Source organism: Geomicrobium sp. JCM 19038, assembly GCF_000698125.1.
In the GTDB taxonomy this organism is placed as follows: Bacteria; Bacillota; Bacilli; order Bacillales; family Marinococcaceae; genus Geomicrobium_A.
Map to the genome: position 1 here is coordinate 230,687 of NZ_BAXA01000001.1, position 230,686 is coordinate 461,372.

224 protein-coding genes, 27 pseudogenes and 4 riboswitches (2 of these 255 cut by a window edge) are annotated in these 230,686 nt (G+C 41.6%); of the genes and pseudogenes, 205 read left to right on the plus strand and 46 right to left on the minus strand.

Annotated elements, in window-relative coordinates:
• The 5 genes and pseudogenes from JCM19038_RS01280 to JCM19038_RS01300 form a co-directional block, all read left to right on the plus strand.
• Positions 1-764: the 3' portion of a class I SAM-dependent methyltransferase gene (locus JCM19038_RS01280; RefSeq protein ID WP_042413688.1), read on the plus strand. 220 nt of this gene lie to the left of the window's left edge; only the last 764 of its 984 coding nucleotides appear in the window; the start codon falls outside the window, past its left edge; its stop codon occupies positions 762-764.
• Between the two features lie 80 nt (positions 765-844).
• Positions 845-2,676: pseudogene (gene asnB, locus JCM19038_RS01285) on the plus strand (asparagine synthase (glutamine-hydrolyzing)).
• Positions 2,677-2,866: 190 nt separating this feature from the next.
• Positions 2,867-4,366 (plus strand): NAD(P)/FAD-dependent oxidoreductase, encoded by a 1,500-nt coding sequence (locus JCM19038_RS01290; protein WP_152549303.1) that lies wholly within the window; start codon positions 2,867-2,869, stop codon positions 4,364-4,366.
• The gene (locus JCM19038_RS01295) at positions 4,363-5,826 is read left to right on the plus strand and encodes an NAD(P)/FAD-dependent oxidoreductase (RefSeq protein ID WP_042413690.1); all 1,464 of its coding nucleotides are present in this window, start codon (positions 4,363-4,365) and stop codon (positions 5,824-5,826) included. The genes JCM19038_RS01290 and JCM19038_RS01295 overlap by 4 nt, the downstream gene beginning before the upstream one ends.
• Positions 5,819-6,703 (plus strand): phytoene/squalene synthase family protein, encoded by an 885-nt coding sequence (locus JCM19038_RS01300; protein WP_042413693.1) that lies wholly within the window; start codon positions 5,819-5,821, stop codon positions 6,701-6,703. The genes JCM19038_RS01295 and JCM19038_RS01300 overlap by 8 nt, the downstream gene beginning before the upstream one ends.
• Before the next feature lie 17 nt (positions 6,704-6,720).
• On the opposite strand, the gene JCM19038_RS01305 is transcribed toward JCM19038_RS01300, so the two are convergent.
• The 7 genes from JCM19038_RS01305 to uppP form a co-directional block, all read right to left on the minus strand.
• On the minus strand, positions 6,721-8,160 hold the full coding sequence (locus JCM19038_RS01305; RefSeq protein WP_042413695.1) for an NAD(P)/FAD-dependent oxidoreductase: 1,440 nt from the start codon (positions 8,158-8,160) through the stop codon (positions 6,721-6,723).
• A complete protein-coding gene (locus JCM19038_RS01310) occupies positions 8,157-9,260 on the minus strand; it encodes a glycosyltransferase family 2 protein (protein ID WP_052360913.1) in 1,104 nt (367 codons plus the stop codon). Before JCM19038_RS01310 ends, JCM19038_RS01305 begins: the two co-directional genes overlap by 4 nt.
• Complete coding sequence (locus JCM19038_RS01315) at positions 9,257-9,958, minus strand: lysophospholipid acyltransferase family protein (RefSeq protein WP_042413698.1); 702 nt, start codon at positions 9,956-9,958, stop codon at positions 9,257-9,259. The genes JCM19038_RS01310 and JCM19038_RS01315 overlap by 4 nt, the downstream gene beginning before the upstream one ends.
• Complete coding sequence (locus JCM19038_RS01320; RefSeq protein WP_052360915.1) at positions 9,955-10,746, minus strand: carotenoid biosynthesis protein; 792 nt, start codon at positions 10,744-10,746, stop codon at positions 9,955-9,957. Before JCM19038_RS01320 ends, JCM19038_RS01315 begins: the two co-directional genes overlap by 4 nt.
• A 95-nt stretch (positions 10,747-10,841) precedes the next feature.
• Positions 10,842-12,338, minus strand: a complete 1,497-nt coding sequence (locus JCM19038_RS01325) for a uracil permease (protein ID WP_042413701.1) — start codon at positions 12,336-12,338, stop codon at positions 10,842-10,844.
• A gap of 18 nt (positions 12,339-12,356) precedes the next feature.
• Complete coding sequence (locus JCM19038_RS01330; protein WP_042359111.1) at positions 12,357-12,932, minus strand: xanthine phosphoribosyltransferase; 576 nt, start codon at positions 12,930-12,932, stop codon at positions 12,357-12,359.
• Between the two features lie 71 nt (positions 12,933-13,003).
• Positions 13,004-13,103, minus strand: a riboswitch (purine riboswitch).
• A 192-nt stretch (positions 13,104-13,295) separates the two neighbouring features.
• Entirely contained in the window at positions 13,296-14,117 is an 822-nt protein-coding gene (gene uppP / locus JCM19038_RS01335) for an undecaprenyl-diphosphatase UppP (protein WP_042359112.1), read from the minus strand.
• Positions 14,118-14,174: 57 nt separating this feature from the next.
• Here uppP and JCM19038_RS01340 point away from each other — a divergent pair, with 57 nt between their 5' ends.
• The gene (locus tag JCM19038_RS01340; RefSeq protein ID WP_052360917.1) at positions 14,175-14,618 is read left to right on the plus strand and encodes a TlpA disulfide reductase family protein; all 444 of its coding nucleotides are present in this window, start codon (positions 14,175-14,177) and stop codon (positions 14,616-14,618) included.
• A 97-nt stretch (positions 14,619-14,715) separates the two neighbouring features.
• Here the strand turns inward: JCM19038_RS01340 and mciZ are convergent, their stop codons facing one another.
• Positions 14,716-14,853, minus strand: coding sequence for a Z-ring formation inhibitor MciZ (mciZ, locus tag JCM19038_RS21500; RefSeq protein ID WP_081831523.1), 138 nt, complete (start codon positions 14,851-14,853; stop codon positions 14,716-14,718).
• A gap of 78 nt (positions 14,854-14,931) precedes the next feature.
• Between mciZ and JCM19038_RS01345 the strand changes: the two genes are divergently transcribed.
• The 23 genes and pseudogenes from JCM19038_RS01345 to spoVAE all read left to right on the plus strand — a co-directional run bounded on the left by JCM19038_RS01345 (position 14,932) and on the right by spoVAE (position 33,086).
• Entirely contained in the window at positions 14,932-15,480 is a 549-nt protein-coding gene (locus JCM19038_RS01345; RefSeq protein ID WP_042413703.1) for an NUDIX domain-containing protein, read from the plus strand.
• Positions 15,481-15,531: 51 nt separating this feature from the next.
• Positions 15,532-16,179 (plus strand): stage II sporulation protein M, encoded by a 648-nt coding sequence (spoIIM, locus tag JCM19038_RS01350; protein WP_042413706.1) that lies wholly within the window; start codon positions 15,532-15,534, stop codon positions 16,177-16,179.
• 117 nt (positions 16,180-16,296) lie between these two features.
• Positions 16,297-16,791, plus strand: a complete 495-nt coding sequence (locus JCM19038_RS01355) for a Fur family transcriptional regulator (RefSeq protein ID WP_373902182.1) — start codon at positions 16,297-16,299, stop codon at positions 16,789-16,791.
• Positions 16,792-16,899: 108 nt separating this feature from the next.
• Entirely contained in the window at positions 16,900-17,127 is a 228-nt protein-coding gene (locus tag JCM19038_RS01360) for a DUF4227 family protein (protein ID WP_042359116.1), read from the plus strand.
• An 18-nt stretch (positions 17,128-17,145) separates the two neighbouring features.
• On the plus strand, positions 17,146-18,060 hold the full coding sequence (xerD, locus tag JCM19038_RS01365; protein WP_042414292.1) for a site-specific tyrosine recombinase XerD: 915 nt from the start codon (positions 17,146-17,148) through the stop codon (positions 18,058-18,060).
• A complete protein-coding gene (gene deoB, locus JCM19038_RS01370; protein ID WP_042413709.1) occupies positions 18,057-19,250 on the plus strand; it encodes a phosphopentomutase in 1,194 nt (397 codons plus the stop codon). The genes xerD and deoB overlap by 4 nt, the downstream gene beginning before the upstream one ends.
• Before the next feature lie 3 nt (positions 19,251-19,253).
• Positions 19,254-20,063, plus strand: coding sequence for a purine-nucleoside phosphorylase (locus JCM19038_RS01375; protein ID WP_042413712.1), 810 nt, complete (start codon positions 19,254-19,256; stop codon positions 20,061-20,063).
• Between the two features lie 32 nt (positions 20,064-20,095).
• On the plus strand, positions 20,096-21,400 hold the full coding sequence (locus JCM19038_RS01380; protein ID WP_042413715.1) for a pyrimidine-nucleoside phosphorylase: 1,305 nt from the start codon (positions 20,096-20,098) through the stop codon (positions 21,398-21,400).
• A 132-nt stretch (positions 21,401-21,532) separates the two neighbouring features.
• Positions 21,533-22,738: a D-alanyl-D-alanine carboxypeptidase family protein gene (locus JCM19038_RS01385; protein WP_052360919.1), complete on the plus strand. Its 1,206-nt coding sequence runs from the start codon at positions 21,533-21,535 to the stop codon at positions 22,736-22,738.
• 98 nt (positions 22,739-22,836) lie between these two features.
• Positions 22,837-23,190 (plus strand): anti-sigma F factor antagonist, encoded by a 354-nt coding sequence (spoIIAA, locus tag JCM19038_RS01390; protein WP_042413718.1) that lies wholly within the window; start codon positions 22,837-22,839, stop codon positions 23,188-23,190.
• Positions 23,191-23,631 carry an anti-sigma F factor gene (gene spoIIAB / locus JCM19038_RS01395; RefSeq protein WP_042359124.1) on the plus strand — a complete coding sequence of 147 codons (441 nt, stop codon included), beginning with the start codon at positions 23,191-23,193 and terminating at the stop codon, positions 23,629-23,631.
• Positions 23,632-23,642: 11 nt separating this feature from the next.
• On the plus strand, positions 23,643-24,392 hold the full coding sequence (gene sigF / locus JCM19038_RS01400; protein WP_042413721.1) for an RNA polymerase sporulation sigma factor SigF: 750 nt from the start codon (positions 23,643-23,645) through the stop codon (positions 24,390-24,392).
• Positions 24,393-24,622: 230 nt separating this feature from the next.
• Positions 24,623-25,009, plus strand: a complete 387-nt coding sequence (locus JCM19038_RS01405) for an Hsp20 family protein (RefSeq protein WP_238554239.1) — start codon at positions 24,623-24,625, stop codon at positions 25,007-25,009.
• A gap of 140 nt (positions 25,010-25,149) precedes the next feature.
• Positions 25,150-25,684: pseudogene (locus JCM19038_RS23230) on the plus strand (stage V sporulation protein AE).
• A 1-nt stretch (position 25,685) separates the two neighbouring features.
• Positions 25,686-27,167 carry a spore germination protein gene (locus JCM19038_RS01415; protein ID WP_042413726.1) on the plus strand — a complete coding sequence of 494 codons (1,482 nt, stop codon included), beginning with the start codon at positions 25,686-25,688 and terminating at the stop codon, positions 27,165-27,167.
• Between the two features lie 47 nt (positions 27,168-27,214).
• Positions 27,215-28,516 (plus strand): diaminopimelate decarboxylase, encoded by a 1,302-nt coding sequence (gene lysA / locus JCM19038_RS01420; RefSeq protein WP_042413728.1) that lies wholly within the window; start codon positions 27,215-27,217, stop codon positions 28,514-28,516.
• Between the two features lie 193 nt (positions 28,517-28,709).
• The gene (locus JCM19038_RS01425; protein ID WP_042413731.1) at positions 28,710-29,075 is read left to right on the plus strand and encodes a GNAT family N-acetyltransferase; all 366 of its coding nucleotides are present in this window, start codon (positions 28,710-28,712) and stop codon (positions 29,073-29,075) included.
• A 73-nt stretch (positions 29,076-29,148) separates the two neighbouring features.
• Positions 29,149-29,916, plus strand: coding sequence for a segregation/condensation protein A (locus tag JCM19038_RS01430; RefSeq protein ID WP_052360921.1), 768 nt, complete (start codon positions 29,149-29,151; stop codon positions 29,914-29,916).
• Positions 29,909-30,487: an SMC-Scp complex subunit ScpB gene (gene scpB / locus JCM19038_RS01435; RefSeq protein ID WP_042413736.1), complete on the plus strand. Its 579-nt coding sequence runs from the start codon at positions 29,909-29,911 to the stop codon at positions 30,485-30,487. The genes JCM19038_RS01430 and scpB overlap by 8 nt, the downstream gene beginning before the upstream one ends.
• 249 nt (positions 30,488-30,736) lie before the next feature.
• A complete protein-coding gene (locus tag JCM19038_RS01440; protein WP_042413738.1) occupies positions 30,737-31,237 on the plus strand; it encodes a YhcN/YlaJ family sporulation lipoprotein in 501 nt (166 codons plus the stop codon).
• Between the two features lie 10 nt (positions 31,238-31,247).
• The gene (gene spoVAC / locus JCM19038_RS01445; protein WP_042413740.1) at positions 31,248-31,724 is read left to right on the plus strand and encodes a stage V sporulation protein AC; all 477 of its coding nucleotides are present in this window, start codon (positions 31,248-31,250) and stop codon (positions 31,722-31,724) included.
• Positions 31,724-32,732, plus strand: a pseudogene (gene spoVAD, locus JCM19038_RS01450) (stage V sporulation protein AD). The gene spoVAC and the pseudogene spoVAD overlap by 1 nt, the downstream one beginning before the upstream one ends.
• Before the next feature lie 3 nt (positions 32,733-32,735).
• Complete coding sequence (spoVAE, locus tag JCM19038_RS01455) at positions 32,736-33,086, plus strand: stage V sporulation protein AE (RefSeq protein WP_042359139.1); 351 nt, start codon at positions 32,736-32,738, stop codon at positions 33,084-33,086.
• Here the strand turns inward: spoVAE and JCM19038_RS01460 are convergent.
• On the minus strand, positions 33,083-33,769 hold the full coding sequence (locus JCM19038_RS01460) for a DUF421 domain-containing protein (protein WP_042413743.1): 687 nt from the start codon (positions 33,767-33,769) through the stop codon (positions 33,083-33,085). The genes spoVAE and JCM19038_RS01460 overlap by 4 nt on opposite strands.
• A gap of 122 nt (positions 33,770-33,891) precedes the next feature.
• Here JCM19038_RS01460 and JCM19038_RS01465 point away from each other — a divergent pair, with 122 nt between their 5' ends.
• The 10 genes and pseudogenes from JCM19038_RS01465 (at position 33,892) to JCM19038_RS01510 (ending at position 43,826) form a co-directional block, all read left to right on the plus strand.
• Positions 33,892-35,013, plus strand: coding sequence for a D-alanyl-D-alanine carboxypeptidase family protein (locus tag JCM19038_RS01465; RefSeq protein WP_042413746.1), 1,122 nt, complete (start codon positions 33,892-33,894; stop codon positions 35,011-35,013).
• Between the two features lie 4 nt (positions 35,014-35,017).
• Complete coding sequence (locus JCM19038_RS01470) at positions 35,018-35,614, plus strand: nucleoside recognition domain-containing protein (RefSeq protein ID WP_042413748.1); 597 nt, start codon at positions 35,018-35,020, stop codon at positions 35,612-35,614.
• The gene (locus JCM19038_RS01475) at positions 35,615-36,151 is read left to right on the plus strand and encodes a spore maturation protein (RefSeq protein ID WP_042413752.1); all 537 of its coding nucleotides are present in this window, start codon (positions 35,615-35,617) and stop codon (positions 36,149-36,151) included.
• 126 nt (positions 36,152-36,277) lie between these two features.
• Positions 36,278-36,997, plus strand: coding sequence for a pseudouridine synthase (locus JCM19038_RS01480; protein ID WP_042413756.1), 720 nt, complete (start codon positions 36,278-36,280; stop codon positions 36,995-36,997).
• Between the two features lie 80 nt (positions 36,998-37,077).
• Positions 37,078-38,750: pseudogene (locus JCM19038_RS01485) on the plus strand (cytochrome c biogenesis protein ResB).
• A gap of 43 nt (positions 38,751-38,793) precedes the next feature.
• On the plus strand, positions 38,794-39,999 hold the full coding sequence (gene ccsB, locus JCM19038_RS01490) for a c-type cytochrome biogenesis protein CcsB (RefSeq protein ID WP_042413758.1): 1,206 nt from the start codon (positions 38,794-38,796) through the stop codon (positions 39,997-39,999).
• A gap of 110 nt (positions 40,000-40,109) precedes the next feature.
• A complete protein-coding gene (locus tag JCM19038_RS01495; protein ID WP_042413761.1) occupies positions 40,110-40,850 on the plus strand; it encodes a response regulator in 741 nt (246 codons plus the stop codon).
• A complete protein-coding gene (locus tag JCM19038_RS01500) occupies positions 40,847-42,622 on the plus strand; it encodes an ATP-binding protein (RefSeq protein WP_042413762.1) in 1,776 nt (591 codons plus the stop codon). Before JCM19038_RS01495 ends, JCM19038_RS01500 begins: the two co-directional genes overlap by 4 nt.
• 82 nt (positions 42,623-42,704) lie before the next feature.
• Positions 42,705-43,266: pseudogene (locus tag JCM19038_RS01505) on the plus strand (cob(I)yrinic acid a,c-diamide adenosyltransferase).
• 173 nt (positions 43,267-43,439) lie between these two features.
• A complete protein-coding gene (locus JCM19038_RS01510; protein ID WP_042413765.1) occupies positions 43,440-43,826 on the plus strand; it encodes a hypothetical protein in 387 nt (128 codons plus the stop codon).
• Between the two features lie 49 nt (positions 43,827-43,875).
• On the opposite strand, the gene serA is transcribed toward JCM19038_RS01510, so the two are convergent.
• On the minus strand, positions 43,876-45,459 hold the full coding sequence (gene serA / locus JCM19038_RS01515; RefSeq protein ID WP_255343321.1) for a phosphoglycerate dehydrogenase: 1,584 nt from the start codon (positions 45,457-45,459) through the stop codon (positions 43,876-43,878).
• An 89-nt stretch (positions 45,460-45,548) separates the two neighbouring features.
• On the minus strand, positions 45,549-45,812 hold the full coding sequence (locus JCM19038_RS01520; RefSeq protein WP_042413768.1) for a ferredoxin: 264 nt from the start codon (positions 45,810-45,812) through the stop codon (positions 45,549-45,551).
• Between the two features lie 184 nt (positions 45,813-45,996).
• On the opposite strand from JCM19038_RS01520, the gene JCM19038_RS01525 reads away from it, so the two are divergent.
• Both JCM19038_RS01525 and JCM19038_RS01530 read left to right on the plus strand, forming a co-directional pair.
• Complete coding sequence (locus tag JCM19038_RS01525) at positions 45,997-46,194, plus strand: hypothetical protein (protein ID WP_042413771.1); 198 nt, start codon at positions 45,997-45,999, stop codon at positions 46,192-46,194.
• Between the two features lie 113 nt (positions 46,195-46,307).
• A complete protein-coding gene (locus tag JCM19038_RS01530) occupies positions 46,308-46,733 on the plus strand; it encodes a DUF2663 family protein (protein WP_042413774.1) in 426 nt (141 codons plus the stop codon).
• Here the strand turns inward: JCM19038_RS01530 and JCM19038_RS01535 are convergent.
• Both JCM19038_RS01535 and JCM19038_RS22560 read right to left on the minus strand, forming a co-directional pair.
• Entirely contained in the window at positions 46,719-46,958 is a 240-nt protein-coding gene (locus JCM19038_RS01535; protein ID WP_042413776.1) for a hypothetical protein, read from the minus strand. The two genes, JCM19038_RS01530 and JCM19038_RS01535, sit on opposite strands and share 15 nt — an antisense overlap.
• A 117-nt stretch (positions 46,959-47,075) precedes the next feature.
• Entirely contained in the window at positions 47,076-47,252 is a 177-nt protein-coding gene (locus tag JCM19038_RS22560; RefSeq protein ID WP_193745012.1) for a hypothetical protein, read from the minus strand.
• A gap of 108 nt (positions 47,253-47,360) precedes the next feature.
• Between JCM19038_RS22560 and JCM19038_RS01540 the strand changes: the two genes are divergently transcribed.
• The 55 genes and pseudogenes from JCM19038_RS01540 to JCM19038_RS01795 all read left to right on the plus strand — a co-directional run bounded on the left by JCM19038_RS01540 (position 47,361) and on the right by JCM19038_RS01795 (position 97,095).
• Positions 47,361-48,050, plus strand: coding sequence for an NAD-dependent deacylase (locus JCM19038_RS01540; RefSeq protein ID WP_042413778.1), 690 nt, complete (start codon positions 47,361-47,363; stop codon positions 48,048-48,050).
• A gap of 5 nt (positions 48,051-48,055) precedes the next feature.
• A complete protein-coding gene (locus JCM19038_RS01545) occupies positions 48,056-48,817 on the plus strand; it encodes a metallophosphoesterase (RefSeq protein ID WP_042413781.1) in 762 nt (253 codons plus the stop codon).
• Between the two features lie 65 nt (positions 48,818-48,882).
• Positions 48,883-49,506, plus strand: coding sequence for a genetic competence negative regulator (locus tag JCM19038_RS01550; protein ID WP_042413784.1), 624 nt, complete (start codon positions 48,883-48,885; stop codon positions 49,504-49,506).
• A gap of 193 nt (positions 49,507-49,699) precedes the next feature.
• Positions 49,700-50,922: pseudogene (locus JCM19038_RS01555) on the plus strand (Glu/Leu/Phe/Val dehydrogenase).
• A 12-nt stretch (positions 50,923-50,934) separates the two neighbouring features.
• The gene (locus JCM19038_RS01560) at positions 50,935-51,927 is read left to right on the plus strand and encodes a YpdA family putative bacillithiol disulfide reductase (RefSeq protein WP_042413786.1); all 993 of its coding nucleotides are present in this window, start codon (positions 50,935-50,937) and stop codon (positions 51,925-51,927) included.
• Positions 51,928-51,929: 2 nt separating this feature from the next.
• Complete coding sequence (locus JCM19038_RS01565) at positions 51,930-52,904, plus strand: asparaginase (RefSeq protein WP_042413789.1); 975 nt, start codon at positions 51,930-51,932, stop codon at positions 52,902-52,904.
• Positions 52,901-53,443 (plus strand): PrsW family glutamic-type intramembrane protease, encoded by a 543-nt coding sequence (locus JCM19038_RS01570; RefSeq protein ID WP_307189925.1) that lies wholly within the window; start codon positions 52,901-52,903, stop codon positions 53,441-53,443. Before JCM19038_RS01565 ends, JCM19038_RS01570 begins: the two co-directional genes overlap by 4 nt.
• Positions 53,444-53,575: 132 nt before the next feature.
• Positions 53,576-53,740, plus strand: a complete 165-nt coding sequence (locus JCM19038_RS22565) for a hypothetical protein (RefSeq protein WP_193745013.1) — start codon at positions 53,576-53,578, stop codon at positions 53,738-53,740.
• Between the two features lie 61 nt (positions 53,741-53,801).
• A riboswitch (SAM riboswitch) is annotated at positions 53,802-53,909 on the plus strand.
• Positions 53,910-53,987: 78 nt separating this feature from the next.
• Positions 53,988-55,096: pseudogene (locus JCM19038_RS01575) on the plus strand (methionine biosynthesis PLP-dependent protein).
• A 14-nt stretch (positions 55,097-55,110) separates the two neighbouring features.
• Positions 55,111-56,943, plus strand: coding sequence for a bifunctional homocysteine S-methyltransferase/methylenetetrahydrofolate reductase (locus tag JCM19038_RS01580; RefSeq protein ID WP_042413791.1), 1,833 nt, complete (start codon positions 55,111-55,113; stop codon positions 56,941-56,943).
• A gap of 153 nt (positions 56,944-57,096) precedes the next feature.
• Entirely contained in the window at positions 57,097-58,155 is a 1,059-nt protein-coding gene (gene sleB / locus JCM19038_RS01585; RefSeq protein WP_042413793.1) for a spore cortex-lytic enzyme, read from the plus strand.
• A gap of 18 nt (positions 58,156-58,173) precedes the next feature.
• Positions 58,174-58,598, plus strand: a pseudogene (locus JCM19038_RS20235) (germination protein YpeB); the annotation flags it as partial.
• Between the two features lie 105 nt (positions 58,599-58,703).
• On the plus strand, positions 58,704-59,531 hold the full coding sequence (locus JCM19038_RS01590; RefSeq protein ID WP_373902279.1) for a PepSY1/2 domain-containing protein: 828 nt from the start codon (positions 58,704-58,706) through the stop codon (positions 59,529-59,531).
• Between the two features lie 132 nt (positions 59,532-59,663).
• A complete protein-coding gene (locus JCM19038_RS01595) occupies positions 59,664-60,911 on the plus strand; it encodes a YeeE/YedE family protein (RefSeq protein WP_042413796.1) in 1,248 nt (415 codons plus the stop codon).
• A gap of 134 nt (positions 60,912-61,045) precedes the next feature.
• Positions 61,046-61,749, plus strand: a pseudogene (gene cmk / locus JCM19038_RS01600) ((d)CMP kinase).
• A complete protein-coding gene (locus JCM19038_RS01605; protein ID WP_042413801.1) occupies positions 61,739-62,317 on the plus strand; it encodes a 1-acyl-sn-glycerol-3-phosphate acyltransferase in 579 nt (192 codons plus the stop codon). The pseudogene cmk and the gene JCM19038_RS01605 overlap by 11 nt, the downstream one beginning before the upstream one ends.
• A gap of 115 nt (positions 62,318-62,432) precedes the next feature.
• Entirely contained in the window at positions 62,433-63,587 is a 1,155-nt protein-coding gene (gene rpsA, locus JCM19038_RS01610) for a 30S ribosomal protein S1 (RefSeq protein WP_042413805.1), read from the plus strand.
• 111 nt (positions 63,588-63,698) lie between these two features.
• On the plus strand, positions 63,699-64,307 hold the full coding sequence (locus tag JCM19038_RS01615; protein ID WP_042413808.1) for a hypothetical protein: 609 nt from the start codon (positions 63,699-63,701) through the stop codon (positions 64,305-64,307).
• Positions 64,308-64,344: 37 nt separating this feature from the next.
• Entirely contained in the window at positions 64,345-65,661 is a 1,317-nt protein-coding gene (gene der / locus JCM19038_RS01620) for a ribosome biogenesis GTPase Der (protein ID WP_042359164.1), read from the plus strand.
• 40 nt (positions 65,662-65,701) lie between these two features.
• The gene (gene plsY, locus JCM19038_RS01625; protein ID WP_042413811.1) at positions 65,702-66,346 is read left to right on the plus strand and encodes a glycerol-3-phosphate 1-O-acyltransferase PlsY; all 645 of its coding nucleotides are present in this window, start codon (positions 65,702-65,704) and stop codon (positions 66,344-66,346) included.
• An 11-nt stretch (positions 66,347-66,357) separates the two neighbouring features.
• The gene (locus JCM19038_RS01630; RefSeq protein WP_042413814.1) at positions 66,358-67,389 is read left to right on the plus strand and encodes an NAD(P)H-dependent glycerol-3-phosphate dehydrogenase; all 1,032 of its coding nucleotides are present in this window, start codon (positions 66,358-66,360) and stop codon (positions 67,387-67,389) included.
• A gap of 64 nt (positions 67,390-67,453) precedes the next feature.
• Positions 67,454-67,711, plus strand: a complete 258-nt coding sequence (locus JCM19038_RS01635) for a stage VI sporulation protein F (protein ID WP_042413817.1) — start codon at positions 67,454-67,456, stop codon at positions 67,709-67,711.
• A gap of 279 nt (positions 67,712-67,990) precedes the next feature.
• A complete protein-coding gene (locus tag JCM19038_RS01640) occupies positions 67,991-68,143 on the plus strand; it encodes a DUF2768 family protein (protein ID WP_307189926.1) in 153 nt (50 codons plus the stop codon).
• Between the two features lie 138 nt (positions 68,144-68,281).
• Complete coding sequence (locus tag JCM19038_RS22175) at positions 68,282-68,470, plus strand: hypothetical protein (RefSeq protein WP_152549307.1); 189 nt, start codon at positions 68,282-68,284, stop codon at positions 68,468-68,470.
• A 47-nt stretch (positions 68,471-68,517) separates the two neighbouring features.
• Positions 68,518-68,889 carry a hypothetical protein gene (locus JCM19038_RS20240; RefSeq protein WP_052360929.1) on the plus strand — a complete coding sequence of 124 codons (372 nt, stop codon included), beginning with the start codon at positions 68,518-68,520 and terminating at the stop codon, positions 68,887-68,889.
• Between the two features lie 184 nt (positions 68,890-69,073).
• Positions 69,074-70,554: pseudogene (gene spoIVA / locus JCM19038_RS01650) on the plus strand (stage IV sporulation protein A).
• Between the two features lie 309 nt (positions 70,555-70,863).
• Positions 70,864-71,430 carry a GTP cyclohydrolase I FolE gene (gene folE / locus JCM19038_RS01655; RefSeq protein WP_042413818.1) on the plus strand — a complete coding sequence of 189 codons (567 nt, stop codon included), beginning with the start codon at positions 70,864-70,866 and terminating at the stop codon, positions 71,428-71,430.
• A 13-nt stretch (positions 71,431-71,443) separates the two neighbouring features.
• Positions 71,444-71,665, plus strand: coding sequence for a trp RNA-binding attenuation protein MtrB (gene mtrB / locus JCM19038_RS01660; protein WP_042359171.1), 222 nt, complete (start codon positions 71,444-71,446; stop codon positions 71,663-71,665).
• A 109-nt stretch (positions 71,666-71,774) separates the two neighbouring features.
• Positions 71,775-72,554, plus strand: a complete 780-nt coding sequence (locus tag JCM19038_RS01665) for a heptaprenyl diphosphate synthase component 1 (protein ID WP_193745014.1) — start codon at positions 71,775-71,777, stop codon at positions 72,552-72,554.
• A 29-nt stretch (positions 72,555-72,583) separates the two neighbouring features.
• Positions 72,584-73,309 carry a demethylmenaquinone methyltransferase gene (locus JCM19038_RS01670; RefSeq protein ID WP_042359175.1) on the plus strand — a complete coding sequence of 242 codons (726 nt, stop codon included), beginning with the start codon at positions 72,584-72,586 and terminating at the stop codon, positions 73,307-73,309.
• Positions 73,306-74,169 carry a UbiA-like polyprenyltransferase gene (locus tag JCM19038_RS01675; protein WP_042413824.1) on the plus strand — a complete coding sequence of 288 codons (864 nt, stop codon included), beginning with the start codon at positions 73,306-73,308 and terminating at the stop codon, positions 74,167-74,169. Before JCM19038_RS01670 ends, JCM19038_RS01675 begins: the two co-directional genes overlap by 4 nt.
• Positions 74,166-74,768, plus strand: a complete 603-nt coding sequence (locus tag JCM19038_RS01680; RefSeq protein WP_042413825.1) for a UbiX family flavin prenyltransferase — start codon at positions 74,166-74,168, stop codon at positions 74,766-74,768. Before JCM19038_RS01675 ends, JCM19038_RS01680 begins: the two co-directional genes overlap by 4 nt.
• Positions 74,765-75,622 (plus strand): menaquinone biosynthesis protein, encoded by an 858-nt coding sequence (locus JCM19038_RS01685; RefSeq protein WP_042413828.1) that lies wholly within the window; start codon positions 74,765-74,767, stop codon positions 75,620-75,622. The genes JCM19038_RS01680 and JCM19038_RS01685 overlap by 4 nt, the downstream gene beginning before the upstream one ends.
• 16 nt (positions 75,623-75,638) lie before the next feature.
• Entirely contained in the window at positions 75,639-76,610 is a 972-nt protein-coding gene (gene hepT / locus JCM19038_RS01690; protein ID WP_042359253.1) for a heptaprenyl diphosphate synthase component II, read from the plus strand.
• A gap of 92 nt (positions 76,611-76,702) precedes the next feature.
• Positions 76,703-77,104 carry a nucleoside-diphosphate kinase gene (gene ndk, locus JCM19038_RS01695; protein ID WP_042413831.1) on the plus strand — a complete coding sequence of 134 codons (402 nt, stop codon included), beginning with the start codon at positions 76,703-76,705 and terminating at the stop codon, positions 77,102-77,104.
• 53 nt (positions 77,105-77,157) lie between these two features.
• Positions 77,158-77,946 carry a protein-glutamate O-methyltransferase CheR gene (locus JCM19038_RS01700; RefSeq protein WP_042413833.1) on the plus strand — a complete coding sequence of 263 codons (789 nt, stop codon included), beginning with the start codon at positions 77,158-77,160 and terminating at the stop codon, positions 77,944-77,946.
• Positions 77,947-78,017: 71 nt separating this feature from the next.
• A complete protein-coding gene (gene aroC, locus JCM19038_RS01705) occupies positions 78,018-79,190 on the plus strand; it encodes a chorismate synthase (RefSeq protein WP_042359181.1) in 1,173 nt (390 codons plus the stop codon).
• Positions 79,190-80,269, plus strand: coding sequence for a 3-dehydroquinate synthase (gene aroB, locus JCM19038_RS01710; RefSeq protein WP_042413836.1), 1,080 nt, complete (start codon positions 79,190-79,192; stop codon positions 80,267-80,269). The genes aroC and aroB overlap by 1 nt, the downstream gene beginning before the upstream one ends.
• On the plus strand, positions 80,269-80,640 hold the full coding sequence (aroH, locus tag JCM19038_RS01715) for a chorismate mutase (RefSeq protein ID WP_042414300.1): 372 nt from the start codon (positions 80,269-80,271) through the stop codon (positions 80,638-80,640). The genes aroB and aroH overlap by 1 nt, the downstream gene beginning before the upstream one ends.
• Positions 80,641-80,886: 246 nt before the next feature.
• The gene (gene trpE, locus JCM19038_RS01720; protein ID WP_042413839.1) at positions 80,887-82,383 is read left to right on the plus strand and encodes an anthranilate synthase component I; all 1,497 of its coding nucleotides are present in this window, start codon (positions 80,887-80,889) and stop codon (positions 82,381-82,383) included.
• The gene (gene trpD / locus JCM19038_RS01725) at positions 82,376-83,395 is read left to right on the plus strand and encodes an anthranilate phosphoribosyltransferase (RefSeq protein WP_042413843.1); all 1,020 of its coding nucleotides are present in this window, start codon (positions 82,376-82,378) and stop codon (positions 83,393-83,395) included. Before trpE ends, trpD begins: the two co-directional genes overlap by 8 nt.
• Positions 83,388-84,812, plus strand: coding sequence for an indole-3-glycerol phosphate synthase TrpC (gene trpC, locus JCM19038_RS22570; protein WP_193745015.1), 1,425 nt, complete (start codon positions 83,388-83,390; stop codon positions 84,810-84,812). Before trpD ends, trpC begins: the two co-directional genes overlap by 8 nt.
• Positions 84,787-85,980 (plus strand): annotated as a pseudogene (trpB, locus tag JCM19038_RS01735) (tryptophan synthase subunit beta). The gene trpC and the pseudogene trpB overlap by 26 nt, the downstream one beginning before the upstream one ends.
• Positions 85,977-86,777 carry a tryptophan synthase subunit alpha gene (gene trpA / locus JCM19038_RS01740; protein WP_238554240.1) on the plus strand — a complete coding sequence of 267 codons (801 nt, stop codon included), beginning with the start codon at positions 85,977-85,979 and terminating at the stop codon, positions 86,775-86,777. Before trpB ends, trpA begins: the two are co-directional and overlap by 4 nt.
• An 81-nt stretch (positions 86,778-86,858) precedes the next feature.
• Positions 86,859-87,940: pseudogene (gene hisC / locus JCM19038_RS01745) on the plus strand (histidinol-phosphate transaminase).
• 51 nt (positions 87,941-87,991) lie between these two features.
• Positions 87,992-89,101 (plus strand): prephenate dehydrogenase, encoded by a 1,110-nt coding sequence (locus JCM19038_RS01750; RefSeq protein ID WP_081831529.1) that lies wholly within the window; start codon positions 87,992-87,994, stop codon positions 89,099-89,101.
• Between the two features lie 12 nt (positions 89,102-89,113).
• A complete protein-coding gene (gene aroA, locus JCM19038_RS01755; RefSeq protein ID WP_042413846.1) occupies positions 89,114-90,406 on the plus strand; it encodes a 3-phosphoshikimate 1-carboxyvinyltransferase in 1,293 nt (430 codons plus the stop codon).
• A gap of 371 nt (positions 90,407-90,777) precedes the next feature.
• On the plus strand, positions 90,778-92,046 hold the full coding sequence (locus JCM19038_RS01760; protein ID WP_042413850.1) for a lipopolysaccharide assembly protein LapB: 1,269 nt from the start codon (positions 90,778-90,780) through the stop codon (positions 92,044-92,046).
• Between the two features lies 1 nt (position 92,047).
• On the plus strand, positions 92,048-92,518 hold the full coding sequence (locus JCM19038_RS01765) for a YpiF family protein (protein WP_042413853.1): 471 nt from the start codon (positions 92,048-92,050) through the stop codon (positions 92,516-92,518).
• A gap of 249 nt (positions 92,519-92,767) precedes the next feature.
• Complete coding sequence (locus JCM19038_RS01770) at positions 92,768-93,214, plus strand: ubiquinol-cytochrome c reductase iron-sulfur subunit (protein ID WP_042414309.1); 447 nt, start codon at positions 92,768-92,770, stop codon at positions 93,212-93,214.
• 14 nt (positions 93,215-93,228) lie between these two features.
• Complete coding sequence (qcrB, locus tag JCM19038_RS01775; RefSeq protein WP_042413858.1) at positions 93,229-93,900, plus strand: menaquinol-cytochrome c reductase cytochrome b subunit; 672 nt, start codon at positions 93,229-93,231, stop codon at positions 93,898-93,900.
• Positions 93,901-93,946: 46 nt separating this feature from the next.
• Positions 93,947-94,812, plus strand: a pseudogene (locus JCM19038_RS01780) (c-type cytochrome).
• 73 nt (positions 94,813-94,885) lie between these two features.
• Positions 94,886-95,488 (plus strand): DUF1405 domain-containing protein, encoded by a 603-nt coding sequence (locus tag JCM19038_RS01785; protein WP_042413860.1) that lies wholly within the window; start codon positions 94,886-94,888, stop codon positions 95,486-95,488.
• Between the two features lie 68 nt (positions 95,489-95,556).
• Positions 95,557-96,345, plus strand: coding sequence for a sporulation protein YpjB (locus JCM19038_RS01790; protein WP_193745016.1), 789 nt, complete (start codon positions 95,557-95,559; stop codon positions 96,343-96,345).
• A 75-nt stretch (positions 96,346-96,420) separates the two neighbouring features.
• A complete protein-coding gene (locus tag JCM19038_RS01795) occupies positions 96,421-97,095 on the plus strand; it encodes a zinc metallopeptidase (protein WP_042414311.1) in 675 nt (224 codons plus the stop codon).
• 38 nt (positions 97,096-97,133) lie between these two features.
• Here the strand turns inward: JCM19038_RS01795 and JCM19038_RS01800 are convergent, their stop codons facing one another.
• On the minus strand, positions 97,134-97,991 hold the full coding sequence (locus JCM19038_RS01800; RefSeq protein WP_042414314.1) for a YitT family protein: 858 nt from the start codon (positions 97,989-97,991) through the stop codon (positions 97,134-97,136).
• A gap of 119 nt (positions 97,992-98,110) precedes the next feature.
• Here JCM19038_RS01800 and JCM19038_RS01805 point away from each other — a divergent pair, with 119 nt between their 5' ends.
• From JCM19038_RS01805 to JCM19038_RS01880, 18 genes and pseudogenes are all read left to right on the plus strand, one after another.
• Positions 98,111-98,455 carry a nucleotide pyrophosphohydrolase gene (locus tag JCM19038_RS01805; RefSeq protein WP_042413864.1) on the plus strand — a complete coding sequence of 115 codons (345 nt, stop codon included), beginning with the start codon at positions 98,111-98,113 and terminating at the stop codon, positions 98,453-98,455.
• On the plus strand, positions 98,455-99,237 hold the full coding sequence (gene dapB, locus JCM19038_RS01810; protein WP_042413866.1) for a 4-hydroxy-tetrahydrodipicolinate reductase: 783 nt from the start codon (positions 98,455-98,457) through the stop codon (positions 99,235-99,237). Before JCM19038_RS01805 ends, dapB begins: the two co-directional genes overlap by 1 nt.
• Before the next feature lie 12 nt (positions 99,238-99,249).
• Positions 99,250-99,657, plus strand: a complete 408-nt coding sequence (gene mgsA / locus JCM19038_RS01815; RefSeq protein WP_042413868.1) for a methylglyoxal synthase — start codon at positions 99,250-99,252, stop codon at positions 99,655-99,657.
• A 25-nt stretch (positions 99,658-99,682) separates the two neighbouring features.
• Positions 99,683-100,789, plus strand: coding sequence for an N-acetyl-alpha-D-glucosaminyl L-malate synthase BshA (gene bshA / locus JCM19038_RS01820; protein WP_307189927.1), 1,107 nt, complete (start codon positions 99,683-99,685; stop codon positions 100,787-100,789).
• On the plus strand, positions 100,786-101,550 hold the full coding sequence (locus JCM19038_RS01825) for a CCA tRNA nucleotidyltransferase (protein WP_042413870.1): 765 nt from the start codon (positions 100,786-100,788) through the stop codon (positions 101,548-101,550). Before bshA ends, JCM19038_RS01825 begins: the two co-directional genes overlap by 4 nt.
• A 17-nt stretch (positions 101,551-101,567) precedes the next feature.
• Complete coding sequence (locus JCM19038_RS01830) at positions 101,568-101,912, plus strand: hypothetical protein (protein ID WP_193745017.1); 345 nt, start codon at positions 101,568-101,570, stop codon at positions 101,910-101,912.
• Entirely contained in the window at positions 101,893-102,855 is a 963-nt protein-coding gene (locus tag JCM19038_RS01835; protein WP_042413877.1) for a biotin--[acetyl-CoA-carboxylase] ligase, read from the plus strand. Before JCM19038_RS01830 ends, JCM19038_RS01835 begins: the two co-directional genes overlap by 20 nt.
• A gap of 201 nt (positions 102,856-103,056) precedes the next feature.
• Positions 103,057-103,881, plus strand: a complete 825-nt coding sequence (gene panB / locus JCM19038_RS01840; protein ID WP_042413880.1) for a 3-methyl-2-oxobutanoate hydroxymethyltransferase — start codon at positions 103,057-103,059, stop codon at positions 103,879-103,881.
• A pseudogene (gene panC / locus JCM19038_RS01845) lies at positions 103,878-104,725 on the plus strand (pantoate--beta-alanine ligase). Before panB ends, panC begins: the two are co-directional and overlap by 4 nt.
• Before the next feature lie 15 nt (positions 104,726-104,740).
• Complete coding sequence (locus JCM19038_RS20250) at positions 104,741-105,091, plus strand: exonuclease domain-containing protein (RefSeq protein ID WP_052360931.1); 351 nt, start codon at positions 104,741-104,743, stop codon at positions 105,089-105,091.
• The gene (gene dinG, locus JCM19038_RS01850) at positions 105,085-107,517 is read left to right on the plus strand and encodes an ATP-dependent DNA helicase DinG (protein WP_052360933.1); all 2,433 of its coding nucleotides are present in this window, start codon (positions 105,085-105,087) and stop codon (positions 107,515-107,517) included. Before JCM19038_RS20250 ends, dinG begins: the two co-directional genes overlap by 7 nt.
• A 13-nt stretch (positions 107,518-107,530) precedes the next feature.
• A complete protein-coding gene (locus JCM19038_RS22180; RefSeq protein ID WP_152549309.1) occupies positions 107,531-107,764 on the plus strand; it encodes a hypothetical protein in 234 nt (77 codons plus the stop codon).
• Positions 107,743-108,846, plus strand: a complete 1,104-nt coding sequence (locus JCM19038_RS01855) for an amidohydrolase (protein ID WP_238554241.1) — start codon at positions 107,743-107,745, stop codon at positions 108,844-108,846. Before JCM19038_RS22180 ends, JCM19038_RS01855 begins: the two co-directional genes overlap by 22 nt.
• Positions 108,847-108,861: 15 nt before the next feature.
• Positions 108,862-109,338, plus strand: a complete 477-nt coding sequence (locus JCM19038_RS01860; protein ID WP_042413883.1) for a hypothetical protein — start codon at positions 108,862-108,864, stop codon at positions 109,336-109,338.
• A gap of 91 nt (positions 109,339-109,429) precedes the next feature.
• The gene (gene asnS, locus JCM19038_RS01865; protein ID WP_042413886.1) at positions 109,430-110,719 is read left to right on the plus strand and encodes an asparagine--tRNA ligase; all 1,290 of its coding nucleotides are present in this window, start codon (positions 109,430-109,432) and stop codon (positions 110,717-110,719) included.
• A gap of 73 nt (positions 110,720-110,792) precedes the next feature.
• Complete coding sequence (locus JCM19038_RS01870) at positions 110,793-111,491, plus strand: DnaD domain-containing protein (protein WP_042413890.1); 699 nt, start codon at positions 110,793-110,795, stop codon at positions 111,489-111,491.
• Positions 111,492-111,514: 23 nt separating this feature from the next.
• Positions 111,515-112,168, plus strand: a complete 654-nt coding sequence (gene nth / locus JCM19038_RS01875; protein WP_042413893.1) for an endonuclease III — start codon at positions 111,515-111,517, stop codon at positions 112,166-112,168.
• Positions 112,165-115,674, plus strand: a complete 3,510-nt coding sequence (locus JCM19038_RS01880; protein ID WP_081831537.1) for a dynamin family protein — start codon at positions 112,165-112,167, stop codon at positions 115,672-115,674. The genes nth and JCM19038_RS01880 overlap by 4 nt, the downstream gene beginning before the upstream one ends.
• A 106-nt stretch (positions 115,675-115,780) precedes the next feature.
• On the opposite strand, the gene JCM19038_RS20255 is transcribed toward JCM19038_RS01880, so the two are convergent.
• The 3 genes and pseudogenes from JCM19038_RS20255 to recU form a co-directional block, all read right to left on the minus strand.
• Positions 115,781-116,410, minus strand: coding sequence for a hypothetical protein (locus tag JCM19038_RS20255; RefSeq protein WP_052360935.1), 630 nt, complete (start codon positions 116,408-116,410; stop codon positions 115,781-115,783).
• Entirely contained in the window at positions 116,308-118,347 is a 2,040-nt protein-coding gene (locus JCM19038_RS01885) for a transglycosylase domain-containing protein (protein ID WP_052360937.1), read from the minus strand. Before JCM19038_RS01885 ends, JCM19038_RS20255 begins: the two co-directional genes overlap by 103 nt.
• Positions 118,348-118,405: 58 nt before the next feature.
• Positions 118,406-119,000, minus strand: a pseudogene (recU, locus tag JCM19038_RS01890) (Holliday junction resolvase RecU).
• A gap of 132 nt (positions 119,001-119,132) precedes the next feature.
• On the opposite strand from recU, the gene JCM19038_RS01895 reads away from it, so the two are divergent.
• The 3 genes from JCM19038_RS01895 to JCM19038_RS01905 all read left to right on the plus strand — a co-directional run bounded on the left by JCM19038_RS01895 (position 119,133) and on the right by JCM19038_RS01905 (position 120,465).
• Positions 119,133-119,375, plus strand: a complete 243-nt coding sequence (locus JCM19038_RS01895) for a DUF370 domain-containing protein (protein ID WP_042359220.1) — start codon at positions 119,133-119,135, stop codon at positions 119,373-119,375.
• A gap of 170 nt (positions 119,376-119,545) precedes the next feature.
• Positions 119,546-120,064, plus strand: coding sequence for a MerR family transcriptional regulator (locus JCM19038_RS01900; protein WP_042413899.1), 519 nt, complete (start codon positions 119,546-119,548; stop codon positions 120,062-120,064).
• Positions 120,065-120,099: 35 nt separating this feature from the next.
• Positions 120,100-120,465 (plus strand): DUF1798 family protein, encoded by a 366-nt coding sequence (locus JCM19038_RS01905; protein WP_042413901.1) that lies wholly within the window; start codon positions 120,100-120,102, stop codon positions 120,463-120,465.
• Positions 120,466-120,735: 270 nt separating this feature from the next.
• Here JCM19038_RS01905 and JCM19038_RS01910 read toward each other — a convergent pair whose 3' ends face one another.
• The 3 genes from JCM19038_RS01910 to JCM19038_RS01920 form a co-directional block, all read right to left on the minus strand.
• Positions 120,736-122,406, minus strand: a complete 1,671-nt coding sequence (locus JCM19038_RS01910; RefSeq protein ID WP_042413904.1) for an AarF/ABC1/UbiB kinase family protein — start codon at positions 122,404-122,406, stop codon at positions 120,736-120,738.
• 15 nt (positions 122,407-122,421) lie between these two features.
• Positions 122,422-122,751, minus strand: coding sequence for a phasin family protein (locus tag JCM19038_RS01915; protein WP_042360092.1), 330 nt, complete (start codon positions 122,749-122,751; stop codon positions 122,422-122,424).
• A 78-nt stretch (positions 122,752-122,829) separates the two neighbouring features.
• Positions 122,830-123,021, minus strand: a complete 192-nt coding sequence (locus JCM19038_RS01920) for a hypothetical protein (RefSeq protein ID WP_042360091.1) — start codon at positions 123,019-123,021, stop codon at positions 122,830-122,832.
• A 239-nt stretch (positions 123,022-123,260) separates the two neighbouring features.
• Between JCM19038_RS01920 and ilvA the strand changes: the two genes are divergently transcribed.
• From ilvA to JCM19038_RS01960, 8 genes are all read left to right on the plus strand, one after another.
• Positions 123,261-124,529 (plus strand): threonine ammonia-lyase IlvA, encoded by a 1,269-nt coding sequence (ilvA, locus tag JCM19038_RS01925; protein WP_042360090.1) that lies wholly within the window; start codon positions 123,261-123,263, stop codon positions 124,527-124,529.
• Between the two features lie 53 nt (positions 124,530-124,582).
• The gene (locus JCM19038_RS01930) at positions 124,583-125,284 is read left to right on the plus strand and encodes a DUF3891 family protein (RefSeq protein ID WP_238554242.1); all 702 of its coding nucleotides are present in this window, start codon (positions 124,583-124,585) and stop codon (positions 125,282-125,284) included.
• A 66-nt stretch (positions 125,285-125,350) separates the two neighbouring features.
• On the plus strand, positions 125,351-125,659 hold the full coding sequence (locus JCM19038_RS01935) for a thioredoxin family protein (protein ID WP_042413910.1): 309 nt from the start codon (positions 125,351-125,353) through the stop codon (positions 125,657-125,659).
• Between the two features lies 1 nt (position 125,660).
• A complete protein-coding gene (locus JCM19038_RS01940) occupies positions 125,661-126,083 on the plus strand; it encodes a TlpA disulfide reductase family protein (protein WP_042413915.1) in 423 nt (140 codons plus the stop codon).
• Positions 126,084-126,153: 70 nt separating this feature from the next.
• A complete protein-coding gene (locus tag JCM19038_RS01945; RefSeq protein ID WP_042413917.1) occupies positions 126,154-127,278 on the plus strand; it encodes a virulence factor in 1,125 nt (374 codons plus the stop codon).
• 13 nt (positions 127,279-127,291) lie between these two features.
• Positions 127,292-127,501, plus strand: coding sequence for a hypothetical protein (locus JCM19038_RS01950; protein ID WP_042360084.1), 210 nt, complete (start codon positions 127,292-127,294; stop codon positions 127,499-127,501).
• A 16-nt stretch (positions 127,502-127,517) separates the two neighbouring features.
• Positions 127,518-127,997, plus strand: a complete 480-nt coding sequence (locus JCM19038_RS01955) for a PH domain-containing protein (protein WP_042360083.1) — start codon at positions 127,518-127,520, stop codon at positions 127,995-127,997.
• Positions 127,990-129,567: a PH domain-containing protein gene (locus tag JCM19038_RS01960; protein WP_042413920.1), complete on the plus strand. Its 1,578-nt coding sequence runs from the start codon at positions 127,990-127,992 to the stop codon at positions 129,565-129,567. Before JCM19038_RS01955 ends, JCM19038_RS01960 begins: the two co-directional genes overlap by 8 nt.
• Before the next feature lie 17 nt (positions 129,568-129,584).
• On the opposite strand, the gene JCM19038_RS20260 is transcribed toward JCM19038_RS01960, so the two are convergent.
• The 4 genes and pseudogenes from JCM19038_RS20260 to JCM19038_RS01980 all read right to left on the minus strand — a co-directional run bounded on the left by JCM19038_RS20260 (position 129,585) and on the right by JCM19038_RS01980 (position 133,539).
• A complete protein-coding gene (locus JCM19038_RS20260) occupies positions 129,585-130,550 on the minus strand; it encodes a DUF2777 family protein (protein WP_052360938.1) in 966 nt (321 codons plus the stop codon).
• Positions 130,551-130,611: 61 nt separating this feature from the next.
• Entirely contained in the window at positions 130,612-131,541 is a 930-nt protein-coding gene (locus JCM19038_RS01970; RefSeq protein ID WP_042413923.1) for an MBL fold metallo-hydrolase, read from the minus strand.
• Between the two features lie 60 nt (positions 131,542-131,601).
• Positions 131,602-132,519, minus strand: a complete 918-nt coding sequence (locus JCM19038_RS01975) for a hypothetical protein (protein ID WP_042413926.1) — start codon at positions 132,517-132,519, stop codon at positions 131,602-131,604.
• Between the two features lie 31 nt (positions 132,520-132,550).
• Positions 132,551-133,539: pseudogene (locus JCM19038_RS01980) on the minus strand (toxic anion resistance protein).
• 425 nt (positions 133,540-133,964) lie between these two features.
• Here JCM19038_RS01980 and gltB point away from each other — a divergent pair.
• Together gltB and JCM19038_RS01990 are read left to right on the plus strand one after the other, a co-directional pair.
• A pseudogene (gene gltB / locus JCM19038_RS01985) lies at positions 133,965-138,544 on the plus strand (glutamate synthase large subunit).
• A gap of 27 nt (positions 138,545-138,571) precedes the next feature.
• Positions 138,572-140,059, plus strand: coding sequence for a glutamate synthase subunit beta (locus JCM19038_RS01990; RefSeq protein WP_042413929.1), 1,488 nt, complete (start codon positions 138,572-138,574; stop codon positions 140,057-140,059).
• A 29-nt stretch (positions 140,060-140,088) separates the two neighbouring features.
• On the opposite strand, the pseudogene JCM19038_RS01995 reads toward JCM19038_RS01990, so the two are convergent.
• Positions 140,089-141,035 (minus strand): annotated as a pseudogene (locus JCM19038_RS01995) (aromatic acid exporter family protein).
• A 148-nt stretch (positions 141,036-141,183) separates the two neighbouring features.
• Here JCM19038_RS01995 and kapB point away from each other — a divergent pair.
• The 5 genes and pseudogenes from kapB to JCM19038_RS02020 all read left to right on the plus strand — a co-directional run bounded on the left by kapB (position 141,184) and on the right by JCM19038_RS02020 (position 146,583).
• On the plus strand, positions 141,184-141,543 hold the full coding sequence (gene kapB, locus JCM19038_RS02000) for a sporulation phosphorelay system protein KapB (RefSeq protein ID WP_042360074.1): 360 nt from the start codon (positions 141,184-141,186) through the stop codon (positions 141,541-141,543).
• A 124-nt stretch (positions 141,544-141,667) separates the two neighbouring features.
• Positions 141,668-142,861, plus strand: coding sequence for a cystathionine gamma-synthase family protein (locus JCM19038_RS02005; RefSeq protein ID WP_042413936.1), 1,194 nt, complete (start codon positions 141,668-141,670; stop codon positions 142,859-142,861).
• Between the two features lie 15 nt (positions 142,862-142,876).
• Positions 142,877-143,917 (plus strand): homoserine dehydrogenase, encoded by a 1,041-nt coding sequence (locus tag JCM19038_RS02010; RefSeq protein WP_042413939.1) that lies wholly within the window; start codon positions 142,877-142,879, stop codon positions 143,915-143,917.
• Positions 143,918-143,998: 81 nt separating this feature from the next.
• Positions 143,999-145,377, plus strand: a pseudogene (locus JCM19038_RS02015) (aldehyde dehydrogenase family protein).
• Between the two features lie 36 nt (positions 145,378-145,413).
• On the plus strand, positions 145,414-146,583 hold the full coding sequence (locus JCM19038_RS02020; RefSeq protein ID WP_042413943.1) for a M24 family metallopeptidase: 1,170 nt from the start codon (positions 145,414-145,416) through the stop codon (positions 146,581-146,583).
• A 49-nt stretch (positions 146,584-146,632) separates the two neighbouring features.
• Here JCM19038_RS02020 and yidD read toward each other — a convergent pair whose 3' ends face one another.
• Positions 146,633-146,869, minus strand: coding sequence for a membrane protein insertion efficiency factor YidD (gene yidD, locus JCM19038_RS02025; RefSeq protein WP_042413946.1), 237 nt, complete (start codon positions 146,867-146,869; stop codon positions 146,633-146,635).
• Between the two features lie 48 nt (positions 146,870-146,917).
• Positions 146,918-147,805, minus strand: coding sequence for a 4-hydroxy-tetrahydrodipicolinate synthase (dapA, locus tag JCM19038_RS02030; RefSeq protein ID WP_042360070.1), 888 nt, complete (start codon positions 147,803-147,805; stop codon positions 146,918-146,920).
• 204 nt (positions 147,806-148,009) lie between these two features.
• A riboswitch (Lysine riboswitch) is annotated at positions 148,010-148,189 on the minus strand.
• 155 nt (positions 148,190-148,344) lie between these two features.
• Here dapA and JCM19038_RS02035 point away from each other — a divergent pair.
• Positions 148,345-148,950 carry a hypothetical protein gene (locus tag JCM19038_RS02035; RefSeq protein WP_042413949.1) on the plus strand — a complete coding sequence of 202 codons (606 nt, stop codon included), beginning with the start codon at positions 148,345-148,347 and terminating at the stop codon, positions 148,948-148,950.
• Here JCM19038_RS02035 and JCM19038_RS02040 read toward each other — a convergent pair.
• On the minus strand, positions 148,897-149,502 hold the full coding sequence (locus JCM19038_RS02040) for a lipoprotein (RefSeq protein WP_042413952.1): 606 nt from the start codon (positions 149,500-149,502) through the stop codon (positions 148,897-148,899). The two genes, JCM19038_RS02035 and JCM19038_RS02040, sit on opposite strands and share 54 nt — an antisense overlap.
• Before the next feature lie 193 nt (positions 149,503-149,695).
• Between JCM19038_RS02040 and JCM19038_RS02045 the strand changes: the two genes are divergently transcribed.
• From JCM19038_RS02045 to mqo, 5 genes and pseudogenes are all read left to right on the plus strand, one after another.
• A complete protein-coding gene (locus JCM19038_RS02045) occupies positions 149,696-149,962 on the plus strand; it encodes a hypothetical protein (RefSeq protein ID WP_042413956.1) in 267 nt (88 codons plus the stop codon).
• A 21-nt stretch (positions 149,963-149,983) separates the two neighbouring features.
• Positions 149,984-150,373 carry a type II toxin-antitoxin system PemK/MazF family toxin gene (locus JCM19038_RS02050; protein ID WP_238554244.1) on the plus strand — a complete coding sequence of 130 codons (390 nt, stop codon included), beginning with the start codon at positions 149,984-149,986 and terminating at the stop codon, positions 150,371-150,373.
• A gap of 195 nt (positions 150,374-150,568) precedes the next feature.
• Complete coding sequence (locus tag JCM19038_RS02055; protein ID WP_238554245.1) at positions 150,569-151,810, plus strand: alpha/beta hydrolase; 1,242 nt, start codon at positions 150,569-150,571, stop codon at positions 151,808-151,810.
• Positions 151,811-152,154: 344 nt separating this feature from the next.
• Positions 152,155-152,757: a hypothetical protein gene (locus JCM19038_RS02060; RefSeq protein ID WP_042413961.1), complete on the plus strand. Its 603-nt coding sequence runs from the start codon at positions 152,155-152,157 to the stop codon at positions 152,755-152,757.
• A 391-nt stretch (positions 152,758-153,148) separates the two neighbouring features.
• A pseudogene (mqo, locus tag JCM19038_RS02065) lies at positions 153,149-154,608 on the plus strand (malate dehydrogenase (quinone)).
• A gap of 137 nt (positions 154,609-154,745) precedes the next feature.
• Here the strand turns inward: mqo and JCM19038_RS02070 are convergent.
• Both JCM19038_RS02070 and JCM19038_RS02075 read right to left on the minus strand, forming a co-directional pair.
• Complete coding sequence (locus JCM19038_RS02070) at positions 154,746-156,098, minus strand: YjiH family protein (protein WP_042413964.1); 1,353 nt, start codon at positions 156,096-156,098, stop codon at positions 154,746-154,748.
• Between the two features lie 29 nt (positions 156,099-156,127).
• Positions 156,128-156,922 (minus strand): HAD family hydrolase, encoded by a 795-nt coding sequence (locus JCM19038_RS02075; RefSeq protein WP_042413966.1) that lies wholly within the window; start codon positions 156,920-156,922, stop codon positions 156,128-156,130.
• Between the two features lie 877 nt (positions 156,923-157,799).
• Between JCM19038_RS02075 and JCM19038_RS02080 the strand changes: the two are divergent.
• The 7 genes and pseudogenes from JCM19038_RS02080 (at position 157,800) to JCM19038_RS02105 (ending at position 164,679) form a co-directional block, all read left to right on the plus strand.
• Positions 157,800-160,624, plus strand: a pseudogene (locus JCM19038_RS02080) (2-oxoglutarate dehydrogenase E1 component).
• Positions 160,624-160,761, plus strand: a pseudogene (locus tag JCM19038_RS25280) (biotin/lipoyl-containing protein); the annotation flags it as partial. The pseudogenes JCM19038_RS02080 and JCM19038_RS25280, both read left to right, overlap by 1 nt.
• A gap of 35 nt (positions 160,762-160,796) precedes the next feature.
• On the plus strand, positions 160,797-161,876 hold the full coding sequence (odhB, locus tag JCM19038_RS02085; protein ID WP_373902223.1) for a 2-oxoglutarate dehydrogenase complex dihydrolipoyllysine-residue succinyltransferase: 1,080 nt from the start codon (positions 160,797-160,799) through the stop codon (positions 161,874-161,876).
• Positions 161,877-162,142: 266 nt separating this feature from the next.
• Positions 162,143-162,556 (plus strand): hypothetical protein, encoded by a 414-nt coding sequence (locus JCM19038_RS02090; RefSeq protein WP_042413969.1) that lies wholly within the window; start codon positions 162,143-162,145, stop codon positions 162,554-162,556.
• Between the two features lie 138 nt (positions 162,557-162,694).
• Positions 162,695-163,183 carry a hypothetical protein gene (locus JCM19038_RS02095; protein ID WP_042413970.1) on the plus strand — a complete coding sequence of 163 codons (489 nt, stop codon included), beginning with the start codon at positions 162,695-162,697 and terminating at the stop codon, positions 163,181-163,183.
• Positions 163,184-163,200: 17 nt separating this feature from the next.
• The gene (locus JCM19038_RS02100; protein WP_042413973.1) at positions 163,201-163,404 is read left to right on the plus strand and encodes a DUF6501 family protein; all 204 of its coding nucleotides are present in this window, start codon (positions 163,201-163,203) and stop codon (positions 163,402-163,404) included.
• A gap of 102 nt (positions 163,405-163,506) precedes the next feature.
• Complete coding sequence (locus JCM19038_RS02105; RefSeq protein WP_042413976.1) at positions 163,507-164,679, plus strand: iron-containing alcohol dehydrogenase family protein; 1,173 nt, start codon at positions 163,507-163,509, stop codon at positions 164,677-164,679.
• 53 nt (positions 164,680-164,732) lie between these two features.
• Here JCM19038_RS02105 and JCM19038_RS02110 read toward each other — a convergent pair whose 3' ends face one another.
• A complete protein-coding gene (locus JCM19038_RS02110; protein WP_042413977.1) occupies positions 164,733-165,593 on the minus strand; it encodes a R2-like ligand-binding oxidase in 861 nt (286 codons plus the stop codon).
• Positions 165,594-165,723: 130 nt separating this feature from the next.
• Between JCM19038_RS02110 and JCM19038_RS02115 the strand changes: the two genes are divergently transcribed.
• The 19 genes from JCM19038_RS02115 to JCM19038_RS25285 all read left to right on the plus strand — a co-directional run bounded on the left by JCM19038_RS02115 (position 165,724) and on the right by JCM19038_RS25285 (position 187,440).
• On the plus strand, positions 165,724-166,281 hold the full coding sequence (locus tag JCM19038_RS02115) for a hypothetical protein (RefSeq protein WP_052360939.1): 558 nt from the start codon (positions 165,724-165,726) through the stop codon (positions 166,279-166,281).
• Between the two features lie 174 nt (positions 166,282-166,455).
• Positions 166,456-167,142, plus strand: a complete 687-nt coding sequence (locus tag JCM19038_RS02120; RefSeq protein ID WP_307189928.1) for a sulfurtransferase — start codon at positions 166,456-166,458, stop codon at positions 167,140-167,142.
• Positions 167,082-167,348, plus strand: coding sequence for a sulfurtransferase (locus JCM19038_RS24790; RefSeq protein ID WP_307189931.1), 267 nt, complete (start codon positions 167,082-167,084; stop codon positions 167,346-167,348). The genes JCM19038_RS02120 and JCM19038_RS24790 overlap by 61 nt, the downstream gene beginning before the upstream one ends.
• 345 nt (positions 167,349-167,693) lie before the next feature.
• Positions 167,694-168,623 carry a serine protease gene (locus JCM19038_RS20265; protein ID WP_052360940.1) on the plus strand — a complete coding sequence of 310 codons (930 nt, stop codon included), beginning with the start codon at positions 167,694-167,696 and terminating at the stop codon, positions 168,621-168,623.
• 15 nt (positions 168,624-168,638) lie between these two features.
• Positions 168,639-172,124: a helicase-exonuclease AddAB subunit AddB gene (gene addB / locus JCM19038_RS02130; protein ID WP_042413980.1), complete on the plus strand. Its 3,486-nt coding sequence runs from the start codon at positions 168,639-168,641 to the stop codon at positions 172,122-172,124.
• Complete coding sequence (locus JCM19038_RS20270; RefSeq protein ID WP_052360942.1) at positions 172,121-174,112, plus strand: UvrD-helicase domain-containing protein; 1,992 nt, start codon at positions 172,121-172,123, stop codon at positions 174,110-174,112. The genes addB and JCM19038_RS20270 overlap by 4 nt, the downstream gene beginning before the upstream one ends.
• On the plus strand, positions 174,046-175,827 hold the full coding sequence (locus JCM19038_RS20275; RefSeq protein WP_152549312.1) for a 3'-5' exonuclease: 1,782 nt from the start codon (positions 174,046-174,048) through the stop codon (positions 175,825-175,827). Before JCM19038_RS20270 ends, JCM19038_RS20275 begins: the two co-directional genes overlap by 67 nt.
• 20 nt (positions 175,828-175,847) lie before the next feature.
• Positions 175,848-177,044, plus strand: coding sequence for an exonuclease subunit SbcD (locus tag JCM19038_RS02140; protein WP_042413983.1), 1,197 nt, complete (start codon positions 175,848-175,850; stop codon positions 177,042-177,044).
• A complete protein-coding gene (locus JCM19038_RS02145; protein ID WP_042413988.1) occupies positions 177,041-179,359 on the plus strand; it encodes an AAA family ATPase in 2,319 nt (772 codons plus the stop codon). The genes JCM19038_RS02140 and JCM19038_RS02145 overlap by 4 nt, the downstream gene beginning before the upstream one ends.
• 4 nt (positions 179,360-179,363) lie before the next feature.
• Positions 179,364-180,398, plus strand: coding sequence for an SbcC/MukB-like Walker B domain-containing protein (locus JCM19038_RS02150; protein WP_042413991.1), 1,035 nt, complete (start codon positions 179,364-179,366; stop codon positions 180,396-180,398).
• A gap of 142 nt (positions 180,399-180,540) precedes the next feature.
• Positions 180,541-180,840 carry an RNA polymerase sigma factor gene (locus JCM19038_RS02155; protein ID WP_042413995.1) on the plus strand — a complete coding sequence of 100 codons (300 nt, stop codon included), beginning with the start codon at positions 180,541-180,543 and terminating at the stop codon, positions 180,838-180,840.
• Positions 180,840-180,998 carry an RNA polymerase sigma factor gene (locus tag JCM19038_RS21525; RefSeq protein ID WP_081831543.1) on the plus strand — a complete coding sequence of 53 codons (159 nt, stop codon included), beginning with the start codon at positions 180,840-180,842 and terminating at the stop codon, positions 180,996-180,998. The genes JCM19038_RS02155 and JCM19038_RS21525 overlap by 1 nt, the downstream gene beginning before the upstream one ends.
• Positions 180,999-181,010: 12 nt before the next feature.
• Positions 181,011-182,207, plus strand: coding sequence for a hypothetical protein (locus JCM19038_RS02160; RefSeq protein WP_042413998.1), 1,197 nt, complete (start codon positions 181,011-181,013; stop codon positions 182,205-182,207).
• 1,316 nt (positions 182,208-183,523) lie between these two features.
• Positions 183,524-184,282: a hypothetical protein gene (locus JCM19038_RS02170; RefSeq protein WP_042414004.1), complete on the plus strand. Its 759-nt coding sequence runs from the start codon at positions 183,524-183,526 to the stop codon at positions 184,280-184,282.
• A 426-nt stretch (positions 184,283-184,708) separates the two neighbouring features.
• On the plus strand, positions 184,709-185,263 hold the full coding sequence (locus JCM19038_RS24160) for an ABC transporter substrate-binding protein (protein WP_255343323.1): 555 nt from the start codon (positions 184,709-184,711) through the stop codon (positions 185,261-185,263).
• A 44-nt stretch (positions 185,264-185,307) separates the two neighbouring features.
• Complete coding sequence (locus tag JCM19038_RS24165; RefSeq protein ID WP_255343324.1) at positions 185,308-186,270, plus strand: ABC transporter substrate-binding protein; 963 nt, start codon at positions 185,308-185,310, stop codon at positions 186,268-186,270.
• Between the two features lie 35 nt (positions 186,271-186,305).
• Positions 186,306-186,911, plus strand: a complete 606-nt coding sequence (locus JCM19038_RS22185) for a M20/M25/M40 family metallo-hydrolase (protein WP_052360947.1) — start codon at positions 186,306-186,308, stop codon at positions 186,909-186,911.
• Entirely contained in the window at positions 186,881-187,285 is a 405-nt protein-coding gene (locus JCM19038_RS22190; protein ID WP_152549313.1) for a peptidase dimerization domain-containing protein, read from the plus strand. The genes JCM19038_RS22185 and JCM19038_RS22190 overlap by 31 nt, the downstream gene beginning before the upstream one ends.
• 14 nt (positions 187,286-187,299) lie before the next feature.
• Positions 187,300-187,440: a hypothetical protein gene (locus JCM19038_RS25285; RefSeq protein WP_373902283.1), complete on the plus strand. Its 141-nt coding sequence runs from the start codon at positions 187,300-187,302 to the stop codon at positions 187,438-187,440.
• A 303-nt stretch (positions 187,441-187,743) separates the two neighbouring features.
• Here JCM19038_RS25285 and JCM19038_RS02185 read toward each other — a convergent pair whose 3' ends face one another.
• Positions 187,744-189,192 carry a DEAD/DEAH box helicase gene (locus JCM19038_RS02185; RefSeq protein WP_042414006.1) on the minus strand — a complete coding sequence of 483 codons (1,449 nt, stop codon included), beginning with the start codon at positions 189,190-189,192 and terminating at the stop codon, positions 187,744-187,746.
• 293 nt (positions 189,193-189,485) lie between these two features.
• Here JCM19038_RS02185 and JCM19038_RS02190 point away from each other — a divergent pair, with 293 nt between their 5' ends.
• The 17 genes and pseudogenes from JCM19038_RS02190 to JCM19038_RS24175 all read left to right on the plus strand — a co-directional run bounded on the left by JCM19038_RS02190 (position 189,486) and on the right by JCM19038_RS24175 (position 202,248).
• Positions 189,486-189,752 (plus strand): hypothetical protein, encoded by a 267-nt coding sequence (locus JCM19038_RS02190; RefSeq protein ID WP_042414010.1) that lies wholly within the window; start codon positions 189,486-189,488, stop codon positions 189,750-189,752.
• Between the two features lie 29 nt (positions 189,753-189,781).
• Positions 189,782-190,189, plus strand: coding sequence for a MaoC/PaaZ C-terminal domain-containing protein (locus tag JCM19038_RS02195; RefSeq protein ID WP_042414012.1), 408 nt, complete (start codon positions 189,782-189,784; stop codon positions 190,187-190,189).
• Between the two features lie 15 nt (positions 190,190-190,204).
• Entirely contained in the window at positions 190,205-191,443 is a 1,239-nt protein-coding gene (locus tag JCM19038_RS02200; RefSeq protein ID WP_052360950.1) for a sigma-54-dependent Fis family transcriptional regulator, read from the plus strand.
• A 256-nt stretch (positions 191,444-191,699) separates the two neighbouring features.
• Positions 191,700-193,046, plus strand: coding sequence for a sigma-70 family RNA polymerase sigma factor (locus JCM19038_RS24795; protein ID WP_152549314.1), 1,347 nt, complete (start codon positions 191,700-191,702; stop codon positions 193,044-193,046).
• A gap of 176 nt (positions 193,047-193,222) precedes the next feature.
• Positions 193,223-193,474 (plus strand): hypothetical protein, encoded by a 252-nt coding sequence (locus tag JCM19038_RS20290; protein WP_052360952.1) that lies wholly within the window; start codon positions 193,223-193,225, stop codon positions 193,472-193,474.
• Positions 193,471-194,571 (plus strand): hypothetical protein, encoded by a 1,101-nt coding sequence (locus JCM19038_RS02215; protein ID WP_052360955.1) that lies wholly within the window; start codon positions 193,471-193,473, stop codon positions 194,569-194,571. Before JCM19038_RS20290 ends, JCM19038_RS02215 begins: the two co-directional genes overlap by 4 nt.
• A gap of 63 nt (positions 194,572-194,634) precedes the next feature.
• On the plus strand, positions 194,635-195,015 hold the full coding sequence (locus JCM19038_RS20295; protein WP_052360959.1) for a hypothetical protein: 381 nt from the start codon (positions 194,635-194,637) through the stop codon (positions 195,013-195,015).
• Entirely contained in the window at positions 194,997-195,563 is a 567-nt protein-coding gene (locus JCM19038_RS20300; RefSeq protein ID WP_081831545.1) for a class F sortase, read from the plus strand. Before JCM19038_RS20295 ends, JCM19038_RS20300 begins: the two co-directional genes overlap by 19 nt.
• Positions 195,564-196,157: 594 nt before the next feature.
• Positions 196,158-197,224, plus strand: a pseudogene (locus tag JCM19038_RS02225) (PQQ-dependent sugar dehydrogenase).
• 231 nt (positions 197,225-197,455) lie between these two features.
• The gene (locus JCM19038_RS02230) at positions 197,456-197,659 is read left to right on the plus strand and encodes a hypothetical protein (RefSeq protein WP_152549315.1); all 204 of its coding nucleotides are present in this window, start codon (positions 197,456-197,458) and stop codon (positions 197,657-197,659) included.
• Positions 197,660-197,871: 212 nt separating this feature from the next.
• Positions 197,872-198,414: an acyl-CoA dehydrogenase family protein gene (locus JCM19038_RS23250; RefSeq protein ID WP_238554246.1), complete on the plus strand. Its 543-nt coding sequence runs from the start codon at positions 197,872-197,874 to the stop codon at positions 198,412-198,414.
• A gap of 242 nt (positions 198,415-198,656) precedes the next feature.
• The gene (locus JCM19038_RS23255; RefSeq protein ID WP_238554247.1) at positions 198,657-199,055 is read left to right on the plus strand and encodes an acyl-CoA dehydrogenase family protein; all 399 of its coding nucleotides are present in this window, start codon (positions 198,657-198,659) and stop codon (positions 199,053-199,055) included.
• A 5-nt stretch (positions 199,056-199,060) separates the two neighbouring features.
• Positions 199,061-199,860: pseudogene (gene menB, locus JCM19038_RS02240) on the plus strand (1,4-dihydroxy-2-naphthoyl-CoA synthase).
• Between the two features lie 12 nt (positions 199,861-199,872).
• On the plus strand, positions 199,873-201,039 hold the full coding sequence (locus tag JCM19038_RS02245) for an AMP-binding protein (protein WP_202963034.1): 1,167 nt from the start codon (positions 199,873-199,875) through the stop codon (positions 201,037-201,039).
• A complete protein-coding gene (locus JCM19038_RS24170; RefSeq protein ID WP_202963035.1) occupies positions 201,036-201,494 on the plus strand; it encodes an AMP-binding protein in 459 nt (152 codons plus the stop codon). The genes JCM19038_RS02245 and JCM19038_RS24170 overlap by 4 nt, the downstream gene beginning before the upstream one ends.
• 14 nt (positions 201,495-201,508) lie before the next feature.
• A complete protein-coding gene (locus JCM19038_RS02250) occupies positions 201,509-202,114 on the plus strand; it encodes an SDR family NAD(P)-dependent oxidoreductase (RefSeq protein WP_255343325.1) in 606 nt (201 codons plus the stop codon).
• A 41-nt stretch (positions 202,115-202,155) separates the two neighbouring features.
• Positions 202,156-202,248 carry an SDR family oxidoreductase gene (locus JCM19038_RS24175; RefSeq protein WP_255343331.1) on the plus strand — a complete coding sequence of 31 codons (93 nt, stop codon included), beginning with the start codon at positions 202,156-202,158 and terminating at the stop codon, positions 202,246-202,248.
• Positions 202,249-202,380: 132 nt separating this feature from the next.
• Here the strand turns inward: JCM19038_RS24175 and JCM19038_RS02255 are convergent, their stop codons facing one another.
• Positions 202,381-203,754, minus strand: a complete 1,374-nt coding sequence (locus JCM19038_RS02255) for an MFS transporter (protein ID WP_042414019.1) — start codon at positions 203,752-203,754, stop codon at positions 202,381-202,383.
• 420 nt (positions 203,755-204,174) lie between these two features.
• Between JCM19038_RS02255 and JCM19038_RS02260 the strand changes: the two genes are divergently transcribed.
• On the plus strand, positions 204,175-205,245 hold the full coding sequence (locus JCM19038_RS02260; RefSeq protein WP_152549316.1) for a hypothetical protein: 1,071 nt from the start codon (positions 204,175-204,177) through the stop codon (positions 205,243-205,245).
• A complete protein-coding gene (locus JCM19038_RS24180; protein ID WP_255343326.1) occupies positions 205,245-205,373 on the plus strand; it encodes a hypothetical protein in 129 nt (42 codons plus the stop codon). The genes JCM19038_RS02260 and JCM19038_RS24180 overlap by 1 nt, the downstream gene beginning before the upstream one ends.
• 129 nt (positions 205,374-205,502) lie before the next feature.
• Here the strand turns inward: JCM19038_RS24180 and JCM19038_RS02265 are convergent, their stop codons facing one another.
• Positions 205,503-206,090 (minus strand): TetR/AcrR family transcriptional regulator, encoded by a 588-nt coding sequence (locus JCM19038_RS02265; protein ID WP_042414026.1) that lies wholly within the window; start codon positions 206,088-206,090, stop codon positions 205,503-205,505.
• Positions 206,091-206,176: 86 nt separating this feature from the next.
• A pseudogene (locus JCM19038_RS02270) lies at positions 206,177-206,919 on the minus strand (SDR family NAD(P)-dependent oxidoreductase).
• 152 nt (positions 206,920-207,071) lie between these two features.
• Here JCM19038_RS02270 and JCM19038_RS02275 point away from each other — a divergent pair.
• From JCM19038_RS02275 to JCM19038_RS02305, 8 genes are all read left to right on the plus strand, one after another.
• Positions 207,072-207,578: a GNAT family N-acetyltransferase gene (locus JCM19038_RS02275; RefSeq protein ID WP_042414027.1), complete on the plus strand. Its 507-nt coding sequence runs from the start codon at positions 207,072-207,074 to the stop codon at positions 207,576-207,578.
• A 28-nt stretch (positions 207,579-207,606) separates the two neighbouring features.
• Positions 207,607-208,155 (plus strand): GNAT family N-acetyltransferase, encoded by a 549-nt coding sequence (locus JCM19038_RS02280; protein ID WP_042414029.1) that lies wholly within the window; start codon positions 207,607-207,609, stop codon positions 208,153-208,155.
• A 68-nt stretch (positions 208,156-208,223) separates the two neighbouring features.
• Positions 208,224-208,321: riboswitch (guanidine-I (ykkC/yxkD leader) on the plus strand.
• An 80-nt stretch (positions 208,322-208,401) separates the two neighbouring features.
• Positions 208,402-208,728, plus strand: a complete 327-nt coding sequence (locus JCM19038_RS02285) for a multidrug efflux SMR transporter (RefSeq protein WP_042414032.1) — start codon at positions 208,402-208,404, stop codon at positions 208,726-208,728.
• Positions 208,725-208,949, plus strand: a complete 225-nt coding sequence (locus tag JCM19038_RS02290) for a multidrug efflux SMR transporter (RefSeq protein ID WP_238554248.1) — start codon at positions 208,725-208,727, stop codon at positions 208,947-208,949. Before JCM19038_RS02285 ends, JCM19038_RS02290 begins: the two co-directional genes overlap by 4 nt.
• Positions 208,950-209,317: 368 nt before the next feature.
• Positions 209,318-209,596 (plus strand): winged helix-turn-helix domain-containing protein, encoded by a 279-nt coding sequence (locus tag JCM19038_RS20305; protein WP_052360962.1) that lies wholly within the window; start codon positions 209,318-209,320, stop codon positions 209,594-209,596.
• Complete coding sequence (locus tag JCM19038_RS20310) at positions 209,563-209,940, plus strand: hypothetical protein (protein ID WP_152549317.1); 378 nt, start codon at positions 209,563-209,565, stop codon at positions 209,938-209,940. Before JCM19038_RS20305 ends, JCM19038_RS20310 begins: the two co-directional genes overlap by 34 nt.
• Complete coding sequence (locus JCM19038_RS02300) at positions 209,927-210,694, plus strand: MFS transporter (RefSeq protein WP_042414035.1); 768 nt, start codon at positions 209,927-209,929, stop codon at positions 210,692-210,694. Before JCM19038_RS20310 ends, JCM19038_RS02300 begins: the two co-directional genes overlap by 14 nt.
• A 157-nt stretch (positions 210,695-210,851) precedes the next feature.
• The gene (locus JCM19038_RS02305) at positions 210,852-211,163 is read left to right on the plus strand and encodes a hypothetical protein (RefSeq protein WP_042414038.1); all 312 of its coding nucleotides are present in this window, start codon (positions 210,852-210,854) and stop codon (positions 211,161-211,163) included.
• Between the two features lie 90 nt (positions 211,164-211,253).
• On the opposite strand, the gene JCM19038_RS02310 is transcribed toward JCM19038_RS02305, so the two are convergent.
• The 3 genes from JCM19038_RS02310 to JCM19038_RS02320 form a co-directional block, all read right to left on the minus strand.
• Entirely contained in the window at positions 211,254-212,135 is an 882-nt protein-coding gene (locus JCM19038_RS02310; protein WP_042414041.1) for a fumarylacetoacetate hydrolase family protein, read from the minus strand.
• Positions 212,136-212,164: 29 nt separating this feature from the next.
• Complete coding sequence (locus JCM19038_RS02315) at positions 212,165-212,926, minus strand: SDR family NAD(P)-dependent oxidoreductase (RefSeq protein ID WP_042414044.1); 762 nt, start codon at positions 212,924-212,926, stop codon at positions 212,165-212,167.
• 86 nt (positions 212,927-213,012) lie between these two features.
• Positions 213,013-213,855: an AraC family transcriptional regulator gene (locus JCM19038_RS02320; protein ID WP_042414047.1), complete on the minus strand. Its 843-nt coding sequence runs from the start codon at positions 213,853-213,855 to the stop codon at positions 213,013-213,015.
• A 133-nt stretch (positions 213,856-213,988) separates the two neighbouring features.
• Between JCM19038_RS02320 and JCM19038_RS02325 the strand changes: the two genes are divergently transcribed.
• From JCM19038_RS02325 to JCM19038_RS02355, 8 genes are read left to right on the plus strand one after another with little or no spacing between them, the layout of a single operon-like run.
• The gene (locus JCM19038_RS02325) at positions 213,989-214,999 is read left to right on the plus strand and encodes a C4-dicarboxylate TRAP transporter substrate-binding protein (RefSeq protein WP_042414050.1); all 1,011 of its coding nucleotides are present in this window, start codon (positions 213,989-213,991) and stop codon (positions 214,997-214,999) included.
• Positions 215,000-215,001: 2 nt separating this feature from the next.
• Positions 215,002-215,514, plus strand: coding sequence for a TRAP transporter small permease (locus tag JCM19038_RS02330; protein WP_052360964.1), 513 nt, complete (start codon positions 215,002-215,004; stop codon positions 215,512-215,514).
• The gene (locus JCM19038_RS02335) at positions 215,492-216,775 is read left to right on the plus strand and encodes a TRAP transporter large permease (protein WP_042414053.1); all 1,284 of its coding nucleotides are present in this window, start codon (positions 215,492-215,494) and stop codon (positions 216,773-216,775) included. Before JCM19038_RS02330 ends, JCM19038_RS02335 begins: the two co-directional genes overlap by 23 nt.
• A gap of 22 nt (positions 216,776-216,797) precedes the next feature.
• A complete protein-coding gene (locus tag JCM19038_RS25290; RefSeq protein ID WP_373902240.1) occupies positions 216,798-217,256 on the plus strand; it encodes a hypothetical protein in 459 nt (152 codons plus the stop codon).
• A 23-nt stretch (positions 217,257-217,279) separates the two neighbouring features.
• Positions 217,280-217,681: a fumarylacetoacetate hydrolase family protein gene (locus JCM19038_RS25295; RefSeq protein ID WP_373902242.1), complete on the plus strand. Its 402-nt coding sequence runs from the start codon at positions 217,280-217,282 to the stop codon at positions 217,679-217,681.
• Position 217,682: 1 nt separating this feature from the next.
• On the plus strand, positions 217,683-219,089 hold the full coding sequence (gucD, locus tag JCM19038_RS02345) for an alpha-ketoglutaric semialdehyde dehydrogenase GucD (RefSeq protein WP_052360965.1): 1,407 nt from the start codon (positions 217,683-217,685) through the stop codon (positions 219,087-219,089).
• A gap of 5 nt (positions 219,090-219,094) precedes the next feature.
• On the plus strand, positions 219,095-219,412 hold the full coding sequence (locus tag JCM19038_RS02350) for a UxaA family hydrolase (protein ID WP_042414059.1): 318 nt from the start codon (positions 219,095-219,097) through the stop codon (positions 219,410-219,412).
• On the plus strand, positions 219,378-220,544 hold the full coding sequence (locus JCM19038_RS02355; protein ID WP_042360031.1) for a UxaA family hydrolase: 1,167 nt from the start codon (positions 219,378-219,380) through the stop codon (positions 220,542-220,544). Before JCM19038_RS02350 ends, JCM19038_RS02355 begins: the two co-directional genes overlap by 35 nt.
• 51 nt (positions 220,545-220,595) lie before the next feature.
• Here the strand turns inward: JCM19038_RS02355 and JCM19038_RS23265 are convergent, their stop codons facing one another.
• From JCM19038_RS23265 to JCM19038_RS02365, 3 genes and pseudogenes are all read right to left on the minus strand, one after another.
• The gene (locus JCM19038_RS23265; protein WP_373902247.1) at positions 220,596-221,291 is read right to left on the minus strand and encodes a hypothetical protein; all 696 of its coding nucleotides are present in this window, start codon (positions 221,289-221,291) and stop codon (positions 220,596-220,598) included.
• Positions 221,292-221,407: 116 nt separating this feature from the next.
• Positions 221,408-221,851: pseudogene (locus JCM19038_RS24800) on the minus strand (hypothetical protein); the annotation flags it as partial.
• 12 nt (positions 221,852-221,863) lie between these two features.
• On the minus strand, positions 221,864-222,313 hold the full coding sequence (locus JCM19038_RS02365; RefSeq protein ID WP_052360966.1) for a TetR/AcrR family transcriptional regulator: 450 nt from the start codon (positions 222,311-222,313) through the stop codon (positions 221,864-221,866).
• Positions 222,314-222,449: 136 nt separating this feature from the next.
• Here JCM19038_RS02365 and JCM19038_RS02370 point away from each other — a divergent pair, with 136 nt between their 5' ends.
• The 5 genes from JCM19038_RS02370 to JCM19038_RS02390 all read left to right on the plus strand — a co-directional run bounded on the left by JCM19038_RS02370 (position 222,450) and on the right by JCM19038_RS02390 (position 224,357).
• Positions 222,450-222,959, plus strand: a complete 510-nt coding sequence (locus JCM19038_RS02370) for a hypothetical protein (RefSeq protein ID WP_042414061.1) — start codon at positions 222,450-222,452, stop codon at positions 222,957-222,959.
• A 116-nt stretch (positions 222,960-223,075) separates the two neighbouring features.
• Positions 223,076-223,342 carry a hypothetical protein gene (locus tag JCM19038_RS02375; RefSeq protein ID WP_042414064.1) on the plus strand — a complete coding sequence of 89 codons (267 nt, stop codon included), beginning with the start codon at positions 223,076-223,078 and terminating at the stop codon, positions 223,340-223,342.
• A gap of 34 nt (positions 223,343-223,376) precedes the next feature.
• A complete protein-coding gene (locus tag JCM19038_RS02380) occupies positions 223,377-223,568 on the plus strand; it encodes a hypothetical protein (protein ID WP_042414066.1) in 192 nt (63 codons plus the stop codon).
• 113 nt (positions 223,569-223,681) lie between these two features.
• A complete protein-coding gene (locus JCM19038_RS02385; RefSeq protein WP_042414069.1) occupies positions 223,682-224,059 on the plus strand; it encodes a hypothetical protein in 378 nt (125 codons plus the stop codon).
• Positions 224,060-224,081: 22 nt separating this feature from the next.
• Complete coding sequence (locus JCM19038_RS02390) at positions 224,082-224,357, plus strand: hypothetical protein (RefSeq protein ID WP_042414073.1); 276 nt, start codon at positions 224,082-224,084, stop codon at positions 224,355-224,357.
• Between the two features lie 192 nt (positions 224,358-224,549).
• Here the strand turns inward: JCM19038_RS02390 and JCM19038_RS02395 are convergent, their stop codons facing one another.
• Positions 224,550-225,392, minus strand: a complete 843-nt coding sequence (locus tag JCM19038_RS02395; RefSeq protein ID WP_042414075.1) for an SDR family oxidoreductase — start codon at positions 225,390-225,392, stop codon at positions 224,550-224,552.
• A gap of 129 nt (positions 225,393-225,521) precedes the next feature.
• Here JCM19038_RS02395 and recQ point away from each other — a divergent pair, with 129 nt between their 5' ends.
• Entirely contained in the window at positions 225,522-227,321 is a 1,800-nt protein-coding gene (gene recQ, locus JCM19038_RS02400) for a DNA helicase RecQ (RefSeq protein WP_042414343.1), read from the plus strand.
• On the opposite strand, the gene JCM19038_RS02405 is transcribed toward recQ, so the two are convergent.
• The 4 genes and pseudogenes from JCM19038_RS02405 to kynU all read right to left on the minus strand — a co-directional run.
• A complete protein-coding gene (locus JCM19038_RS02405; protein ID WP_042414078.1) occupies positions 227,284-228,246 on the minus strand; it encodes an MBL fold metallo-hydrolase in 963 nt (320 codons plus the stop codon). The genes recQ and JCM19038_RS02405 overlap by 38 nt on opposite strands.
• An 82-nt stretch (positions 228,247-228,328) precedes the next feature.
• Entirely contained in the window at positions 228,329-229,177 is an 849-nt protein-coding gene (gene kynA / locus JCM19038_RS02410; RefSeq protein ID WP_042414081.1) for a tryptophan 2,3-dioxygenase, read from the minus strand.
• On the minus strand, positions 229,167-229,811 hold the full coding sequence (kynB, locus tag JCM19038_RS02415; RefSeq protein WP_042414083.1) for an arylformamidase: 645 nt from the start codon (positions 229,809-229,811) through the stop codon (positions 229,167-229,169). Before kynB ends, kynA begins: the two co-directional genes overlap by 11 nt.
• Positions 229,808-230,686, minus strand: a pseudogene (gene kynU, locus JCM19038_RS02420) (kynureninase); it runs 395 nt beyond the window's last position. Before kynU ends, kynB begins: the two are co-directional and overlap by 4 nt.

Consider the following 230,686-nt stretch of genomic DNA (forward strand, 5'->3'; position numbering starts at 1 on the left):
AGCAAAAGCGTGGCAAGCGTATACAAAGTGTTAAAGCAATTCAAAAGCAAATGTCGAGTCAAGATCCAAAGTCAGTCGGTGTGTTACTTGAAGAAATGATGACATTACACATCCCGACGTTACTTCATTATGATCAAAAGCTTGCTCTTGAACCACGGGAACAAGAGGATAACATGAGTCATATGGTCGCTGAAACGTCGTCACTCATTGAGGGAATTTCATACCCGAAAGTGAATCGCGTGATCAAAAAAACGAAGGCGAAGCATATTCTCGACTTAGGTTCGGGATACGGTGGTTATTTAAAACGAATTGCTAAAGATCATCCTGATGCTAATTTAATTGGAATTGACAAAGAAGAAAAGCTCGTGAAAGAAGCGCAGAATCGTAATCAATCGAATCAAATTACGTTTAGACAAGACGATATTTTAAGCCAAGGTCATCTTTTTGAGAAGCTAGATTTAGTTATGTTAAACAATGCGTTGTATTATTTTTCAAATGGTGAACGGTCAAAAATCTTTGACTACGTGTATCAAAGTTTACGCGAAAACGGGCATTTTACGATGATTACGCCCCTTGCGAATCATGGGAAAGGCAGAGAGTTCCCTGCAGCATTTAATTCGTTCATGTGTGGCCATGAAGATATGCAACCACTACCAACAGAAAAAGAAATAAAAAAGCTCGCTAAAATGCATCAGTTCAAAATCAAAACGTCAACGCCGCTCATTAGAGAAGGAGGCTGGCATTTTTTCCACCTCGTAAAGTAAGATCAATAATGACGTATTCGCCTGTTTATGCATAGTGTAAGAGAGTGGAGTATGCACATTCCTTGAAAGGGAGGATGAACATGTGCGGCATAACAGGCTGGTTAGATTGGAAGCGTGATTTGCGTGGCGAGCAGCGACAAATAGAAGCGATGACCCATTCACTTGATCATCGTGGTCCAGATGCACAAACGACGTTTGTCGATGAACGGGTCGCATTCGGACACACTCGATTAGCTGTAATTGATCCGAGTCGAGGCGGGCAACCGATGACTAGGACATATAAAGAGAAAACAGCGACCATTGTTTACAATGGTGAATTGTATAATACAGAGGAGATTCGACAGTCTCTTCTTTCTAAAGGGGTTACGTTTACAACCCATTCAGATACTGAAGTACTCCTTTATGCGTATTTAGTTGAAGGAGAAGCGTGTATTGAACGATTCAACGGAATCTTTGCGTTTGTGATTTGGGACGGTGAGGCGTTATTTGCAGCGCGGGATCGTCTAGGCGTTAAACCGTTTTTTTATACACCGACTGAGCACGGCTTATTTTCGGTTCAGAACTAAAAGCGATTTTAAGCCATCGTGATACGAGTGCAGTAATTGATGAGGAAGGTCTGACAGAAGTTATGACGCTTTCTCCTTCAAGAACACCAGGCTTTGGTGTGTTTAAAGGAGTGAAAGACTTACGCCCTGCACACGCCTTACGTTTTGATAAAAACGGACTACGTGTATGGCGCTATTGGCAAGTGGAAAGTAAAGAGCATACAGACAATGTTGAAGATACGGCGCTTAAGATTCATGACTTATTAGAAGACACCGTCAATCGACAACTCGTCTCTGATGTGCCTGTGGCAACATTTTTATCTGGTGGTCTTGATTCAAGTGCGTTGACCGCATTTGCGGCGAAACAATTTGGCGAAGATGAACGACTGCATACGTTTTCGATTGATTACGAAGACAATCAAACGTACTTCAAAAAAAATGACTTTCAACCCGATGATGATCAAGCCTTTATTAAATTAATGACACAACAATTTGGAACCGTTCATCACGAGAAAGTTATTAAGATTACAACATTAAAAGACATGTTAAAAAATGCTGTAAAAGCAAGAGACTTACCTGGTATGGCGGATATTGATAGCTCGTTACTTTGGTTTTCTAAAGAAATCAAAAAACAAGCAACAGTCGCTTTATCTGGAGAGTGCGCAGATGAAATCTTCGGTGGCTATCCGTGGTTTTATAAAAAGGAATTGCTCGAGCGCCCGTTCTTTCCTTGGATGTCTTCTCTTGATTTACGCCAAAATTTACTGCATGCGAATTGGAAGAAGCAATTGTCCTTAAAAGATTACGCAAAGCTTCGTTATGATGAGACAATTAAAGAAACACCCGAATTGACTGGCGAAAATGCAGAAGAACAAAAGCGTAGACAAATGTTTTATCTGAATATGATTTGGTTTATGACAACATTACTTGATCGTAAAGATCGCATGAGTATGGCAGCGAGTCTTGAAGTACGTGTACCCTTTGCTGATCATCGCCTTGTAGAATATGTCTGGAACGTTCCTTGGGAAATGAAGCGGTATAAAGATCGTGAGAAAGGTTTATTACGAAAAGCGTTAGAAGGTGTCTTGCCTCACGACGTGTTATACCGTAAAAAAAGCCCGTATCCGAAAACCCATCATCCAGACTATACAGAGCAAATGGTTCAAATGTCAAAGGACGTGTTAGCAGATCGCAATGCACCGATTCATGAGATCATTGATTATGATCAATACAAATCGTTAGTGGATTCAAAAGCGAAAAGTATTGATACACCGTTTTTCGGTCAATTAATGAGCGGTCCTCAATTGTTAGCCTATTTATGGCAGTTTAACTATTGGTTAGAATCATACAACGTGCAAATAAAGTAGTAACGAACGAAAAATGAAGCCATTAAACCCGATTGTTTAATGGCTTCATTTTAATTTTAAGTCGAAAATTGTGTTTTGATGAACGGTTTTCTCGTATAAAGGTTTGTTATGCTCGTTGTTCGGGTAATAACTTGTAAATGCAATACAAGTACATCGTTGTAGTTCAAAAGGTACGACAGAGGAGGAAAGATTGAATAACAAGCGTATTGCAGTCGTTGGTGCTGGACCTGGAGGATTAGCAGTAGCGATGATGTTATCAAGTTGGGGATATCACGTAGACGTTTTTGAAAAGCATGGAGTCGTGGGGGGAAGAGCTTCGAACTTTACAATAGATGATTATCGATTTGAACGAGGACCAACATTCCTATCGATGCCATTCATTTTAGAAGAGTTGTTCGCATCATCAGGACGAGTGTTCAGTGATTACGTCCAATTAGAACGCGTCGATCCTATGTACGATTTGATTTTCCCTGATTTGACGTTTCAACCATCAAGTGATCCGACTCTTACGAGAAAGCGTATTGCAGAAGCGTTTCCTGGAGAAGAAATCGGTTATGATCGTTTTATGAAAGAGACAGGGAAGAAGTGGGATCGGTTGTTACCGGTACTTCAAACGGAACATCGTCAGTTGCGTGATTACGTAAGTAAAAGAGCCATTAAAGCGTTGCCTAACTTATCGATCGGTCGATCACTTTACGATGAACTATCACGATTTTTCAAAGACGAGCGATTAAAGTTATCGTTTACATTTCAATCAAAGTACCTTGGCATGTCTCCTTGGAAATGCCCTGGCGCTTTTAGCATCTTATCCTATATGGAACATCGATATGGTGTTTACTATCCAATCGGGGGATTTCAGTCGATTGCGAATGCAATGAAAACGATTATTGAAGAAAATGGTGGCAATGTATTTACACATACAGAAGTAAGTAAAGTGATGACGAAGAATAAGAAAGCGATTGGCATTTCCCTTTCGTCAGGAGAAGCTTTCCATTACGACCAAGTCATTGTAAATGCAGATTTCGGACATGCCATTACTGAATTGTTTGAAGAAGAAGACTTAAATCGTTGGACACCACGTAAGCTTAAGAATAAGCAGTTATCTTGTTCATCATTTATGCTCTATCTTGGCGTAAAGAAAACGTTTGATGCGAACCACCATAATATTTACTTTGCAAATGACTACAAAAAGAACGTGGAAGAGATTAGTGAGAAACTCGTACTCTCTAAAGATCCATCGTTTTATGTACATCATCCGTCTGTTTCCGACAGTAGTGTCGATAAAAATGGGCAAACGAGTCTATACGTGCTTGCTCCTGTTCCGAACAATCGTAGTCAAATTGATTGGAGCAAAGAAAAAAACGCATACAGCAATCACCTGATCGAGAAAATGCAACAAAAAACAAACTTCACGTTTTCAGAATCGGATATAGATGTGTTATCGATCTATACGCCAAAGGATTGGGAGCAGGAGATGAATGTGTATGAAGGTGCAACGTTTAATCTCGGGCATCAGTTGAGTCAAATGATGTATTTTAGACCCCACAATCGATTCCAAGACGTTGATAATTGTTGGCTAGTAGGGGGAGGAACTCACCCTGGAAGTGGACTTCCGACTATTTATGAATCTGCTCGCATCACGGCGAAAGCCATTGAAAAAACATATGGAAGGTTGAGGGATTCAATTTGAAAACAGCCATTATCGGTGGTGGAATCGGTGGTATGATGACCGCTTTAAACCTCACGAAAGAAGACCTCACAACGCGTACGATTACGATTTACGAAAAAGACGAACGACTAGGCGGCAGGTTACGTTATAAAGAGCGCGATGGATATAAAGTTGATGAAGGTCCCACCATCGTTCTTTTACCGAACTTATTAATTTCATTGTTAGAAAGTGCAGGCATTGATTGTGAGCAACTTGATATGCTCCGCTGCGATCCATTGTATGCCTTGCATTATGAAGACGGTCAAACGTTTTATAAATGGAGCGACGAGCAGTTACAAATGGAAGAAATCAAGCGTCATTATCCAGGTGAAGAAGAAGGCTACAAAAAATACATGACGGTCATGAAAGAGAACTTTAATTCCGGAAAAGAAGCGTTTTTAGACCGGGCTTTTGTCGATCGCAAGCAATTTTTCACGTTAGAAAATACGAGAAAACTTTTAAAAATGCATGTTTATGAGTCAATGACTAAAACGACGTCTCGGTATTTTAAATCTAAACGATTACAAGAAGCGTTCAGTTTTCAATCCCTATATATCGGTGGCAATCCTAAAGCAACGCCGGCTCTTTATTCATTAATTCCATACAGTGAACATGCTGACGGGATTTGGTATGTGAGAGGTGGATACGCCAAGTTAGCACAGATCTTACAGAAAGAATTAGAACGCAGAGGCGTTACGATTAAGCTTAAAACAGCGGTCGAAGAAGTAATCACAGAAGGAAATGTTGCGACAGGCATTGTTGATGAGCATGGGGGTTTACAACACTTTGACGAAGTGATCGTCAATGGTGATTTGCCGATGATGGACCGTTTATTTACAACGCATAAGACGAAGAGAACCTATGAACCATCTTCTGGTTGTTTGCTCATTTATGCAGGGGTTCACGGTGCGTATGACGAACAGAATATTCACCAATTCTTTATGAGTAATGAACATGAGCAACACATGAATGATGTTTTTAAGGAGAAAAAATGGCATAACAATCCTTCATTTTATCTGTTTAATCCATCGATGATTGACGACACGTTGGCACCAGCTGGGAAAAGTGTTCTTTATTTTCTTGTACCTGCACCAGTTAATGAGACGTTAGACAATGAAGCAGAGTATGTCGAACGAGTATTGCAACGTGCTGAGCAACAGTACGAAGGCTTACGGGAGCGAATTGAATGGCTTGAAGTGAAAACACCACAAGACGCTGCTTTAGAAGGGCTGTTTGCAGGAGGGAGCTTTGGAATTGCTCCATCATATAAGCAATCGGGTGTATTTCGTCCTCAGTTCCAACCGTACGCCTACAAAAATGTCTATGCCGTTGGTGCGTCTATTCATCCAGGAGGCGGCATACCAATTGTCATGCAAGGCGCTCAACTACTCGTAGATTATCTGCTAACAAAGGAAATGAAGGAGCGGCGATCACATGCTTAGTAAACGAGAAGCGTATCAGTGTTGTAAAACTCAAATTGATAAACATAGTAAGACGTTTTCGAAAGCTTTTCAATCTTTACCGACGGCAAATCGACAAGCGGTTTGGGCCGTTTATGCGTTTTGTAGATACGTCGATGACATTGTTGATGAAGGAGCAAACCCTAAAGAGCAACTACTTGAATTTGAACGGGAATTTCAGTTGTTCTTAGAAAACAATCAACGACATGTTGAGCACAAAGAGGAAACGGCCTACATTTGGATCGCATTGGAAGACGTTTTTCAGTCATTTACGATGAGGCATGAACCGTTTTTAGATATGATACAAGGTCAACAATTTGACTTAGAAGAACAACGAATTCCTACGCTTGCCCATACAGAAACGTATGGATATTATGTAGCCGGTAGTGTTGGGTTGATGTTGCAACCAATTTTAGCGCCTAAGCGATCGTACGAAGAGATGAAAGACGGTGCGGTGGCGCTTGGTGTTGCTATGCAAATAACGAACATTTTACGAGACATTGGTGAAGATTACGAGATTGGTCGCTTGTACGTGCCACAGTCATTACTCGATATGTATCCAAGGGCAATGGAAGCTATTACAACGAAAACAGTCAATGAAGATTTTGTGATGGTCTGGGAGCAAATGGCTTCTAGAGCAGATGAGTTGTACGAAGAAGCTTTGCGAACGATTCATTATTATCCTATCTACTCAAGATACTCAGTGAAAGCCGCAGCGCACTTGTATTGGAAAATTCTCGATAAAGTTCGTAGCAACGGGTACAATGTATTTCATGAGCGTGCGTACGTCGACCAAACTGAAAAGAAACTAATTCTTGAACAAATTCAAATTGAAGGAACTCAAAATGCAATAAGCTAAAAATGACAGTGCACAAGTTAGTGCACTGTCATTTTCTTCGTATGGCTAGCGGCGAGTTTACCACTTAAAACGACGAGTGGTGAGCCGCCACCTGGGTGAGTAGAGCCCCCGGTAAAGGTAAGGTTGTTAAACGTAGTTGATGCGTTGAAAGGACGTAGAAATGCTTGACGTAATGAATTTGAACTGAGTCCATAAATCGCGCCTTTGTATGCGCCAAACTCTTTGGCAATATCCATTGGAGTGAAAGTTTTCATTTGATGATCATATTCTACATTCACACCAAATGTTTGTAAGCGCTGAAAAATGAGTGAGCGGTAAGTTTGGCTGTCGTAAATGAGACTATCTGATAAGGCAGGTGCGTTAACTAGTACGTATAAGTTATCTCCTTGACGTCGTTGAGTGCGGTCTGTACTACTGCTGTTGCTAATGTAGATTGTCGGTTCATCTACGTATCGCTTTGCTTTGAAAAGCTCATGAAACTCACGTTTATAGTTATCTGCGAAGTACACTTGGTGATGATGTTGCAAGTTCTTCTGAGGTTGGTTATTTCGTAACATCATCACAAATGCTGATGATGACGGAGTGAATGATCGATCAGCTGGAGGGGGTGTTTTTAACAACGTACTCGTTTGTGTTAACAAGTCTCCATTTAAAATGACATGATCACAAGCATAAGATTGATCGGCTTGTGTAATAACTTCGGTGATTTTTTTCTCATGCGTGCGAAGAGAGGTTGCTTCTTCGCCGTAGTGAAACGACACACCGTTATTTTTCGCACATGACTCTAATCGTTTTGCAATCTTTGTGTTTCCTCCTTGTACGTAATAGACGCCATCATTAAATTCTAAATGAGCAATCATCGTAAATGTAGCCGGTACTTGATAAGGAGAGGAACCAACATACGTCGCGTAACGATCAAGTGCTTGAATGAGTCGCTCATCTTTAAATAATGAGCGGTGGAACGCGTGCATCGTTGTAAACGGCTTTACAGCTGTTAAAGCGGTCGCTAAGCGAGGGTTCAAATAGTCACGCCAACTCGTAAAACTACGGGTGAAAAAGTTTGTTTTTGACATGTGAAAGATTCGAGCAACTGTTTTTTTGTACTGCTTAAATGCCGTGTAATCGGATTGAGAAAGCTGTTCTTTCATCGTGCGTTCATCACTTGAAAAGAGTAGTGGTGCACCATTTTTAAAGTAATTCATCGTATGATCTTGAAGTTTAATGAATGGAAGTGGCTCATCGTCTCCGCCGTAGGTGAGAACGTCCTGGAAAACGTCAGGCATTGTAATCGTATTTGGGCCAAAGTCAAAGGACGCATCACCGACAGTTTGCTTATGGAGCTTGCCACCAGGTTGGTTGCGTTTTTCTATAACCGTAACATCATAACCGTCTCGACTTAAATAGATGGCTGCAGACAATCCGCCAAGTCCGGCACCAATAATAACGACTCTTTTCATTGATACGTCCGTCCTTTCCATGTGTATCCTTTTGAACGTGTATTTACGTACATGGAACGTAGTAATAGCGCAAGTAAACATAGGATTGCAATCGGGTGAAATAAAGAAAGTAGTGGTGATTCTTTTACTCGTAGGTCGATCGCGAGTCGAATGAGTACTACAATTCCATAAGGGAGGAGTAACCAACTGTTCAACGTAACGACACCATATGTGGCAATAACAAATGGAGCAATGAATGTTACCGTGTAAAAAAGAGTAAGTACAAGTGCAAGAACATAAGAGCGACCAATACCTGTAAAGACGTTTTTCGTAAATCCATTCCATACCTCACGGTTCGTATCGTACATATAGCAGTCAACATAATCTGTAATGTTGGCTAATATCGCTCGGTTACCACTTCGTTTTACAGCACGCATGAGTGCAACGTCATCTACAATCTCACCTCTAACTCCTTCATGTCCACCTGCTTTTTCGTATGCGCTTTTCGTAAACATCATAAAGCTCCCATGAGCAGCACTTGCTTTTATCATGGAAGAATGATTGGCAAGATAAAGAGGCAAGTGAAAACCAACGAGAAAGTGTTGCAACGGAATAAGTAAGTGTCCGAGAATCCCTTTCTTAATGAACTTAGGAAAGCCTGACAGGAATCCAGCACGTTTTTTGAGTAGCAGTTGAATGCTTGCTTCAATCGTTTTCGGGCGGATGGTTACATCGGCATCTAAAAACAACAAATAGTCACCGTTCGCCCTCTTTGAAAGCTGATGACAAGCATGGACTTTTCCGATCCAGCCAGATGGAAGGGGAGCGCCATCGATGACCGATGCATTTGAAAAGCGTTGCAAACCTGATTCTAGAAGAGAGCGTGTGTTGTCGGTTGATTGGTCATCTAGAATAATCAATTCACTATTGGCAGGCATTGCTTCGTATAAACTAGACAATAACGTTTTTACGTTACGCTCTTCATTACGCATTGGCACGAGAATACTCACGCACGACGCATTCTTCTCATTCGCTGAATACGTCAGACGAGGCATAAATAAGCCGTTTACAACCGTCCATACGAAGAGCAATACTAACAACAAGCATAGTGAGACAATCATCGCTTTCTCTCCGATCTACGTGATAGCGTCTGAAACCATTCACTTATCGTCCTTCTTCCTGCAACGAGCGTTTCAAATTGTTGAAGATCACCTGTAATCACCGAATTGCGTAGACGATCTAGCTGTCTAGTCATCTGTTCTTCAAATGTTTCGACGGTTGAGTGGGTCAGGGTACACGTTTGTACGTTGATAAAAACTTCAGGCTTTTGTTCCCTTAAAAACGTATAATAAGCACTAATAAACGTAACTTCACCATGTGGTGCTTTGTTATGAAAATGAACGACCCCACGCTGGACTGCTAACGGTCGCAGTTCTTGATGACGTTCTTCTCCTTGTGGAAACAACCATACTGATTTTTTGGATTGTAACAATGATTGCGTGTAACGATAACTCGTTCGCAATTTCCCTCGATCTTTGGAATCGATTGAAAAAGCACCAAGACGTCGGAAAAACGGAAACTTCTGCAAGCCTTCTTCATCCATCATCATGTACGCATCACTGTTGAACAGCTTTTCGTTTAATAAAAAACAGAGCAGTCCATCCCACCAACTGCTATGATTCATCACGAAAAGTGACGTAGGTTGTTTGTTGATCCGCTCATCTAAAACGTGTATGCCGTAAAAATTTTTACGGCATTGCCATAACATAAACGGGAGAAAAATCGCATGAAACAGACGACTTTTATTCGCTTTGATCATAAATGACTCCGATTAAAACGATTCGTTATCATTCGAGCAACAACCATCGTTACAACACCTGAAATAGCGGCTAACCATAAACCGTTGACCGCACATAAAAAGGTAAACATAAAAACGATCATATAAAAGAGAGCAACGGTACGCGGCCACCAGTACGAGTGAACTTGTTTGTTCCATACTCGTGCGAGATGAAAGAGTACATAAATAAAGCTGTGTAGAACAAAAGCGACGATAAACCAGCCAACAAAATTAGAAAAAGGAATACCGTAATAAAATCCGTCGGTGCCACCCCATTCCCAATACGTTTTCACTTCAAAAGCGACGGGATCAATGACAAGGTCAATGGCAACAGCAAAAAGACTTGCCGTTAATACGTATCCGAATCCTTTAATAGCGCTGGACTTTACGTGACTAAACCACGGTGAAACGAGGGCGTGTGTTGTAGCGATTACCATAAGCCAAGCAGTGCCAATTGTAAACGGTACATTAAAAAATACGAGCCCGAAATCTGGATTATAATCATAATCTCCAAAAAGAAGACCTGTACTAACTCCGAATACTTCTGCAGCGATTGAAAACACCATAATAACGGTAACAGTTATGCCTCCAATGAAGATGCCGTATGTACGAATAAAATAAAAGCCACCAAGAACCCCACACAAAATTAAAAAAACTGAGTTTGCCCATTCGAGTGGTGGTGGTACAAGATCAAACGTGAGTAAAAAGATGCCGACGGTATACCAAAAGACAAACAGACGAAAAGTAACCAGATCAATTTTCGAGTTCAAACAATTCACACCTTTTTAGATTGGTAGAGCTTCAGATTAACACAAAACCCTCGAAGAATCGCAACATACGCTCGGACTCTTCGAGGTTTATGGAGTTAGAGATGTTTAATTTTGTTTCGTCTTGCTTGAATGCTATAAAAAGCGAACAATACGACGAGTACAAGATACGCTAGTGTGTATGGTGGTGCCGCGTTAAATGCAAGTTCTGAAGCATGTGTAAATCCGAAGTACGAAAGTACTGCGCCAAAGAATGCGTACAGTGCAGCTTGATCAAAACGGTGATCAATAATAAATACTGTAATTGCACCTAGTACAATTCCTGTGAACATGGCCCCTTCACCGAGAGGTGTTAACCCTGTTGAAATACCATCAATAACATGTGCTGCGTCTCCTTGAAAACGCGTCATAATGTAGTTGGCAACGTAAGGAAGAAGGGCAATTACGACAGCAGGGTAATACTTCTTCGCGTTCGTATGGAATGCGGTCGCTACCATACTCACACCTGCAAAAACTAAGATTGGTGCAACGGCTGCAGTCGGGATAATGGTAGATAGTGCGCCAATTAAACCGAAAACCGCAGCAACAAAAAAGACAATTCCATTTAATAAGCTATAACCGCGTCCAGCGCCCATCCATTTCGAGCCGATAGATGCGATGTATACCGTTGTTGGGAAAACGCCACCGAAAAATGTACCTAAAATCGTACCACTACCATCTACAGCTTGGCATTCACGAACGTCATAGCGATCGCCTTCAGCTGCCATGGCAGCTGTGTTGTTCATCGTTTCAACGGCATTGTAAAGCGTGATCGGTAAGATAACAGCAAGTAGCCCTACAAATCCGGTAAACAAAGCTTGGAAACCGTGGAACACTTCTAGACTCGGAATAAATGGATAAAAGCCAACTTGATCGAGCGCAGTGCTCACATCTTGTAACGTAATCTCTCCTAATGAGAATGCTAGTATCGTTCCGACGATAATTGCGAATAAAGAAGACGGAATATTAAATGGTAACGCTACTTTTCCAAGAATTCCAAGAAGAATAATAAATAGTGCAACTAAACCGACGACAGGTAGAGCGAACACTTCAAAAAGCATCTCACCTGCTATAAACGTGAGGGCAACACCTGCTAAAGCTCCGAGCATTGCAGGTCGAGGTAGGTGCTTCGTTAACCAATTTCCACTAAAGGAAATCAGTACTTCAATTAATCCACTTATAAAACATGCAGCTAAGCCGATGCGAAAGGCGAGTTCAGCATTGCCGCCTGTGAGTGTATAGGCAGGAGCAAGCACTCCGAAAAGAAAAACGAACATAACAGGCGTACTAATTCCATACGCTAAAGCCGTCACGTCTGAGCGGTTTTCTTTCACTGCAAGACGCTTGGCTTGATAAGAGTAATAAATGTTTCCCGCAATAACAGCAATTGCAGCCCCTGGAATCACTTTCGTAAAGACAATGTCCGCGGGAAATCCGATTGTCAGCATCGTCGCCGCAATAATAACGAAGTTTGCAAGGTTGTTTTGAAATAACGCGAAAAATGCATCGATGTCTTGCCGTTTAAATAGTGGATAGTGGACCGTTTCCGACTTCAAAAAAACAACCCCTTCGTTTTATTCGTGAATAAATTCAATATGGTCCATCTCAAGTGTATCAATTCTTGCAAGTGATTCTACACGATAGTTACGATCATCAAGCTTTTTGCGACCGGGTTGAAAGGATTTTTCAATAACAATCGCAATGGCACTTACCGAAGCACCCGCTTGTTCTACGACATCACATAAGCCAAGGGCAGCTTCACCGTTTGCCAAAAAGTCATCAACGAGAACAACATGGTCATCGCTTGAGAGAAATTGCTTGGAAATTGTAATCGTACGTGACACTTGCTTTGTAAATGAATACACATCTGCTGTGTAAACAGAGTCGTCCATCGTAATCGACTTTTGTTTACGTGCGAAAACCATTTCAACTCCGTATAGTTTTGCGAGCATAAGTGCAGGTGCAATTCCTGAGGATTCAATCGTAACGATTTTTGTTACAGGTACGCCTTCTAGACGCTTTTTCCATTCAATCGCCATCTCTTCCATTAATTGTGGATCTATTTGGTGATTTAAAAACGTGTCAACCTTTAAAACACCTGATCCTAATACAAGTCCGTCTTGGACGATTCGTTCTTCTAGTAATCTCATGTGATGCTCCCCCTAATCTAATAACGACTAAAAACCCCACGCTCACAACGAGTGAACGTGGGGCATAAGTGTATGCATCACCATTCACTCGTAGTCGGAAGATTACGGTCTTCCGGTAGAAACTTGCAAGCCAATCCTTGCGATTATACGAGCGGTTTGTATATCAAGTATTAACGCATTATAACGTAGGTTCGACTATTTGCATAGATGATGAATCGATAGTTACTCTCAAAATAAAAGTTCGATTAGCGTGAAAACAAAAACACACCTTACAGAGTGTAAGGTGTGAACAATTGATGACACATCTAAGATTCACATGTATGTCTTTGACAAGACACGTAGTGGTCGTTATCGTAAAAGTACTTACACATGAGTTGGATCTAAGAAAATAAACACGAAGATCGCAAGTGCAAAGCAGTAAATCGCAAAGTAGTATAATTTGCTTTTCTCAAGCCAGCCGATTAGCCACTTAATACCGATGATTGAGAAGATAAACGTAACAACGAAGGCTACGATAAGTGACAATGGACCAGCGCCTTCCATTCCTCCAGACATTAAATCGCGAATCGCTAGAATCGATGAACCTAAAATTACAGGAATGGATAGCAAGAATGAAAAGCGAACGGCTGTTTTCTTTTCAAGTCCAAGTGCAAGACCTGTAATTAACGTTGATCCTGAACGAGAAATTCCGGGTATAACGGCTAGTGTTTGCGCAAGACCAATGACAATGGAGTCAATGAAGTTCATTTCATTAATCCCACGTGTATGTTTGTACTTAATTCTTTCGATTACGAGAAGGAAAATACCCGTTAATAGTAAAGCACTACCTAACACAAATGGTGTTTTTAGAAATTGGTTAGCATAATCTTCTAGCACGAGACCGAGCACACCAGTAATACCTGTTGCGATTACTAGGTAAAGAGCGAATAGAAATGCTGGTCTGTCTTGTGCTTTTCTTTCCGTGATGAACCGAAGCGATCCAGTCACAATTGCTAAAATATCTTTACGGAAAAAGATAACGACCGCAAGCATTGAAGCAATGTGCAGCAAGATTTCGAACGTAAGACCTTCGAAGTTCGTGCCAAAAATAAATTGCAAAATGACGAGGTGTGCAGTACTTGAAATCGGTAAAAACTCAGTGAGACCTTGTACAATTCCAAAAATAATCGCTTCCCAAACAGACATAATAATGGTTTCTCCTTCCAAAACAGAAAAAAAGGTATTCAATTCGAGGTGAAAAAGTTGAAAATACGTAAATGGTTAACGGTTGCTGCGGTAGCGATTGCCGCAGTTGTTAGTTTAAGTATCATCTATGAAAATGTATCGTCTCCTCCCGTCGGTGTCAACCAAGGAATGCAAGCACCTGACTTTACGTTAGAACGAGGCGATGTAGAAGGCGAAAAAATGAGTCTAAAAGATCAAGAAGGTCAGTTTGTTATTTTGAATCTGTGGGCTTCCTGGTGTGAACCTTGTATTGAAGAATTACCGTTATTGAGCGACATGCACACATCATATAAAGACGATGGTGTCGTTGTACTAGCGGTTAACATGACAACATACGAACGTCAAATTGACAATGCGTTTGAGTTTTTAGATGAACATCCAGTCGAGATGCCTATATTAATGGATTATGATGGAGATTTCTTAGCAACTATCCCCTTCAAGCATTACCGACGACGTACTTAATTAATGAAAATGGCGTAATTGTTGATATTATTGTTGGCGAGTTAACCGACGAAATGGTTGAGCGAAGAATCACCCCATTTATTGATCAACGAACAGCTTAACGCTTTAGTTGTTGCATCGCATCCGACCATTCTTTTACTGTAGTAAAATGTTTTTCATAGTGTTTAATCATATGGAGAACTTGCCAGCTTTTGCCTTGTAGAATGACACGGTCTTGATCTACGTAAATTTTCATGTGTACCTCCTGTACAACCGTTGTGGTACAGTCATATGCAAAGGAATTATTGATTATACGTATTGTGGAGGAGAGCCGATGGACCTAACAGAAAAAACGGTAAAGAAAGAAACGGTGTTTGAAGGTAAAGTCATCACGCTTGAACTGCACGACGTGACGCTTCCGGATAAATCAAGTGGAAAACGAGAAGTCATTAAGCATCCAGGTGCTGTAGCAGTGTTAGCAGTGACCCCTGAAGGAACAATTCCTCTCATCCGCCAGTATCGTAAAGCGAGTGAACAAACATTGCTAGAAATTCCTGCAGGAAAAAAAGAAGCGGGTGAAGAGCCGCTTGAGACAGCCAAGCGTGAACTAAAAGAAGAGACTGGATTTAGTGCGGAGCACTTTGTAGACATTGGTGGTTTTTATACGTCACCAGGTTTTGCAGATGAGTATATTCATATTTATCTAGCCGAAAATGTTTCGACAGGTGAAGCGAATACTGATGAAGATGAGTTTCTTGAAATCGAGATGTGGTCAAAGGAAGAAGCGATCCAGTTTGCGCTAAAAGGAAAATTCAATGACGCAAAAACCGCATACAGTTTATTGCAATTGTTTGCCAGACAGAATCTAGCAGACAAGTCATAAATCTATGAGCCTTCTCATACGTTCAAGTAATGGTATGAGGAGGTTTTTTATATGAAATTTAGACAATTTGTAGAGCGTCAAGTATATATGCACGTTGCTGAATACCGTTCATTGTATGTGTTTTTGGCCGTGTTGTTTTTTACAGGCATTATTTTTGGCGCTGTTGTTGTTAATAGTTTAAGCTTGTCTCAAAAAGACGATTTGTTCATTTATTTACAACAGTTTTTCGGACAAGTTGGTGATGGTCAAGTGACAGCAGATCGCGATTTGTTTTGGGAGAGTTTGATGTATAATGTGAAATACATCGGATTGATGTTTATTCTCGGATTATCCGTCATTGGTTCACCACTCATTTTATTGTTATTATTTTTAAAAGGAATGGCGATCGGTTTTACCGTCGGTTTTCTCGTTAACCAGATGGGTGTACCTGGTTTTTCATTATCGCTCGTTAGTGTACTCCCACAAAATTTAATCGTCGTGCCGGTGATGATTATTGTTGCTGTTATGAGTGTGGCGTTTTCGTTTCGTCTCATTCGTCAACAATTTATGAAAGTACAGCGTCAAGAACCAATCTTTCCGCATTTCTTTCGCATGTGCTTGTTTTTACTCGTTGCTGTCGTCTTACTTGCAAGTGCAAGTGCAATTGAAGCATTTTTGTCACCTACATTACTTTCATGGGTAACTGAGAATGTTCTTTAATTATATTGGTTATTAGTTTATAATAATTATTATATGAAAACGATAATGATTATCGTTTAGTATTGACACGAAATAAGATCAATCATATAATTATGAAAGACCTCAAGGGGGGAGATTATGGCTGTGAAAGAACGCATGGACTATATCAAAAAGCAGTTGCATTCTCAAAGTTATAAGTTAACGCCCCAAAGAGAAGCAACTGTTGAAGTGTTGCTTGAGAACGAAGAAGACCATTTAAGTGCAGAGGATGTATACTTACTCGTTAAAGATAAAGCACCTGAAATTGGTTTAGCGACCGTGTACCGTACACTTGAATTACTAAATGAACTTGAAATTGTCGATAAAATTAACTTCGGAGATGGCGTGTCGCGCTACGACTTGCGCAAAGAAGGTGCAAACCATTCTCATCACCATCTCGTCTGCATTCAATGCGGTGACGTTTCTGAGATCGAAGAAGATTTGCTCGGAGAAGTTGAAGTGAAAGTTGAACGTGAATGGCAATTTAAGATTAAAGATCATCGTCTTACATTCCACGGAGTATGTAGCAAATGTCAACGTGACAAAGATTCAACAAATGAAGAAGTCGGACGACAAACAGTCGACCAACTGTAAGCTGTATTCATTGATACATGAATGCAGCTTTTTTCTATGTGAATACGTATAGTTCTTCCTTTCCTCGGCATAAGATGGGACAAAGTAGAGATTTGAGGAGGAACGTTCATGTTGTCTCGATTTGAAGCGATTTGGAATGGTTGCAAAATTTTAATTGTTTTTGTTGCGTGCACAGCTTTCTTTTACTATGGTATCCTGTTTTTAATGGCTGAATATCAAGGGGATCAACGCTATGATACGCCTGAGGGAAATGCCATTAAAGTGTTCGAAAATATGAGTGAAGAAGACATTACGTTTCGAGAGCGATTATGGCACTTTTGGCAAAGAGGTGAGTAGTTGGTGCAATCATTGGCAATGGACGACCCTATACACGATTATTTACATTATTGCCTCGTTGAGCGGGGGCACTCCCAAAATACACTATCGGCTTATGAACGTGACTTAATGAGTTATAAACAGTACGTTAATGAAACTCATGAGCTTACAAGTTGGACAGACATTAAGCGTAGTCATATTCTCGATTACTTGTATACGTTAAGAACTGAGGGGAGAACGCCGACTTCACTTGCGAGGATGTTATCATCGATTCGCTCGTTTCATCAATTTTTACTGCGAGAGCGTGTTGCGATGCACGATCCATCGGATTTGATTGAATCGCCAAGATCGGGAAGAAAACTTCCGGTCGTTTTGTCGATCGTTGAAGTTGAACGCCTCATTCATAATGCAGAGAATACGGAAACGAAATTCAAAGACCGTGATGTCGCAATGTTTGAGCTCATGTATGGTACGGGAATGAGAGTTACAGAGCTTTGCGATCTTAAATTGGATGACATAAACCTTGATTTAGGCTTTGTTCGTTGCATCGGAAAAGGGAATAAAGAGCGAATTGTACCACTCGGGCAACCGGCAATGAACGCGATTGATCGTTACTTACAGAACTTGCGTCCGACTCTCCTGAAAAAGTTGAGTGAAGAAACGTTGTTTTTGAATCGGCAAGGCAACCGCTTAAGTCGGCAAGGATTTTGGAAGATCTTAAAGAAAAATGCCACTGAAGCTAGCATTTATAAAGACGTAACCCCTCATACGCTAAGACACTCCTTTGCGACGCATCTTATTGAAAACGGTGCCGATTTACGAGTCGTACAAGAAATGCTAGGACATGCTGATATTACGACTACACAAATCTACACGCACATCTCCAACAAACATCTACGTGATGTATACAGTCATTACCACCCTAGAGCTAAAGGAAAGGAAGATCATAAATGACGTCTAACCATCCTTATAATCGTATATTTTTAGTCGTTATGGATTCACTTGGCATTGGCAATGGTCCAGATGCATTGGAGTACGGTGATGAAGGTTCAGATACGCTAGGAGCTATTGTAAACAAACTAGGCGGTCTGGAAATTCCTCATCTTAACAAGTTAGGATTAGGCAACCTAAAGCAAGGACCTAAACTTACACCTACAACAGAACCTTTAGCTTATTATGGCAAGATGAATGAGCTTTCCAAAAGTAAAGATACAATGACAGGACATTGGGAACTAATGGGACTTTATATTGATAAGCCGTTTCGAACGTTTCCTGATGGGTTCCCTAAACAACTGATCGATCAATTAGAACAAGAAACCGGACGCAAAGTAATCGGAAATAAAGTTGCTTCTGGAACAGAGATTATCGAAGAGCTTGGAGAAGAACACGTGAATACGGGCGCGCTCATTGTCTATACGTCAGCAGATTCTGTTTTACAAATTGCAGCTCACGAATCGGTCGTTCCAATTGATGAGTTGTATGAGATTTGTAAAAAGGCACGTACGATGACGCTAGATGAGCCTTATATGCTCGGTCGAATAATTGCAAGACCATTTGTCGGAGACGTAGGATCGTTTGAGCGAACGTCAAACCGTCATGATTATGCGTTAAAGCCATTTGCACCTACCGTTATGAATGCACTGAATGAGGCTGGTATTACGTCTCAAGCGATCGGTAAGATCGATGACATTTTTGATGGTGAAGGTGTGAACGATCGCATGAGAACATCTTCCAATATGGATGGGATGGACAAGCTCATTCTTTCTGCAAACAAAGATTTTACAGGATTATCGTTTTTGAACCTTGTTGACTTTGATGCGTTATTCGGTCATCGCCGCGATCCAGAAGGATATGGACGTGCGATTGAAGAGTTTGATGCACGATTACCAGAGCTGTTTGATGTTTTACGTGAAGATGATCTTCTTCTTATAACGGCTGATCACGGAAATGATCCGACGTATAAAGGAACCGACCATACTCGTGAGCAAGTGCCATTACTTGCGTATTCTCCATCAATGAACGTTGGCCATGACCTTGGCACACGCGACACGTTCGCTGACGTTGGCGCAACGATTGCAGAAAATTTCTCTGTGTCGATGCCAAAGTATGGAACGAGCTTCTTACAATCACTGAAGGGAAAATAAAAGATGTCATTAATCCAAGAAAATGTAGAGATTATCCGCAACGCAACAGATGTACAACCTGAAATTGCACTCATATTAGGCTCAGGACTAGGAGAGCTTGGCAATAAAATCGAAGCAGACGTTATTCTTCCATATGATGAGATGAAAGGGTTTAAAACATCCACAGTAGCAGGACATGCTGGACGTTTTGTAATTGGTACACTTGCAGGAAAATCAGTCATCGCGATGCAAGGACGCTTTCACTACTATGAAGGATATGGGATGGAAGACGTTGTTTTGCCCGTTCGTGTGATGGCAGCGCTTGGCATTAAATCTCTAATCGTAAGTAATGCTGCAGGTGGGGTTAACACGTCGTTTAACCCTGGTGATTTAATGCTCATAGATGATCATATTAACTTTATGCACAATCATCCGCTTATCGGTCCAAACGATGAAACGGTTGGGCCTCGTTTCCCAGATTTATCACAAGCATATGATCAAGAATTGCAAACGTTAGCTACTACAGTTGCCGATACGCAACAACTTTCTTTAAGAAAAGGCGTTTATGCTGCAGTAACAGGACCAACCTATGAAACACCAGCCGAAGTGCGGATGTTCCGTACACTCGGAGCTGATGCGGTTGGAATGAGTACTGTTCCTGAAGTGATTGTTGCACGTCATCAAAACATTAAAGTGCTTGGAATTTCTTGCATTTCGAATGCAGCAGCTGGCATATTAGATCAACCTCTCAGTCATGAAGAAGTCATTGAAACGACTGAAGATGTGAAAGACAGGTTCATGAAGTTAGTCACAGCAATTATTGAGAAAATGTAGTAGATATTCTTTTTAAAGAAAAGGTGAAATACATGAGAATGGTTGACTTTATCGCAAATAAACGCGACGGACTCGTACACGATGATGAGCATATTAAACAATTTGTAACAGAATACACAAACGGATCAATCCCTGATTATCAAGCGTCAGCATGGGCAATGGCGGTATACTTTCAAGGAATGACGAAAGAAGAAAGTGCGGCCCTTACTCACGCAATGGCAAAGTCTGGCGATGAGCTTGATTTGTCACAAATTGAAGGCGTTAAAGTGGATAAACATTCAACAGGTGGCGTTGGGGATAAAACGACATTTATCTTGTCCCCACTCGTTGCAGCAGCAGGTGTTCCAGTGGCAAAAATGTCAGGTCGTGGGCTCGGTCATACGGGTGGTACGATTGACAAGCTCGAAGCATTTTCTGGATTTCAAACAGAAATGACAGTTGATCGTTTTATTGATCTTGTCAATGAGCATAAGCTTGCTCTTGTCGGACAAACGGGGAACTTAACACCTGCCGATAAGAAGCTTTACGCATTACGCGACGTAACAGCAACGGTTAACGCGATGCCTTTGATTGCAAGTTCAGTAATGAGTAAGAAGATTGCTGCTGGTGCCGATGGCATCGTACTTGATGTGAAAGTTGGAAGTGGCGCATTTATGAGCGACCTTGATGCAGCAAGAGAGCTCGCACAAACAATGGTTCAAATCGGGAATGAGCTTGGGCGTCAAACTGTAGCTGTGTTATCAGACATGGACCAACCACTCGGCGAAATGGTCGGAAACTCCCTTGAAGTAAAAGAAGCGATTGACGTTCTTAAAGGTGGCGGTCCAAAAGACGTTCGCGACTTAAGTGTTCGACTTGCGGCTCATATGCTCGTACTTGCAAACAAAGTTGACTCTGTAGAAGCAGGAGAGCAACTTGCAAATGAGTTACTCCAAAACGGGAAAGCGCTTGAAGCGTTTCGCCAATTCGTGGAACGCCAAGGTGGCGATCCGACGTTTGTTGATAACCCAGAAGCATTTGTAAAAGCGAACCACATCATTGCGGTAACGGCGAAAGAAGACGGGTACGTCAAGCAAATTCATGCAGCGAAAATTGGCCAAGCAGCAGGTCACCTTGGCGCTGGGCGAATGACAAAAGACGAGGAAATCGATCACAGTGTTGGTGTACAAGTTAAGAAAAAACGTGGCGATTACGTAAACGCAGGCGATGTGCTTACGTATATTCATTCAAACAAAGAAGAAGTCGCAGACGTGGTGAAATTGATCGAAGAAAGCTACACGATCACAAAAGAACACGTTGAGCCATTGCCTTTAATTATGGATGAAATGCTAAAATAATCGTCTTTACGACTTGCTTAAAGTGAGCCTTTAAGCAAGTCGTTTTTTTGTGCCTTCGTTTTTTCATAGGTTCACACGTTTATGTAGAGATTATTTTGGTGAAACTAGTAGAAAAACGGAGGATTAGAGACGATGATAAAAAGGCTAGTAAGTGCGTTAGTTGGGGCGGTACTTGTTTTTTCCGTTCCGCTTTCCACAGTGTCAGCTCAGGAGAAGACGATGACAGATGATGTAGGTTCTGCAATATTAATTGAAGCAGATACGGGGAATGTATTAATGGAGAAAAATTCAGAAGAAGCACTTCCACCGGCTTCAATGACGAAGATTATGACGATGTTACTCATTATGGAAGAAATTAAAGCTGAGAATCTATCGTTTGAAGATCTCGTCACAACGAGTGAATACGCGGCTTCAATGGGTGGGTCACAAATCTTTTTAGAGCCTGGTGAAGAAATGAGCGTTCGCGATCTATTAAAAGCGATTGCGGTTGCCTCTGGAAATGATGCATCCGTTGCAATGGCGGAACATATTGCAGGTTCTGAAGAAGCGTTCGTTGACATGATGAATGAGAAAGCAAAGGATTTAGGACTCTCAAATACGACCTTTAACAATACGAATGGTTTACCAGGTGAAAATCATAAAACGAGTGCGCACGACCTTGCAAAGATGGCACAAGAGCTATTAAAACATGAAGAAATCACGTCATTTACGAGCATCTATGAAGATTATTTACGTCAAGGAACTGACGACGAATTCTGGCTCGTAAACACGAACCGCTTAATTAAGTTTTATGACGGAATGGACGGCCTGAAAACTGGATTCACACGTGAGTCGATGTACGGTCTTACTGCAACTGCAAAACGAGATGACATGCGATTGATTGCTGTCGTCATGGGAGCTGAAACGCCGCAGATTCGAAACAATACGATTACGAGTTTGATGGATCACGGTTTTGCGAATTATCACGTTGAATCATTGTTTGATAAAGGTGCTGCCGTAACAAGCGTTCCAGTTGAAAAAGGAACGAAGTCAACAGTTGTTGGTGAACTAGAAGATCAAATAAGCTTACTTCTGAAAAAAGGTGAAACTGCTGAAACAGTTGAAGAGAAGGTTACCGTATCTGATTTAAAAGCACCGATCCAAAAAGGTGAAGTAATCGGAGAGTTTCAGTTGTTGAACGACCAAGATGTCGTTTCTACGTCGAACATTATTGCAAAAGAAGATATCGAAAGTGCGTCATGGTGGGAGTTATTCAAGCGTAGCGCCTTAAAAATCTTAGGTGTTGAGCGAGGTGATTCGACAACGAATGACGAAGTTTCAGAGACTAGCATGAATTAAAACTGCTTTTGTCACACGTAAAGGAACTTGAGTGGTGACGTTGAACTTTTTAGGGGAGACAGCTAATTTGAATTGTGAGAGAGACTGGAGGAGCGGTTATGAGTTTTTCTGTTGAAGTAGAACAAAAGCAAAACATACTCTGTGTGCGTTTGCACGGAGAGTTAGACCATCATTCAGCGAGTGAACTACGTGCAATTGTTGACCGTCATTTAGAAGAGCATAATACAAAACATATCGTTTTGAATGCAGAAGGCTTAACGTTCATGGATAGCTCTGGTATTGGCGTCATTCTTGGTAGGTATAAGAAGCTTCAACCTCGAGGTGGAAGGTTGATCGTTTGTGGAGTGAGTGCACCTGTTTATCGTTTATTTGAAATGGCAGGGCTGTTTAAGGTATTATCCTTAGAAGAACAGGAATCTCATGCACTACAAGCTTTGGGGGAGGCCGTGTAAATGAAGAACGAAATGGAAATCCAATTCTCTGCACTAAGTCAAAATGAGTCATTTGCCCGTGTGAGTGTTGCAGCTTTCATTGCGCAACTAGATCCGACGATGGACGAGCTAACAGAAATTAAGACGGTTGTGTCTGAAGCCGTGACGAATGCGATTATTCATGGCTATGAAGAAAATCCAGCCGGAACAGTTACAATTACCGTTCATCTAGACGATGATGTGGTTGGCATTAGCGTGCGTGATGAAGGTGGTGGCATTGATGATGTGGATCAAGCAAAAGAGCCACTGTACACGTCAAAACCTGACCTTGAACGTTCAGGAATGGGATTTACGATCATGGAAAACTTTATGGATGAAATGAGTGTCACGTCTGTAGCAGGACGTGGAACGACGGTCTATGTCAAGAAACAGCTGTCCAAAAACAAAGTTGTGAACCATTAAGGGGCGTTGTTATGGAGACAAAAACCAAACGAGATAAAAAACCATCAGATGAGCAAGTGCGGACATGGATTGAAGAAAGTCAAAAAGGGATAAAAGAATCTCGAGACCAACTGATTGAAAATAACACTCGGCTCGTCTGGTCTGTTGTTCAGCGATTTTTAAATCGTGGCTACGAAGCCGAGGATTTGTTTCAAATCGGTTGTATCGGGCTTATGAAATCGATCGATAAGTTTGATTTGTCTTATCAAGTGAAATTCTCAACGTATGCCGTTCCGATGATTATCGGAGAAATCCAACGATTTATTCGAGATGATGGAACGGTTAAAGTAAGTCGTTCTTTAAAAGAGTTAAACCATAAAATCCGTAAACAAAAAGAAGAGTTAACGAAACAACTCGGGAGAATTCCGACGATTAACGAAATTGCGCAATCACTGGATATCTCTACAGAAGATGTTGTGTTTGCTAATGAAGCAACACGTACGTTGTCATCACTTCATGAAACGGTCTATGAAAACGAGGGTGATCCGATTACGCTCATGGATCAAATATCAGATCCTGATGAATCTAAATGGTTTGATGAGCTAGCTCTCAGAGATGTCGTCAGACATTTGGAAAAAAGGGAAAGACTGATCGTTTTCTTACGATACTACAAAGATAAAACACAGTCTGAAGTGGCAGAGCGGTTAGGGATCTCACAAGTGCAAGTCTCTCGACTCGAAAAGAAAATTTTAGAAAAGATGCGAAAAGAAATGGTCGAGTGATCGTTAACAACATTTTGTTAACCGTGGCGTAACAGAACGGCTCACCACGTCATGAACCTCACAAGTATGGTTATAGGTGACCTTCTGAGTAGTGGATCATTACTTTTTTCAATCAAGCCTTGTACCTGCAAGGCTTTTTTTGTGTCTATTTTTGGCTGCACGTTGATCTGGGCACAAAGCAAATGGTGGTTGCATACAACGATAGTATATGAAAGAAAATGGGGGACGAAATGATGACGTTGCCACCATCAAAAGGTAGTCGAATTCTAGGAAGCATTGCGAACGTGATTCAAGATGCTTTTAATCACCACGTTGTACCAATTGCAAGACAGTTACTTGAGAATCAATTGCACGTAATCGAATATGACAATGGGTACACGATTGAAGGTCGGTTCCCGAACATGACAAAAGATGACATTACAATTGAGTATGAAGCACCGTATTTAATGATCTCTGCAGCAAAGCATAACGGCCACTATTACGAGCGAAGTTCTCGGACGTTTTATTTACCAAATGCGGATGATACTCAAATGAATGGCTCTTTAGAACAAGGTTTATTTTATTTAACGATCCCAAAACAAGCCGCAGTTACGAATCGTTTGCATGAAGATGAGTGATCTTAAGCACTCGTCTTTACTTTTTATAAATTTCACATACCATAATAGTGAAACGTTCCGTCAATACATAATGAGGTAAACATTGCTTCATAATAAAACGGTAAAAGGGTGAGGTGTGGATTGTGCAAAAAGTGATTTTCGTGACAGATGGAGACGCCATTGCGTGTAAGGCAATCATACGAGCAACAAAAACGTTATCGATCGGTCACGTTATTTTATCAGGAGGCAATCCGACGTGCTGCTCGTATGAAGATCTCTTAAAAAAAGTAAAAGCGAGTGAGTATCTGATTACAGTCGTTTTATTTGATGATGCTGGACAAGTCGAAATCGGCAAAGGTGAAACGTTAATGAAGCAGTTAGCTGAAGAAGAGGAAATGGAAATTATCGGTGCACTCGCTGTTTCATCAGCGGACCGTTCTGCTGATTGGACGAGTTGATGTGTCCATTGATCGCAACGGACAACTCGTCAGTCAAGGAGTTGATAAAGAGGGCATTCCAGATCTAGAAGATCACAAAGTTCATGGTGACACTGTATATGTGCTCGACCAACTAGATATAAAAACGGTTGTAGGAATTGGAGATCTCGGAAAGATGGCTGGAAGGGATGACCCCCATAAAGGTGCGAAAGTAACAACAAAAGCACTGAAGTTGATTATAGAACGGAGTGCAAAGTAGCATGAAAGAGCAAACGAAGCGAGAACATACGCCACTATCTTCTCATATCCATAAAAACGAAAAGATTTTTAAAGAACGTCTCGGTATGGATGATAGTTTTGATGTTGGTGTACGTAAGTTAAACATACTAGAAAAAGAAGTACAAATTTATTATTGCAACGGGTTAACAAATATTGAAAATGTAATTGAAGTATTAAAAGAATTAATGCATTTGGATCATTTAGACCCAGAAGCGGACACCGTTCAAGAAACAATTGAGAACCATTTAACCCATCTACAAGTCGAATACACAGAAACGATCGAAGACTGTATTTTTTATATGTTAAGTGGTCTCGTTTTTATATTGCTTGAAGATGAAAAGAAAGCCTTCGTTGTCGATGTGCGTAATTATCCAGGTCGTTCACCACAAGAACCTGACACAGAACGGGTCGTTCGTGGTGCAAGGGACGGGTATACGGAGAACATTATTGAAAATACCGGACTAACGAGACGTCACATACGTGATGAAAATTTACGTAATGAAATTATGCAAATTGGTTCAAGATCGAAGACGGATATTTGTATCTCGTATATTCATGGCGTCGCAGATCCAGACCTCGTTTCAATAATAAAAAAAGAGCTCGAACAAATTGATATTGACGGTATTTCAATGGCTGATAAGACGATTGAAGAATATCTTGTCAATCAAGGATGGAACCCGTTCCCGCTCGTTCGATATACAGAACGACCAGACGTTGCTTCAACTCATTTGTTGGAAGGTCACGTCGCCATAATTGTTGATACTTCACCGTCAGTTATCATGTTACCCGTAACGTTTTTTCACCATGTTCAACACGCAGAAGAGTTTCGCCAATCAGCAGCAGTCGGGACGTTTTTACGGTGGGTACGGTTTATCGGGATCATTTCATCCATTCTTATCGTTCCTTTATGGTCATTGCTCGTTTTACAACCAGATATGATTCCAGATGCGCTCAGTTATCTCGGTCCTGAAGAAGAATCAAACGTCCCACTCATGGCGCAAGTGCTCGTCGCTGAGTTTGGAATTGAGTTGTTACGAATGGCCGCCATTCATACACCTTCACCACTTGCGACGGCTCTCGGTTTAGTGGCAGCATTATTAATTGGTGACGTTGCGATTAGTGTTGGTTTGTTGACTCCTGAAGTTATCTTATATATGTCTCTTGGGGCGGTCGGAATTTTTGCGGTTCCTAGTGCTGAGATGGGAACAGCTTTAAAGATGCTTCGAATTGTGCTCATCATCGCAACGGGGTTGTTTTTGAGTTATGGACTCGTCATTGCGTTAACTGTCGTGTTGATTCTCATGGCAGGAATGAAACCACTTCATAAACCGTATTTATGGCCATTTCTTCCGTTTGATCCGAAAGGAATGTGGCAAATTGCTATTCGCACAACGGTGCCAAGCATGAGACTTCGACCTCGAATTGTTAATCCGAAAGATCCGGTTAAACAAGGAGACAATTAAAAACAGAGATGGTACAATAATTGGCATGAATAGTGAGAGGTGAGGGCATGTCAAACGATGTACATCAAAGAAGCATCACGATTGGTGGCGTGAGCGCCGAAGAACTAGTAAATACGTATGGTACGCCACTATATGCCTACGATACCACGGTGATTCGCAATAAAGCTCATGCCTTTATCGATGCATTTAAAGAAGAAGAAATTAATTTTCAAGTTGCTTATGCGAGCAAAGCCTTTAGTACGGTAGCAATGGTTCAACTCGCTGAACAGTTAGGTTTAAGTTTAGATGTCGTTTCTGGTGGAGAATTGTACACAGCCAAAAAAGCTGGTTTTCCAATGGAGAAGGTTCATTTTCACGGCAACAACAAAAGTTTAAAAGAAATTAAGGAAGCGATTGAGCTTGGAATCGGCTGTTTTGTTGTTGATAATTTTCATGAATTATCATTGCTCTCTAGTGAGAGTAAGAGACAAAGAAAAGTTGCGCCAGTCTTACTAAGAGTCACACCAGGTGTTGAAGCACATACGCATGCGTATATTTCTACTGGACAAGAAGATTCTAAGTTTGGCTTTGACCTTCAAGCTGGACAAGCAAAGCGCGCAGCCGTTGAAGTGTTAGAAGACGATTCTTTACACTTGCTCGGTCTTCATTGTCATATCGGATCACAAATCTTTGAGACCGATGGATTTATTGAAGCGATTGATGTTTTGTACAGTCATTTACAAAACTGGAAACAAACGTTGTCATATGAAGCTGAAGTCGTTAACACTGGTGGTGGATTTGGAATTCGTTATACAGAAGACGATCAACCACTCGATCCCTCCGTATTCGTAAAAACAATCGTCAAAGCTGTGAAGGATGCTTCAGAACGTTTAGGTATGGCAATACCAGAAATTTGGATTGAACCAGGCCGGTCAATTGTTGGAGAAGCAGGAAGTACAATTTATACGATTGGTTCAGAGAAAGTTATTGAGAATGTTCGCCACTATATTAGTGTGGACGGTGGAATGAGCGACAATATTCGCCCAGCTTTGTATGATGCAAAATATGACGCGGCGCTTGCCCATCAGGCAATGCCTGATAACGAGCAAGTGACGTATGCGATTGCTGGAAAAGCTTGTGAAAGTGGTGATATGCTCATTGATGCAATCACGCTTCCAAAAGCAAAATCGGGAGACTTGTTAATTGTTTATTCGACAGGAGCTTATGGATATTCAATGGCAAGCAACTATAATCGTCTCGCTAAGCCTGCGGTTGTGTTTGTAGAAGGTGGCAAGCATCAGCTGGTCGTTAAGCGAGAAACGTATGAAGACCTTGTTAAGAATGACCTTTCGCTACAATCCTTAGACTAAGTTTGCTGCAGGATAATTCTCCCCTTTTCGAACGAGAACTTGCTGATTGGGTCTCGCATATGTATAATGATACAAGATACGATGCTAAAGTGAGGAAATGTGGCTTTAAAGCATGGCTCGTCCATGTTTTTGTTTTTTCATGTCACAAGAACGAGTTGTATCTCTTTTTATGTAAGAGGGGAGAGTCAGGCAAATGTTAGTGAAATATAAATCATCGTTTAAAAAAATCGCGATGGGTCTTTTATCTTTCATGCCGGACCTTAAAGATATAAAAACGTTGACAGAGACGATTAATCGATATGAAAATGAAGATAACTGGAAGTTGTTTTTATGGAAAAAGGACGACGACTTTGTAGGAGTTGTTGGTTATATTGAGCGTGAAGATGGTACCATTTTGCTTGAGCACGTTTGTGTGAATCCGTCTTATCGTTCTGAAGGCGTTGGCGTTCAAATGGTATGCACATTAGAAGACCGCCTCGATAAAAGTCTTATAGGCAATGAAAAGACCGAACCGTTCCTAAACAGTTGTCAATCGCATCGCGCGAACATGGAAATGTAGTCGTTTAAGCTCTTAGCGAATGATCGCTAAGAGCTTTTCTCGCTTGCATTATTTTTAACGTGGAGGAGTCATTTTGGAACGTTATCAAGTAAAGTTGGAAAGCTTTGAAGGACCGCTTGACTTGTTGTTGCACCTCGTACAACAAGCCGAGGTTGATCTTTATGACATACCAGTTGCAGAGATTACTGCACAATACATGACGTACATACATGCGATGCAGCAACTTGAGTTGGACGTTGCGAGCGAATACCTCGTGATGGCATCGTCACTACTGGCAATTAAAAGTAAAATGTTACTGCCTACACCTGAGTTGGTAAATGATGACGAAGAATGGGAAGAGTGGGAAGAAGAAGATCCGCGTGAAGAATTGGCGATGCAGCTCGATTTGTATCGAAAATATAAAGAAGCAGCAACTTCTCTACAAGAGCGAAGCGATCATCGTGCGAAACGCTATAGCAAATCTCCGACCGATCTTGAACAATATAAAGATTATACTGAAGTTCAAGAAGTGGATGAAGACGTCGATGCGACTGTAACGGATTTAATCCAAGCTTTCCAAAAGATGAAACAGCGTGTGCGAATGCGTTCGCCAAAGCATACGACCGTTGAGCAAGAAAGGCATTCAATTGAAGAACGAATGACTGTTATTACAGATGTGTTAGCAGACCAAAACGCACCCGTTTCGTTTCAACAAGCGTTTGCCATCGGAGAGATGGACAGACAAGTGACGACGTTTATTGCGCTCTTGCAACTCGTGAAAGATGGCGATGTTTCATGTGAGCAAGAGGAGAATTTTGAAGATATTTGGATTCAGGCTAAAGGAATGAGTGTACATGCATGAGGAGTTAACCGGTATTATCGAAACGCTTCTTTATGTAAGTGGTGATGAAGGCATAGACGTCGCCCGACTTGCAACAGTATTAGAACTTGAAGAAGATAAAGTGAGCCGTGAGTTAGAGCGTTTGAAAGAGGAATATGAAGAAAAAGGGTATACATTGCAATTGATGAAGTTTGGGAGTGTCTATACGTTAACGACGAGACCGAAGTATGCTTCTTACATCGAACGATACGCGAAGCCGCCTGAACGCTCAACATTGTCACAAGCGGCTCTAGAGTCACTTGCAATTGTCGCTTATCGCCAACCTGTGACTCGGAGTGATGTGGAAGAAATCCGCGGCGTAAACGCAGATCGAGCCTTAAGCACGCTCGTCAGTAAAGGATTAGTTGAAGAGTCTGGCAGGGCAAAAGGAGTGGGGCGTGCCATTCTTTACGTAACGACCGAACGTTTTCTTGACGTTTTTGAACTTGAATCATTGCAACATTTACCGAAGATCGAAGATGATCAAGACCAAGAAGTAGAACAAATGGACTTGTTCTTAAGCAACTATAAAGACCTTCAAAGCGAGGAATAAAACGAGTGAGCCCTAGTTCATTGAACTAGGGCTTTTTTGTTGCAATGCTTTACTGTTCACGCAAGAGTCGGGCTTAATATATAGCGATCGTGGAACAAGGCAGTAATTTAATGTAACCTGACGCGCCATTAATAGACAATTCTTCCAGCCGATCATGACTGGTTTTTTGTTTTAGGAAAGTATTGACACGTATGAGCCTTGTTCTTCGGCGGACAATAAAATTAATTAAGAAAGTAGGTGAATACGTTCGTGAAACACTTTCGATCTTTATTTATCGTTAGTTTACTACTTATTGGCTTGTTGCAAGGGTGTACAGAGGAAAGTCGTGAGCTTTTGATGAATGATTTATCCACGCATCACACAGATGAATTACATGCTGTGCAATTGGAACATTCGCCATATGCAAATGATCAACCAAAAGATCACCAAGCGCTTGCTCAAAAAGCGAAAAGCATTACAAAAACGTTGGAACACGTCACAGATGTATACGCGGTTTCTTTAGGTAACCACGTTTTTATAGCGCCACAAGTTGAACATCACATTCGATTTGAATTAAAAGAGTTCGGTGAACGTGCTGAAAAGAAGTTAGACGCACGGCTACCTAGTACGACACAACTCCATTTCTCTACCGACCAAAAAGCGTTTCAAGAACTAAAGAAGTTAGAAAAAGATGTAGATGAGAAGAAAATTGGCGGCTCTGAAACACATGAACGCTTGTTAGAAATTCAAGAGTATATGAAACCATTATAGGAGGAAACGTATGAGTCAACAAAATGACGATCAAATGGAGAAGGAAGCCTATCAAAAAGTAGCCAGTCGAATTGAACCGAAACGGCCCATGTTCATGAACTGTATAAAAGCGTTCCTTGTAGGAGGGTTCATTTGCGTAATTGGCCAGTGCATTAGCACGTTTTACATGCACTTTTTTCATTTCAATGAAGCTACAGTAGGAGCACCAACGGTTGCGACGTTAATATTTATTTCAGTACTACTCACAGGATTTGGTGTTTATGATAAATTTTCTCAATTTGCAGGTGCTGGTACAGCTGTGCCTGTTACAGGTTTTGCAAATTCAATGGCTTCAACCGCCATTGAGTACAAAACGGAAGGTTATGTGCTTGGGGTTGGTGGTAACATGTTTAAGCTTGCAGGCTCGGTAATCGTATTCGGTACGGTTGCAGCCTTTATTATCGGGATTATTTATACGGTCGCTACAGGTCAATGGGGGGCGATGTAATGTACATTAGCAAACAGAGCTTTCGTTACGAAAGTGAGCCATGCATCGTCTCGTCCGGGGTTGTTGTCGGTCCGACCGAAGCAAAAGGACCGCTCAAGGATCATTTCGATAAAATGTATGATGATTTGTGGATCAATGAAGATTCCTTTGAAAAAGCTCAAAAAAAGTTAATGGAAGAAGCGTGCAAAGAAACGTTAACGAAAGCAAACATTTCCTCAGAAGAGGTTGCCTTTCTATTTGGTGGCGATCTGATTAATCAAATTACCGGTACGAGTTTTGCTTCGCGAACGTTAGGCATTCCGTTCTTCGGTCTGTTTGGGGCGTGCTCTACTTCAATGGAAGCCTTATCACTTGCTGCAATGGTCGTTGAACAAGGGGCGCCATACGTTTTGGCTGGAACGGCTAGCCATTATGCAGCTATTGAAAAGCAGTTCCGCTATCCAATTGAGTATGGATCCCAAAGACCACCAACCGCCCAACGAACGGTCACAGCTGGTGGGGCAGCACTCGTAGCACCGACTGGATCTAACATTCATGTGACGAAATCGACGATCGGTAAAGTGATTGATAACGGTATTAAAGATCCATTTAATATGGGAGCAGCGATGGCGCCTGCAGCAGTGGATACGATTCTGACGCATTTTAACGATTTTCACACGTCTGAAGAAGACTACGACTTAATTTTGACCGGTGATTTAGGACAAGTTGGACGCTCGATCGCACTTGAATGGTTTCGACAAAAAGGTGTGACCTTACCAGAAGGAAAGTTCCAAGATTGTGGGCTAATGATTTATGATGATGAACCTGAAGCAATGGCAGGAGCGAGTGGGACCGGTTGTTCAGCAGCAGTCGTTTTTAGTAAAATCCTACAAAGAAATGCAACAAGGAAAGTATAAAAAAATACTTGTTTGTGCAACAGGAGCACTTCTTTCACCGTTAACGTATCAACAAAAAGAGTCGATTCCATGCATTGCTCATGCTGTTGTGATTGAACGGAAAGGGGCGTAAACGATGATTTTCCTATGGGCATTTATTGTTGGTGGCCTTATTTGTGTAGTCGGTCAGCTCATGATGGACGGTTTGAAGTTAACACCTGCACATACGATGGCAACGCTCGTTGTAGTCGGAGCAGTTCTCGATGGACTTGGACTTTATGAACGATTGATCGATTTTGCGGGAGCGGGAGCGACCGTACCGATCACAAGCTTTGGTAATCAACTTGTGCACGGAGCACTTGCAGAAGCAGACCGTACAGGGTTAATTGGTGTGATTACTGGGATCTTTCAAATTACGAGTGCGGGTATTTCAGCTGCGATCATCTTCTCATTCTTAGCAGCACTCGTATTTAAGCCGAAAGGTTAATGCTCAAACGTATGTAGCGTTAGCTCACCGTTTTGTTTCGTGACCGTTAAGCGACCATAATGGTCCAAATCGGCATAGAAGATATCTTTTAATGAGCGGATGTTCTGTTTTTTTAGCATCGTAATCAGTTGGAGTTCATCTATATGAAATTTTTTCGTCGTACTCTGATCAAGCTCACCGTCGACGATTAAAGGATAGGACAACCGTTCTGGTTGTCCATTTTCATTTTTTAAGATGCTTAAACGTCCGTTTGCTTCAATGATGGCATAATGAATAGAATCGTGATGAAATACGTCTTTCTCCCGTAACATTCCGATAATATTGTCTAGCGTGTAATGGATGTGTCGGATGTTCTTTGGAATGAATTTGCCGTGCTCCATGACAATGGTCGGGGCAAATGTGACCCGCTTACCGAATTGTTTATAATGTAACGTTAAATAAGTCCATAACCGTTGGAAAAATGCAATTGCAACGATTGCATAAGCTGTATGTATATGTGGAACCGTTGGATCTGCAATATCGGCACCGGTAACTGAAGCTAGCGTAATCATGATTAAGTAGTCAAATACAGGCAATTCACCAACGGACCGCTTTCCCATAAACAACGTACAGACGAGCAGTAATGGGATGATGGTCACAATTCTTCCTGAGACGACTGCGAAATCAGCAAGTAAGTTTTCCATTTATTAATGTACCTTTCTTTTTTTATACAGTTTGCCTCTGATTGCTCGTTTCATTCTGTAATCATACTTTGTCCAACGATCACATAGATTGAGGTAACGTGTGGTGGCAGGAGGGAAAAGGGATGAAAAGGCGAGGGATTGGATGTTTAGTATTGGCACTTTTATTTATCATACATCCATGGACGGGACAGGCTGAAACACCAGCAAGCGAAGCTCCATTCTCTGTTTCAGGAGAAGCGGCAGTATTGATTGAGGTTGATAGTGGGCGAGTGATGTATGAGAAAAACGCGGATACAAGTTTGAGGATTGCGAGTATAACGAAAATTATGACGTCGCTCATTGCAATTGAACAAGGCGATCTGGATGATAAAGTCACCATTTCAAGTAACGCGGAAGGAACCGAAGGGTCTTCTTTGTATTTACGTGCAGGTGAAAAAGTAACGCTTGAGGACCTGATTTACGGTTTAATGCTTCGTTCTGGTAATGACAGTGCTGTAGCGATTGCTGAACACGTTGGTGGCAGCATTGATGGATTTGTTTATTTGATGAATGAAAAAGTTCATGAACTTGGGTTAGAAAAAACGGTGTTTGCAAATCCACACGGACTTGATGACCATGAAGAGCATTACTCAAGTGCGAAAGACATGGCAGTGATTATGCAAGAAGCAATGAAATACGAGAAGTTTCGTGACATTTCAGGAACAAAGATCCATAAAGCACCGAATGAAAACGAGTCGTGGGATCGAGTGTGGAAAAACAAAAACCGACTGCTTACAGAGCGATACGAGTACAGTACAGGAGGAAAGACAGGCTTTACGAAAAGAGCTAAGCGTACACTCGTCTCTTCTGCGGAGAAAGACGGCATGGAATTAATTGCAGTCACGCTCAATGCACCGTCTGATTGGGACGACCATGTTCGTATGTTTGAATATGGGTTTAGTGACTACGAAATGACGACCCTCATTAACGAAGGTGAACTTACAAGAAGCGAAGTACAAGAAGATTTATCAGGGTTGTACGTAAAAGAAAGTGTGCGTTACCCGCTGAAAGAAGATGAGGAAAAGCGAGTCGTTCCGAAAGTGGTATTAACAGAAGAAGACGATGAGCGTGCAGGTAGTTTGCAATTTATGTTAGATAATCAGACGTTAACGTCATTGCCTGTATTCAAAATGGAGGAAGAAGTTGACGACAAGCCGTCATTTTGGTCTCGCATAAAGCAACAATTTGAGCAATGGATGAGGTGAAACGATGATTAATTGGATATGGATGACCATGCTAATCATCGGATTAATATTTGCAGTGATTAACAATCGGATGGATGAAGTCAATGCTGCGATTTTTGAAGGGGCTGAACAAGCTGTAACGTTAAGTTTTGGCTTAATTAGCGTATTGGTTTTCTGGCTTGGCATGATGAAGATCGCCCAAGAAGGTGGCCTATTAAAGGCGTTGTCGAAGTTTCTCGCGCCTGTGATTGGCAAGCTGTTCCCAGAAGTGCCAAAAGATCATCCGGCAATGGGGTATATTCTATCAAATATGACCGCTAATTTCTTTGGTCTTGGAAATGCAGCAACACCGATGGGGATCAAAGCGATGGAACAGTTAAAAGTGCTAAACGGAGGGAAAGACGAAGCGAGTCGCTCAATGATTACGTTTTTAGCGATTAATACAGCGAGCATTACGCTAATACCAACGACAGTTATAGCAATTCGAATGACATATGATTCTCAAAACCCTGGAGAAATTATCGGCACGACAATTGCTGCGACGATTGTTGGTGCTACGAGTGCAATACTCATTGATCGTTATTTCCATTGGCGTCGAACGAGACGAAAAAAGGTGAGATAAATGGTTATTCTATCGACAGTCTCCATGTATTTAATCCCGGTATTGTTGTTCGTTATTTTAGCGACTGCGATTTATAAAAAAGTTCCGGCTTATGAAACCTTTGTTGATGGGGCTAAAGACGGCTTTCAGCTTGCCATTGGCATCATTCCTCCACTCGTTGCGATGCTCGTTGCGATTTCAATTTTCAGAGCATCTGGTGCGCTAGATTTTATTTTAGCAGGCATCGCTCCTCTGCTTGCTATGGTTGGTGTTCCACCAGATATCGTACCTCTCGCCATCATGAGACCGTTATCTGGGACAGGTGCACTCGGCATTATGAGTGACCTAATTGCCGTTCACGGTCCGGATTCATTAATCGGTCGAATGGCTTCCACGATGCAAGGGAGTACAGACACAACGCTTTATGTAATTACAGTTTATTTCGGAGCGGTCGGCATCAAGAAAATTGGGGATGCGTTAAAGGTAGGTTTATTAGCCGATGTTTGTGGGTTACTTGCGGCAATCTTTTTCGTAGTTCTTGTGTTTGGTTCGATGTAAAAAAGGTCATGCTGATAAAAAAGCATGGTCTTTTTGTTTTGTAAGAAAATTAGCGATGTTCAAAAGGCGTGTCTCCTCCTTGAACAATCAAAGTGTTAAGCGTATGATAAAATGCGAGGTGAAGACATGGAACGTTTGCAAAAAGTAATTGCCCAAGCAGGGATTACGTCAAGAAGAAAAGCTGAATCATTAATTCTCGCCGGTCGTGTGAAAGTGAATGGCGAGGTTGTCAAAACGCTCGGCACGAAAGTCGGTGAGCGCGCAACAATTGAAGTAGATGATGTACCAATTACGAAGGAAGCGCCGGTTTATTATGTGCTTTATAAACCTAGAAAGGTCATCTCTGCTGTAAAGGATGACAAAGATCGTAAAGTCGTTACCGACTTTATTGAAGAAGAAGAAGCACGCATTTATCCTGTTGGTCGTTTGGACTACGATACGTCTGGTTTAATTATTTTAACGAACGACGGTGAGTTTTCTAATTTAATGATGCACCCGAAAAGTAAAATTAAGAAAACGTATATCGCTAAAATTAAAGGGAAGCCTTCAAGAGAAACGTTAAAGCAATTAGCCAAAGGTGTTCAGTTAGAAGATGGAAAAACATTGCCAGCGAAAGTTTCCTTTAAATCTGGTAATAAACAAAACGATACGTCCATTATTGAGCTTGTCATTACAGAAGGTAGAAACCATCAAGTACGGAGAATGCTTGAGGCAGTTGGTCATCCAGTCCTTAAGTTAAAGCGAGAACAATATGGATTATTGACACTAGAAACGATGCAACCAGGTGATTATCGTCCGTTAAAACCAATTGAGGTGTCACGACTTCGTGAATTAGCTGTCACATAACCGTCATAGAAACGTGGAGTATCTTAGACGTATAGTCGGTATAATTGTTGTTAAATAAGAGCCTCACGAGTTAGGACGAGGTGATTGTATTGAAAGAGAAAGAAATTATTTGTGAATGTGGGCACTTGAACCCATACGGTACTGAAGTTTGTGGCTCATGCGGGAAGCCTCTCGTCAAAAACGATTCAAATGAGTTATTGAACATGCGCTATGAGGGTGCAGCGCGACGTTCACAAACGTATAATAAGTCGATCATAGATAAAGTATGGAATTTCTTTTCATCTGTAAAGGTAGGAATTACCATCATTGTCGTGATATTAATCGCATCGGCACTCGGAACAATCTTTCCTCAAGAATTATTTATTCCGCCTGGACAAGATGCTGCGACTTATTATGCTGAAGAACACGGCTGGGCTGGAGAACTGTACTATACACTCGGTTTTCATAATTTATACGGATCATGGTGGTACATGTTACTCATTACAGCACTTGGGATTTCAATTCTGATTGCAAGTATTGACCGTTTCTTCCCGCTTTACAAAGCATTAAAAAACCAACGAGTTACGCGTCACGAGAAATTCATGTCCCGTCAACGTATTTTCGGACGTTCAAATGTATCCGACCAAGATGAGACGATGAACAAAGCCGTGTCACTTCTGAGAAAGAAACGCTACAAGATTTTCGAAGAGAATGGAAACGTGCTTGCTGAAAAAGCGAGATGGGCAAGATGGGGTCCTTACGTTAACCATATTGGTCTCATTATTTTTTTAGTAGGTGCTATGTTACGGTTTTTCCCTGGTATGTATGTGGATGCAAACATGTGGTTCGTGAAGGAGAAACTGTGCCAGTTCCTGGTACAAGCCAAGACTATTACTTAGAAAACTTACAATTCGACGTTGAACTTTATGACGAAGATGACGAGCGCTTCCAAGGGGCAATGCAAGCCGCTCCTGGCGCAGAACACATTGAGACATTCCGAACACACTCTATTCTATACAAGCCAACAGATGAGTCTACGGTCGGTGCAGGTCGAGAATTAGAAGCCATTTCAGAACAAGACATTGAAGTGAACAGACCGCTCTATTTCGATAACTATTCTGTTTATCAGCTCGATTACAAATTAAATGAGTTAAGTGCGATGAGTTTTGATGTGGAAGATCGTGAAACAGGCGAGTCTGCTGGATCATTTACGGTTGATTTAAACAACCCTGAGGACTACTATACGCTTGATAACGGTGAAGAAGTCTACATCTACGATTATTTTGCTAACTTCATCATTAACGATGCGGGTGAACCGACAACAGAGAATAACGTTCCAGATAACCCGGCATTTATCTTCGAGATGACAAATGAAGATGGAGAAGAAGAACTGACATTTATTCGGATCCAAAGAAACTTTGAGATTAGAGACGACGAAGATGATCCACATCAGTATGCCTTTACATTTGCAGGTATTGATACGAATCACGTCACCGGCTTAAAGGTCCGTAAAGATTTGACGCTACCATTCCTCATTGCTGGTGGTTCAATATTCTTGTTAGGACTCTTACAAGGTTCGTATTGGCCACACCGTCGAATTTGGTTACAACGTGAAAATGATGGAGGGATCCTCATTGCAGCCCACACGAACAAAAACTGGGAATCCATCAAAAAAGAAATTCGTAGTGTAACTGAACAAACAGAGCTTAGTGAGCCCGTTGATCAGACGGATGAAGAGTATGAAAAGGAATATAAGGAAAAGGATAATCTTTAAGAGCGTACCGCTCGTTTAACACGAGCGGTTAGGAGGTACACGTATGAATTCTCTTGCAGAGTTGAGTAGTAATCTACTCTACATCGCCTTCTTCTTCTATTTCGCAGCGACAGTCTTTTACATTTTATCTGTAACAGGTCGTCAGTTCCGAAATAAAGAAGGAGATGTAAAGAAAAACCGTTGGGGTACTTGGGGGTACATTGCAACTGTCATTGGTGTTGTATTTGCTTTTGGGTATTTCTTTACGCGGTGGGCAGCAGGCGGACACCCGCCAGTCAGTAACATGTTTGAATACACCGCATTTTTAGCGATTTGTTTTAGTCTCGCATTTGTTGTTATCAATGGGATTTATAAATCAAACGTACTCGGTTTGTTTACGATTCCAGTCATTATGCTTATTATTGCATACGCATCCGTTTTCTCAACAGAAATTGCACCACTCGTACCGTCATTGCAATCAAACTGGTTAGCAATTCACGTTATTACAGTGGCATTGGCACAAGGGATTTTAGCCGTTAGTTTTGGAGCTGGACTCGTTTATTTAGTTCGAACTCTCGATTTGTCCGGTAAGAAAATGACAAAACGAACGTTTGGTATTGAGTTTATTATGTATACGTTGTTAACAGGTCTTGCCTTTGTTATCCTTACAAACGTTTTTGAAGCTACAAATTATGAAGCGCAATTTACGTATGTAAATGAGCAAGGCGAAGACGCTGAGAAGACGTACAACTTGCCAGCGATTATCGGTCCAAATGAAGGGGTTCTTCAAACAGAAGATCGTTTTTCTCCAATCTTTTACGCACCAGATTGGATCATTAGTGAAGATTTAAATACGGTCGTTTGGTCATTTGGTAGTGGTTTCCTACTTTATTGGGTGATTCGTTTAATTGGACGTAATCGCAGAATTGCTGCGATGTTACAACCACTCTTAAAAGGCGTAAAGCCACAAACAGTTGATGAATTAAGTTACCGAGCAATTGCGATTGGTTTCCCATTGTTTGCCCTTGGTGGACTTGCCTTTGCCATGATTTACGCTCAAATTGCGTGGACGAGATTCTGGGGTTGGGATCCTAAAGAAGTATGGGCGCTAATTACGTTCTTCTTCTATGCAGCATATTTACACTTAAGACTATCTAGAAACTGGATTGGTGAGCGATCTGCTTGGCTTGCGGTAATCGGATTTGCTATCATTATGTTTAACCTCATTTTTGTTAACTTAGTGATTGCTGGATTACACTCCTATGCATAAGCAGCAATTCACTTATTAGAAAGTATGAAAGAGGCGCTCTGTAAAAGATCGCCTCTTTCGTTCTAATTGTTATCGTATGTAACCATAATTGTTGTGGAGGGTTTGTGTGTATGGATACTGAATTTGAACGCGAACATGAAGTGAAAATTCTCGTCGTTGATGATGAAGAACGCATTCGTCGACTTCTTCGCATGTATTTGGAACGAGAGAAATATACGGTTGTCGAAGCAGAGAACGGTGAAGAGGCACTTCAATTAGCAACTGAAGACGATTATGACTTAATTTTGCTAGATTTAATGATGCCAGGCATGGACGGTATACAGGTGTTACAAGAATTACGTACGGTTAAAGCGACGCCTGTTGCTATTCTGACTGCAAAAGGTGAAGAAGCAAATCGCGTCCAAGGATTTGAAGAAGGTACAGATGACTATATCGTTAAGCCATTTAGTCCAAGAGAAGTTATTCTACGTGTAAAAGCGCTACTTCGCAGGACGTCATCTACGCGTTATTTGCAAACGGACACACAAGCGAAGAACATTCTCGTTTTTGATGCCATTTCAATTGACCATGATGCGCATCGTGTGACGGTAAAAGGGGAAGAGGTCGCACTAACGCCAAAAGAATATGAGTTGCTCTATTACTTGGCTAGTTCTCCAGATAAAGTATTTTCCAGAGAGAAGTTACTAAAGGACGTATGGAAGTACGAGTTTTTTGGTGACTTACGTACTGTAGACACCCACGTAAAACGCCTTCGTGAGAAATTAAATAGCATTTCAACAGACGCAGGTGACATGATTACGACGGTTTGGGGAATTGGCTATAAGTTCGAAAATGTGAAGCAAAAACAATGATTTGGCGGAGCATTGTAGGGAAGCTTTGGATCACGATTTTGATGCTCGTTACAGCAGTATTGGGCATTTTAGCAATACTGCTCTTTCAGTTTTTTGAAAACTTCCATCTATCACAAGTTGAAGATGAGCTGAGTAATCATGCGTCTTTTATCGTTGCAACCATTGAACAAGGGGAAGGACAGCCACAGTCCTTCCGCTCCGTACGTCAATTAGAACATGCGCATGGAATGAAAGTCGTTATTTTCCGTGAAAACATTCCATATTGGACGACAGATCCCGCTGTAGAAGAGAGTAATTACATACCACCGTTGTTTTTTGCCAACCATCAAACGTTTGAAGCGGTCTTTGAAGGCGAGCGACAAGTCATTAGCCCAATCGCGTATGAGCAGCCTGGTGATGAACAACCTTCAGAATATATTGTTGTTGGTGCACCTGCATACACACAAAACGATCAATTTGCAATATTCCTATACAATTCATTAGATTTAATGGATGAAACGACTGCTGAGACGAAACGAATTATTTTGCTTGCTGCAGGCATCGGTTTAATTTTAACAACGTTTTTTGCCTTTTTCCTTTCTAGCCGAGTCACGGCACCTCTTCGAAAGATGCGACAAGTAACACTTGAAGTTGCAAAAGGGAAGTTCGATACGTCTGTTCCGATGCTAACACACGATGAAATTGGGCAGTTAGCCATCGCGTTTAATCGAATGAGAAGACAATTGAACAATAATATAAATGCGTTAAATTATGAAAAGGCACAGCTAACGAGAATTCTTAGTTCAATGGCAGACGGCGTGATTACATTGAATCGTCGGGGAGATATGGTCGTTACAAATCCTCCAGCAGAACGCTTTTTAGAAGCGTATGCTTATGAGAATGACGAGAATCAAGGGTTGCCTGAACGTTTGCAATTGCTATTCCAAAAAGTCGTCACTCATGAAGAAGAAGAATGGGTTGAATTATCGGTACAAGGAAGAACGTATGCGTCCTTAATGACCCCGTTGTACGATGAAGACCACGTTCGAGGAGTTGTGCTCGTTATACGTGATATGACCGAAGAACGTCAACACGACAAACTGCGAAAAGACTTTATCGCAAATGTTTCACATGAACTAAGAACTCCAATAGCGATGTTGCAAGGCTACAGCGAAGCATTGCTTGATCATGTCGCTGAAACCGAAGAAGAAAAAGAAGAGATGACGAGAATTATCTATGATGAGTCCCTTCGAATGGGCAGGCTAGTGAATGAGTTGTTGGATCTCGCTCGGATGGAGTCAGGCAATATCACCCTCATCAAACAAGATTTTGAAGTCGTACAGTTAGCGAAAAAGGTGCATCAGAAATTCCAGCAAATGGCGAAAGATGCAGACTTAGATTTGCACTTTAACTCTAGTGAAGAAGAAGCGATCATTTATGCGGACCCAGATCGAATTGAGCAAGTGTTAACGAATCTGTACTCGAACGCTGTACGTCACACAGAATCTGGTGGAAGTATTACGTGTAGCATGTCTTCAACAAATGAAACCGTAAAGATCCACATTATGGATACGGGAACTGGAATCCCAGAAAGCGATTTGCCGTTCGTATTTGAGCGGTTCTACAAAGCTGATAAAGCCAGAACGCGTGGTAATGCAGGAACGGGTCTTGGACTTGCGATCGTTAAGAACATCATTGAAAGTCACGGAGGAGAAATTGTCGTTCAGAGTAAAGAAGGTATGGGGACGACATTTACGATCACACTTCATAAAGCTCTAGAGCGAAAAGACTAGAAAAAGCAACTTAGTACAGTGCTCATTAATGTTGAGCACTGTACGATTTTAATGAGAGGTAACAATTAGGAGGTGGATGAGAGTGAAGATTTATACAAGAGGTGGAGACCAAGGGAAAACGAGTGTGATCGGTGGAAGGCGTTTTAAACATGATTTACGAATCCATGCATACGGTGCTCTAGACGAAGTAAATAGTTTTATCGGGCAAGCTAGAGTCATTTGTGAACGGTCTGAGCTTAACGTCTTAAAGCCGCAATTGTTAACGATTCAGCATGAACTATTTGATTGCGGAAGTGATCTTGCTACGGTGAAAGAAGATGCTGTTTTAAAAGTGCAACCAGCGATGATTGAGCAATTAGAGGCGTGGATTGATGCGTACACAGAAAAATCACCACAACTTGAACGGTTTATATTACCTGGGGGTTCAGAACTAGCCGCTTCGTTACACGTATGTCGCACTGAAACGAGACGGGCAGAACGTGCAATAGTAGAACTTAAGCAAGAAGAGCCGATTCATGACTCGGTTTTGCAGTATGTAAATCGATTGTCTGATTACTTTTTTTGCCGCTGCGCGTTTTGTGAATCATTCTCTGAATGTGTCAGATGTTGAGTATGAGCGTAGCGCAATTGTTTTTAAGGAATAACTGAAGATATACGTCATATACTGATTGTTGGTAATCATATATGGTTAGGAGTTAAAAGCATGTTGGATTATGTAAAACGATTCGGGATGGTATTGTTGTTTGCAGGAGTTTTACTCGTCATTATGAATGTTCTAGTCGTTACAACCTTTACAGTCTAACAAAGGAGCGAGCTTATGGAAGCCAGAGATACTCCTGTTTCAACGATAAAGTGGTTAAATGAGCAAACGAAGGCTCGAGAACAAGTGTGGCTTCTGGCGTTGTTTCGTTTTATGTTAAAGTACATTGAAAAACAAGGATCGGTCGAGCTAGATGAGGATGGACTGATTCGTCGTGAAGCTTGGCTTGATATTGAACAGATGCTTCACTACCAATTGCTACATGACAAAAAGACTGTAGAAGTACACCTTTATCGATTGTTTCAACACGTTTCACTTCTAGAAGGCTGGATTCACTTGAGTAATAATGAGCTCAAAATTACAGACAAAGGAACACTGTTTCTTACGAAAAGAGAACCCGAGCAACTGACGAAAATTCTTCACTACTTTTTTCCAAGGTCATAACAAAGCCCCTTTTTAAGACAATGACGTCTAAAAGGGGCTTTTGTATTGTTTAAAGTTCTATAACGTCAGCTGCGAGTATTGCTGGAACAGATGTTAATTGTTCAATCGCTTCCTGTGGGATTTCTTTATCGACTGAAAGCATCATGATTGCATCGCCGCCTTCTTCTTTACGACCGACTTGCATCGTTGCGATGTTCACGCCATGCTTCCCTAAAGCCTGCCCCATTTCACCAATTACACCAGGTTGGTCTGTGTGTCGAATATAAATTAAGTGACCCGATGGGAAGAGGTCGACATTAAACTCATTAATACGAATAATCCTCGGTCCAAAAGCATCAATGTACGTCCCGCGAACGAGAAATTCACCAGCCGTTCCTTTGATGTTCGCTTGTATGATGTTCGCATATCCGTAGCTTTCTGAGCTGTGAGCTTCACTGTAGGAAATGCCTCGCTCTTTGGCGATGATTCCTGCGTTTACTTCGTTAACACCTGCGTCAACTCGTGGCGAGAGAAAACCTGACATAAAACTTCTCGTCAGTACCGAAGTCTCTTCAGTTGCAATGTCGCCGCCAAATGAGACGTCAATATGTTGAACTGGGGTTTTAACACATTGCGATGCGAAATAACCCATTACTTTTGTTAAATCATAATACGGTTTAATTTGCTCATAAAGTTCTTCAGATATTGCAGGCAAGTTAATGGAATGTGTTGCAGGTGCCCCGTTTAATACTTGAGCAATTTCATAAGAAACTTGCGATGCAACACTTTCTTGTGCTTCATGCGTGGAAGCAGCAATATGAGGAGTTGCAATGACTTGTTTTAGGCTGATTAAGTCAAAATTATCAGTCGGTTCGTTCACGAATACGTCAAGTGCAGCACCGCCTACATGACCATCTTCAATTGCTTTTTGAAGGGCGGATTCATCAATGATCCCACCGCGGGCAATGTTTAGGATTAACACACCACGTTTTGTTTTCTTTAATGTTTCTTCATTTAGCAATCCTTTTGTTTCTTTCGTTAATGGCGTGTGTACAGTGATGACATCTGCTTGATTGAGCAGGTCCTCAAGGTCTACGAGTGTAACGCCGGCTTTTTTCGCGCGCTCTGGAGTGAGAAATGGATCATAGACGACGACTGACATTTGAAAAGCAGCAGCTCTTTTAGAAAGTTCTGAACCAATGCGGCCGAATCCGATAATGCCGAGTGTCTTTCCCCTTAGTTCCATCCCTTGAAACGCTTTTCGGTTCCACTCTTTTGCTTTGACAGACGCATACGCTTGTGGGATGTTACGAGAAAGTGCCATCATCATGGCGAATGTGTGTTCAGCAGTTGAAATTGTGTTTCCATCAGGAGCATTAATGACAATCACACCATGTTTCGTAGCTGCATCTAAATCAATATTATCGACACCAACTCCTGCTCTAGCGACGATTTTAAGATTAGGCATGCGTAACAATAACGCCTCATCAACTTGAGTTGCACTTCGTACAACAAGAGCAACAAAATCCTCTAACGAGTCTAATTCTGAAGGTTTCTTCTGGACGACTTCAATTCGTGGATCATCAAGCAATGGACGCAATCCTTCGGTACTCATTGAATCAGCGACAAGCACATATGATACAGTAACACTCACCAAACCCAGCTCCCTTTTTCTATGTATGTAGTTCTGTAACGCATGAAAGTGAACCTGTCAAAAAAATGCTCTATAGAGAAGAGCGACAGTTACGAGGAAGATGTCGTTTCAAATCGTAATGGATCACGATAAAACGGTTCGTTCGCATATTTAATTGAAGAAGATGGACATTCTTCGTATGCATCGAGAAAATCATCCTCTTTCTCTTCTGGCACAGCATTCATTCCAGTATTATCATCTGGAATATATTCTGACAAGCCTTCTTCATCATAATCAAAAAGGTCAGGAGCAGCTAAGCTACAAGCGCCACAAGCAATGCAAGTATCTTTATCGACGATTGTAAAAATAGCCATTCGTGAAACCCTCCAGATCATGTAAGTTACGTTTCATTGTATGCCTTTCAAGTGATTTTATCAACCGTTTCACGAACGTGTCACGATGTTCTCACAAAGTTCTTCGCAAATGAATTGTAAAAAAAGAGTGCTTGCGGTACTGTACTTGTATATAGTTCGGAATTGTACGGAAAGGGGAAGGAATATGGGGACAAAGTATCGTAGTAAAGAAATGAGTCAACGACAAGACAAGGATGAGTCCGCTGCTACTTTAGCGTCCACCCCTTCTAGGTTCAAACATACGGAAGAAAAAGGCGGGAACAACCAGCAGATGAGCAAGAGTCCGTTGCTACGACAAAAGAGAGTAAGAAAAGAAAACGTCAAACGAAAAGTCCAATATTGATTCAAGTGTTAACGATTGTGTTCGTGGCGCTTGTCATCTTTATCTTGTCTACCGCAATTTGAAAACTTGTATATCTGCAGTCACGCCTCATATAGTGTATTGAGGTGAATGAAATGATTAACAACGGAATGATCTCGCCAACACTAGCAAAATTGTTACGAGAACTAATTAAACGAAAAAAAGCAGAAAAGAAAGAAGAGCGCACGGTCATAACGCTTGGATGGTGTGCAGCGGCATGCTGGTTAATTGCTTTGTCGTACATCATCTTCGGTTTTGGAAGTGAACATACATCGATTGTAAATCGAACAACAGAGTCTGAACTCGGTCCACTGTTGATCGTCATGGGATTAGGTGCAACAGCCATGCTCACCGTTTATAGAAAGCGATACGATGAAGCAGAAAAAGACTACAAATCCCTTAGAAATCAAGTGATTGATCGCTATGACGAGTTCTGGGGTGACGAAGAGTTAAAAGGCATGCGTTATGACGTGTATGATTGGCTAGAAAAGGAACATGGTGTGAATTTATTCTACCGGTAATGACTTCTTTGTCGCTTTTGAATGTCCGATAACGGCGTAGTGTGATTTCAAGAAAGCAGTTTTAGAAACAGTTACACATTTATTCGAAATGTTTTGAATTTTTCCGAAGGCAACAACCCTTTGTTGAGTGAGACAAAAAACCTGAACAGGCATTCCAATTCGCTGGTTAAAATGCAAGTCTTCATCGAAGATCAACAGATGATCTTTCAGTGTTGTTCTACACATGGCAACGCCTCCTTTGCATCTTATTGATATGATAACTGAAAATTCATGAAATGAGAAGTAGATAATCGCCTAAATAATTGGTATAAAAAAGCAGACGAAGAATAGCTCGTCTGCTTTTTACGGCGTTTGAGAAAAGTCTTGTGCAAGGATGAGCCCGATAAAACAGAGCACCACTCCAACACCCATCAAAATAAAAGGAATGAGGAGCTTGCGTTTTAAATACAGAAAAAGAAGTAAAAGTAAAAATCCTCCGCCGAACAGGCTTGTTCCAATAATAAATGTCGTATATTCCATGATTCACCTCGTGTACGTACGTTGAATCCCTTATAATTATAATAGAAAATGGTTCATTACGACTAGCGTGTTCATGTCAATTTGTTGAAAAATGAAAGGGGTAATCTCTTGAACATAGAAGACTTACAACCAACTAAAATCGTCGTTTTAACTGGAGCGGGAATGTCTACAGAGTCTGGTGTGCCAGATTTCAGGTCACAGCGTGGTCTTTGGAGTCGTTATAATCCTGCGAAAGTAGCGAGTGTAGAGTCGTTAGAGAATCATTATGAGCTGTTCTCAGAATTTTATCGAGAGCGAATGAAAGCACTTAGAGCAATAGAACCTCACCGTGGTCATCGCATTTTGGCGGAATGGGAGCAAGCAGGCAAACTACATGCTGTTGCAACTCAAAATGTCGATGGACTGCACCAAGTAGCCGGTAATAAAAAAGTCTTAGAACTTCACGGTAGTATTCGTTCTACTCGATGCCATCAATGCGAACGCGTACAAAATGAAGAAACTTTTTTACGAGGTACGTATTGTGAACATTGTCAAGGAGTATTAAGGCCAAATGTTGTACTATTTGGTGAGATGTTGCCTGAACTCGTTTGGAATGAGGCCGTAAAGAAAATTGAAGAAGCAGATGTTTTACTTGTCATCGGAACGAGTTTACAGGTGAGTCCAGTTAATCAGTTGCCATATGTCGCGAAAGGGAAGACCGTTTATATTAACGATGAGCCGAGTGATTATCCGTTCGATTTTTGGATCAACAAGACGATCAGTTCTGGTCTCTTTGAACTTAAAAAAGCGTGGGGATAGAACTTATGACGTTACTTTTGTTTTTATTGTTGCCTTTAGTTATTATGCTCATCGCGATGAAAATTCAAGCAAACACGCTCGTCGTGGAAGAAAAAACGGTTCACGTTGAAGGTAACCATAAAGATTGTTCACTATTATTTATTAGTGATTTGCACAAGCGAAGGCTAAACGATCGTCACATAAAAACGATAAATACAGTAGATTGTGTCATCGTAGGAGGGGATCTTTTAGAGCGAACGACGACTGTTGAAACGCTCAAACACAACCTCAACATGTTAAAAAAATTATCAACACAAGTCATCGTCGTTTACGGCAATCATGATTATAGGTGGGACCAATGTCGACTAAGGACCATTTTGGATCAAGAAAACATCACTGTATTAGAAAACGAAGGTATGTACATTTCTGATGGCGTTTATGTGTACGGAACAAAAGATGAGTCGACGAAACAAGTGATTGTTCAAAAGCGGGGTCTTGGCGATTACTACATTCTTGTTAGTCACAATCCAATCGTTGCGCTACACCATACAAACAGTCGTCTGTACGACTTAATTTTATCGGGGCATACGCATGGTGGTCAGATACGATTGTTCGGTCTCGGTCTTCGCGAGCGGGGAAGGTGGTTGCAAGTAGGTAGTGCCAGGATGAGAATAAGCAACGGATTTGGTACACGTAAAGTTCACTTACGATTAGGAGCACCTCCTGAAGTACATCACATCCTTCTCAAAAAGGGCGCGACAACGTCTTTAAGTCGTGAACGCAGATGAGGGTAATTGAATAGCGTATACCATAACAGCATTCAAATGCCTGCGTGGTGAAAAGGAGGGGCGATATGCGTCTTGAAAGAATCGCCGCCAATAAAATAAAAGTTTTCCTTACGTTTGATGATTTAGAAGAACGTGGATTAACGATGGATGATTTGTGGCTCGACCGTCCGAGAGTACATCAACTGTTTCGCGAACTGGTAATGGAGGCGGATCAATTACTTGGATTTAAAGTTGATGGGGCGCTATCCGTTGAAGTGTTCTCAGTGCCTGCGCAAGGAATGGTTATTCATATTTCGAAAAATGAAGAAGATACGCTGTATGACGACGATGATATGATTGAAATGGATATAACCGTTGATGAGCGAAACGATTTATTTTATAAGTTTAAAGATTTTGAGGCTGTTATACAGCTCGTTCGAACTTTAAAGCGACTAGGTGTAAAAAGTGGCAAGCTACTTTCAATGAATGATTACTATTATTTGTATTTTCCTTATACTACGATCAAAAAAGTGAATATGGACAGCTTTATTGCGATTGTCTCTGAATACGCAGACGTTTGTCCCTACTCACATGTAGCCGTTGAGGAACATGGAAAGTTGCTCATGAAACGAAACGCGGTTGATCGGCTGGCGACAATATTTTATAAAGATAATCCAGACAAACAAGTGGAAAAACAGATCGATCTTTAATATAGTTAATATAGGAATTACTTCATGTAAAGTAGGGTAAAGACCCACTATAACCTGTTTTAAAGTCCGGAGTTTTCGATTATGCGTGAACTCCGGCTCACACTATGGAGGTGGCCCTTTAATGGGGAATATGAAGAGGAATGAACAGACAGTCGTAGACCAAGATGGAAACGAGAATCGTCGTATACAAGCAATGAAGTCTACGATTCAGAACGCGCTAGGTGCACTTGATTACACACAAGATACAACGGATATACTTACATCTGCATACCGCTCGTTCACTGTAGAAATTCCAATTACGATGGACGATGGCAGCATTCGAATCTTTAAGGGGTATCGTTCCCAACATATTCGTTCTTCACAGCCTTCAATTGGCAGTGTTATTTTGCATCCGAATTTGGATGAACAAGATGTACAAGCATTAGCAATGAAAACTTCTTTGCATACAGGTTTGTTAAATATTCCGTATAGCGGTGCTAGTGGAGCAATCATTTGTAACCCTTCTGATTTATCGTTTCATGAGCTTGAACAATTAAGTCGTGGCTATATTCGGGCATTATTACCGCTTATGAATGCAACGAAAGACATTATTACGCCTGATGTTCCAACGCCTGCGAATTTACAGCTAATGGCTTGGATGCACGATGAAGTTGAGATGATTCGTCCAGATCTACATCATAAAGTTGTTGCAGGACTGCCGGAGTCTCTTGGCGGTGTGCCTGGACGAGAGCATTCGGTTGCAAAAGGTGCAAAGTTCACGATTGAAAGAGCAGCTGAACGCTTAAATATGAGTGTACAAGATGCGAATATTATCGTTCACGGATTCGGCAATACAGGCGTGTATTTGGCTCGAGAGCTTGAGAATAAAGAAGCAAATGTGATCGGGGTATCTGATGGGCATGGAGCGCTTTATGACCAAGATGGGTTAGATGTTGATTACTTGCTTGATCGTCGAGACAGCTTTGGTATGGTTACGAATTTATTTAAGAAGTCAATTTCTACAGAACGATTGCTCGGTTCCAAATGCGATATATTAGTCGATGCTTCACTCGACAAGAACGTGATGACCGAACAGGTTGCTGACACGATTCAAGCTAAACTCGTTGTAGAAACGGCAAAGCAAACACTCTCTGAATCCCGAGTTGATCAATTGTTTCAAAGAGATCTATGGTCGTACCGGAAATTATGACGAATTTAGGCAATTTGACGTTAAGTCATTTTGAAGCGATGCAACATGAGCAACGGGTTACATTAAGTGAATCTGAAATTAATACGATGTTCAAAGATACGATGTATCGGGTGTTCGATCAAGTGTTTGAAGAAGCGAAACAGCACAGTACGAACATGCGAGAAGCAGCAGCTAGAATCGGAATTAAGCGCCATGCAGAAGCTTTGAATTATCGTGGTTTATCATAAGGAAGTGTCATTGTGAACAAAGAACGTATTATTATTGTCGGTGCTGGACCATGCGGTCTGGCAGCGGCTATTCGTTGTAAGGAAGCGGGATTAGACCCGTTAATTATCGAAAAAGAGAACATCGTTTCAGCAATTTATCATTATCCTACGCACCAGACGTTTTTCTCTGCTGCGAACAAATTAGAAATTGGTGACGTCCCGTTTTATTCAACAAACCATAAACCAAAACGTAATGAAGCACTCGTTTATTACCGTGAAGTCGTTCAAAGAATGGGGCTACGTATTCAAACGTACGAAGAAGTTGAACGTATACAAAAGCAGGAAAACGGACAATTTAGGGTACACACAGTGGACCGATCCAAGGCATTTAAGGAATATGAAGCGGCTTACATCATTGTTGCGACAGGCTATTACAACAATCCTAATCGCTTAGGTATTAAGGGCGAAGAAATGTCCCACGTCTTTCATTATTTTAAAGAAGCCCATCCTTTTTATGGGCAACGCGTTCTTGTCATTGGGGGTAGGAACTCTGCGGTCGACACTGCAATGGAGTTACAAAAAGCCGGTGCCAACGTTACGGTCGTTTACCGAGGTAACGATTATTCAACGAGCATCAAGCCATGGATCTTGCCTGAATTTCGAGGGCTTGTGAATAAAGAAGAAATTGACTTGTACTTTGAAACGGAAGTTGTCGAGATCCACGATACGCATGTAAACGTGCTTACAAATGGAGTCAAAAAAACAATAAACGCTGACTTCGTCTTTGCGATGACGGGTTATCACCCAGATCATTCGTTTTTAACGAGTAGTGGTGTGGCAATTGAATCTGATACGGGGAGACCTGTTTATAACAAAGAAACATTCGAGACGAATGTAGACAATTTGTTTATTGCAGGGGTGATCGCTGCAGGCAATCACGCCAATGAAATTTTTATAGAGTCTGGAAGATTTCATGGTTTACACATTGTAGATTCTATCATTGAACGCGAAAAGAGAGGTCGTTAATCGTGCAGACGATTTGCTTGCTTGCTACTGGAGGAACGATTGCTAGTAAACAGACGAAAGAAGGTCGACTCGTTGCGGGTGAATTAAGTGGTGAAGAGCTGGCTCATTCCCTAAACACACCATTCGATATTCACCTTAAAATCGATTCAGTATTGTCAAAGCCTTCAATTCATATTACGTATGAGGATTTATGGGACATCCGAAAGAAAGTCGTTGAAAACCTTCGAGCAAAAGATATTTCAGGTGTGGTCGTTACGACCGGGACAGATACGCTTGAAGAAGTGGCTTACTTCTTGGATTTAACCGTCCAAACTTCAAAGCCAGTTATTGTTACTGGTTCACAAAGGGGCCCAGAACAAGTAGGCAGTGATGCATTCGTGAATCTTCGTAATGCAATGATTGCAGCCGCTGACGAACGGGTAAAAGATCTTGGAACAGTCGTCATATTTAATGAGCGTATCTTTAGTGCGAAGTATGTAAGAAAAGAACACGCAAGCAACATTCAAGGATTTAATGCGTTTGGATATGGCTATTTTGGAATTATAGACAATGATCAAGTGCATTTATTTCAAAAGCCAATTACAAAAGAAGCTTACGCTTTAGCTGACGATTATACACCGAGTAAGTCTTATGAAATTGAAATTGTAAAAGTGCATCTTGGTGCGACAAACCGACTGCTTGACTTCGTTTTACAAGATGAACGAACGAGCGCTGTCATACTTGAAGGGGTTGGGCGAGGACAAGTTCCAAAAAACTTTATGCCGAGCATTCGAGAGGCAAAGATTCCGATTGTCGTTACTACGAGTGCGGTTGAAGGCGAAGTGTATCCTTCTTATGAATATGAAGGAAGTACATATGACTTGTTGAATCATGACGTTATTCTTGGTAAAGACTATAGCAGTAAGAAAGCAAAGATCAAAATGTATGTATTACTCGCAACAGGACAAGATTCGCTTCAACAAGCGTTTGAGCGATGAATGTTCTAGCTTTACTTTCGCTAGCTTCAGCTCCAGCACTCGCATTGCTCACGTATTTCTACTTGCGAAATGATTACGGTTCAGCCAATTGGAAAAATATCATCCGGTCGTTCGTGACGGGGATGTTAATTGTATTTCCGATTATGGCAATTCAATTTGCACTAACTGAAGAAGGGGTGTTCACATCCCGTTTGTCTGACGTATTTGTTAAGACGGCGTTTATCGAAGAGTTTTTTAAATGGTTCTTCTTACTCGTTACGATGTATCGTTTCAAAACGTGGAGTGTTAAGTATGATGGTATTGTGTACAGTGTCGCACTTTCGTTAGGGTTTGCGACGCTAGAGAACTTTTTTTATTTGCTTTCAGAAGGCGTACATACGGCATTTGGCAGGGCTCTTTTCCCTGTAAGTGGACATGCGCTTTTCGGAGTGATTATGGGTTATTATTTAGGTAACGCACGTTATATGATTGATGGTAAGAAAAAAAAAATGGTTAGTTTACGCATTGCTTGTCCCTATTTTCTTGCATGGAACCTTTAACCTTATGTTAACCTATACACAAGACTGGATGGTCGGCATTATTATTTTATTTATGATTTTCTTGTGGTGGTTAGGGTTAAGTAAAGTAAAGAAAGCAAATGAAAATAGCAAATATGTATAGGAGGTCGCTTCATGACGACAGAAACGAGGTACCGCATAGTCATACGATGCCCGAAATGTGGAGAAAAGTATATTCTTCGTGGAAGACAAAAAGCCGAAGGTGAATATGAAACAGGATTTAAACGATGCATTTGCGGGAACGAAGATGATCTCGTCATTGAAGCCACTGCTGAATAATTGTGACTTGAAAGATGGACGATGATGCGTTATCGTATAAGAACCAACTATACATTAAAATATCTTATCAAGAGAGACTGAGGGATTCGGACCGAAGACGTCTCAGCAACCAGCTCCAAATGGAGTCAGGTGCTACATCCTACGGACGTAATCGTCCGAGAGATAAGAAACTATACACGTAAAGTGTCTTTTTCTATCTCTGAAGAAGGCACTTTTGTTTATTTGTAAGGACTTGGAGGGATCAATAGTGGAGAAGCAACGATTTACTACAGAAACGAAACTTGTACAAACGGGTAATCGAAGCGATGAACGCACAGGTGCCGTGAATGCACCAATCTATATGAGCACTGCCTATCGTCATTCAGGAGTTGGTGAGACGACAGGATATGATTACGCAAGAACAGGGAATCCTACTCGTGAGATTTTAGAAGATAGCATTGCAGACCTTGAAGGTGGAATTCGGGGATTTGCCTGTAGTTCTGGGATGGCGGCAATTCAAGCAGTGTTGTCATTATTTGAGTCTGGTGATGAGATTGTTGCATCGTTAGATTTGTATGGAGTACGTACCGTCTGTTTAATGAATATTGGCCAAAGTGGGGCGTTGGTGTCCAGTATGGGGACCCTCGTGATCTAGAAACGTTTGAAGCGTTAATCGGACCACAAACGAAAGCGTTGTTTATTGAAACCCCAACCAATCCACAAATGCAAGAGGCGGATATTTTAGAACTTTCTGATGTTGCGAAACGACATAATCTTTTGCTTATTGTAGACAATACATTTTACACGCCGCTCATTCAACAGCCACTAAAAGAAGGTGCGCACATTGTCATTCATAGTGCTACGAAATATTTAGGTGGTCACAATGATTTAGTTGCAGGACTCATTGCGACGAATGACGAAACGATTGCTGAAAAGCTTTTTAACATTCAAAACGGAATAGGAATGACGCTCGGTGCTTTTGACTCCTGGCTGCTCGTTCGTGGGATGAAAACACTCGCACTACGCATGAAAAAACACGAAGAAAATGCACGAAGTGTCTCGCAGTTCCTAGCAGAGCACAGTCTAATCAAGGAAGTTCTTTACCCCGGGCGAGGCGGGATGTTGTCTTTTCGAGTCACATCAAGTGACCTCGTAGACCCGGTGCTTCGTAAGTTGCAACTTATTACATTCGCAGAGAGTCTCGGTGGGGTAGAGAGTTTAATGACTTATCCTTCAGTGCAAACACATGCGGACGTTCCAAAAGAAGTACGACAACAAATTGGTATAGACGACTGTTTGATGAGGATGTCATGTGGCATTGAAAATGCAGAAGATTTAATCGAAGATTTACGACAAGCTTTTCAAGTAGAGAGATGATTGGAGGAGTTTAGATGAGCTTTTTAGAGAGGCTAAAGGAAACGGTCTTAATTGGTGACGGCGCAATGGGAACATTGTTGTATAGCCGGGATATAACAGGATCGATTGAACAAGCAAACCTATACGCTCCAGAACTCGTGTATGAAGCTCATCTTGAGTATGTTCAAGCGGGTGCTGATATTATTCAAAGCAATACGTACGCTGCCAATCGCATTAAGTTAGACACGTACGGGCTTGATCTTCAAGTGGCAAAAATTAATAAAGAAGGAATGAAGCTTGCGAAAAAAGCAGCAGCTTTAAAGCCGAACGTCTATGTGGCAGCTACAGTCGGTGGAATTAAAGACGGGAGAACGAGTGATTGGACAGACGACCAAATTGATGAAACGGTGACTGAACAAATTGTTGCGCTGTTAAGTGAGAATCCAGATGTCGTTTTACTTGAAACGTACTACGATTTATATGAACTCATTCGCGCAGTTCGCATCGTTCGAAATCATCATCACTCAATCCCGATTATCGCCAATGTCTCGTTAGGGGACATTGGTGTGTTGCACGGTGGCATTACGTTAACAGAAGCACTAAAGCGTCTTAAAAAAGAGGGAGTAAACGTAGTTGGCGTAAATTGCCGAATGGGTCCTGCTCAAACTATAACCTCATTAAAAGAAACTGAAATTCCAGAAGGTTTGTTTTTATCTGCGTACCCAAACGCAAGTTTGCCAGGGATTCGAGACGGTAGGCTCGTTTATCAATCGAATCCTAATTATTTTAAAGCACAAGCGTCCTCTTTTCGCGAGTTAGGCATTAATATTATTGGTGGGTGTTGTGGGACGACGCCAGAACATATTCGTGGCTTAAAGGAGCGTTTGAAAGGACTAGCACCTTTAGAGAAACGAACAGTAGTCATCGAGGAAGCAACTGACGAGCAAGTAGAAGCAAATGAATCGAATCAACAAGTGTACGATGCGAATGTCATCGTTGAACTCGATCCTCCTAAATCACTTTCAAAGATGCCAGTTTTCTTAAAAGGGGCAGAAGCGTTAGTGAATGCAGGTGCGGACAGCATTACTCTCGCTGATAATTCACTTGCAACGTCACGAGTAGACAATGTTGCAGCTGCAACACTCATTCAACAAAAGACACAAGCATCACCGCTCGTTCATATCGCTTGTCGCGATCGTAACTTAATTGGTATGCAATCTCATTTGCTTGGATTACACACACTCGGTGTAAAAGAGGTGCTTGCAATTACAGGGGACCCTACGAAAGTTGGCGACTTTCCAGGTGCAAGTTCTGTCTACGATCTAACATCCTTTGATTTAATTGCAATGTTAAAAGGGATGAATGAAGGCTACTCCTATTCGGGACGTCCTCTCGGTGTGAAAACGTCATTTACGGTTGGGGCAGCGTTTAATCCGAATGTATCGAATCTTGAAAAAGCAATTAAACGATTAGAGAAGAAAATAGCAGCAGGTGCAGATTTTATTATGACGCAGCCGATGTATGACAAAGAGCAGATTAAACGGCTAAAAGACTATACGAAACATCTGTCGATTCCAATATTCATTGGTGTTATGCCACTTGTGAACGAACGGAATGCGGAGTTTCTTCATAATGAAGTTCCTGGAATATCCCTTAGTGACACTGTACGCTCCCGTATGCAAAAAACGCATGGTGATCCCCAAAAAGGAGAAGAAGAAGGTCTTCGAATTGCTGAAGAGTTACAACAAACGTGTATAGAACTTTTTGGTAAGGTGTATATCGTGACACCGTTTCTTAAATACCATATGTCTACAGCGCTAGTAGAACATGCAAGATCACTTATTAAAACGTCGTCAGTCATGACGTAACACGTGTAAATGCACATGATTTATATCGATAGGTTTCTTCTTATGAACAACTGTACTTTTGTACGGTTGTTTTTTTATGAATAAAATTCTCCATAGATTTGAAAACTAACACCATCATATAAAAAGTTTCAAAGTAAAAGGAGGAATTCATTGATGTTGAAATCTGCAAAAATACTAAGCATTTCCGCGTTAACTGCAACACTTTTGCTCTCAATTCCTCAGACGAGTGAAGCCTTTAGTGATCAAGTGATCCAAAAAGGAGCAACTGGAGATGACGTTGTAGAACTTCAAGCTAGACTTCAATACATTGGCTATTACACCGATACAATTGACGGTGTATTCGGATGGGGAACGTATTGGAGTGTACAAGAATATCAAGAAGCATTCGGGATGGAAGTTGACGGTCTCGTTGGAGATGATTTGAAAGCGAGATTAAATAAAACGACAAACTACGATGAACAGTTTGTGCATGAAGCGTTAGAAAACGGCCGTAAGTTCACCCATTACGGAACAACGCCACTAGAAATTCAAAAAGGACCAAAAGGAAGTAAAGGTGGCGGCACAACTAGTGGACAATCTGGCCAACCTTCAAATCAAGAAGGAGCGAGTGGTGGCGGTGGAACGCCAAGTAATGAAGGCCAACCGCCAGCACAATCTGGACAAGGACAAAATCAAGGACAAAATCAAGGACAAGGACAAGGACAAGGACAAGGTCAAGGACAAGGTCAAGGACAAGGTCAAGGTCAAGGTCAACCAGAAGCAGCACCTGAACAACAACCAGATACAGGTGGAGAAGTGCCTGAAGAACAGAACAATGAGGCCAACATTCAAAAAGCAACAAACGTACCAGATGGGTTTTCTGAAAACGATATTCAGATTATGTCAAATGCGGTTTATGGTGAGGCGCGTGGAGAACCTTATGTCGGTCAAGTAGCTGTTGCAGCGGTAATTATTAATCGGATGAACGATTCGGAGTTTCCGAATACCGCAAGCGGTGTCATCTTTGAACCAAGAGCGTTTACAGCGGTCGCAGACGGTCAAATCTATTTAACGCCAGATGAAACAGCCAGAAAAGCTGTGCTTGATGCGATTAACGGTCAAGACCCGTCTAATGGTGCGACGTATTATTATAATCCAGTAACGGCAACGTCTGGGTGGATTTTCGGACGACCGACAATTACCCAAATCGGTAAGCATGTGTTTGCAAATTAAGTTAAAGGAGGGACCACGATGTTTCGAGCGATAACCATTGCAGTATTGTCAGTAGCATTACTCGGTACTGGAATCTTTGCATATCAAACGCATCAAGAAAAAGAAGCTTTGGCAATTAGTCATGAAAACAACTATCAGCGCGCCTTCCACCAATTGTCTTACCACATGGATCAATTAGAAGATGAATTAGGTGCATCGTTAGCAACGAACGGTGTGAGTCAATTTTCAGGTTCTCTTGCAGAGGTTTGGAGAATATCTTCATTAGCCACAATGAGATGGGAGAACTGCCACTCGGTATGATTCCTGCGAAAGAAACGGATCAATACTTAGCCAACGTTGCGGAATTCTCGTATGAGACAGCTGTACGTGATCGTGATGAAGAGCCGTTAACTGATGAAGAATATGACAAACTCGAGAACTTCTACAGTCAAGCGAAAGAAATTAAGCATGATCTTCGCACGGTGCAAGCACAAGCGTTGAACAACGATTTTCGTTGGTCTGACGTAGAACGAGATTTAATGAGTGAGCAAAACCCTGGCGAAGGGACAATGGTTTCGTCATTCAAATCGATTGATCAAAAAGCAAAAGGTTTCTCAGAAAACAATTGGAACGATGATGCTGGCTTTTCATTAGATGTAAATAAACGACTAGCGAAAGTAGTCAAAGATAAAGAGGAGTTATCAGAAGAAGAAATTATAAAAAAGGCGAAGGCTTTTTTAGATCTTCCTAATACTGTTGATGCGAAGGCAGAAAAATTAGGTGAAGGAATGCCATACAAAGGCTACCAAGTCGTTATTGAAGATTCTGATGGCGAACGCAACTATATGATTGATATGACTGAACGGGGCGGTTTACCGGTTTGGGCATTGCAATCAAGAGATATCACTGAACCGAAAATCGGATTGAATGAAGCGTCAGAGAGAGCAAAAGAATTTTTAGAGGATAAAGGTATTACTGACGTTCAACTCGTAGATAGTAAGCAATACGATACGATTGGTACGTTCCAGTTTGTACCTGTAAAAGACGATGTTCGTCTTTATCCAGATGCGCTCATCGTTGAAATTGCGCTAGATGATGGTGACCTTGTCGGTTTTAAAGGTGCCAATTACTTTGCAAATCATCGCGAACGCCATGACTTAAGTCCAGCGCTAACACTTGACGATGCACTGGATGAATTGCACCCGAACTTAAAGTCTAGAGAAGAGCATTTAGCTGTTATTGAAAATCAAAACGGTGACGAAGTACTAACCTACGAAATCTTTGCAACGATGAATGGTGATACGTATCGCATTTATTTAAATGCAGACACAGGTTTTGAAGAAGAAGTGAAACGAATGCAAGAAGCAGAACCAGTGTACGATGTTGATGTTATTTAAATAAAAGATCGCCGGCAGGTGTGGCACCCATCTGCTGGCGATCTTTTTATTGTCTCTTGACAACATCTAAAAACAAGAATAGGATATAGATTATCATTCCTGACTAAACGAATAAGATTTAGAGGTGATCCCTTGTCTAGTTATGTTCAACCCGTGTCCGAACAACAATCGGTCGTCAAACAAACGTTAGGACTCAAGCGTCCTCAACTTAATTTAGTAACCGTTGGACTTATAGCTTCAATTTTATTAGCCATTTATTTACTCTTTACACAACATTTTGTCCAGCCTATTTTACTCATTATTGGTATTTTACTCGGCTATACATTATTTCATGCCCGCTTCGGCTTTACGAGCGCCTTTCGAAGGTTAGCGTCTGTTGGGAACGGTCAAGCCGTTCGAGCACACATGCTTATGTTGGCAGTTGCGGTCACATTCTTTGCACCGATTTTAGCGACAGGCTTTACCTTTTTTGGAGGCGAAGCAACAGGCAACATTTCACCAGTTGGTGTTAGCTTAATTATCGGGGCATTTATGTTTGGAATTGGTATGCAACTCGGTGGTGGGTGTGCGTCAGGAACACTTTACGCCGTTGGTGGTGGACGTTCTGTAATGTTCATTACTTTGCTATTTTTCATTATCGGATCTACGATTGGTGCAGCGCACTTTAACTTTTGGATGGAAGACATGCCTGCGTTTGAACCATTTTCATTAGCCACATCTACTGGGCTAGGTTATGGAGGCGCATGGATGGTCTCGCTAATCATTTTCGCGGTGATTGCATTAATTACAGTCCTGATCGAAAAGAAGAAAAACCCACCGAAGCTTGCGGAAGTTCCTTCTGAACGAGGATGGAAACGAATATTTAGAGGGTCTTGGCCGCTGTTTGCGGCAGCAATCGTGTTAGCAGTACTAAACGCGATTACACTACTCGTTCGTGAAACACCATGGGGCGTCACGTATGCCTTTACGTTGTGGGGATCTAAAGCTGCTCAATTTTTAGGTTTCGATGTTGAGAGTTGGGGTTTTTGGCAAGGAGATACTGCAGCATTAAATGCTTCAATTTTTGCGGACACAACTTCTGTGCTTAACTTTGGCGTTATTCTTGGTGCATTTTTAGCATCAGCTGCTGGTGGTTTGTTTAAGTTTAGCAAGATTACAAAAGGAAACGCGCTTGCGTCTGTTATTGGTGGTTTAATGATGGGCTATGGTGCACGTTTAGCATTTGGATGTAACATCGGTGCTTATTTCAGTGGGATTGCTTCGTTTAGTGCTCACGGTTACATTTGGGGAATTATGGCGCTAGGCGGAACGTTCCTTGCACTCTATCTACGGCCTTTATTTGGTCTAAGTGTTCCTAAACAAAACGATAGTTTCTGCTAATTACAGTGGTTTGCTTCACGACATGTCGAAGCAAACCACTGTTTTTTGTAGGAAAACTTTCCATTTGATTTCTTGACTAGAATTGTTTTCAGTTCTTTATTATGATAAGATTTAGGCACTGATATTCGAGTAAAATGACCTTACATACGGAGAGAATAACTTTGAAAATCAACATTGCAATCGACGGACCAGCAGGTTCTGGAAAAAGCACAGTAGCGTCGCTAGTTGCTGAGGAGCTAGGCTATTTATATATTGATACAGGAGCAATGTACAGGCGCTTACGTATCAAGCAATAACTCATGAAATTAAGCCATCTGAAGAAGGAAGCTTAATGCAATTACTAAACCGTATGGACTTTAAGCTGTCGGACGAGGGCAACCAAATGCTTGTTAACGAAGAGCTACTCGGTGAAGAAATTCGGACAAGGGAAGTGACGAGTCACGTGTCCGAAGTATCAGCACATCGATTGATTCGTGAAGCGATGGTTAAGAAACAACAGCAGTTAGCTACGGAGAAAGGTGTCGTATTAGATGGTCGAGACATCGGAACGTTCGTTTTACCAGATGCCGAACTGAAGATTTACTTATTCGCTACAGCAACTGAGCGAGCGAATCGTAGACATCAAGAAAATGTCCAAAAAGGTATTGAATCAAGTTTTGAAGAGATATATAACGATCTTATCGAACGAGATCGCTATGATACATCAAGAGCTTATGCACCGTTAAAGCAAGCAGATGATGCAGAACCTCTTGATACTACAAATCTTACGATAACAGAAGTTATTGAGACGATTGTTACTCGCGCCCGACTGAAGGAGATTGAGACGAATGATTTATAGAATTGGTCAATTTCTTTGTCGAATTGTACTTTCAGGGGTTTTTTTCGCGAAGATACAGGGAAAGGAACATATACCGAGTGATGGACCAGTTATTATATGTTCCAACCATAAAAGCAATTGGGACCCACCATTTCTAGGTTCTTACATTAAGCGTCCATTACGTTTTATGGCGAAAGAAGAACTGTTTGAAAAGAAGTTTATCGGTGGTCTTCTAAGAAGGCTTGGAGCATTTCCAGTGAAGCGTGGTTCTGGAGATCGTCAGTCATTAAAGACAGGTATTAACCACTTGAAAAATGGCGAGATGATGCTCTTGTTCCCAGAAGGGAACAGAAGTAAAGACGATCAACTTGGTGAAGGATTAGCAGGCGCTGGTTTTTTTGCACTTAGAACAGAAGCGGTAGTCGTACCTGCATATGTGAAAGGCTGGTACAAGCCATTTAAAGGTGTACAATTAACTTACGGCAAGCCTATTCCTATGGATGACCTTCGTGAATCGAAAGCCAGTTCAAGGGAAGCCACTGAACGAATCATGGAGCACATCCGGCAACTCAGAGATGACATTGAGTAAGTAGCACGAATCGATTGTCTGCAACATTCTTCTAAACAAATGAAGAATTTTGTATATATAAAGTTCTTGATGACTACGAAAGATGTTTTTAAAGGGAAGTAAGGAGGCAAATGACATGGTTGAAGAAATGAACAACGAATTAAACGAAATGAAGGATTTTAATGTCAATGACATTGTAACCGGTAAGGTAACGAAGGTAGAAGAAAAGCAAGCATTTGTTGATGCGGGATATAAGGTGGATGGCATCATCCCAATTAGCGAACTGTCTAGCTTACACGTAGAAAAAGTAAGTGACATCATCTCTGAGGGAGATGAACTTAAACTTAAGGTCATTAAAGCAGAAGACGATGAACTTATTTTGAGTGTACGCGGTGCTCGTGCTGACAAAGCATGGGATGAGTTGCAAGCGAAGTTCAATAACAATCAAACGATTGAAGCTGAAGTTGCTGAGATTGTAAAAGGCGGATTAGTCGTTGACGTTGGTGTTCGTGGATTTATTCCAGCTTCACTCGTAGAACGTCATTTCGTTGAAGATTTCTCTGATTATAAAGGGAAGACATTGGAGTTAAAGATCGCTGAAATCGATCCAAGTGATAATAAATTAATCTTGTCAAGGAGAGCTGTACTCGACAACGAAGTAGAAGCGAAGAAGAAAGACATCCTTGATAACTTAACGGTTGGCGATACGGTTAAAGGGACTGTTCAACGTTTAACAGACTTTGGTGCATTTGTTGATGTAGGCGGAGTTGACGGACTCGTTCACATTTCACAAATGGCTCACCACCGTGTTGAGTCACCAGGCGAGATCGTCAAAGAAGGCGAAGAAATTGAAGTGAAGATCCTCGCAGTCGATGCTGACAAAGAGCGTGTGTCACTTTCAATTAAAGATACGCTACCAGGACCTTGGACAACGATTGAAGGTCAGTTCCAACCAGGAGACGTTATTGACGGACACGTGAAGCGTCTCGTATCTTTCGGGGCATTTGTTGAAGTTGCGCCGGGTGTTGAAGGGCTCGTTCACATTTCACAAATTGCGAACCGTCACATTGGAACGCCTAGTGAAGTGTTAGAAGAAGGACAAGCTGTTCAAGTGAAGATCCTTGAGATTAGCCCTTCAGACCAACGCATCTCATTGAGCATACGTGAACTTGAAGAGAGCACAACGTCTAGCCAAAAGGTTCAACGTGAATATGAAGCACCTGAAGAAGAACATTCTGGTTTTTCCCTCGGTGATATGATTGGTGACCAATTAAAGAAATATCGTAATTAATTGTAAATCGCGGAAATCGGCGGATACCTTTTAGGATTCGCCGATTGTTTTGTGACGGATTGCTTTTCTTTATTCTTGTCTATACTGGATAAGAAAAAAGGAGAGTTTCTCTTGGAGGACTTGTTATTTTATTGGTTTTCGTGGATACTTTGGGTAATTGTTACCTTCTTCTTTAAGAAGACAAGAGCAAGGTTTTATCTTGCTGTTTGGATTCTCATAGTCATGATTGTCAAACCACTAACGATTCCTGGTATACAAGGCGATATTTCGTTAGCTTATATATTCTTAACGCTCGGTGCGATGATTTGGGTAGGGCAGACGATCAAGTGGCATCATTTTCTATCGATGATAACAATGACAAGCTTAGCCTTTCTTTATGCTGCTTTGCAGCTCTCGTATTGGTTTAGTCCAGTGATCTTTTTAATTCATGAAACATGGCTAGTCGCAGTTATCATGGTTTTTGTTACACTTTTGGTCGTAAGCAAGCCGCATAACCGAATTCCCTGGTTGATTGTCGCATGTTGCATCGGGAATTTTTGGCAAGCAGTCGTTGTGTCTCCGTTAACGTCCGGTTTACATTTAGGTTTTAACCACTTTTTTAATGATGTGTCAGCCATGGTTATCTTACTCGTTGTGTGGCACGTCGTTGAACGATTGATTTATGAGTTTTCCAAGCTTCAAAAAGGTGCAGCAAAGCACCAGACATCATTAACGATGTGAAGGAATAGATTTAAGAGAACAGGGGGCATGTAAGTACATGTCAAAGCCAGTAGTTGCAATTGTAGGTCGCCCAAATGTAGGGAAATCAACGATATTTAATCGTATGGTTGGTGAGCGAATGGCGATCGTTGAAGATAAACCAGGCGTAACGAGAGATCGTTTGTATGGACAAGGGGAATGGTTAAACCGCACGTTTCATGTCATTGATACCGGTGGAATTGATATCGTAGATGAGCCGCTTCAAGATCAAATGCGCATGCAAGCTGAGATCGCCATTGAAGAAGCAGACATTATTATTTTTATCGTGAATGGTCGTGACGGCATTACATCTAGCGACCAAGACGTGGCGAGCATTTTGCAACGCTCGAAGAAGCCAGTCGTCATCGGTGTAAACAAGGTTGATAACCCTGATATGCAAGAGCATATTTATGATTTTTACCAATTTGGATTTGGTCAACCGTTTCCGATTTCCGGTTCTCACGGAATAGGTATTGGAGATATGTTAGATGAAGTGTTTGCAAACTTCCCAGTAAATGAAGAAGACGAAGAAGATGATGGTGTGATTGATATTGCAGTCATCGGTCGTCCGAATGTAGGGAAATCAACACTCGTGAACTCAGTTCTCGGTGAAGAACGTGTGATTACGAGTAATATTGCTGGTACGACGAGAGATGCGATTGATTCGTATTTCGAACAAGATGGACAAGAGTACCGAATCATTGATACAGCCGGGATGCGAAAACGCGGGAAAGTATATGAGAATACAGAGAAATATAGTGTTCTTCGTGCGATGCGTGCTCTTGAACGAGCGGATGTCGTTCTTGTTGTCGTTGATGGTGAAGAAGGCATTATCGAACAAGACAAAAAGATTGCCGGCTACGCTCATGAGTCAGGACGAGCCGTTATTATCGTTGTGAACAAGTGGGATGCGGTTGAAAAAGATGATCGTACGATGAAAGAATACACCGATAAGGTGCGCGAAACGTTCGCTTATCTTTCTTATGCTCCGATTCAGTTCGTTTCTGCAAAAACAAATCAACGGGTACAAAAGTTGTTGCCAATCGTAAATGAAGTCGTAGATAGTCATAAAATGCGGATGCCAACACATGTGATTAACGATGTCATTATGGATGCTGTTGCGAGAAACCCTGCACCAACTTCGGGTACGAAACGACTGCGTATTAATTATGCTACACAAGTAGCTACAGGACCTCCAACATTTGTCGTGTTCGTAAATGATCCAGAGCTGTTTCATTTCTCATATCGTAGGTATCTTGAGAATCAACTCCGTGAAGCGTTTACGTTTGTCGGGACGCCAATTCGGATTCTAGCTCGTAAAAAGAATGAATCGTGATCCATATTAATCGTTGAAGCTTTGGGGAGAGGGGTAAACGATGGACATTATTCTTGCTGGTATAATCGCGTATTTAATCGGGTCGATTAGCTTTAGCTATATCTTCGTTAAAAAAATAAAAAAAGCAGATATTCGTAAACTTGGTAGTGGAAATGCCGGTGCAACGAACACGCTGCGCGTTTTAGGGAAGGGGCCTGCAATTTTAGTCCTTTTGCTAGATGCACTAAAAGGCGCTGTCGCGGTTTTCATTGGTTTTTTAGCAGAGATGGTATTTATTAATACAGGCTTGTCCTTTTTTGAGCAATATTCTGGTTGGACTCCAGCATTAAGCGGCTTGTTAGCAATTCTTGGTCATAATTATCCAATCTATTACGGTTTTCGTGGGGGCAAAGGTGTTGCTACAACGATTGGTGTGATCGCAACACTCGTTTTCTTTCCGGCGATTTACGTTGGAATTGTCGCTATTTTAGCGATCGTTGTGACAAAGTATGTGTCACTTGGCTCGTTGATTTTTGCCTTTTTTACACCGTTTTTTGTTTTTCTTACGATGAATCATTATGATCATCCGATCTCCTATTTCTTTTTAACATGTGTTGTCGGGATTATGTCGATTTGGCGGCATCGGACGAATATCCAACGATTGTTATCAGGCACAGAAAGCAAGCTCGGTCAAAAATCTAAATAAGGAGAGATTGCATGAGTCAGAATGTGACAGTTCTAGGTGCAGGTAGTTGGGGTACAGCACTTGCGATGGTACTTGCAGATAATGGGCATCGTGTCAAACTATGGGCAAGACGTAATGAACAAGTCGACGAGATAAACAATAAACATTCAAATAACAAGTATTTACCTTCGGTAACCTTGCCAAAGAACCTTGAAGCAACGACGAGCTTTGAGGAAGCAATTGAGCATGGCGATGCTTTGTTAATTAGCGTACCGACTTCTGCAATGCGAGAGACTGTAGCGTCACTTGTGAAGGTCAACAAATCGTTTCCATATGTCATTCACGCTTCAAAAGGAATCGAACCAGACTCCTTACTGCGAGTATCAGAAGTGATGATGGATGCAGGGATCGATCAAGTTACGAACGGAATTGTCTGTTTATCAGGGCCTAGTCATGCAGAGGAAGTTGCAAAGCGTCAACCGACGACAGTGACCGTCTCTTCAGAAACGTATGACGATGCGAAGGCTGCACAAGATTTGTTTAACAACCAACATTTTCGTGTGTATACCAATGAAGATATGGTTGGTGTGGAATTTGGCGGTTCACTAAAGAACGTCATCGCACTTGCTGTTGGACTTGCTGAAGGATTAGGGTTTGGTGACAATGCGAAATCGGCAATTATGACGAGAGGCTTAGCGGAGATTACACGTTTGGGTACACATCTTGGTGCAAAGCCACTTACGTTTTCGGGCCTGTCGGGTCTTGGTGATTTGATTGCAACATGTACGAGTAAGCATAGCCGCAATTGGCGAGCAGGTTACCAATTAGGTCGTGGTAAAGCGTTAGAAACGGTCTTAAATGAAATGGGTATGGTCGTTGAAGGCGTAAAAACAACGCGAGCGATGCAACAACTTGCGGATCGTGAAGGGATTGAAGTGCCAATTACTTCAGCTTTGTATGAAGTCGTCTTTAATCATCAACAGCCTGAGAGCGCAAGTGAACAATTAATGGGTCGACTAAAGAAGAATGAACAAGAAGATTTTTACCCAAATGTAACCGACTAAAAAATCACACCTTTTTTCTAGCTACATATCATAAGCATTATCAACTAGAAAGAAGGTGTGCGTCATGAACAACTTTGATTCCATTTTTGACCGCCTAAACAAAGAGTCAAAAGTCAATCAAGACGATGTGTTTAACATGGCTAATTCGGTGAGCGGTGCAAATTTTCAAGATGAAGCAACCGTACGGCAGTTAATTAACGATGTTGCTCGTATGGCAGGCGTACGAGTATCACGCGAAAAAGAAGATCAGCTCGTCCACGCAATTACGAATAATGAGATGCCTCTTGATTTTCAATCGTTAAGCCAATTATTTAGAGGTTAATTCTTATTTGTTGGGCGTTCGTATAGTTCAATGTCTGCACGTGTCGCATAGGATAACAGTGAACCACATCCAACAAGGAACCCACCTTTTGGAAGAGAGATTTAGTCAACCGGAGAACCCGAGTTCTCCGGTTTTATTTGTTTGAACATTTTTCAACACTTGAGTTTGTAGGCAGTGCGCCAGTGTTTGTAGCTATGCTATAATGGACAAGTGTAATTGAAGGAGGGTGGATGATGACCCCATTAGAGTCAATGTGGCTTTCGTTTATCGGCTTAGCTGATGTTCGTATCTGCAGTCACAGCACTACTTGGAAAAGAGAAGTTGTCGGGTTTTCTCCGTTTTATCGTGCTTAGTTTTTCATTTATTTGTATCATTATTGCCGGACTGATCGTGCTCGTCGTCGTCGTACCAGGTTCAAGAGCAGATTTGTAGTCTGTGCTTTGGAGTGAGTTTTTTGAATCAACGTAAGTTCAACTGGCTTAGTGTTGTTTTTTTGCATGCCTACTTATTGGATGCCAATCAAACGTTCAAGGTGACGGTACAGGTTCCGCGTTCCCACATAACGAACAGTTGCAGTCTGTACAGGCTGCGGTCGATGAATTTCAAGAACAACGTGGTGTGCCGCCTATACAGAATTTCGAGAGCGATACGGGGCTGTATGAACGGTATCGCGTCGATTTTTCACAGTTAATTCCAGGATTTATGAACGATGCCCCAGCAAGTGCCTATGAGAATGGAGCGACTTCTACTATACGCTAATTAACGTTGAAGAAAAGCCTGAAGTTCGTGTCATTCCAGTACTTGTCATGCATGAAGCCAATCAATTCGAACGGACGGTCCATCAGTATACAAGAACCCACGGCTATCCGCCGATCGAAGAGATGGTTGCACCGGGTGTGTTTGAACTTGATTATGAAGCGCTTGGTCTAGATGAGCCACCTACAGTTCAGAGTCCATATTTTGCAACGAACTTGCCCATTTATGTTGATCGTGAAGGCCGTGCGATTATTGATTACGCAATTGATCTTAATCGCCTGCTTCAAGAGTATGATGCCGAACCAGAAGATGAAGAAGATATTCGTTCTATATTAACGGATGAATTCCCGGTAGCTCCGGTATACTCTGTTCCTTACTCAATTGAAGACGGGGAACCGAATATGATTGGCGATGTCAACTAATGAAAGTAGTTCTAAACCTCTTCACTCTATCTATATATAGAGAAGAAGAGGTTTTTTGTTTATTTTTTTAAAACCAAACTGCCACCTTTTCAAAGACTGTCATAAAGAGGTGGACAACATCATAGAATGTTTTGACACAGAATTTATGAAACGGTGGAGTTAATTTTAGAACGGAGGGGATCTCGTGGAAAAAGTGGATATCTTTAAAGATATCGCAGAACGTACAGGAGGCGATATTTACTTAGGGGTTGTCGGAGCCGTACGAACAGGTAAGTCAACCTTTATAAAAAAGTTTATGGAACTTGTCGTTCTTCCGTACATGGATAGTGAAGTCGAGCGCGCACGTACACAAGATGAATTGCCTCAAAGTGCCGCTGGTAAAACGATTATGACAACAGAACCAAAATTCGTCCCAAACACTGCTGTCGAACTCCACGTGGATGAAGCTTAGACGTCAACATCCGTCTCGTAGATTGTGTCGGGTATGCAGTTGCTGGAGCAAAAGGGTATGAAGATGAGCATGGACCGAGGATGATTAACACCCCTTGGTATGAAGAACCGATCCCATTCCAAGAAGCAGCTGAAATTGGAACGAGAAAAGTCATTCAAGAACATTCAACACTCGGTGTTGTCGTCACATCTGATGGAAGCATCGGTGAGTTGCCTCGTCACGAGTATTTGGAAGCTGAAGAGCGAGTCATTGATGAGTTAAAAGAAGTGGGTAAACCGTTTATCGTAATTGTAAACTCCGTACGGCCTTATGCTGCTGAGACGGAACAACTTCGAACAAATCTTGAACAATTGCATGACGTACCTGTGTTATCAATGAGTGTGGAAAGCATGACTGAACATGATATCCATCGCGTATTAAGAGAAGTTCTTTTTGAATTCCCAGTACATGAAGTGAATGTGAATTTACCGAGCTGGGTAATGGTTTTAAGAGACGATCATTGGCTTCGAAAAGACTATGAGCGCTCTGTAAAAGAAACCGTTCAAGACATTAAGCGGTTACGTGATGTTGATCGAGTCGTCGGAAACTTTGCTGATGATTTCGAATTCATTGATAATGCTTCGCTTGCTGGGATTGAGATGGGCCAAGGAATTGCGGATATTGATCTTTATGCACCAGATGATTTGTATGATGAGATTCTAAAAGAAGTCGTTGGTGTTGAAATAAGAGGCAAAGACCACCTCTTACAACTAATGCAAGATTTTTCACATGCAAAATCAGAATACGATCAAGTGTCAGAAGCACTGAAAATGGTAAAACAAACCGGTTACGGTATTGCTGCACCTGCCACGACGGACATGAGTTTAGATGAACCTGAACTCATTCGCCAAGGTTCTAGGTTCGGCGTTCGCTTACGCGCAGTTGCACCGTCCATTCATATGATTAAAGTCGATGTGGAGAGTGAATTCGCACCAATTATCGGTACAGAGAAACAAAGTGAAGAATTGATCCGTTACTTGATGCAAGATTTCGAAGAAAATCCACTTTCCATCTGGAATTCAGATATTTTCGGAAGATCATTGAACTCCATTGTTCGCGAAGGAATTCAAGCGAAATTATCATTAATGCCGGAAAATGCACGCTATAAACTAAAAGAAACGTTAGAGCGTATCATTAATGAAGGCTCTGGTGGATTGATTGCCATCATCTTGTAAAACCTATCGACTTTACTGAATCTGCTATACCGATAAATAAAGGATCCCGAAGTGCGGGGTTCTTTATTTTTTTGTTGGGCGAAGTAATGTTCTATATAACAGTAATAATATGGAAGAAAGTGGTTCTTTCTCATCGAGGCAAGTCAATCGTAATGACGAGTTAAGGTAATTTGTGATTTTAGTCATGTTTAAGGGGTATTTTTTTTGCTCTTTTACGCGATGATGTTACAATAGAGTCTAAAGGGAATTGCTTTCTAGTAGGCCCTATGCTAAAATTTCTAGCGATTAAAGACGAGGAGGGGCCAATACATGACAAAGTTCGATAAAGATAAAATTGAAACAGCGGTCTGCCATATTTTAGAAGCGATCGGTGACAATCCAGATCGTGAAGGAATTAAAGATACACCTGCTCGCGTTGCGCGCATGTACGAGGAAGTGTTTAGTGGTATAGATGAAGATCCAACAACACATTTGCAGACGGTGTTTGGAGAAGAACACGAAGAACTCGTTCTCGTGAAAGATATTACATTCTATAGTATGTGTGAGCACCATTTATTGCCGTTTTTCGGAAAAGTACACGTCGGTTATATTCCTAAAAATGGAACTGTAACTGGGCTTAGTAAGCTAGCACGTGTTGTTGAAACGGTAACGAGAAGACCTCAACTCCAAGAAAGAATTACATCGACGGTTGCTGACGCAATGCTTGAGACACTTGAGCCACATGGTGTCATGGTGATTGTTGAAGCAGAACATATGTGTATGACGATGCGTGGAATACAAAAGCCTGGAAGTTCAACAGTAACATCTGCAGTACGTGGCGTTTTTGCAAACGATGAGTCGTCAAGACAAGAAGTACTTTCGTTGATTAAAGGATAAAGGAGCGGTACTTTTGGGGCAATCGAATGATTTTTTTGTAGTTCGTGCTGAAGAAGATGGTGTGAATGTTATCGGTTTAACGAGGGGCAATACAACTCGGTTTCATCATTCTGAAAAACTGGATAAAGGTGAAGTGATGATCGGGCAGTTTACCGAACACACCTCTGCCGTTAAGATAAGAGGGAAAGCCTTCATTCAGACGGGCCATGGTGAGATGTACACAGAAGGAAACTAAGCTTTGAAGTTCTTGTAACAGCCAGTATGCGTCGAGGTCGTGATTGCATGCTGGCTTTTCGATGAATTGAGCAGCGAGGTTGCATCTAAGGAAGAAGAGGATGAGACGTATGATGAATGAAAATGAGCGATATGATTACGTACACGATCGTTTTTTAAAGCTAAGTGATCATCGTTATCTACACGATCACATTACGAGAGTTTCTATTGATGAAGATAAGACGTATTTGTTAATTAACAGCATTGAAGATGACAATCTTCGAGAAGAAGAGGAAGTTAAGCGTGTGACAGCAGGTTTACTCGTAGATGCTGCGCTTACGACTCATCAATATGTACCTTTACATAATGAAAACGAACAACGTGAAAAAGAAAAGCAACTCGTCGTACTAGCAGGCGATTGGTATAGTAGCTTATATTACAGTGAGCTTTCAAAGCTTGGTGATGTAGGTCTCGTTCGTGTGTTCTCAAGGTCGATTCAGAAGACGAATAATGCGAAGATTCGTCTACATGAGCGTGGATGGAAAGACTTAGAGGAATTACAAGAACTCATTACGACGATGGAAGCCACTCTCATTCAAAACGTAGGCATCTACTTTAATCAACGCTCGATTGCTGATTTTGCAGGCCACTTCTTAACTTATCGTCGATTGCTAGATTTAATAGAACATGCAGAACAAGATAAAGAGCCGTTTGGTTCTGCGCGCTTGTCACCACTCTTTGCAATTGAGCCGACAGATCGCGATCGTGAGGACTACGTTCAAGAAATGATTTCTAATTTAGAAGTCGTAGCAGCCAATGTCAAAGATCGACTGCTCGCTTCGTATCAAGACAATGAAGCAGCACTCTCAACGCAATTGAAAAAACGATTTATGGAACTTGTGAATAAGTAAAGCGCTTTAAAAGGGAAGGGGAAACCTACGTGGTGAATGCGAAAGAAAAACACGTTCACGAAGTGTTTGAGTCGATTTCAACACAATACGACAAGATGAATGGTGTTATTAGTTTAAACATGCACAAATCTTGGCGTAAAGATATTATGGGAAAGATGTCAATTCCGGTAGAAGGCAAAGTGTTGGACGTTTGTTGCGGAACAGCTGATTGGACAATCGCAATTTCAGAGGACCTGGAAGGGAAAGGGCAAGTCACGGGTCTTGACTTTAGCAAAAACATGTTAGAGGTCGGAAAAGAAAAAGTGAAAACCCACGGTTTAGAGAACGTGGAACTCGTTCATGGAAATGCAATGGAGTTACCGTTTGAGGACAATTCCTTTCACGTTGTGACGATTGGATTTGGATTAAGAAACGTACCGGATCCTCAGGTTGCGATTCAAGAGATGTACCGTGTTTTAAAACCAGGAGGACAAGTCGTCTGTCTAGAGACATCTCACCCGGAAAATCCATTGTTCCGTCCGTTTTATTCGGTCTACTTTAAGCAAGTGATGCCACGACTTGGTAAATTTTTTGCAAAGAGTAAAGAGGAATATCAGTGGTTGCATGATTCTACGACAACGTTTCCAAAGAAAGATGTCCTTTCTACATGGTTTTTAAACGAAGGGTTTATTGATGTGAACTTTAAAAGCTATGCTGGTGGTGCAGCAGCCGGACACTGGGGTTTTAAACCGTCAGAACAAGGGGAAACTGTATGATGAGGAAACTTAAAGTTATTCTTGAGATGATCAAGTTTGAACATACTGTTTTCGCACTTCCTTTTGCCTTTTTAGGAGCGATTTTAGGAAGTTTCGTTGAAAACGGGGCTTGGCCTACACTGTGGCAATGGATTTGGATTACAGTAGCGATGGTCGGTGCAAGAAGTGCAGCAATGAGCTTGAATCGTGTTATTGATGCGGTCATTGACAAACGCAATCCAAGAACGAAGGACAGGGCGATACCGGCAGGGTTACTTTCGTATACTGAAGTGACTATATTTATCGTCGTTTCGTTTGCGATGCTCTTTATCGCAGCGTTCCAGTTAAATATTCTCGCGGTGTATTTACTGCCACTTGCTGTTTTCTTTCTTGTCTTGTATTCCTATACGAAGCGGTTTACGTGGGCATGTCACTTTATTCTCGGAATGACAATTGCACTGGCTCCTCTTGGAGGTTGGGTCGGTGCAACAGGAACGATTAGTCCGGTTGCAATTCTTTTGTTCTTAGTTGTGATGTTTTGGACTGCAGGGTTTGATATTATTTATGCGACACAAGATGCGGACTATGATCGCAAAAACGGATTGCATTCTGTACCCGCTCGTTTTGGAATCAAAAAAGCATTAATGATTGCAAGAGGGAGTCACGTAATTAGTATCATTGCACTCGTTCTCTTATCATTAACATCGCCACTTGGATGGATCTTCTTCCTCGGCGCAATGATTTGTGCTGGAATTATGATCTATGAGCATAGTTTAGTGTCTCATAACGATTTATCGAAGGTGAATGTCGCGTTCTTTACGATGAATGGCATTATTAGCATGCTCATGCTCGCCTTTACGATTGGAGATTTTATGTTATGACGAACAAAGATCAGCGCACGTTTGCAGTCGCAATGACAGGAGCAAGCGGAGCCGTTTACGGAATTCGCCTCGTCCAGACGTTGTTAAATGAAGGACATCGAATTCATTTTCTTATGTCAAGTGCAGCTTGGCAAGTGTTTGACCAAGAAGTTGGCCTTGATATTTCAGATAAAGAGGCTTGCTTGAAAAAGTTATTTCCGTCTGGAGATTTACACGTTCACGGAAAACAAGATTTCTCTGCTCCGATTGCAAGTGGATCATACAAGCATGACGGCATGATCGTTGTTCCGTGTTCAATGGGAACGCTATCAAAAATGGCACACGGGAATTCCGGATCTCTCTTGGAACGTTCAGCAGATGTCACGTTGAAAGAAGGAAGACCTCTACTCATCGTACCAAGAGAAACACCGCTTCATAGCATTCATTTAGAGAATATGAAGCGACTTTCCGATTTAGGAGCAGCGATTATTCCTGCGATGCCTGGGTTTTATCATCAGCCACAATCGATGGATGATTTGATTAATTTCGTCGTTGGTAAAGTTCTTGATCGTTTGAATGTAGAACATGAACTATTTAAAAGATGGGGAGAAATGTCATGATTACAGTTGGTGAGATTCTCTATACGAACGTACACCCGTTTTTCTATCATTTAAATCGTGAAAAACTAGAACATCAAGTGTCTTTCATTCCAAGCATCCCAGCGAAATTAAATGATGCAATGGCCAAAGGTGAGATTGACGTCGGTGCCATTTCATCGTTTAGTTATGCAAAAAACCACGAGCAATATGTGTTAATGCCGAATCTCGCAGTTTCTGCAAAAGGTGAAGTCCGTTCAATCTTTCTATTTTCAAAGAAGCCAATTGAACAATTAAACGAGTGTGATGTGGCGTTAACACATAGTTCAGCGACGTCGATTAATCTTTTGAAATTGTTATTAAAACGTTTTTATAAACATGAAAATGTTCGATATGAAACGGTACCACCGGTGTTTGGCGACATGATGGCTTCTTTTGATGCGTGTCTATTAATTGGTGATGATGCAATTGAGGCGAAGCGTCACCACGGGGATTCGTTTTATGTTTATGATTTAGCAGAACGTTGGACAGCATTTACGGACTGGCCGATGACGTTTGCCGTGTTTGCAATGCGTAAAGAGAAATTACTAGACGACCCAAGTGGTATGCATGAACTCTATACCGAATGGAAAGAAAGCCAACATAAGAATGAAAACGATCATTATGCTGAGCTTGCAAAAACGGTGACAAACGATTACGGTGGAACAGAACGTTTTTGGCAGCAATATTTTACAAATTTACGTTATCACTTCTTAGAAGAAGACCAACGAGGATTGCTTTACTTTTACCAATTGCTGCACGAAGAAGGCTTTTTAGATCAAAAAATCGATCATTTGAATGTATGGGACATTAAAACCGGCATTCACTCTATTACTTGAAGGGGACTAGATGGTCATGAAACTAGCAGACCTATATATGTATTTACGTGCTGACATTCATAAAATCGAACAAGAGATGGCAACTGCGGTTTCCAATGCCCACCCTGTTCTAAAGGATGCAACGTTACAACTTTTACAAGCAGGCGGTAAACGAATTCGACCCGTATTTGTTCTTTTAGCTGGGAAGTTCGGAGACTATGATATTCATCGCTTAAAGCACATCGGTGTATCACTTGAGCTCATTCATATGGCTTCTCTCGTGCATGATGATGTGATTGATGATGCAGAACTTCGCCGCGGACAAGAGACGGTTAAAGCGAAGTACGATAACCGCGTAGCGATGTATACAGGAGACTACATATTTGCGAAAGCAGTTGAAAGTGCGACGTTTTTCGATGATGAGCGAATTCATCAAGCGATGTCTAAAGTTATTCATGAAATGGTCATCGGAGAAATTGAACAAATTCGTTATCAATACGTTTGGGACCAAGACATTAAAACGTACTTTAGACGTATTAAGCGGAAAACGGCATTGCTTATTGCAGGCAGCTGCGAACTTGGAGCCATGGCAGTTGGTGCAAGTCGCGAAGAACAACGTGCGCTCTATCGCTACGGCTATCAAGTAGGCATGGCGTATCAAATTATTGATGATGTTCTTGACTTTACAGGGACAGAAGAAGAATTAGGGAAGCCTGCAGGCGGCGATCTTCTACAAGGAAACGTGACGTTACCAGCATTGTACGCAATGCATCATAATCCAGAGATCAAAGCGAAGATTGAATTAGCGTTCCAAGGAGAGCTTCCTAATCAAGAAGAACTCACTGAACTTCTTCAATTGATTAAAGAGAGTGGCGGGATTGAGTATTCAAAAGCACTTAGTGAACGCTATTTAAAGAAGGCTTATGAAACGCTTGATACGTTACCACAAATTCCAGCGGTGAAATCATTGTCTGAAATTGCGACGTATATCGGGACAAGACATTTTTAATAGGTTTAAACTCTTTTAAAGAGATGATATACTATAATGCGGGTAGTTTACCCGACTTTTACGAGATCGAACAATAGAGGAGTGCACTGTACATGGAACAATCATTTATTATGGTAAAACCTGACGGCGTAAAGCGTCAGTTAATCGGAGAAATTGTAAGCCGTTTTGAAGCGCGTGGTTACACGCTTAAAGAAGCAAAACTAATGACAATCCCAAAAGAAACTGCTGAAGCTCATTACGGTGAGCATAGCGACAAGCCTTTCTTCGGTGAGCTTGTTGACTTCATCACTTCTGGTCCTGCATTCGCAATGATCTGGGAAGGCGAGAACGTGATCTCTAACGCTCGTACGATGATGGGTTCAACAAACCCGAAAGATGCAGCTCCAGGAACAATTCGCGGAGACTTCGCAACAAACCTTGGTCAAAACGTAATTCACGGTTCTGACTCTCCTGAGAGCGCTGAGCGTGAGATTTCACTATTCTTCGGTAAATAAAGAAGTAAGCCGGTCAATTAACGTTGGCCGGTTTTTACTATAAGGAGACCTTCATGCATGAAGATTACAACGTCTTTGTAAAACGTGTACATCATAAGTACGGAATTGATTTGTCTTTGTACAAACAAAAACAAATGATGAGAAGAACTCGTTCATTTTATGAGCGGTATGGGTTTTTATCGTATGAGGATTTCTTTACGTTAGGATTAATTGTGGACGGTGAGATGGAGAAACGTTTCATTGATCGGATCACTATTAACGTATCTGAATTTTACCGAAATCGCGAACGCTGGATGGATCTTCACCGCCTTGTATTGCCTGAATTAATAGCTCGAAACGAAGCGTTAACGATTTGGAGTGCAGCCTGTTCTACTGGTGAAGAAGCGTACACGTTACGTACACTTTTCAGTGACCAACCTAAAAGAGATATAAAGATCATAGCAACAGATATTGATGAGTTCGTTTTATTAAAAGCAAAACGTGCGACCTATGAGTCTAAATCGCTACGCGAGCTGTTGCCCCATGAAGTGACAGAGTATTTTAATAATGAGGGGCGCAATTATACGGTCAAAGACCGTTATCGTACGTCGATTACGTTTTCAAAGCACGATCTTCTAAATGATGCGTACATAAAGGGCGTACACTTAATCACTTGCCGAAATGTCTTGATCTATTTCACTGAAGAGGCGAAAGAGCGCATTCTAAAACGTTTTGTGTCATCGTTAACAGACGGAGGATTTTTGTTTGTTGGTAGTACAGAACAGATTTTTTCACCAGAGCGTTATGGATTAGAAACATACGGTTCATTTATCTATCGGAAAACACCACTTCACGAGAAATAATCGCTATGCTATAATTTAATACATAAAAGCATTAAAGAAAAAGAATGTGCGAACGTAACGGGGGTAGGAAAATGCGCTTTTTAACTGCTGGAGAGTCACACGGACCTGGATTGACAACGATTATTGAAGGTGTACCAGCACACTTGCCGCTAACACAAGAAGACATTAACGTTGAATTAAAACGACGTCAGGGCGGACATGGTCGTGGAAGAAGAATGAAGATTGAAAAGGATTTAGTAACGATCACAAGCGGTGTGCGTCACGGCATGACAACAGGAGCTCCAATTGCACTCACCGTCACAAATGACGATTACGTCCATTGGGAACAAGTGATGAGTGCAGAACCTTTAAAAGCAGAAGATGAGCACCGTGTGCAAACGAAAACGATTACGCGCCCAAGACCTGGGCATGCTGATTTAAACGGTGCCATTAAATACAATCATCGTGATATGAGAAACATTCTTGAGCGTTCTTCAGCTCGTGAGACAACGATGCGCGTGGCGGTTGGTAGTGTTGCTAAGAAGCTTCTTAAAGAGCTTGGCATTACGGTTGGCGTTCATGTTGTAAACATCGGTGGTGTGAAGGCAAGCGGAACGTATCAATCCATTGATGAACTCATCGAGCGTGCAGAAGCTTCAGCAGTTCGTTGCATTGATGAAGAAGCTTCTGAACAAATGAAGACAGCGATTGATGAAGCGAAGAAAAATGGTGATTCGATCGGCGGTGTTGTACAAGTTGTTGCAACGGGTATGCCACAAGGTGTTGGTAGTCATGTTCATTACGATCGCAAGCTTGATGGCAAAATTGCCGGAGCTGTAATGAGCATTAACGCGTTTAAAGGAGTCGAAGTAGGGATCGGTTTTGAAGCAGCCAACTTACCAGGTAGTCAAGTGCACGATGAGATTTACTGGAATGAGGATGAAGGCTATAAGCGTTCGACGAATCGTCTCGGTGGTTTTGAAGGTGGAATGACGACGGGGATGCCGATTGTGATTAACGGTGTGATGAAACCAATTCCAACACTTTACAAACCATTAAAAAGTGTCGATATCGACTCTAAAGAAACGTTTGAAGCGTCAATTGAGCGTTCAGATAGTTGTGCAGTTCCAGCAGCAGCGGTCGTTTGCGAAAATGTCGTGGCATTTGAATTAGCAAACAGTCTATTAGAAATGTTTAGTGCCGACCGGTTTGATCGCTTGAAAGAGCAAATAGATGCACACATTGAAGAAGCGAGCCGTTTCTAATGGAAACGCTCACGGTAAAGACGACGCACCAAAGCTATCCAATTTTTCTTGGAGAACAGCTTTTGCAAAAAGCTGAAATGATTTTTAAGCGTATTTATGGGTCAAAGAAAAAGCGACTGTTTGTCATTACTGACACGACGGTCGCTCCCTTATATCTCGATCAATTAAAAAGAAACCTTACGGTACATCAGATTGTCGGAACATTTGTGATTCCTTCTGGAGAAGCTTCTAAAAGTCTCGAGATGTATAGTCAAGCAATGACTGCCATGCTTGAAGCGAAATTAGATCGAAGTAGCGTAGTCATTGCGCTCGGTGGGGGAGTAGTTGGTGATCTTGCTGGTTTTCTAGCGAGTACGTATATGCGTGGAATTTCATTTGTGCAAATGCCTACAACGCTTTTAGCACACGACAGCAGTGTTGGTGGCAAAACAGGGATCAATCATCCTCTCGGGAAGAATTTGATCGGTGCATTCCATCAGCCAGATGCTGTTATTTATGATTTGTCATTACTTGATTCGTTACCGCAGCGAGAGTGGTTATCAGGCTTTGGTGAAGTATTAAAGCATGGTTATATCGGGGATCAAGAACTACTTGATCATGTGCAAGGCACAGGTGTTACGAACATCACAGCAAGTATGCTTCGTCAAAGCATTGCTGTAAAGGCGAAGATTGTTGAAGCTGATGAGCGTGAAAAAGGCGTACGGGCGTATTTGAACTTTGGTCACACCATTGCTCATGCTCTCGAACAGGTGAGTGGATACGGCGCTTTAACACACGGTGAAGCAGTCGTAAATGGTATGGTTTTTTCATTGTACTTGTCAAAACGTCTTCATCCATCACTGCCAATTCATGTGGACGATGAGTTGGATCAGTTGCAAAAGCTAGGGTACTCATTTTTGCCCTTGCAAACGATGGACGTGAGGCTCATGATTGAATCGATGTTAACCGATAAGAAAAATACAGATTCTCAAATTGCCGACGTGATCTTGGTAGAACCTCAAAAACCGAGTGTCATTTTGTTAGCGAAAGAAGAGTTTGAAACCTACTTAAACCAATTCAAAGGGGAGCATTTTTCGTGATGAGAGGAATTCGCGGGGCTACGACCGTAAAGGAAAATGATGCAGAGAGCATTTGGGAAGAGACGAGAAAGTGTCTAGAAGAAATGGTGACTGAAAATAAGGTGTTGCCAAGCGATGTTGCTCACATTTGGTTTACAGTTACCGAAGAGATCAATGCAGCGTTTCCAGCAAAAGCAACACGTATGCTTGAAGGTGAAGAGTGGACGTATGTACCGGTTATGTGTGCGACTGAAATTCCCGTCCCGAGTGGGTTAAAGCGTTGCATCCGCATTATGATGACCGTGAATACGGACGTTCCTGCAAGTGAGATCGTTCACGTGTTTCATAATGAAGCGATTCAACTTCGCCCTGATTTAGCACAAAAAGATTGACAAAAATGTTTGAAACACATACGCTAGGTACTAAGTTTAGATTGAGTTTTAGTTGAGAATGCGTAGAGACGCATAATGTTTGATCAAAGAGCCGAGAAGAGTTGAGCGGAGTTTAGTTGAGTAGAGCAGAGGTAGATGATGATTAAATGCTGCTCATCCGTCGATTTGATTGGATGAGCTTTTTCTTTTTTCCCCTCTTGTTTTTTTCAAACCCCTCCGTCACTTCTCTAAGAGAGGTGCAGCCAAATGAATAGTACGTTAGCGGATTTTCTAGAAGAATGTGACCGTTATCGTCTCGTCCCTGTTGTGAAGCGAATGTTCGCAGACACAACTACTCCTATCCAAATCTTTCAAAGATTGCAAGAAGAAGCGGTTTTTCTTCTTGAAAGCAATGCAGAAACATCGAAATGGTCACGCTACTCCTTTGTCGGATTAAACGTCAATTACGAGCTAATCGAAAAAGAAGAGCAGTTTTATTTCCAAAGTAATGGTGAAGTCATTTCGAGTAGCGACGACTTTGTTTCTGTATGGAAAGATGTTTTCCGTTATTTAAACCCTTCACCAGCAACAAATACGAACTTACCCTTCCCGGGCGGTGCAGTTGGCGTTTTGCCTTACGACAGCATTGGCCATTTTGAGAAAACAACAAAACGAGCAGATGCAAATGAACCGATTCACTTTTTATTTTGTCAAACACTTCTAGCGTATGATCATAAAACCGCGGAATTAATGATCGTACATTACGTGGATTGCGAGAACTCCGATTCACTAGAAGGTCGATATGATGAAGCGAATGAGTATATCGAACGTTTAGTTAAACAGCTGAGTGAGCCGAAGAAAGCGGATTTCCAACCTGATTTTCCCGTACGCGTGAAACCGAATTGGTCAACCATTTCTTCAAACTTCGAGAAAGAGCAGTTTCTAACAGCTGTTAACAAAGTGAAAGATTACATCGTTGCAGGAGACGTGTTTCAAGCGGTGATTTCACAAAGGTTCCAATATGAAACCGACATTTCACCATTTCTCGTTTACCGTGTGTTGCGTCAGATGAATCCTTCTCCGTATCTATTTTTTATCCGTCTTGGTACTAAGACCGTGGTCGGTAGTTCACCGGAGAAGTTAGTCGGAGTAAGCGCAGAAGGAGTAGAAATCCATCCGATTGCAGGAACGAGAAAACGAGGCTCAACAGATAGTGAAGACGATGCCTTAAAAGTAGAAATGCTTAATTCTGAGAAAGAGCGTGCCGAACATCAAATGTTGATTGACCTCGCTCGAAATGATGTCGGACGTGTCGCTCAATATGGTAGTGTCCACGTGCCGAAGATGATGGAAGTCGGAATGTACTCTCACGTCATGCACTTAGTTTCAATTGTCAAAGGGAAGTTACGTAACGACATTCATCCGATGGAAGCACTCATTGCAGGCTATCCTGCTGGAACGTTGTCTGGTGCTCCGAAAGTAAGGGCAATGGAGATTTTAAATGAGTTAGAGCCCACGAATCGAGGACTATACGCCGGTGGAATCTTGTACATGAGTTACAACGAAGAAATCGATTCTTGCATTGCGATTCGAACGGTTGTTTTTGAAGAGGGAGTGGCAACTGTCCAAGCGGGTGCCGGTGTCGTTGCTGATTCAATTCCTGAAGAGGAATATGAAGAGTCAATTAACAAAGCATCAGCTTTATTCAGCGCGATTCAAACTGCGGAGACGATGTTGGAAAAAGGGGCGATCACTGGTGATTAAACGTATGCTCAATAAAATGATTGAAGGCGAAACGTTATCAGAACAGGAAGCTGAAGACGTGATGCAAGAGGTGATGGGTGGAGAAGCAGAGCCGACTCAAGTCGCCAGCTTACTCACGATGATGCGTTTACGTGGTGAAACGGTTGAAGAATTAACAGGGTTTGCAAAAGCAATGAGAGATTTAAGCAAGCACGTAGATTTAGGAACACACAACGTCCTTGATACGTGTGGGACGGGTGGAGATGGACATTCTACGTTTAACATTTCTACTGCGGCTGCCATTGGACTTAGTTCGTGTGGCATTCAAGTAGCCAAACACGGCAACCGCTTCGTCTCATCGAAAAGCGGCAGTGCGGATGTGCTTGAGAAATTAAACGTCCCGATTGTGAATGATCCTAGTGACGCAAAACACACCCTTTCATCACAACAGCTCGTATTTTTGTTCGCACCTTTATTTCATACGGCGATGAAACATGTTGCGCCGATCCGTAAAAACCTCGGGTTTCGTACCGTATTTAATGTATTAGGTCCGTTAACGAATCCAGCACGTGCAAACTATCAAGTTGTCGGTGTGTGGGACGCTGAATATGGAAAGAAAATGGCTCACGTACTAAAGCGACTCGGTACGAAACGGGCATTGTTTGTAACTGGTGAAGACGGTATGGACGAAATGACGATCACAGGTGCTACCTATGTCACTGAGTTAAATGAGGGGAACATTACGTCTTATACTGTAACACCTGAAATGTTCGGGTTGAAGCGTGCATCTTTAGAAGCGATTGAAGCAAAAACAATCGATGATAGTGCACAGATCATTCAAAGCATCTTTAACGGCAAGTCAACAACCGGAGCACACGACATTCTCGTTTTGAATATGGCTGCAGGACTTTACGTAACGGGTGAAGCGAAAAGCATACAAGAAGGTGTATCGATTGCAAATGAAGCGATAAATAGTAAATCAGCACTCGCTCAATTACAACAATTACGTGAGGAGGAGAAAGCACATGCTTGAACAAATTATCGCAAAGAAACGTGAACTGATAAAAACGCTACCCGCACAATTTGAACGGCAAGAAAAGCTGACACGTGGATTTTATCAAGCGTTAAAAGACGGTAAGGAACAGACGGGTGTCGGTTTAATTGCTGAAATAAAACGTGCGTCTCCTTCCAAAGGTGATTTAGCATTAGGAATGGACATTTTGTCTCAAGCAAAGCTGTATGAATCAGGTGGGGCAGATACAATATCGGTATTAACAGAAACGCCTTTTTTTAAAGGAACAAATCAAGACTTACAAGTCGTAAAAGCGGTCACAAACATCCCTGTTCTTCGAAAAGACTTCATCATCGATGAGCGGCAAATCTTTGAAAGTGCTTCGATTGGGGCCGATGCGATTTTATTAATTGCAGCGGTCTTAGACGGCAAACAAATTGAAGCGTATACGAAAATTGCAAATGACCTCGGGCTTGACGTTTTAGTTGAGGTTCATAATTTGGAAGAGCTAGAGGACGTGTTGGCCTATAGCAGTCCTCGTTTACTTGGCGTTAACAACCGTGATTTGAAGACATTTCAAACATCACTGAGCGTAACAGAGCAGTTAGTTAAGCATATTCCGAAAGACTGTTTCGTTGTTAGTGAGAGTGGTATTCATAAAAAGCAAGATGTAGAGCAAGTTGTTCAAGCAGGTGCAGATGCAATGTTAGTCGGTGAGCATCTCGTCACGAACGGTTCACCAACAGAGACAATCCCTCAATTAAAAGAAGGTGCCATCCATGCAACTTACGTTAAATATTGCGGGTTACGATCGAGTGAAGATGTGAAAAATGCTTATTTGTCCGGTGCAAATGGATTAGGGTTTGTGTTTGCAAACAGTAAACGTCAAGTGCGAGCGATGGACGTTGCTGAATGGATGAAAGACGGCCCTTACGCCTTTTGTGAAACGTTCGCAGTGCTTGTGAACCCTATAGAGGAAGACGTGCATGAGCTACTTGAGACGGTTGATTTTGATGTTTTGCAATTTCACGGTGAAGAAACTGTAAGTTTCATTAAAGACATTCAGAAAAAAACTGAGAAACACGTCGTAAAAGCACTTCGTCACGATCGGAATACACTTGATTTAATGAGTGCGTATGCGCCTGTTGTTGATGGTTTTATCGTAGATGCAGGCACGAAAACCGAGCGAGGTGGTACTGGGCAAACGTTTGATTGGAAAAAGGCACCCACGTATATTCACTTTGCAAAACAATTAAATGTACCACTGTATATCGCAGGTGGTGTTCATGAACACAACGTACCACAATTGCTAGAAATGCAACCAGATGGCATCGACGTGTCGAGTGGTATTGAAACTGAAGGTAAAAAAGACGATAGTAAAATGAAAAGCATCATGAGGCAGGTGGGAGATTATGCAACAGTCTTATCCGGATCATAAAGGAAGATACGGCCTTCGGGGGGAAGTATGTTCCAGAAACAGTGATGGCAGCTCTTGAAGAACTAGAAGCAGGTCTTAAAGAAGCGCTTGTAGATGACGCTTTTTTAGCAGAATATGAAGAGGTTTTAAGAGAATATGCAGGACGAGAAACGCCTCTAACGTATGCGAAACGACTTTCAGAAACAGTTGGAGGCGCGAAGATTTATTTGAAGCGTGAAGATTTGCTCCACACTGGTGCGCACAAAATTAACAATGCCATCGGACAAGCGCTACTCGCAAAGCGAATGGGCAAAACAAAGATCGTCGCAGAAACTGGAGCAGGTCAGCACGGTGTGGCTACAGCAACTGTTGCTGCGAAATATGGCCTTGAGTGCAAGATTTTTATGGGTGAGAAAGACATGGAGCGCCAAAAGCTTAATGTCTTTCGTATGGAATTGCTTGGAGCAGAAGTCGTTCCGGCAACAAGTGGATCAAAGACGCTAAAAGATGCGACGAATGAAGCGATTCGCTATTGGGTGTCTCACGTTGATGACACGATGTATTTAATCGGCTCGGTCGTTGGACCACACCCGTATCCTTACATGGTTCGAGAATTTCAACGGGTAATTGGTGACGAAGCGAAACGACAAATGGAACAATTACCAGATGCAGTTGTTGCGTGTGTCGGTGGAGGTAGCAATGCAATTGGTATGTTTACAAGTTTTCTTGATGAACCGACTGTTCAGTTGTATGGTGCTGAAGCTGGAGGAAAAGGAATTGAAACGCCTGAACATGCGGCAACACTATCAAAAGGCGATCGTGGGGTCATCCATGGGTCGTTAACGTATTTGATTCAAGATGAACACGGTCAAATTATAGAACCGTATTCCATCTCTGCCGGCTTAGATTATCCAGGCATCGGTCCTGAGCACGCTTACTTGAAAGATGAAGAGCGGGTACATTACGAAGCGATTACCGATGCTGAAGCGATTGATGCGTTAGTGAAGTTAACACAAACTGAGGGAATCTTACCCGCTATTGAAAGTGCGCACGCTGTTGCGCTAGCGTTGAAGAAAGCGAGTACGATGAATCGTGATCAATCTGTTCTTATTTGTTTATCAGTCGTGGAGACAAAGACGTTGATACGATTCGTAGCGTATTGAGTGATGATAAAGGGGGAGAGTCATGATGAACCGAGTTGAGGCAGCAGCGAAAAACAACGACCAATTGTTTATCCCCTATATCGTTGCAGGTGACCCTACAATTGAAGTGACGATTGATCTCGCCCGAGTGCTTGAAGAGTCAGGTGCCCATATTCTCGAATTAGGTGTACCGTATTCAGATCCATTAGCGGACGGTCCTGTCATTCAAGCGGCTGCAAATCGTTCCTTACAAGAAGGCACGTCGTTGCAGACGGTCATCGATACAGTACGGCAAATCCGAGCAGCGGGAATCCAGATCCCAATCGTATTGTTTTGTTACGTTAATCCAATTTTAAAGTATGGCCTGCACGACGCAGTGAAAGCCGCGAGTGAGGCAGGGGTCGACGGTTGGCTCGTCCCTGACCTTCCATATGAAGAAAATGATGAAATGAAGAAAACGTGCAATGAATATGGCAATGTCTTGATTTCACTCGTCGCTCCAACATCGAATGAACGTGTCAAACGGATCGCTAAAGAAGCGCAAGGCTTTTTGTACTGTGTTTCGAGCTTAGGAGTCACGGGAGTACGAGAAGAGTTCGATTCTAGGCTAGATACGTTTATTACGGCTGCAAGTGAGTCAAGTAGCGTGCCCCTTGCAGTTGGATTTGGTGTTTCTAAACGAGAACATGTCGCTCGCTTGCATACACAAGGGTACGGAGCGGTTGTCGGTTCGAGAATTGTTAAGGAAATTGAAAAATATGAAACGATGTTACGTGATCCTCATCAACGATCAAAAGCGCTTTTACAAATAAAAACATTTGTTCAATCGCTCGTTTCATCGTAAAATAGAACAAATACAAAAGTGAGGAGAATTTCTTCTCACTTTTTAATTCTTAGGTACGTGGAAGGTGATGAACCGTTGAAGATTACATTAAAGCAATCGATGAATGAGTTGACGCCGTATGAGCCAGGAAGACCAATTGAAGCTGTAAAAGAGCAATATGGTTTAACTGAAGTCATTAAGCTCGCATCCAATGAAAATCCTTATGGAGTTTCAGAGAAAGTTTCTGAGTTTTTGGCAGCGCCAAAAATGACGCAAATTTATCCAGACGGACATGCAGCGACGATTCGTAAAGCGGTTTCTGAGCATTTACAAGTTGGCGAGGATCAACTGCTGTTCGGTGCAGGATCTGATGAAGTCATTTTATTTTTATGTCGTGCAATGCTTGGATCTGGGACGAATAGTGTCATGGCAACGCTTCATTTTCACAATATAAACACAATGCGACGGTTGAAGGCTCTGAAGTGATCGAAGTACCAGTAACAGCAGAAGGTGATCACGATTTGGAGCGGATGCTCGCTGCAATTAATGAAGACACACGAATTGTGTGGGTGTGTAATCCGAATAACCCGACAGGAAACTACATAAACGAAGAGGAGTTCGTTAGCTTCTTAGAGCGCGTACCAGAGAATGTACTTGTCGTTAGTGATGAAGCTTATTTAGAATATGTAGAAGCGTCCGATTATCCAGCTACGCTTCCACTACTCGATCGCTTTTCGAACTTACTGATCTTGCGAACGTTTTCTAAAATGTATGGATTGGCGAACCTTCGACTTGGATTTGCTGTCGGTCAAGCAGACTTTATTCGTCAAGTTGAACCGATTCGTCCGCCGTTTAATACGACAACATTTGCTCAAGAAGCAGCTGTTCGTGCGCTTTCTGATCAAGCATTCGTTCAATCATGTTTTGAGAAGAACAAAGTTGAACGGGATCGACTTCGAACGTTTTTTGAAGAAAAAGGGTATTACGTATTTCCGAGTCAAACGAACTTTTTACTCGTGGACCTGAAAAAGAACGGCAATGACGTTTTTCAAGCGCTCATGCAAAAAGGGATCATCATTCGTTCTGGAGTACCGCTCGGTTTTCCTTCGTGCATTCGTGTTTCTCTTGGAACGAAAGAGGAGAATGATCAGTTTATTACAGCTTTTGAGGACGTTATCGTATAAATCAATCAAGATGCCCTACGTTCACGTAGGGCAATTAAGGAGATAATCACTTTGAGTCAAACAGTCGTGGTTATTGGGATGGGGCTAATAGGAGGCTCCATTGCACAAGCCATTAAAAAGAGCAATCAACAGCATAAAGTGATTGGTGTTGATTTGGACGAACGAACATTGGAACATGCGAAGTTGCTTCATGTAATTGATGAGCAATCGACATCAATTAAAGAAGCGGCAGCAGTCGCAGATACAATCGTGATCGCAACGCCTGTATCGAAAACCGTTGAGATTATCAGTAATCAATTACTCGATGTTGAACTTAAAGATAACGTCGTTATTACTGACGTTGGTAGTACGAAGTTAACGGTTATGAAAGCCGCAGAGAAGTTGGTTGAGCGAGGGGTTGTCTTTATCGGTGGGCACCCGATGGCAGGTTCTCACAAAAGTGGTGTTCACGGTTCTAGAGCAGATTTGTTCGAAAATGCGTTTTATATTCTCGTTCCACCTGAAAATCAAGAGAGTGAGGACGCAACTGAGCACTTGAAACAGCTATTAGAAGGTTCAAATGCGAAGTTTGTGACAATGGACGCAAAAAGTCATGACGTGATGGCGGGAAGTGTTAGTCACTTGCCACATATCGTTGCATCAGCTCTCGTGCATCAATTAAAAGGATTAGAAGAAGAGCATCCAATGATTACGAACTTAGCAGCAGGTGGGTTTAAAGATATTACCCGTATTGCTTCTGCAAACCCAATTATGTGGCGAGACATTTTATTGCACAACAAGGACGTATTGCAAACGATGATGGAAGAATGGCGAGACGATATGGGGCGTGTAACCGAGCTGATTAAAGCTGCGGATGCTAATGGTCTGCACGCATTCTTTGCTGATGCAAAGCGTCACCGCGATGGACTGCCGGTGAAGAAGGCAGGCGCGATCCCGACACTAAATGACTTATATGTTGACGTTCCTGACCACCCTGGTGTCATCTCTGACGTTACCGGTTATTTAGCAGAGTGTGAGATTAGCATTACGAACATCCGAATTATTGAAGCGAGAGAAGACATTATGGGTGTTTTACGATTGTCATTTCGCTCGGTTGAAGAACGATCGCGTGCAGAAGCGTGTTTGCAAAGTCATAAATTTACGACATACGTTGGCGAATAGGAGTTGAGACGAGTGAGTGTAGAACAAAATCAAACCGATGTTAGAAGCTTAAGCGGTACGATAACTGTGCCTGGTGATAAGTCGATTTCACATCGCGCCGTGATGTTTGGAAGTATAGCAAATGGAACGACAACGATTCGTGGTTTTTTAATGGGAGAAGATTGTTTAAGTACGATCCAGTGTTTCAAGCAACTTGGTGTTCGCATTGAGCAAGTTGACGATGAGATTATCGTTCACGGAAAAGGCATTGATGGACTTACAGAACCAAGTGAAGTTTTAGATGTTGGGAATTCAGGCACGACGATTCGTTTAATGCTAGGCATTCTTTCAGGTCTTCCTTTTTACCAAACCGTTATTGGAGATGAATCGATTGCGAAACGACCGATGAAACGGGTTACGAAGCCTTTAAAGTCGATGGGCGCAACGATTGATGGACGTGATGAAGCGAACTTAACTCCTATTTCTGTACGAGGAGGAAACTTAACAGGCATTACGCATACGTCACCGGTTGCGAGTGCCCAAGTGAAAAGCAGTATTTTGTTAGCTGGTCTTCAGGCAAAGGGGGTCACAACCGTGCTTGAGCCCCATCGTTCGCGAGACCATACTGAACGTATGTTACAAGCCTTTGGTGTAAACTTACTCATAACAGAGACGGGTGTCTCAATTGAGGGTGGTCAATTACTTCAAGGGGGCGGCGTTGTGAACGTCCCAGGAGACATTTCTTCAGCGGCATTTCCGCTCGTTGCGGCAGCAATTGTCCCTAAAAGTGAAGTGACGATCCAAAATGTGGGAATTAACCCGACGCGAGCAGGTATTCTTGATGTACTCAAAAAGATGGGTGCTCAATTGACGGTATCTAATGAACGTGAACAGAGCGGCGAACCTGTCGCGGATTTGACGATACAATATAAGAAGTTAAACGCTACGACAATTGATGGGGAATTGATCCCGCGTTTGATTGACGAAATTCCAGTTCTTGCAGTGCTTGCAACACAAGCAGAAGGCAAAACGGTTATTAAAGATGCAGAAGAGCTGAAATACAAAGAAACGAACCGTATTGATACGGTTGTCGACCAACTTATGAAGATGGGTGCAGATGTGACGTCTACGGATGACGGAATGATCATCAATGGTCCGACGCCTCTTCATGCGGCTCGTGTAGATTCATTTGGTGATCATCGGATCGGGATGGCGTTTGCGATTGCAAACCTCATTGCAGAAGGAGAAACGACAATCTTGCGTAAAGAGGCGGTTGCTGTTTCTTACCCGAACTTTTTTGATATGCTCAAAGACTTGTCACGCTAGAATGAAAGCCCTCCACACAACACGGCGGAGGGCTTTATAAAATAAAATAATAATTTTTCTGAAAACCCCTTGACCTTTTTAAGAAGTTGCGTATACTAATAGTTAGCGTATGGTTTCTCTCCACTCCTATCCATAATCTAGAGCGCTATTTTGCTCGGTCCGAATTGTAAGCGTTTACGCTTTATGATTCGGGCTTTTTTTTTTGATTTTGTGAACAAGTTTTGCTACGATGCCCATTATCAATTTACTTATAGCAAAAAATATGGAAGAATGACCAATTGTTCACTTCCTTGTAACGTTCAAACGTAGCCATTGTTCGTCGGTTTTTGCTATAATGAAGAAGGAATTTAGATCGGTAATGGAGGGGTTGTATGCAAGAGCAGCTAATGGAAGCTGTACAACTCATTGAAGAAGGCGATGTTGAGAAAGGACTTACGATTCTTAGCACACTTGAAAATCATGAAGATGACGATACACAGTTTCAAGTAGCCGCGATTTATCAAGAACTTGGACATGCACAAAAAAGCATGGCGATGATTGATGAACTACTCGTGAAGTTTCCGAATGAAGGAAGCTTACTTACGTTAAAAGCAGAGGCTGCGATTGACCTTGATGAAGAAGAGACGGCAATTACGAGTCTAGAGAACATTGACCAAAGAGACCACGCTTATGTAGAAGCACAAATGTTACTTGCAGACTTGTATCAATTGCAAGGGCTAGAAGAAGTAGCCGAACAAAAGCTGTTCAAAGCGATGGAAGTTGCTCCAAAAGAGCCGGTTCTACTTGCAGGTATCGGAAGTTACTATGTTGAACAAGGAAGCTACCAGAAGGCAATCCCGTATTTGAAGCAAGCGATTGAACATGGGTTTTCCTCTGAAGAAGCGAACATGAACTTATTGCTAGCAGAAAGCTATAGCAATACAGGTGAATGGGAGACCGCTCTCAATTACTATGAAGATGCGGTTGATGAACGTGCTGAACCGAGAGCGTTGTTCGGCTATGGGTTTACTGCCCTTCAAGCTGGAATGACGGAGACTGCAATTGAACAGTTAGAAGCACTTCGAGAGAAGGACCCTGCCTTTACGAGTCTTTACGTTCCGTTAATTGAAGCGTATGAGCAAGAAGGAAACGCTGACAAGGCTTTAGAACTCACACGAGCAGGTCTCGTTCAAGATGAAGAAAATGAACAGTTGTATTTAAAAGAAGGACATCTAAACCAAACAAAAGGTGCAACTGACGAAGCGACACGTGCTTATTTACGTGTGCTTGCTTTAAATCCTGCGAACCATAAAGCCGCTTCGCAACTTCTAGAATTGTATTATGAACAAGAAGATGCCGAAGAAATTAAGGCTCTGATTAATCGTTTGAAAACGAGTGGAGAAGAAGATCCACTGTTTTTATATTACGAAGGCAAAGCAAAGCAACTTGATGATGATGTAGAAGGTGCGCTAGTTTTGTTTGAACAAGTACAAGAATACCTTTCTTCGGATGGATTAGCGATGGAAGAGTACGGCTACTTGTTACTTGAAAATGGTAAACGTGAAGAAGCAATGACTGCTTTTAAACGCGCATTAGCTTTACAAGACGATAATCAACAACTAAGAATGTACGTGCATTCGTTGCAAGAAGAGGAGTGGTAAGATGCGTTTTCAAACGAGTGATATCGATACGTATCAACAGTCAAAAGCCTATGTTGATACGATGCTCGTCCCGTTGTTACCTGTAGCGCTAGACGATGACTTAAGACAGAAGGTTGCCATGGGAGAATACATTTCTCTCGTAACGATGGAAATGGAAAAGCAATTTAGAGGAAGGCTCATGCAACTGCCTCCACTTATGTATTTGTCTAGTGAATCAGTAACAGAGATTGGGGAACGCTTAGGCATGTGGGCGGATGCTTTCAAAAAAGATGGCAAAAATCATGTGATCTGGATGACAAGTGATCCTGCATTAAAGCAACTAGAAAACCAAGTTCCAGGCTTATTGTTATGGATTCCACATTTGCCAATTGAGCACTTGGACCCGAATTATCGTAGTAAAACAATTCGTGACCAAATGCAGCAATTACTTCCAGATGTGATGGCAGAATGGCGTAAAGAGGACAGTCTTTAATATATTTCTCAAAATAGCTTTGTGAAAAGATTGACATGTCCAAAACGCCTACGCTATCATGTATATGTCTTAGTCTTGTAAATGGAAAGAGAGCGAGTCATGGTTTTACGCGTGAATGGTTTCACAACTACCCTTGATCAGCTCTTGCGCAGTGCAAAATTTGCATTGATTTTGCAACGTAGGGGGGGAACTTAAGTGAGTGAGAAAAATCACAACGTATCAAGACGTCAATTTCTAACGTATACGCTCATGGGTGTAGGCGGTTTCATGGGTGCTGCAATGGTCATGCCTATGGTTCGTTTTGCGGTAGATCCAATTCTGCAAGCCGATGCTGCCGGCGACATGAATGAGTTAACAGCGCTTTCCGATCTAACAGAAGAGCCGCAAGCCTTTTCTTTAACGTATGAAGTTGAAGATGGCTGGGTTACACAAACGATGGAAGACACGGTTTGGGCATATTTGAGCGGTGATGAAGTAGTTGCATTGTCTCCAACTTGTACACACCTTGGTTGTACAGTTAACTTTGGTGGCGATGAGAACAATCCAGATCAATTTTTCTGCCCGTGCCACTTCGGACGGTTTGAGATCGACGGAACGAATGTGCCAGGCACACCGCCAACAGAGCCACTACATCGTTATGATACCGAAATTCGTGATGGCGTAATTTATGTTGGGCGGCCACAACCACAACAGTAGGAGGGGCACGAAGGATGTTACAACGTATCTATGATTGGATCGACGACCGTATCGATATTACGCCAATTTGGCGTGACATCGCCGATCATGAAGTGCCTGAGCATGTAAACCCGGGACATCATTTCTCGGCGTTTGTCTACTGCTTTGGTGGCTTGACGTTTTTTACTGTCGTTATTCAAATTCTTTCCGGAATGTTCCTTACAATGTATTACGTTCCGGACATTGTTAATGCACACGCGTCGGTAGAATACTTACAGAGTGAAGTAGCATTTGGTATGATCGTTCGCGGGATGCACCATTGGGGTGCCAGCGTCGTTATTGTCATGATGTTCCTGCATACTTTACGTGTTTTCTTTACCGGCTCATACAAGAAACCTAGAGAAATTAACTGGGTTGTCGGTGTACTTATCTTTTTCGTGATTTTAGCATTAGGTTTAACAGGGTACTTACTACCTTGGGATATGAAAGCTTATTTCGCAACTCAAGTAACGCTAGAAATTGTCGCCAGCGTTCCCGTTGTCGGGGATACGCTCGAAACATTAATTGCCGGTGGGGAAGTCATAGGTGCGCAAACGTTAACACGATTCTTTGCGATTCACGTATTCTTCTTGCCAGGGGCTTTACTTGGATTAATAGCTGTTCACTTTATTATGATTCGTAGACAGGGCATCTCCGGTCCACTATAGGAATTAGTGAGATTGCCCCTCAATTAACATCAAAGGAGGGGAACAGATGAAACGCGGTAAAGGTATGAAGTTTGTCGGAGACTCGAGAATTCCTGCTCGCGAACATCGGATGAATAATACGCCTAAAGATTATTCGGAGTACCCCGGCAAAACTGAGGCATTCTTTCCGAACTACTTATTGAAAGAATGGCTCGTCGGTGCTGTATTCCTCATCGGCTTTCTCTGCTTAACGGTTGCCCACCGGCTCCGCTTGAGCAGCCTGCCGATCCGAATGCGACTGGTTATATTCCTGTTCCGGACTGGTTCTTCTTATTTCTATACCAACTCTTAAAGTATCCTGCTGCAGCTGGTAACTTAACGATCCTCGGAACTGTTGTCATTCCTGGTCTTGCTTTTGGTGCGTTACTATTAGCACCTTGGCTTGATAAAGGACCAGAGCGACGTCTTTCTAAGCGTCCAATTGCAACAGGGATGATGCTCCTTGGTTTCATGTCTGTAGCATACTTAACTTGGGAAGCAGGCGACCAACACGAGTGGGGTGGCGCTGCATCAATTGATGACGACGTACGAGAGATCGATACGAGTCATCAAGGGTATGATATGTACGTAGAAGAATCCTGTATATCGTGTCACGGTGATAACATGGAAGGTACAGCCATGGGACCAGACCTTTATGACCTCGGCTACGATGCTGAAGGTATTGCACAAATTGCAGTTGAAGGTATTGGTGAAATGCCACCGATTTACGACCTTGAAGACGGTTCTGAAGAAGAATTAATGATTCTTGCAGAATACGTACTTGAACAAGGAAGTTCAGAAGAAGGCGCTGAAACAGATGATGAAGAATCTGAAGAAGGTGCAGAAGAAGAAAACGGCGAGGATGCTGAAGAAGACGAAGAAGCAGACGCTTAAGCGATCTACTAAGAAAGAGCTGACATGGATGTCAGCTCTTTCTGCATTATGTTAGTAAAGTGAGGCCATAAATATGATTCGCACATTAATTCATGTCGTAGGTCACCCGTTCGGATTATGGGCGTTGTTTATTATAAATGCGCTCGGGACATTATATGGCTTTGTTTGGTATGAAAGTCAATTGCTCGTCACACCAACGATCTTCATACCGTTTGTACCAGATAGCCCGACTGCTAGTCTGTTTTTTACAGCGGTTTTAGCGGCGTTATTGCTACGTAAAAACTCAGGCTTATTAGAGGCGCTTGCGGCTGTTACACTTTTTAAATACGGCATTTGGGCTGTGTTTATGAATGTGGGTGCAGGTGCGATGGGAGCGACTCTTACGTGGCAGAATTATATGCTCATCGCATCACACGCGGGAATGGCGATACAAGCTCTGTTGTTTTTACCGTATTATCGGATTAAGCCGTGGCATTTAATTGCAGCTGCTGTATGGACGGTACACAATGATATTATTGATTATGTATTTGGTATGCATCCGGGCGTCCATAGTGTACTCATGCCACACATCGATGTGATTGGGTATTTCACATTTTGGTTAGGTTTACTCGGTGTATTTATCGTCTACTGGTTTAATATTCGCAGTGATCGTTATCATTTGAAGTTGCCTCGATAATGAATGCAGGTCTACTCTTGTCCTTTTCTACATAGGATTTTGTAATGGGACAAGAGAGGGGCTTTGCAGTGCATAGAAGGATAATGTTTCTATTCGGTGCGTTGTTCTTACTAAGCTTTGCGATGACAACAGATGCGACCATTGCGGCAGAAGATGATCGCGAGGAGTGGGTGCATCTACACGTCCAAGCCGAAGACGTCTTGCGAGACGTTACTGAAAAGCGGTATGAACAAGCTCGAAAGACCTTAAAAGAAATGTCAAAGCCGATAACGGATGCAGACTATAGTGCGGTCTCTTTAGACATACATGATCTGAGCATTCTAGTGACAAGCTATGAGAGAATGGAACAAGCGTTAACGAGTACGAGTTTGCCTCATGAAGAACGAGTACGCGAAGCACATCGGTTCTTTTACTTAATCAATGCCGTCATTCACCCAGTGGAGCCGAAGTGGTTAGAAACACGAGATGATGTGCTCGGACAACTTGAAGACGTGCGAAAAGCGGTAGAGCGCGATGATTCGGTATTGTTTCAACGTTTGTGGAACGAATGGACGTTAGAATTTCATAAAGTCCAAGCTGCCATGATGCTGAGGAAAACGCCTTCAGAACAAGAAGAATTGCGGTCTTTGTTACAGTTTATGACAGACCATAGACATCGCCTCGTAGAAGGGGATGAAGCAGAACCTTTTTTCAAGGCGCTCGTATTTGAGATTACACGATTGTACAACATGGAAGAGAAAGAAAATGACCCTTCACTAATCAGTGTTATTATTATGGTCGGTTCAGCAATTGTTGCATCTTTAACGTATGTTGGCGTCAGAAAGTACAAAGGTCAAAAAGATCGAGAACGAGGCTGATTTGTTGACGATGATCGACTAGGTTTTGTAAACTAGTTTATAAGGAAATGTGGAGGTGCAAACATGTTCAGTCCTATGGCATTTTTAATATATTTTGGTTTGATTTTAATCATTCCAATCTATGCGCAAATGCGAGTGAAATCAACGTTTAATAAATATTCTCAAAAACAAAGTAGCTCGGGCATGACAGGTGCTCAAGTCGCACAGAAGATTATGCAAGATAACGGGATTTACGATGTAACAGTAGAACCTGTTAAAGGGAAGTTAACGGACCATTATGATCCGTCAAAGAAAGCGGTTCGTTTATCTGAAGACAATTATTACGGTACATCGATTGCAGGGAATGCCGTAGCGGCTCACGAAGTTGGACACGTTATTCAAGATGCACAAGACTACAGTTTTATGCGTCTGCGCTCAAGGCTTGTACCGTTTGCAAGCTTCGGTTCGAACTTCTCGTTTATTTTCATTATTGCAGGTATGCTTTTAGGCATGTCTCAACTGCTCTTAGCTGGGATTATTTTCATGGCTGCAGCAGTTGTATTCCAACTCGTAACGTTGCCAGTAGAGTTCGATGCATCGAACCGGGCAATGGGACAGATGACCGCAAGTGGAATCATCCGAAATGATGAGGAGAAGAGCTCAAAGAAAGTGCTGAACGCAGCGGCATTAACGTACGTTGCTGGTGCACTCGTTGCGGTCTTAGAACTTGTGCGTTTCATTCTCATGTATGTTATGGCAAACAATGATTAAGAAGAAAGAGCCCAATCTCAATAGATTGGGCTCTTCTTTTAAGGTAACGGCTGTTTCTTATCATCAAGTGTAAATCCTTCACCCATCACATCTTGCACGTTAGAAATTGTAATAAATGCGTGGGGGTCTGTTTTTTCAACGAGATTTTTTAAGCGAACCGTTTCATTCCTTGCAATAACACAGTAAAGTACTTCTTTTTCTTTACCCGTAAATGAACCACGTCCAGTTAAAATCGTTGCCCCTCGGTCCATTTCCATAAGAATGGCATCCGCAATTGCGCCTGTGTTCTCAGAAATAATAAAGGCTGCTTTACCTGAATAGGCACCTTGTTGAATGAAATCAATGACTCTTGCGGCTACAAACACGGCAACGAGTGTGTACATCGCTTGACGATAGTCTAAGTAAACGAGTGAACTGGCGATTACGACTGCGTCGACCATAAACAGTGTACGGCCCATACTCAAGCCAAAGTACTTAAATCCGAGTTTGGCAATAATATCGGCACCACCAGTCGTTCCGCCGACTCGAAACACGATGCCAAGTCCAGTACCGATAAAAACACCAGAGAAAAGCGCTGCAAGTGCTAAGTCATCTTGTAGTGGTAAGTAAATAACAGGGAATTCTTGAAAAATCCATAGAAATAATGAAATACCAAGAGTTCCAATAATTGTGTAGACGAACAAGGTACGCCCGAGTATGCGGTAGCCTAAAATAAACATAGGGATATTCAAAACGATGTTTGAAATGGCAGGGTCAATTGACCAAACAAAATAGAGAATTAGCGTAATCCCTGTAAAACCGCCATCAGCTAAGCTGTTTTCCATGTTAAAATAGACAAGTCCGAAGGAAACGAGCGCACATCCGAGAAGAATAAAGAAAATGCGTTTCGCATGCATTAACCAATAAGACACGCCCACTCCTCCTTTTGATCTAGATAATGATAACTTCCACATTATAGTTGAAATTAGACATGGTATCAAATACCATCAAGTATTGAGGCAAAGGAGTTGACGTAATGATGACTAAAAAAGATATGCAAACGATGCAACAAGAAGTGGATCAATACATCGGCCAATTTAAAGAAGGTTACTTTTCCCCACTTGCCATGCTTGCTCGAATGACAGAGGAAGTAGGAGAGCTTGCGAGAGAAGTGAATCATTCTTATGGTGAAAAACCTAAAAAAGTAGAAGAAGACGACAAAAAAGTAGAAGAAGAACTAGGAGATCTACTCTTTGTCCTTATTTGCTTTGCAAACTCTCTCGACATTGACTTAACCGAGAGTTTTGATACCGTTATGAATAAATTTGCAACACGAGATCGTGATCGCTGGACGAGAATTGATGAAAGTGGGAATGAATAATGGCAACAGTAAAAGTGATCCTTGCAGGACCAAGAGGTCAAATGGGAATGGCTGCACGAAGAATGATTGCGGCGACTGAGGCGTTTGAAACGATCGCCTACCTTGATCGCAAATCAGCAGAAGAAAGTGGCTTGCAAGAAGGAATTCCGGTTTATACTGATGCAACGGAATGCTTCTCTATGCATGAAGCAGACGTTCTCATCGACTTAACAACACCGGAAACAGCGAAAGAACATTTGAAGCTAGCGATTGAACATAGCATTCGTCCAGTCATCGGCACAACTGGTTTTACCGATGAAGAGATTGACCAACTACGAAACCTTACAGAAGAGAAACAATTAGGTGCTATGATCGTTCCGAATTTCGCCTTAGGCGCTGTGTTGATGATGAAGTTCTCGCAAATTGCTGCGAAGTTTTACAGTGACGTAGAGATTATTGAACGTCATCATGACAATAAGCTTGATGCACCGTCTGGGACTGCACTAAAAACGGCAACTTTGATTTCAGAAGTGCGTAATGAGAAAGTACAAGGACACCCAAATGAAACGGAAACATTACGAGGAGCTCGGGGTGGCGATGTGGAAGGCATGCGCATCCATAGCGTTCGTCTACCAGGTTCTGTTGCTCACCAAGAAGTCATATTTGGTGGACATGGAGAGACGTTAACGATTCGTCACGATTCCATGAACCGTGATTCTTTTATGCCTGGAGTGAAGTTAGCTGTAGAGACAGTCATGAAGTCGTCTACGTTAATTTACGGTTTAGAAAATATCATCGACTAGAGGGGTTATAGGATGAACATCGCACTGATTGCTCACGACAAGAAAAAAGATGACCTAGTAAACTTTGCAGTCGCTTATCGAGACGTTTTTGATGGCCATACGTTGTACGCAACAGGAACGACAGGGCGTCGCATTATTGAGGCGACGGGCCTTTCAATCCAATGTGTCCAATCCGGCCCACTCGGCGGCGACCAACAGCTTGGTGCACTCGTTGCAACCGATCAATTAGACCTTGTGTTGTTTTTTCGTGATCCACTCACCGCACAACCACATGAACCAGACATTACAGCGCTTATCCGATTATGCGATGTTCATCACGTACCGGTTGCAACGAACATGGGCACCGCAGAAATTCTCGTGTTCGGCTTAGAAAAAGGAAAGCTCCTTTCAAAAGAAGTACGACAAGGAAATGTCGAGTAATGGAGCCACTAAAAATTGGGATTACATGTTATCCTCAGTGGGTGGGTCTGGAGTTGTTGCAACCGAACTTGGAATCTCACTCGCTGAGCGTGGTCATGAAATTCATTTTATTACATCTAGCTTGCCCTTTCGATTGCAAGAAGTACATCCGAATATATTTTTTCATGAAGTTGTCGTTAATCAGTACCAAGTGTTTCGTTATCCGCCATACGATTTAACGCTCGCAAGTAAAATGGCTGAAGTTGCTAAAAAACACGAGCTTGATTTATTACACGTCCATTATGCCGTTCCTCACGCTGTGTCAGCAGCGCTTGCAAAAGACATGTTAAAAGGCGATATCAAAGTGATGACAACGTTGCACGGAACGGACATTACCGTTCTCGGTGAAGACCCTTCGCTTGCAAACATCATCCAACTTGGGATTGAACGCTCAGATTGTGTGACAGCTGTTTCGAAGTTTCTGTCCAAACAAACGAAAGAACAGCTCGATGTGACAAAAGAAATTGAAACGGTGTATAACTTCGTTGATGAGAAAGAAATCCAAGACATTGACCGTCAAAGCATCCGTCAGAAGTTCGGAATTCAGCAAGACGAAAAAGTAATCGTACATATGAGTAATTTTCGAGGCGTAAAGCGGGTCGAAGATGTGATTCGTGCATTCCAAATCGTCCAAGGTCATATTCCAAGTCGCTTGTACTTTATCGGCGATGGACCTGAGCGAAATACAATGGAGAAGCTTGTACAACAGCTCGGTTTATCGGAACGCGTTTTCTTTCTTGGAAATCAGATGCAAGTGTTTCAGTTGTTATCAATGGGCGATGTGAAAATGTTATTGTCCGAAAAAGAAAGTTTCGGTCTAGCAGCACTTGAGGCGATGGCTGTTGGCGTTCCTGTTGTCGGGTCGAATATTGGTGGGATTCAAGAAGTCATTGAAGACGGTGTAACGGGACGCGTTGTTCCAGTTTATGATTATGAAAAAGCTGCTGAGGCGACGCTTGATATCCTCTCAAATGTAACGGTCCATGAACAATACCGAGAACAAAGTCAACATCGAGCACTCAAACGGTTCAGCAAACAATCGATCGTGCCAGAATATGAGCGGTTATATGAACGGATGTTGCATTTGCCATGATCGTATCACGTGCAATCCAGTATGGCTTTGAACAATTGTTAACCGCGCATGTTGAGGTGTATCTTGTTGGTGGCGCCGTTCGCGATCTGTTCCTTAAAAAAGAGAGTGCAGATTTTGACTTTGTGACGACAGAACCGCTAGACAAGCTTCATACACGAGTGAAACACGCTACCTACATTGATACGAACCAACCGCTCGTAACAATTAATTCACCGTATGGTATGTTTGAAGTATCCGCTCTAAACGGTCGGCTTTACGATAACTTGTCGGCTCGAGATTTTACGATGAATGCGTGTGCCCTTGATGCGAATGGCGTTGTTATTGATCCTTTTCACGGTAGAGCCGCCTTAGAAAAGGGGCAATTGCAAACGGTCAGGCCGATGAGCCTTCGTGAAGATCCGTTAAGAGTGTTGCGTGCCATTCGTTTTTCTGTAGAATACGATCTAACACGAACAACAATAAGACAAGAAATGGACGGTGCGAAGGCATCGATTCAACAAGTAGCAAACGAACGTATTGGCAAAGAAGTAGCGCGTGCCATCATGAGTGACAGTTGGCTTACCATTTTTGAACAATTATGTGAGGAACAAATTCTACCTGCATTTGCCTCATGTTCTAAGCTAGAGGTTGCCACTGTAGATCTTAACAACCCACTTTCTCAAATGGAACGCTGGCTCGTCGTGCATCAGCTTCTAGGCATTGAGGAAGTGGGTTTTCCATATAAGCCTGGGGTTACGGCAAAGGATATCACAAAAAAGTAACTCAATTGCTTCAAGTAGTGAACAGAAGAGTAGAACGAATGCCAACAGATGTTGAGCTATTTTACGAAGGGCTTGTGAACCATCTTACTGCTGAAAATGTCCATCGAGCAATGACAGCTCAAGGTAGGTCAAGGCATAAGGAATTGGTGAAGCGTTTTAATCAGTTACCGATTCAATCGCTACGTGATCTAGCAATTACACCAACACAAATGATTAAAGAGTTACATGTTAAGCCTGGCCCTTGGATTCAACGTCTGTTACATACGCTCGCTGTGTTTGTGATCAACAAGGAAATTGTAAATGACAAGAAACTACTACTCCATAAAGCAAGGGAGCTATACGATGAAACGTCAATTACTTGATGTATTAAATAGAGAAACAACCTTTGTGTCGGGTCAACAGATGAGTGAACAGTTGCACGTAAGTCGCACGGCTGTTTGGAAGCAAATTGAAGAGCTTCGAAAAGAAGGTTATGTCATTGAAGCTGTCTCAAGAAAGGGTTATCGCTTAATTTCCAGACCAGATGCGTTAAATGAAGCTGAAATTCGCTCAGGTCTTACATCAAAAGCATTTGGTCAATCTGTGCATTATGAGAAAGTCGTTGATAGTACACAACGTATCATTAAAGATTTACACCGTAACAAAGCCGCGCACGGAACGATTGCCGTCTGTGAACAGCAAACAAAAGGACGAGGACGTTTAAACCGCCCATGGCAAACAGAAATGGGTCAAAATATTATGTTCTCAACACTCGTTAAACCGGATATTTCATTGCAACTTGCTCCGCAAATGACACTCGTTGCAAGCATCGCTGTCGCAAAAACGGTAGAGGTGGTTACAGGCGAACAAGTGAGTATTAAATGGCCAAATGACATTTATTTGAATGGTAAAAAGATCGCTGGAATTTTAACAGAAGTACAAGCAGAAGCGAACTGTGTTGAGATGATGGTCATTGGAATTGGCATGAATGTGAATGAGTCTAAACAGAGCATCGAAGAGAACGATTTAAGCGAGAAAGCAACATCGCTTTCTATTGAGACAAATAGAACGTACAACCGTCGTGATGTTTTGCAACAATTACTCATCAATTTTGAGAATGAGTACGAACGCTGGCTATCTGTTGGGTTCGCATCAATGAAAGCGGAATGGGAAGAGCGAGCACATCTTTATCAAAAACGTGTAACCGTGAAAAATGTTGACCGAGAGCAAGTCGGTACGATGGTCGGCATTACCGATGAAGGTGTCTTAAAGTTGCAAGATGAAAACGGTGACGTACACCTCGTGTATAGTGGAGATTTACATTAGTGCTATACATGGAATTTTGCTATACTAAGTCTGTAGAGACGATATCCATATGGAGTCGTACTCGAAAGAAAGAACGCTTTGCTTGAGTACTAATTCGCCTTGATCTGAAAAGACAGGGACGGAGGGATCACATGTTACTCACAATAAAAACAAATAGACAGAGTCACGGTCCCTCCACATTTTATTGGAGGAGATGATGTTTTGAAACAGACCGTAGACTTTTTAAAAATGAAACGAAATCAAGAAATGATTACGATGGTTACAGCTTATGATGCACCGACAGCTAAAATCGTAGAAGACGCAGCGATTGATCTGATTTTAGTCGGGGATTCTCTCGGTATGGTCGTGCATGGTCATCAAGGGACACAGCCGGTAACACTCGACGATATGCTACTTCATACGAAAGCCGTAGCAAGAGGAGCAAAGCAGACCTTTATCGTGAGCGACCTGCCGTTTATGACGTACCATCGTTCCATTGAAGATACGGTAACTAATGCAACAACGCTCGTCCAAACGGGTGGCGCACATGCGGTTAAGCTTGAAGGTTGCACAGGACTTATTTTAGACAGCATTGAGCGACTAACGAGTGGTGGGATTGCGGTTATGGGGCATCTCGGATTAACACCACAATCTAGCACCGTGTTAGGTGGATTTAAAGTTCAAGGTCGTGGAGAACAAGAGCGAACAAAGTTAATTGAAGATGCGAAACGCATTGAAGCTTCTGGTGCGTTTGCTCTTGTTGTTGAATGCATCCCAGAATCATTAACGAAAGAGCTTAAAGACATTTTAGCAATTCCGGTCATCGGAATTGGTGCTGGCAAAGCAGACGGTCAAGTACTCGTTTTCCATGACCTTGTTGGCTTAACGACAGGGTACATTCCGAAATTCGCTAAAACGTATGCAAATGTCCACGACGTGATGCTGCAGGCTGTGGAACAATACCGCGACGATGTTTTGCGTGAGTCGTTCCCAGATGAGCGGTATACGTTTAAAGATGCGAAGAAAGAGCGGAGCACAAGCGTATGATCATATGTCGTACGCAGTCCGAGTGGAAGAAAGAACAACAAGTGCTTCAAGACCAACCCGGAACGTTTGCCCTCGTTCCGACGATGGGAGCGCTTCATGAAGGACATTTAACCCTCATTCGAGAAGCGAAGCAGCACCACGCACGAGTTGTGGTGACGATCTTTATAAACCTCTACAATTTGGGGCTAATGAAGATTTTGATTCGTATCCACGTACAGAAGATCAAGATCTTAAGCTGTTGCAAAGAGAGGGAGCAGATGTTGTCTGGTTACCAGGCGTTCAGGATTTATACAAAGAAAAGCAAATGATTACGATGAACACATCGCCACTAGGAGACCAACTTTGTGGCAGCAAACGTGTCGGTCATTTTGATGGAATGGCAACGGTCGTCATGAAGTTTCTTCAACTCGTTGCTCCTGATGCCGCTTACTTTGGAAAAAAAGATGCTCAACAGCTCGCAATTATAAAAAAGATGGTTCAAGATTTTCATATACAAACGACAATTGTTGGTGTTAACACTGTAAGAGACGATGACGGACTTGCGTTGTCTTCGCGTAACGTTCATTTAAATGAGCGAGAACGGATCGATGCGCCAATTCTTTATAAGGCGCTAATGTCAGGCGTTAATGAAACCGCGCATACGTCCAACGCACAGCTCATTACAAAAAAAGCCATCGATCAACTAGAAGGTAGTCTCGCATCAATTGAATACGTAGAGCTCGTAACGTTTCCGAACTTAGAAACTGTTCATTCGTTAGAAGAGGGAAATCGTTATTTGTTAGCAGCGGCAGTTCAATATGAACGTGCGAGATTGATTGATAACATCATATTTACGATGTCGTAGTTTCAGGAGGAAGTTATGAAAGGTGACCGTTATGTCGTCATAGACGTAGAAACGACGGGAAACCGTCCAACAACAAGTGATCGAGTCATAGAAGTCGGCATGACGGTCATTGAAGGATTGGAAATTGTCGATTCGTTTTCTTCTTTTGTGAATCCAAATCGAGACATTCCATTGTTTATTGAACAACTAACCGGAATCTCTGAAGAAGATGTAGAGAATGCCCCTACATTTGATGAGATTGCGCCAAGAATACTTCAAGCACTTGATGGGGCTTGTTTTGTCGCTCATCATGTTGACTTTGACTTATCGTTTATTAATGCAGAATTAGATCGTGCGGCTACGCCCAGTTCGAAGGGGAATTGTTAGATACAGTAGAGATGGCTAGAATGCTGTATCCAACGTTTGAAAGCTATCGTCTTCAAACGCTATCCGATATTTTCGAGTTTAGCCATGAACAACCACACCGTGCAGGAAGCGACGCTTATGTTACGGCGAAGTTGTTGATTGAGATGTTTACTAAGCTCTCGGCATTGCCGCGAGAGACGGTTCATCGAATGAAGCCTTATACAGAACAGATGTGCAATGGCTTGCATCGAATCATACACGAAATCGATGTGTACAATTTTGAACAGGCTGACCGATCACTACCAAACGATGTTGAGATTTACCGAGGTTTTGCGATTAGAAAACGTCAACAACATAGTGAATCGACTCAGGCAGCATCGGCACAATCATTTGATGCGGCTCTTTTTTTTGGTGAGGAAGGATTGCTCAGTAAAACGACGAGGAATTACGAAGAGCGTGCTGGACAAAGTACAATGAGTACAGCTGTTTGGAAGGCAATGAATAATGAGGAACATCTTCTATGTGAAGCGGCAACGGGTACAGGAAAAACGCTTGCGTATTTGTACCCTGCACTCATGAAAAGCCTTGAAGCAAATCGTCCGACGGTCATTGCGACTGAAACGATTGCACTCCAACAACAAATTGTAGACCGTGAGATTGTTAAGCTAAACGAAGCGTTAAATGAAGACATTAACGTCGCGATTCTTAAAGGTCGAAGTCATTATTTATGTTTGCAGAAGTTCGAGCACTTTCTAGATCGAATGCCATCTTCGTATGATGAGCATTTATTTGCAGCGCAATTGCTCGTCTGGCTCGTTGAAACGATTGACGGGGACATTGAGGAATTGAACTTGCCTAGTGGTGGCTATACGCTTTGGGAAGAGCTTAAGAGTGATTCTTACACGTGTTCACACGCAGGTTGTTCCTACTATAATCGTTGTTATTATCATCGTGCTAAAGAACGCGCTAAACACGCGCAACTTATCATTACGAACCACTCTCTGTTATTTACCGATCGATTCTCATCAAGTGGAATCTTACCGAAGTACGATACCGTCATCTTTGATGAGGCTCATCAGATGGAAGACACCGCCGGGAAGTATTTAGGATATGAAAGCAACTACCAACAACTCGTCCGTTTAATTAGTCGGTTTGGGTTGCAAGATTCAGATGGGCTGTTGTTTGAAATTGAACGTTCTCTAAAAGGGAAATCAATCACCCGATATGATATGGAATGGGTTAGAAATCGAAAACAAGAGCTTTATCATTTGCAAAGCGAATGGCTACAGCTGTTCCAAACGTTGCAAAACATCGCCAACAAAAAACCTTCAGCAACGATTCATTACCGACCATCGCAGTATGAAGGTAAGTTTGTCATGGAAGTTGTTGAGCGAATCAGTTATATGATTGATACGCTGCAAAAAGAGTGGTTGAATTGCATTGCTCAACTTGAAGACCAACACCCTGAAGAATCTACGTTATGGCGAAAGGTAAGTCAGTTAATTGACGACTTTACCGATGAAAATGAAACGCTTAGACAATTGCTCGTTCATGAAGTCGAAGAGCACGTGTATTGGATGGAAGCAGGTAAAACGAATGCGTTTGATCGATTAACGTTGTATCGTCGTCCAATTTCCATTGCGAGCAGCATGCAGTCGTACTTTTTTGATGAAGTGAAAAGTGTCATCATGACTTCTGCAACTCTCACAGTGAAAGATTCATTCTCGTTTATTAAAAACACGTTAGGGTTACCAAAAGAAAATGTGAATGAATTAAAAGTAGAATCACCATTTTCTTATGCGAAGCAAGCGCAGTTGCTCGTTCCGAGTGATTTTCCTGATATTAAGCAAGAAGAGGAATACATTGACTCACTTTCAGAGTTCATTAGTATGCTAACGTCTCATGTGAATGGAAAGATGCTCGTCTTATTTACGTCATATGACATGTTGAAGAAAACGTACAATCAAGTGAAACCGCAACTTGAAGATTTGAATTATGCGTTGCTTGCACAAGGGGTTAAGGGAGAACAACGAACAAGACTTGTGAAAAACTTCCGCAAGTATGAACGGGCAATTTTGTTTGGTACGAGTACATTTTGGGAAGGTATTGACTTGCCGGGAGAAGATGTTCGTGCGTTAATTATCGTACGTCTTCCGTTTACACCCCCAAATGATCCAGTTTATCAAGCAAAAGCAAATGAACTAACGATGCGAAATGAAAACTCATTTCAAAAGCTCGCCATCCCTAAGGCCGTTTTGCGCTTTAAGCAAGGCTTTGGTCGATTAATTCGTACGAAAGACGATCGCGGACTCGTCTATGTACTCGATAAGCGGTTAGTGGAAGCAAGGTATGGCAATAGTTTCATTCGTTCATTACCAGAAATTCCCCATACGTATACTTCCACAGACGAGATTTTGTCGATTACGAGTGATTTTTTTGAGGAGTAAGGAGAGGGCTCGTATGCAACAGCGAACCATTATCAATAACATCGCGATTCTTGATCATGAACAAACGATTACTCGCGGGCATTTGAAGATTAGTAATGGAACAATCACTGAAGTGAGTGACGAACCTTTTGTAGCGCAATCATTCCTTGAGGAACAAGACGTTGTGCATAATTACGAAGCAAATTGCTTATGCCGGGTCTCGTTAATACGCACATGCATATGCCAATGTCGATTTTGCGCGGTGTGAGTGATGACCTTCCACTCGACCGTTGGTTAAAAGAAGTCATTTGGCCGCTTGAAGGGAAAATGACGAGAGAAATGGCTCGTGCAGGCATTGGTTTATCGTTAATTGAAAGCATTCGCTCAGGGACAACCGCTTTTTCTGATATGTATCATCTAGCCAGAGAAGATGCACATGAATTAGCGGTTGCAAGTGGCTTAAAAGCACAGCTTACACGAGGGATGATCACTGCTTTTAGTAACGAACAAGAAAACGAACAGAAATTACAGCAAGCGTCTGAATTTGCTAAAGCGATGAATAATGATTCAACAGGGCGACTACGGGGTGCATTATTTCCACATGCTCCGTACACGAATTCTCTTTCGTTTTTACATCGTGTACGAGACGTTGCTGAGAGCGAGCGACTAGATGTCCAAATTCATATCGCAGAGACGGAAAAAGAAGTTAAGGAGCACGTGCAGCAATTTGGAAAACGACCAGTGGAGCATTTGCTCGCTGAAGAAATAATCGGAAAAGGTTCATTGCTCGTTCATTCTGTTCATGTTACCGATGACGAACTTGAACAAATGCATAAGGCAAGCGTCAACGTCTCACACAATCCACAAAGTAACTTAAAGCTCGGTTCGGGGATTGCACCGGTTGAAAAAATGGTTGACCAGGGTATTGTCGTTAGTTTAGGAACAGACAGTGCAGCGTCAAACAATACTTTGGATGTGTTTACTGAAATGCGACAAGCAGCAATGCTTCATAAAGGGACGTCTAAACGTGCTGAAGCAATCACCGCAAATGATGCGTTTAAGATGGCGACTGTAAATGGTAACAAAAGTATCGGCTTTCATAAGAGCGGTTTAATTAAAGAAGGTTACGATGCAGATTTTATTTTGCTGGACGCAAAAGCCCCGCACCTTCAACCGTACCGCAACCGAGTTGGGACCGTTGTGTATGCAGCGAACAAAAATGACGTAACTGACGTGTATGTGAACGGTCAAGCCGTCATGCAAAACCGAGTCATCGTAACGCTAGATGAAGAGAAGTTGTTGTATAAAGCAAATCGTGCCCAACAGGAGCTTTTAGGAATCCATGTGTGATTGGGAGGAACTTTGATGAAGAAGTGGATTGCTATTGGGATCTTTTTCATTGGCATTGTAATCACCAGTCTTCTCGTCTGGTTGTATCAATCGGCTTATGCTGAGCATTCAGATGTTGAAGAGCGACTCGGTGGACAGATTCTCCGAGAAGAAGGCGTAACAAGTGTAGGGAATTGGTACCATTACCGAGGAGACGACGTAATCACAGTTGCGACCGTTATGGTTGATGAACAAGAGGAATATTGGTTTTTTAATGATGAACAAGCACGCTTTGATGTGATTGCAACAGATTCGGTGATTACTGAAGAAGAAGCGATTAACAGTGCAATGGCAGAGGCGGATGACGCATCGTCACTTCGTCGGGTAGCACTCGGTCTTGAAGCTGAGACACCGATATTCGAAGTGATTTATGAAGACGAAACAGGTGCGCACGTGTATCATGTTGTTGATGCCTATTCAGGTGAAACCTCGTATGTTTATCGTTTGCCGTGATTGATCTTCGTTTAGAGCTTGAAGTTCACGTGGCACTTTCGTAAACTAGATAAGTAAGATATGCAGGAAGTTTGAAGGGAGTTACCTAGAATTGAAACCGACCATTCATACGATTGGAAACCATGCTGGCGAAGAAGTGACCATCGGTTGCTGGCTAGCGAATAAACGCTCAAGCGGTAAGATTGCTTTTATGCAGTTACGCGATGGGACAGGCTTTATTCAAGGCGTCGTCGTAAAAGCAGAAGTAGGAGAAGAGTTATTTCAACAAGTTAAAGGCTTAGGACAAGAAAGCTCGTTGTACGTAACAGGCGTTGTACAAGCGGATGACCGTGCACCATCTGGTTACGAGTTAACGGTAAAGAACGTCGAAGTTATTCAACATGCTGAAGACTATCCGATTACACCGAAGGAACACGGAACAGAATTCCTCATGGACCACCGTCATTTGTGGATCCGTTCAAGTAAGCAACATGCTGTTCTGCGCATTCGTGATGTGATTATTAATGCAACCTACCGTTTCTATCATGAACGTGGCTTTACGAAAGTAGACCCACCGATTTTAACAGCGAATTCAGCTGAAGGAACGACGGAGCTTTTCCATACGAAATACTTTGATGAAGATGCATTTCTTTCGCAATCTGGTCAATTGTATATGGAAGCTGCAGCGATGGCATTCCAACGTGTGTACTCTTTTGGACCGACGTTCCGTGCTGAAAAATCAAAAACGAGACGTCACCTGATTGAGTTTTGGATGATTGAGCCGGAAATGGCGTTTGTTGACCATGAAGAAAGCTTAGAAATCCAAGAAGAGTACGTGTCATATCTCGCTCAAGCGGTGTTAAACGAAGCGAAAGCAGAGTTGAAAGTGCTCGGGCGTGACACTGAACAACTTGAGAAGATTAAAGCACCGTTTGCTCGAATTACGTACAAAGAAGCAATTGAGCGTTTGCAAGCAAAGGATTACGAAATCAAGTGGGGCGAAGACTTAGGTGCTCCGCATGAAACTGAACTGGCTAATCAATTTGATACACCTGTATTTATTACGCATTGGCCAAAAGACATTAAGGCGTTTTATATGAAGCCAGACCCAGAAAACGAAGACGTCGTCCTCTGTGCGGATTTAATTGCACCAGAAGGTTATGGTGAAATTATTGGGGGAAGCCAGAGAATTGATGACTATTCGCTTATGGAAGAACGATTTAAAGAACACGACTTGTCCGATGATGCGTATCGTTGGTATTTGCAGCTTCGTGAATATGGAAGTGTTCCTCATTCAGGATTTGGACTCGGTTTAGAGCGTACGGTTGCTTGGTTATCAGGAACTGAACACGTTCGTGAAACGATTCCATTCCCACGTCTTTTGAATCGTTTGTATCCATAAGAGGGTGTACCCATCTCCTCACGTCATGTTGGAGATGGGTTTTTACAGCAAAACAATGATTGAGGTGAAACGGATGGATAAGAATCGAATCATCGACTTGTTAGAAGAAGGGCACATCTCCATCCCGGTTGTATTTCTAGATTATTATGATGCACTAGGCATTCATGAGCGCGATATGATGTTACTGTTGCATTTACATCGTGAGATTTCAAAAGGGCAACACTTTCCGACGCCAGAGCAACTTGCACGGAAAATGTCACTAACGATTGACAGTTGTCAAGATGGGTTAAAACGATTAATGCAGCGAGGCGTTCTTTCAATCGAACAACGACAAGATCATGGAATTGTCTATGAATCATATAGTTTACGTCCTTTCTATGAAAAAATTATTCTTTATTTAGAAGCTGAACAAAAAGACGAGCAAAAAAATGACTCGTTAGGTGGCGAACTGTATTCACTTTTTGAAAATGAATTCGGTAGGCCTTTATCACCGATGGAAATTGAAACACTCGGACTGTGGATTGATAAAGACAAGTATTCATATGAACTAATTAAAGCAGCCCTTAAAGAAGCGGTTATTTCTGGAAAGTTGAATTTGCGTTACATTGATCGCATTCTCTTCGAATGGCAAAAGAAAGGCATTACAACACCAGAAGCTGCGCTACAAGAAAGTATGAACTTCCGTAAAAATCAACGAAAGCCTGAATTAACAGGTGCTGGCAAACAAAGTCGAGAGCCATATCCGAACTACAACTGGCTTGAATCGGATTAAAAAATAGAAGAGGTAAGACAATCATGCTTAGCAAAAAATTAACGACGCATGCGCTCGATACGATTGCGCACATGTATCCAGAAGCAGAATGCGAATTAACCCATAGCAATGCATTTGAACTGTTAGTTGCCGTCATTTTGTCAGCACAGTGCACCGATGCGCTCGTCAATAAAGTGACGCCAGGGTTGTTCGATAAATACAGACAGCCTGAAGACTATGTCAATGCCACGCAAGAAGAGGTGGAAGAAGACATTCGTCGAATCGGTCTGTTTCGTAACAAAGCGAAAAACTTACGGAAGATGAGTGAATCGTTACTCGTTCATTATGGTGGGGAAGTTCCACAAGACCGCGATGAATTAATGAAACTTGCAGGAGTCGGGCGTAAAACAGCAAATGTGGTCGCTTCGGTTGCCTTTGATTTACCTGCAATTGCGGTTGATACCCACGTCGAGCGAGTGTCAAAGAGATTAGGGATTTGTCGCTGGAAAGATTCGGTATTAGAAGTAGAGAAAACACTCATGGTAAAGCTTCCAGAAGATCGCTGGTCACAAGCTCACCATCAATTGATCTTTTTTGGTCGATACTTTTGTAAAGCAAGAAACCCTCAATGCGAATTATGTCCACTATTAGACATTTGTCGTGAAGGAAAAAAACGCGTGCCGGAGGAACAACGATGATGACAGCCGAACTACACAAGCTCGATGAATTAAAGCAGTCTTTGCCTTTTGGTGAGCAAGAGTCATGGCGTCTTCAGCAGCTAGAGAACAAGCTCAAAGGTGAAGATGTTTTTTCTGTTGCGATTTGTGGACATTTTTCAGCAGGGAAATCAACGCTCATAAACCAATTGCTCGGCGCAAATCTTTTACCGTCTAGTCCAGTTCCTACAACTGCTAACATTATGACGATTCAAGGCGGGGAAGAAACCGCAATTCAAGCGATTAAAAACAATGGTCAAGAAGAACAGTTTCAAGGTCATATTCCGTGGGAAAAACTTCAGCAACTGGCTCTTGATGGAGATGGTGTGAAAGAAATTGTTCTCACCTTACCTATACCGTTTTTAAAACGGAAGGTGACCTTGGCAGATACTCCAGGAATGGATTCAACAGATCCAACGCACGGTCGTTACACAGCAAATCAGCTGTTAACGACCGATGCAATCATTTATGTGACCGATTACAATCACGTTCGCTCACAAACGAATTTACAATTTTTGAAGCAGTTGCAACGTGAAAACAAACCGTTTGTGATCGTTGTCAATCAAATCGATAAACATAATGACGATGAGCTATCGTTTTCAATTTTTAAACACGGTTTGCTCGATATGCTTCAACGTTACGGTATAAAGCCAGTTAAAGTATTCACAACGAGTGCTAGAGCAAAAAACCACCCGTACAACGAGCTAGAGTCGTTTATCAATGAAACGCGTTCGTGGTTGTATCATAGTGAAGCACTCATTGACGAATCTCAAAAGCGTATGCTAGAGAGCGCTGTAGAATCTTTACGCGATCGACTGTTTCAAGATCGTAGTGAACTCGATGATGATATTGCCAAAGAAATGGAACGAGCGGGCTATAGTGAAGACAATCAAAAACGCTACAACCATTTACAAAAAGAGCGTGCAGAAGTTGAAGGTAAGCTCCAAAAAGAATTGGACAATGTAAAACAATTCTTTACTGTTTTCTATAAACAAACGAACTTGTTCCCACATGACGTAACCGAGCGAATGAAAGAATGGTTACGCGTGATGGACCCGTCATTTAAAGTTGGCTTTTTCGGATCAAAGAAGAAAAAGAAAGAACTTCAAGGTGAGCATTTCACAGCGTACTACGAACTCATAAAGGACCGTTTTGAAGCGGAAATTCGCCTCTACCTCTTACAGCGCATTAAAAAAGAACGTCTGCCTGAAAATGTAGAAAAAATTGCAATTGATCGTTTCGAGCGAATGGAACTGCCGAGTGATTCTTCGTGGTATGAAAGCTTTATCAGTTCTGGTGAGAAAAATGATCAATACGTGTATCAATTGGCAAAACAGTTAAATCAGAGCATTTTAACGACGGTCAAACGCGACACCGAAGCGGTGTATGAAGCGTTGCTTGATCAGCTTGATGAACGTAAAGAGCGAGCCATTGAAACGATTGAAAAGGAACTCGCAAGTTATGTAGAACTTGAACAGATTGAAACAACGTTCGAGCAACGAAAGCTTGAAGTCAAAGAGCAGCTAGAAGTCGTTGAACAAAAAGCAGCAACGCTTGAAGATACGAGCGACTTTGAGGATCAGATGCAATTGTTGTTCAAAAAAACAACAGGATTAGCCGGCGTTAGCGAGGATATTCAAGTTACTGAAGCTACTCCTTTGAAGAAAGCAGAAAAGGGAGAAGAACAAGCGACAGCTGACGTTTTGGCTCCACGTTATACGGTTCGTAACCAAAGCGATTATGAAGCGATCAAGGAAACGTTAGTTGCTCATCGTAATGAAGAAGTGGAGCATGAGAACCGTAAGGCACTTATTGAGCGTTTAGAAGCCTTTTCAGACCGTACGTATTCAGTCGTCGTCGCAGGTGCTTTTAGTGCGGGAAAATCAACGTTCTTAAACGCTTTACTAGAAGCAGACTTAATGCCAAGTTCACCGCACCCAACGACCGCATCGCTTACTGTCGTTAAAGCGCCAACAAAAGAGCTGCCGAATGAAACGGTGACCGTACAACTGAAATCACGAAAAGAATTAGAAGAAGAAGTCGAGCATGTTGCTTATTTGTGTGGAATGACACATACACTTGAATCGTTAAAGAATGCCGAAGGTCTCTCCATTCACAAAACCGATACGCTTGCTGAAAAGCAGTGGGTTGAGTATTTACGAGCGCTACAGATGGGTGTAAAAAAAGACCATCTTGAGCCTGGGAGCGCACTACAACTATCACTTAGCGAATGGCAAGAAATGGCAGTTGATGAATCAGAAGCATGTCTTATTGATTTTTCACACGTGTATTACCATTCAACATGGACTGACGCTGGCTTTGAACTCATTGATACTCCAGGAGTACAAAGTGTTCACGAACGTCATACCCAACTGGCCATGAATGAAATTGCAAAGGCAGATGCGTTCTTGTATTTGATGTACTATCACCATGCATACTCAGATGCTGATGCGAAGTTCATGGAGAAAATTAAACAAATCCAGTCCCCGGATTATGTGCTCATCAATGCAAGTGATCTTGCACATGATGAAGCTGAACGAGAAGCTGTTGAAAGCCACGTCGTTGAGCAGCTTAAAACGAATGAACATCACGAATCAGTCGTCGTCTCAATTTCAAGTAAACGAGCGAGAATGAGTAATAATGAAGAAGGCATCGCTTCGTTTTTACAAGACTTTGATGAGAGTATGGAACCGAAGCTTCAATACCGTGCTCAAAAAGAGCTTGACGAACTTCTTGAAGATCATGCTAACCATTTGACGAAATGGATGCAATTTTTTGAGCTTCCTAAAGAAGTTCGCGAAAAGCGGAAAGCAACATTGAAATATCCTGCTGCACAAAAGCAAGAGGAATTACGAGCAGTAAAGGCTACACTTGAAGCAGAAGACATGAATATTCGTTCGTTCGCCATTTATAGTCACAAACGTCTCGTACTACAATGGACGGATGAATTGAAGAAGCGACTTACACCAGCAGTCTTTCAAAGCGATCAAGCTCAAGAACGTGAAGAAAGCTTGCGAGAGGAGCTTGAGAAGTGGCTAGAAGACGTGTCAAAGTCTTGGCAAGAAAACATCGTACAAGAGAACAAACGTCTACAAACCCTCTTCCATGAGCACGTGATACAGCTTCAAGACGTAACTGTTAACACGACCGTCGAGTTACAAGCAGCAAAAACGTTAAAGTTAACCGATCGTTTAAAAGAAGTCAAAGTGAAAAAGAACTTCTTAACGGATGAGAAATCAAGCCAATGGTTAAGTCAACTGACCGAAGCGCTTTCTAAGCAATTAAAAGCTACACTAGAAACGTATAGTGAACGAGTACGTGGCGAATGGAACGACCTCGTTACGAGTTATGTAGAAACATCAGAAAACGAAATTAAGAGAAAGAAGCAAGAAAACGAACAGCAACTTCACAAATGGCTGCTCGATACACCACCAACAGAAAGTATCGAACAAGAACGAAGTGCCATTTTTACGCATGTAAATAAATAAGTGAAAAGCAGCGTAGACGATGTCTATGCTGCTTTTTTAAATCCATAGAAAAAAAAGCCACTCTCCAAAAGAATTGCTTTGGAGAGTGGCTTTGTGATCTTAACTTTTATTCGTCATTATCATCGTCTGAATCATCATCTTCTGGTGGTTCAGGTGTATCGTCTGATTCGTCATCATCACTATCGTTGCCATCACCATCATTACCATCACCGGACTCATTGTCGTCTGTTGGTGGGGATGGTTCGTCTGGTGAGTCAGAATCGCCATCTTCAGGGGAGGTAGAATCTTCTTCATCGACAAGGTCTTCATCGATTTCCTCTTCCTCTTCTTCCTCTTCCTCAGGCTCTTCTTCTTCAACGGCTTCGGCTATTTCGACGCTCGTTTGTGCGGTGTCGAGCGGTTGACCGTTGCGAGTCGCGACGACCTCGAAGCTATGGGTGCTTTCACGAGCGGGATCTGCGAGAATGAATTGTTGATCACTGCTCGATTGAACTTCGCTCATTTGTTCGCCGTTAACGCCGTGACGTACTGTGAAGGTCACACCTTCCATTTCTTCTTCAGGGAAGCTCCAGCTTACGATGATTTGATTGTTGTCTTCATCAAAACCTGCTGTTAAGTCTGAGATTGCTGCTTCTACTTCAGGCTCAGGTGGTGTATCTGGTGTGTTACCACAAATGTAGAGTTCGCCACCTTGCTCACATACTGAATCAGGTCGTGAGAAGTCAGAAACATCCATCCCTTGGTGAACTTCTTGCATGACAATCCGGAAGATGTGTCGGGCAATTTCATGCTCAGCTCCTGATAGATAACCGTCGTTATTGTTGGCGTAACCAGTCCAGATTGACGCGGTATATTCAGGGCTGTATCCCGCAAACCAAATGTCTGGCACACCGCCTTGTGGGATGTTGAGACGGTTACGAGTGTCTGTATCAAAGTTCGATGTACCGTTTTACCAGCGAGTGGTAATCCTTGTACGTTTGCTTGATTACCTGTACCTCGTGGATCCGTGAGTACACCTTTAAGCATGTCAGTCATCATATACGCTGTATAATCGTGCATCGCTCGATTCGGCTCTGGTGTTAAGTTGAGTTCACGTTCATCACGAAATACGATTTTTCGGATGCTGTGTGGCTCGTTATAGACACCGTCATTTCCGAAGGCGGCATATGCACCTGCAATTTTCTCACTTGATGTTTCAAAAGCACCGAGTGCATGCGCTTCGTAATAATTTTCAAAGTTAAAGCCTAGACGTTCTGCAAACTGGTGGGAATTCTCAACGCCTGCTTCTTGATGTGCTTTGAGCGCTGGGATGTTTAACGACCGCACGAGCGCTTCACGCATCGTTACTTCACCACTATAGTTTCCAGAAGCGTTCGTAATCGATTGACCACTAGAATATTCATGGGGTTCATCGACGAGTGTATGACCGGTGCCCCAACCATGTTCTTCAATCGCAGGCCCAAAGTCCATAAACGGTTTCACCGTAGAACCTGGATGACCGTTACCACGACTCGCATAGTTGAATCCAGCTTCAATTTCCTCGCCGTGACGATCGCCTACCATAGCACGAATGCCGCCAGTTTCATTATCTAACAATGTGAAACCAACTTGGAATGACTCGTTGTCTGGATAGGAACTAATAAACTCATCAGTCTGAACGACACGCTCTGCAAATTCTTGTGCTTCTGGGTCAATCGTCGTGTAAATGTCAAACCCAGCGGCATAAAGATCACCGATAGAAAGGCCATCAATTTGTTCAATTTCATCGCGCACGTGGTTCATAAATGAAGTATGACCGATTGTATCATCAGCTGGCGTATGATTAATTTGATCGTGAATGGACGTGTTACGCGCCTCATCCGCTTCTTCACTTGAAATTAGTTCTTGGTCTTCCATCATGCCGATGATCAAATTTCTACGACTCTCAGCATTTTCTGGGTTGTCGATTGGATTGTAGTAAGAAGGACGTCTCGGCACTGCAGCAAGTACTGCTGCATCAGCAACGGTTAGCTCACTTAAATCTTCTTTACCGAACCAACGAATGGAAGCTTCACCAATTCCGTATGCATCAGAGCTAAAATAAATAATGTTTAAATACATTTCAAGAATCTCATCTTTACTGTACTGACGCTCTAATTGAAAGGCTAACCATTGTTCTTGAAGCTTTCTAGAGATTGTCTTGTCCGCGCTTAAAAATGCATTACGAACAACTTGTTGTGTGATTGTACTTGCACCTTCAGAACCGAACCCACCAGTAATGTTGGCGACAACAGCTCCTCCGAGACGACGTACATCAATTCCCATGTGATCATAAAAGCGCATGTCCTCAACCGCAACAAAGGCGTTGCTCACATGTTCTGGAATTTCTTCAATGGAACGATAACTTCGTTTTTCGGCACCGTGTAATCGGCCGAGTTCGTTGTCGTTCACGTCGTATACGGTGGCCCCTTCAGCAAGCATCAACTCTTCAGGGTCTAACTCTGGTGCGCCACTAATAATGGCAGCCGCAGTTGCACCTCCGGCAATTAGACCAACGCCCATTATTACGAATAAGCTAATCAGTATTTTTTTCCATATGGATTTTTTTTGCTTCGGTTTTTTGTTCTTTTGTTGCTTTTTGTTTCCTGATTGTTGTGCACGACGTTTTTCTGTTCTCGACGTGTATTCACTCATCGTACTTCCCTCATTTCTCAAAAACCTCAATGAATTTGTCGCTGTTCCCCGAAAAATGTTACACGTTCAGTCGAAATAATTGTTCCACAGCAGGCAAAAAGTCAATAGTAGGTAAAATGCTTGGGTTCACAAAGATTCCAAGAGTTGCAATGTCATCTTTTTTTTATTGATTTACGGTCGGTTTCTGCTTTTAGCTTCATAAAATCTTCGGCTTTTAACACATACGTTTCTTTAGAATGCGCAAACCGTAGAATTAAGAAAGCAAGGCCACCGTGTGCAGTCACTGCATTTAAATGCTCCATCTGATGGTCATGAATATTCTTCAGTGGAAACGATTGTTTTTGGTGGGTTTCTTTTGCTTCAAAATCCAAATGATAGCCTTTATAGATCCCATTGTAGTCTGTCGTAGATGCCTGGCGAAAATAAGCTTCAGTAATTTTAGCTCGAGTTCGTTTCGGGTAGTCGACAGAGACAATTTGAACAGGAGTGGGTTTTTTATGGATCACCGCTTTTCCGATTTGTAAGTAATGATGGATGGAAGAGTTAAGGTCATCTTCAAGTGTCATGCCTCGGTTTGCATTCCCATCATCGGTCTTTTTTGATGGGCTCACTTTCTTTTCATACAACTTACCGTTTGGGTAACGAAAAGCCAATTGAGAACAATCCTTTCCGTCTAATAAAAATTCAATCATTAATAATAGCATAGATAGAAGCTGTTACAAGGAAAAAGTTTTTAAGACATTCAATTTCATGTTAAAATTTCTATGAATGACTGAGGTGAAAACATGAGTGAAAAGTTAATGAACATCGGGTTTGGAAATGTTGTTCCAAGTGATCGCATCATTTCTATTATACAACCTGACTCGGCACCAACAAAGCGTTTAATTCAACAATTTAGAGAGCGAAAGTTAGTCATTGACGCAACGAACGGACGAAAGACTCGAAGTATGATCTTATTAGATAGTCAACATATTGTCTTGTCTGCCGTTCAACCTGAGACGATTTCGCAGCGGTTAACCGAAGATTAATCGCACAATTCTACAACTGCGCGTTCATTTTTGCGTTTTAAGAGAACTTTTGTAGAACAGAAAGCAGTTTTGTCAGCCTCAAAGGAAATGAGTTTTTAACCTTGAATGTTTGGAGTAAGCATATAGACGAGACGATGTTTGTCTAACCATTCAAGGGGGTTGATTCTCTTATGAAACTCGCAAAAACACAATACGTTGCTGATCAACTAAATGTGGCACCAAAGACGATCCAAAATTGGGTTCGTAAGCACGAGGTACCTGTAATTACAAATGACCGAGGTCATTATTTATATGACGTGTTGGCAATTGAGAAGCTAAGACAAGTGAAGGAGCGGCAACTACCGGACCGAGAGCCTGTGTTGCAAGAACTTGCCACGATCAAACCATCAGAAGATGAGAAGGCTTCAATCAAAGCATCGACACAAGAAGCAGAAAAGCGAATGGAAGATATTATTAAACGGTTAGATCATTTAGAGCGAATGATAGAGCAGAAAGCCGATGAAGTTGTGAGTTTTCAGTTGTTAAAGCACCGCACGGAATTAGACGATGTTCAACAATCAGTGAAAAGCATCGAAGACCAATTAACAGTCATTGAACATCAACAAGTTGAACAAGCGGAGAAGGAGAAAACGGTACAACCTAAATCACTCACTCCAAGAAAACGTCAGAGCATCTTTTCATTTAGCTAAATGATCACCAATTAAAAAAGGCACGGTGGTTGTTAATGAGTAAACAAATTCAAGAGCTGCAAACGACGTTACGAAGTGACATGCAAAAAGCAAAAGACTTTCAGCAACGTCAAGCGAACGGAGAATCATTTGATTTTAAAGAAACGATCGTTCCGTTCGTAAACGAAGTACAACAGCGCACAGAAGAGTGGAAAGAGCTTGTCCATAAATTTGTTCAAGCTGAACCGATGCAAACGTTAAACGCTACACAAGTTGAGCACACCTATGAGAATATGTATGTCATTCCAACGGAATCATTCCAAAAAACGATGCGAGAGCAACGGTTTATTGAACGAATACAAGCCGTCTTTTACGTGCTTGACCTCGTCGAAGAAGAAATGCAGACAGCAAGCGAACGTTAGTCGAGTTTGAGTGACGTTTTTAATATGTACGTTGTATCTGAGATTCGGAAACACACTGAACGTTAAGTAGATTTACTTAACGTTTTTTTGTATGGCGGCTTTTCAGTCTAAGTGCATGAGGCTAAAAAAACCAACGTGTAACTTTTTCGTAGTCATCTATTTTTTCTCACTGGAAATGGTAGATTACTTTGGCTGGCAATTTACCATACACGCATCACATTTGAGCGTATAAAAAACCGGTTGCGGATACATCCGCAACCGGTCTGCTCTTTAAAATCTTCCTGATTTGAGGATCGAATATAAAATGAGCAAAAACATAAAAAATGAAACGACAAAGCTAATTTCTATCACAGGTAATTGGACTAAAAAAGAGTTTTGATCGCCAAATGAAGAGCCAATAATGAGCCCAACCATAATAATGCTAAACGCCAAAAGTGTAATACTAAACGAAATCCGGTTACTAATGCGATCAAGCTTTCTAAAGAACAGATTGATCTTTGGCATGCGTACTTCTAACGACAAGTCATCGTCACCAATCCGATCAACGGCTCTTTTCACAGAGTCGGGGAGGGCGAGAATCGTCTTCGATTGTTTTTTGGCATCACGATAAAGCTCTTTCGTCCAGCTTTTCGGATTTAATCGCTCACGGGCAAGCTGCCTACCGTAAGGTTCGGCAATTTCTACGATGCTAAGATTTGGATCAAGTCGCATTAAAATGCTTTCAATCGTTATGACTGCTTTGGCAAGCAGTGTGTATTCTTTATGAATGCGAATGTTATAACGATGAGACGCTGCAAAGATGTCTCGAATTGCTTCACCAATCTTAATGTCTTCAAACGACTGTTCGTAGTATTTGTCGAGAAGAAACTCAACTTCTTCGCCAAACTCCTCATGATCGACCGTGTCAGGGACGTCTGCCATCGCATAAATCGTATCGGTCACTTCACGAATGTCGCGACGAGTCATCGCGATTACATAACTGATGAACTGATTTCTCATCGTCTTATTCAACCGGCCTACTTGGCCAAAGTCAAACATACAAATGTGTTCATCTTTCGTAAAGCTAAAGTTGCCAGGGTGAGGATCACTGTGGAACAACCCGTCAATCAATACTTGATGAAGAAAGGCATCAGCAAGTTCACGAGCAAATCGATTTCCTTGCTCTTCATCTTCTGGATGCCAATCGTGCAAACTAACCCCGTCAATATATTCCATCGTGATCATTTTGCGAGTGCTGTACTTTTCATAAATGCTTGGAATGGAGATCAAGGAGAAATCAGCCATGTTCGCACGCATTTTCTCCGTATTTCGCACTTCGATCGTATAGTCCGCTTCATTTCGAATGGCTTCCGCAAATTCATCAGCGATTTCTTCGAGGCGATAATACTCTGCCCAGCGAAAACGTTGTGTGAAAAGCTTTGCTAAGTCATGTAGAATGTCTAAATCCTTCTCAATCGTTTCTTTAATGTTAGGCCTTGCAACTTTTACAGCAACGACCGAGCCATCGAATAATGTCGCACGATGTACTTGACCAATTGATGCGGCTGCAATAGGGGTCTCATCAAACGATTGATAGGCTTTATGTAATGGCATGTTTAGTTCTTCTTCAACAATGTTTTTTAGTTCGCTGAATTTAAACGGCGGTACATTGTCTTGAAGCTCAACAAGTTCATCGACGATATAGTTCGGAAAGAGGTCTTCTCTCGTACTAATCATCTGACCGAGTTTAATAAACGTGGGACCAAGCTCTTCGAGAGCGTTTCGAATCCGCTCTCCGATGAGCCGATAGTTAGGGTCGCTAGGATTGGTAGCGAGTCGTTTCGGTAAAGAAAGGACGTGAAATAGACCGACTTCTTTAAGGACATAACCGAAACCGTGTCTTGCTAAAACGGTTACGATTTTACGGTAGCGGTTTGCGTGTTTTAAACCGTTGGAAAGCAATAGTCATCTTCCTTTTTACTCGTTGTCGTCGTTACGATCCTTCATTTGACGCTCTTTGAGCAAGCTTTCCAAATGAGTAAGTTTCTCTTCAACACGTTCTAAGTCATCACGTGTAGCAAGACCCATATCATTGAACATGGATTTCATCTTCGTTTTCGATGACTCCGTCCATTCTTGTTCTTTCGTTTCTCCCCGTTTAATTAATTCATCTGCAAATTGCTCTGCTTCTTTCGGGGTAATTCTACCACGTGATACGAGGTCATCTAAATACGTTTGTACTTTCTCAGTGCCTGCAACAGCAGCACCTAGACCTAGAAAAAAACCATTCTTTAACCACTCGTTCATCGTAAAAGCCTCCCTCATCATAGCGTTCTAACTATTTATTTTCCCGTTTTGTGACCGTTTTACTCTTGTTTCTACAAATTAATTGTTATCTTTAAACGTAGAAATGAGCAAGTAAATAATCGTTGCAAATGAAAACACAGTTAATGAGACGATTAGAAACGTGCTAGCTTCACTACCTGCATCATCTTCGCCATATGCAGCAAACGACTGCACTGGAATTAAGAATAGAACTAGAAAAGAGAAGAACGCCGTTGATAATTTTGCTTTCATGTTTAATTTCCTCCTTCATTCACGGTATTACCTCATTCATTATAGAAGTAAAACGCCCGTTTTTCAACGCAGACCGCCGAAGATTTGCTAGAAATCCTTCTGATGAGCAAGTGATCGTGAAATTTTTGCAGAAAAGCTTAAAGGATTAGGAAAGAGTGGCGCATTGTTGAAACACACATGCTATAATTGATACATTATCTAGAAAAGCGTTAATTGTTAAATAAAAAGGCGGTTTAGTTATGGCAGAGAATCAACAAATGATGAACAAAGTACAGCTAGAAGACATTATTATTGCCCATCAGACGTTAAAAGATGTCGTTACCCATACGCCATTGCAACGAGATGAAGTGCTCTCTGAGCGTTATGGTGCGAATATTTACTTAAAGCGAGAAGATATGCAAGTCGTTCGATCATTTAAGATTCGCGGCGCTTATAACTTAATGAAGAGCTTATCTGATGAGGAATTGGAAAATGGGGTCGTCTGTGCAAGTGCAGGGAACCACGCCCAAGGTGTGGCCTACTCTTGCCGCATTATGAAAGTAAAAGGCGCCATCTTCATGCCAACTACGACGCCACGTCAAAAGCAAGACCAAGTGAAACAATTTGGCAAAGAATTCGTCGATGTTATTATTACTGGCGATACGTTTGACGATGCGTTCAAAGAAGCGAAACGTTATGAAGAGAAGCATGGCATGACATTTGTGCACCCTTTTGATAATGAGAAGATTATTGCTGGCCAAGGAACCGTCGGTATGGAAATTTTAAATGACATCGGTGGGCAAATTGATTACGTATTTGCCTCAATCGGTGGTGGTGGGTTAATGGCTGGGCTCGGTACGTACGTAAAGTCCATCCAACCACAGGCAAAGCTAATTGGCGTAGAGCCTGAAGGTGCCCCGTCTATGCAACAAGCACTATTAAGAAAAGAAGTCATCGAACTTGAAGAGATCGATAAGTTCGTAGACGGTGCTGCTGTACAACGCGTTGGTGAACAGACGTTTAAAATGTGTGAGCAGTTAATTGATGACATCGTTCTCGTTCCAGAAGGAAAAGTCTGTTCAACCATTCTGGAGCTTTACAATCAGCAAGCAATCGTTGCTGAGCCAGCTGGAGCCATGTCAATTTCAGCGTTGGATTTCTATAAAGATGAAATAAAGGGCAAAACAGTCGTATGTGTCGTTAGTGGAGGGAACAATGATATTGGTCGTATGGCTGAGATGCGTGAGCGCTCGTTAATTTATGAAGGATTGCAACATTACTTTATCGTGAATTTCCCTCAACGCGCTGGTGCATTGCGAGAATTTCTAAATGACGTGTTAGGGCCAGACGATGATATTACACGGTTCGATTACGTAAAGAAGAACAATCGCTCAATCGCACCTGCTCTCGTTGGCATCGAATTAAAGTCAGCAGCTGATTACCCTGTGCTTATTCAACGAATGAAGGCTGAAGGATTTGATGTTGATGAAATTTCTACGTCAGATAAATTGTTTAACTTTGTACTATGATTATCCGTAGTCGAAGTGATGAATGGGTACTCTTTAATCAACATGAGCACGGGATGTTCACGGGACAATTGGCTCGGTGTTGGGGTGACGACATTCGCTTAAAACGCTCCGGCTTTACGGATGTTGTAACGGCTTGTTTTGAACATGACCGAGGTTGGCAAGTGGAAGATCATGTTCCTCGTTTTAACGAGAGTGAAGCGATGCCGTATGATTTCACATCCTTTCCAGATCCACTGAAGATCCCTCTGTATGAAAAGGGAATTACAGAAGCGGCTCTCATGAATAAACGTGCGGGTTATTTGATCAGTCAACATTTATCTAGCTTTTATGAAGCGCAAACAGACGATTTAGCAACCAAGTTCAAACAACAAGAAGAAAAAAGAAGGCGCGAACTATGGCTATCGCTAGACAATCAAGACGATCTTCGGTACGATTTATCCGTACTTCGTCTATTAGATGAGATTTCACTTTATGTTGCACTAAATGAGCCAGGTGTGAACAAAGAAGATGAATGGCCGTGGTTTAAACGAGGGTTTTCACAAACATTCTCGTTTTTAGGCGATCAGACGATTGAAGCGAATTGGAAGGATCATCAGTCTGTCACGCTCCATCCTTTTCCATTTCGCACTACTGTGACCGTTCCTCATAATTATCGAACGGTAAAGAAAACGAATGACAGTCCAGATGATTTCTTAAAAGCGTTTCAAACTAGTTCCCTACAAACCTTATGGGTGACGTTTAAACCGGTCACTTAATGGGAAATGACGTTTCAAGAACCTCGATCTTTCGGATTGGGGTTCTTCCTATGTAAGGAGGATTTTATGATTGCTGAACTATCTGAACAACAATTCAATGAGTACGAACGAGGATACGTCTTAGTCGTCTCGCCGTTTTGTTATACGTGTCAGATTGCAGAGCGATTTGTTTATGAGGCAAGTAAAGTGTGTGGAATTGAAGGTTCTGTGTACAAAATCAATTTGCAATTAACGAAGCACATCGCTGAAAAAGAACAAATCATGACGGTACCGACTTTATTGTATAAAAACGGCGATCATCGAGAAAGACTTGTGACGATGAAAAGTGTTGCGAATGTCGTTCATTGGATGAGTGCAAGAGAGGAGGAGCATTAATATGAAGCTCGCGCCTTCGTTTTCGTTGTATAACCCTGTAACAAACACGTATCATTCGTTAGAAGATTATGCAGGGAGCCCGCTATTGCTAACATTTTGGGCATCATGGTGTCCCGATTCACAAATTGATCTTGATAAAAAAACGCGGCTCTATGAACAATTAACAACGACCGGATTGCACATGCTTTTTGTGAATGTTGTTGGTCGTGAACGTGAAGAAGGAGCAGGGGAGAAGCTGATGAACACATTAGGAAACCCTGTACCTTACGTACTAGACAACCAACTTGATACGTATCGAGCCTATCGATGTGAAGGGGTTCCCTCTACATTTATCATCGATAGAGAAAGTAAGATTGTCAAAACGTTTGGTGATACTGAAGATTTTACAGTAATTATGAAACATCTCGTGCCTTACATTCGTTAAATAGAAAAGCAACGGTTGATTTGGTATGATAGATACCGAGACAGACGTAGCAGTTTTAGGAGGAATAACGATGCAAATCCGATCCATTGAACCAACACCAAGCCCGAATACGATGAAGCTAACGCTTGATCAAGCGTTAGGATCTGGCAAAAGTAACAACTATACGAAAGACAATCATAGTGATGCACCAAAAGAAATTCAAGAACTCTTCAAAATTGAAGGTATTAAAGGTGTGTATCACGTCGCTGATTTTATTGCGCTTGAACGCGAACCAAAGGCGAAATGGGAGCCCGTTTTGCAGAAGGCAAGACAAGTGTTTGGAGAAGATACAAAAGAAGACACGAATGAAGAACAAGTCGTAGCTGATCATTACGGTGAAGTACAAGTACAACTTCAAATGTTTAAAAACATCCCAATGCAGGTGAAGCTTTTAACGTCTGATGAAGAAAAGCGTGTCGGTTTGCCTGAGCGTTTTGAACAAGCTGCATTTAAAGCAGCGAATGCGGACGATAACATTGTATTAGATCGTTCTTGGGAAGAACGTGCTGTTCGTTACGGGAACGACCTTGAAGAAATCGGTCAAGAAGTGTTAGAAGAAGTGAAAGCAGCATACGATCAAGAACGATTAGATCGCCTCGTTCACTATGCAACGGATAGCAGTTCAGTAGAACGTCCAAAGCCTTATGCAGTGACAAAAGAAATGCTAGAAGATGCAGATTGGAAAAAGCGTTTTGCAGCACTCGATCAGATGGATCCAACAGAAGGCGATCTAGAAATTTTAGGCATCGCTATGAAAGATGAGAAACTTTCTGTGCGCCGCCTCGCTGTAACGTTAATTGGAATGATTGAAACCAAAGCTATTCTTCCTTATTTGTATGAAGCGATGAAAGATAAATCCGCAACCATTCGTCGAACAGCTGCAGACACGTTTTCTGACTTAGGAGATCCAAGTGCGATGGATGAAGTAATCAAAAGTTTGAGCGATAAGAGTAAGCTCGTACGTTGGAGAGCGGCAATGTTCTTGTTTGAAGTTGGAGATGAACGTGCAATTGAACCATTAAAAGCAGCCATTCCAGATCCTGAATTTGAAGTGGATATGCAAATGAAAATGGCACTAAAACGAATCGAAGGTGGAGAAGAAGCCAAAGGTTCCGTTTGGAAACAAATGACAGAGTCAGTAAGAGCGAAAGACTAATTAGAGGTGAAACATGAAACGAGAACAATTAATTGAAACACTTGAAGAGCGTAAGTTAACGGAGGTCCTCACTTTAATTGAAGAAGCTGAGAATGGCGAGTTTGATGAACTTGAACTCGTCGAGTCACTCGGTTTGTTGCAAGACCAACAATTAAATGATGCGGTCATTGATTATTTAAAGTCGTTGGAAGTAGAGATCATTTACGTGCGTGACGAAGAGTAAGGAAGGAGCCGTTCACATGCGACAAGCACCAGCGAAGCGCCTATCAAAAAAGGCGCTTCCGGTTTGGCGGATTACTGGACTATTTGAAAGTTTATTTTACTTAATTATCCCGATTGTGTATGGAGTGCTTTCTTTCGTATTTGATTGGCCATTCTGGATTTTATACGTCATGGTAATCGCTTGGATTTTAATCGTCATTATGAAAAGTCTCGTCGTGCCAGCCATTCGTTGGCGAAGATGGCGCTATGAAGTACATGATGAAGAAATCGATTTTCAGTATGGTGTGTTTATTATCCGCAGGACACTCGTTCCGATGAACCGTGTTCAACACGTAGATACGGAGCAAGGTCCAATATATCGTCACTATAAGTTGTCTGCTGTAAGCATTTCAACAGCTGCGACCATCCATCAAATTCCTGCTTTAACAGAAGAAGTGGCCTCTGATCTTCGGGATCAAATTGCCGTTTTGGCCCAAACGGCTGATGAAGATGACTGACGGCAAACGCATGCACTGGGCAGCAGTGCCAATTATGATCGTGCAAGGAATCAAAGGGTTTATTATCCCGCTTATTATCGCCTTCTTCATCGGAAGTACTGGTGGCGGAATCGGGATCTTCACACTCATTATTATTCCAGTCATCATCTTGTTTTCACTCGGCTATAGCTTTTTATACTGGTGGACGTATCGATACTACGTAAAAGACAACGAGCTTTATATACGTCAAGGCATTATCATTAAGAAAAATCGTTATATACAACGTCGACGTGTGCAAAGCTTTGATAAATCTGCAGGAATTTTGCAACGTCCATTTGGATTAGTTCGAGTGAAGATTGAGACAGCGGGTGGTGGAAGTGAACCAGACGTTGACATTGATGCGCTAACTGTTCAAGAAGCGAATCGCCTGAAGCGAGAGCTAATGAAAAAGATGGACGTTCCAGAAGAAACAGAACAATCACAAGCAGAGCTTAACGTGCACTCAGAAAATGAAGAGCACGTAGAAGGTGAAGACGTTCATCAAGACGCACTCGAAGAAGAGTCTACAGAAGTTGTTGATGCAGAAGAAGAGTGGACAGAAGCAGAGCCAGATGATCGCTGGGTCCTCGGGAACAAACGTCTATTTATCGCAGGGATGACGTCAGGCGGTGTCGGTCTTGTACTGTCTGCTGTTATTGCGATTGTTTCACAATTTGATGTGTTGTTGCCTGAGACGTTTTATGAGTCTACGGTCGGTTATGCATTATCCTTAACGACGACGCTGATTGCACTATTTGTCGTGTTAATTGCGCTCATCGCATACCTTATTTCAATTGGGATTACGATCGTTAAGTACGGTCAGTTTTCCGTTGATAAGAGGGGGAACGATTTAATCGTTTCACGAGGGTTGTTAGAGAAGAAGCAACTCACGTTAAAAGTACATCGTATTACAGCGGTTCGCTACGTGAGTACGATTTTGCGACAACCATTTGGCTATACAACGATCTATGTAGAAAGTAAAGGCGGGGGAAATGCAGAAGAGCAACAATCAACGATGCTCATCCCACTCGTAAAGCGAAAAGAAGTTGACGAAGTGTTACGTCGTTTCTTACCTGAATTTGTGTTTGATGAGGGGATTACGCTTACGAAGCTTCCGAAGCGAGCTCGAATTCGTTACTGGATTCGTGCAATCTTGCCGACGTTTTTCGTAACTCTGCCGTTAACGTATTTCTTTCCACCGTTCGGTGCGCTTAGTTTTCTCATCGTCATTCCAGCACTTTGGATCGGACATTTACGATACAGGCATGCAGGCCACTATGTGACGGATGATCGTTTAGTCATGCAATGGCGCTTGTTTAACTTAAACCGCGTAATTGTCCCTAAACGAAGAATTCAAGCAGCTGACGTTGTTCAGTCACCGATTCAACGGTTTCGAAAGCTCTCGACGTTTTCTGTATCCATTCTCTCAAGTATCTCTGGCAAAAGCTTTGAGGTGTTAGATCTCTCAGAGAACGATGGTTTTGACTTAAAAGATTGGTTTTCAAAACAACAACAACAAAACAAAAACGAAGAGGAGTCAATCGTCGATTAGACTCCTCTTCGTTTTGTTTATTTCGATGGTTGTTGCATGTTCGTATACGTGACGACTTGACGTTGATTCGTGTCAGAGGTGCATTCAAACCGGTCGTATACGTAATCTTCCCCAACTTGATGAAGAATGCGTTCATAACGATGTTGAATGACGATGCTATTGCCATCTTTTTGGAAGAAAAGAAAGTTAACACCTGAGAATTGGTGTTCTTCTTGGGCGTGTAATAGTTGTCGTAACAATGTGTTGTGACATTTCACGAGGTGTTTGCGTTTAAAACCGAAATCACGTAACAAGACCGCAAGAGATTCTTTAGCTGGTAGTTCCAATTCATTGAGTAAGATTTGGAACGGTTCAAATTGTTCTTTGTGAATCCGAATCATTGAACCTTCTTTTAACCGAACTTTTTTACCGCTTTTTAATCGGAATTTGAAGTCTTGATCATAATTGACGGGTTGCCACTCATCCTTTTTACTATCAAGCCATTCTAAGTCGAAAGGGCAGCCGTCTAACATCATTTGTTCACTCTGTGATTGCTCAACGAGTACAACTTCATCTTCGATCGATTGCAATTTAAAGTACAAATACGGATCTTCTGACGTTCGATGACCGTTTTTCAAACGAAGACGGTTCTCTTGAAGTTGTCGTTTCTTTTCCTCGAGTTGGTGAATGTTCGCGTTTGTTGACTTCTCAAGTTTGGCAATTGCCATAAGTGTTGATGAGCGAAACGAACGTGCTACTTTTCCAGAAAAAGTGGAAATCTTATCGCCTGTCACGTCAACTTCTTCTCCACCACTGTAATGAAGAGAGAAGATGTCATCGGCATTGTGAATTTCATAAACGCCTTGTACGACAATTTTTCCAGTCCAAATTTTGTTTTTTGGTGTTTCAATATGTTGTAAAACGCCATAATAGCTACATTTCGGATTTTGCTCAGTGAACACGACGGTTTTACCTTGCGTTAAATGTGCCTCTTTACGATTCATAGGAACCCTCTCTTTTTCGGACTAATCACGTAATCCATTATATCTACCTTTTGTTACTTCTTCAACTGACAAGTCCGATTCGACCCTTATGGTAGGCATCAATTAGTCCTAAGGCAGAAACCTCACAATCCATCTTCATCATTTGAACATCGTCGTCATGATCTTCAATGGAAAAGTGTTCAAGAAGAGCTTCAAATAACAAGTGTGACAGACGTGTAGGATCGACGTGCTCTTGTGAAAGGACGGTTTTAAACACGTCATAGCTGCTGTGAAGCGATTGAAAAACTTCTTTTTGATCGGTTGAAACTCCAAAGTGACCAAAACCGATGATTGCAGGGTTAAGCGACTTTATACGTTCCCAAGAAGTAAGCATGCTCTGTTCATCAAATTGTGATGGTGATGTGCTAGGAATTGCGATGCAAGTTCCCATTTTTTGAGAAAGCCTTCCGTAATAAATTCCGAGCGTGTCTCCTGTGAAAATTGCTCCGGTTAATTCATCTTGAATTGAAAAGTGGTGCAGAGCATGTCCTGGTGTATGAAGAAAAGTGAGCTTACGGTCCGCGGCAATCTGCAATACACTTTCATCTTCATGACTGACTGTGTGCTCAACTGGGCAAGGAAGAACAGGAGCAAACAAGTCGTCGAATTTATCTCCGTATACGACTTTGGCGCCTTGGATTAATTTTGTCGGATCATTTAAATGCTTTGCGCCTTTTGGGTGAACGTGTAGTGTCGCGTTTTTGGCGTGATGCATGAGTTGGCCCGCACCGCCTGCGTGATCGAGATGGACGTGGGTGACAATAATATGTAGTAAATCATCGAGCGTGTAACCTAACTCCTTTAAGCCTTTAACAATCGGTTCATAGGAACAACTAGGTCCCGTTTCAATAATCGTTAACTCATCTCCCTCTAAAACGTAAATGCCAGTACGCTGTTCGAGTCCTAAATCTAAACCGTCAATTAAATACGTCTTGTCAGCAATTTTCATCATTGTTAATCACCTCTAATTAAAAGTTTAATTATTCGAAAAACAACAAATAGGAGACGCTGATTATTGGTCAGCGTCATTCCCACCTGTATAACGACGTTCATTGAGTCGAATTAAATAATCAAAGCGCTCATTTTTCAGTTGTTCATCATTTTCTTCAAGCTTTGAAATGACCAGTTCCATTTTTGTGAGTGCTTCATAAATACGAGGCATCTGTTCTTCTTGTTCTTCGTTATCGAGCTCTTTATAGGCTGAAATGAGGTTTGGAATGTCCTCTTGAGCCATGCGTTTTACTTGGTAACGATCTTCAACGGAAAGCTGGCGGAGTTGATGTTGAAACGGGTTCAGCCGCTCAAGCAATTGCTGTAGTCGATTTTGAATGGGCTCTGGTAAATCATGTTTTTGCATCGTTAAGTAGTTTAACGATGTTGTGTAATGATCTTGTTCGGTTTGAACTTCTTTGGATGCTTTGGGTGATTCTTCTGGTATCGGAGGATCGATAAATGAAGTCGGAGCATGCCCATCCATCGCACCGTCAATGTGCTGCATTTTTTGGATAATGCCGTGAAAATAAGGCGATTTCATAATGCTTCTAACGTGAGATTTGCCGTTTTTCATATAATACACAGAACCTTCTTTAAGCATCTTTTGGCTCCCGCGTGAATGTTCGCTACGCGTGTAACTGAGTACGAATCGCTTTTTTATGGCAGAAGGAGAGACGTGCGTATCGAACGTTAATAACTTTACGTGTTTTTGACTAACTTTGAGTCTGAGTTTAAATGTACGCCCATTTTTCTTGTACACTTGCGATCCGCGTATCGGACCGTTCTTTAACATGTGTGCAATGATCTTGTCGAGAATTGCTTCACTTTCTTTAATCAGTGAAAGCCCGTTAGGGTCGGAAAAGATTTGGTCATCGACCGTACGCATTCTTTCCGGTATAAAGCGTTCTCGCCAAGAAGTCGTCAACCAATCTTTCACTGTCATCAGCACCTTCACTAAAGTTAATCATTTAAGAGCGGTCGTCACTACGTTCTGGTAAACGAGCTTGGACGTTTTTATTCAGTTCATCAAGTTCTGCAATAAATGCCTTTCCTGATTGAACAATACGTTCATTCGATTGTTCAGTCAGCTCAATGGCCGTTTGCACATCATCGTAAGCTTTTCTGAACGATTCAATAGCAATTGCTGGTTCTTCCAACGTTTTTAAAGTTTCTTCTGTATTGGAACGAAGTGACTTTGCATTGCTTAGTATCATATCTTCAGTTGCTTGATTCACACTTTGAACGGCATCAATGACTTTCTTTTGATTGCCAAGGGCAAGTTGAATGGAAGCAGTTACCGTAATGACGTTTTTCGTATCGTAATCGCGTTAAAAATTGCCTCTTCAAGCTTGTCGTTGTTTTCTTTAATAAGATCAACCGATGCAAGGGATTGTTGTAACACCATAACCGCTTGCGTCATATTTTTGATTCTCGTAATGACTTTTCGTTGTCCTTTTTGCAATTCTTGTGGGTTATCTCGCCAATTTTCTGCAGTCATTTCTTCTTCAAGCATCGTATTGAGCTGTTTACCTGTCTCAATTTGCTTTTCAAGATTTATAATGCGTGACGTTGCAGTGTCACGTAATTGCTCGAGCATCAAATTATCTTCTTGAAGTTTATCTTTACCCTTTAGTAGAGCTTCAATGATGTTCTCAACTTGTGCTTCGACCGTTTGATACTTCTTAGCATACTGTTCAATTGGGTTTCGTCTTGTGATTTTGTTCCATGTTTTTTGTAAGAAACCTTCATTAAGATGTTCAGGTTCTAACGTAGAGACATGTTGACGTAATTCAAATAGTTGTTCAGGAAGTTCGCTATTTTTATTTTGTAACATATCTTGAACAGGGCGTTTTAAGGATTCTAACGAATCACCTGCTAATTTCTGTTCGTCTTCACCGAGCAAACTAAGTTGTTGCACGAGCTCTTGTGTGTTCGAGTTTTCTTTAAATTTGTTCATATAGTTCTCAGCATTTTTGGCTGCTTCACTTTTCTCCTTCGACAGGAAGGTCAGTTTCAAAGTTTCGTTTCATCTAACTCTTCGTTTGGTTTATCTTCTTGCATGTCGTTTCCACCTTTCCGTTCACCGTATGCGTGCAAATGTATGCTTACATTATACCATTTTCACTTTCGGATTGTCTTGATCTATATACGTGCGCAAAAGTATTAGGTTTCAAAACTGAATAGAAGTTGTATAAATTTCAAAAAGAAACGTAAAAATCATAAAAATCATTGTTAGATTTTTTCCTTTAGTGACATTATATTAAGCGCTTACATGCTGGAATAAACGGTGCTTGCAATTTGCCGAAGGTTCAGATAAGTGGTAAGATCATTTTTACTAGTTTCGTGAAGAGATCTTTTTTGTTAAGAAAGAGGTGGAATAAATTGTTTCATGACAATACTAATCCAAAGGGTCTTTATCGATCCGAATTTGAACATGACAATTGTGGAATCGGCTTTTTGGCGAATATGAAAGGTCAACCTTCGTATACGATCGTACGAAGTGCGCTTGATCTACTAGCCAACCTTGAGCATCGCGGTGGACAAGGGGCAGAACCTAATTCAGGAGACGGTGCTGGGATTTTACTTCAAATTCCACACGGCTTTTTCAAAGAAGCAGCAGTCGAGTCAGGCTTCGAATTGCCTGAAAAAGGTGAATATGGTGTCGGGATGCTATTTCTACCTACCGATGACACAAGACGTAAGCGTGCACTAGAAATGTTAGCGCAAATGGCTGAACAAGAAGGTGCAAACGTAATCGGTGTTCGTGATGTACCGGTGAATACAAATGGTGTTGGTGATTCCGCTCTTGCGGCAAAGCCTTATATTCAACAAGTATTTATTGCTGCTGATGGACTCATCGACGATGAGCTAGAGAGAAAGTTGTACGTCGTGAGAAAGCGGACAGAAAAGGCCGTTCAATCGTTACTTGAAGAAGAGGATTCTTTTTATTTCGCTAGTCTTTCAACAAGAACAATCGTATACAAAGGCATGTTAACGACAGAACAACTCGGTACGTTCTTTATCGACTTAAAGAAGAAAACGTTTAAAAGTACAATCGCTCTCGTTCATTCACGATTTAGTACGAATACATTCCCTAGTTGGGAGCGCGCTCACCCGAACCGTTATTTGATGCATAACGGTGAAATTAATACGATTAAAGGTAATGTGAATTGGATGCATGCTAGAGAAGCGGTATTCCAATCTAAATTATTTGGAGCAGATCTCGAGAAGGTTCGTCCTGTCATTGATGAAAGTGGTAGCGATTCATCGATGTTTGATAACGCATTTGAGTTTTTTACGTTATCAGGTCGCTCGCTTGCCCATTCAGCAATGTTAATGATTCCAGAACCTTGGCAAAATGCTGAACATATGAGTGATGATAAACGCGCATTTTACCAATATCATAGTACGTTAATGGAACCGTGGGACGGTCCAACTGCAATCGTATTCACAGATGGAAAACGGGTTGGAGCGACGCTTGATCGTAACGGGTTAAGGCCATCGCGCTATATCGTGACTGAAGACGATATCGTTGTAATGAGTTCAGAAGTCGGAGTATTGCCGACTGCGCCAGGTAAAGTGGTTGAAAAGAATCGCTTAAAGCCAGGGCAAATGCTGATTGTTGACCCAGAAGAAGGACGCATTATCCCTGATGAAGACGTTAAACAGTCCATTATTAATGAAAACCCATACAAAGAGTGGGTAAATGAAGAGTTAAAGACGCTAGACGATATTCGTGAGAGTGCCGTTGAAGTAACGGAGTTTGATGAGACGAAGTTACGTTTAAAGCAAGCTGTTCACGGCTATACGTTTGAGCAAATCCATAAAATGATTAAGCCGCTCGTTACCGACGGTGCCGATCCAGTCGGTTCGATGGGGTATGACAATCCGTTAGCGGTCTTGTCCGATAATCCTCAACTGCTCTTCAACTACTTTAAGCAGCAGTTTGCGCAAGTGACAAATCCTCCGATCGATGTAATTCGTGAGGAAGTTGTAACAGCAGTTGGAACGACAATCGGTCGTGAAGGTAATTTGTTACATCCGACAAAAGAAAACGCAAGGCATATCTATTTGGATACCCCACTCGTCACAAATGAAGAGATGGCAAAGCTCATTCATTGTGACGAACCGGGTCTACATGCGGTGACGATTTCAACGACATTTGAGCCGTCTCATGATGGTAGCGGTATTGAACAAGCACTTTCACAAATTCATAAAGAAGCTGATCAAGCGTTACATGATGACAAAACGTTGCTCGTATTAAGCGATAAACTCGTGAGTAGTTCTGCCGTGCCAATTCCGATGTTGCTAGCCGTTTCAAGTTTGCACCATTACCTCATTCGCACGGGGAATCGTACGAAAGTAAGCATTCTCGTTGAAACAGGTGAAGCAAGTGAAGTACACCATTATTGTGTGTTGCTCGGTTACGGTGCAGAAGTGATTAACCCGTATTTAATTTTCGATTCGTTAGAAGGGTTAATTCGAGGTGATAATCTTAAAACGCATTCCTATGTTGAAGCTGTGTCGAAGTACATTAAATCAGCTACAAAAGGCATGATGAAAGTTCTCTCAAAAATGGGTATCAGTACGATCCAAAGTTATCGTGGTGCACAGATTTTTGAAGCGATTGGAATTTCAAAAGAAGTGATTGATCAACACTTTACATGGACGCCAACAAGAATAGGTGGCATAGATTTACAAACGATTGCAAAGGATGCCATTACGCGTCACGCGACCGCTTATCGTAAACTTGAGCATGATCAATTAACACTTGAAGAAGGTGACGATCATCAGTGGCGACGAGATGGAGAAGAACATCAATATAATCCACACACGATTCATATGTTGCAACATGCTTGTCGAACGAATGACCACAAACTTTATCAATCCTACAGCGAGTCAATTAATGAACAAGAGAAAAAGCAAACGACATTACGTGGATTGCTTAAATTAAAGAAAGATCGTCCGAGTGTGCAGCTTCATGAAGTTGAGCCTGTTGAAGAAATTTTTAAACGCTTTAAAACAGGGGCAATGTCATTTGGCTCGATTTCAAAAGAAGCGCATGAGGCGCTTGCGATTGCATGAACCGAATCGGCGGAAGATCGAACACTGGTGAAGGTGGCGAAGACCCGGACCGATTTACAGTGGATGACAATGGTGATTTAAGACGAAGTGCAATCAAGCAAGTAGCTTCCGGACGATTTGGTGTGACGAGTCATTATTTAGTCAATGCTGATGAGATTCAAATTAAAGTAGCGCAAGGTGCAAAGCCAGGTGAAGGTGGACAATTGCCAGGCAATAAAGTGTACCCTTGGGTAGCTAAAGTGCGTGGAACTACAGCAGGAGTTGGCTTAATTTCACCACCACCACATCATGATATTTATTCAATTGAAGATTTGGCGCAATTAATCCACGATTTAAAACATTCGAATCCTGATGCACGGATAAGCGTAAAGCTCGTTTCAGGTACGGGAGTCGGTACGATTGCTGCAGGTGTTGCGAAAGGCCGTGCGGATGGAATTGTCATTAGTGGTTATGACGGCGGTACAGGAGCGGCTGCAAAAACGTCCATTAAACATACCGGTCTACCTTGGGAGATTGGCTTGGCAGATGCTCATCAAACGTTAGTAATGAATGGACTGCGTAATCGTATTAAGTTAGAAACTGACGGGAAAATGATGACAGGTCGTGACTTAGTGGTCGCAACTCTTCTCGGTGCAGAAGAGTATGCTCTTTCGACAGCACCACTCGTTGTGCTCGGATGTGTCATGATGCGTGTTTGTCATATTGATACGTGTCCTGTCGGGATTGCAACGCAAAACCCTGAACTGCGTAAGAAATTCGCAGGTGATCCTGAACATGTCGTAAATTTTATGACGTTCATCGCTGAAGAAATGCGTGAATTAATGGCAGAGCTCGGTTTTACGAAAATTGATGACATGATTGGACGCGCAGATCTACTCGAGCAACGTGAAGATGTTATTGGCGAAAAAGCGAAGCAACTTGATTTACGATCGCTTTTATATCGTCCAAATCCTGAAAATCAATCGGCACATTTTGGAACGAGTGAGCAAGAGCACCTTGTTGGTGAATCACTCGATACGACAATGCTCATGGACAGCTGCTTACCAGCAATTGAAAATAAAACGCCGTTAAAACGCTCCTACCCAGTTTGGAGTATTAACAGAGCGGTTGGAACGGTCATTGGAAGTATGATTACGAAGCGCTACGGTGCAGAAGGTTTGCCTGAAGATACGCTCGATTTAACGTTTACAGGTTCTGCTGGACAAAGTTTTGGAGCGTTTGTTCCTAAAGGAATGACGCTACGCCTAGTAGGCGATAGCAACGACTATATCGGCAAAGGTTTATCTGGAGGTAAGATTTACGTTCATCCTCACGAAGATGCGCCACTTGAACCTGAAAAAAATATCATCGTTGGTAACACATCGCTTTACGGTGCGACGAGTGGTGAAGCGTATATTTCTGGGATTGCCGGAGAACGTTTTTGTGTTCGAAATAGTGGTGCAAAAGTCGTCGTCGAAGGTGTCGGTGATCACGCTTTAGAGTACATGACAGGTGGAACGGTCGTTGTGTTAGGTGACACAGGTAAAAACTATGCTGCTGGTATGTCTGGTGGTGTGAGTTATGTGTACAACCCAAGAGCTTCGTTTGAAGCTCACTGCAACCGTGAACTCGTCGAGCTTGATCAACTAGAACAACATGACGCAGATGAGCTAAAAACGCTTATTACAGCACATGTAGAACACACGAAAAGCCCGATCGGTAATCGCATTTTAGCAAATTGGGATGAAGAAAAAACGCACTTTGTTAAAGTAATTCCAACAGATTATCGCAACATGTTAAAAGCGATTGATACGTCGATTAAAGAAGGTATTTCTGAAGAGGAAGCGGTTATGGCCGCTTTTGATGAAAGCAAGCGAGCGAAAGCAGTGGTTAAGTAATCACGGTTTTGAACAGGAGGGGAAACGATGGGTAAAGCGACTGGATTTATGGAAATTGAACGACAGGTACCTAAAAAACGTGATCCTCGTGATCGTGTTCAAGATTGGCAAGACATCCATGTAACACCACCAAAGTCCGACATTGAGCAACAAGCTTCACGATGTATGGATTGCGGGGTTCCTTTTTGCCAAGCAGGAACGAACGTTCCTGGTTCAGATGAAATTGGTTGTCCAGTGTACAACTTAATTCCTGAATGGAACGATCTCGTCTATCACGGCCGCTGGAAAGATGCGTTAGAACGTTTGCACAAGACAAATAATTTCCCAGAATTCACGGGTAAAGTATGTCCAGCACCCTGTGAAGGTTCTTGTACAGTTGCCATTGATGATGATGCGGTTACGATTAAATCAATTGAATGGCAAATCGTTGAAAATGGGTTTAAAGAAGGGTGGATTAAAGCGAAGCCACCTCGCAAGAGAACAGGAAAGCGTGTCGCCGTTATTGGTTCAGGACCTGCTGGTCTTGCAGCAGCAGCCCAACTTAATAAAGTCGGTCACACTGTCGTTGTTTACGAAAAAGAAGATCGTGTTGGTGGTCTATTAACGTACGGAATTCCTGACGTTAAACTTCCTTACGAAACTGTCATGAGACGCGTTCGTATTTTAGAGGAAGAAGGCATTACGTTTAAGACTAACGTTAACATCGGTGAAACGATTTCTTGGGAACAATTGAACAATGACTATTCTGCGGTGATTTTGTGTACTGGAGCACAAGTACCACGTGGCGTTAGTGATGTGCCGGGGCACGATGCTAAGGGTGTTCATTTTGCGATGGACTTCTTAACACAAAACACGAAGTCATTGCTCGATTCAAAGCATGAAGACGGTCAATACATTTCTGCTGCTGGCAAAAATGTCATCGTGATCGGAGGCGGTGACACAGGTGTGGATTGTATTACAACATCTGTACGTCACGGTGCGAAGTCAATTGCACAATTTGATATTAACAAAATCAAAGGTGAAACGCGTAATGATGGAAACCCGTGGCCATTATTTCCGTTAACGTTTGCGAAAGAAGACGGACATAAAGAAGCAGAAGCCGTTTACGGAGAAGATCCTAGAGCATACCAATGGTTAACGACTCGTTTTGTGACTGATGATGATGGTGTTTTAGTCGGTCTTGAAGCCGTACAAGCAGAAACAGTGTTTGAAAACGGACAAAAATTACGTAAACCAATAACTGGATCTGAAAAAGTTTGGGATGCGGATCTCGTGCTATTAGCGATTGGATTTACCGGACCTGAACGAGAGCTTCTTGAACAAATGGGTGTGAAGACGACAAACCGAGGTACGGTTGATGCAGAATATGGTCAATACAATACGAGCGTACCGAGTGTCTATGCTGCAGGTGATAACCGTCGCGGTCAAAGCCTTGTCGTTTGGGCGATTCATGAAGGAAGAGAAGCAGCACGTGAAGTGGATCGATATTTAATGGGGTCAACGATTCTAGTATAAAAAAGTTAATCAAGCACGTAAAAGCGAATTCACGCTTTTACGTGCTTTTTCTGTTGGTTGTCATGATGGAATGTATGTAAATAAGAAGGACGGTCCAAGACAAACAGAAGCTGCATAACATACTCGTAATTCGCTTTGAAATCGGCAGGGATTTTCGGGGCAATCGTATCAAGCCAGTGCAATAGCTTCCGCCGTTCAGCTCGTCCTAATTTCCTGTAATGAGCAGGAAGACGCATAATAAATTGCACAATGTACGGTGAAGGTGGCTGTTCAATAAATGCAAATTGCTGTTGAAAAAGTTCAGCTAGGAAACGTTTTTGATGCTCAAAGTATCGTAATTGTCTCGTCTCATTTGCGTTACCAGGACGCAACCGCCATTGTTTTCTTTGTTTTGCAGCCATGCGTTCGAACTCATTCAAGCGCTTTTGAATCATTTTCTTCGTGTATGAGTTAAGCGGTGAAATGATCGCTGCTTGCTCAATTAATCGTTCATATTTATTTCGTAGTTCAGGCATGAAATTATTCGGTAACACATACATGTTCACAACGGTCGAAACCATAATTCCAATCATAGAACTCATCACTCGTTCACTATAAAATTCTAAATGATGATCAAACATGGAAGGCATAATGGCAAAGGCTGTGATGGATGCGATCATCGTAAATCGTTTATAGACGAACACGTTCATGATGAGAATGATGACGATCACAACACTGGCATACATGAGCGGATGGGCTCCGAGAATAAAGTAGAAGACGAGGCAAAACCGGCACCAACAAGAGCAGACCCGAGACGGACAGCTCCGTTACGAACGGCATCAAAGCTCGTATTCTCAAGGGCAAAGCAAGTCGTTACAATCGCAAATAACGGCGGAATTGAGAGAAGATGACAAAGCAAAAGGCTAAAAGTCATGGACGTCAAGAGTTTAATCAGTCGCTTTGAGCTACGCAAAAAGAATAGTGACATGCCGTTCATCCTTCAATCTTTTTCAAATTTTTACAGTTAGTATGTAACGGAAAAAAATAATTATGCATGAATTTAAAAGAAGCTCTTGAACAATATAGAAAAGATCACGTATGATAGAATTGAATTTTCCTATAGTTGGTTTGAGGGGAGTGATGGGGTGTACGTAACCGGTAAGTACAAAACAGGAATCTACATCGGAGAAGTTGTTGAAGAACGTGGCGAACGAACACTTCTTCAAGTGAAAGCAGTCAAAAAGCATCCGATGCAAGGAGATCTTCATCAAGGATTTGCAACAGATGTACCACTATTTCATCAAAGAAACGCACTTGCATATTTAGAAAAGGCATGGGTGCCAACGGTTACCGTCAAAGCCTATTCAGATGATCTTCCTTCTTATGAAGAAAGTTTGCACGAAGCGGTAGAAGCCGAAATTTCCAAAATGGAAAAACGGGAAGATGAATTTGGTGAAAAAGCGCTTTCGAGTTTAAAAGAATTGCAAACAAGATACGAAAAGTAACGCGATAATTTTATACATGAGCATCCAAAAAAGAGGTGACGTTTTCCGTCGTCCTCTTTTCTTACGCTCTTTTTTACAGAAAACTTAATTTTTTTGTAACATCCATACGAAGGGGAGAGGGATTATGAAAGAAAGACAGCCGAAGTTAGCGACAGAGACGGTTTGGGCAGGAGAAGAGAAGTACAGAGTGCACGGCGCAAGCCAAGTGCCAGTCGTTCATAGCGTTGCTTACACGTATGACGATTTAGATTATTGGTATGAAGTGGCAGTCGGTCAAGCGGAAGGTCACATTTATGGCCGAAATACAAACCCTACGGTTTCAAGTTTCGAGGATAAAGTGAAAGAGTTGGAAGGCGCTGAAGCAGCAACGAGCTTTTCAACGGGTATGGCAGCAATTAGCAACACGTTATTAACGTTTTTACGACCAGGGGATCGAGTCGTAAGTATTAAAGATACGTACGGTGGAACGAATAAAATCTTTAGTGAGTTTTTGCCGCGGTTAAACATTGATATTACGCTTTGTGAAACCGGTGATCATAAGCTAATGATCGAAGAAATTGAAAAAGGCTGTAGCATCGTTTATTTAGAAACACCGACGAATCCTACCGTGAAAATTACAGATATTGAGCGAATTGCTGACGTTGCCAAAAATCACAATGCACTCGTGATCGTAGACAACACGTTTGCAACACCAATTTTACAAAACCCGTTGCAACTTGGTGCTGATTTGGTCCTTCATTCAGCAACGAAGTTTCTCGGTGGTCACGCCGATGCACTTGGAGGCGTGCTTGTAGGAAGTAAAGCGCTCGTAGAAGAAGTGTATCATTACCGGGAAATCAACGGTGCTACACTAGACCCGATGGCTGCATATTTACTCATTCGTGGTATGAAAACGTTGCATCTACGTGTTTACAAACAAACCGAGAACGCAACAAAATTAGCGGAATATTTGAAGAAGCATCCGATGGTTGAAGACGTTTTTTACCCAGGCTTAAAAGATCACCCAAATCACAAGATTGCAAAGCAACAAATGAGAGGGTTTGGAGGCATGTTTAGTTTTTCACTCGTCGGAGGAATGGATGCAGTGAAATTGGTGTTGCCGAAACTAAAGTATGCAAATCGTGCAGCAAACCTTGGCGCTGTAGAAACTACCGTAGGTCCAGCAAGAACGACAAGTCATGTAGAATCAACACCAGAAGAACGTAAAGCGCTCGGGATTCCAGATGGACTCATTCGCTATTCAGCTGGTATTGAAGATTTTGAAGATTTGAAAGAAGATCTCGAAATGGCGTTAAAAGCATTAACAGTTAAACAGTGAATTGGAGTGTCGTAGATGGAACAAAAAGTAGCCATTATCGGTTTCGGTGGCGTCGGTCAAGGTTTTCTTACGATCGTCGAACAGAAGAAAAAGCAATTAGAAGAACAATATAACCGCAAAATCACAATCGTTTCAATTGCTGATTTGTATAAAGGGTCGGTCCATCATGATGATGGACTTTCCCTACAAGATGTTAAAGAGAGCTTAGATATTGACGGTACGTTGCACCATTATCCAAAACGAGCAGGAACGATCACAGGATTAAGTGCGGTTGAAACGATTCAACAAACGAATGCGGACGTGATTGTTGAATTAACATTCACAGATGTCGTTACTGGAGAGCCTGCAATTACACATACAAAAGCGGCATTACAAGCGAAGAAACACGTTGTGATGACGAATAAAGGTCCGATCGTAAAAGCTTACAACGAGTTAAAGCAACTTGCAGATGAAAACGGTGTTTCGCTTCTCTTTGAAGGAACGGTAATGAGTGGAACACCGGCACTTCGTATGCCATTAGAGACGTTAAAAGGTAATGACATTACGAAGATTTCGGGTATCTTTAACGGTACGACCAATTATATGCTCACAGCGATGACCTCTGGAAAAAGCTATTCTGAGAGTTTAGAAGAAGCGAAGGAGAAAGGGTATGCTGAGGCAGATCCGACAAATGACGTCGAAGGCTATGACGTTCAAGGAAAGGTCATTATATTAGCGAATGTTTTGCTCGGTGCAAATCTTACTCGAGAAGACGTACCGACGACTGGGATTACGAACATACAATTAGACGACATACAAAAAGCAAATGAACAGCAACAAGTGTGGAAGCTCCTCGGAACGATTACAAATGAACAAGGCATCGTAAAAGGGGAAGTAAAGCCTGTTCTTTTAGATAAAACCAACCCACTCGCACAAATTGAAGGCGCAACAAACGCTGTGACCTATTCGTGTGACCTATCCGGGGACATTACCCTCATTGGGGCTGGAGCTGGAATTTCTGAAACAGGTTTTGCCGTATTGATCGATATTCTGTCATTGCCAAAGACTACTCGTTAGATTGGAGTGTTTGAGATGATTGAAATGAAAAAGCATGAACAAGCGATGTTTATTTCGGGAATTTGGAAGCAAAAAGAAGAAATGATTAACGTATACGACCCAGCAACTGATGAGTTGATTGCTACGGTTCCAAAAGGAACAAAAGCAGATATGGAAGAAGCGTTACGGTCTGCAAAAAAAGGATTGAAAATTGCGAGCAAAATGTCAACGAGACAACGCATGGACATTTTATTGAATGTGGTTGAGCGTATATTAAATGAACGTGAAGAGATTGCACAAATCATTTCATCTGAAGGTGTGAAGACAATTTCAGAAGCGAGGCGTGAAGCGAGAAGAGCCGCAGAAACGTTACGCCTTTGTGCAGAAGAAGCAAGAAGAATTGGTGGAACGACGTTGAACTTCGATCAAATGGAAGGAAGTGAACATCGACACGGCTATACGGTGCGCTTTCCGATTGGGATTGTCGGGGCAATTACGCCATTCAACGACCCGCTAAATCTCGTTGCTCATAAGATTGGTCCTGCAATCGCTTCAGGCAATGCGGTCATTTTAAAACCTGCTACAGAAACACCGTTATCTGCGTTATGGTTAACGAGAAAGTTTATTGAAGCAGGCTTGCCAAAGCACATCTTAAATGTTGTAACAGGGCGAGGACAAGACGTCATCCCTCCACTCGTTGAACATCCAGAAGTGAGGCTAATTAGCTTTACAGGAGGGCTTCGAACTGGAGAGAAACTCGCAAAAGATGCTGGTCTTAAAAAGATTAGCATGGAACTCGGTGCGAACTCGCCGTTTCTCGTTTTTGCAGATGCAGATGTAAAAAAGCAGCGAAAGCCGCGGTTTCTGGGGCGTTTGCAGCAGGAGGACAAAATTGTCTTAGCGTCCAACGAATGCTCGTAAGCGAGCAAGTGGTTGAAGACTTCACGAAGTATTGTTTGGAAGAAACAGCTGCTCTTCAATTTGGAGATAAAAAGAACGAACAAGATGATATGGGGCCATTAATTAACGAACGCGAAGCAAACCGAGTGATTGAGTGGGTTGATGCAGCGGTTGATGCTGGCGCTACCGTTTTAATAGGTGGTAAGAAATACGGAAATTATGTCGAGCCAACCATTATGCAAGATGTTCCGAGAGATTCGTTATTGTATCAAGAAGAAATTTTTGGTCCTGTAGCGATGATTCAATCGTTTACAACGTACAATGAAGCGATGACACTGGCAAATGAAGTCAATTACGGGTTGCAAGCGGGTGTCTTTACAACGTCGTTGCAAACGGCGCACAACACAATACGTGACTTACACGTTGGTGGTGTCATGATTAATGATAGCAGTGACTTCCGCATTGATGCGATGCCTTTTGGCGGTACGAAAGGATCGGGTGTCGGAAGAGAAGGCGTGTATGATGCAATGGTAGAAATGACTGAACAACGTGTGGTTTGCTTTAACAACCAAGACCAATAACAAAGACTAAACGTCGTAAAGAAGGGTTGTGGGTAGATGTTTTCAAGGGAAGAATATCAACTGCGCATGAATAAGACGAAGCAAAAAATGTTAGAGTACGGTGTTGAAGTGCTCATTCTTTCGAACCCTTCGAACCTGTGCTATTTAACAGGTTATAATGCATGGAGTTTCTACGTTCATCAAGTCGTTCTTGTACTCATTGATGAAGAAGAACCGATTTGGATCGGACGTGAAATGGATGCCCATAGTGCAAAAACAACGACGTGGATCGACCATACGAGAATTATTCCGTATCCAGATGAGTTCGTCCAATCAACAATTAAACACCCGATGGATTTTGTCGCCAATATTTTGACAGACCTCGGTCAAGGACAGCGAAAAGTAGGCGTTGAGATGGACGCGTTTTACTATACGGCGATGTGTCATGAGCGTTTAACGTACGGATTACCTGAAGCGGAATTTAAGAACACAAGTACGATCGTCAACTGGGTGCGCCTGCAAAAAAGTCCAGCTGAGATTACGTTTATGCGTCGCGCTGCCAAAATTGTTGAGAAAGCCATGCAAGCGGCATATGACAAAGTCGATGTCGGGGTTCGCGAAAATGATGTGGCTGCTGCCATTTATCACGCACAGGTGAGCGGGACAGCTGAATTTGGCGGTGATTACACATCGATCGTACCTATGCTCCCGACAGGCAAAAACACTGCGAGTCCTCATTTGACGTGGACAGATAAACGATACAAAGAAGGGGATTTTTTGACGATTGAAATTGCAGGCTGTTATCAACGTTATCATGCACCGCTTGCAAGAACGATGGCAATCAAGAAAGCTCCAAAAGAAATCATTGATGTCGGAAAAGTGGTCACAGAAGGTATTGAAGAAACGCTTAACTTTATGAAACCAGGAGTAACTGCTGAACAAGTAGAGGAAGTTTGGCGTGAATCGATTGGAAAACACGGATTTATTAAAGCGTCACGTCTCGGTTATTCAATTGGCTTGAGTTATCCGCCAGACTGGGGTGAGCATACGATTAGTTTTAGAAAAGGTGACCGCTCATTATTAGAACCTGGAATGACGTTTCACTTGATGCCAGGCATTTGGTTTGATGAATTTGGAGTTGAGATTACAGAATCTGTGCTTATTACTGATAATGGGGTAGAAACGTTAACGAATTTTCCTCGTGACGTTTATGAAAAGACGATGTAAACAAATTGACCCTGCACTCGTTAAATGTTCGAGTGCAGGGTCAAAAGCGTTATTCAGACGTTTTTTTCTTTTCAGGAGGGACAGGATCAAATCCGCCCTTATGAAAGGGGTGACACTTTAGAATTCGAATCACTCCGAGTGAGACACCCTTAAAAACACCGTGAATCAAGACGGCATCCAACATGTATTGTGAACATGTCGGTTGAAATCGACACGTTGGAGGCGTCGCAGGGGAAATGTATTTTTGATATAAACGAATGGGAGCGATGACGATTTTTTTTAACATGGTTGCCTCCATCAACACAAAAAGGCAACGTCTCGTTGCCTTCATGCATTAGCCTACGTGAAATGTAGCGTTCGGTTGTAAAATTGAATAGAGCACTTGGCTTTCTTCGCTCGTTAATCGAATCATCGGTAAACGAACATCGCCAGAAATAATTCCTTGCATTTCAAGTGCTGCTTTAACTGGTACTGGGTTTGGAGCCATAAACATAGCGTTCATAACGGGTAAAAGTTCACGGTGTTGCTTAGCGGCAACTTTCGTATTGCCGTTCTCGAATTGTTGTACCATTTGCAGCATGTTCTTGCCGATCACATGTGAAGCAACGGATACGACACCTTTTGCACCAATGCTCATAAGCGGTAAGGTCATGCTATCATCGCCACCGTATAGCTCGAAGCCATCTGGAGAGTTCTCAATAATCATTGAAGCGGCATCTAAATCACCACTTGCTTCTTTAATAGCAACGACATTTGGCAAATGGGACAGTCGAATTGTCGTCTCAGGAGCAAGGCTTACAACCGTACGACCAGGTACATTGTAGAGCATAATTGGTAGAGCTGTTGATTCAGTAATCGCTTTGAAATGCTGGTACATTCCTTCTTGAGAAGGTTTGTTATAGTACGGTGTTACGAGCATAATGCCGTCTACACCAGCTTCTTCAGCGGCTTGAGTCAATTCAATTGACGCATTTGTATTGTTGCTACCTGTTCCAGCAATAATAGGAACTCGGCCATCTGTGACTTTAATGACATGTCTAAAAAGTGCTAACTTCTCATCGCTTGATAACGTTGGTGATTCGCCTGTAGTGCCAGCAACGACAAGAGATTCACTACCATTTGTTATTAAATGGTTCACTAGTTTCGTTACAGCTTGAAAATCAATCTGACCATTCTCATTAAATGGTGTTACCATAGCTGTTGCAATTCTTCCAAAATCCATCTTCTCATCACCCTCAATGTTTGTTATAAGAATTTCGTGTTTAACGAGGGGCTTAACACAACTATACTATGTGCTTTTCACTGTTTCGTGCTGTATTAACCCACATAACGGGCGGTTACCTAAGCATTTTGTACGAACAAAAAAACAACAATGAGAGGACTCATTGTTGCATGGTAACCTTTCTCATCAAGAAAAGCACTCCATGCGTGAGATAGCCCTCCATATAGCAAGTGCTATATGACAGCCATACACTTATTCAGTGTATAACCAGCCTCAAAAGCGTGAGCTCTCTTTAGCTTCGGCAATTTCCCCTTTCAGAATACTTCATAGGCACTCACGTACCTCCGTAATCGTACTAATGGTTATTGCTCCTCTACTCCCAGAAGAAGTTTGTATTGAACTACCTACATACTAACAAAGGATTGGCTCGTATGCAACCAAAAATAAACATCCTGTATATGGATTGCTTATCTCTTTTTCCCGGAAATAATCCTATACAAAAAGAGAAAGTATAACAAGTAAGGAGGTGCAAAGGGTCCATGCGAAGAATTATCTATAGTGCGCTTACGTTAACGATTCTTTTGACGGGATGTACGGATGCCACCGATGAAGCTGCGATGAACAATCATCCCGAACTCGACCGACCGGAGTATTTAAAACTAAACTCTATGGAAAAGGATAGTCAAAAAGACTATGGATGGCATAAAAACCGTTTAAGTACGTCGCGTACAGGGAAGTTCAAAGATAGAGGACGCGGCGACAGCCCGTACGCTCTTCAACATGAAGCAAAAGAAATCAATGACAGTCAAGCTTTTGATCATGTGGAGTTAACTGAAAGTGTGAAGCGGAAGATTGAGCATCTACGACCAGTAAACGAAGCGTACGTCGTGAACTTAGGCGGAATTTTGTATATTGGTTTAGAAAGTGACACAGTGAATGAACGAGACCTAAACAAAGCTATCGATGATATCGTTTCGGGCAGCAGTAGCAATCATAAGTATCAACTGTTTACCGACCGCGCAAGCGTGAATCGAATACGTGCAGCTGAAAAAGCCGAGCATCCGGAATATCGGGAAGATTTTATGGATTTCTTAAATGATATGGAATATGAAATACAAAAAGGAGGCAATGGATGGTTGCAATAACCATCTACTGCCCTTCTTCTCAGTTTGTAATTCCAAGATTGTATAAACTTCTTCATACGTGTCTTCCATAACTTCAAGCCATGTTGTCAAGTTTTCCGTATGAATTTGTGCGCGGTCGCAGCCTTTTCGTGACGTTTCACAACGCTTAATGTTTTTCATGACGCCACGAAGGTCTGTTTTCGTGCCAGTGATGAGTTCTTTCGTTAATTCGAATTCTTCAGGCGTAGCATCAGCTTCATGTTGTTCGGTTAGGTCATAGAGCGCTCTCGTATGGGTTTTTGCATCTTCAAAGTCTGAACGATCCATCGCACTGTATAGCGCCTCAAGATGATCATGGAATTGTGTTAAGTAATGACCGTGTTCATCGCTATACATTAAGATGTCTTCACTAGGCTTCTTGTTATTATGATTTACATACAACGTATTCGGTTCTCGATTTTCATGATAAGGTTCACGATCTTGAGCTTTTAAATCTTGCTGTAAATCCTCTCCATATTGATTGCAACCAGTAAGTAGCACGATAAGGAGGATATAACTGGTTAGCTTTTTCATACGTTCACGTCCTTTTTGTAAGTAAGTTTATGAAAGGTAGTATGCTTTTCGATTGTTTTGAATATGCATGAAGGAAATGGATTTCGGTCACCCTTACACTATATAGCTATAAATCTTGTGTAAAAGCATTTATTCCATTGCTAATTTCACTTATAATAGTTAGGGAATACATGGCTGGGGGGCTAAAAGGATCATGCATTCAGAGAAAATAGCGATACCGCTTTCTGAAGAACTTTTTAGTGAGATCAAGCATTTGACTGAGAAAGAACAGGACCAACTGTTCTTCAAAATGGTTCAACAATACGTTGAGCGCAAAAAGAAAGAACAACTCATTCAGGAATTAAAGCAAGGCTATGAGGAAATGGCAGCGATTAATCGTCGTCTATCCGAATCCTTTGCATACTGTGAATGGGAGGCCCAAGAACGTATGAAAACGATACGAAAGGCCTCGCATTACTAAACAAGGAGGTGAATGGATGAGGTGAGCAACCAAAAAGAATCCCAACATCCAGCTGCAAAGAAAAGCGTCAAAAGAGGTGATGTTTTCTTTGCAGATTTATCTCCAGTTGTAGGGTCAGAGCAAGGGGGGGTAAGACCGGTCCTCGTCATTCAAAATGACATCGGGAATCGGTTTAGTCCGACCGTTATTGTTGCGGCGATCACTGCACAGATTAAGAAAGCTAAGTTGCCCACACACGTAGAAATCGATGCGAACAAACACAAATTTGACCGGGATAGCGTCGTACTCTTAGAACAAATTCGTACGATTGATAAGCAACGCTTGACGGATAAAATTACACATCTAGATGACAATATGATGAAAAAAGTCAACGAGGCACTTGAAATTAGCATCGGCTTACGCGATTTGTAGTAGCTACATAGTTGTAAAACCGACTTGTCCCCCAAGTCGGTTTTTTATCGCCTGATTATGTAAAAAGATGTGATAAAATAAAAAAATAACGCAACAATTTCGTAATCCTATGATATACTATGGAAAACATACATGAAAATAAAGGTAAAGTGACATAAATAAGCATAATACGACTCGAAGGGGAGCGATCACACCGTGAACAAGTTATCTTCTAAGACGTGGGGATTCATTGTGATGATGTTAAAACTTACAATTGGCTTTGGTATGATCCTTTCGAGTTTTGTAAGTGTATGGTCTAATACATCTGAAGGTACGTTGCCAGCAAAAACGGGCGTTGTGTTGCACGCCATTAATAACCAGCTGATTGTTCCAAGTGAGAATTTAAAGGCACCGGAATTTCTGACAAGACTAACGGGTACGTCGAATGTTAGACCGTCGTTTTATCGTGAAGACTTGACCATTCCAGTTAGTGACGGCGAGTTTTTGGATGCGAGAATGTACGCGCCAATTCAGAGTGAAGATGCGCCAGTTATCGTTTATTATCACGGTGGCGCGTTTATGGAAGGGTATGGAAGCATTCAAACGCATGACAACATCGTACGAGCACTGGCGAGCCGTTCAGGGGCAATAGTCATTAGTGTTGGTTACCGACTCGCGCCAAAGCACATTTTCCCTAAAGCGGTTGAGGATGCGTATGACGCACTTTTATATATTGAACAACAAGCTCCTGTTTGGGGAGGGGATCCTGACAACATTACCGTTGCAGGTGATAGTGCAGGAGGAAATATTGCAACCGTCACAGCGATGAAGGCTAGAGATTTTAATGGTCCAGAAATAACTGCACAATTGCTGTATTATCCGCTTACGACTTTTCATGATTATCCGTTAGAAACGAGAGAGCAATATAGCAGCGGACAGTATTTGTTATCTCGTTCTGTCATGGAAAAGGCTAGAGCGACGTATACGCCAGGGGAAGACATGTGGGAGAATCCATACGTTTCGCCACTTGATGCAAAAACGACGGCAGGACTGCCACCAGCATTCATCGCTACTGCAGAATTTGATCCGCTAAGAGATGAAGGAGAACTGTATGCGGAGAAGTTATTCTCAGATGGTGTTTACGTTGAGAATTTGAGATACGAAGGTGTTATGCACGGGTTCTTATCATTTTATGAAGTGATGACGACAGGGAATCTTGCAATTGATGATAGCTTGGCATTTTTATCGTCACAATGGGAAGAAGAAGAGCGAGTGATGGTCGGCTTTCAAGTGATTGATCGTGAAGCGCCTTCTGGTTTTTCCAGGGTGCGTGAAGAGGTTGAAGCACATGTAGCGGCAGCGTATTTGTTGTCGATTCAATTTACGCAACTGTTTCACACGTTTGTTGAACAAGCGGACGGTTTTTTCCAATCAGAGATAAGTCATGAAGCTGAGTAAGCTTAGATTTTTAAATAGAAGAGAAGGGTAAGGATTGTTAATCCTTACCCTTCTCTTGTTCTTTAAAGTTCATGAATGACGGAGCCATTCATCTTCTTATTTTGAATCAATGGATGATGACTACAAGTGTACGTAAAAACATGAATCGCGACAGTTTATAAGTGAAAGGAACCGATTTATCGATAAATATAGCGATATTTAGGCAAATACGTCTGTTTGATTGGATGAGTTGCGAATAGAAGTCAATAATTTCGTTAATTCTTTTGTTTTCTCTATTTTATTTTAGCATGGGGTGTGGTAGACTACTTTTTGGATAGAGGAATATGTCGAAAGGGGGCTCTCTGATGCTTACCAATTTTACGCAACGACAACGTGATAAACGTCGTCAACTTACGTACCATTCAGACAATAATGATGTGGTGGAGTTTCTTGAACAGAAGGTCGATGAATTTGTGAAGAAATCAAAGCCGGTATTTTTACTAGATGAGAGTGAACTGCAATCACTAAAACGCGCATTGCAATCACGACAAAAACAACGGGGTTGGCGTGTGCGTTCAAAAACAACGCGTCAGAAAGCTCTCTTTTATAATAAAGATTTGCGAAAGTTTATGCAGGACTTAGAAAGAGAAAATGATTTCCAACTTGAAGGAAATGAAGCTTTGTTCGTTCAACTTCTTACAACGACGGTTCAGCTATGGAACATGTCGGAAACGTATCGTAAGTACGGCAACTTCGTTACGAATGGAGATACAATTGCTACTGTATTTAATCGTTACATTGAAGTAGTTGAAGTGGAGGAACAGTTTAGTCCATCAACGATTGAAAGCTTACGAAAGCAAATGATCTGTCACAAGTTAGTGAGTGTGACGATTAAATCAGCGAAATTAAAGCACCAATTAATGCTTTATAAAAAGCGCCAACAGATGATTTCAGTAAGCCCAGTGTAAACTGGGCTTTTTCTTTGTGTACAAAGGTCACGAATGAATGATCTGAATGAACGTACGCACAAGTAATTGAGTAAAATGGAACGAATAAACGAAGCGATCTTTTGCAACGTTATAAAAAGAGAAAAGAAGAAATTGTCGAACAATAGAAGTATGCGCTTTCAACCTGAAGGGTATTGAGGTTGTTTTTAGTGAATGTCTATTCATTTATATCGGAAACACTAGCCAATTACAGGATAGTCTGTGGTATGATAGGACAAGGACGAGAAACATCTTTTGCTGTTACTTTAATGAGGTTTATTAGAGTAACTAAACATTTAATGAGTAAAAGGGAAGGTTTTTTATGACGAGCAGACAAATAGAAACCGATGTGGTTTTAATCGGTGCGGGTATGATGAGTGCCACACTTGGAGCGTTACTTAGAGAATTGGCACCGAACATGGAAATCACGGTCTTAGAAAAACTAGGAGGCGCAGGGGAAGAAAGCTCCAATGAGTGGAACAATGCTGGAACAGGGCATGCAGCACTTTGTGAACTCAACTACACTTCCGAAAAACCTGACGGTTCAATTGATACGAAAAAAGCGGTTAACGTAAATGAGCAGTTTCAAATTTCAAGACAATTTTGGTCGTATTTAGTCGATCAAAGTTTATTGAAGAATCCAGAAAGCTTTATTATGTCGATTCCTCATATGAGTCTTGTGCACGGCAAAAAGAACGTTGAATTTCTTAAAAAGCGTTATGATGCACTTGTAGATATTCCTTTATTTGAAGGCATGGAATACTCAGAGGATCCTGAGCAATTAAAGCAGTGGCTCCCACTCGTTATGGAGAATCGCTCTGATAATGATCCAATTGCGGCAACTAAGATTGACACAGGCACTGATGTCAATTTTGGTGAGTTGACGCGTATTTTATTTAATCAACTTGAAGGTGAGAACTTTCATATCCACTATAAGCATAAAGTGATGAACTTAAAGCGGACGATTCGAGACAACAAATGGGAAGTAAAAGTTGAAGATATGCGTACAGGCGAAGTGTACATCTATACAACAAAGTTCGTATTTATCGGCGCAGGTGGAGGAAGCTTATCATTACTCCAAAAAACAGGTATTCCTGAGTCACGAAACGTCGGTGGCTTCCCAGTAAGTGGATTGTTTATGGCTTGTCATAACCCTGAAATCGTTGAAAAGCACCATGCGAAGGTGTACGGAAAAGCTAAAGTCGGTGCACCGCCAATGTCAGTTCCTCACTTAGATACGCGCTATATTGATAATAAAAAGTCATTATTATTCGGACCGTTTGCAGGCTTTTCTCCGAAATTCTTAAAAGAAGGGTCGAATATGGATTTAATCAATTCCGTTCGCCCGTCAAATGTGATGACGATGCTTTCTGCAGGGGTAAAAGAGTTATCGCTAACTCGTTATCTTATTCAACAAGTGTTGTTGTCAAAAGAGAAGCGCATGGAAGAACTGCGTGAATTCGTCCCGAATGCCAAAAGCGAAGATTGGGATATGTCGTTGCAGGTCAGCGTGTTCAGGTAATTAAAGATACGGAAGACGGTGGCAAAGGAACCCTTCAATTCGGTACGGAAGTGGTTACGAGTGAAGACGGTTCTGTAGCTGCATTGCTCGGTGCATCTCCAGGTGCATCTACGGCTGTTCACGTAATGCTTGAAGTGTTAAAACGTTGTTATCCAGATCAAATGGATGAGTGGATGCCAAAGATTAAAGAAATGGTTCCATCATACGGGCAGTCACTCGCTGAGAACCGTGAGCTGTTCAAGCAATTAGAAGCGTCTACAGCAAAAACGCTTAAGTTGTCTGCTGAACAAACAGACTTAGCGATGAACTAATATAATATCAAGGCATTGAGAGGGGAAACTCGTTCAATGCCTTTTTAGTTGTATAACAATTTGTGCCTTGAGAATAGCTTGAATTCCGCAAAAAGAAAAAGTGTACGTGGATTGAACAAATCCCACGTACACTTTCTTTACACAAACATAAATACGATATGAGCACATAAAACGATAATCGGTAACGTAATGATCGTACGCAATAAGAAGATCATGACAAGGTGCATGAAGTTAACAGGGATTTTTGAAGCAAGTAACAATCCACCGACTTCACTCATAAAGATCAACTGTGTGACAGACAAACAACCAATAATAAAACGTGTCATTTCACTTTGAATTTCGGCACCAATTAATGCTGGTAAAAGCATATCAGCAAACCCGATCAGTATCGTCTCAGATGCTGCTTGCGCTTCAGGAACTTGCATTAACTCTAGAATTGGTATGAACGGTGTACCTAACCAAGTGAAAAGTGGCGTCTGTTCTGCAATGATGATCGTTACTGTACCGAAGGCAAGTACGATCGGAATCACACCAATCCACAATTCAAGGACATTTTTAAAGCCTTGTTTACCAGTGCTTACGATATGGACTTGACTCGCTCTCGTTAAAGCACCTTGCCAAGCGCGTTTCAGTAGTGGTCGTCCGTCTTTAGGTTCTTCTTTTTGTGGTGTTGCGTGTTCATAATAATCTTCGCTAAATCGTGAAAGCGGAGGAATTCGTGGCATAATAATGGCTGCCACAAAACCAGCTATGACGATCGTCATGTAATAAGGGAAAAACAGATGCTCTAAGCTCAAATAACCTAAAATAACGATCGTAAACGTAATAGAAACGATGTTAAAGGTTGTCCCAAGAACTGCAGCTTCTCTTCTCGTATAATGACCTTCCATATACTGTTGGTTCGTCATCATAACCCCAATCGTCGCATCTCCAAACCAAGAAGCAAGGCTGTCTATGGATGAACGGCCAGGAAGACGGAACAATGGACGCATAATTACGTTCATTAATGTACCGGCAAATTCTAGTAGACCGAAGTTCAACAGAAGTGGAAGAAAAATCCCGGCAAATAAAAACACAGTAATGAGTAAGGAGGCGAGTTCAAAAATTAAGTCGCCAGTATCTGGTCCCCATACCCACTCCGGTCCGATTTGAAAGATGATTAAAAGACCGAGTGTAAACCCAATGATTCGAACGATTAACCAAAATGGTGTAACGGCAAAGATTGATTGAAAGATTGGCTTTTGTAACCATGCAGCATTTGTGAATGTATATAACAAACTGCCAATCACAGAAATTGCAGCTAACGTAATCGTTAATTCGGCGATGACGGGTGCAAGAATATCACCTGCAAGATTCGAAAGAAATGCGATTGGAATTGTCATTTCTCGTTCCCCATCTATCGTATAAAACACTGGGAAAATAAAGATAAATAGTCCGAGTAATGAAGGTAGAATAAACCAAAGAATTGGCTTAGTCGATTTAGTCGTCATGATGTGCCCACCTTAAGATGTATAAATTGCTAAATAGAGATCCGTTCAAGAACTTCGTTTAGTTCTCGTAAGTTTTTAATTTCAATCGTTGGAATGATGTCCGTATCATTGGAGCTGCCTTCTCGATTAATCCACACTGTCGTTAGGTTAACCCCATTTCCACCGATAATATCCGTATGAAGGTTGTCACCGATCATGACCGCTTCTTCCGGCTTGATGTTTAGCTGAGATAAACAGTGGTTAAATAGTGAAGTATCAGGCTTTCCGACACCAAATGAACCAGATATAAAAATACGATTAAAGAAAGGTACTAATGCAGGTGTCATTTGTAATTTCTTTTGTTGTAAACTTGGTGCGCCATTCGTTAATAGTACGAGTTGAAACGTTTTTTGAAGAGATGAAAGAACATCAAACGTGTCCTCGTATACGTATGGCAGTGTTTCACGATACGTAATAAATCGTTTCGCGAGCTTTCTTGCTAGTGATAAATCTTCATTGCCAACTGAACGAAGCGACTCCATCCATACATCGAATTGATATACGGAGATACTGTCACCCATTTGCCGTAATCTGGAATCATTCACGTCATTGAAATTCCCCCATAATCCTTCAAACGGATTAATACCTAAAGCAACGGTGACAGGATAGAAGTCTTGTTTCTTGTATTCAATAGGTGCAACTTCTTTTACCGCATTAAATAGAAGATCGGCGTCAATTCCAGCTATTCTGTATGCGTCATTACACGTTGCGAGCAAAGCTTCTTTAATACTCTTTTTGTCCCATAAGAGCGTATCATCTAGGTCGAAAATTAACGTATTAATCACGGTACACCCACCTTTCGTCTCGTTGTATAATTACTCGCATTGTAGCATAAAAAGGCAAAGCGCGTGTAGTATAAGCTAAAATTTCATTTATTCTAAACAAAAGATGTTCATCCATTGAATGAATAATAGATATAGGATTAAAGAGAGCGGTTGCGTGGAATTGAGTAATAAAGACAGAAAATGCAACGTTAGATTGTGGAAAATCGTGTAAAAACAAAGACGGATTTACTAAAAAGAACAACTGCAAGACATTACGGCAAAGTAACGTTACTGAGACTCCTATTAAGTAAAGCGGTACAGCAGTAATTGACTGTTATCAAAGAGGAAAGAGATAGTCTTAAATGCCTATAATTGAAACGTGGAACTCGGTAAGTAAAGAGATTTTTTGACGAATCATGTCAAAATCGAACGGTTTACAAGAAAAGGCACAAGGGAAAACAGTAAAAAAGTTTGTCATTTTAACAAACAAAATCACGACTATCTTTTGTATCCTGTTACTTGACGTGTTAAAATAAAAATGTGAAAGCGTTACGAATTGAAATCGTTTATTTTTTCTGCGCTGAATTATTCAGGCAAACTTTATAGCCGAGCTTTATGTGTAGTTATTATCCCCAAAACACGGAATCTATTGTTTTTAGAATGCGTTTTCTTATTTTGGAGATATAATATCGTTCAGATTGATAAGATACATTTAAATGATGAGGTTACATCATTGCTTGAGAATTGGCGATGTTAGTTTTTTATGAGAAAAGTTCTTGGTCATCAATTCCGAATCGTAAATCGGTAATTGCTCGACCTCAATTCGAACCGTTTTAAGACGAATTTTGTCGATCATGACGTTACAGATTGCAAACAAGTTAGTTGGAGGTAGTAGCAGATGGACAGAAAGGTTTCCAAGCTTGAGAAGTCTTGGGAAACATTTCACGGCCCGAACTTAGGGTATGTGATGGACCAGTATGAACTATACAAAGAAAACCCGAGCGATGTTGAAGAAGATTTAAAAGCGTGGTTCGATGAGTACGGTGCACCATCAGTAGGTTCAACGAATAACGTTTCAGAATCAAGTGACGAAACGGTGAATTCATCATCGATGCATAAGATTGCTGCAGCGATTAAGCTTTCGGAGAACATTCGCACTTTCGGACACTTACTTGCAGATATTAACCCATTGGAAGCACCTGGAGAAGAGTCATCGTTTTTAAAGCCGAGTGAACACGGACTAAGTGACGAGGACTTAATGGCAATGCCAGCAGAGATGCTTTGTAAAGATGCACCGTCTTCAGTTGAAAACGGTCTAGATGCGATTAATCATCTTAAGAAGATGTATACAAAATCAATCGCTTTTGAATTTCATCATGTTCACGACCTCGAAGAGAAGAACTGGCTAAACCAAATGGTTGAGTCCGGTGATATCTATGAAGATTTATCTCCGAATAAACGCAAATCAGTCTTGGAGAAATTAACAGCTACCGAAGGCTTTGAACAGTTTTTGCACCGTTACTTTGTCGGACAAAAACGTTTCTCTATTGAAGGATTAGATAGTATGGTCCCGATTTTAGAGGAAATGACACAAAGCTACATGCAAGACGGTGCGAAAGATATCATGATTGGAATGGCTCACCGTGGACGATTGAGCACGCTTGCTCACGTTCTAGGGAAACCATACAACCTCATTTTCTCCGAATTTAAACATGCTCCACTTGAAGATGAAGCACCAACAGAAGGGTCTTTAAACGAAGGTTGGACTGGGGATGTGAAGTACCACTTAGGTGCAAATAAGCAAATTGGTGAAGAGTCAACGTATACGACAGTTTCCCTTGCTAATAACCCAAGTCACTTAGAATACGTAGACCCAATCGTTGTTGGATATGCTCGTGCTGCTCAAGAAGACCGTACTCAAGTCGGTTTCCCTGATCAAGAAATGAAGAATGCAGGTGCGATCTTAATTCACGGAGACGCAGCATTCCCAGGTCAAGGAATTATTGCTGAGACATTGAACTTGAGCCGTTTGAAAGGATATCAAACGGGAGGCACAATGCATATTATTGCAAACAACTTACTCGGATTTACGACAGATAGTCATGATTCGAGATCAACAACATATGCAAGTGACCTCGCTAAAGGTTACGAAATTCCAATTATCCACGTGAACGCCGATGACCCAGATTCTTGTATTGCCGCAGCGCATTTAGCATCTGAGTATCGTCGTCGCTTCCATAAAGACTTCCTCATTGATTTAGTCGGTTATCGTCGTTACGGACATAACGAGACAGATGAGCCGATGTCTACTCAACCGAAATTGTATGAGAAGATCAAAAAGCATGAAACTGCACGAGCAATTTATGCGAATACCCTCATTCAAGACGGTGTCGTAACAGAAGAAGAAGTCGAAACAATGCGTAGTGAGCTTCAAGACAAACTCATGCGTGAGTATGAAAAAGTCGGTGAAGCGAGTCACGAAGTTGCTGACATGAATCCACCAGAAGTCATTGAAAAAGGACTTCCTAAGATGGATACTGCAGTTGCTTATGATGAGCTTAAACAAATGAATGAAGAACTACTTCAATACCCTGAAGACTTTACGGTGTTCCCGAAATTGAAGAAGATTTTACAACGTCGTGAAGAAGCATTTAATGAAGGTGTTATTGATTGGGGACATGCAGAAGCACTTGCGTTCGCTTCGATTATCTCTGATGGAACACCAATTCGAATGACGGGGCAAGATTCTGAGCGTGGAACGTTCAACCATCGTCATTTAGTGCTTCACGATTATGAGAATGGTGAGATTCACTCGCCAATGCATACGCTTTCTACAGCGAACGCGTCGTTTGCACTTCATAACAGTCCGCTTTCAGAAGCATCAGTCGTTGGGTTTGAGTATGGGTATAACGTACAAGCACCTGAAACGCTTGTACTTTGGGAAGCGCAATACGGAGACTTCTCGAATGCCGCACAAGTTCAATTTGATCAGTTCTTATCTGCAGGCCGTGCCAAATGGGGCCAACGTTCAGGGATGGTACTTTTACTACCTCACGGTTACGAAGGTTCTGGTCCAGAGCATTCAAGCGCTCGTCTTGAACGCTTCTTACAGCTTGCTGCTGAGAACAACTGGAATGTTGCGTATTTATCAAGTACATCACAATACTTCCACATTTTAAGAAGACAAGCGAAAAGTCTTGAAATGGATGAAGTACGTCCGCTCGTTCTTATGACACCGAAGAGTTTACTTCGTAACAAGTCACTTGCTGATCCGTACGAAGCCTTTACGGAAGGGCGTTTCCACCGTGTACTTGGTGATCCATTAACACTCGGTAATGAAGATGAAGTGGAGCGAATTGTGTTCTGTTCTGGTAAAATCGCAATTGACCTTCATGAAAGCATCGACGAGACTGTTGATACGAAGAAGCTTCACATCGTTCGCTTTGAGGAACTTTATCCGTACCCACACAAGACGGTCGAGACTGTTCTCGCGAAATATAAAAACCTTAAGTCTGCAGTATGGGTTCAAGAAGAGCCGAAGAACATGGGTGCTTGGAACTACATCGACCCGTACTTGCGTGAAAGCTTACCAGACGATGTACCGTTAGAGTATGTAGGACGTCGTCGTCGTTCGAGCCCTTCTGAAGGAACCCGAACGCACACAAACATGAACAACAACGAATTATCAACACGGCATTGGGACGTGAAGGGAGCAACCAATAATGGCAGAAATTAAAGTTCCAGAACTCGCAGAGTCGATTACTGAAGGAACAATTGCAGAATGGTTAAAACAACCTGGTGATTACATCGAGAAAGGCGAAACGATCGCTGAACTCGAAACAGATAAAGTAAACGTTGAGATTAACTCTGAACAAGCAGGTGTATTGCAAAAGACTTGCGTGAAGCTGGCGACACAGTTGAAATTGGCGAAGCAATTGCAACGATTGATGAAAACGCCAAAGAAGGTTCTGCACCTGCAGCTTCTGAAGACAGTGCTCCTGCTAAAGAGGAAGCACCAAAAGCTGAAGCTCCTAAAGAAGAAGCGAGCAACAAAGCAGAAGAAAGTGATAGCAATGACTCAGAACACGTGATTGCATCACCGGCAGCACGTAAGCTTGCACGTGAGAAAGGCATCAACTTAAACGAGATCCAAGCGAGAGACCCACTCGGTCGCGTTCGTAAAGAAGATGTTGAAGCACACGGTCAAAAGCCAGCTGCACCTGCAAAAGAAAACAAACAAGCTGAGCCAAAGAAAGATGAATTTGGTGGCAAGCCGCACGAGCGTATTAAAATGAGCCGTCGTCGTCAGACGATTGCAAAGCGCCTCGTTGATGTTCAACAAGAGAGTGCGATGCTTACAACGTTCAACGAAGTTGATATGAGCGCTGTTATGGACATTCGTAAGCGTCGTAAAGATGCGTTCCAAGAAGAGCATGACGGTACACGTCTTGGCTTTATGTCATTCTTTACGAAAGCAGTTGTTGGAGCACTTAAGAAATATCCACTTCTTAACGCAGAAATTCAAGGCAACGAAATCGTTAAGAAAGATTTCTATGATATCGGTATGGCAGTTTCAACAAACGACGGTCTAGTCGTTCCAGTGGTTCGTGATGCAGAACGCTTAAGCTTTGCGGGCATTGAGAAAGAAATCTCAGACCTCGGTAAAAAAGCTCGCGATAACAAGCTTGCACTTTCTGATTTACAAGGTGGTACGTTTACAATTACAAACGGTGGTGTATTCGGTTCACTTCTTTCAACACCGATCTTAAATGCACCTCAAGTTGGTATCCTTGGAATGCATACAATTCAATGGCGTCCAGTTGCGATTGATCAAGATCGTATGGAAAACCGTCCAATGATGTATCTTGCACTTTCTTATGATCACCGCATTGTAGACGGGAAAGAAGCAGTTAGTTTCCTCGTTACAGTTAAGAAATTACTTGAAGAGCCAGAGCAACTTCTTTTAGAAGGATAACACTTAGAAAGACTCCGTTCATTACGGAGTCTTTTTTTTAAACGTGTAGCGTTGAAAAATAGTCTATAGTATGTAAATATCAAAAATTATGAAAAAAGAGGTTTACTTCTAAGTGATTCGTGATACTATATTAATACATCGTCAGCCTCATCCTATAAGATTGAGGGTTGATGACGTTTTATTAGTAACGAGCCTCTGCCTGATGGCCGTAAGATGTGTGGAGACGTAAGACGTGACCATGCAAACATTTTTGAGGAGGGATTTTCATGGTACAGACGAAAGCTCAAGAATTGCGTGCGGCGATCCAAATGAGAGGCTGGTCAAACACGACGTTATTATCAACCGATCAAGAAGACATCATTTTGAATAGCCGAACGGGTTGTCGTTCATGGAAAGGGACGAAATGGGGATTTATTTCAGCAGAGTCTCCTGAGCAGTTGAATATAACGATTGACTTGCCGCGGAATCGAGTGAATATTAATGAAATTTGTGAGCAGCTTGAGATGGAGCTCATTTCTAACGAAGAAGTTGGACTAAGTGGCATTTGGCTAGAGAAAAAAGCAGATCGCGATACATTACACATCCATATTACAAATCATGATTTAAATGATACGGTGTTTTCAACAGAATCGAAATTAATTAACTTTTTGAGTGAAGCAAGAAGGTGGAATTGCTTGTAATTGATAGACACGAGGCGGTCGACAATTAGACGACTGCCTTTTTTCGTTCCTGTAATTGTCAATAAACGTCGTCCCATGATATACTATTGATAATCAATCTCAACTAACTAACCAGAGCCTGATTTGAAAGGGGACGACATGACATTGAGTCGCAAGCGTTATTTTTACTGTCGCTCACTACACCACTCGTTAGAACCGATGAATTGGCCGAGGATCAAAGAAATAGGTTTTGATTTAAATATAAAGCGAGAAGATTTACCGTTTTTTATCTCGTTTTTCCGTGATCTTGAACAGTATTACACTGACAAATCTCAGCTCGTTCAAGAAAGTTATCAAGTGTACATGGAAGAAGTAGCTTCGTTTTTTAGGGACCAATCTAATGAAATGATTTATTGCTCTTCAATTCAAACAGAAGCAAAAAACTACGTCATTCCATTTACGGATTTTGTCGCAGCATTTATGTTAGCCGACGAAGCGTTTGAGCGAATTTTTGATGACAACAAGAACACAGACCAACAGTTTGATAAAGTGCTTACGTACTATAAGCGGTTTAATTTATTGGCCGATGCGACAAAAGCACAATTTATATTAGATCATCTACCAGAACTCGTACTCCATGATGATTAAAGGAGAAGTTTTAATTAATGCTACATTACAAATGGCAAAACAGTGAAACAATCAAGAGGATTCATTGCGTCCATTCTGATGCAAAGAAATACAAAGTAGATTCTGTTCTTACACCAGGGAAAGATTATGATGTTAAGAATGAAACAGAAGAATTTTACTTTGTCATTGATGATACTGGTAAAGTCGGTGGCTTCCTAAAAGACTACTTTGAAGAGAAATAAACTGTCCTTTGACAGTTTATTTTTTTAGTTAATGATTGAATCTTTTGAAAAATAAGAGTAAAATAACGTTGTGTGATAACGCTTACATTAAAGGAGGATACGATGTCTACAATCCAATTTCAATTTTTTGTAGGAACTTCAGTTGTCTTTCAACGAGATGCAAGTCTTACACTTCATGATCAGTTACAAAAGTTAGGGAAGAAACGTCCGCTCGTACTTACAGATCAAGGAATTATGGATGCAGGGATTGCAAACGTAGTAACGAACCAACTTGATGAGCACACGTATGACTATGAAGTGATGCATGACATTCCTGCCAACCCTCCTAGTAAAGTCGTCATGAAAGGTGCTATGTTGATTCAAAATCAGCAGTTTGATAGCATCGTCGCAGTTGGTGGCGGAAGTGTAATGGATGCAGCAAAAGCGATTAGCATCATGTCAGCAAACGATGGAAGTATTAACGATTATGATGCAATCATCGGTAATCGTACATTCGAAAAGCAAGGCCCTCCACTCATTACGATTCCAACCACGTCAGGTACGGGAAGTGAAGTGACTCAGTGGGCAGTTATTACAAATGAAGAAACAGGTCGTAAACAAGCAATTGGTCATCCATTTATGTCCCCTGTCATTGCCCTCGTAGATCCTGTACTAACGTTAAAGTTACCGAAAGTATTAACAGCAGCTACAGGTAGTGATGCATTGACACACGCAATCGAGGCATATACGTCTAAGAATACGATGAATAACAATTCTCCGCTTATCGATCATATTGCGCTCGAAGCGATTGCGATGATTTCTAGAAGCTTAGTGCGTGCAGTTACAAATGGCGAAGATCTTGAAGCAAGAGAAGAGATGATGGCCGGAAGTTTACTCGCTGGCATCGCATTCCAAAATGCTGGACTTGGGAATACCCATGCTTTGGCGCATCCATTAGGTGGGAAATTTAACGTACCACACGGAATTGCGAATGCTAATCTCCTGCCAGTTGTTATGGCTTATAATGTAGACGCATGTCCAGAACGCTTTGAAACGATTGCCAACATTTTTGAACCAGGTGCACATAAAAAGGCGAGTGATGCAGTTGTTTTCGTTGAACAACTCATTGAACGCATTGGCATTCCTAGTCTTTCAGAATATGGAATGACCGAAAGGGATTATAAAGAGATGGCAAAAGACGCAACGACAGACGTTAGTTCGTTTACGAATCCGAAAGAAACGACTGAAGAAACGTTTTTTGAGCTTTATTTAAAAGCATCAAAGTTAACTGTATAATAATTATGTAAACAAAAACTCCGCGATCTTTTGCATCGCGGAGTTTTTGTAAGTTAAAGAACCGTGCTTTCAATATCACGATCAGCATCATCATTACTTTGACGCTTGGCGCGTTTTAAGATGTTTAATCTCGTATCTAATTGTTTCATCATATATGTTAATGAATCTTCATTAATCGTGCCATTTTCATCTTTACTGAAGTTTACAGCAACTGGCTTTAATTCATCAAGGCGCTCGATGACTTGATCATAAATGTGCGGGTGTTCTTTTATAATGCGGTGCAACAAATAGGTACCGTATGCAATATGTCTCGATTCATCACGCTTTAAATAACCGACTCCCTCTAGAAGCCCAGGCATCATTCCTGTATGTTGAAGTTGTTCGTAAAACGTATGATAACCAGATTCTGCAAGCACACCTTCTACAAACATGTTATAAATCGTCGCAGCATCAGCGATCGCTTCTGGAGATTGATCTGTTAACAGTCTGTCCATTGCATTTGGTAAGGTTTCATTAAATAATTGTTCATACGCAGGATCGTAATGCTTAGATAATGGTTCTGTTTCATCGATTGTCGAGAGGACGAGTTGGAAAAACTCTGTATGCTTGGCTTCTTCGTGGAGGAATGTCGTTAAAAACATTTCTTCTTCAATTCTTCCTTCATTAGAAATGACCATAATTAATGGTAATAAATCACGAGTGACGGCTTCTTCCCCGCCTTGGAATTTTGCAATAACTCGAAGGATTGCTTGTTTTTGTTCATCTGGTAAATGTGGCCAATGAGCTTTGTCGTGAGAATAGTTAATGTCTTCAGGGTTCCAAGTGCCGAAACGATTGGCTTTTTTGTACAGTTTGTAGGGCAATGATTGTTCGTCTAAGCGTCGACTACTAGTAATGAGCGTTTTTTTCGTCATATGAGCCTCCCTAAAAATGGTATGTCTCAAGTGTAGCAAAGCAACTTTGTCTATTTTTGTCACTTTTTGTTAGCGCTTACATTTCACTCGGTATATTTGTGTGAATACAGTAGTGGATGGGGGAGTGGTGATGGGGAGTATCCAGGCGCTCATCGGTTCATGGGCTCAAGCGATTGGAACTGTAATTTCTGCAATCGGTGGAACGCCAATTCTAGTTATTGGTGATGGGAATCAACCGTACGCAATCATTGGCAATTCTTTACAAGCAGTAGGGGCGGCCGTACTTGCTGATGAAGCAGACAACGCGCTTGATCAATACGGCAACATCATTCCTGCCATTGGCAACGTGATCGTTCTTCGCGGCGTCTTTCTTGATGATTTAGATTTAGCAATTACGGGTGATCTGTTTCAAGCAACAGGTGGTTCATTGTCGATTTATACAGCCATTCAAGACGAAGAACTCGTTAATTTTTATGCAAATGGTCTACAAGTGGTCGGAAATGGAGCGCAGGCACTTGCGGGTATTCAAGAGAAACAAGACATCGATTCAGAAGATTTAGCGATTGCAGGCGGATGGATTCAAGCAATGGGTGCGATCATTGCCGCTCTTCAAGAGACGTATGACTATTATTTAAATCCAAATGAGACAGAAGATGATGATGTTGAAGATGACCGATCCAAAGGATAGAAATGGGAATGGATAACAAACAGACGGTCAAACATCCTATAATTTCACGTACCATATTAATGTGCATAAATAAAAACGTAATGAAACAGCCTATACGAGATGATAAGCAAAATCCTTGTAGATAGATCGGAATAATGGTAACTTAATAGTGAATTAACAAAGGGAGTGTTGACATTGACAAATCAATCACCGTTAGTAACGACAGAATGGTTACAAGAACACCTAGAAGACCCTAAAGTTCGAATTATAGACGCAACAACGTTTTTAATGCCTTCAACGGAAGAAGGGCGTCCGTATGATGTGAAGTCTGGGAAAGAAGCATATGAAGAAGGACATATACCTGGCGCTGTTTATGGAGACATTGCAGGAGAGCTTGCAGATTCGAACAGTGCTAGCGCATTTACAGTACCTAGTGAAGAGCAATTTAAAGAAGCAATTGAACGACTCGGTGTAAGTGATGACACACATGTCATTGTATATGATCAAATTGCTGTTGTTGGTACGAACATTAGTGCATCAGATTGGGCTTCTAGACTTTGGTGGCATCTTCGTTTTGAAGGATTCGAGAACGTTTCAATCTTAGAAGGTGGATTTAGAAAATGGAAACATGAGGGACGAAATGTTGAAACGGGTACAAATGAATACCCGAAAGGAAATGTGACAATCACTCGAAACAAGGAGTTACTTGCTACAAAAGAAGACGTGAAACGAGCAACGACTGATTCAAATACCGTCCTCTTAAACTGCTTGTCACCAGCTGATTTCTCTGGGGAAAAGAACTCGTACGGCCGTCCAGGCACATTCCTACTAGCCACAATGTCTTCTTTGCATCTCTTAACGATGACGAGACGTTTAAAGTAAGAGAAGAACAGCAATTACGTGACATTTTTGAACCGACTGGAGCGCTTGATTCAGATAAGACAGTCATCGCTTACTGTGGTGGTGGAATCGCAGCCACTTGGAACGCCTTTGTACTGTATCTTCTCGGTAAAAAGGACGTTGCAGTGTATGATGGTTCAATGACCGAGTGGGCAGGCGATTCATCGCTTCCATTGCATACGAAATAATAAAAAGACGTTATGTTTCTTGGGCACGAGCTTGACTAAGAAACATAACGTTTAGAATATAATCATCTAAATGAATGTCTATTGTAACGATGTTTAGAAGCTGTTTTCGTCACGACAGCTTCTATTCTTTCGTACACGAGCTATTATGATGGAGTTTTGCCATTATTTGCTGAGAAAACGATCATAGTAAACTAGTGAAGAAAGCCGGTTTTTATAATGGATCTTGGCGCACCTTTTTTTACAGGTGCGTTTTATTTCTTGTGAACAGATGTTCTTTTCAAATGACCGAACCATTTCATAAATGATATGATGGACATAGTTATTGTAAAAGGGGCTTATTTACGTATGAGACCGCATGATGATGATAAAAAGAACATCGATCAAGACAATGAAGAGAAAAAAAGAAAGTACCCTAGCGAACACGAACATAAAGAGCATTCATTTAATGAAACGCTAACGGACCGCGATGAAGGATTAAATGAAGAAGGAACGAATGAGGAAGAATCGTACATAGACGAAAATATTCCACCAGAAGAACCTCCCCTCGAATATTTTCTAAATGATGAACCTGACGACGAGAAAACTACGAAAAAGAAGAAAAAAATGAAGCGGTGGCAAAAAATCGGAATCATTTTCGTCTCTTTCTTACTCGTCATTCAAGGGGCGACTGCATTATTTCAATATTTACGGCCGGAAGTGATTGATTTTCTAGCAACGTCTTATGAACTGTCTCAAAATGAAGAAGTTCAAGAGTGGCGAGAGTCGGTCGTAACGATGCAAGTAGAAGGTGAAGGACAATCTTCAAGAGGGACAGGCTTTTTCGTAAATGAAGATGGGTTACTTGCGACAAATCGGCACGTTATTGAAAACGCCTTTCAAGTCATTGCGACCTTACATGACGGCTCTGCGTATCCAGGCGAGGTCGTAATGGAATCTGAGGATCACGACTTTGCACTCGTTCAACTAGAAACCGATGTGTCTGTCGAGTCGTTGCCTATAGCGACAGATGAATCATTTGATACAGGAACGGATTTAACGATTATCGGCAACCCTTTGACATTTACTGGTATTGCGAATGAAGGGGAAATTATTGAGACGGGCACTCCAACGTTAATATCCGCACCAACGTATAGCGGCAATTCTGGGAGTCCAGCGATTAATGATGATGGTGAAGTGATTGGTATTATTTATGCAACACGAAGTCATGATGACGGCAGAGTTGGTTTAATGATTCCGTCGTATGAGTGGATTGAAGATGTTTACGAACAAAAGTAAAGGAGGGAAGCGACGTTGTTTACTTTTTATGTAGGAAGAAGTGGTAGTGGAAAATCAACTGCACTTGTTGAGAGAGCAGTCGAAATGCTACAAGCTAACCCGAAATCGGGCAAGCCGTTAATGTTTATCGTACCGGAGCAGATGACGTTTCAAATTGAAGATCAGTTAGCTCGTAAAGTTGGTGGGATGACGCGAGCGCACGTGCTTAGTTTCTCGAGATTAGCCTACCGTGTGCTACAAGAAGTTGGCGGATTCACGAGAGATCGGCTACATAAACCTGGCATGCACATGCTACTAAAAAAAGTCATCGAAAAAACAAAGCCAGAACTGCGTGTATTCCAAAAAGCAGCAAGTACGAATGGTTTCATTGAAGAAATGGAACGACTGTTAACCGAGATGCGGCGCCAAGCGTTAACCGCAGAGTTAATAAAGCCAAATGAAGACGCAAATCGAACGGCATTTATCGATAAACAACATGATTTGCATTTGATTTTCCAAGAATTTGAGAACCAATTCGACGGGGTGTACTTAAATCAAGAAGAAATGCTGAAGTTAGCGCTCGTTTATCTCCCACAATCTGAGTTGTTTAAAGAGGCAACTGTTTTTATTGATGGGTTCCATGATGTGAGTCAACAAGAACAAAATGTCTTATTTGAACTCTTAAATCAAGTGAATGAGATGACGATGGCCCTTACTTTACCGAAGGAACCAGCAACGATGGAAGCGAATGAATTAGACCGCTTTTATTTGCCAACTAAAACATTTATACAGTTTGCTGAGCGACTAAAGCAACAACATGTACCATTTGAATCTGTTGGATTTCTACCTGGAAAACGATATCGAGCAAGTGGCGTTGCCTTGATCGAACAAAATCAAGATTATAGAAAGAAGTCCAGCAAAGAAAGTAGCGACGGAAGTATTGAAATTGTTGAAGCAGTTAATCGACGTGTTGAGATTGAAGCTGTCGCCCGCTCGATTCGTGAGAAGGTTCGCGTTAATGATTTACGTTATAAAGACTTTGCACTGTTACTGCGTGACATTTCTCCGTACGAAGACTTGATCAAACAAATTTTCAAACGCTACGAAATCGCCTTCTTCCTCGATGATACACGGACGATGATGCACCATCCGGTTGTTGAATTAATCCGCTCATCACTCGAATCAATCATTCAAAACTACCGTTATGAACCGGTATTTCGAGCGTTAAAAACAGACTTATTTAATCCGCTAGACGTGCATACACAAGTATATCGTGAACGGATCGATGAGCTGGAAAACTACGTTTTAGCTACAGGTATATATGGAAAGAAATGGCGTGTGGATGAACATTGGTCTTATTCTCGCTCACGGCATGCGTTGGAAAGCCGAGTGCAAACAGATCAGGAACGTGACATTGAAGAACGACTTAATGATACGAAAATCACAGTAGCGACTCCGTTAGTAACGCTTGAAAAACGTCTTAAAAAGAGCGAAAACGTCGAAGGTATGTGTAAAGCATTGTACCAATTTCTCTTGGACGTAAACGTCGACCAGAAGCTTGAACGATTAAGTGCATCTGCTAGTGAACGTGGAGATTTAGAACAAAGCAGTGAACACGACCAAGTGTGGTCGAACGTCATTGAAGTGCTCGAACAGTTTGTTGATGTATCAGGGACAGAAAAGATGAGTGTTAAAGAATTTGCAAACATGATGGATGCAGGTCTTGAGAGTATGAGCTTTCGTCTCGTTCCTCCTGCACTCGACCAAGTCACGATTGCTGATATGGAACGTTCTCGTCTACCGGATATTGAAGTGACGTATATCATCGGGTGTAACGAAGGGGTGATCCCGAAGCGTCCGCAAGATGATGGTCTTTTAACTGAAGCAGAGCGTACACAATTCGAATCCTTGGGTGTAACACTTGGACCGTCGGCAACAAACCGACTTTGGCATGAACCGTTTTACATTTACATGGCTGAAGCGAGTCCAAAATCGCAGCTGTTGTTCACGTATGCATTGGCTGACGAGGAAGGATCTAGTTTGTTACCGTCCTCGCTCATTCGCCAAGTGAAAGAGCGTTTTCCAGATGTGAAGCACGAATTGGTAGAACACGAAGCAAATGGTGTTGCATTTGAAACGCAGCTGCAACATATCGCCCATCCAACCCAAGTCATTGAAGACTTGGCGAGGCAATTTCAAAAGTACAAGCACGGTGAGGAAATATCAATCGCATGGTATGACGTGTACCATTGGTTACTCGATGCGAAAGCCTATGAGGCTCAACTTCGTACCGCATTAGATAGTTTGACGTATAAGAATGAAGCCGTTCCAATTTCAGAAACGCTCACGAACCAACTGTACGGCGAACAGATTGAAGCAAGTGTGAGCCGCATGGAACTGTTTGAGCAATGTGCGTTTCGTCATTTTAGCCAATATGGTTTGCAATTAAGAGACCGAGAAGTGTTTCGCCTAGAAGCATTTGATATTGGTGAACTGTTTCATGCAGCCTTAAAAGAAATCTCTGACTACCTAAAAGCGACCAACCAGTCGTGGAAAACAATCCGAGCAGACGAATGTCGGGATATTACACAAAAAAGCGTCGAGCGCTTATTGCCAAAAATTCAGCGCAACATTTTAGAAAGTACAAATCATTTTCGTTACGTAAGTCAAAAATTACTTGCGATTGTTCAAACCGTTACGCAAACGCTTCGACAACAAGCTCAACTATCCAATTTTGAGACGATTGATTTAGAAGTGCAATTCGGTAAAGGAACCTCCCTGCCTTCACCGGTTTATCCGCTAAACAACGGTACGAATATGCTACTTCGTGGACGAATTGACCGTGTCGATCGTTCAGAAACGGAATCGGGTTCATTTTTGCAAGTGATTGATTACAAATCGAGTAAAAAAACGTTATCATTTTCCGACGTCTTACACGGGATCTCTCTACAAATGCCGGTGTATCTTGATATTGTCGTAAATGGTTCGAAAAGCTGGCTCGGTATTGAAGCAGATGTGGGCGGGATGTTTTATTTTCATATTCACAATCCAGTCATTGATATTGCTGAGAGTATTGACGATGAAACGTTACACCTGGAGCGGTTCAAACAACATAAATTATCTGGATGGCTTCAGAAAGACCCAACGATTGCAAGCTTAATGGATGAAACATTACCTGAATATGGAAAATCACATGTCGTACCTGCAACACTTAAAAAAGACGGTGGGTTTCACTCAAATTCCAAAGTCATCGAAAAAGAACAGTTACAAGCGATGCATGAATTTCTAAACGATAAGATTACAGAGATTGGCAATGAGATGACGAGCGGAAAGACTGCAATTGATCCGTATAACAAAAACCAAGAACAGATCGCTTGTACATACTGTCCGTTTAATTCTGTATGTCAGTTCGACCCAACATTACCAGACAATGAATACAAACCTGTTATGAGTCTTTCAGACAAAGACGCCCTTTCATTAATGGTCGAAAGAGTGAAGAAGAATCGAGGTGAAACCAATTGAGCTCATGGTCATTAGACGCTAAACCTGCACATGTTCATTGGACAGACGCGCAGTGGCAAGCAATCTCATTAAAGGGTGGCAACATTCTCGTCGCAGCAGCAGCTGGAAGTGGAAAAACAGCTGTGCTCGTTGAACGAATTGTAAGGCGAATTATGGATCCTGAAGATTCGGCTGAAATCGATCACTTACTGATCGTTACGTTTACGAAAGCCGCAGCGGCAGAAATGAAAGAACGAATTGGCGAGCGAATTGAAGAACAGTTGCAGACGAACCCGTCGCTCTACTTACAACGTCAACGGCAGTTATTAAACCGTGCGAATATCTCTACCCTCCATTCATTTTGTCAGGAGTTAATTCGTAATTATTATTACGATATTGACGTAGATCCGAAAGTTCGAATTGCAAATGATACGGAACGAGAGCTATTAAAAGAAGAAGTGTTAGAAGACGTATTAGAACGGTATTATAGCCAACCTGTAGAAAACGCAGAATCTTTTTTTGAACTCGTTGAAGCGTATAGCAATGATCGGAGTGACGATGGTTTTCGTTCTCTCGTATTTGAAATGTATACACGTTCAAGAGCGCATCCTGAACCGAACGTGTGGCTTGAGTCATTAGTGACGATGTATAACGATGCGTATACTCACCCAGAAGAAACGATATGGGGAACGCATTTGTTACGTGCAATAAAAGAGAAAGTACATGCTGCTAAAAACGCACTAGCAAAAGCGCTTGAACTCGCATTGGAACATAACTACGAGTACTTCCAATCGAAACTCCAAGCTGTACAAATGATGGATGAATATGAACGTTGGAATGACATTCGTGATGCAGTGGAGCAATTCACGTGGGGACGAATGCCTGCAAAACCAAGAAACCAAGACATTGATGAAGATACTTTGGAAAGAGCAAAAGCATACCGTGATCAAAGTAAAAAGTTGCTCGAAGATGTCGCTGAACTGTTAAAGCCAGACCCAACGTCGTATCTTGAAGTTATTGAAGCGATGAAACCGAGAATCGTTCAACTTGTCGAGATCGTTAAAGCGTTTTCTGAGCATTATCGAGCGATGAAGCGAGAGAAAACACTTATTGATTTTGATGACCTTGAACATTTTGCTTTAGAAATATTAAGTAGTGAATCGATTCGAAAGCCATCTGAAGCAGCACTATTCTATCAAGGTCACTTCGAGGAAGTATTAACGGATGAATATCAAGATACGAACCAGGTCCAAGAAGCGATCTTAGAACTGTTATCAAACGGTCGTAACCGCTTTATGGTCGGGGATGTAAAACAGAGTATCTATCGATTTCGTCTGGCTGAACCAGCATTATTTATTCATAAACACGAAACGTATGCAAAAATTGATGATTTGGATGTAGAGAACGCATCTACCGAAGGCGTTAAAATTGACCTTTCGAGTAACTTCAGAAGTCGACATACGGTGTTGAATGGGGTCAATTACTTATTTGAGCAGACGATGGATAAAGAAGTAGGCGATGTAACGTATGATGAAAGCCAATCGTTGCAATATGGCAATATCCATTACGATGATCAAGCAAGTGATTATGACCCAGAAGTATTCGTCGTCGAGGCACCTAGTGATGCGCATGGCGAAGAGTCATTAACGAAAGTTGAACAAGAAGCTCAACTTGTAGCGAACAAAATTCAGCGACTCGTCCATGAAGCTTATCCAGTGTTCGATAAACAAACGAAGGCAACGAGACCTGTGGAATATCGTGATTTTGCCATTTTAATGCGTTCACTACCTTCGGCACCGACCTATCTTGACGTTTTTAAACGAGCGGGTATTCCGGTGTACTCAGATCGAGATGAAGGTTACTTTAGGCGTGTAGAGGTCCAAGTCATGTTATCGTTACTGCGCGTGATTGATAACCCGTACCAGGACATTCCATTAGCTCGGTGTTGCGCTCACCAATCGTTGGGTTGCGTGAACATGAACTGGCTGAAATCCGACTGCAAGCGGTAGGGCAACCGTTTTTTGAAGCGGTTAAGTCAATGATCGCTACGTTACCAGCATTAGATGCAAGCACTGAAAGCAGTTTTCTCGTTGAAAAAGCACATCATGAAGATTGGAAACGACGATTGCATCTTTTTTATGTGCATTTACAAAGTTGGCGTGTTCGGGCAAGGCATACGTCACTTGCGACATTTATTTGGGAGCTGTTTGAAGAAACCGGTTATGATGCATATGTTGGCGGGTTGAGTGGTGGTAAGCAACGCCAAGCAAACGTTCAAGCGTTGTACGATAAAGCGAAAACATTTGAGAAAACATCCTTTCGGGGCATCTTCCGTTTTTTACGATTCGTAGATCGTATGGAAGAACAAGGGGATGACCTTGAAAGTGCACGGACGTTAAGTGAAAAAGAAGATGTCGTAACCATTCTTTCAATCCATAAAAGTAAAGGGCTAGAGTTTCCGGTCGTCTTTGTCGTTGATATGATGAAGAACTTCAATCTGTCTGACAGCAGACGGTCCATACAAATTCATCAATCACTTGGGTTTGGTTCGTCGTACTTTGATACGAAACGTCGAATTAAACGAAAGACGTTACCTGAGCTTGCGATTAAAGAGGCGCAAAAACGTGAACAAATGTCAGAGGAACTTCGAATCTTGTATGTGGCATTAACGAGAGCGAAAGAAAAGTTATTTCTCATCGGATCATCAAAAGGTGTTGAGAATAGTTTGGCAGGGTACAAGCTTTATGCCGAAAGTGATCAAGCGCTTTTACCTGTTCATGTGAGATCGAACGCGAAGCACTTTTATGACTTTATTATCCCTGCATTGTTGCGTCATCCAAAAATGGAGAATGAGCACCCTGATTATGTTGCTTATTCCCGGTATCCTCACGATGCAACGTTTACACTTAACGTCATTGAAGAGCAAAGGCGGGAGCATGAACAACTAGAAGCAGAAGCGATCGAAGAAACACTGCAACAGATGAAACAATTAAAACCGATCGGTGAGAAAAGTGAGTACTACGACTTTATTTCTGAACGATTACGTTTTGACTATCCGTACAAACAAGCAACGGATTCATTCGCGAAACAGAGCGTTTCAGAGTTAAAGCAAACGCTACAAGAAGAGGACCCTTATAGTCAGCACACGATGAAGTGCAATAGTTTTACAACGTCCAATGCAAGGCGTCCGAAATTCATGCAGCAACAAAAACTGAGTGGAGCAGAAATTGGGACGGCAACACATACGGTTATGCAACACGTGTCATTTGCAGAAACGCACGAAGATGAGATCAGTTCGTTAACGAACACCTTAAAAGAGAAAGAATTACTAACAGTACAAGAAGCAGAAGTCGTTGACACAACAGCGGTTCTTAAATTTATACAAAGTGATCTTGGCACTCGTATTCAACAAGCAACGGAAATTCATCGTGAAATTGCGTTCTCTTATATTCGCAAAACCGAAGAGGAGAATGCTGTGCTCGTACAAGGAATGGCCGATCTTGTATTTGTCGATTACGCGGGAAATAATATTTTAATTGATTACAAAACTGATCAGATTACAAGCCGTTTTACTAATGGTTTCGACGAAGCAGAGTCAGTCATGCGAAAGCGCTATGAACAGCAATTGCGACTGTATAAAGAAGCATTAGAACAAATATGGAACGAAGAGATTACCGAGAGTTGGCTCTATTTCTTTGATGGAGGGCATGCTCTTAAGTTGTGATCAAGAAAGGATGAAAACCGATGCGCTTATTGCATACGGCAGATTGGCATTTTGGTCGCACGCTAGAAGGTAGGGATCGTACGAGTGAACATGTAGCATTTATCGATGAGCTCGTTACTATTGCAGATGAAGAAGCGGTAGACGCAGTGCTCATTGCTGGTGACGTTTACGATAGTTCGAACCCACCTGCAGTTGCAGAAGAACTATATTATGAAAGTTTAAGTCGTCTTTCAGATGGAGGGAAGCGGGCGGTTGCTGTTATTGCAGGTAATCATGATCAACCTGAGCGGTTAGCGGCCGCAAGGCCTCTCATTCGAAATGAACGCATTCATATGCTCGGCCTACCGGATGAAACGCCGATGAGTATATGGATTCCCGCGCATTCCGAAACGCTTAACATCGCCGCACTTCCTTACCCTTCCGAGTCAAGGTTAAAGATTAGTTTCACAGAAACAGGAGAGTCTGTGAATGAAGATGTCGCTTATCAACAAACGTACGATCAACGAATTAGAGAATTGTTTAACAAGCTAAGCAAATCGTTTTCAACAAGCGAAGTAAACGTTGCGATGAGTCACATTTACGTAAGTGGCGGAGCATCAACGGACAGTGAACGACCGATTGAAGTTGGTGGTGCGTACACCGTCAAGCCTCAATCGTTGCCGAGTAATGTCTCGTATACAGCACTAGGTCACTTACACCGTCCTCAGTGGGTGCATCACGCGCCTACACCTACACGTTATTCAGGTTCGCCACTCGCGTTTTCTTTTAATGATACGGCAGTCTCCAAATCGGTCACAATTGTCGATGCGAAGCCTAACACGGAAGCGACGATTAAAGAGGTACCGCTCTCTAGTGGTAAGCCACTCGTAAAAGTACGTGCAAAGAACGGACTAGAAGAAGTGTACAAATGGTTAGAGGAAGCGAACAAACTTGATGAATGGGTAGATTTGTCCATTCATAGCGACCATACATTAAAGCCAGATGACATCGGCAAGATTCGCCGTGCTCATCCTGGAATTGTTACAATTCGTGCGGTGTTGCCAGAAGAAAGCATGCACCATTATGAAGAACGTAAAGACGTACCGATCGATGAGTTGTTTCGTCAGTTTTACGTAAAGCGAACTGGCGGTGCAGAACCTGAACAAGAAGTCATGCAACTCTTTTTGTCGCTACTCGATGATGAATCGACTGAACATCGAAAGGCGGGACCATCATGAGACCGATCTCCTTAAGTATTTCAGGACTTCATAGCTTTAGAGAAAAGGTAACGATTGACTTTAATGCCCTCTGTGAAGGGGGAGTATTTGGGATCTTTGGACCAACAGGTAGTGGGAAATCAACGATCTTAGATGCAATGACCTTTGCACTTTACGGGAAAATGGGGCGCAATAGTGCGGTTGGTGTAAGTATGATTAACCAAGCTGAAAAAGAAGCGTCCGTTTCGTATACGTTTCAAATTGGTGGAAGAACGTACCTTGCTGAGCGTAAAGTAAAACGTTCGAATGACGACAAGTTGCAAACATCACGATCACGATTTGTTGATTTGACTGAAGATCCAGTCGTGCTCGCTGATAAAGTTGGCGATATGAATGACTATGTTCAAGAGCTAATTGGCCTGCAGTTATCAGATTTTACCCGTGCTGTAGTGCTGCCGCAAAACAAATTCTCAGAGTTTCTACAGTTAAAAGGGACTGACCGAAGAGTCATGTTGCAACGTTTGTTCAACTTGCATAAATATGGCGATGAATTGAATGACAAAGTTCGAGAAGGCATTCAAACACACAAACAAGAAATTCTTATGATCGAACGTGAACAGCAAGGAATGGGCGATGCATCTAAACAAGCGCTAGAAGAAGTCAGGCAACAAGCTGAAAAAGCAGGTCATTACGTAAAGAAAGAAAGTCAACACAATGAAGAACTCGACCGACAGTTTAAAAAGGCTGAGTCACTAATAAGTTTGCAACGAGAAAAAGAAGAGATGGAAAAAGAGCGTACGAAGTTCGTTGAGGAGAAACAATCACTTCAAGAGTCCGTTGAAAAGAAGCAAATTCATGAACTCGTCGTTCTCGTTCAACCTTTTTTAGAAACGCTTGAGGAAACGACAAATACACTTAATGAACTCCAACAGCAACAAAAAGACATCGACGAACGTGTTACGAAGTGTTCAGAGCAGCATAGACAAGCGGTGATGCGCTATGAAACTGCAAAGACTGAGCGAAGTGAATATGAACCGTCCCTAATGATGAAACAACAACAAGTGGAACAGCTGTTGCAAGAACAACAGACCTTTCAAGAGATTCATCGTAAATTAAACGATTACGACCTTGGAATCAAAAAGCAAGCGCAACAAGTAATTGAAACAACCAACCAAAAAGAAGCAATACAACGGACGATCCGCGACCGTTCATCGCAAATGACAACGGTTGAAGATCAACTTATGACACTACTTGAGCGAGAATCTCATCATCAACACGTGCGTGACGCGAGTGAAGCTGCTATGCCTCTTATACAGCAACGATCCGCGCTTACAGAATATGAACAAGATGTTAAAGCGAAAGAAAAAAAGCGGGACGAAGAGCAACAACGTTATGATGAAGTCGTCAAAGAGCGGGACAATCGTGCAGAACGGTTGCAAACGGCTTATGAGTATATTGTGAACTGGTACAACGCACTACATGAACTAGAGCGTAACCGAAAAGAGCATATCAAAACGGTCAAACAGGCCATGTCATCTGAGCAAGATCAACTTATTGCGAGCTTAGCGACTCACCTAGAAGACGGTGCTGCATGTCCTGTTTGTGGATCGGTTGACCACCCTAACAAACATCATCATCAGCATAAAGGAAGCCATGAAGATCTAGAGCCTGCATATGAGAAACTACAATCATTATACGAAGCAACCTCGTATCAACGGACGCTAGAATCGTTATCTGAACGAGTGAGAGCGGCGATCACAGTTCAAGATGTCCAAGCGAAAAGCGATAATGTTGACCACGTATCATTGCAACGAGAAACGATGCTAGAATCGTTACAACAATGGATCGCAATGTTTGAGAAAAAAGTACAAACCGTTGCTCGAATTGAAGCAAAAACGGAAACGTTACTTCAAGAGTTTAATCACCTGAATCAAAGCGTTAAAAACCAAACACAAACGGTAAATGATTATAAAAAGCAATATGAGGAAGCACAACAACGCATTGAAACGAAGCGTAACGAGTATATTCAACTTCGTGATCAATGGTACGTACAATTTGCGCCTTTGACATTGGATTCACTTGAACGAGAGAAAACGAATGTCAGGGACGAAGAAAAGCAAATGCGTTCGTTAAGGCAAGCACAAGCGGAGTGGCACAAAGAACGAGAGCAACTCCAACGTGATGAGCGAACGCTTGAACAACGAGCGTCAGAGTTACAAACAGAGCAAATAAAGCTCGAGCATCAACAAGAGTCTTTAAAAAAAGAAATTGAGAGCTTTACGAAAAAAAGTACGCGACCTCGTAGGAGACGAAACGTTAGAGAACGTTCAGGCTGACGTTGTGAAACAACGAAATAATCTCGAACACAATGAAACAATGACGGCAAAAGAGGTTGAAAAGTTAGCTTCAGACTATGAAAACGTCAAGAATGAACAGTTAACGAATCAAACGAAACGAGAAGATGCCGTTTCAAGAAAACAAAAAGCAGAGCAAGATTGGGAAGAACAGAAAAAAGGAAATGCATATCAAAAACTCGATTCACTCATCTCTTTTGAACGATCGGACAATTTACAGTTATATCGATTGACAGAAGCAGAAGTAGAACAGATTGATGAAGCCGTCGAGCGTCTTCATCAACAACTTTCGAAGGTAGAACTTCATCTTGAAAGATTAAACGAACAAATCGGTAAGGATACGATTTCAACCGAACAGTACGAGTCGGTCGTTGTCGAGTTACAACAAAGTAATGAACGACTCGAGCAATTAAAAGAGAAGCGAACGAATGCGCAAACTGCGTTAGAACAATTAATAGAAAAACATGAGCGCTACACAGAGCTTGAAACGCTTTGTAAGGAATATGAACAGAAATTATCTCATTTTGAAGAGCTGGAACGGGTATTTCGAGGTAAGGAATTCGTAGACTTTTTAGCAGAAGAACAACTTGTGCAAGTCACAAAGCATGCTTCTGAGCGATTGCACACTTTAACACGTGGTCGGTATGCACTCGTATTAGATTCTTCGGGTGGATTTATGATTGCTGACTACTTTAATGGTGGAGAAAAGCGTCCTGCATCGTCGTTATCTGGAGGAGAAACCTTCTTAACATCGCTAGCTCTCGCCTTATCATTATCAGCTTCAATTCAATTAACCGGAGAAAAAGCATTAGAATTCTTCTTCTTAGATGAAGGCTTCGGGACCCTTGATTCAGAACTTCTTGATACGGTTATTCATGCTTTGGAGCAACTTCAAACCGATCACTTAGCCGTCGGTGTTATTAGTCACGTACCAGAATTACAAGAGCGATTACAAACGAGGCTAATTGTTACCCCAGCGACAGCTGAAGGTAAAGGTTCTGCTGCATACATTGAATATTAAATCGATCATACTCCCCTGGGAACAAAATTCTCAGGGGAGTTCAATCTTTTTTTTATTTTTTTTTTGAAAGTTTTTTCGTCAGTTTTATTCGCTCAACCGTTACATAAGTGTAGACAACAAATTGAAGGGACTTCAAATGTATATGGATTCAAAACATTATGAACGATTGTATCCACACTTGTTGCCATTTGCGAACAAAATCGCACGAGACAGTCACGAGGCCAATGATTTAATTCAAGAAGCGTGGCTACGCTCAATGAAGCACTCTTACATTTTTGAATTAGAATTACCGAAACAACGTGCTTGGTTCTTCAAAACGATGAAACGAATGCTCATTGATGAACGAAGAAAACATAGTCGAGTACAAAACGAGTGGGCTGTAGACGATGGCATCCTGCTGAAGAGTTGTTCTCGGATTTTAGCAAAGTGGAAGTGTCACTGATGATGACCGCACTTCCTGAAGACTTGTATGACCTTGTGTATAAGACATATTGGCTTGGGATGTCTAGTCTAGAAATTGCACATTTACAAGGAATTCCAGCTTCAACAATTCGATCGAAGATCAAGAAGGCACTCGTGTTATTACAAAAAACGATGTAAGGAGAGGGAATTATGAAAACATCAATTATTGGAAATGTAGGGATTTTGGATTTGCGAAATAGTACAGAAAAGTCAATTCAACAAATTAAGAGTATAGGAAATGTCGGTATTGCCATCGTTTCAACGTCGACGTTGCCACTTTTACATCAATTGCCTTTAGGAAATTTAGGCATGGTTATAGAAATAAAAGAAGGTTATCAGCTTTATACAGAAGCGTTAGAAATTAATCAAGCATTTTTAGAAACACTCGATCCATCATTACGTGCGTTAACCGCTGATGAAGTGGTCATTGCTTATGATGTAGAAGCTGAGCTGCTTAAAGAGAAGATTGAAGATATTGAGTATTATGGCGATGTGAGCGTTCCTAACCATTTATACGGAGCTGTTCAAAGCGTCATGACGAGTGGCGGAGGTAAAATGAAAACGTATGATCAAGACGCTGAAAAGCCAATCAACAAAAAGGGTGTTTTTAAACTAACTCCGTCATTTCTTGAAAGCTTAATAAAACCAACAACACTTAGTGTAAAAGGGATCTTACAAGTTGATGAACGTGTTACAGAAGATCAACTCGTTCATGTAAAAGAGCTACAAGTGAAAGGGGTTATTGAATTACGAGAGCATATGGTTGCGCATCTATCGCCATTGATTAGTCAATCTTCTTCAGCCCAGATGACAGTTATTCCAGATGATTACACGGTCATCGACCGTGCACTGCGAATGAAAGAAAAACAACTGCAAAGCTGGAAACAAAAGAAGCTATATACAGAACATCCGCTTTACATGAATGCACTTAAACGTGACACGATTGAGCGTTCCATTAGCAAGATCCAATCATCTTCTTTTATCGTGACTTCATCTGAAAGTGAAGATTTACTGTATGAAATTGTCGATACGCTCGATACTGAGATTCTAGCTATAGACGAACCTTACCTTGTCGTTGAGAAAAATGAGTTGTGGGATGAAACAGCATTTTTGAATTTGCAAGAAGCAGTCGTTGTTATTGTTGTGAATGGTGGAGAGTTAACATTCGCTGAAAATGTCACTGCCGACATGATACGCGAACGAATTGATACGATCTATCATTTTGGCACACTCATTGCTCCAAAAGAGATACAGTTAACAATTAAGCAAAAACTTGAAATAAACGAAGGCAAACTGCAATCCGAGAAAGAGGAAGGCACAGGAAACGTGGGGGTGTTAAAGCTATGAAAGACTTTCATGAAGAACTACGCAACCATTTTCGCAAACAATCAAAAGAAGAACAAAAGCGCCATTACCATTTAGCACAGTGGCACCGTGAACAGAAACGTAAGCGATCGTAAGTTCATTCATTTGAAATGTAGGTTTAGCATAAAAAAGGAGTCCATTTGGGCTCCTTTTTTAATAGTCGTTTTTCTTTTTATTAGGATGAGTAGCGTGGCTACTCATCCAATATAGAATTTTAATTGCGTTTGGAAGAAATCACATCTAGGTATTCCAAGCATAATGACAAAAAAAAGAATAATTTTATCCATCAATTAGTCTAGTCGTTGCTACGTCTTTGAATTTTAATGGCTAAGTAACCCCCATATACAACAATTGCTAGGGCGATTGCCCCAATAAAAACAAGGATCTTAAATACCGTAGATTGTACGGCTCTGAATGCTCCTAAGAGGAGAATAGATCTTATGACAAGGTATGAGGAAGCCAGGATGAATAATGTTCTTAGTAGTTGTTTTACGGTCATTTGAGTAGCAACCCCTCATTTGAAATTCCGTACCTTTTTCTATGTGTTGGTACCCGTTCACTGCAAGATCAATCTGCGGATTTACGAAACGATGCTGGTCTTAATGATGTAGCAATAAAGACAGATAACCAATAATGTTAGCTGAAGGTAGAATAAGCTTAAAACATTTCGTTTTGGTTTCCTGATCGTTTGCAGTTTGGCGTTGAATATTTTCTAGCTTAGATCGAAACGTTGCATGGTGGCTCGTCATCTGCAAAATTGTACTTACGAGGAATCCACCTAAAATAGCAACGAGTGCTCAGGTCGTTGTAATGATGGTCGATACTAAACTTTCAATAATAATCACTCCAGATTTATCCATTAATATAATTAGTATAATAGTTTATAGTTTGAGTAGAAACCATTAAAGAACTGTCAAAGGGGTATGGTTTCATCATTCGCGGTTGAGCAGCACATCCTCGTCTCAATGAACCGAACGAATTCTCTCTTATATGGAGCCAAAAACTGTTTGCAGTCATACAAAAAGCCAATGCTGTCGCTATAATTAAATGCTTTTCATTCACTTACAAAGAAGATAATTGTATTGTGTGAGTGCGTTATAGGGGCAGGCTAGTGTTTGTGCTAATGTCAGGGTGTTCTTTAGGGCAGACGAAGATGAGACTTCCTTGGAAACAGAGTTGTACAGAGCATCTAGAAAAAGGAAGGCGACGTAGACAAACTCAAATACACAGACTTCGAGGCCAATCTCAAGAAGTGAAGGTTTAATACAGTCTGAAAGTAGGGTATTTTTTTGTAGGAGGTGGTTCAAATCGCTTGCAAAAGGATTCTCAATAGTTTCTTTTTTGCGACATCCGCATTTGCACTTATCTTAACAATTCCTTCTCTAGCTTTGGCAAACGACGACGAAGAAGCCACGGATTTCGATGGCATCGTAAACGAGAACTTGGTTTTACCTGATCTTCATGAGAATACAGTCATTTACAATGGAACGATGAATCCTGACTTAACACTTATACTTTTTTTTGACGGCACGGAAGTTGATCCTTACGTGAATGATAACGGTGAGTTTTCAATGGTTATACCTAGTTATGCTGAATTGGAAGCTGGCGACACGTTAATGTTTTTATTTGCTGGAAGTGGTTTGCCTCGTGAGACACCTGTAAATGTAGAAGTTCAACCATCAGATCTTGAAAAGGATGTTGTTGGTTCAGACATCGGCGACGAAACCATCAAGGAGGCCATTAAGAACGAAACATCGTTAGATTATAGAAGAAATGCGACTTCAGATGGCGAAGACGTTGTTACATTAGATGTTGAAACAGTGGGTGATGTAGACCAAGTATTTGCGATCCAAGAAGGAGACACCATCGATAATGAAAGTAATCGACTAGAACATATCTCTGGCAATACCTTTAGGCAATACTTCCCGAACTCCTCTGCTGGCGATGTGATTGAGGTTTATATCGTTGCCTCAGGCGTTACAGCAATGATCGAAGATGAGGTACCGAGCGACGACACCGAAAGCGGTGCGGATAAGAGTGAGGTAAATGATGGGTAAACTGTATTGAGCATGAGCACCAATCATTTGTGAACATGCATTTTTGAGGATTCAGAGTATTGGCATTGTAAAAGAGTGTAGGTATTATGATTGAACAATTAAAAAGACAAAAAGGAGTCGTTTGCTTGTACGCTACAGGTGACGGCTTTTTTTGACTTTCTTTTAGTAAATCAGGAGGAATAGACAAGAAATATCATTATGGAAGCATGAATGAAGAGATGCATTAAAAGGTGATTATTTGACTTTAGTTCTTTAATTGAAACGATGATTGATCGCTTATTCTTAAAGCAACTCTTTTATAGATTAGACTACAGATTTTTACTACACTATAAAGCATAGTAAACTTATAAGAATTATATTGACTGTCTGTTTTATTGTTTATATACTATTTATATTCAAACAATTCAAACGAAAGCTGGGATCGTTATGGGAAAACGACATATCTATTTAGGATTACTTGCAACCTTAATGCTTGCTGCTTGCGGCAATAACGATGAAGCAATTACGACAGAAAGTGAGCAAGAAGGGGGTACGATTAATATTGCGTACGGCGCAAATCCGCAAACACTGGATCCTCACTTAACAACGAATCAAGCGACTCGAGACGTTTCTAGACAAATTTACGAGCAATTACTCGTTTTGAATGAAGACTATGAAGTTGTTCCTTCACTAGCTGAAGACTATGAAGTGAGTGATGATGGTCTTACATACACGTTTCAGCTACGAGAAGGTGTGTTGTTTCACAATGGTGAAGAGATGGTTGCGAGCGACGTAGTCGCATCCATGCAAAAGTGGTTAGACCATTCAACACAAGGACAAGCAAATTTGCAAAACGCAAGTTTTGAAGAAGTTGATCCGTATACGGTTACGTTAACCATTGATGAGCCTTCGATTTTAGTGCCAAACATTTTAGCAGATACGGCTCCGTTCCCTGGAATTATGCCGAAAGAAGTAGCAGATGCTGCAGGTGCTGACGGGTAGATGAGCATATTGGTACCGGACCTTTTCAATTGGAAGAATGGCGAATGGACCAACACACACATTTAACGAAGTTTGATGACTATCAATCTCGTGACGAAGAACCGAGTGGTTTAGCAGGGCGAAAAGAAGCACTCGTTGATGACGTCTATTTTCATTACATCACCGATGAATCAACGAGAGTTTCTGGAATGATGACTGGAGAATATGACATCGGTTTTAGCATTCCCGCAGATAGTATTGATCAAATTGATGCAGCAGATGGAGTTCAATCGTTTTTTAGTGATGGTGGCATTTATTCATTCGTGTTTAACAATAAAGCAGGTATTTTCACAGACCTTGATTTACGACAAGCGTTTAATATGGCGATCGACTATGAAGATTTACTAATTGCATCCTATGGAGACGATCGTTTCTATGAGTTAGATTCGGCGCTAGCATTACCAAGTCAAATTGATTGGTATTCTGAGGAAGGCTCAGATAGGTATGACACATTTGATGTTGAAGCAGCTAAAGCGCTCGTTGAACAATCGAGCTATGACGGTGAGGAAGTCGTAATTTTAACGACGAGAGACTATCCAGAACAATACAATATGGCAGTCGTTGCTCAACAAGCCCTTCAAGATATAGGCTTTAACGTATCATTGGACGTATATGATTGGCCGACCGTACAAGAATTACGAACGGATGAAAATAACTTTGACGTATTTGCGGTAAGCTTTGCCGTTCGACCAACGCTTCATCAATATCCGTTTTTAGCATCGACTTCTGATTACCCAGGTTGGACGAACAATGAAACAATTGATGAGAACTTAGCTCTCATTACAGAAGCAGATTCATTGCAATCGGCCACACCTTACATTGATGATTTGCAACAAGAAGTGTGGGACGACCTGCCTGTCGCAAAGATTGGCAACATTCAAGCGTTACTTGCCATTTCTGATGATGTATCGGGCTATTCTGATCTAATCGGTCCAATTCTTTGGAATGTAAGTATTGATGAGGATTAAGACAATAGAACACAGTGAGAAAGTGGGGGAGAAACATGCCAACAAATGAGATGCTGCATCGATTAGAAACACTCGTCAATCAAGAAAGCGGTACGTACAATAAGCAAGGTGTTGATCGCGTTGGTGAGACGTTAACGAAATGGTTTTCCGATTTAGGTTATGTCATAACTGAAGATGTACAACAAGACCGAGGGAACAATTTAATCGGGTACTATAAAGGTGCTAAAGACGCTAAAATCATAGTGCTTGCGCATATGGACACCGTTTTTAAAGAAGGAACTGTGAATGTTCGTCCATTTTCTAAAGATGAACAGTACGCTTATGGTCCAGGAGTTTTTGATATGAAAGCGAGCATCGTCGTTCTTTATGAAGCTTTAGTAGAGTTGAAAAATGAACATCAAGAAGAATTGCTAGAAAACGTGGCAATCTTATTCAACAGTGACGAAGAAGTCGGTTCCATTCATTCACGCGCTTGGATTGAAGAGCACGCTAAAGAGAAATCGTTTGCACTCATCTTAGAGCCAACACGTGATAAACAACGTGTCTGCAATGCACGTAAGGTGGGGGCAAATATTATTTGCATTTACACGGAAAAGCATCACACGCGGGCATGGCCCATCGGCATGGTGAAAGTGCTGTAGAAGAGTTGGCTTTATTAATCCCGAAGCTACATGCACTTACCGATTATGATGAAGGCGTAACTGTCAATGTAGGATTAATAGAAGGAGGAACGTCGGTCAATACGATTGCTCCGTATGCTTATGCAGGCATTGATTTGCGAATGGAAACAATTGAACAAGCGGAGCATTTAGACAAACTCATTCGAGCGCAAATTGCGAAAAGAGCCAATCCCGAGATTACTTATGAGCTCGAGTCCAGAAGTGGGATTTCTCGCCCACCTTTCGTTCCTGACGAAGGCTCAAAACAATTGCTTCGTTACGTGCAAGAGGTAGGCAAAAACATGGGTGGAACATCGAAGCTGAAAAAACTGGCGGAGGTTCCGACGGGAACTTAACGAGTTATATTGGCATCCCTACAATTGATGGACTTGGTCCAGTCGGTGGCAATGCCCATCAAGAAGATGAATACGTGGACATTTCATCGCTTGAGGAAAGAAAAGAATTTCTTAAAACCTTGCTTCGTCGTTTAACTGATGCAGTTAAGAAGTAGTGATGGACTCTGTAGGCTTATCACAACAAAGAGGCTGGGATAAAATTGAAGTGATCTTCACTAAAGAAGGAGGATGACAGCTTTTGAAGTACTCGAATAGAAAAACCGAACTAAACCACCAGCCTATTTTTAGATTGGTGAATTTAGTTCGGTTTTCATTGAGCCTTTGTATAGTTGAATACTTTAAAGGGCAGGAGCTTAGCGAGGATTAACCGTTTCTGCTCACAAATAAGCGTCTATGTGAGGAGCATTTGCTGCTACACGAATGACGGACAATGACAGCTTTTAAAGTAGTCAAACATCTTACCTATTTCGAGCGATGTGGACTTTTAATTGTTTTCCTTTAACCGTTGTATGTTTCATTTCATCGAGTACGATGTGACCTTTATCATTTAAGATTTCTATAAAGGTTGCCGTTTCTTCTATCGTAATAATGCCTATGTCCTCTGCGGTTACGCCTTCGATTTTAGCGATGGTTCCAACAAAGTCAACCGCTCTTAATTTTTTTCTCTTTCCACCATTGAAGTACAACTTCATGATATTTTCATTGAGCTTATCGTTTTTTGCTTCTTTTGTGCTCGGTTCACTGTTGATCTTCTCAAGAAATTGTGGCTTTGCTTTTGATACGGCTTCTTTTGAAGGAGCAATAGATTTTGAGATTTTAAAGCCAATATACGTTTCGATGTCCTTAAGATACTTCTCTTCAAATGGCGTGACAAATGAAATTGCTTTGCCTGTATGCCCTGCTCTTCCAGTTCTTCCTGTACGATGAACATAGCTTTCTTTTTCTGATGGCAGGTCGTAATTAATGACGTGGCTAATTTGATCAATATCAATGCCTCTTGCGGCGACATCGGTAGCAATAAGGTAGCGGAATTCACCTCGCCTGAAATCTTCCATCACATCTAAGCGATCATATTGTTCCATTCCACCGTGAATTTTATCGCTGTCATAACCTTGATCTGCTAGTTGATCACAAAGTTCGTTTACGCGCTCTTGGGTGCGGCAGAAGATGATTGCGCTATCTGGATTCTCAATGATCGTCACATCTTCTAATAACGAATACTTATCGTCTTCAGAGACTTGATAGAGCGTGTGGTCGATTGATGATGTTGTTACACCACTCGTTTTGATCTCAACATCAGTCGGTGTGTTCATATAGTGAACCGAAAGATCTTTAACACGCTCTGGTAGCGTTGCGGAGAATAGCATCGTTACCCTTGGTGTAGGCATCTCCTCAATGATCGCTTCGACTTGTTCAATAAAGCCCATATTTAGCATTTCATCTGCTTCATCAATGACGACATACTTTACTTCTTCAAGAGAGAGTGTACCTTTTTCAATATGGTCGAGCATCCGTCCTGGTGTGCCGACGACAACGTGTGTTTTTTGCTTTAGTTCATTTTTCTGTTTATAAAACGGCTGTTTTCCTACAATCGCAGCAGCTTTAATTCGTTTATAACGGCCAATGTTAATAAAGTCTTCTTTCACTTGTACGGCTAATTCTCTCGTTGGGGTTAGTACAATGGCTTGAGGTTTATTTTCTTGCCAATCCACAAACTCACAAATTGGAATCCCGTAAGCAGCGGTCTTGCCACTCCCTGTTTGAGAACGTACGATCAGGTCTTTTTTTTGTTGAGCGAGTAGGATTACTTTGCTTTGAACATCTGTAGGGGTATCATAATTCAACTGATCGAGCGCTTGAATGATTTCATCACTTAATTGATAATCTGTAAACCGATGTTTCGTCATGTACATGCCTCATTTATTTAAGTTATTGGTTGTATTATTCTTCTCGCGAAACCTTTATTATACCTTATCAATACGTGAAAGGAAGACCTGTTGGCACTTATGCCACGGAGAATTGTAAAACAAGTCCCAAAGGTTCAAGGCAAAATCATTCTTCCATCGTGAATGCGATCGTTCATAAAGATTCCGTATAATTAATTTTTTCTTACTATTTTATCTTTAATATAGGTTAACTGTTTAGTAAACTTAAAGTAAGCTTTTTAGGACGTAAATACTTCCTTAAAGAGGTGTGAGTGATGAAAAGATTCTTCATTCCTGTCGTCACATTCGCGTTTTTAGGTTATTTGTGGTTTTTGTTTGCAACGTCAACAGTTGACTTAGTAAACGCCTCATCATTTCCAATTATACTAGGTATCCTTGCTTTAATAGTAGGCAGTCTTCTTTTCTTTTACATTATGAGTAGATTGAAGCCGGTGTCGGAGTTGCTATTAATGCACCCGGTACGCTTAAGCAGTTATGGTACATTTATTTGTATTGTAATGATGTGTGCAATGTTTATCTAACAGTATTTTAGTTTTAGGTGGTGAAAAGGATGATTACAGCATTTCATGGTCAGAAAGCAACATTGACTCGAACATTTACGAAAGAAGATGTAAAGAAAAGTAGTGAGCTTACAAACGATTATTCGCCGGTGTACACAATAGGAGGAAACCGTTGGACATCCCAGTATCCGAAGCCAATCGTACCGGCATTATTGACAGAGAGCTTAATTACACAATTAATTAGTGAACGGCTTCCTGGAACGCCGTGCATTCTCGTGCAAAAAGACCTCGTTTATTATTCACCGGTGTACGTTGGAGACGCAGTTACTGCAGAACTTGTCGTCATTGATATTCATGATAAGCGGAATTGGATTACAGAAAAAGTGACGTGTTATGATTCAGACGGTAACGAAGTGATTAAAGGGCAAGTGGTCGTCTACGTTCTGGAAAATTCGTAAAAGGGCGTGATTCGTTTGAAACGTCTTGAAACATTTGCGATCGTTATTGTAGATGGTGATCGTAAAATTACCGATGTGAATGATTTTATGTACCAACCGTTTTCAGATCATAGATATAAACAATTTTTAAATGAAAGTGTTGATGTTGCTCATGAAGAAGACGAGCTTTGTCTCGTTAACATTTTTGGAGAGCGTTACCTCGTTAAACGTAAGGATACAAACGGGCGAGAGTCATTTTACATACTTGCTGTGATGAGTCGTGTTGCACAATTAACGTCTAATACAAATCATAAGAAACATTCGTCTGACGAGTTAAATCATATCATTGGTACGAGTCGAGCGATGAATCGAATTAAAGATTTGGCAACGAAAGTGGCGACGAGTGATTCGACGGTGTTGTTAACTGGGGAAAGTGGGACTGGAAAAGAACTCTTTGCAAGGGGCATTCATAACAATAGTGCGAGAAATAAGCATCCATTTGTGGCAGTGAATTGTGTTGCCATACCAGATGAGTTATTTGAGTCTGAAATGTTTGGTTATGAAGCTGGAGCGTTTAGTGGAGCAAGACGAGACGGCAAACCGGGAAAAGTAGAGCTTGCGCAAAACGGAACGCTTTTTCTCGACGAGATTTCTGAATTGAGTTACGCTTCACAAGGGAAGCTGCTACGTGTTTTGCAAGAACGAGAAGTGGACAGGCTTGGCGGTGTGAGAAGTAAAACTGTGAACATCCGCATCGTTGCGGCAACAAACAAGAATTTAAAGCAGCTCGTCACAGAAGGTAAGTTTCGTGAAGATTTGTATTACCGATTGTACGTATTTGACTTGCATGTGCCGCCACTACGAGAACGTGAGCGTGATGTGTTAATCTTAATCGAGCATTATATCCATGAATTTAATCAGAGTCTCGGTAAGCAAGTGATTGAAGTGGCAGATGATTTAAAAAAGTGGGCAATGTCTTACACATGGCCAGGAAACGTTCGGGAGTTAAAGTCTAGTATCGAACGAGGGATGAATGTTGTTGAAGGCTCTCGTTTGGCTCAAGAAGATTTAGCTCGATATGACGAGGTTCATTCAGAACATACCGTACAAAACGAACGGTTTTACGGCACGCTTGAAGAAGCAATGAATCAATATGAAAAAGCTACAATTGAAAAAGTGATTTTGGACGTTGAAGGTGATCGAACAAAAGCAGCAGCATTATTAGGCATTCATCTTTCAAGCCTTTATCGGAAATTATCGAAATATCAGATCTGAGGTGTTCTCATGAGAGAATGCCTATTTATTATGCATTTCATAAAAGGAGCTTTGGAGTGTTATGTTAATGTGTAATAAAAAAGGGTTTTTGCCTATTTTTATAATTTTAATGATCCATTTGATGAATTCGTTCGTTTAATTGTTATAACCGAGCAAAGTTAATGTTGGCTTTTCTAGGGAGATGCGTGTAAAATCAGGCACAGCAATTATTCCGATTTTTCCTCTAAATCGAGATCGAATTAAAAAGGAGAATCGCATGTCTGAACGAGATGCAAAAACCTATGTCAGACTAAAGCTTGGTGACAAAGAAGCATTAGCACAGCTGTATGATCAATACAGCAAACTTCTTTACTCGTTTAGCTTTAAGATGATTAACGATCAACAAGTCGCCGAAGAAATTGTGCAAGAGGTTTTTATAAAGATTTGGACACAGAAAAGTTCTTATGATGAAACGAAGGGGAAGTTTTCTAGTTGGTTGTTGACGATTACTCGAAATACCGTCATTGACTACCTTCGTAAACGAAAAGAAACAGCATCTGAAATGGTCACGAAGGAAATGACTCAAGATCCTGATCCGAGTATTGAAGATCAGATTGAATGGAAAGAAAAGCGAACAACGATCGACCAGGCCATTAAGCGTCTAAAACCAGAACAAGAAAAAGTCATCGTTTTGTTTTATTATCAGGGGTTATCGCAACAAAAGATCGCGGACGCTTTCGACATTCCTTTAGGAACGGTTAAAGGAAGGATTCGTCTTGCTTTAAAGCATTTAAAAGACACAATAGAGGACATTGAGCAGAATGGGGGATCATTCATGAGTAACCATTGTGATCATTTAATTGATTATTTTAATGGCCAGTTATCAGATGAAGAAAAGCGTTCATTTGAAGAACATCTAACGACATGTGGGGATTGTCGTGAAGAGTTGCGTGAACTCCAAGAACTTACGGATGATTTAGGATTCATTTCTGAACCAATTGAACCTCCATCGGCGTTAAAACAGCAAGTGCTGGAAGCGGCATTTAATGAACGAACACCAAATGATGTGAAAGAAGATGATGATAACGTTCACAGCTTTACGACCGATCAAGAGAGTCAAAACTCAGTAGTGGTGCCAAAAAGTCGTAAGAAACTAGGCTGGGTAGTACCGTCTTTAGCTGCAGCATTATTGTTGTCGCTCGTTGGAAACGGCTATGCTTTTAGTCAGTTATCGACGCAAGAAGAAGTAGCACCAGAAGAAATAACGCCAGTAGAAAGTATCTCGGTGGATTCTCTTGTACAACAACTAAGTCTTCAACCGTCAGAAGAAAACATTCCGTTTGAAGCTAGAGCTTCATTTGTTAATAAAGATCAGCACCAACAACTGATTGTTGAAGCCAATCAACTTACGCAAACTGAGGATACTCAAGTTTACCAAGTATGGCTCTTAAAAGAAGGAGATCCATACCGAGCAGGAACGTTTACACCTGCTGAAGATGGTAGCGGAATGTCTACGTTTGAAATTGATCCAGAAATGGGATTCGATACGATTGCAATTACGATTGAACCGGATGAAACAAGTGAAATTCCAGAAGGCGAGATCGTATTATTAGAGGAATTGTAGAACTGTGTGTGTAACAAAAGGCTCGTCAACCCAGGTGTTGGCGAGTTTTTTTGCGTTCTTGACGTGTTTTTTTATTGCTAGAGGAAGCTTTTTTTAAAAAAGTTTGAAGGAAAGTGATCCAAATTATTCTTCGTTTCGTTAGCTCTAGTGAAATCACAACATAAAGGAGTGCCATTATGAAAAAAATAAAAAAAGCATTTATCCCAGTATTAAGTGTTGCCCTATTAACTCCGACGTTCGCACAAACGATTCATGCCGAAGAAAGTATGTCGCAAGTGAATACACCTGCTATTGAGCTTAGAGGAACGCTTGATCATTTGTTATCTGAACACTTTGCGCTCGCTGTCTTGTCGATGCAAAAGCAATATGACGGTGATGAAGGAGCACAAGCGCTCAAGCAGCACTTGAGCAAAACGCCGCAGACATGAAACCAGCCATCGCTTCACTCTATGGTGATGAGGGAGCAGAAGAATTTGATCGGATTTTCTCTGCACATAACGATTACACTGCCGATTACGTGCAAGCTGTAAAAGATGGAGACACTGCAGCCCAAGAAGAAGCGTCTGCTATGCTTGATTCCTTTTACGTCGAGTTTGGGGAGTTTTTAGAAACAGCAACGGAAGGCACACTGCCAAGTGATGCGGCTATTGAAGTGTTAGACGTACATGAGCAACAAGTTGAAGATGCGTTTAATGCATACGTTGAAGGTGATTATGAGACGGCTTATATGACTTATCGTGAAGGATTATCACACATGTTTGATATTAGTGCAGCCTTATCCGACGCGATTGTTCAGCAAAACCCTGATCAGTTCGAAGGAAGTGTACCGTTGACGGCAGCTGGTGATCTTCGCTCGGACTTAAGTAATTTAGTCGCTGAACACTTTGCACTCGCAACATTATCAATGTCGAAAGAATTTAAAGAAAGTGAAGACTTCGACTTTGTGAGTTGGGCTGAAGATGAAAATACGGCCGATTTAAAAGCGACAATCTCTTCTGTTTACGGTGAAGAAGGTGGAGAGCAATTTGAACAAATTTGGCAAGGAAATCACATTCTTGCACAAAGTGATTATGTGAATGCAGTCAAAAACGACGATGAAGCGGCAAAAGAAGAAGCACAAAACCGCTTAGGAACATTTGCTGATGAGTTTGGGATGTTTTTAGAAACCGCAACTGATGGAATTTTACCAGCAGCTGATGCGACTGAACTCGTGAATATGCATGAAGAACAAGTATTTACAACGTTTGATCGTTATATCGAAGGGGATTATGATGGTTCATTTGAAAAGTATAGAGAAGGGTACGCGTTTACCTTTGATATTGGGGCAGGTTTAGCCGATGCGATCGTTACACAAAACCCTGAATTGTTTGAAGAAGAAGCGGCAGTTCCTGAGATGCCTCAAACAGGTATGGGTGGTATGAGTGATTCAGGTATGACGCTACAATGGTTGGCTTGGATTTTAGCTGGTGCTACAGCTGGATTTGTTGGCTACTTTGGTGTTCGTCGGTTCCGCACGAATGGATAAGTCGAAGTAAAAGAAGAGGAGACATCCTCTTCTTTTACGTTTTGGATAAGGAGTGATGATTTCATGAAAGGCTTCGTAGTTATTGCCTTGTCGTTACTAGTTATCGGTTGTAGTACGACGGATGCTCAAGATTTTGAGGAATCTCTAGACGATGAAGGTGTTCGATTACAAGAAAATGATCAAACGATAGAGCCTTATACTGAACAGACAATCGCTGAAGAATTTAACCTTGATCAAGAAACGATTGATCAAGCCGAACGTGAAAAAAGCAAAAGCAGTGAAATCAATCCAACGAGCATTTCAATTCCTACATTAAATATCGACGCGCCAATTGTGGAAGTCGGTCAGCTAGATAATGGCCAAATGGGTGTGCCTGACAACGGAACTGATGTAGCTGGTACGAACCTGGTACGAAGCCTGGTGGAATTGGGAATGCAGTATTAGCAGGTCACGTTGATGATCGTACTGGACCTGCGGTGTTTTTTGATTTAGACGAGCTAGAAGAGGGCGATTCGATCTTGGTTGCGGGTGAAGACGGAGAGGAACTGGAGTATGTTGTTGAACGGTTAGAAAGCTATCCTTTTGATGATTCTCCGGTAGATGAAATCTTCGGTTCAAGTGATACAAAGCAGTTGAACTTGATTACGTGTGCAGGAATCTTTGATCGTGACGTTGGTACCCATGATGAGCGTCTTGTCGTGTACACATCACTAATCGACGACGAGGAAGATGAAGAGTTACAACCGTCATCGCCAACAGAGTTAACGGTGCAAGGAACATTGCTCACTTGGCATGCTGTTCGTGAAGATCATGTCGCTGGTTATCGCATTTACTCCGTTGATGCTGAAGGAACAGAAACGTATGTAGCTAGCGTTTCCCAAACAGAGAGAAAAGCGATACAAATGACAGATGAACAAGAGAATTACATCATAAAAACGATTGATCACTTTGGAAATGAATCAGATGCTGAGAATGTAACGGTGGCAGAATAGCCATCGTTTTTTAAAGTCCAAAGGTTTGATTCCTTTTTAGTTGAAAATGTTTTAGTTAGCTTTTTAAGTACTCCATACTTGTACAAAGAAACTTTTGCTCAGTAAGATTTTCCTCTTTTGACAATACTATCCATGCTATCATTCCTTTGCAATCCGGAGATTATTTTGATATTATTTCAAAGGAGTTTTATTTTGTTACTAAAGTTCAGTCACCTGAAACTCAGTAACGAAAATTTGTTAAAACTTTCGTATCATATATTCAGTTTAATAGTTTAGAAATTGGGAGGAAAAAGAATGACGAAATTTTCGTGGTCAAAATTGATGTCTTTTACAATGCTGATCTCTGTATTGACTTTGGCAGCATGTGGAAATGGTGATACTTCAGACGAAGAATCAACGGATGACTCGGATGTTGAAACAGAAGAAAGTGTTGACGAGGGCGCTGATGAAAATACAGATACAAGTGCAGAATCTGAGCCGAAAGTTACTGAGTTTGAACCAGCATTTCCAGAACAAACAAGAGCACCTGAAGTAGAGACTGAAGCAGAACTTGATGTGGAAGTTATTGCTGAAGGTCTTGACGTGTCTTGGGGTATGGAAGAGTTTGATACAAACCGCTTACTTGTTACGCAAAGAGATTCAGCAGAACTTCTTATTATAAACCTTGAAGATGGCTCTGTTTCAGATCCAATCGAAGGTACACCAGAAGTAAATAACGAAGGTCAAGGTGGTTTACTTGATGTGACCATTGCACCTGATTTTGACGAATCAAGATTAGTATTTATGACGTTTGCTCAAGATCTTGAAGATGGTACTGTAACTGCTGTCGGTAAAGGTGTTTTATCAGAAGATGAAGCCTCACTTGAAGATTTTGAAGTAATCTTCCAAGCAGAACCAGCTTATGATGGTGACTTACACTATGGTGGACGTATTATCTTTGATGATGAAGATAACTTATTCTTAACAACTGGTGAGCGTTCAGATGATCCAATTCGCGAACGTGCACAAGACTTAGATGCTTACTTAGGTAAAGTCATTCACATTACACAAGATGGAGAAGCAGTAGATACGAATCCATTTATTGAAGATGAAGACGCACTAGATGGTATTTACAGCTACGGTCACCGTAATATTCAAGGTGTGGACTTCCACCCTGAAACAGGAGACTTATGGATTGTTGAATTCGGCCCACAAGCTGGGGATGAACTGAATATTATTGAACCAGGTAATAACTATGGATGGCCAATTGTTTCTTATGGTATCGAGTACAGTGGTGAATTAATCAACGATGGTATTTCAGAACACGATGCGCAAGGTTTTGTTGAACCAGTATATTATTGGGATCCTACAAGTGCACCAAGTGTATGTCATTCTATGATAACGACGCAATTCCTGAATGGGAGAACGACTTATTCATCGGTGGTTTAGCGTCGAGCTATATTGCTCGTGTCGTTATTGAAGATGACCTCATCGTTGGAGAAGAACGTCTATTAACTGAAGAAGGCGAACGTTTCCGTGATATTCTTGTAACTGAGGATGGCGCGCTTATTGCAATCACTGATGGCGGTATGATTTATAAGGTGACTGCAGCAGGTGAAGGTGAAACAGTTGAAGACACAGAAGAAGACGATGTTGAAACTGATGAAGACGACGCTGAATAATTTATTACTTCTAAAAGCACCTAACCTTATCTTAACTTAAGGCGCTTGACAATAGTAAAGAAGCAGGCATTCATGGAAATCCATGAATGCCTGCTTCTTTTTTGAAAGATAAGAAAGGAGTATAAAAATTTGGAATACCATGAACCCCGTGTTCATGGTCTTTTATTATATGTTTATTCCTGTTATCTTACAATTACGTTCGTTTTAAGAAAAATACGGGTATACCGTTGTATGGAACCTAATATAATTAGACGGTTGAAGCGAGGCATTCTTTTTTCGTTATTGCATGCGTTCATCATGTTTGTCGTCGGTATGCTACTTGGTGGTGAACCGTACTGGATTGGCGTAATTGGCTTTGCTATTGGTGGATTTGTCATTGGTTTTTTTCTAACAGCAAAAGGAAAGGAAAAGCATGAAAAAGAAGAACAGGGCTGATAACCCTCACACAACGTAGATCGATGAATTGACGTTCTCAAAAGAGAGCGTTTTTTTATTGATTTATGAAAGAAATTCTTAATTTGTATTCGCAATGATAATAAAAATTCTCGAAATTGCGAAAATTGAGGTTCGATTATCCTTCTAATGCGCAATAGTACGTTGGCATAGCATTTGCAATGAGTAATAGTAAGCGAAAGGAGGCAACGAACATGTTAGATTTTTCATTTACAGAAGAGCAAGAGGATTTTAAGCGAACACTTAAAAAGTTAGCAACAGAAGAATTGTTACCCAGTTATACAAAATGGGATAAAGAAAAGAAACTGCCAAGACACTTATGGAAGCGTCTAGGTGATGTAGGAATTACAGGTCTTCGGGTCCCTGAACACTTTGGAGGTAGCGCTGCCGACTGTGTCACGACAGGAATTGCGGCAGAAGAGATTGGTCGCGGGGACTTTAACTTAACGTATGCGGTCATGCTTAATGCACTAATTGGAGAGATTATTGCAACGCATGCGAGTGAAGAGTTAAAAGAGGAGTTCTTGCCAGTACTTGCTTCCGGTGAAGAAATTTTTGGTATTGCCATTACAGAACCGGATGCAGGCACAGATGCTGCAGGAATTAAAACGTCAGCGGTGGATGACGGCGATGTGTTTGTACTTAATGGTGAAAAATCAGGCATCAGTGTTGCTACAGAGGCAGACGCATTTGTCTTTTGCAAAAACCGATCCAGCACTTGGAAATCGCGGAATTAGCGCGTTTCTCGTTCCATCAAGTTTAAATGGAGTTGAGAGCTCAAGTTATGAAGATATGGCAATGTCGCCATTAGTCGAGGGTCTGTCTATTTTCATGACGTTCGTGTACCAAAAAATTATTTGATTGGTGAGTTAAACGCAGGCTTTAAACAAGTGATGAACGGTTTTGATCTTAGTCGGTTATTAATTGGTCTTCAATGTGTTGGTGCAGCCGTTCAAAGCTTGATGAGACAATTCAACACGTGAAAACGAGACAATCATTTGGTCAACCACTCGCTACGTATCAAGGGGTCTCGTTTCCAATTGTGACGCACTATCAACAACTCGAGATGCTTAAATGGCAAGCCTACCGAGGTTTATGGCTTCGTGATCAAGGGCGTAGTCATACAAAGGAAGCGGCAACCGTCAAATGGCTCGGTCCTAAATACAGCCAAGAAGCGATCCATGAATGCTTACTGTTAAATGGGCATTATGCCTACACGAAAGAAATGCCACTTGAGCAGCGTCTACGTGACGTGATTGGCCTAGAAATTGGCGATGGAACCGCACAAGCAAATCAAATGGTCATTGCTAAGCAACTAATCGGCAAAGCGTACCGCTCGTACCAACATTCTAATCAAACTGAACACGTAAAAGGGTGATGAACATGTATTTTGAAGACATTAATTATGAGAAACATGAAGGGATTGCAACAATTACGATCAACCGTCCCCACGTATATAACGCTTTTCGAGGGTTAACGATCCGTGAATTGATTGCTGCGTTTCGCGATGCGTGGGACGATAACGCGGTTGGAGCGGTTATTTTAACGGGCGAAGGAGAAAAAGCATTTTGCGTCGGTGGTGATCAAAAACAAAAAGCTGGTGAAGGCGGCTATGACGATCAAAGCGGTCTTGGCATGGGCATCGGTTTAGAAGTCGAGAATCTTCACCAAACGATTCGAAACATCCCCAAACCTGTGATTGCTGCCGTTAATGGCTTTGCAATCGGTGGAGGTCATGTATTGCATGTGATTTGTGATTTAACAATCGCAGCCGATACAGCAACGTTTGGACAAAGCGGACCGAAGGTCGGAAGTTACGACGCTGGGTTTGGTTCCGCGTATCTAGCGAGAATTGTTGGTGAGAAAAAAGCGCGAGAGATTTGGTATTTATGCGAGCAATACAGTGCAGAGGAATGCAAAGAGATGGGACTTGTGAATAAAGTCGTAAAAAAAGATGAGCTCCAACAAAAAGCAAGAAATTGGGCAGGGAAAATTCTCGAAAAGATCCAACCGCAATTAAGATGCTAAAATACTCGTTTAACGCTGATTCAGCAAGTATTACAGGAATTTCTCAACTTGCGATGGGAAGCCTTGCGATGTTTTACAATAGTGAGGAATCTGAAGAAGGCAAAAATGCTTTCTTAGAAAAACGTCCGGTCGATTTTCAAAAATTCCGTAGTTAAGGGGGCGTCATAGTGACTGAAACGAATCATGTACCTCCAAAGACGTTACAGAAGTATGAAAAGGTTTGGCCCAATAAGACGATCTTAGATTATTTAAAGCAATGTGTGGAAAATTCACCGAACAAAGAGGCGATCATTGATGGTCGTAGTCGGTATACGTACAGTGAACTCTCTAAAAAGGTGGAGCGCGTGGCACTTGGACTGTATCACTACGGTCTTCGGAAAGGCGATGTAATTAGTGTTCAACTACCGAATTGGAATGAGTTTGTGATCGTGCATTATGCGGCGACGATGCTAGGGGCGATTACAAATCCACTCATTCCAATTTATCGAGACCGAGAGATTGGCTATATGGTAAAGACTGCAAGCTCTAAAATGATCGTCATACCGGATCATTTTAGAGGATTCTGTTACACAGACATGATTGAGCGGCTGAGAGGTGACTGGCCAGAACTAGATCACGTGTTTGTGATCGGTGATGAAGTACCTGGTGAAATGAAAGCGTTTACTGAGTTATCGGAATTCAATTGGGAAGATACTTTAAATCATCACTCGCTTGAGACGACACATGAACCAAATGACGTAACTGAAATCATTTTCACATCAGGCACGACCGGGTTACCTAAAGGTGTAATGCATACGCACAATACGCTCTGTATGTCGACGAACTATTGGATTGAGCGACTACGATTAACCGATGAAGACGTTATGTTTATGCCTTCAACATTCGGTCATCAGACGGGCTTTGGTTATGGCGTGCGGTTGCCGACTACGATTGGCGGCACCGCTGTGTACCAAGATATATGGAACCCTGAGCAGTTTTTACAATCGGTAGAAAAAGAACGTATTTCATTCACAGCAAGTGCAACACCTTTCTTGCAAGATGTGGTGCAATTTGAAAATGTGAAATCATTTAATCTCAAAACGTTACGAGCATTTGTGTCACTCGGTGCGCCAATTCCACGGCCACTCGTAAAAGAAGCGAAAGAAAATGTGCCGTTTACGATTTTATCAGGCTGGGGTCAAACTGAAAATGGCCTCGTCACACTTACAAAGTTAGATGACTCAACGGAAAAATTAACTGAAACAGACGGTTGCCCGTTTCCAGAGATGATGATTAAGACGGTGGATGAAAATGGAAACGAATGTGAGGCAAATGAAGAAGCTCCTTACTCGTGAAAGGGCCTGCACTTTTCATCGGCTACCTTCATCAGCCAGAATTGACGGCATCTGAATTTACGGATAACTGGTTCATCACAGGTGACCGCGCGACCATTGATGTTGATGGGTATGTGAGAATCACGGGCAGAGATAAGGACATTATTATTCGAGGTGGCGAGAACATTCCTGTTGCTTATATCGAGAATGTTTTATACGAACATCCCGATATTAAAGGTGCCCAGGTGGTCGCAGTTCCTGACGAACGTCTCCAAGAGAAGGCTTGTGCCATTGTTGAGTTAGTTCCAAAAGCGAGTCATTTAACGTTAAGTGAATTGCAATCCTATTTGAAAGATAAAGGGGTCGCAAAACAGTACTGGCCTGAGTATCTCGAAGTCATTGATGAATTTCCACGTACTCCGAGTGGCAAAGTTCAAAAATACAAATTACGAGACATGCTAAAAACAAAAGCATAGTAGGAGGAGCGAGTATGGGAGAAACGATTGCGTTTATAACAGGAGCAGGGCGAGGCATTGGCCGTGAAATTGCGAAAACATTATCACTAAAAGCAGTAAAAGTTGTCGTAACAGACATCGATCAAGATGCGGCTAAAGAAACAGTCCGTCTATTAGAAACAGAGGCGATTGCTGTTCGTTGTGATGTGACGAACCTTAAAGATGTATCGCGGGCAACGAACGAGGCGATCGAAGCGTTCGGGCAAATCGATGTTCTCATAAACAACGCCGGCTGGGATAAGATTGAACCGTTTTTGGATAGCGAACCAAATACGTGGGAGAAAGTAATCGCGATTAATTTGCTCGGTCAAATTCATACGTGTAAAACGGTCCTACCACAAATGATTGAACAAGGTCACGGCGGCAAAGTCATTAACTTAGCATCTGACTCCGCACGAGTTGGTTCATCGGGAGAAGCGGTCTATTCAGCCGCTAAAGGTGGCGTCGTTTCATTCACAAAGACGCTCGCTAGGGAAATGGCACGTCATAAAATCAACGTGAATTGCATTGCCCCAGGACCGAGCAACACGCCACTACTTCAAGAGATTAGTACGTACAATGAAGCATCGTTAAAGCGTTAGAGAAAGCCATACCGTTCCGAAGGCTAGCCGAAGCCGAAGATATTGCCAACGCTGTTGCGTTTTTTGCCTCAAAAGAAGCGGATTACATTACCGGGCAAACGTTGTCGGTGAATGGTGGATTGACGATGGCTTAAACGTGTGTAGCGCAAGCCATTCTATAAGGACACGATTGTGTTCTTATAGAATGGCTTTTTTATGGAATTTAAACAACTAGTAAAGCATATAGAGCCAGCGCCTTTCTTCACTAGAGGCGTAAAGTCATTCTTTTACCCAACAAGAGATCTTTTAAACTCTTTGTTAGCTTTCCGATAAACGAAAAACACAACGGTCGCAATGATTAACCAGGTTAATAGAAGTAAATACAAGTTTCGAAACGTTTGTGTAGCTTCGACGTGTTGCTGTAGCGAAAGAATTAATCCAGTCACACCAACACCAAATGCACCACCTATAAATTGGACGAGTTGTGAGACACCCATTCCGGCACCGATTAGAGTTTGTGGGAGTACTCGTGAGATTTCATTGTTCGCACTCGCCATTAAGATGTTTGAGCCGGCAATCATAAAGACGAGGAGACTGAGTGATACATACGTCGAGTAACTGGCAAATAGTGCAAAGAAGATCGTCGCAAAGCTAAGTAATAGAAGACCGAGTAACATGACAAGAAGCGGACCTTTATGGTCGATCAACTTCCCAGATGATTGCGTTAAAATGGCTGCAAGTAACGCACCTGGGAACATAATTAAGCCAATTTGAAGCGGATTTTGATTAAACAATTCGAGTAATAAGATGGGAATCGAAAACATCGTTGCGAAGTTCATAAAGAATGAAGTAAATGGAAATACCGTTAAAATCAAAAACCGACGGTTATGCAGAAGTTCAGGTTGAATAAACGGAATGGCTGTTCTGTGTACGTGTTTCCAAAGAAGTATAAATGCTGGTATGGCTATGACAATCGCGACAAAAATACCGCTCGTAATGACTAAGAGAGTAGATACAACCGCAACCCCTACGAGGAGTGCTCCAAGTCCATCAAATTGCACTCGCTGAATCGATTCTTCAGGTAGATGCTTTCTTAAAACAGGAAGGATAAAGAGTACAACAAATGGCGCTAGAAATAAATAATTCCATCCCCAAAATTCTGTGAAAAAGCCGCCAACGAGAGGTCCCATCCCAAAGCCGAGCGCTGCAGCTGCTGCAATAATCGCCATTGCGTTTCCTCTTCGTTTAATTGGGACGTACTTAGAAGCTAGGACAACAGCAAGACATGGCAATGTGCTTGCACCAATTGCTTGAAGAAGTCTAGCAATGAGAAGTGTGGTAAAGTTACTCGCAAAAAAACCGAGCAATGACGACAGGCCTAAGATCATTAAACCAACACTAATAAGCCGGCGTATCGGGACATAATCAGACAAACGGCTAAACGTTAAGGCAGAAATTGCGAAGACAATAGAATAGCCTGAAACAATCCAAGTAGCGACAGATGACGTTAACTGAAAATCAAGTATGACAAATGGAAGTGCGACATTAAACATCGTCGTATTCATCGTCATTAGCCACATGCCAATCGCCCAGAAACTTAGCACTAACCGTTCATTAAACGCGAACACTTCAGTTGTCTTGGTGGTAGGTACACTCGTCATAAACGTTCCTCCAGTAGCAAATGATACGTACTTATTTTGTAGGAAATTATCAACAATTTTTTATCTATAGTTTATTTTGGAACATTGATGTTAGATCTAAATTAAACGAGCGTGTTTTGTAAATAAATATGAAATTATAGTACATATCATAGTTTTAATTTAAACTATTTAGTAAGAATTGTAAAAATTAATTGAAAATTAGAGCCTTGTATTTTATAATGGATTATAATGGAAAACATAGAAATATTTATTGCTTTCGTTACTCATGATATAGAAGATGAACTAAATCGAGAATTGAAAGAAGAGGAACTAATTTTAATTAGGGAAGTGATTTTTAACTATTCTTCGCTCTAGTCATATTTTAGATGTTTGAAGAGATTTGGATGGTGCTGTTAGGTGACAAAGACGTATGAGAATCAATTGTTACAGTTAATTGGACAATGGTTTACTCAATTATCGACGTATAAGCTTGAGGAAGCTAGAAAGTTAAAGAAAGAAATCGACGATTTACTTTCCCCAATCCATTTGCCTAAACAAATAGAAAGTTATTATGATTTAGTGAATTTAAAACATCAGTTAATTACAAATGAGATTACACTTCAGTCTAATTTTTATCGGTCAGATTTATTAGATAAAGATGTATTAGAAACTACGGATCGCACTTTAAAATACTTACACAAGTTCATGCAAGCCACAATATTGATGAACAATGAAGATTACATTCATTCAATTGAATCACTTAGAATCGCAGAGAAAAGCCTAGATTATGTGAGTAGATTTGAACAGGCGGAATTCTATTTTAGGACAGGTTATGTTTATTATCGTTTAGATCAGAATATAACCGCGCTTAACTACCTGAACCGTTCTTATCATTTAGTAAGAAATTCGATACATCATGATCGACTCAAAGCGAATCTGTCGATTATTAAAGCAGGTATACTTTCTGAAGCTGGATATGATAGAGAATCAATCGAATGCTCGGAAAAAGCTGTTTTGCTTTCTACACATGAACCTTTGACAAAATCTATGGCCATTCGAAGTAAGGCAAACAATGAATTTCGGTTTGGTAGATTCAACAAAGCTGCAGAACTTTATTTATCAGCTTTAAATACGGGTAATCAGAATAAATCTAATGTTGGCATTAAGTCTAGGTTTAACCTAGCTCACTCTTGGTTAAAGATGGGTGCTTTAGACTGGGGTAAGGAGATGTTAAACCAAGTAGAAGGGGAAATTCAAAATAAAGCACAAAGTTTGAGCGAGTTTACAGCACGAGGTATTATTTGTCGCGAATTATACTTACACGATCGCCCCGATCCCATCAAGATTAATATGGGGCTTAGTATATTAAAAGAAAAAAAGTTATTATATGAACTTAGAGATGTTACGAAGGAACTGTCTAATTTTCATTTGCACAATGAAGAATATAAACTGGCGTATTATTATTTAGACTATACCAACTACGTAGTACCTATTTTAGGAGGTGATTTATAATGCTCAAGAAGTTAGCAACAGTTGGTCTAATTGTTGTTATGGCTTTTGGCTTTAATGTAGCTCTTCAAGACAATCAAGTGGCTGATAACACAGTTATTGAACCACAAAACAAAAACGATGTAACTTGATATGGTTGAGTTATCAAAGCTTCAGATTAAAGTAATCATCACGAGACAAAGATGATTACTTTTTTATTTTTTTTAGCTTTTTTAAATGTGCTTTATAAAATTGTGAGTTACTCAATACAAAATATACAGCTACTCATCATGTAAGTTATACGGACCATAAATTGATAAGTCAATAAGTTGGGCAGCCATTTGAGTTGGTGTGTACGGATAGTGATGTTGAATCCACCACGTAATGCTTTCTATATAGGCACCGGAAATAAAAGAAATTACCAATGGGCGTTCAACGCGAAGTTGATGATGATATCCGGTGTACGTAATCCCTTCGTCGATATAGTCATGTAGAACAGACTTCATATGATTTATAAACCGTGAATCCGCTTGCTCAACGAGAAGTGTTTCATATGTAGAATGATTCTCGTATATATGTTCAAATAAAGCGGTCAAATAACGAGACCGTTCTACTTGTTGTAGTTCTGATAACGGCTTAGGGTTAACGATCGTTAACGATTGTTTTAATTTACGTAACAACGTGTCATGAAGATGATACTTAAGCTCCGCAATGTCTTTAAATTGTTTGTAAAACGTTGGGCGCGTGACGTTTGCTTCGTTGCACAACATTTGAATAGTTAATGGTGTGGATTCTTCTCTCACTAGCGTTAAATACGCTTTGTGTAATTTATCAATTGAACGGTGTTGCCGTGGATCAATTCTTTTCATTTCGATCACCTGCTGTATTGGTTCAATAAATTTTACCACAGAAAAGTAAAAGAAATCAGGGCGATTCCTGATTTCTTTAGTGCGTTCTATAGGGCAGTCCAACCACCGTCAATGATGAGTTCTGAGCCTGTCATAAATTTAGATTCATCACTCGCTAAAAAGAGTACGCCATATGCCACATCTTCTGGTTCTCCAAGGTTCGGTAATTGCGTGTGCATTTGATAATACGGCATCGCTTGTTCCATTGATTCTGCAGTCATTGGTGTCACAATGATGCCAGGATGAACAGAGTTTACGCGAATGTTATCTTTACCATATTCTACGGCTGCTGATTTCGAAAGGGAACGTAGCGCACCTTTGGCAGCGGTGTAAGGCTTGAGCCCGCCATACCGACAATGCCACCAATAGAAGAAATGTTGATTACAGATCCTGCACCTGTTTTTTTCATTTCAGGAATTGCATATTTCATTCCGAGAATGCAGCCATTTAAGTTAACGTCCATAACGCTGTTCCATTGCTCCATCGTTAGCTCTGCAAAACTTTTATTAATTGAAATACCAGCATTGTTGACAAGTACATCCACTTTTCCAAACGTGTCAAGAGTCTCTGCAATCACGCTTTTCCATTGGTCTTCAGAACTCACGTCATGCGTAATCCCTAAGATCTCTCCTCCAGCTGCTTTTACACGAGAGACGAGTTTGTCTAATTGCTTAGTATTTACGTCTGTTGCAACGACTTTTGCTCCTTCAGCAGTAAACAATTCCGCTTCTTTCGCACCCATGCCATTTGCAGCACCTGTAATAATAGCAACTTTATCTTGTAATCTCATGATAATCCCTCCGTCGATGATTATATAATTTACATAATGTAAATTAGTTCACATCTTTGTTATATCATACGAATGTAAAAAAGCCAACGAAAAGGTATGATGATCAACGTAGCTTGGTTGCTTATGTCATAATAGTCAGAAGAGGTGAGACGATGATTCAAGTTCAAAAAGCAACGAAACAGCACGTAGCAGGCATTATTTCGGTATGTACGAGAGGGTACTGGTCGACGTATAAAGAGCTAGCATCTGCTGAGTATATCCAAAGGATCTGTGATGAGTTTTATCATGAAGCCCGTGTTAGTAAAGAAGTAGCAGAAACGAGTAATCATTGGGGCGGTTATTTTGTAGCAATAGAAAATGGAACCGTTGTTGGTGCAGGTGGGGGCGGAATGATTGCCGAACAAAGCGCAGAGCTGTTCGTTTTGTATCTCGACCCCGATCGTCGGAATGAGGGAATTGGTTCAAAGTTACTTGCAGAAATTACAAAGCAGCAACTAACTCTTGGTGCAACAGAGCAATGGGTGTCTGTACAACAGCATAATGAAAAGGGCATTCCGTTTTACAAAGCAAAAGGGTTTATTTATCAAACGAAGCAAAGAGGCTATGCAACGATCGAGAATGAACCGTACGTGAGCCTACGATATAAACGAAACATCTAAATGTTCGAGATTAAAAGAGGTGAGGAAAATGAAGCAACTTGAAACAGACCGACTTCGATTAAAGCAACTCGGTCCTTCGCATGCGGAGCAAGTTTTGCAATTTTACATACAGAACAAGCAGTTTTTAGAAAAATGGGAGGCGAAAAAGAGTGAAGCGTTCTTCACGGTTGCTACACAAGTTGAGTTACTAAAACAAGATCAAGTGCATTACTTGAACGGACAAGCTGTGAAGTTTTGGATCTATAAAAAAGAAGAGGAGACAAAACTGATCGGTTGTATCAATTTTTCGAACATTATTCGTAGTATTATGCAGTCGTGCTTTGTTGGCTATAAAATGGATCAGAATGAAAATGGGAAAGGATATCTTACTGAAGCATTACGGGTAGCCATTAATGCAATGTTTGAAGAATATAACATCCATCGAATTGAAGCGCCAATTATGCCATTTAACAGCGCTTCAATTCGAGTCGTTGAGAAATTAGGGTTCGAAAAGGAAGGGCTAACGAAGCAAATGCTTAAAGTAAATGACCGATGGGAAGATCATGTACGGTTTTCATTATTAAACCCTAATGATTAAGTATTACGTTGCCTAAAAGACGAAGATTTGCTACAATACTAACTATCGGTAGTTAGATAAACAAATAAATAAACACTTTCTAGGGTTCCGCTCGAAGAGGTCTGGTCCGAGGGAAAGTGCAGCACAAGATTCGTGCTGTTCACGGAGGGAAAAAAGCCCGGGAGATATTGCGTAATTTTACGCAGTATGTCCCGGGCTTTTTCATGTTTTAAAAAGTCTCGGGAATAATAAAAAAGAGGTGAGCGTATGTGGATTACAGTCGTGATTGCCGCGTTATTTGAAATTGGCTGGGCAACGGGATTAAAGTATGCAAATGATGCCATAACGTGGATATTAACGATCATTGCAATCATTATTAGTTTTGGCCTATTAATTCGTGCCGCATCTTCATTACCGACAAGTACGGTTTATGCGGTCTTTGTCGGGCTTGGTACCGTCGGGACTGTGGCGGTCGATATCGTCTTTTTTGGAACATCTCTAAACATTGGGGTCGTTTTCTTCGTCGCCTTGCTCCTTAGCGGTGTGTTAGGCCTAAAAATGGTGACAGGTGAAAAGGAGGAAAATCACTCATGAGTTGGATCATACTCATAATCGCTGGTTTACTTGAAGTCGCAGGAGTGAATGGCATACAACGGTATATTCAAGGGCAGAAAGTAAGCGGGATATTGTTTATCGTTTTTGGGTTTGCCATTAGTCTTACGTTGCTATCAATTGCGATGGAGACGATCCCCTTAGGTGTTGCTTATGCGGTTTGGACAGGAATGGGGACGGTAGGAAGTGCTGTGATCGGATGATATTTTACAATGACTCAAAAGATGTGAAACGAATCGCTTGTTTGCTAGTCATTATTGTCGCTGTAGTTGGTTTACGAGTCGTTTCAGGTTAACGACACCACCCCTCGATTTGAGGGTGGTGATTTTTACATAGAAGAGGGCGGTGGCTTTGCTTTAAGATAAAACCTTTATAATTTCACGTACCGTAATTATTTTAATATAATATAATTGTAATGAATGATAACTCCTTGCTTAAGATAGGAAAGCTGAAGAGCAGGAAAGTAATCTGCTGATTAATTAAAATAATATGACAATTAAACTAAATTAAGTGATTATATAATTGTGGGTTAAAAAATTAACGCGGGTTAAATTAATAAGGAGGATATTAGATGACACAACACTCGTACATGATGATTGAAAACCATGAACAATTAAAAGCTGTGAGTGATCCGTTTCGTTCTCACATTTTAACGATGCTTGTTGAACGAGCATATACTGGGCAACAATTAGCAAAAACACTAGAGGTTCCCCGTTCTAAAGTCCATTACGCACTTCATGAGCTTGAAAAGAACAAGTTTATAAAGGTTGTACATAAAGAAGAAAAAAAGAGTGTTGTTCAAAAGTTTTTAAAGCCGTGGCAAAAAGCTACTTTCCTAGCGAACAATTGATGCCCCATGCGGCTGAGGTCGGGGACTATTTTCGAGGTACGGTCTTAAACGTATTACAACGGGCAAGACTTCGAACTTTAGCAGCCCCCGATGAAGCATTTAAATTAAAAAGCTCTGATCCTACGAAGCGACCTGCAATTGCGATGCAAGTGGAAACGCGACTTCGCAAAGGGCAATTCATTGAGTGGATTGCAAAATATCGAAAACTCGTTGATGAATTTTATGAGATGGATGGAGAAGATGGTAAGCCTTATTATTTAACGACAATTGGTTTTCAATTAGATGAACCTTTCTTTGAAGAGGTCGGCGATCAAAAGAAGCGAGACTCGGATGAACAATCATGAACAAATCGAGGAACGAGTAACGCTACTGTCACTTTTTAAAAATCGGAATTATATTTTAATTTTGTTATCAAGTACATTCACAGGGTTTGCATTTTCAATCTTTTTGCTTGCCGAGACGTGGTATGTTGTGGACGAGTTGAACAATCAAGCCGCATTAGGACTGGTTCTTGCGGCTACGTCATTACCTCGAGTGCTATTTATGGTGTTTGGAGGAGCGTATGCGGATCGATTAAAAGGTTCGGTACTCATGCTTTTATCCAATTTCATAAGAAGTGTACTTATTGCCAAGATGGACATTCTCATCATCTTCGGGTTGTTAGATGTCTTGACGTTAATTCTATTCGCTTTGTTATTTGGAGTTCTTGATGCGTTTTATTGGCCGGCGAACAACACGATTGTTCCAGCGTTAATTCCAAAAGAACAATTAACCCGTGCGAATTCGTTCCTTGAGCTATCGTTTCGGCTGACGTTTATTAGTGGTCCATTAATTGCTGGCTTACTTCTAACATTAGGTTCTTTTGAGCTTGTCTTTGGAACTGTCGTTGTACTATTACTTGTTGGGGCGATTTGTATACTGCCTTTACTTGGCTTTGAAACAGAAAAGACACGTGCAAAAACGACGATTTTTAGAGAACTACGTGATAGTTTTCAATACGCCTCGAAGTCGCAGTTTCTTATAGGGGCTATGACGATTAGTATTATGACGAATTTAATTATCACAGGTCCAGGAACGATGCATCGCCGATTATTGTGAGTGATATTTTGGAAGGAAGTGCATTTGATCTTAGCTTACTAGAAGCATCGTTTGCGATTGGGATGGTTCTCGGTGCGTTAATCGTTGCAACGTGGAACTAAAAGAGACGGGGAATGATATCTGTTACGCGCCTCATCTTGCTCGGTAGACGTTGTTATTGTTAAGTCAGTCTACGACATTGTGGCAAGCGATTGTCGTCTTAGCATTGATTGGAATTGCAATTAGTATTGGCGATATACCGATTCGTACGTTAATTCAAGAGAATACAGACCCACAAATGCTAGGAAGAGTAACAGGTATGCTCGGAACGGCTTCAAGGGGCTTAGCGCCAATTTCATATATGATAACCGCTTGGTTATTATCAATCTCTATATCAATTGGAACGATTTTGCTTGTAAGTGGACTTGTATTGATTTGTACGGCATGCTTAAGTTTTTGGAGGTTGCGAGGCTTTGTATCGGCTGATTGAACAAAAAGAAAGACTGCAACACGTTAACATGTTGCAGTCTTTCTTTTTACAATGCACTTTAATGCTATAAAGCGGTGGGGACTGTCCCCATTAGATGAATCGAGTTGTGCAAGAGCCGAGCTTCTCGATGCTTACTGTAACGGTATCCCCTGGCTTTAAGTATTCTCGTTCTGTTTTAGGCATGCCCATGGCGACACCTTCAGGCGTTCCAGTTAAGATGATGTCACCTGGCTTTAGGGTGAAGTGCTTTGAGATGTAACTAATAATTTCTTTACAGGTGAAAATCATGTCTGATGTGTTGGAATCTTGACGAGTCTTACCGTTCACTGTAGTTGTTAGTGCTAACTGTTGTGGGTCGGGTACTTCATCTCTTGTGACTAAGTAAGGACCAATTGGATTAAAATCGTCAAGTGTCTTTCCAAGTAACCATTGTGGTGTGCGTAGTTGTAAATCTCTTGCTGACAGATCATTTGCGATCGCATAACCGAGGACATAATCGAGTGCTTCGTCTTCAGAAACGCCACTTGCCGTTTTGCCGATGACAATTGCAAGTTCCACTTCGTAATCCAACTCATTCGTTACATTTGGAACTGAAACATCATGATTATGACCGGTGAGGGTATTGTTAAATTTATTAAATAGAATCGGTAGCTCAGGGTATGGCGAATTTGTCTCATCTGCATGTTTACGGTAATTTAATCCCACACAAATTATCTTTTCAGGCTGAGGGACAACCGGACCAAATGTTATTTCAGATTCGGCTAAATGAGATGAATTGGCCATAGAAAGCGTCGTTACATAATCTTGAAAGGCATGTTGCGTTAGGTTGTCCGCGTGAATGAAGCCCATCATCGAAGTCGGTAAATCAGTACGCCGTTCGGTTGCTAATGTTTCTGTTACATCTATTACAGTATTATCGATACAAACTCCAAGGTGCGAAACTCCGTTCACTTCTAAATTGGCTAATTTCATGTCGTTTCATCTCCAGTACTAGTAATTGTTTACGCGTCCTTACCAAAAACGACGCCTCCGTCTACATAGAGTGGTGAGCCCATCATAAATCTTGAATCATCTGATGCAAGAAAAAGTGCAGCATCGGCAACATCTTCGGGTTTTCCAAGGTCACCTGACAATTGCCGTGTTTTGATCTTTGCAATTGCTTTGTCTGGCTCAGCTGCACGTGATAAGTAATCTTCCACAAATGGCGTCATGATCGTGCCGGGAAGAAGTGCGTTGACACGAATGTTGTATTTGGCGTAGTCCACTTGCATTTGTTTCGTTAATGATAGGACGGCACCTTTTGATGTCGCGTAGGATGCACGTTCTCCAAGACCAATTTCTGCAATGCAAGACGACATATTAATAATCACGCCCGACGCTGCTTGCATCATGTGTGGAATCACTGATTTCGACGGCAAGAATACGCCTTTCACATTGATATTCATCACACGGTCCCAGTCATGTTCATCGACTTCATGCAATCGACCAACACCACTAACTCCAGCGTTGTTAAACAAGACATCGATTCGCCCGTATTCATCTATGACCTTTTCGACCATTTCATGTACAGAGCTCGCGTCTGTCGTATCGGTCCTAATAAACCGTTGATCTCCTTTAAGAGCATCGGCAGTTTGTTGGCCATTCTCACGGTCAATGTCTGCGATAACGACCGTTGCTCCTTCATTTGCAAAACGTACAGCTGTACGTTGACCAATACCTGAACCACCGCCCGTAATAATGGCAATTTTCTGACGTAAGCGCATACGATTCCCTCCTCGTTATTGATCATGTGCTTACTGTAGCACATCAAAATAGAGAATAGAATTGCTTATTTTAGCGAAAAGATACCTTAATTTAAGCTCATCTTACGGTAAACCGAAGGCGTTTTACCTGTTGTGGCTCTAAACGTTCGAAAGAAATGTGGCATGCTTTTATAGCCGCATTGTTCAGCGATATCTTGTACACTGCAAGACGTGTTTCGAAGTAATTCTTTCGCTTTTATCATTCGTTTTGATTTAATAAAATCGCTAAATGTTAATCCGATCGTCGTTTTAAATCGCTTGCTAAAATAAGCTGGATGAACACATGCAGCGGATGCGAGTTGTGTAAGTTCGATCTCTTCATCTAAATGATTGTTAATGTAATGAAGACTGTGATGAATCCAATCTGGCATACCTGCGGTCTCATTTGCTGTTGTGTGACAATGACGGCTTAGAAAAATCACAATTGCTTGAATGAGGATGATCGACATTTCGCCTGTGAAGCGATCCGATGTGGAGGTTTCACGATTAAGCTTATTTAAGAGTTCTAGAAATTCACTTTGCTTTTCTTCGCTGAGGTGATAGCGATGTTTTCTTTGTAGCTTAGAAGAAGAGAATAAATCAGTGAGTACATCACTGTTTCCGGTAAGGATCGATGGACAAAAGAACAATGCGGAACTCGTAAAAAGGGCACCATCAGCTGGTTGAGTACAATGAATCACATTGCTTGGAATAATAACAATATCTCCAGGCTCTAGGTCATAAAACAAATCATCAATAAAAAAGCGGCTTTTCCCTTTGTGAACTAAAAAGACTTCATGCCATTCATGTAAGTGATGTGGAAGTTCTTCATACTTTGTTTTTGTATGGTGGAAAGTCATGTGAAATGGAACAACATTCGATTCATCAAACTCTTTCACGATCGCATCCATAGAACCTTCTCCCTTAATAGATTAAAATACGCAAGTTTTTCACTAGAAATCGCAATATCATTGCGTAATGATTTCATGATAGCATAAATAAAACATGTTGAAAGCGTTTTCTTTTGAAGGGAGATTAATTGAAATGAGAAGAGGGCTTGTCAGTGTCTTAGGTGCTATGCTCCTAATCGGATCAGGTTGTTCCTTAAGCACATCCGCTGCAGTCGAGCAAGATGTGCACACGATTAACATCGCTTACGGAAATCAACCCGGCGAACCGCTAGACCAGCAAGCGCGCAAATGGGCAGAACTTGCTGAAGAAGAGAGTGATGGTCGTTTGCAACTAAATGTCTATCCAAGTTCTCAACTTGGAGGTGAGAGTGACATGATTGAACTTGCCATGAGAGGCAACAATGTGATTGTGTTTACGGCTTACGATTTTTTGATGGATTATGTTCCGGACCTAGGAATTTTAGCAGCCCCGTATTTGGCGGAAGAGTTTGATGATCTTCTCTATTTAACAACAACGGATTGGTATGAAGGTTTAGAACATGAAATGAATGACATGGGACTAGCATTGTTAGGAAAAGAAACCATCTATGGTGAGCGACATCTGATGACGAAAACACCGGTCGCGACACCAGAAGATTTGAAAGGCATGAAAATACGAGTGCCTAACAATAATCTTTATATACGAGCATTCCATGCGCTTGGAGCCTCTCCAACACCTTTACCACTTGGTGATTTGTATGCATCACTTCAACAAGGTGTCATTGATGGAGCAGAGAATCCTTTGCCTGTGTTGCAAGGAACTCGAACCAATGAAGTGACGAGTCATTTAACATTAACCGGTCATATGAAAGTGATGAGTATTTGGGTAACAGGAACTGGAATGATGGAGGATTTGCCTGAAGATTTAGAACGAATTCTTTCTGAAACGAGTGAAGAAGCGGCAAGGTATACGCATGCCATTACAGAACAAGAAGAGAAAGAAGCTCTAGAAACATTTAAAAATGAAGGCATGACAATCCATGAGGTTGACCAAGAACTGTTCCGAGAAGCGGTTGAACCTTTTTATGATTCAATGCCCGCCTGGTCGCCTGGTTTATATGAACACGTGTTGGAACTTATGGAAGAGCGACCTAAGGAGGATTAAAAATGAAGATACGAAGCATGATTGAAAAGGTAGATGATGTCATCGCAACCATTGCTCTAAGTTTAATCATCGTTATTATTGCTTCCAATGTCTTCTTTCGTTTTGTATTATCTCAACCGTTAACATGGAGCGAAGAGATTTCACTTGCGTTGTTCGTGTGGCTTACGTTCATTGGTATAAGTTCAGTGATGAAGCGTAATGAACATGTAGGCATTGATTATTTTATTCGGAAGTTGCCAAAGAAATGGTTTCACTTTATTCAATGGCTTCGATGGTTTGTTCTTATACTGGTCACGTCCATTGTTTTTATTTATTGGGGATTTCTATTAATGATAGATACCCACTGGAAGGTAACACCTGTTCTAGGGATTGATTTTAAATTGATTTATGTGGCCATTCCATTAGGTGGCGTACTTGCACTGTATCACTTACTTACAGTTGCCATTAAACGTGATAAATCTTGGTTTATGCAAGAGGAAGGAGCTGTACAAGATGACGATTCTTCTCATCGTTAGTCTCATCCTTTTGTTGATCTTGCTAAATGTACCGGTAGCGTATGCGATGCTTGGAGGTTCATTACTTTACTTCTTAACGAACGACAGTTTTATGAATGAGACATTAACACAACGAATGATTAGTGGGGTTGAATCTTTTCCATTGCTAGGCATTGTGTTTTTTATTACTGCAGGCGTGCTGATGAATTATACAGGCATCACACGCCGTATGTTAACCTTTGCAAAACTTGTGACGGGCCATCTTACTGGTGGACTCGCGAAAGTCAACGTCACTATGAGTGTATTAACTGGTGGTTTATCTGGATCCAATGTTGCTGACGCTGCTATGCAATCCAAAATCCTCGTTCCTGAAATGGTGAAAAAGGGTTATGCACCAGGTTTTTCTGCAGCATTAACAGCGACAAGTTCATTAATTACTCCGATTTTACCACCAGGAATTGCCTTAATTCTGTATGGATATGTTGGTAATGTCTCGATTGGTGATTTGTTTATTGCGGGGATTATTCCAGGATTATTACTCGCAGTCTTTCTATTAATTTATGTACACTTTGCTGCAAAAAAGCGTGGGTTTGAGCAAGTAAAGGAAGAGCGACCAAAAGTTACAGATCTACTAGTTGCTTCTAAAGATGCACTGCTCGCTTTGCTTTTGCCAATTATAATTATTGGCGGTATTCGTTTAGGCGCTTTCAGTCCAACTGAGGCGGGAGCAATAGCTGTTGTGTACGCATTAATTATAGGCTTTTTTATTTACCGTGAAATGACCTTCAAAGATTTATGGCTCGCATTAAAAGAATCGATACAAATCATTGCTACAGTCATGATTATTATCGCTGCAGGGACCGCATTCGGCTGGATTTTGACGTTAGAACAAGTGCCTCAAGCGCTAACATCAAGTATTACAAGCTTAATTGATCACCCGATTTTGTTTTTACTTATTATCTTTGTCTTTTTACTTATAGTAGGAATGTTCATTGAAGGAAACGTAATGCTCATCATCTTAACGCCAATTTTTATACCGATGCTTGAGACGTATGGAATTGATCCTGTTCATTTCGGAATATTCTTTATCCTTTGTTTGAGTATTGGTACGATCACACCTCCAATTGGAACGATTATGTTTACAACAGCAGCGATTACGAAAGTGAAAATTGAAGTTTTTATTAAGGAAGTCATCCCGTTTTGGTTACTGCTTATTGTACTAACACTTGTCATTATTTTTATTCCAGCCATTTCACTATGGTTGCCAGAATTACTTTCTTAAACTAAAAAAAGGAGTGAAGAAAATGAGAATCATACGCTTTTTGGAGAAACAGATTGTCTATGTAGCAGTTGTAGATGGTGAAGCGATTAAAATCGCACCCTATGATACGGTGCGTCAGTTGTTAGACATTAGTGGCGGTTCATCTGCTTGGATTCGTAATGAAATGACAAGTTGGGAAGAGGTTCATGTTGAACTTGATCAATTAAATTTACTCATTCCATTTGAGCTTTCAGAAGTTTGGGCAGCGGGAGTTACGTATCAGCGTAGTCGTGAGGCGCGTAACTATGAAGCGACAGGTGAAGTGGGCAGTCAGACAACGTTTTACGATAAGGTGTACGACGCGAAGCGCCCAGAGATCTTTTTTAAAGCGACACCACTAAGAACCGTTGGGCCTGGCGGAGCTGTAGCATTACGTACAGATAGTACGTGGCAGATTCCAGAACCTGAGCTCGGTCTTGTCATGAATCATGAGGCTCACTGATTGGCTATACGATTGGAAACGATATGAGTTGCCGAGATATTGAAGGAGAAAACCCTCTGTATCTTCCTCAAGCGAAAGTGTGGAAGCGTTCTTGTGCAATTGGACCAGCTTTACTTCTAGTAGATAGCGTTACTGATATTAGCGACTTTACGATCTATTGCAAAATAACACGCAATGGCGATGTACTATTTAATGATTCTGCAAGTCTTAAGCAATTAAAACGAACACCTGAAGAACTTATTTCTTATTTATTACAAGACAACGAAATTGAAGATTTCACAGTGCTTTTAACGGGGACATGTGTTGTTCCTGATAATGATTTTACACTTCAGGAGAATGATCAAATTGACATTGAAATTACGAAAATTGGAACGTTATCGAACAAGGTAAATAGTAATCATGCAACGAAAAAGGAGCTGGTTTGAGATGACACAGATGAAAACGGCAGCAACGTTCAAAAGTGTAAATCCTGCTAAACCGACTGAGGTCGTTGGACATGTAGAAGATCTATCCGTTGAGATGCTTGAGAAAATTGTTGACCGTGCACAGTATGCACATTCTGGATGGGCAAAGTTGCCTGCGCCAGAACGGGGGATGTATTTACATCGAGCGGCTGATGAACTTCAACTTCAATTAGAAGACATCGCCATGACGATGACAAAAGAGATGGGTAAAACATTAGCAGAAGCAAAAGGTGAAACTGCACGTGGTGTTGCAATTTTACGCTACTTTGCCGGTGAAGGAATGCGAGAAATCGGTCAAGTCATCCCATCAACGGATAGCGATGCATTAATGTATACGACCCGTTGTCCATTAGGTGTGGTCGGAGCTATTACACCTTGGAACTTCCCAGTTGCTATACCGATTTGGAAAATCGCTCCTGCACTTGCTTATGGAAATACAGTGATCTTAAAACCAGCAGAAGAAGCTTCTGTCACTGCACAAAAAGTCATTGCTTGTTTCCGCTCGGCACAATTTCCTGATGGTGTCGTGAATATTGCGACTGGACAAGGGGCTGAAATCGGGAAAGCCCTTGTCGAACACCCTCATGTTTCTGCCATTACATTTACAGGCTCAAATGCAGTAGGAAAACAGATTGGACGATCGGCACTTGAGCGTGGTGCGAAGTACCAGCTAGAAATGGGTGGTAAAAACCCTGTAATCGTAACGAAGGATGCAGATTTAGATGTTGCCGTTGAAGCGACAATTAGCGGTGGTCTCAAATCAACCGGTCAAAAATGTACAGCGACAAGTCGGGTTATTGTGGAAGAAGATGTGTATGATGCATTCAAAGAAAAGCTTCTTCATGCGGTAGAAGCGATAACCATTGGAGATGGATTGGAAGCAAGCACGTGGATGGGTCCGCTTGCGACGAAAGCGCAATTTGAGAAAGTGTTAGAAGCAATCGATAAAGGAAAAAAAGAAGGTGCCACACTACTTGCAGGTGGAAACCGTGTTTCTTCATTAGATGGTTATTTTGTTGAGCCGACCGTTTTTGAAAATGTTGATCGCTCGATGTCACTGGCTCAAGCAGAGATTTTCGGACCTGTTTTAGCACTCTTTCGTGTATCGAGTATACAAGAAGCGGTAGCACTCGCAAATGACTCAGATTATGGGTTAAGTGCTTCCATTTTTACGACCAACATTCAAGAAATGTTAACGTTCATAACCGATATGCACGCGGGGTTAATTCGTGTCAACGCGGAAAGCGCAGGCGTTGAGTTACAAGCTCCGTTTGGAGGTATGAAAAGCTCTAGTTCACATTCAAGGGAACAAGGTCGTGCAGCGATTGAATTTTTTACATCAGTGAAAACGGTTTTCGTGAAAGGGTGAAGACGATGCGAACACACGTCATAATGCGACCAATAGATAACGTTGCTACAGCGATTACAACCTTAAATGTCTCTGATAAAGTTGCAATCGATGGTTTCGATGATGTCACGATTCTTACTGTAGATGGGATTGAATTTGGACATAAGTTTGCAATCGTAGAAATTACAGAAGGTACAGATATTATAAAGTACGGAGAGATCATCGGGGTCGCTTCATGTGACATCCAAGCAGGTGAGCATGTGCATGTTCATAACGTTGATGGAAAACGAGGAAGGGGAGACGTAAACGATGGATTACAAACTAAGCGGATACAAAAGAACTGATGGGACAGTAGGAATACGCAATCACGTATTGATTTTGCCTACGATTGTATGCGCCACTCAAGCGGCAATGAATGTGACAAAACTCGTAGATGGAACAGTCTCTGTTGTCCACCAACACGGGTGTGCGCAAGTAGGGGTAGACTATGAACAAACGTTTCGAACGTATGTAGGTATGGGGCTGAACCCGAACGTGTATGGTGTTGTTGTGATGGGGCTTGGCTGTGAAACACATCAAGGGCGAAGCGTAGCCGAGGAGATTGCAAAACGAACAGACAAGCCGGTTGAACTCGTGTCGATTCAAGATCATAGCGGAACGTTACAAGCAACTGCTGAAGCGGCCAAGATCGCCACACGAATGGTTCAAGATGCATCCATGATTGAGCGAGAGCCCATTCGTTTTTCTGATTTAATTGTCGGAACAGAGTGTGGAGGCTCTGATGCATGTTCTGGGCTTTCTGCTAATCCAGCCGTCGGATATGTGAGTGATCGAATTGCACAAAGTGGAGGAACGTCAATCTTAGCAGAAACGACGGAGTTAATTGGTGCCGAGCATTTACTTGCTGAACGCGCCAAAGATGATCATGTCGCAAAACGAGTGTATGAAGTGATTGAAGCAATGGAAAATCGCGCCTTCAGTATGGGTGTTGATATTCGCACAGGTAACCCTAGTCCTGGTAATCGTAAGGGGGGACTTACAACTCTGGAAGAAAAATCACTCGGGGCAGCAGCAAAAGCTGGTTCTTCTCGTCTTAATGAGCTCGTAAGTTATGCAGAACGACCATCTGAAAAAGGCTTAGTTTGGATGGATACTCCAGGTCATGATATTGAGCAGCTAACAGGCATGACAGCAGGAGGAGCGCAACTTGTATTATTTACAAGTGGTAGAGGCACACCAACAGGCTCTCCAATCGCACCGGTAATCAAAATTTCTACGAACTCGTCCATGTTTGAAACGATGAATGATAACATGGATGTGAACACAGGAACAATCATTGAAGGCAAAGAAACGATAGAAGAAGCGGGTGAGAGACTGATGCAAGAGATTGCAACGGTTGCATCAGGAAAACGTACAAAAGCTGAAATTTTTAAGCAACATGATTTTGGAATTTGGCGTATTGGTCCAACTTTTTGATCGTAAAAATGAGCATCTCCTTTAAAAAGGAATGCTCATTTTTTATTGATTTTAACTAGCAAGCGATCGTCTAATCGGTACGAGTAATCCAGTGAAAGTGATTAAAGCAAAGAGTAGAAAGCTCATAGTATAAGACGATTGAACAATCAATTCACCTGCAACTGCTGAACCGATGGATTGCCCGATTCCAAGCGATAGAAACGCAAGGCTTACACCAACAGCAGCTACTGAAAAAAGCCGTGTAGACCAGACAATTAAAATACCGGTAATTAGAATGTACGTAATTCCAAAACCAATGGCTGAACTATAGATCGCGATCGTTGAGGGTAGTGTTAATATAGCGATCGCAAGTGACAATGCTAAAAGCGTTAGTCGGTAGATGAATGCAAGGCCAAGTTTTTCAATAAACATGCCTCCAATCCCACCAACCACTCCAAATGCGCCCATTGTGATCCAAAACAGTATGCTCTCGTTAGTCGTCATCTGATGCTCGGCAATTAAGAAACTACGAGAAAAGGTCCAATAAATTGCTGTGCCTAAGCCAATAATAATCGATGCGATGATTAAGTGTTTAGCTTTAGTCAGTGCTGACCACTTAAATAACGACTGCGTTGAAGTTTTACTTGTGGTCGCTGTTTTTGGAATGCTGAATGTGTTCCAAAGCAGCACAGCGAACGCAAGGATAGCAAACAAGATAAATGCAAAACGCCACTGTTCTGTAAATAAGAGCGCAATTGGACCAGACAAAACGAGTCCGAAACTTGTACCGCTATTAATCCACGTATTCGCACGATCCTTGATTGGTCCTGTAAACGAGTGGTCGCCACCTGACTAAATGCTGGTGAAGCAAGACCACTGCCTATACCAGCGATAAATGTACTCATGAGTAATACGTAGAAGTTATAAGAAAACGCAATGCCTACTAAGCCGATTACTGCGCTTAGCCCTGCGAGTTGAATGACACGCAGTTGCCCGAACTTCTTGAGTGAAAATGAGGAGAATAGGAGTGCAAGAGTGTAAGAAACGTAAGCTGCTGAACTTGCAATGCCCGCCTGACTTTCAGTGATTCTGATTGAAGACGTGATGTTTGGTAAAAACAAACCAAAGCTAAAACGAGCAAAGGCATAAACGACGGCAATCATCGCGATACCAGGTAGAATAATTTTCATTATGGGAACTCCTTTATATAGAACGATCATTATATTATAGGGTTGTAAAAAAAGTAAGCTAACGTAAAGAGTCGTTAACTTACTCTCCGATTGTAGTTGTGACCATTGATTGGAGTTGGGTTGCGACTTCATCGACATCTACGACTTCTGCTAAAGAAGTCGCACCTTCGAGTAATAGTACGAGGCGCATGGCGTCTTCATGATTGAAATTCTCTTTTTTGACAAAAGCAAGTAACGCTTCTTTATGAGCGACCACATACGTGTTAATTGGATGGGTTGGGTCAGAATACTCTTCTTTTGCTCGCAAAACATGCAGCCATTCTGACGTGACGATCGTAACCATTCACTGTGCGCTCGTGCAATGGAGAGTGCTTGATTGTCTGAAGTGTTTACGTGGGAACGTAATAAATCGAAGTAACGGTCTTCCCGTTGTTTTAACACTTCTAGAACAAGATCTTCTTTTGATTCAAAGTGATTGTACATCGTCATTAACGCGACATTTGCTTCTGTAACGATTCGCTTTAGCCCAATCGCATGAATACCGTAGTTGTAAAACAGCGACTCTGCGTGATCGACTAAATCTTGTTTTTTCTTACTCATCGTATCGCCTCCTGACAAATAGAACGATCATTATATTTTTAACATACTTATTCACTAAACACAAACAATGTGTAACCCTTAAAGCGTTAGAGCGACTTGTTTTATAAAAGGACGGTGAGAAGCGATTCGACATTTGATGAGCGGTTTTATCTTAGTGTTGTTATTAACTGCATGTGGTGAGAACAATGAAGAAGAAATACCTGAAGTCACTTCAGAGACGATCACTACGTTACCAGAAGAAAGACCTGAGGATTTCGATTTTTCGTTGTGGTATGGAATTACGGGTGCGAATGAAATCAATACGTATGAAGGGACGTATACGAAAGATCTTGCCGAAGGCGGTGACGTGACGACGGAGTTGGCATTAACGAACGAGGAAATGAATGTGATTTATGAACAAATGAGAAGCGTTGATATCTTGAACACACCGCGCTACGTTAGTACAACGACATGTGTACACCCGTACGATGAAAATCATTTAACGATGACGGTGAATGGAGAGGTAATTGAAAGAGAATGGATCCATGCAATGTGTGGGGAACCAGAAGAACGACTGGCAGAACTTGTTGAGATCATTCACCAGGAAATGATTGAACCAAGAAGCGAATACCAAAACTTACCCGAAGCAACTGGAGGGTATGACTAAGTCAGAACTGAATTGTACGTTCGTACAGTAAAGCGATGGGGGACTGTCCCCACATGGGGTTTCATGATAAAGTGAAACTAGATGAATCGGGTTAGAAAGTGAAGGGGCACGTTAAAATGAATGCTATCGGTATTATTGTGGGTTTATTGTTGCTAGCTTTTTTCATAGCGAGTGGGTGGAAAAGTTTCAAAAGTAAGAAATCGTTCAGTGATCAACAAGAATTAATTGAGCGGACTCATTTGCATCGGTACTTTCATTTGAATGAAGCTGACATGAACGAGCTATTAAATGACAATCCTACCGCACCGAAAATCGTCATTGATGGTACAACGTATTATCCATTAACGAAATTTCAAAAATGGTTTGCATCAAACAATAAGTAATCTTGTGCGATGAGTAAAAGTTGGAGGTGATTCGTTGAAGTCTATTCTCGTTTATTTTATTTCTATGGCATTTATTATTCACGTCGTCATGGATTCTTTTGATGGTGCTTACTGGCTCCATAGAATCGTAAATCTCGGATTCTTATTTGCAATGGCTGCCTTTATTCATCTTTTAGATACGGAGATAAAGGAGCGACGTAACAAAAGAGAACAGAACGCTGCTTAACAATTAATAAGTTTCTACGAAATGAATTATTTAATAAATTACAATTAACCAAAAAAACATGATAAAATAACCAATATAAAAAGAAGTTCACACAGGGGGATAGGTCTATTAACGTGAATGCTTTACATTTGTTGGGGACAGTTAATTGTGAATTATCGAAAGACCGTGAGTTGGCGGGCAACATTCGCTTTGCACTTCGTACAGCGAGTACGTTTCGTAAAGACCATTTCCATTTTCACGATCTTGAGCACTTATTTGGCTTTGTCTATCGTCACGTAAATCAAGTAACATATTTCGAACAGATCGTAGATGAAATTATTGCGCAAGTTCAGGACGGCCAACTTGATAGTTATTATGTCTTACGTGAAGAATGGACGCATAGGAAAGAGTGCACAAAGGTGAAGTATTTCAGTTCAGAACAGCATCAATATGAAGACAAACAAGATGTACACATTTATTTTCCTACTCAATCAAAATGGCAACTTTCTTGAATTTAAACGCAGTGGTGATCTCATGAAAAAGGGTTTCTTTCAGTACGTTTTTATTAGAGCAAGCTTACTACTGATTTTCGGAAGTGTGATGATTTTTCAAAGTGGACGGATTGGCACGTTTCTAGGTGACCATTGGTTACGATTCCAAGCAGGTGGATCAGCACCGAGCGTAGACTATGCCTTTGTAACTGAGAACTTTGTTCGTTCTATTGCTAACGTTGGAATTGTTCTATTTACAGTTGGTTTACTCGCATTGTTTGGTGTACTTATCTTTCAAAAGCATCAATCTGACGCGTGATTATAGTTTTGTTACATGAAAACTCGCATTAAAGGGTGTTCGTATGGAAATTTTATCAGAAGGAATAGAAATTGGGTCAATACTGTACTCATTGTTCGCATATATCATGATAATTGCTTTTATCCTTGGAATCATCGTACTCATTATTTTTCTTATAAGAGCGCTGAAGAAAAAAAGCTAAACCATTTCGGTTTAGCTTAACGCTTGCTCAATCGCCTCGTAACTCCATCGCTCTAAATGCTTCGCTCGCTCGAGATCTTTAGCGATTCCATCGATCGTTTTGACTTTGCCTTTATAGTAATAGCCACCATTGACGACATCATCTCGCAATGCGAGAGAAACACTCGTCCTTGCACCTTTTTCTGCACTTAAGAAAAATGGACGTAACATCCGGTGAATCCCTTCACCAAATCCGCTACTACGATCCACACCGAGAGATGTGCTAACAGCACCAGGATGAACAGCCATAACGTTCACGTGGGAATGTTTAAGTCGCTCACTGAGCGCGTGGACGTACCAAAGGTTTGCTAATTTAGATCTGCCATAAGCTTTCGCAATCGAGAATTCTTCCGTTAAGTTCGCATTACTCTCATCGAAATCTCCCCATTTGTACGCCCCAGACGATAAGATTATAATCCGTCCTCGGTTACTACGTTGTATTAGTGGCAATAACTGCTCTGTTAAATAAAAGTGGCCAAGATGATTGACGCCAAGCATTTTCTCGAATCCTTGAGCGGTAACTTCATTCTTTAATGTAACAACACCGGCATTATTGATAAGGATATCAAGGGAATCGAACCTTTTCTTAACTTCTTCAACAAACTCATGAAGTTGTTTTAAATCGTTCAAATCGCATTTCAAAACTGTAAAGTTGCCATAAGGAACTTGTGCTAGTAGTTCTTGTTTTGCAATGTGGCCTCTTCGTTCGTTTCGACACGCAAGGACGACATTCGCTCCTTTTGACGCTAACGCTTTTGCTGTAGCTTTGCCGATGCCTGAATTGGCACCAGTAACAATGACTGTTTGACTTCGCATCATTTTCCCTCCATTTAATAATCAATAACGAACTATTCCCTTATTCGTCCATTCTCGAAACAACGGTTGCGATTTACTTGATGGCTACCTTATGATGAAAGAAGTAGCATTTTGGGAGGCATGAACTTCATGTTAGAAAAAGCAAGACAACTATTACATAGTTACTTCGGTTATGAAACGTTCCGACCTGGACAAGAGAAGATTCTTACTCATGTGTTACAAGGTCAAGATGTTATGGGAATCATGCCTACAGGTGGCGGGAAATCCATTTGCTATCAGCTTCCGTCATTGATGAATGACGGAATTACAATTGTTATTTCTCCATTAATTTCTCTTATGAAAGACCAAGTCGATGAACTCCAAGAAAATGGAATTCGCGCAACATATATTAACAGTACGCTTTCTCATGAAGAGACAAATGCAAGAATACAACGATTGTACGCAGGAGAGTATCGATTACTTTATGTGGCACCTGAACGTCTCCTTAGTTCAACATTCCAACAGATGATTCAATATACAAAAGTAGATATGATTGCAGTGGACGAGGCCCATTGTCTTTCGCAATGGGGACATGATTTTAGGCCAAGTTACTTAGACATTCCGACGTTTATTCATCGGTTTGAAGAGCGACCGGTAGTGCTTGCTTTGACGGCGACGGCGACTCCTGAAGTGGCTGAAGACGTTTGTGAGTTACTGTCCATTCCATCAGAGCGCTTAATAAAAACGGGATTTGCTCGTGAGAATCTTATTTTTTCTGTTCATAAAGGACAAGACACCGATCGATTTATCGTTGATTATATAAAACAAAACAAAGAAGAGTCAGGGATTATTTATACTAGTACCCGTAAGGAAGCTGAACGCATTCAGAACATGCTTCAAAAGAAATTCATTTCTGCAGGCATTTATCATGGTGGAATGTCGAGTGAAGAGCGTGCGCGTCATCAAGAAGACTTCGTTTACGATGAAGTAAGTGTGATTGTCGCAACAAATGCCTTTGGTATGGGGATTAACAAAAGTAACGTCCGTTACATTATCCATGCACAAATGCCAAGGACGATGGAAGCTTACTATCAAGAAGCTGGACGAGCAGGGCGAGATGGCGAAATGAGTGAGTGCATTTTATTGTTCTCCTCTCAAGACATTCAAGTACAACAATTTCTTCTTGAACAAACGCAATATAGCGAAGAACGTAAAAAAGCAGAGTTTCAGAAATTGAGATCGATGGTCAATTTCTGTCACACCGAGCAATGTCTCGAGCGCTATATTCTTGATTACTTTGGTGATGAACAGGCCTCAGATTGCGGTCGCTGCTTGCATTGCAAAGACGATCGACAAGTCGTTGATGTAACTCGCGACGGACAAATGGTTCTCTCATGTGTGAGACGAATGAGAGAACGCTACGGGAAAACGATCGTCGCCCAAGTGTTAACAGGTTCTGCCAATCAGAAAATCAGAGACTTTAAGTTGGATCGGATTACGACGTACGGAATTATGAAAGGCAAGAAGCAAAAAGATGTAGTTGCGTTTATCGACTTTTTAATTGCCCATCGTTATTTATCGAGCGGAGATGGACAGTTTCCTGTCGTTGCATTAACCGATCTATCGGCTGCAGTTCTACGAGGTGAAGAAAAGATCCTCAAAAAAGAAACGGTCCTTACAGAAAGAACCGTTTCAAATGATGATCCGTTATTCCAGCAACTGCGGCAGATCCGCACGCAATTAGCGAAAGAACATGAAGTTGCACCATACATGGTTTTCTCAGACCAAACGTTACGAGAAATGAGTTCTCAAAAGCCTGAAACGAAGCAACAAATGCTTCAAGTCAAAGGTGTCGGTGAACACAAGTACGATGTATACGGCGAAGCGTTCCTGCATGTACTACGAGCTGAAGCTAACGGTGGGAGTAATGAACAAACTCCGGTGCTTTAAACTCTTCTTGAACAAATTGTTCATAGTACTCTTTATATACCGGATAAAGGTTTTGCAAACGTTCTAGATGCTTTGCAATACCGATTTTTTCAAACCCAATGAGTGAAGGCGCTTGGTCCAAGTTCTTGCGACGGTAAAACAGCTCTTGATAATGAATGTCTGTTGTTGGCACACCGTCATCAATGAGTTGTTTTAGCTTTTTCTCGCGTTTGAAAATGATGTTCATGTATGCTTCGAGTTGCTCTTCGTATTCTTTTCTCGTAAAAACCCCTTTATGATGAAGGGTGACAAAGTGCTCTGCATTTACTGCAAGTGTTTTATCTGCCGATTCAAGCATTTCATCGATGTTTGAGTCGGCATTGTTGTACCATGGGCCAAAAGATGTAAGGTCATAATCTCCAACAACAATAACCCCTTCATCAGGAAAGTAAGGACAGCAAAAGCTCTCACAGTGACCTGGTGTGTGGATCATTTCTACTCGTGTACCAGATACGTTGAACGTTTCATCGTAAGGGTACACGTGCTTTTGACGGTCGATGATTTTTTCAAACCGTTTTACATCAGGCGTTTCAATCATCGCTTTAATTCCGGAAGCCCCGTAAATCGCATAATTACCGCCCGTTTTCATTAACTCTTCAATTGATACCATTTTCTTATGATCCAACCAATTCACTTTTACATTCGCATCTTTAAAGTATGGAATACCCCACGTGTGGTCGATATGAAAGTGCGTAAGTAAAATGTCTTCCACTTCATACTGTTCATTTATGTATTGGAATGCTCGTTTTCCAGCTCCAGCATCGATGAGCGTTGCTCGTTTTTGATCATCAATTACTGCAATCGTCGTTGAAAAGGGCACTCGGCTGCCTTTTTCACCTGGTATGACTTCAATTGATCCAATTTTCAACGTATTAATTGTTTCCATCTCCGATGTCCCCCTGTCTAATCTCTATATCTGTATTATACTGACGAATGGAAAGGGGATCCAATGAAGAATCCCCATTGGCTCACAATAGTGTGCGAATTGCCCAAAGTTCTGGGAAAAAATAATGGTCAATGACTCGTTTTAAGTAACTAACTCCAGACGATCCACCCGTTCCTTGCTTAAAACCGATAATGCGTTCGACGGTCTTCATATGACGAAAACGCCACTGTTGGAACCAGTCTTCAATATCCACGAGTTTTTCTGCTAGCTCATACAACTCCCAATGTTCATCAACATTCTCATAGACGTTTTTCCAAGCAAGTTTCACACTTTCATTGGTTTCATACGGCTTTGTGAGATCCCGTTCAAGAACCTCTTGGTCAATCGAAAAGCCTGCGTTATGAAGCGCTGCAATTGATGCATCATAAATGCTAGGCGCAGTTAATGCCTTTTGTAGTTGTTCATAAATTGCTTCATCATGCTTATAAATTTCTAAACTGTGCTTCGTTTTATACCCGAGTGCAAATTCAATTAAGCGGTATTGATACGATTGAAACCCTGACGCCTTTCCAAGCGAATCACGAAATTCAATGTATTCAGAAGGTGTAAGTGTAGCTAACACGTCCCAGCCTTGAATAATTTGTGATTGAATCTTTGAAACACGTGCGAGCATTTTAAATGCGGATGATAACTCACCATTCGAGATTGCTGTCGTTGCGGCTTTTAGTTCATGAATAATCAACTTCATCCATAATTCACTGACTTGATGAATCACGATAAAGAGCATCTCATCATGGTGATTAGACGGACGTTGTTGACTCGATAAAATTGAATCGAGGGATAAATAATCACTATACGTCATGTTCTCTTTGAAGTCTGTATGAATGGACGATTCGTTTTCAAATGCCTTTGGATGTTTTTTAGAATTCATGCGTTTCCTCCTTGATTTCGTGATTATCATGCATTAACACTGCTCGCACAGGTGACCCATCGGCACCATGCAAGTGTAATGGTAATGCAGAAAGGAAATAGTTCCCCGACTGAACATGGTCCAACATAATGTTTTCTAAAATAAACATTCCGTGCTTATGGATTTCATGATGAATTGCCATATCTTTGCTATCCAATGCATCAACGGAAGGGACATCAACACCGATTAGCTTGACTCCTTGCATTGAGAGCTTCTGAACGGCTTCTCTTGTTAGCGTTGCAACGGCAGTTGGGAAGTGTTCAGGATTGTTCGGTGTATTTGTTTTTAGTAACACTCGACGTGCATCGATGTTCTCAAAAGCAGAAGGGTGAATCGTTTTCTCGTTTGAAACGTCAATCACCACCGCATTGCCAATGAAAGGTTCAAGGGGAAGTTGATCAATTGTCATCCCTTTATGATCGACATGAAATGGAGCATCTACGTGCGTTCCACTATGGAGACTTGTTTCGATTTTTCCGATATTAACGGAGCCGGTTTCTGCTTTCGTGTAGACCGTTTCATACCGAAACGGAGTATCACCTGGCCAGTGGGCGAGTGTCTTGGAAAACGGCTGACTAATGTCGATAATTTTCAAGAAACGACCTCCCTCGTTGAGTTGAAGCGCTCATATTTACGTTCGCTCATAATTGCTTTTAACCGCTGCACGGTAATAAAAATATCTTCGTACGTATTATAAAGCGGCACCGGAGCAAGACGGATCCCATTTGGAGGACGTAAATCTGGAATGATTCCTTCAGCTTTTAATGCTTTTGCAATTCGTACGGCTTCTTCATGCTCAAGATAAAGGTGTCCGCCTCGGGACTTTGCATCCCTGGGGTTACTTATCGAGAAGTGATCGTTCGTCAATTCATGATCAATCAAGTTCATAAAGTAATCGGTCATACGCAAAGATCGTTCTCGAAGAGATGCGATGCCTACTTCATTAAACATTTCAAGGCTAGCGATCAATGGAGCTGTGCTCAAAATGTGTGGTGTTCCGATTTGAAAAGCCCCTGCATCTTCTGCAAACACTGGTTCATGATTCATATCAAATTGTTTCGTTTTGTCCGATGCAAACCAGCCGCAAGTCCAGGATTCGTTCCAAAATGCTTTTCATGAACGAACAATCCACCAGTACTTCCTGGGCCAGCATTCAAGTATTTGTAGTTACACCAAAAGGCAAAATCTACGCCCCAATCGTGAAGCTGATGCACAGTGGCACCGATCGAATGGCATAAATCAAATCCAATAAGGATTCCCCGTTCATGCGCAGCTTTCGTTAATGCATCCATATCAAGCACTTGACCACTTCGGTAGAGAACAGAAGGTAATACGATTAGCGCAATATCATCGGTCATTGCTTGAATTAAGTCTTCTGTCGCGAGTGTCAGGCCATCTTTAGAGTTTACTTGAACGAGGTGTGTTGAAGGGTCAAGTCCTTTTAACTTTAGCTGACTTTGCAGTGCGTAA

What these genes read in the sequence shown, in the direction of transcription:
- JCM19038_RS01300 (WP_042413693.1), top strand. Translation starts at nt 5,819, where the DNA reads ATGCTTAGTAAACGAGAAGCGTATCAGTGTTGTAAAACTCAAATTGAT.
- JCM19038_RS01305 (WP_042413695.1), bottom strand. Translation starts at nt 8,160, where the DNA reads ATGAAAAGAGTCGTTATTATTGGTGCCGGACTTGGCGGATTGTCTGCA.
- JCM19038_RS01310 (WP_052360913.1), bottom strand. Translation starts at nt 9,260, where the DNA reads ATGATTGTCTCACTATGCTTGTTGTTAGTATTGCTCTTCGTATGGACG.
- JCM19038_RS01315 (WP_042413698.1), bottom strand. Translation starts at nt 9,958, where the DNA reads ATGATCAAAGCGAATAAAAGTCGTCTGTTTCATGCGATTTTTCTCCCG.
- JCM19038_RS01330 (WP_042359111.1), bottom strand. Translation starts at nt 12,932, where the DNA reads ATGAGATTACTAGAAGAACGAATCGTCCAAGACGGACTTGTATTAGGA.
- uppP (WP_042359112.1), bottom strand. Translation starts at nt 14,117, where the DNA reads ATGTCTGTTTGGGAAGCGATTATTTTTGGAATTGTACAAGGTCTCACT.
- mciZ (WP_081831523.1), bottom strand. Translation starts at nt 14,853, where the DNA reads ATGAAAATTTACGTAGATCAAGACCGTGTCATTCTACAAGGCAAAAGC.
- JCM19038_RS01345 (WP_042413703.1), top strand. Translation starts at nt 14,932, where the DNA reads ATGGACCTAACAGAAAAAACGGTAAAGAAAGAAACGGTGTTTGAAGGT.
- spoIIM (WP_042413706.1), top strand. Translation starts at nt 15,532, where the DNA reads ATGAAATTTAGACAATTTGTAGAGCGTCAAGTATATATGCACGTTGCT.
- JCM19038_RS01355 (WP_373902182.1), top strand. Translation starts at nt 16,297, where the DNA reads ATGGCTGTGAAAGAACGCATGGACTATATCAAAAAGCAGTTGCATTCT.
- JCM19038_RS01360 (WP_042359116.1), top strand. Translation starts at nt 16,900, where the DNA reads ATGTTGTCTCGATTTGAAGCGATTTGGAATGGTTGCAAAATTTTAATT.
- xerD (WP_042414292.1), top strand. Translation starts at nt 17,146, where the DNA reads ATGGACGACCCTATACACGATTATTTACATTATTGCCTCGTTGAGCGG.
- deoB (WP_042413709.1), top strand. Translation starts at nt 18,057, where the DNA reads ATGACGTCTAACCATCCTTATAATCGTATATTTTTAGTCGTTATGGAT.
- JCM19038_RS01375 (WP_042413712.1), top strand. Translation starts at nt 19,254, where the DNA reads ATGTCATTAATCCAAGAAAATGTAGAGATTATCCGCAACGCAACAGAT.
- JCM19038_RS01380 (WP_042413715.1), top strand. Translation starts at nt 20,096, where the DNA reads ATGAGAATGGTTGACTTTATCGCAAATAAACGCGACGGACTCGTACAC.
- JCM19038_RS01385 (WP_052360919.1), top strand. Translation starts at nt 21,533, where the DNA reads ATGATAAAAAGGCTAGTAAGTGCGTTAGTTGGGGCGGTACTTGTTTTT.
- spoIIAA (WP_042413718.1), top strand. Translation starts at nt 22,837, where the DNA reads ATGAGTTTTTCTGTTGAAGTAGAACAAAAGCAAAACATACTCTGTGTG.
- spoIIAB (WP_042359124.1), top strand. Translation starts at nt 23,191, where the DNA reads ATGAAGAACGAAATGGAAATCCAATTCTCTGCACTAAGTCAAAATGAG.
- sigF (WP_042413721.1), top strand. Translation starts at nt 23,643, where the DNA reads ATGGAGACAAAAACCAAACGAGATAAAAAACCATCAGATGAGCAAGTG.
- JCM19038_RS01405 (WP_238554239.1), top strand. Translation starts at nt 24,623, where the DNA reads ATGATGACGTTGCCACCATCAAAAGGTAGTCGAATTCTAGGAAGCATT.
- JCM19038_RS01415 (WP_042413726.1), top strand. Translation starts at nt 25,686, where the DNA reads ATGAAAGAGCAAACGAAGCGAGAACATACGCCACTATCTTCTCATATC.
- lysA (WP_042413728.1), top strand. Translation starts at nt 27,215, where the DNA reads ATGTCAAACGATGTACATCAAAGAAGCATCACGATTGGTGGCGTGAGC.
- JCM19038_RS01425 (WP_042413731.1), top strand. Translation starts at nt 28,710, where the DNA reads ATGTTAGTGAAATATAAATCATCGTTTAAAAAAATCGCGATGGGTCTT.
- scpB (WP_042413736.1), top strand. Translation starts at nt 29,909, where the DNA reads ATGCATGAGGAGTTAACCGGTATTATCGAAACGCTTCTTTATGTAAGT.
- spoVAC (WP_042413740.1), top strand. Translation starts at nt 31,248, where the DNA reads ATGAGTCAACAAAATGACGATCAAATGGAGAAGGAAGCCTATCAAAAA.
- spoVAE (WP_042359139.1), top strand. Translation starts at nt 32,736, where the DNA reads ATGATTTTCCTATGGGCATTTATTGTTGGTGGCCTTATTTGTGTAGTC.
- JCM19038_RS01460 (WP_042413743.1), bottom strand. Translation starts at nt 33,769, where the DNA reads ATGGAAAACTTACTTGCTGATTTCGCAGTCGTCTCAGGAAGAATTGTG.
- JCM19038_RS01465 (WP_042413746.1), top strand. Translation starts at nt 33,892, where the DNA reads ATGAAAAGGCGAGGGATTGGATGTTTAGTATTGGCACTTTTATTTATC.
- JCM19038_RS01470 (WP_042413748.1), top strand. Translation starts at nt 35,018, where the DNA reads ATGATTAATTGGATATGGATGACCATGCTAATCATCGGATTAATATTT.
- JCM19038_RS01475 (WP_042413752.1), top strand. Translation starts at nt 35,615, where the DNA reads ATGGTTATTCTATCGACAGTCTCCATGTATTTAATCCCGGTATTGTTG.
- JCM19038_RS01480 (WP_042413756.1), top strand. Translation starts at nt 36,278, where the DNA reads ATGGAACGTTTGCAAAAAGTAATTGCCCAAGCAGGGATTACGTCAAGA.
- ccsB (WP_042413758.1), top strand. Translation starts at nt 38,794, where the DNA reads ATGAATTCTCTTGCAGAGTTGAGTAGTAATCTACTCTACATCGCCTTC.
- JCM19038_RS01495 (WP_042413761.1), top strand. Translation starts at nt 40,110, where the DNA reads ATGGATACTGAATTTGAACGCGAACATGAAGTGAAAATTCTCGTCGTT.
- JCM19038_RS01500 (WP_042413762.1), top strand. Translation starts at nt 40,847, where the DNA reads ATGATTTGGCGGAGCATTGTAGGGAAGCTTTGGATCACGATTTTGATG.
- JCM19038_RS01510 (WP_042413765.1), top strand. Translation starts at nt 43,440, where the DNA reads ATGGAAGCCAGAGATACTCCTGTTTCAACGATAAAGTGGTTAAATGAG.
- JCM19038_RS01520 (WP_042413768.1), bottom strand. Translation starts at nt 45,812, where the DNA reads ATGGCTATTTTTACAATCGTCGATAAAGATACTTGCATTGCTTGTGGC.
- JCM19038_RS01525 (WP_042413771.1), top strand. Translation starts at nt 45,997, where the DNA reads ATGGGGACAAAGTATCGTAGTAAAGAAATGAGTCAACGACAAGACAAG.
- JCM19038_RS01530 (WP_042413774.1), top strand. Translation starts at nt 46,308, where the DNA reads ATGATTAACAACGGAATGATCTCGCCAACACTAGCAAAATTGTTACGA.
- JCM19038_RS01535 (WP_042413776.1), bottom strand. Translation starts at nt 46,958, where the DNA reads ATGTGTAGAACAACACTGAAAGATCATCTGTTGATCTTCGATGAAGAC.
- JCM19038_RS22560 (WP_193745012.1), bottom strand. Translation starts at nt 47,252, where the DNA reads ATGGAATATACGACATTTATTATTGGAACAAGCCTGTTCGGCGGAGGA.
- JCM19038_RS01545 (WP_042413781.1), top strand. Translation starts at nt 48,056, where the DNA reads ATGACGTTACTTTTGTTTTTATTGTTGCCTTTAGTTATTATGCTCATC.
- JCM19038_RS01550 (WP_042413784.1), top strand. Translation starts at nt 48,883, where the DNA reads ATGCGTCTTGAAAGAATCGCCGCCAATAAAATAAAAGTTTTCCTTACG.
- JCM19038_RS01570 (WP_307189925.1), top strand. Translation starts at nt 52,901, where the DNA reads ATGAATGTTCTAGCTTTACTTTCGCTAGCTTCAGCTCCAGCACTCGCA.
- JCM19038_RS22565 (WP_193745013.1), top strand. Translation starts at nt 53,576, where the DNA reads ATGACGACAGAAACGAGGTACCGCATAGTCATACGATGCCCGAAATGT.
- JCM19038_RS01580 (WP_042413791.1), top strand. Translation starts at nt 55,111, where the DNA reads ATGAGCTTTTTAGAGAGGCTAAAGGAAACGGTCTTAATTGGTGACGGC.
- sleB (WP_042413793.1), top strand. Translation starts at nt 57,097, where the DNA reads ATGTTGAAATCTGCAAAAATACTAAGCATTTCCGCGTTAACTGCAACA.
- JCM19038_RS01590 (WP_373902279.1), top strand. Translation starts at nt 58,704, where the DNA reads ATGGTTTCGTCATTCAAATCGATTGATCAAAAAGCAAAAGGTTTCTCA.
- JCM19038_RS01605 (WP_042413801.1), top strand. Translation starts at nt 61,739, where the DNA reads ATGATTTATAGAATTGGTCAATTTCTTTGTCGAATTGTACTTTCAGGG.
- rpsA (WP_042413805.1), top strand. Translation starts at nt 62,433, where the DNA reads ATGGTTGAAGAAATGAACAACGAATTAAACGAAATGAAGGATTTTAAT.
- der (WP_042359164.1), top strand. Translation starts at nt 64,345, where the DNA reads ATGTCAAAGCCAGTAGTTGCAATTGTAGGTCGCCCAAATGTAGGGAAA.
- plsY (WP_042413811.1), top strand. Translation starts at nt 65,702, where the DNA reads ATGGACATTATTCTTGCTGGTATAATCGCGTATTTAATCGGGTCGATT.
- JCM19038_RS01630 (WP_042413814.1), top strand. Translation starts at nt 66,358, where the DNA reads ATGAGTCAGAATGTGACAGTTCTAGGTGCAGGTAGTTGGGGTACAGCA.
- JCM19038_RS01635 (WP_042413817.1), top strand. Translation starts at nt 67,454, where the DNA reads ATGAACAACTTTGATTCCATTTTTGACCGCCTAAACAAAGAGTCAAAA.
- JCM19038_RS01640 (WP_307189926.1), top strand. Translation starts at nt 67,991, where the DNA reads ATGTTCGTATCTGCAGTCACAGCACTACTTGGAAAAGAGAAGTTGTCG.
- JCM19038_RS20240 (WP_052360929.1), top strand. Translation starts at nt 68,518, where the DNA reads ATGCATGAAGCCAATCAATTCGAACGGACGGTCCATCAGTATACAAGA.
- folE (WP_042413818.1), top strand. Translation starts at nt 70,864, where the DNA reads ATGACAAAGTTCGATAAAGATAAAATTGAAACAGCGGTCTGCCATATT.
- JCM19038_RS01665 (WP_193745014.1), top strand. Translation starts at nt 71,775, where the DNA reads ATGATGAATGAAAATGAGCGATATGATTACGTACACGATCGTTTTTTA.
- JCM19038_RS01675 (WP_042413824.1), top strand. Translation starts at nt 73,306, where the DNA reads ATGATGAGGAAACTTAAAGTTATTCTTGAGATGATCAAGTTTGAACAT.
- JCM19038_RS01680 (WP_042413825.1), top strand. Translation starts at nt 74,166, where the DNA reads ATGACGAACAAAGATCAGCGCACGTTTGCAGTCGCAATGACAGGAGCA.
- JCM19038_RS01685 (WP_042413828.1), top strand. Translation starts at nt 74,765, where the DNA reads ATGATTACAGTTGGTGAGATTCTCTATACGAACGTACACCCGTTTTTC.
- hepT (WP_042359253.1), top strand. Translation starts at nt 75,639, where the DNA reads ATGAAACTAGCAGACCTATATATGTATTTACGTGCTGACATTCATAAA.
- ndk (WP_042413831.1), top strand. Translation starts at nt 76,703, where the DNA reads ATGGAACAATCATTTATTATGGTAAAACCTGACGGCGTAAAGCGTCAG.
- JCM19038_RS01700 (WP_042413833.1), top strand. Translation starts at nt 77,158, where the DNA reads ATGCATGAAGATTACAACGTCTTTGTAAAACGTGTACATCATAAGTAC.
- aroC (WP_042359181.1), top strand. Translation starts at nt 78,018, where the DNA reads ATGCGCTTTTTAACTGCTGGAGAGTCACACGGACCTGGATTGACAACG.
- aroB (WP_042413836.1), top strand. Translation starts at nt 79,190, where the DNA reads ATGGAAACGCTCACGGTAAAGACGACGCACCAAAGCTATCCAATTTTT.
- aroH (WP_042414300.1), top strand. Translation starts at nt 80,269, where the DNA reads ATGAGAGGAATTCGCGGGGCTACGACCGTAAAGGAAAATGATGCAGAG.
- trpE (WP_042413839.1), top strand. Translation starts at nt 80,887, where the DNA reads ATGAATAGTACGTTAGCGGATTTTCTAGAAGAATGTGACCGTTATCGT.
- trpC (WP_193745015.1), top strand. Translation starts at nt 83,388, where the DNA reads ATGCTTGAACAAATTATCGCAAAGAAACGTGAACTGATAAAAACGCTA.
- trpA (WP_238554240.1), top strand. Translation starts at nt 85,977, where the DNA reads ATGATGAACCGAGTTGAGGCAGCAGCGAAAAACAACGACCAATTGTTT.
- JCM19038_RS01760 (WP_042413850.1), top strand. Translation starts at nt 90,778, where the DNA reads ATGCAAGAGCAGCTAATGGAAGCTGTACAACTCATTGAAGAAGGCGAT.
- JCM19038_RS01765 (WP_042413853.1), top strand. Translation starts at nt 92,048, where the DNA reads ATGCGTTTTCAAACGAGTGATATCGATACGTATCAACAGTCAAAAGCC.
- JCM19038_RS01770 (WP_042414309.1), top strand. Translation starts at nt 92,768, where the DNA reads ATGGGTGTAGGCGGTTTCATGGGTGCTGCAATGGTCATGCCTATGGTT.
- qcrB (WP_042413858.1), top strand. Translation starts at nt 93,229, where the DNA reads ATGTTACAACGTATCTATGATTGGATCGACGACCGTATCGATATTACG.
- JCM19038_RS01785 (WP_042413860.1), top strand. Translation starts at nt 94,886, where the DNA reads ATGATTCGCACATTAATTCATGTCGTAGGTCACCCGTTCGGATTATGG.
- JCM19038_RS01795 (WP_042414311.1), top strand. Translation starts at nt 96,421, where the DNA reads ATGGCATTTTTAATATATTTTGGTTTGATTTTAATCATTCCAATCTAT.
- JCM19038_RS01800 (WP_042414314.1), bottom strand. Translation starts at nt 97,991, where the DNA reads ATGCATGCGAAACGCATTTTCTTTATTCTTCTCGGATGTGCGCTCGTT.
- JCM19038_RS01805 (WP_042413864.1), top strand. Translation starts at nt 98,111, where the DNA reads ATGATGACTAAAAAAGATATGCAAACGATGCAACAAGAAGTGGATCAA.
- dapB (WP_042413866.1), top strand. Translation starts at nt 98,455, where the DNA reads ATGGCAACAGTAAAAGTGATCCTTGCAGGACCAAGAGGTCAAATGGGA.
- mgsA (WP_042413868.1), top strand. Translation starts at nt 99,250, where the DNA reads ATGAACATCGCACTGATTGCTCACGACAAGAAAAAAGATGACCTAGTA.
- bshA (WP_307189927.1), top strand. Translation starts at nt 99,683, where the DNA reads ATGTTATCCTCAGTGGGTGGGTCTGGAGTTGTTGCAACCGAACTTGGA.
- JCM19038_RS01825 (WP_042413870.1), top strand. Translation starts at nt 100,786, where the DNA reads ATGATCGTATCACGTGCAATCCAGTATGGCTTTGAACAATTGTTAACC.
- JCM19038_RS01835 (WP_042413877.1), top strand. Translation starts at nt 101,893, where the DNA reads ATGAAACGTCAATTACTTGATGTATTAAATAGAGAAACAACCTTTGTG.
- JCM19038_RS20250 (WP_052360931.1), top strand. Translation starts at nt 104,741, where the DNA reads ATGAAAGGTGACCGTTATGTCGTCATAGACGTAGAAACGACGGGAAAC.
- JCM19038_RS22180 (WP_152549309.1), top strand. Translation starts at nt 107,531, where the DNA reads ATGCAACAGCGAACCATTATCAATAACATCGCGATTCTTGATCATGAA.
- JCM19038_RS01855 (WP_238554241.1), top strand. Translation starts at nt 107,743, where the DNA reads ATGTCGATTTTGCGCGGTGTGAGTGATGACCTTCCACTCGACCGTTGG.
- JCM19038_RS01860 (WP_042413883.1), top strand. Translation starts at nt 108,862, where the DNA reads ATGAAGAAGTGGATTGCTATTGGGATCTTTTTCATTGGCATTGTAATC.
- JCM19038_RS01870 (WP_042413890.1), top strand. Translation starts at nt 110,793, where the DNA reads ATGGATAAGAATCGAATCATCGACTTGTTAGAAGAAGGGCACATCTCC.
- nth (WP_042413893.1), top strand. Translation starts at nt 111,515, where the DNA reads ATGCTTAGCAAAAAATTAACGACGCATGCGCTCGATACGATTGCGCAC.
- JCM19038_RS01880 (WP_081831537.1), top strand. Translation starts at nt 112,165, where the DNA reads ATGATGACAGCCGAACTACACAAGCTCGATGAATTAAAGCAGTCTTTG.
- JCM19038_RS20255 (WP_052360935.1), bottom strand. Translation starts at nt 116,410, where the DNA reads ATGGATGTTTCTGACTTCTCACGACCTGATTCAGTATGTGAGCAAGGT.
- JCM19038_RS01885 (WP_052360937.1), bottom strand. Translation starts at nt 118,347, where the DNA reads ATGAGTGAATACACGTCGAGAACAGAAAAACGTCGTGCACAACAATCA.
- JCM19038_RS01895 (WP_042359220.1), top strand. Translation starts at nt 119,133, where the DNA reads ATGAGTGAAAAGTTAATGAACATCGGGTTTGGAAATGTTGTTCCAAGT.
- JCM19038_RS01900 (WP_042413899.1), top strand. Translation starts at nt 119,546, where the DNA reads ATGAAACTCGCAAAAACACAATACGTTGCTGATCAACTAAATGTGGCA.
- JCM19038_RS01905 (WP_042413901.1), top strand. Translation starts at nt 120,100, where the DNA reads ATGAGTAAACAAATTCAAGAGCTGCAAACGACGTTACGAAGTGACATG.
- JCM19038_RS01915 (WP_042360092.1), bottom strand. Translation starts at nt 122,751, where the DNA reads ATGAACGAGTGGTTAAAGAATGGTTTTTTTCTAGGTCTAGGTGCTGCT.
- JCM19038_RS01920 (WP_042360091.1), bottom strand. Translation starts at nt 123,021, where the DNA reads ATGAAAGCAAAATTATCAACGGCGTTCTTCTCTTTTCTAGTTCTATTC.
- ilvA (WP_042360090.1), top strand. Translation starts at nt 123,261, where the DNA reads ATGGCAGAGAATCAACAAATGATGAACAAAGTACAGCTAGAAGACATT.
- JCM19038_RS01930 (WP_238554242.1), top strand. Translation starts at nt 124,583, where the DNA reads ATGTTCACGGGACAATTGGCTCGGTGTTGGGGTGACGACATTCGCTTA.
- JCM19038_RS01935 (WP_042413910.1), top strand. Translation starts at nt 125,351, where the DNA reads ATGATTGCTGAACTATCTGAACAACAATTCAATGAGTACGAACGAGGA.
- JCM19038_RS01940 (WP_042413915.1), top strand. Translation starts at nt 125,661, where the DNA reads ATGAAGCTCGCGCCTTCGTTTTCGTTGTATAACCCTGTAACAAACACG.
- JCM19038_RS01945 (WP_042413917.1), top strand. Translation starts at nt 126,154, where the DNA reads ATGCAAATCCGATCCATTGAACCAACACCAAGCCCGAATACGATGAAG.
- JCM19038_RS01950 (WP_042360084.1), top strand. Translation starts at nt 127,292, where the DNA reads ATGAAACGAGAACAATTAATTGAAACACTTGAAGAGCGTAAGTTAACG.
- JCM19038_RS01955 (WP_042360083.1), top strand. Translation starts at nt 127,518, where the DNA reads ATGCGACAAGCACCAGCGAAGCGCCTATCAAAAAAGGCGCTTCCGGTT.
- JCM19038_RS01960 (WP_042413920.1), top strand. Translation starts at nt 127,990, where the DNA reads ATGACTGACGGCAAACGCATGCACTGGGCAGCAGTGCCAATTATGATC.
- JCM19038_RS20260 (WP_052360938.1), bottom strand. Translation starts at nt 130,550, where the DNA reads ATGAATCGTAAAGAGGCACATTTAACGCAAGGTAAAACCGTCGTGTTC.
- JCM19038_RS01970 (WP_042413923.1), bottom strand. Translation starts at nt 131,541, where the DNA reads ATGATGAAAATTGCTGACAAGACGTATTTAATTGACGGTTTAGATTTA.
- JCM19038_RS01990 (WP_042413929.1), top strand. Translation starts at nt 138,572, where the DNA reads ATGGGTAAAGCGACTGGATTTATGGAAATTGAACGACAGGTACCTAAA.
- JCM19038_RS02005 (WP_042413936.1), top strand. Translation starts at nt 141,668, where the DNA reads ATGAAAGAAAGACAGCCGAAGTTAGCGACAGAGACGGTTTGGGCAGGA.
- JCM19038_RS02010 (WP_042413939.1), top strand. Translation starts at nt 142,877, where the DNA reads ATGGAACAAAAAGTAGCCATTATCGGTTTCGGTGGCGTCGGTCAAGGT.
- JCM19038_RS02020 (WP_042413943.1), top strand. Translation starts at nt 145,414, where the DNA reads ATGTTTTCAAGGGAAGAATATCAACTGCGCATGAATAAGACGAAGCAA.
- yidD (WP_042413946.1), bottom strand. Translation starts at nt 146,869, where the DNA reads ATGTTAAAAAAAATCGTCATCGCTCCCATTCGTTTATATCAAAAATAC.
- dapA (WP_042360070.1), bottom strand. Translation starts at nt 147,805, where the DNA reads ATGGATTTTGGAAGAATTGCAACAGCTATGGTAACACCATTTAATGAG.
- JCM19038_RS02035 (WP_042413949.1), top strand. Translation starts at nt 148,345, where the DNA reads ATGCGAAGAATTATCTATAGTGCGCTTACGTTAACGATTCTTTTGACG.
- JCM19038_RS02040 (WP_042413952.1), bottom strand. Translation starts at nt 149,502, where the DNA reads ATGAAAAAGCTAACCAGTTATATCCTCCTTATCGTGCTACTTACTGGT.
- JCM19038_RS02045 (WP_042413956.1), top strand. Translation starts at nt 149,696, where the DNA reads ATGCATTCAGAGAAAATAGCGATACCGCTTTCTGAAGAACTTTTTAGT.
- JCM19038_RS02060 (WP_042413961.1), top strand. Translation starts at nt 152,155, where the DNA reads ATGCTTACCAATTTTACGCAACGACAACGTGATAAACGTCGTCAACTT.
- JCM19038_RS02070 (WP_042413964.1), bottom strand. Translation starts at nt 156,098, where the DNA reads ATGACGACTAAATCGACTAAGCCAATTCTTTGGTTTATTCTACCTTCA.
- JCM19038_RS02090 (WP_042413969.1), top strand. Translation starts at nt 162,143, where the DNA reads ATGGTACAGACGAAAGCTCAAGAATTGCGTGCGGCGATCCAAATGAGA.
- JCM19038_RS02095 (WP_042413970.1), top strand. Translation starts at nt 162,695, where the DNA reads ATGACATTGAGTCGCAAGCGTTATTTTTACTGTCGCTCACTACACCAC.
- JCM19038_RS02100 (WP_042413973.1), top strand. Translation starts at nt 163,201, where the DNA reads ATGCTACATTACAAATGGCAAAACAGTGAAACAATCAAGAGGATTCAT.
- JCM19038_RS02105 (WP_042413976.1), top strand. Translation starts at nt 163,507, where the DNA reads ATGTCTACAATCCAATTTCAATTTTTTGTAGGAACTTCAGTTGTCTTT.
- JCM19038_RS02110 (WP_042413977.1), bottom strand. Translation starts at nt 165,593, where the DNA reads ATGACGAAAAAAACGCTCATTACTAGTAGTCGACGCTTAGACGAACAA.
- JCM19038_RS02115 (WP_052360939.1), top strand. Translation starts at nt 165,724, where the DNA reads ATGGGGAGTATCCAGGCGCTCATCGGTTCATGGGCTCAAGCGATTGGA.
- JCM19038_RS20265 (WP_052360940.1), top strand. Translation starts at nt 167,694, where the DNA reads ATGAGACCGCATGATGATGATAAAAAGAACATCGATCAAGACAATGAA.
- JCM19038_RS02140 (WP_042413983.1), top strand. Translation starts at nt 175,848, where the DNA reads ATGCGCTTATTGCATACGGCAGATTGGCATTTTGGTCGCACGCTAGAA.
- JCM19038_RS02145 (WP_042413988.1), top strand. Translation starts at nt 177,041, where the DNA reads ATGAGACCGATCTCCTTAAGTATTTCAGGACTTCATAGCTTTAGAGAA.
- JCM19038_RS02155 (WP_042413995.1), top strand. Translation starts at nt 180,541, where the DNA reads ATGGATTCAAAACATTATGAACGATTGTATCCACACTTGTTGCCATTT.
- JCM19038_RS21525 (WP_081831543.1), top strand. Translation starts at nt 180,840, where the DNA reads ATGATGACCGCACTTCCTGAAGACTTGTATGACCTTGTGTATAAGACA.
- JCM19038_RS02160 (WP_042413998.1), top strand. Translation starts at nt 181,011, where the DNA reads ATGAAAACATCAATTATTGGAAATGTAGGGATTTTGGATTTGCGAAAT.
- JCM19038_RS24160 (WP_255343323.1), top strand. Translation starts at nt 184,709, where the DNA reads ATGGGAAAACGACATATCTATTTAGGATTACTTGCAACCTTAATGCTT.
- JCM19038_RS24165 (WP_255343324.1), top strand. Translation starts at nt 185,308, where the DNA reads ATGGACCAACACACACATTTAACGAAGTTTGATGACTATCAATCTCGT.
- JCM19038_RS22185 (WP_052360947.1), top strand. Translation starts at nt 186,306, where the DNA reads ATGCCAACAAATGAGATGCTGCATCGATTAGAAACACTCGTCAATCAA.
- JCM19038_RS22190 (WP_152549313.1), top strand. Translation starts at nt 186,881, where the DNA reads ATGGCCCATCGGCATGGTGAAAGTGCTGTAGAAGAGTTGGCTTTATTA.
- JCM19038_RS02185 (WP_042414006.1), bottom strand. Translation starts at nt 189,192, where the DNA reads ATGACGAAACATCGGTTTACAGATTATCAATTAAGTGATGAAATCATT.
- JCM19038_RS02190 (WP_042414010.1), top strand. Translation starts at nt 189,486, where the DNA reads ATGAAAAGATTCTTCATTCCTGTCGTCACATTCGCGTTTTTAGGTTAT.
- JCM19038_RS02195 (WP_042414012.1), top strand. Translation starts at nt 189,782, where the DNA reads ATGATTACAGCATTTCATGGTCAGAAAGCAACATTGACTCGAACATTT.
- JCM19038_RS24795 (WP_152549314.1), top strand. Translation starts at nt 191,700, where the DNA reads ATGTCTGAACGAGATGCAAAAACCTATGTCAGACTAAAGCTTGGTGAC.
- JCM19038_RS20290 (WP_052360952.1), top strand. Translation starts at nt 193,223, where the DNA reads ATGAAAAAAATAAAAAAAGCATTTATCCCAGTATTAAGTGTTGCCCTA.
- JCM19038_RS02215 (WP_052360955.1), top strand. Translation starts at nt 193,471, where the DNA reads ATGAAACCAGCCATCGCTTCACTCTATGGTGATGAGGGAGCAGAAGAA.
- JCM19038_RS20295 (WP_052360959.1), top strand. Translation starts at nt 194,635, where the DNA reads ATGAAAGGCTTCGTAGTTATTGCCTTGTCGTTACTAGTTATCGGTTGT.
- JCM19038_RS02230 (WP_152549315.1), top strand. Translation starts at nt 197,456, where the DNA reads ATGGAACCTAATATAATTAGACGGTTGAAGCGAGGCATTCTTTTTTCG.
- JCM19038_RS23250 (WP_238554246.1), top strand. Translation starts at nt 197,872, where the DNA reads ATGTTAGATTTTTCATTTACAGAAGAGCAAGAGGATTTTAAGCGAACA.
- JCM19038_RS02250 (WP_255343325.1), top strand. Translation starts at nt 201,509, where the DNA reads ATGGGAGAAACGATTGCGTTTATAACAGGAGCAGGGCGAGGCATTGGC.
- JCM19038_RS02255 (WP_042414019.1), bottom strand. Translation starts at nt 203,754, where the DNA reads ATGACGAGTGTACCTACCACCAAGACAACTGAAGTGTTCGCGTTTAAT.
- JCM19038_RS24180 (WP_255343326.1), top strand. Translation starts at nt 205,245, where the DNA reads ATGCTCAAGAAGTTAGCAACAGTTGGTCTAATTGTTGTTATGGCTTTT.
- JCM19038_RS02265 (WP_042414026.1), bottom strand. Translation starts at nt 206,090, where the DNA reads ATGAAAAGAATTGATCCACGGCAACACCGTTCAATTGATAAATTACAC.
- JCM19038_RS02275 (WP_042414027.1), top strand. Translation starts at nt 207,072, where the DNA reads ATGATTCAAGTTCAAAAAGCAACGAAACAGCACGTAGCAGGCATTATT.
- JCM19038_RS02280 (WP_042414029.1), top strand. Translation starts at nt 207,607, where the DNA reads ATGAAGCAACTTGAAACAGACCGACTTCGATTAAAGCAACTCGGTCCT.
- JCM19038_RS02285 (WP_042414032.1), top strand. Translation starts at nt 208,402, where the DNA reads ATGTGGATTACAGTCGTGATTGCCGCGTTATTTGAAATTGGCTGGGCA.
- JCM19038_RS02290 (WP_238554248.1), top strand. Translation starts at nt 208,725, where the DNA reads ATGAGTTGGATCATACTCATAATCGCTGGTTTACTTGAAGTCGCAGGA.
- JCM19038_RS20305 (WP_052360962.1), top strand. Translation starts at nt 209,318, where the DNA reads ATGACACAACACTCGTACATGATGATTGAAAACCATGAACAATTAAAA.
- JCM19038_RS02300 (WP_042414035.1), top strand. Translation starts at nt 209,927, where the DNA reads ATGAACAATCATGAACAAATCGAGGAACGAGTAACGCTACTGTCACTT.
- JCM19038_RS02310 (WP_042414041.1), bottom strand. Translation starts at nt 212,135, where the DNA reads ATGAAATTAGCCAATTTAGAAGTGAACGGAGTTTCGCACCTTGGAGTT.
- JCM19038_RS02315 (WP_042414044.1), bottom strand. Translation starts at nt 212,926, where the DNA reads ATGCGCTTACGTCAGAAAATTGCCATTATTACGGGCGGTGGTTCAGGT.
- JCM19038_RS02320 (WP_042414047.1), bottom strand. Translation starts at nt 213,855, where the DNA reads ATGGATGCGATCGTGAAAGAGTTTGATGAATCGAATGTTGTTCCATTT.
- JCM19038_RS02325 (WP_042414050.1), top strand. Translation starts at nt 213,989, where the DNA reads ATGAGAAGAGGGCTTGTCAGTGTCTTAGGTGCTATGCTCCTAATCGGA.
- JCM19038_RS02330 (WP_052360964.1), top strand. Translation starts at nt 215,002, where the DNA reads ATGAAGATACGAAGCATGATTGAAAAGGTAGATGATGTCATCGCAACC.
- JCM19038_RS02335 (WP_042414053.1), top strand. Translation starts at nt 215,492, where the DNA reads ATGACGATTCTTCTCATCGTTAGTCTCATCCTTTTGTTGATCTTGCTA.
- JCM19038_RS25290 (WP_373902240.1), top strand. Translation starts at nt 216,798, where the DNA reads ATGAGAATCATACGCTTTTTGGAGAAACAGATTGTCTATGTAGCAGTT.
- JCM19038_RS25295 (WP_373902242.1), top strand. Translation starts at nt 217,280, where the DNA reads ATGAGTTGCCGAGATATTGAAGGAGAAAACCCTCTGTATCTTCCTCAA.
- gucD (WP_052360965.1), top strand. Translation starts at nt 217,683, where the DNA reads ATGACACAGATGAAAACGGCAGCAACGTTCAAAAGTGTAAATCCTGCT.
- JCM19038_RS02350 (WP_042414059.1), top strand. Translation starts at nt 219,095, where the DNA reads ATGCGAACACACGTCATAATGCGACCAATAGATAACGTTGCTACAGCG.
- JCM19038_RS02355 (WP_042360031.1), top strand. Translation starts at nt 219,378, where the DNA reads ATGGATTACAAACTAAGCGGATACAAAAGAACTGATGGGACAGTAGGA.
- JCM19038_RS02365 (WP_052360966.1), bottom strand. Translation starts at nt 222,313, where the DNA reads ATGAGTAAGAAAAAACAAGATTTAGTCGATCACGCAGAGTCGCTGTTT.
- JCM19038_RS02370 (WP_042414061.1), top strand. Translation starts at nt 222,450, where the DNA reads ATGAGCGGTTTTATCTTAGTGTTGTTATTAACTGCATGTGGTGAGAAC.
- JCM19038_RS02375 (WP_042414064.1), top strand. Translation starts at nt 223,076, where the DNA reads ATGAATGCTATCGGTATTATTGTGGGTTTATTGTTGCTAGCTTTTTTC.
- JCM19038_RS02390 (WP_042414073.1), top strand. Translation starts at nt 224,082, where the DNA reads ATGAAAAAGGGTTTCTTTCAGTACGTTTTTATTAGAGCAAGCTTACTA.
- JCM19038_RS02395 (WP_042414075.1), bottom strand. Translation starts at nt 225,392, where the DNA reads ATGCGAAGTCAAACAGTCATTGTTACTGGTGCCAATTCAGGCATCGGC.
- recQ (WP_042414343.1), top strand. Translation starts at nt 225,522, where the DNA reads ATGTTAGAAAAAGCAAGACAACTATTACATAGTTACTTCGGTTATGAA.
- JCM19038_RS02405 (WP_042414078.1), bottom strand. Translation starts at nt 228,246, where the DNA reads ATGGAAACAATTAATACGTTGAAAATTGGATCAATTGAAGTCATACCA.
- kynA (WP_042414081.1), bottom strand. Translation starts at nt 229,177, where the DNA reads ATGAATTCTAAAAAACATCCAAAGGCATTTGAAAACGAATCGTCCATT.